This is a genomic window from Escherichia sp. WS1152, from assembly GCF_046487665.1.
GTDB lineage: Bacteria > Pseudomonadota > Gammaproteobacteria > Enterobacterales > Enterobacteriaceae > Escherichia > Escherichia coli.
On sequence record NZ_JBJQJA010000007.1, the window covers coordinates 1 to 230,686 of the forward strand.

General features: G+C 51.4%; 220 protein-coding genes, 3 tRNA genes, 1 other RNA gene, 1 pseudogene and 1 riboswitch (1 of these 226 cut by a window edge). Of the genes and pseudogenes, 109 read left to right on the plus strand and 116 right to left on the minus strand.

Features of this window, described 5'->3' with window-relative positions:
• Window positions 1-252: 252 nt before the first annotated feature.
• The 7 genes from sslE to glcD form a co-directional block, all read right to left on the minus strand.
• On the minus strand, window positions 253-4,815 hold the full coding sequence (sslE, locus tag ACJHW7_RS12670; RefSeq protein WP_021557203.1) for a lipoprotein metalloprotease SslE: 4,563 nt from the start codon (window positions 4,813-4,815) through the stop codon (window positions 253-255).
• Window positions 4,816-5,300: 485 nt separating this feature from the next.
• Window positions 5,301-6,983 carry a glycolate permease GlcA gene (glcA, locus tag ACJHW7_RS12675; protein WP_000259302.1) on the minus strand — a complete coding sequence of 561 codons (1,683 nt, stop codon included), beginning with the start codon at window positions 6,981-6,983 and terminating at the stop codon, window positions 5,301-5,303.
• A 354-nt stretch (window positions 6,984-7,337) separates the two neighbouring features.
• The gene (gene glcB / locus ACJHW7_RS12680; protein WP_021557204.1) at window positions 7,338-9,509 is read right to left on the minus strand and encodes a malate synthase G; all 2,172 of its coding nucleotides are present in this window, start codon (window positions 9,507-9,509) and stop codon (window positions 7,338-7,340) included.
• Window positions 9,510-9,530: 21 nt separating this feature from the next.
• A complete protein-coding gene (locus ACJHW7_RS12685) occupies window positions 9,531-9,935 on the minus strand; it encodes a GlcG family protein (RefSeq protein ID WP_021557205.1) in 405 nt (134 codons plus the stop codon).
• Window positions 9,936-9,939: 4 nt separating this feature from the next.
• Window positions 9,940-11,163, minus strand: coding sequence for a glycolate oxidase subunit GlcF (gene glcF / locus ACJHW7_RS12690; RefSeq protein ID WP_001625966.1), 1,224 nt, complete (start codon window positions 11,161-11,163; stop codon window positions 9,940-9,942).
• A gap of 10 nt (window positions 11,164-11,173) precedes the next feature.
• Entirely contained in the window at window positions 11,174-12,226 is a 1,053-nt protein-coding gene (gene glcE, locus ACJHW7_RS12695) for a glycolate oxidase subunit GlcE (protein WP_021557206.1), read from the minus strand.
• Window positions 12,226-13,725 carry a glycolate oxidase subunit GlcD gene (glcD, locus tag ACJHW7_RS12700; RefSeq protein WP_021557207.1) on the minus strand — a complete coding sequence of 500 codons (1,500 nt, stop codon included), beginning with the start codon at window positions 13,723-13,725 and terminating at the stop codon, window positions 12,226-12,228. Before glcD ends, glcE begins: the two co-directional genes overlap by 1 nt.
• Window positions 13,726-13,975: 250 nt before the next feature.
• On the opposite strand from glcD, the gene glcC reads away from it, so the two are divergent.
• Entirely contained in the window at window positions 13,976-14,740 is a 765-nt protein-coding gene (gene glcC / locus ACJHW7_RS12705; protein WP_001297764.1) for a transcriptional regulator GlcC, read from the plus strand.
• Between the two features lie 6 nt (window positions 14,741-14,746).
• On the opposite strand, the gene yghO is transcribed toward glcC, so the two are convergent.
• Window positions 14,747-15,889, minus strand: a complete 1,143-nt coding sequence (gene yghO, locus ACJHW7_RS12710; RefSeq protein WP_021557208.1) for a protein YghO — start codon at window positions 15,887-15,889, stop codon at window positions 14,747-14,749.
• Window positions 15,890-16,285: 396 nt separating this feature from the next.
• Here yghO and ACJHW7_RS12715 point away from each other — a divergent pair, with 396 nt between their 5' ends.
• Genes ACJHW7_RS12715 through spt form a run of 4 tightly spaced genes read left to right on the plus strand, consistent with a single transcriptional unit; the run spans window position 16,286 to window position 20,337 of the window.
• On the plus strand, window positions 16,286-17,974 hold the full coding sequence (locus tag ACJHW7_RS12715; RefSeq protein ID WP_024227188.1) for a fatty acyl-AMP ligase: 1,689 nt from the start codon (window positions 16,286-16,288) through the stop codon (window positions 17,972-17,974).
• Entirely contained in the window at window positions 17,971-18,885 is a 915-nt protein-coding gene (locus ACJHW7_RS12720) for an NAD-dependent epimerase/dehydratase family protein (protein ID WP_021557210.1), read from the plus strand. The genes ACJHW7_RS12715 and ACJHW7_RS12720 overlap by 4 nt, the downstream gene beginning before the upstream one ends.
• A gap of 31 nt (window positions 18,886-18,916) precedes the next feature.
• Window positions 18,917-19,165 carry an acyl carrier protein gene (locus ACJHW7_RS12725; RefSeq protein WP_000248097.1) on the plus strand — a complete coding sequence of 83 codons (249 nt, stop codon included), beginning with the start codon at window positions 18,917-18,919 and terminating at the stop codon, window positions 19,163-19,165.
• Window positions 19,165-20,337 (plus strand): serine palmitoyltransferase, encoded by a 1,173-nt coding sequence (gene spt / locus ACJHW7_RS12730; RefSeq protein ID WP_000524940.1) that lies wholly within the window; start codon window positions 19,165-19,167, stop codon window positions 20,335-20,337. The genes ACJHW7_RS12725 and spt overlap by 1 nt, the downstream gene beginning before the upstream one ends.
• Window positions 20,338-20,371: 34 nt before the next feature.
• On the opposite strand, the gene lptG is transcribed toward spt, so the two are convergent.
• From lptG to ACJHW7_RS12765, 7 genes are read right to left on the minus strand one after another with little or no spacing between them, the layout of a single operon-like run.
• Window positions 20,372-21,451, minus strand: a complete 1,080-nt coding sequence (gene lptG, locus ACJHW7_RS12735) for an LPS export ABC transporter permease LptG (protein ID WP_021557211.1) — start codon at window positions 21,449-21,451, stop codon at window positions 20,372-20,374.
• Complete coding sequence (gene lptF, locus ACJHW7_RS12740) at window positions 21,448-22,518, minus strand: LPS export ABC transporter permease LptF (protein ID WP_001613832.1); 1,071 nt, start codon at window positions 22,516-22,518, stop codon at window positions 21,448-21,450. Before lptF ends, lptG begins: the two co-directional genes overlap by 4 nt.
• A 30-nt stretch (window positions 22,519-22,548) precedes the next feature.
• Window positions 22,549-23,109 (minus strand): YtfJ family protein, encoded by a 561-nt coding sequence (locus ACJHW7_RS12745; protein WP_001625975.1) that lies wholly within the window; start codon window positions 23,107-23,109, stop codon window positions 22,549-22,551.
• Between the two features lie 11 nt (window positions 23,110-23,120).
• Window positions 23,121-23,945, minus strand: a complete 825-nt coding sequence (locus ACJHW7_RS12750) for a hypothetical protein (protein WP_000984951.1) — start codon at window positions 23,943-23,945, stop codon at window positions 23,121-23,123.
• Entirely contained in the window at window positions 23,945-25,294 is a 1,350-nt protein-coding gene (locus ACJHW7_RS12755) for a lipopolysaccharide biosynthesis protein (RefSeq protein WP_040234944.1), read from the minus strand. The genes ACJHW7_RS12750 and ACJHW7_RS12755 overlap by 1 nt, the downstream gene beginning before the upstream one ends.
• Before the next feature lie 45 nt (window positions 25,295-25,339).
• The gene (locus tag ACJHW7_RS12760; RefSeq protein ID WP_000339509.1) at window positions 25,340-26,098 is read right to left on the minus strand and encodes a hypothetical protein; all 759 of its coding nucleotides are present in this window, start codon (window positions 26,096-26,098) and stop codon (window positions 25,340-25,342) included.
• Window positions 26,099-26,129: 31 nt separating this feature from the next.
• The gene (locus tag ACJHW7_RS12765; protein ID WP_001076262.1) at window positions 26,130-26,843 is read right to left on the minus strand and encodes a dTMP kinase; all 714 of its coding nucleotides are present in this window, start codon (window positions 26,841-26,843) and stop codon (window positions 26,130-26,132) included.
• A gap of 173 nt (window positions 26,844-27,016) precedes the next feature.
• Between ACJHW7_RS12765 and ACJHW7_RS12770 the strand changes: the two genes are divergently transcribed.
• Window positions 27,017-27,709: a dTMP kinase gene (locus ACJHW7_RS12770; RefSeq protein WP_021557213.1), complete on the plus strand. Its 693-nt coding sequence runs from the start codon at window positions 27,017-27,019 to the stop codon at window positions 27,707-27,709.
• A gap of 47 nt (window positions 27,710-27,756) precedes the next feature.
• Here the strand turns inward: ACJHW7_RS12770 and pitB are convergent, their stop codons facing one another.
• Both pitB and gss read right to left on the minus strand, forming a co-directional pair.
• Window positions 27,757-29,256 carry an inorganic phosphate transporter PitB gene (gene pitB / locus ACJHW7_RS12775; RefSeq protein ID WP_021557214.1) on the minus strand — a complete coding sequence of 500 codons (1,500 nt, stop codon included), beginning with the start codon at window positions 29,254-29,256 and terminating at the stop codon, window positions 27,757-27,759.
• A 291-nt stretch (window positions 29,257-29,547) separates the two neighbouring features.
• Window positions 29,548-31,407, minus strand: a complete 1,860-nt coding sequence (gene gss / locus ACJHW7_RS12780; RefSeq protein WP_001295514.1) for a bifunctional glutathionylspermidine amidase/synthase — start codon at window positions 31,405-31,407, stop codon at window positions 29,548-29,550.
• A 204-nt stretch (window positions 31,408-31,611) separates the two neighbouring features.
• On the opposite strand from gss, the gene yghU reads away from it, so the two are divergent.
• Complete coding sequence (yghU, locus tag ACJHW7_RS12785) at window positions 31,612-32,478, plus strand: glutathione-dependent disulfide-bond oxidoreductase (RefSeq protein WP_001295515.1); 867 nt, start codon at window positions 31,612-31,614, stop codon at window positions 32,476-32,478.
• 122 nt (window positions 32,479-32,600) lie between these two features.
• Here yghU and hybG read toward each other — a convergent pair whose 3' ends face one another.
• The 10 genes from hybG to yghX form a co-directional block, all read right to left on the minus strand.
• Window positions 32,601-32,849: a hydrogenase maturation factor HybG gene (hybG, locus tag ACJHW7_RS12790; RefSeq protein WP_000334896.1), complete on the minus strand. Its 249-nt coding sequence runs from the start codon at window positions 32,847-32,849 to the stop codon at window positions 32,601-32,603.
• A 12-nt stretch (window positions 32,850-32,861) separates the two neighbouring features.
• Complete coding sequence (gene hypA, locus ACJHW7_RS12795; protein WP_000544949.1) at window positions 32,862-33,203, minus strand: hydrogenase maturation nickel metallochaperone HypA; 342 nt, start codon at window positions 33,201-33,203, stop codon at window positions 32,862-32,864.
• On the minus strand, window positions 33,196-33,684 hold the full coding sequence (gene hybE / locus ACJHW7_RS12800; protein WP_000134015.1) for a hydrogenase-2 assembly chaperone: 489 nt from the start codon (window positions 33,682-33,684) through the stop codon (window positions 33,196-33,198). The genes hypA and hybE overlap by 8 nt, the downstream gene beginning before the upstream one ends.
• A complete protein-coding gene (locus tag ACJHW7_RS12805) occupies window positions 33,677-34,171 on the minus strand; it encodes a HyaD/HybD family hydrogenase maturation endopeptidase (RefSeq protein ID WP_001221954.1) in 495 nt (164 codons plus the stop codon). The genes hybE and ACJHW7_RS12805 overlap by 8 nt, the downstream gene beginning before the upstream one ends.
• The gene (gene hybC, locus ACJHW7_RS12810; protein WP_000083065.1) at window positions 34,171-35,874 is read right to left on the minus strand and encodes a hydrogenase 2 large subunit; all 1,704 of its coding nucleotides are present in this window, start codon (window positions 35,872-35,874) and stop codon (window positions 34,171-34,173) included. Before hybC ends, ACJHW7_RS12805 begins: the two co-directional genes overlap by 1 nt.
• Window positions 35,871-37,049 (minus strand): Ni/Fe-hydrogenase cytochrome b subunit, encoded by a 1,179-nt coding sequence (hybB, locus tag ACJHW7_RS12815; protein WP_000017694.1) that lies wholly within the window; start codon window positions 37,047-37,049, stop codon window positions 35,871-35,873. Before hybB ends, hybC begins: the two co-directional genes overlap by 4 nt.
• Window positions 37,039-38,025, minus strand: a complete 987-nt coding sequence (gene hybA / locus ACJHW7_RS12820) for a hydrogenase 2 operon protein HybA (RefSeq protein ID WP_001081870.1) — start codon at window positions 38,023-38,025, stop codon at window positions 37,039-37,041. The genes hybB and hybA overlap by 11 nt, the downstream gene beginning before the upstream one ends.
• Window positions 38,026-38,027: 2 nt before the next feature.
• A complete protein-coding gene (gene hybO, locus ACJHW7_RS12825) occupies window positions 38,028-39,146 on the minus strand; it encodes a hydrogenase 2 small subunit (protein ID WP_000145410.1) in 1,119 nt (372 codons plus the stop codon).
• A 188-nt stretch (window positions 39,147-39,334) separates the two neighbouring features.
• Window positions 39,335-39,622: a DUF2623 family protein YghW gene (gene yghW, locus ACJHW7_RS12830; RefSeq protein WP_001059136.1), complete on the minus strand. Its 288-nt coding sequence runs from the start codon at window positions 39,620-39,622 to the stop codon at window positions 39,335-39,337.
• 118 nt (window positions 39,623-39,740) lie between these two features.
• Window positions 39,741-40,628: a YghX family hydrolase gene (gene yghX / locus ACJHW7_RS12835; protein WP_001297303.1), complete on the minus strand. Its 888-nt coding sequence runs from the start codon at window positions 40,626-40,628 to the stop codon at window positions 39,741-39,743.
• 156 nt (window positions 40,629-40,784) lie between these two features.
• Here yghX and gpr point away from each other — a divergent pair, with 156 nt between their 5' ends.
• Window positions 40,785-41,825 (plus strand): L-glyceraldehyde 3-phosphate reductase, encoded by a 1,041-nt coding sequence (gene gpr, locus ACJHW7_RS12840; RefSeq protein WP_000262144.1) that lies wholly within the window; start codon window positions 40,785-40,787, stop codon window positions 41,823-41,825.
• A 39-nt stretch (window positions 41,826-41,864) separates the two neighbouring features.
• On the opposite strand, the gene ACJHW7_RS12845 is transcribed toward gpr, so the two are convergent.
• Complete coding sequence (locus ACJHW7_RS12845; RefSeq protein WP_000439331.1) at window positions 41,865-42,359, minus strand: TIGR00645 family protein; 495 nt, start codon at window positions 42,357-42,359, stop codon at window positions 41,865-41,867.
• A gap of 190 nt (window positions 42,360-42,549) precedes the next feature.
• Here ACJHW7_RS12845 and yghA point away from each other — a divergent pair, with 190 nt between their 5' ends.
• Window positions 42,550-43,434 carry an NADP(+)-dependent aldehyde reductase gene (gene yghA, locus ACJHW7_RS12850; RefSeq protein WP_000018758.1) on the plus strand — a complete coding sequence of 295 codons (885 nt, stop codon included), beginning with the start codon at window positions 42,550-42,552 and terminating at the stop codon, window positions 43,432-43,434.
• A gap of 271 nt (window positions 43,435-43,705) precedes the next feature.
• Here the strand turns inward: yghA and exbD are convergent, their stop codons facing one another.
• On the minus strand, window positions 43,706-44,131 hold the full coding sequence (gene exbD / locus ACJHW7_RS12855; protein WP_001240712.1) for a TonB system transport protein ExbD: 426 nt from the start codon (window positions 44,129-44,131) through the stop codon (window positions 43,706-43,708).
• A gap of 6 nt (window positions 44,132-44,137) precedes the next feature.
• Window positions 44,138-44,872 carry a tol-pal system-associated acyl-CoA thioesterase gene (exbB, locus tag ACJHW7_RS12860; protein WP_000527844.1) on the minus strand — a complete coding sequence of 245 codons (735 nt, stop codon included), beginning with the start codon at window positions 44,870-44,872 and terminating at the stop codon, window positions 44,138-44,140.
• A 251-nt stretch (window positions 44,873-45,123) separates the two neighbouring features.
• Between exbB and metC the strand changes: the two genes are divergently transcribed.
• Entirely contained in the window at window positions 45,124-46,311 is a 1,188-nt protein-coding gene (gene metC / locus ACJHW7_RS12865; protein WP_001369830.1) for a cystathionine beta-lyase, read from the plus strand.
• Window positions 46,312-46,450: 139 nt separating this feature from the next.
• On the plus strand, window positions 46,451-47,110 hold the full coding sequence (yghB, locus tag ACJHW7_RS12870; RefSeq protein WP_000268414.1) for a DedA family general envelope maintenance protein YghB: 660 nt from the start codon (window positions 46,451-46,453) through the stop codon (window positions 47,108-47,110).
• Between the two features lie 39 nt (window positions 47,111-47,149).
• Here the strand turns inward: yghB and yqhC are convergent, their stop codons facing one another.
• Entirely contained in the window at window positions 47,150-48,049 is a 900-nt protein-coding gene (gene yqhC, locus ACJHW7_RS12875) for a DNA-binding transcriptional regulator YqhC (RefSeq protein ID WP_001298382.1), read from the minus strand.
• 193 nt (window positions 48,050-48,242) lie between these two features.
• On the opposite strand from yqhC, the gene yqhD reads away from it, so the two are divergent.
• The 4 genes from yqhD to yqhH all read left to right on the plus strand — a co-directional run bounded on the left by yqhD (window position 48,243) and on the right by yqhH (window position 51,772).
• Entirely contained in the window at window positions 48,243-49,406 is a 1,164-nt protein-coding gene (gene yqhD / locus ACJHW7_RS12880) for an alcohol dehydrogenase (protein ID WP_001058802.1), read from the plus strand.
• Window positions 49,407-49,510: 104 nt separating this feature from the next.
• Window positions 49,511-50,338 (plus strand): 2,5-didehydrogluconate reductase DkgA, encoded by an 828-nt coding sequence (gene dkgA / locus ACJHW7_RS12885; protein WP_040234941.1) that lies wholly within the window; start codon window positions 49,511-49,513, stop codon window positions 50,336-50,338.
• A gap of 199 nt (window positions 50,339-50,537) precedes the next feature.
• Entirely contained in the window at window positions 50,538-51,464 is a 927-nt protein-coding gene (locus tag ACJHW7_RS12890) for a YbjP/YqhG family protein (RefSeq protein WP_024250049.1), read from the plus strand.
• Window positions 51,465-51,514: 50 nt separating this feature from the next.
• Window positions 51,515-51,772: a lipoprotein YqhH gene (yqhH, locus tag ACJHW7_RS12895; RefSeq protein WP_000848528.1), complete on the plus strand. Its 258-nt coding sequence runs from the start codon at window positions 51,515-51,517 to the stop codon at window positions 51,770-51,772.
• A 42-nt stretch (window positions 51,773-51,814) separates the two neighbouring features.
• On the opposite strand, the gene ACJHW7_RS12900 is transcribed toward yqhH, so the two are convergent.
• The 7 genes from ACJHW7_RS12900 to ygiW all read right to left on the minus strand — a co-directional run bounded on the left by ACJHW7_RS12900 (window position 51,815) and on the right by ygiW (window position 61,642).
• A complete protein-coding gene (locus tag ACJHW7_RS12900; RefSeq protein ID WP_040234938.1) occupies window positions 51,815-54,034 on the minus strand; it encodes a YgiQ family radical SAM protein in 2,220 nt (739 codons plus the stop codon).
• Between the two features lie 110 nt (window positions 54,035-54,144).
• Complete coding sequence (gene ftsP / locus ACJHW7_RS12905; protein ID WP_000059395.1) at window positions 54,145-55,557, minus strand: cell division protein FtsP; 1,413 nt, start codon at window positions 55,555-55,557, stop codon at window positions 54,145-54,147.
• A 74-nt stretch (window positions 55,558-55,631) separates the two neighbouring features.
• A complete protein-coding gene (gene plsC, locus ACJHW7_RS12910; protein WP_000965712.1) occupies window positions 55,632-56,369 on the minus strand; it encodes a 1-acylglycerol-3-phosphate O-acyltransferase in 738 nt (245 codons plus the stop codon).
• A 233-nt stretch (window positions 56,370-56,602) separates the two neighbouring features.
• A complete protein-coding gene (parC, locus tag ACJHW7_RS12915) occupies window positions 56,603-58,861 on the minus strand; it encodes a DNA topoisomerase IV subunit A (RefSeq protein ID WP_001281841.1) in 2,259 nt (752 codons plus the stop codon).
• 137 nt (window positions 58,862-58,998) lie between these two features.
• On the minus strand, window positions 58,999-60,606 hold the full coding sequence (locus tag ACJHW7_RS12920) for an ABC transporter substrate-binding protein (RefSeq protein WP_040234936.1): 1,608 nt from the start codon (window positions 60,604-60,606) through the stop codon (window positions 58,999-59,001).
• Window positions 60,607-60,714: 108 nt separating this feature from the next.
• Window positions 60,715-61,197, minus strand: a complete 483-nt coding sequence (locus ACJHW7_RS12925) for a GyrI-like domain-containing protein (protein ID WP_000183494.1) — start codon at window positions 61,195-61,197, stop codon at window positions 60,715-60,717.
• Window positions 61,198-61,249: 52 nt separating this feature from the next.
• Window positions 61,250-61,642 carry an OB fold stress tolerance protein YgiW gene (gene ygiW, locus ACJHW7_RS12930; protein ID WP_000712658.1) on the minus strand — a complete coding sequence of 131 codons (393 nt, stop codon included), beginning with the start codon at window positions 61,640-61,642 and terminating at the stop codon, window positions 61,250-61,252.
• A 151-nt stretch (window positions 61,643-61,793) separates the two neighbouring features.
• Between ygiW and qseB the strand changes: the two genes are divergently transcribed.
• Both qseB and qseC read left to right on the plus strand, forming a co-directional pair.
• On the plus strand, window positions 61,794-62,453 hold the full coding sequence (gene qseB, locus ACJHW7_RS12935; RefSeq protein ID WP_001221486.1) for a quorum sensing response regulator transcription factor QseB: 660 nt from the start codon (window positions 61,794-61,796) through the stop codon (window positions 62,451-62,453).
• Window positions 62,450-63,799 carry a quorum sensing histidine kinase QseC gene (gene qseC, locus ACJHW7_RS12940; protein ID WP_000673348.1) on the plus strand — a complete coding sequence of 450 codons (1,350 nt, stop codon included), beginning with the start codon at window positions 62,450-62,452 and terminating at the stop codon, window positions 63,797-63,799. The genes qseB and qseC overlap by 4 nt, the downstream gene beginning before the upstream one ends.
• Before the next feature lie 45 nt (window positions 63,800-63,844).
• On the opposite strand, the gene ACJHW7_RS12945 is transcribed toward qseC, so the two are convergent.
• A complete protein-coding gene (locus ACJHW7_RS12945) occupies window positions 63,845-64,177 on the minus strand; it encodes a DUF2645 family protein (RefSeq protein ID WP_000912091.1) in 333 nt (110 codons plus the stop codon).
• Window positions 64,178-64,534: 357 nt separating this feature from the next.
• On the opposite strand from ACJHW7_RS12945, the gene mdaB reads away from it, so the two are divergent.
• Together mdaB and ACJHW7_RS12955 are read left to right on the plus strand one after the other, a co-directional pair.
• Window positions 64,535-65,116 (plus strand): NADPH:quinone oxidoreductase MdaB, encoded by a 582-nt coding sequence (gene mdaB / locus ACJHW7_RS12950; protein WP_000065430.1) that lies wholly within the window; start codon window positions 64,535-64,537, stop codon window positions 65,114-65,116.
• Between the two features lie 30 nt (window positions 65,117-65,146).
• The gene (locus ACJHW7_RS12955) at window positions 65,147-65,461 is read left to right on the plus strand and encodes a putative quinol monooxygenase (RefSeq protein WP_000958598.1); all 315 of its coding nucleotides are present in this window, start codon (window positions 65,147-65,149) and stop codon (window positions 65,459-65,461) included.
• A 47-nt stretch (window positions 65,462-65,508) separates the two neighbouring features.
• On the opposite strand, the gene parE is transcribed toward ACJHW7_RS12955, so the two are convergent.
• From parE to nudF, 5 genes are read right to left on the minus strand one after another with little or no spacing between them, the layout of a single operon-like run.
• Complete coding sequence (gene parE / locus ACJHW7_RS12960) at window positions 65,509-67,401, minus strand: DNA topoisomerase IV subunit B (RefSeq protein ID WP_000195296.1); 1,893 nt, start codon at window positions 67,399-67,401, stop codon at window positions 65,509-65,511.
• A gap of 28 nt (window positions 67,402-67,429) precedes the next feature.
• Window positions 67,430-68,011, minus strand: coding sequence for an esterase YqiA (gene yqiA / locus ACJHW7_RS12965; RefSeq protein WP_000105733.1), 582 nt, complete (start codon window positions 68,009-68,011; stop codon window positions 67,430-67,432).
• Window positions 68,011-68,838: a 3',5'-cyclic-AMP phosphodiesterase gene (gene cpdA, locus ACJHW7_RS12970; RefSeq protein ID WP_000444747.1), complete on the minus strand. Its 828-nt coding sequence runs from the start codon at window positions 68,836-68,838 to the stop codon at window positions 68,011-68,013. Before cpdA ends, yqiA begins: the two co-directional genes overlap by 1 nt.
• 24 nt (window positions 68,839-68,862) lie before the next feature.
• On the minus strand, window positions 68,863-69,285 hold the full coding sequence (locus ACJHW7_RS12975) for a DUF1249 family protein (RefSeq protein ID WP_000833393.1): 423 nt from the start codon (window positions 69,283-69,285) through the stop codon (window positions 68,863-68,865).
• Window positions 69,286-69,915: an ADP-ribose diphosphatase gene (nudF, locus tag ACJHW7_RS12980; protein ID WP_000917117.1), complete on the minus strand. Its 630-nt coding sequence runs from the start codon at window positions 69,913-69,915 to the stop codon at window positions 69,286-69,288.
• 204 nt (window positions 69,916-70,119) lie between these two features.
• On the opposite strand from nudF, the gene tolC reads away from it, so the two are divergent.
• The 3 genes from tolC to ACJHW7_RS12995 all read left to right on the plus strand — a co-directional run bounded on the left by tolC (window position 70,120) and on the right by ACJHW7_RS12995 (window position 73,586).
• Window positions 70,120-71,601 (plus strand): outer membrane channel protein TolC, encoded by a 1,482-nt coding sequence (tolC, locus tag ACJHW7_RS12985; RefSeq protein WP_000735278.1) that lies wholly within the window; start codon window positions 70,120-70,122, stop codon window positions 71,599-71,601.
• Between the two features lie 147 nt (window positions 71,602-71,748).
• Window positions 71,749-72,420, plus strand: coding sequence for a DUF1190 family protein (locus tag ACJHW7_RS12990; RefSeq protein ID WP_000831543.1), 672 nt, complete (start codon window positions 71,749-71,751; stop codon window positions 72,418-72,420).
• A 5-nt stretch (window positions 72,421-72,425) separates the two neighbouring features.
• Window positions 72,426-73,586, plus strand: coding sequence for a glutathionylspermidine synthase family protein (locus tag ACJHW7_RS12995; RefSeq protein WP_000442860.1), 1,161 nt, complete (start codon window positions 72,426-72,428; stop codon window positions 73,584-73,586).
• Window positions 73,587-73,623: 37 nt separating this feature from the next.
• Here ACJHW7_RS12995 and ygiD read toward each other — a convergent pair whose 3' ends face one another.
• Window positions 73,624-74,412, minus strand: coding sequence for a 4,5-DOPA dioxygenase extradiol (gene ygiD, locus ACJHW7_RS13000; protein ID WP_001374603.1), 789 nt, complete (start codon window positions 74,410-74,412; stop codon window positions 73,624-73,626).
• A gap of 142 nt (window positions 74,413-74,554) precedes the next feature.
• Between ygiD and zupT the strand changes: the two genes are divergently transcribed.
• Complete coding sequence (gene zupT, locus ACJHW7_RS13005) at window positions 74,555-75,328, plus strand: zinc transporter ZupT (protein ID WP_001295627.1); 774 nt, start codon at window positions 74,555-74,557, stop codon at window positions 75,326-75,328.
• Between the two features lie 57 nt (window positions 75,329-75,385).
• On the opposite strand, the gene yqiD is transcribed toward zupT, so the two are convergent.
• Complete coding sequence (gene yqiD, locus ACJHW7_RS13010) at window positions 75,386-75,556, minus strand: protein YqiD (protein WP_000469270.1); 171 nt, start codon at window positions 75,554-75,556, stop codon at window positions 75,386-75,388.
• A 261-nt stretch (window positions 75,557-75,817) separates the two neighbouring features.
• Entirely contained in the window at window positions 75,818-76,471 is a 654-nt protein-coding gene (ribB, locus tag ACJHW7_RS13015) for a 3,4-dihydroxy-2-butanone-4-phosphate synthase (RefSeq protein ID WP_001076997.1), read from the minus strand.
• Between the two features lie 103 nt (window positions 76,472-76,574).
• A riboswitch (FMN riboswitch) is annotated at window positions 76,575-76,723 on the minus strand.
• A 121-nt stretch (window positions 76,724-76,844) separates the two neighbouring features.
• On the opposite strand from ribB, the gene ubiK reads away from it, so the two are divergent.
• On the plus strand, window positions 76,845-77,144 hold the full coding sequence (gene ubiK, locus ACJHW7_RS13020) for a ubiquinone biosynthesis accessory factor UbiK (RefSeq protein WP_001298379.1): 300 nt from the start codon (window positions 76,845-76,847) through the stop codon (window positions 77,142-77,144).
• Window positions 77,145-77,178: 34 nt separating this feature from the next.
• Here ubiK and glgS read toward each other — a convergent pair whose 3' ends face one another.
• Complete coding sequence (gene glgS, locus ACJHW7_RS13025) at window positions 77,179-77,379, minus strand: cell surface composition regulator GlgS (protein WP_001296424.1); 201 nt, start codon at window positions 77,377-77,379, stop codon at window positions 77,179-77,181.
• 268 nt (window positions 77,380-77,647) lie between these two features.
• On the opposite strand from glgS, the gene ACJHW7_RS13030 reads away from it, so the two are divergent.
• The 4 genes from ACJHW7_RS13030 (at window position 77,648) to ibsE (ending at window position 80,638) form a co-directional block, all read left to right on the plus strand.
• Window positions 77,648-78,277: an OB-fold-containig protein gene (locus tag ACJHW7_RS13030; protein WP_000599926.1), complete on the plus strand. Its 630-nt coding sequence runs from the start codon at window positions 77,648-77,650 to the stop codon at window positions 78,275-78,277.
• A 26-nt stretch (window positions 78,278-78,303) separates the two neighbouring features.
• Window positions 78,304-79,965 carry a flotillin family protein gene (locus tag ACJHW7_RS13035; protein ID WP_000341034.1) on the plus strand — a complete coding sequence of 554 codons (1,662 nt, stop codon included), beginning with the start codon at window positions 78,304-78,306 and terminating at the stop codon, window positions 79,963-79,965.
• Between the two features lie 238 nt (window positions 79,966-80,203).
• On the plus strand, window positions 80,204-80,263 hold the full coding sequence (locus tag ACJHW7_RS13040) for a type I toxin-antitoxin system Ibs family toxin (protein WP_001387081.1): 60 nt from the start codon (window positions 80,204-80,206) through the stop codon (window positions 80,261-80,263).
• A 315-nt stretch (window positions 80,264-80,578) separates the two neighbouring features.
• Window positions 80,579-80,638: a type I toxin-antitoxin system toxin IbsE gene (gene ibsE / locus ACJHW7_RS13045; RefSeq protein ID WP_010723221.1), complete on the plus strand. Its 60-nt coding sequence runs from the start codon at window positions 80,579-80,581 to the stop codon at window positions 80,636-80,638.
• Between the two features lie 119 nt (window positions 80,639-80,757).
• Here ibsE and hldE read toward each other — a convergent pair whose 3' ends face one another.
• The 3 genes from hldE to ygiF are packed head-to-tail and all read right to left on the minus strand — an operon-like array spanning window position 80,758 to window position 86,403.
• Complete coding sequence (gene hldE / locus ACJHW7_RS13050) at window positions 80,758-82,191, minus strand: bifunctional D-glycero-beta-D-manno-heptose-7-phosphate kinase/D-glycero-beta-D-manno-heptose 1-phosphate adenylyltransferase HldE (protein WP_000869178.1); 1,434 nt, start codon at window positions 82,189-82,191, stop codon at window positions 80,758-80,760.
• Between the two features lie 47 nt (window positions 82,192-82,238).
• On the minus strand, window positions 82,239-85,079 hold the full coding sequence (glnE, locus tag ACJHW7_RS13055) for a bifunctional [glutamate--ammonia ligase]-adenylyl-L-tyrosine phosphorylase/[glutamate--ammonia-ligase] adenylyltransferase (RefSeq protein WP_021557223.1): 2,841 nt from the start codon (window positions 85,077-85,079) through the stop codon (window positions 82,239-82,241).
• A 22-nt stretch (window positions 85,080-85,101) separates the two neighbouring features.
• Window positions 85,102-86,403 carry an inorganic triphosphatase gene (gene ygiF, locus ACJHW7_RS13060; protein ID WP_001626004.1) on the minus strand — a complete coding sequence of 434 codons (1,302 nt, stop codon included), beginning with the start codon at window positions 86,401-86,403 and terminating at the stop codon, window positions 85,102-85,104.
• A 241-nt stretch (window positions 86,404-86,644) separates the two neighbouring features.
• On the opposite strand from ygiF, the gene ACJHW7_RS13065 reads away from it, so the two are divergent.
• Window positions 86,645-87,265 carry a TIGR04211 family SH3 domain-containing protein gene (locus tag ACJHW7_RS13065; RefSeq protein ID WP_001125331.1) on the plus strand — a complete coding sequence of 207 codons (621 nt, stop codon included), beginning with the start codon at window positions 86,645-86,647 and terminating at the stop codon, window positions 87,263-87,265.
• 63 nt (window positions 87,266-87,328) lie between these two features.
• Window positions 87,329-88,567, plus strand: coding sequence for a fused tRNA nucleotidyltransferase/2',3'-cyclic phosphodiesterase/2' nucleotidase/phosphatase Cca (gene cca / locus ACJHW7_RS13070; RefSeq protein ID WP_040234924.1), 1,239 nt, complete (start codon window positions 87,329-87,331; stop codon window positions 88,565-88,567).
• 180 nt (window positions 88,568-88,747) lie between these two features.
• Here cca and bacA read toward each other — a convergent pair whose 3' ends face one another.
• Entirely contained in the window at window positions 88,748-89,569 is an 822-nt protein-coding gene (gene bacA, locus ACJHW7_RS13075) for an undecaprenyl-diphosphate phosphatase (RefSeq protein ID WP_001305111.1), read from the minus strand.
• A gap of 90 nt (window positions 89,570-89,659) precedes the next feature.
• Entirely contained in the window at window positions 89,660-90,028 is a 369-nt protein-coding gene (folB, locus tag ACJHW7_RS13080) for a bifunctional dihydroneopterin aldolase/7,8-dihydroneopterin epimerase (protein WP_001295541.1), read from the minus strand.
• 104 nt (window positions 90,029-90,132) lie between these two features.
• Here folB and plsY point away from each other — a divergent pair, with 104 nt between their 5' ends.
• Complete coding sequence (plsY, locus tag ACJHW7_RS13085) at window positions 90,133-90,750, plus strand: glycerol-3-phosphate 1-O-acyltransferase PlsY (RefSeq protein WP_001272796.1); 618 nt, start codon at window positions 90,133-90,135, stop codon at window positions 90,748-90,750.
• Between the two features lie 12 nt (window positions 90,751-90,762).
• Here the strand turns inward: plsY and ttdR are convergent, their stop codons facing one another.
• Window positions 90,763-91,695, minus strand: a complete 933-nt coding sequence (gene ttdR / locus ACJHW7_RS13090) for an L-tartrate utilization transcriptional activator TtdR (protein WP_040234922.1) — start codon at window positions 91,693-91,695, stop codon at window positions 90,763-90,765.
• 206 nt (window positions 91,696-91,901) lie between these two features.
• Here ttdR and ttdA point away from each other — a divergent pair, with 206 nt between their 5' ends.
• From ttdA to ttdT, 3 genes are read left to right on the plus strand one after another with little or no spacing between them, the layout of a single operon-like run.
• The gene (gene ttdA, locus ACJHW7_RS13095) at window positions 91,902-92,813 is read left to right on the plus strand and encodes a L(+)-tartrate dehydratase subunit alpha (protein WP_000986789.1); all 912 of its coding nucleotides are present in this window, start codon (window positions 91,902-91,904) and stop codon (window positions 92,811-92,813) included.
• Window positions 92,810-93,415, plus strand: a complete 606-nt coding sequence (gene ttdB / locus ACJHW7_RS13100; protein ID WP_000722957.1) for a L(+)-tartrate dehydratase subunit beta — start codon at window positions 92,810-92,812, stop codon at window positions 93,413-93,415. Before ttdA ends, ttdB begins: the two co-directional genes overlap by 4 nt.
• Before the next feature lie 48 nt (window positions 93,416-93,463).
• Window positions 93,464-94,927, plus strand: a complete 1,464-nt coding sequence (gene ttdT / locus ACJHW7_RS13105; RefSeq protein ID WP_000804928.1) for an L-tartrate/succinate antiporter — start codon at window positions 93,464-93,466, stop codon at window positions 94,925-94,927.
• A gap of 42 nt (window positions 94,928-94,969) precedes the next feature.
• Here the strand turns inward: ttdT and tsaD are convergent, their stop codons facing one another.
• Window positions 94,970-95,983, minus strand: a complete 1,014-nt coding sequence (gene tsaD, locus ACJHW7_RS13110; RefSeq protein ID WP_001264365.1) for a tRNA (adenosine(37)-N6)-threonylcarbamoyltransferase complex transferase subunit TsaD — start codon at window positions 95,981-95,983, stop codon at window positions 94,970-94,972.
• Between the two features lie 237 nt (window positions 95,984-96,220).
• On the opposite strand from tsaD, the gene rpsU reads away from it, so the two are divergent.
• The 3 genes from rpsU to rpoD all read left to right on the plus strand — a co-directional run bounded on the left by rpsU (window position 96,221) and on the right by rpoD (window position 100,328).
• Complete coding sequence (gene rpsU, locus ACJHW7_RS13115) at window positions 96,221-96,436, plus strand: 30S ribosomal protein S21 (RefSeq protein ID WP_001144069.1); 216 nt, start codon at window positions 96,221-96,223, stop codon at window positions 96,434-96,436.
• A 110-nt stretch (window positions 96,437-96,546) separates the two neighbouring features.
• The gene (gene dnaG / locus ACJHW7_RS13120) at window positions 96,547-98,292 is read left to right on the plus strand and encodes a DNA primase (protein ID WP_000918827.1); all 1,746 of its coding nucleotides are present in this window, start codon (window positions 96,547-96,549) and stop codon (window positions 98,290-98,292) included.
• A gap of 194 nt (window positions 98,293-98,486) precedes the next feature.
• Window positions 98,487-100,328: an RNA polymerase sigma factor RpoD gene (rpoD, locus tag ACJHW7_RS13125; protein WP_000437371.1), complete on the plus strand. Its 1,842-nt coding sequence runs from the start codon at window positions 98,487-98,489 to the stop codon at window positions 100,326-100,328.
• 78 nt (window positions 100,329-100,406) lie between these two features.
• Here rpoD and mug read toward each other — a convergent pair whose 3' ends face one another.
• Complete coding sequence (gene mug / locus ACJHW7_RS13130; RefSeq protein WP_040234919.1) at window positions 100,407-100,913, minus strand: G/U mismatch-specific DNA glycosylase; 507 nt, start codon at window positions 100,911-100,913, stop codon at window positions 100,407-100,409.
• 124 nt (window positions 100,914-101,037) lie between these two features.
• Between mug and ACJHW7_RS13135 the strand changes: the two genes are divergently transcribed.
• Window positions 101,038-101,113 (plus strand) — tRNA-Ile (locus ACJHW7_RS13135).
• A gap of 53 nt (window positions 101,114-101,166) precedes the next feature.
• Here the strand turns inward: ACJHW7_RS13135 and nfeF are convergent.
• On the minus strand, window positions 101,167-101,931 hold the full coding sequence (gene nfeF / locus ACJHW7_RS13140; protein ID WP_001066497.1) for an NADPH-dependent ferric chelate reductase NfeF: 765 nt from the start codon (window positions 101,929-101,931) through the stop codon (window positions 101,167-101,169).
• A 287-nt stretch (window positions 101,932-102,218) separates the two neighbouring features.
• Here nfeF and nfeR point away from each other — a divergent pair, with 287 nt between their 5' ends.
• Window positions 102,219-102,842, plus strand: coding sequence for a DNA-binding transcriptional regulator NfeR (gene nfeR, locus ACJHW7_RS13145; RefSeq protein WP_000018005.1), 624 nt, complete (start codon window positions 102,219-102,221; stop codon window positions 102,840-102,842).
• Between the two features lie 47 nt (window positions 102,843-102,889).
• On the opposite strand, the gene aer is transcribed toward nfeR, so the two are convergent.
• Window positions 102,890-104,410: an aerotaxis sensor receptor Aer gene (gene aer, locus ACJHW7_RS13150; protein ID WP_040234977.1), complete on the minus strand. Its 1,521-nt coding sequence runs from the start codon at window positions 104,408-104,410 to the stop codon at window positions 102,890-102,892.
• 417 nt (window positions 104,411-104,827) lie between these two features.
• Between aer and ygjG the strand changes: the two genes are divergently transcribed.
• Window positions 104,828-106,207, plus strand: coding sequence for a putrescine aminotransferase (gene ygjG, locus ACJHW7_RS13155; RefSeq protein ID WP_001297164.1), 1,380 nt, complete (start codon window positions 104,828-104,830; stop codon window positions 106,205-106,207).
• Window positions 106,208-106,248: 41 nt separating this feature from the next.
• Here ygjG and ACJHW7_RS13160 read toward each other — a convergent pair whose 3' ends face one another.
• Entirely contained in the window at window positions 106,249-106,581 is a 333-nt protein-coding gene (locus ACJHW7_RS13160) for a tRNA-binding protein (RefSeq protein WP_000450589.1), read from the minus strand.
• 218 nt (window positions 106,582-106,799) lie between these two features.
• On the opposite strand from ACJHW7_RS13160, the gene ebgR reads away from it, so the two are divergent.
• The 7 genes from ebgR (at window position 106,800) to fadH (ending at window position 118,917) form a co-directional block, all read left to right on the plus strand.
• The gene (gene ebgR / locus ACJHW7_RS13165) at window positions 106,800-107,783 is read left to right on the plus strand and encodes a transcriptional regulator EbgR (RefSeq protein WP_000212464.1); all 984 of its coding nucleotides are present in this window, start codon (window positions 106,800-106,802) and stop codon (window positions 107,781-107,783) included.
• A 183-nt stretch (window positions 107,784-107,966) separates the two neighbouring features.
• The gene (gene ebgA, locus ACJHW7_RS13170; RefSeq protein ID WP_040234979.1) at window positions 107,967-111,059 is read left to right on the plus strand and encodes a beta-galactosidase subunit alpha; all 3,093 of its coding nucleotides are present in this window, start codon (window positions 107,967-107,969) and stop codon (window positions 111,057-111,059) included.
• A complete protein-coding gene (locus tag ACJHW7_RS13175) occupies window positions 111,056-111,505 on the plus strand; it encodes a beta-galactosidase subunit beta (RefSeq protein WP_040234981.1) in 450 nt (149 codons plus the stop codon). Before ebgA ends, ACJHW7_RS13175 begins: the two co-directional genes overlap by 4 nt.
• Window positions 111,506-111,567: 62 nt before the next feature.
• Complete coding sequence (locus ACJHW7_RS13180) at window positions 111,568-113,001, plus strand: amino acid permease (protein WP_001285446.1); 1,434 nt, start codon at window positions 111,568-111,570, stop codon at window positions 112,999-113,001.
• A 133-nt stretch (window positions 113,002-113,134) separates the two neighbouring features.
• Window positions 113,135-114,205 carry a protein YgjJ gene (gene ygjJ, locus ACJHW7_RS13185; RefSeq protein WP_000767654.1) on the plus strand — a complete coding sequence of 357 codons (1,071 nt, stop codon included), beginning with the start codon at window positions 113,135-113,137 and terminating at the stop codon, window positions 114,203-114,205.
• Between the two features lie 16 nt (window positions 114,206-114,221).
• On the plus strand, window positions 114,222-116,573 hold the full coding sequence (gene ygjK, locus ACJHW7_RS13190; RefSeq protein WP_040234983.1) for an alpha-glucosidase: 2,352 nt from the start codon (window positions 114,222-114,224) through the stop codon (window positions 116,571-116,573).
• Window positions 116,574-116,898: 325 nt separating this feature from the next.
• Window positions 116,899-118,917, plus strand: coding sequence for an NADPH-dependent 2,4-dienoyl-CoA reductase (gene fadH, locus ACJHW7_RS13195; protein WP_040234984.1), 2,019 nt, complete (start codon window positions 116,899-116,901; stop codon window positions 118,915-118,917).
• Window positions 118,918-119,027: 110 nt separating this feature from the next.
• On the opposite strand, the gene rlmG is transcribed toward fadH, so the two are convergent.
• Window positions 119,028-120,164 (minus strand): 23S rRNA (guanine(1835)-N(2))-methyltransferase RlmG, encoded by a 1,137-nt coding sequence (rlmG, locus tag ACJHW7_RS13200; protein WP_040234985.1) that lies wholly within the window; start codon window positions 120,162-120,164, stop codon window positions 119,028-119,030.
• An 84-nt stretch (window positions 120,165-120,248) separates the two neighbouring features.
• Here rlmG and ACJHW7_RS13205 point away from each other — a divergent pair, with 84 nt between their 5' ends.
• From ACJHW7_RS13205 to sstT, 5 genes are all read left to right on the plus strand, one after another.
• Window positions 120,249-120,752: a M48 family metallopeptidase gene (locus ACJHW7_RS13205; protein WP_001295542.1), complete on the plus strand. Its 504-nt coding sequence runs from the start codon at window positions 120,249-120,251 to the stop codon at window positions 120,750-120,752.
• A gap of 76 nt (window positions 120,753-120,828) precedes the next feature.
• On the plus strand, window positions 120,829-121,521 hold the full coding sequence (locus ACJHW7_RS13210; RefSeq protein ID WP_040234987.1) for a vancomycin high temperature exclusion protein: 693 nt from the start codon (window positions 120,829-120,831) through the stop codon (window positions 121,519-121,521).
• Window positions 121,522-121,599: 78 nt separating this feature from the next.
• Complete coding sequence (locus ACJHW7_RS13215) at window positions 121,600-122,586, plus strand: Gfo/Idh/MocA family protein (protein ID WP_001718894.1); 987 nt, start codon at window positions 121,600-121,602, stop codon at window positions 122,584-122,586.
• Between the two features lie 282 nt (window positions 122,587-122,868).
• Window positions 122,869-123,834, plus strand: a complete 966-nt coding sequence (gene alx / locus ACJHW7_RS13220; protein ID WP_001098805.1) for a TerC family membrane protein Alx — start codon at window positions 122,869-122,871, stop codon at window positions 123,832-123,834.
• 615 nt (window positions 123,835-124,449) lie between these two features.
• Window positions 124,450-125,694, plus strand: coding sequence for a serine/threonine transporter SstT (gene sstT / locus ACJHW7_RS13225; RefSeq protein ID WP_000211655.1), 1,245 nt, complete (start codon window positions 124,450-124,452; stop codon window positions 125,692-125,694).
• 4 nt (window positions 125,695-125,698) lie between these two features.
• Here the strand turns inward: sstT and ACJHW7_RS13230 are convergent, their stop codons facing one another.
• The 3 genes from ACJHW7_RS13230 to uxaC all read right to left on the minus strand — a co-directional run bounded on the left by ACJHW7_RS13230 (window position 125,699) and on the right by uxaC (window position 129,247).
• Window positions 125,699-126,250 (minus strand): YgjV family protein, encoded by a 552-nt coding sequence (locus tag ACJHW7_RS13230; RefSeq protein WP_000128136.1) that lies wholly within the window; start codon window positions 126,248-126,250, stop codon window positions 125,699-125,701.
• Window positions 126,251-126,332: 82 nt separating this feature from the next.
• Window positions 126,333-127,820, minus strand: a complete 1,488-nt coding sequence (gene uxaA, locus ACJHW7_RS13235) for an altronate dehydratase (protein WP_040234988.1) — start codon at window positions 127,818-127,820, stop codon at window positions 126,333-126,335.
• Between the two features lie 14 nt (window positions 127,821-127,834).
• Window positions 127,835-129,247 carry a glucuronate isomerase gene (gene uxaC, locus ACJHW7_RS13240; protein ID WP_000187442.1) on the minus strand — a complete coding sequence of 471 codons (1,413 nt, stop codon included), beginning with the start codon at window positions 129,245-129,247 and terminating at the stop codon, window positions 127,835-127,837.
• A gap of 482 nt (window positions 129,248-129,729) precedes the next feature.
• Between uxaC and exuT the strand changes: the two genes are divergently transcribed.
• The 13 genes from exuT to ACJHW7_RS13305 all read left to right on the plus strand — a co-directional run bounded on the left by exuT (window position 129,730) and on the right by ACJHW7_RS13305 (window position 137,772).
• Window positions 129,730-131,028: a hexuronate transporter ExuT gene (gene exuT, locus ACJHW7_RS13245; RefSeq protein ID WP_001226463.1), complete on the plus strand. Its 1,299-nt coding sequence runs from the start codon at window positions 129,730-129,732 to the stop codon at window positions 131,026-131,028.
• A 129-nt stretch (window positions 131,029-131,157) separates the two neighbouring features.
• Window positions 131,158-131,934 carry a transcriptional regulator ExuR gene (gene exuR, locus ACJHW7_RS13250; protein WP_000406488.1) on the plus strand — a complete coding sequence of 259 codons (777 nt, stop codon included), beginning with the start codon at window positions 131,158-131,160 and terminating at the stop codon, window positions 131,932-131,934.
• 239 nt (window positions 131,935-132,173) lie between these two features.
• Window positions 132,174-132,257 (plus strand): protein YqiM, encoded by an 84-nt coding sequence (gene yqiM / locus ACJHW7_RS13255; RefSeq protein WP_211180508.1) that lies wholly within the window; start codon window positions 132,174-132,176, stop codon window positions 132,255-132,257.
• A gap of 21 nt (window positions 132,258-132,278) precedes the next feature.
• Window positions 132,279-132,941, plus strand: a complete 663-nt coding sequence (yqjA, locus tag ACJHW7_RS13260) for a DedA family general envelope maintenance protein YqjA (protein ID WP_040234989.1) — start codon at window positions 132,279-132,281, stop codon at window positions 132,939-132,941.
• A gap of 3 nt (window positions 132,942-132,944) precedes the next feature.
• Window positions 132,945-133,328: an EnvZ/OmpR regulon moderator MzrA gene (mzrA, locus tag ACJHW7_RS13265; protein ID WP_001166761.1), complete on the plus strand. Its 384-nt coding sequence runs from the start codon at window positions 132,945-132,947 to the stop codon at window positions 133,326-133,328.
• Between the two features lie 146 nt (window positions 133,329-133,474).
• Entirely contained in the window at window positions 133,475-133,843 is a 369-nt protein-coding gene (yqjC, locus tag ACJHW7_RS13270) for a DUF1090 family protein YqjC (RefSeq protein WP_001295543.1), read from the plus strand.
• 37 nt (window positions 133,844-133,880) lie between these two features.
• Window positions 133,881-134,186: a YqjD family protein gene (locus ACJHW7_RS13275; protein WP_000031415.1), complete on the plus strand. Its 306-nt coding sequence runs from the start codon at window positions 133,881-133,883 to the stop codon at window positions 134,184-134,186.
• A 2-nt stretch (window positions 134,187-134,188) separates the two neighbouring features.
• Window positions 134,189-134,593, plus strand: coding sequence for a phage holin family protein (locus ACJHW7_RS13280; protein ID WP_000785722.1), 405 nt, complete (start codon window positions 134,189-134,191; stop codon window positions 134,591-134,593).
• Window positions 134,583-134,882, plus strand: coding sequence for a YqjK-like family protein (locus ACJHW7_RS13285; protein ID WP_000096086.1), 300 nt, complete (start codon window positions 134,583-134,585; stop codon window positions 134,880-134,882). Before ACJHW7_RS13280 ends, ACJHW7_RS13285 begins: the two co-directional genes overlap by 11 nt.
• Window positions 134,883-135,067: 185 nt before the next feature.
• A complete protein-coding gene (locus ACJHW7_RS13290) occupies window positions 135,068-135,460 on the plus strand; it encodes a DoxX family protein (RefSeq protein WP_000732240.1) in 393 nt (130 codons plus the stop codon).
• Window positions 135,461-135,529: 69 nt separating this feature from the next.
• Window positions 135,530-136,516 (plus strand): glutathionyl-hydroquinone reductase YqjG, encoded by a 987-nt coding sequence (gene yqjG, locus ACJHW7_RS13295; RefSeq protein ID WP_021557236.1) that lies wholly within the window; start codon window positions 135,530-135,532, stop codon window positions 136,514-136,516.
• 292 nt (window positions 136,517-136,808) lie between these two features.
• Window positions 136,809-137,174, plus strand: a complete 366-nt coding sequence (locus tag ACJHW7_RS13300; protein ID WP_000384145.1) for a DUF805 domain-containing protein — start codon at window positions 136,809-136,811, stop codon at window positions 137,172-137,174.
• 241 nt (window positions 137,175-137,415) lie between these two features.
• Window positions 137,416-137,772, plus strand: coding sequence for a DUF805 domain-containing protein (locus tag ACJHW7_RS13305; RefSeq protein WP_021557237.1), 357 nt, complete (start codon window positions 137,416-137,418; stop codon window positions 137,770-137,772).
• A gap of 50 nt (window positions 137,773-137,822) precedes the next feature.
• On the opposite strand, the gene yhaJ is transcribed toward ACJHW7_RS13305, so the two are convergent.
• The gene (gene yhaJ / locus ACJHW7_RS13310) at window positions 137,823-138,719 is read right to left on the minus strand and encodes a DNA-binding transcriptional regulator YhaJ (protein ID WP_104213625.1); all 897 of its coding nucleotides are present in this window, start codon (window positions 138,717-138,719) and stop codon (window positions 137,823-137,825) included.
• A gap of 104 nt (window positions 138,720-138,823) precedes the next feature.
• Between yhaJ and ACJHW7_RS13315 the strand changes: the two genes are divergently transcribed.
• Complete coding sequence (locus ACJHW7_RS13315) at window positions 138,824-139,525, plus strand: pirin family protein (protein WP_021557238.1); 702 nt, start codon at window positions 138,824-138,826, stop codon at window positions 139,523-139,525.
• Window positions 139,526-139,547: 22 nt separating this feature from the next.
• Window positions 139,548-139,712 carry a protein YhaL gene (yhaL, locus tag ACJHW7_RS13320; RefSeq protein ID WP_021557239.1) on the plus strand — a complete coding sequence of 55 codons (165 nt, stop codon included), beginning with the start codon at window positions 139,548-139,550 and terminating at the stop codon, window positions 139,710-139,712.
• A 132-nt stretch (window positions 139,713-139,844) separates the two neighbouring features.
• Here yhaL and cyuA read toward each other — a convergent pair whose 3' ends face one another.
• The 9 genes from cyuA to tdcA form a co-directional block, all read right to left on the minus strand.
• Complete coding sequence (gene cyuA / locus ACJHW7_RS13325) at window positions 139,845-141,155, minus strand: cysteine desulfidase (protein ID WP_021557240.1); 1,311 nt, start codon at window positions 141,153-141,155, stop codon at window positions 139,845-139,847.
• Window positions 141,156-141,182: 27 nt separating this feature from the next.
• Entirely contained in the window at window positions 141,183-142,514 is a 1,332-nt protein-coding gene (locus ACJHW7_RS13330; RefSeq protein WP_000401598.1) for an amino acid permease, read from the minus strand.
• Window positions 142,515-142,788: 274 nt separating this feature from the next.
• Window positions 142,789-144,153 (minus strand): L-serine ammonia-lyase, encoded by a 1,365-nt coding sequence (tdcG, locus tag ACJHW7_RS13335; protein ID WP_000622105.1) that lies wholly within the window; start codon window positions 144,151-144,153, stop codon window positions 142,789-142,791.
• Between the two features lie 71 nt (window positions 144,154-144,224).
• Window positions 144,225-144,614, minus strand: a complete 390-nt coding sequence (locus tag ACJHW7_RS13340) for an enamine/imine deaminase (RefSeq protein WP_000719990.1) — start codon at window positions 144,612-144,614, stop codon at window positions 144,225-144,227.
• Between the two features lie 13 nt (window positions 144,615-144,627).
• A complete protein-coding gene (gene tdcE, locus ACJHW7_RS13345) occupies window positions 144,628-146,922 on the minus strand; it encodes a 2-ketobutyrate formate-lyase/pyruvate formate-lyase (RefSeq protein ID WP_000861750.1) in 2,295 nt (764 codons plus the stop codon).
• 33 nt (window positions 146,923-146,955) lie between these two features.
• Entirely contained in the window at window positions 146,956-148,164 is a 1,209-nt protein-coding gene (tdcD, locus tag ACJHW7_RS13350; RefSeq protein WP_001358708.1) for a propionate kinase, read from the minus strand.
• Window positions 148,165-148,189: 25 nt separating this feature from the next.
• Entirely contained in the window at window positions 148,190-149,521 is a 1,332-nt protein-coding gene (gene tdcC, locus ACJHW7_RS13355; RefSeq protein WP_000107721.1) for a threonine/serine transporter TdcC, read from the minus strand.
• A gap of 21 nt (window positions 149,522-149,542) precedes the next feature.
• Window positions 149,543-150,532 carry a bifunctional threonine ammonia-lyase/L-serine ammonia-lyase TdcB gene (gene tdcB / locus ACJHW7_RS13360; protein ID WP_000548347.1) on the minus strand — a complete coding sequence of 330 codons (990 nt, stop codon included), beginning with the start codon at window positions 150,530-150,532 and terminating at the stop codon, window positions 149,543-149,545.
• Window positions 150,533-150,630: 98 nt separating this feature from the next.
• The gene (gene tdcA, locus ACJHW7_RS13365; protein ID WP_000104211.1) at window positions 150,631-151,569 is read right to left on the minus strand and encodes a transcriptional regulator TdcA; all 939 of its coding nucleotides are present in this window, start codon (window positions 151,567-151,569) and stop codon (window positions 150,631-150,633) included.
• Window positions 151,570-151,883: 314 nt separating this feature from the next.
• Between tdcA and tdcR the strand changes: the two genes are divergently transcribed.
• The 3 genes and pseudogenes from tdcR (at window position 151,884) to ACJHW7_RS13380 (ending at window position 154,107) form a co-directional block, all read left to right on the plus strand.
• The gene (gene tdcR, locus ACJHW7_RS13370; protein WP_000033206.1) at window positions 151,884-152,102 is read left to right on the plus strand and encodes a transcriptional activator TdcR; all 219 of its coding nucleotides are present in this window, start codon (window positions 151,884-151,886) and stop codon (window positions 152,100-152,102) included.
• Between the two features lie 255 nt (window positions 152,103-152,357).
• Window positions 152,358-152,897 carry a protein YhaB gene (gene yhaB, locus ACJHW7_RS13375; protein WP_000675745.1) on the plus strand — a complete coding sequence of 180 codons (540 nt, stop codon included), beginning with the start codon at window positions 152,358-152,360 and terminating at the stop codon, window positions 152,895-152,897.
• Window positions 152,898-152,918: 21 nt separating this feature from the next.
• A pseudogene (locus tag ACJHW7_RS13380) lies at window positions 152,919-154,107 on the plus strand (YhaC family protein).
• A gap of 226 nt (window positions 154,108-154,333) precedes the next feature.
• Here the strand turns inward: ACJHW7_RS13380 and rnpB are convergent.
• The 5 genes from rnpB to garP form a co-directional block, all read right to left on the minus strand.
• Window positions 154,334-154,710: RNase P RNA component class A (gene rnpB, locus ACJHW7_RS13385), an RNA gene on the minus strand.
• Window positions 154,711-154,742: 32 nt separating this feature from the next.
• Entirely contained in the window at window positions 154,743-155,888 is a 1,146-nt protein-coding gene (gene garK, locus ACJHW7_RS13390; protein WP_001301934.1) for a glycerate 2-kinase, read from the minus strand.
• A 96-nt stretch (window positions 155,889-155,984) separates the two neighbouring features.
• The gene (garR, locus tag ACJHW7_RS13395) at window positions 155,985-156,875 is read right to left on the minus strand and encodes a 2-hydroxy-3-oxopropionate reductase (protein WP_001303675.1); all 891 of its coding nucleotides are present in this window, start codon (window positions 156,873-156,875) and stop codon (window positions 155,985-155,987) included.
• A gap of 29 nt (window positions 156,876-156,904) precedes the next feature.
• Window positions 156,905-157,675 carry a 2-dehydro-3-deoxyglucarate aldolase gene (gene garL, locus ACJHW7_RS13400; protein WP_001058227.1) on the minus strand — a complete coding sequence of 257 codons (771 nt, stop codon included), beginning with the start codon at window positions 157,673-157,675 and terminating at the stop codon, window positions 156,905-156,907.
• Window positions 157,676-157,690: 15 nt separating this feature from the next.
• On the minus strand, window positions 157,691-159,025 hold the full coding sequence (gene garP, locus ACJHW7_RS13405) for a galactarate/glucarate/glycerate transporter GarP (RefSeq protein WP_000599633.1): 1,335 nt from the start codon (window positions 159,023-159,025) through the stop codon (window positions 157,691-157,693).
• Window positions 159,026-159,399: 374 nt separating this feature from the next.
• Between garP and garD the strand changes: the two genes are divergently transcribed.
• From garD to yhaV, 3 genes are all read left to right on the plus strand, one after another.
• Window positions 159,400-160,971, plus strand: coding sequence for a galactarate dehydratase (gene garD / locus ACJHW7_RS13410; protein WP_001273763.1), 1,572 nt, complete (start codon window positions 159,400-159,402; stop codon window positions 160,969-160,971).
• Between the two features lie 148 nt (window positions 160,972-161,119).
• The gene (prlF, locus tag ACJHW7_RS13415; RefSeq protein ID WP_001307405.1) at window positions 161,120-161,455 is read left to right on the plus strand and encodes a type II toxin-antitoxin system antitoxin PrlF; all 336 of its coding nucleotides are present in this window, start codon (window positions 161,120-161,122) and stop codon (window positions 161,453-161,455) included.
• Complete coding sequence (gene yhaV / locus ACJHW7_RS13420) at window positions 161,455-161,919, plus strand: type II toxin-antitoxin system ribonuclease toxin YhaV (RefSeq protein ID WP_000347278.1); 465 nt, start codon at window positions 161,455-161,457, stop codon at window positions 161,917-161,919. Before prlF ends, yhaV begins: the two co-directional genes overlap by 1 nt.
• 54 nt (window positions 161,920-161,973) lie before the next feature.
• Here the strand turns inward: yhaV and agaR are convergent, their stop codons facing one another.
• Complete coding sequence (gene agaR, locus ACJHW7_RS13425) at window positions 161,974-162,783, minus strand: aga operon transcriptional regulator AgaR (RefSeq protein WP_000072174.1); 810 nt, start codon at window positions 162,781-162,783, stop codon at window positions 161,974-161,976.
• Between the two features lie 248 nt (window positions 162,784-163,031).
• On the opposite strand from agaR, the gene kbaZ reads away from it, so the two are divergent.
• From kbaZ to ACJHW7_RS13505, 16 genes are all read left to right on the plus strand, one after another.
• A complete protein-coding gene (gene kbaZ / locus ACJHW7_RS13430) occupies window positions 163,032-164,312 on the plus strand; it encodes a tagatose-bisphosphate aldolase subunit KbaZ (protein ID WP_021557243.1) in 1,281 nt (426 codons plus the stop codon).
• A 22-nt stretch (window positions 164,313-164,334) separates the two neighbouring features.
• The gene (gene agaV / locus ACJHW7_RS13435) at window positions 164,335-164,808 is read left to right on the plus strand and encodes a PTS N-acetylgalactosamine transporter subunit IIB (protein ID WP_001295547.1); all 474 of its coding nucleotides are present in this window, start codon (window positions 164,335-164,337) and stop codon (window positions 164,806-164,808) included.
• A 10-nt stretch (window positions 164,809-164,818) separates the two neighbouring features.
• The gene (gene agaW / locus ACJHW7_RS13440) at window positions 164,819-165,598 is read left to right on the plus strand and encodes a PTS N-acetylgalactosamine transporter subunit IIC (RefSeq protein WP_000406214.1); all 780 of its coding nucleotides are present in this window, start codon (window positions 164,819-164,821) and stop codon (window positions 165,596-165,598) included.
• Entirely contained in the window at window positions 165,588-166,466 is an 879-nt protein-coding gene (gene agaE, locus ACJHW7_RS13445) for a PTS N-acetylgalactosamine transporter subunit IID (RefSeq protein WP_021557244.1), read from the plus strand. Before agaW ends, agaE begins: the two co-directional genes overlap by 11 nt.
• Window positions 166,467-166,483: 17 nt before the next feature.
• Window positions 166,484-166,918, plus strand: coding sequence for a PTS galactosamine/N-acetylgalactosamine transporter subunit IIA (gene agaF / locus ACJHW7_RS13450; RefSeq protein WP_000948824.1), 435 nt, complete (start codon window positions 166,484-166,486; stop codon window positions 166,916-166,918).
• Window positions 166,915-168,048, plus strand: coding sequence for an N-acetylglucosamine-6-phosphate deacetylase (gene nagA, locus ACJHW7_RS13455; protein ID WP_021557245.1), 1,134 nt, complete (start codon window positions 166,915-166,917; stop codon window positions 168,046-168,048). Before agaF ends, nagA begins: the two co-directional genes overlap by 4 nt.
• A gap of 350 nt (window positions 168,049-168,398) precedes the next feature.
• A complete protein-coding gene (locus ACJHW7_RS13460) occupies window positions 168,399-169,553 on the plus strand; it encodes an AgaS family sugar isomerase (protein ID WP_001114852.1) in 1,155 nt (384 codons plus the stop codon).
• 12 nt (window positions 169,554-169,565) lie between these two features.
• Window positions 169,566-170,426, plus strand: coding sequence for a tagatose-bisphosphate aldolase subunit KbaY (gene kbaY, locus ACJHW7_RS13465; protein ID WP_000022766.1), 861 nt, complete (start codon window positions 169,566-169,568; stop codon window positions 170,424-170,426).
• Window positions 170,427-170,592: 166 nt separating this feature from the next.
• Window positions 170,593-171,069, plus strand: coding sequence for a PTS galactosamine transporter subunit IIB (agaB, locus tag ACJHW7_RS13470; RefSeq protein ID WP_000098025.1), 477 nt, complete (start codon window positions 170,593-170,595; stop codon window positions 171,067-171,069).
• 38 nt (window positions 171,070-171,107) lie between these two features.
• On the plus strand, window positions 171,108-171,911 hold the full coding sequence (agaC, locus tag ACJHW7_RS13475) for a PTS galactosamine transporter subunit IIC (protein WP_000544489.1): 804 nt from the start codon (window positions 171,108-171,110) through the stop codon (window positions 171,909-171,911).
• Window positions 171,901-172,692 carry a PTS galactosamine transporter subunit IID gene (gene agaD, locus ACJHW7_RS13480; protein ID WP_000534351.1) on the plus strand — a complete coding sequence of 264 codons (792 nt, stop codon included), beginning with the start codon at window positions 171,901-171,903 and terminating at the stop codon, window positions 172,690-172,692. The genes agaC and agaD overlap by 11 nt, the downstream gene beginning before the upstream one ends.
• Entirely contained in the window at window positions 172,693-173,448 is a 756-nt protein-coding gene (locus ACJHW7_RS13485) for a galactosamine-6-phosphate isomerase (RefSeq protein ID WP_072657430.1), read from the plus strand.
• Between the two features lie 400 nt (window positions 173,449-173,848).
• Window positions 173,849-174,433: a fimbrial protein gene (locus ACJHW7_RS13490; RefSeq protein WP_001045435.1), complete on the plus strand. Its 585-nt coding sequence runs from the start codon at window positions 173,849-173,851 to the stop codon at window positions 174,431-174,433.
• A gap of 79 nt (window positions 174,434-174,512) precedes the next feature.
• Complete coding sequence (locus tag ACJHW7_RS13495; RefSeq protein WP_040234997.1) at window positions 174,513-175,208, plus strand: molecular chaperone; 696 nt, start codon at window positions 174,513-174,515, stop codon at window positions 175,206-175,208.
• A gap of 28 nt (window positions 175,209-175,236) precedes the next feature.
• Window positions 175,237-177,753: a fimbria/pilus outer membrane usher protein gene (locus tag ACJHW7_RS13500; protein WP_001136468.1), complete on the plus strand. Its 2,517-nt coding sequence runs from the start codon at window positions 175,237-175,239 to the stop codon at window positions 177,751-177,753.
• A gap of 9 nt (window positions 177,754-177,762) precedes the next feature.
• Window positions 177,763-178,854 carry a fimbrial protein gene (locus tag ACJHW7_RS13505; protein WP_000816993.1) on the plus strand — a complete coding sequence of 364 codons (1,092 nt, stop codon included), beginning with the start codon at window positions 177,763-177,765 and terminating at the stop codon, window positions 178,852-178,854.
• Between the two features lie 42 nt (window positions 178,855-178,896).
• Here ACJHW7_RS13505 and rsmI read toward each other — a convergent pair whose 3' ends face one another.
• Window positions 178,897-179,757: a 16S rRNA (cytidine(1402)-2'-O)-methyltransferase gene (gene rsmI / locus ACJHW7_RS13510; protein ID WP_021557246.1), complete on the minus strand. Its 861-nt coding sequence runs from the start codon at window positions 179,755-179,757 to the stop codon at window positions 178,897-178,899.
• Window positions 179,758-179,821: 64 nt separating this feature from the next.
• On the opposite strand from rsmI, the gene lpoA reads away from it, so the two are divergent.
• Genes lpoA through dolP form a run of 4 tightly spaced genes read left to right on the plus strand, consistent with a single transcriptional unit; the run spans window position 179,822 to window position 183,406 of the window.
• Window positions 179,822-181,858, plus strand: coding sequence for a penicillin-binding protein activator LpoA (gene lpoA / locus ACJHW7_RS13515; RefSeq protein WP_021557247.1), 2,037 nt, complete (start codon window positions 179,822-179,824; stop codon window positions 181,856-181,858).
• Window positions 181,816-182,211, plus strand: coding sequence for a YraN family protein (locus ACJHW7_RS13520; RefSeq protein WP_000246855.1), 396 nt, complete (start codon window positions 181,816-181,818; stop codon window positions 182,209-182,211). The genes lpoA and ACJHW7_RS13520 overlap by 43 nt, the downstream gene beginning before the upstream one ends.
• Window positions 182,212-182,230: 19 nt before the next feature.
• Complete coding sequence (diaA, locus tag ACJHW7_RS13525; RefSeq protein ID WP_001158034.1) at window positions 182,231-182,821, plus strand: DnaA initiator-associating protein DiaA; 591 nt, start codon at window positions 182,231-182,233, stop codon at window positions 182,819-182,821.
• A 9-nt stretch (window positions 182,822-182,830) separates the two neighbouring features.
• Complete coding sequence (gene dolP / locus ACJHW7_RS13530; RefSeq protein WP_000646033.1) at window positions 182,831-183,406, plus strand: division/outer membrane stress-associated lipid-binding lipoprotein; 576 nt, start codon at window positions 182,831-182,833, stop codon at window positions 183,404-183,406.
• Window positions 183,407-183,519: 113 nt separating this feature from the next.
• Here dolP and ACJHW7_RS13535 read toward each other — a convergent pair whose 3' ends face one another.
• Entirely contained in the window at window positions 183,520-184,560 is a 1,041-nt protein-coding gene (locus tag ACJHW7_RS13535; RefSeq protein ID WP_021557248.1) for a permease, read from the minus strand.
• 72 nt (window positions 184,561-184,632) lie between these two features.
• Entirely contained in the window at window positions 184,633-185,268 is a 636-nt protein-coding gene (locus tag ACJHW7_RS13540) for an NAD(P)H-binding protein (RefSeq protein WP_000084526.1), read from the minus strand.
• A gap of 127 nt (window positions 185,269-185,395) precedes the next feature.
• Here ACJHW7_RS13540 and yhbO point away from each other — a divergent pair, with 127 nt between their 5' ends.
• Entirely contained in the window at window positions 185,396-185,914 is a 519-nt protein-coding gene (gene yhbO / locus ACJHW7_RS13545; protein WP_021557249.1) for a protein/nucleic acid deglycase, read from the plus strand.
• Here the strand turns inward: yhbO and ACJHW7_RS13550 are convergent.
• Window positions 185,894-186,337 carry a YhbP family protein gene (locus ACJHW7_RS13550; protein WP_000449030.1) on the minus strand — a complete coding sequence of 148 codons (444 nt, stop codon included), beginning with the start codon at window positions 186,335-186,337 and terminating at the stop codon, window positions 185,894-185,896. The two genes, yhbO and ACJHW7_RS13550, sit on opposite strands and share 21 nt — an antisense overlap.
• Window positions 186,338-186,387: 50 nt before the next feature.
• On the opposite strand from ACJHW7_RS13550, the gene yhbQ reads away from it, so the two are divergent.
• Window positions 186,388-186,690: a DNA damage response exodeoxyribonuclease YhbQ gene (gene yhbQ / locus ACJHW7_RS13555; protein WP_000189314.1), complete on the plus strand. Its 303-nt coding sequence runs from the start codon at window positions 186,388-186,390 to the stop codon at window positions 186,688-186,690.
• On the opposite strand, the gene ACJHW7_RS13560 is transcribed toward yhbQ, so the two are convergent.
• Window positions 186,677-187,180 carry a GNAT family N-acetyltransferase gene (locus ACJHW7_RS13560; protein WP_000908554.1) on the minus strand — a complete coding sequence of 168 codons (504 nt, stop codon included), beginning with the start codon at window positions 187,178-187,180 and terminating at the stop codon, window positions 186,677-186,679. The two genes, yhbQ and ACJHW7_RS13560, sit on opposite strands and share 14 nt — an antisense overlap.
• A complete protein-coding gene (locus ACJHW7_RS13565) occupies window positions 187,174-187,698 on the minus strand; it encodes an SCP2 domain-containing protein (RefSeq protein ID WP_001295552.1) in 525 nt (174 codons plus the stop codon). Before ACJHW7_RS13565 ends, ACJHW7_RS13560 begins: the two co-directional genes overlap by 7 nt.
• Window positions 187,699-187,906: 208 nt before the next feature.
• Between ACJHW7_RS13565 and ACJHW7_RS13570 the strand changes: the two genes are divergently transcribed.
• From ACJHW7_RS13570 to ACJHW7_RS13580, 3 genes are all read left to right on the plus strand, one after another.
• Window positions 187,907-188,902: a peptidase U32 family protein gene (locus ACJHW7_RS13570; RefSeq protein ID WP_001298771.1), complete on the plus strand. Its 996-nt coding sequence runs from the start codon at window positions 187,907-187,909 to the stop codon at window positions 188,900-188,902.
• A gap of 8 nt (window positions 188,903-188,910) precedes the next feature.
• Window positions 188,911-189,789, plus strand: a complete 879-nt coding sequence (locus ACJHW7_RS13575) for a U32 family peptidase (protein ID WP_001307410.1) — start codon at window positions 188,911-188,913, stop codon at window positions 189,787-189,789.
• A gap of 205 nt (window positions 189,790-189,994) precedes the next feature.
• Window positions 189,995-191,002 carry a luciferase-like monooxygenase gene (locus ACJHW7_RS13580; RefSeq protein WP_000130380.1) on the plus strand — a complete coding sequence of 336 codons (1,008 nt, stop codon included), beginning with the start codon at window positions 189,995-189,997 and terminating at the stop codon, window positions 191,000-191,002.
• A 117-nt stretch (window positions 191,003-191,119) separates the two neighbouring features.
• Here the strand turns inward: ACJHW7_RS13580 and mtr are convergent, their stop codons facing one another.
• The 12 genes from mtr to ACJHW7_RS13640 form a co-directional block, all read right to left on the minus strand.
• Window positions 191,120-192,364: a tryptophan permease gene (gene mtr / locus ACJHW7_RS13585; RefSeq protein WP_000224340.1), complete on the minus strand. Its 1,245-nt coding sequence runs from the start codon at window positions 192,362-192,364 to the stop codon at window positions 191,120-191,122.
• Between the two features lie 153 nt (window positions 192,365-192,517).
• Window positions 192,518-194,407: an ATP-dependent RNA helicase DeaD gene (gene deaD, locus ACJHW7_RS13590; protein WP_001297428.1), complete on the minus strand. Its 1,890-nt coding sequence runs from the start codon at window positions 194,405-194,407 to the stop codon at window positions 192,518-192,520.
• Entirely contained in the window at window positions 194,400-194,480 is an 81-nt protein-coding gene (gene yrbN, locus ACJHW7_RS13595) for a protein YrbN (protein ID WP_010723222.1), read from the minus strand. Before yrbN ends, deaD begins: the two co-directional genes overlap by 8 nt.
• Before the next feature lie 106 nt (window positions 194,481-194,586).
• Window positions 194,587-195,471, minus strand: a complete 885-nt coding sequence (nlpI, locus tag ACJHW7_RS13600) for a lipoprotein NlpI (RefSeq protein WP_000802080.1) — start codon at window positions 195,469-195,471, stop codon at window positions 194,587-194,589.
• Window positions 195,472-195,579: 108 nt separating this feature from the next.
• A complete protein-coding gene (pnp, locus tag ACJHW7_RS13605) occupies window positions 195,580-197,715 on the minus strand; it encodes a polyribonucleotide nucleotidyltransferase (RefSeq protein WP_001298740.1) in 2,136 nt (711 codons plus the stop codon).
• 246 nt (window positions 197,716-197,961) lie between these two features.
• Window positions 197,962-198,231, minus strand: coding sequence for a 30S ribosomal protein S15 (gene rpsO, locus ACJHW7_RS13610; protein WP_000059466.1), 270 nt, complete (start codon window positions 198,229-198,231; stop codon window positions 197,962-197,964).
• 148 nt (window positions 198,232-198,379) lie between these two features.
• Window positions 198,380-199,324, minus strand: a complete 945-nt coding sequence (gene truB, locus ACJHW7_RS13615; RefSeq protein WP_000089698.1) for a tRNA pseudouridine(55) synthase TruB — start codon at window positions 199,322-199,324, stop codon at window positions 198,380-198,382.
• Window positions 199,324-199,725, minus strand: coding sequence for a 30S ribosome-binding factor RbfA (rbfA, locus tag ACJHW7_RS13620; RefSeq protein WP_001040205.1), 402 nt, complete (start codon window positions 199,723-199,725; stop codon window positions 199,324-199,326). The genes truB and rbfA overlap by 1 nt, the downstream gene beginning before the upstream one ends.
• Window positions 199,726-199,889: 164 nt before the next feature.
• Window positions 199,890-202,562: a translation initiation factor IF-2 gene (gene infB, locus ACJHW7_RS13625; protein ID WP_021557252.1), complete on the minus strand. Its 2,673-nt coding sequence runs from the start codon at window positions 202,560-202,562 to the stop codon at window positions 199,890-199,892.
• A 24-nt stretch (window positions 202,563-202,586) separates the two neighbouring features.
• A complete protein-coding gene (nusA, locus tag ACJHW7_RS13630) occupies window positions 202,587-204,074 on the minus strand; it encodes a transcription termination factor NusA (protein ID WP_001031057.1) in 1,488 nt (495 codons plus the stop codon).
• A gap of 27 nt (window positions 204,075-204,101) precedes the next feature.
• Window positions 204,102-204,554, minus strand: a complete 453-nt coding sequence (rimP, locus tag ACJHW7_RS13635) for a ribosome maturation factor RimP (RefSeq protein ID WP_001300397.1) — start codon at window positions 204,552-204,554, stop codon at window positions 204,102-204,104.
• 206 nt (window positions 204,555-204,760) lie between these two features.
• Window positions 204,761-204,837 (minus strand) — tRNA-Met (locus tag ACJHW7_RS13640).
• A 347-nt stretch (window positions 204,838-205,184) separates the two neighbouring features.
• Here ACJHW7_RS13640 and argG point away from each other — a divergent pair.
• Window positions 205,185-206,528, plus strand: a complete 1,344-nt coding sequence (gene argG / locus ACJHW7_RS13645; protein ID WP_000207679.1) for an argininosuccinate synthase — start codon at window positions 205,185-205,187, stop codon at window positions 206,526-206,528.
• A 7-nt stretch (window positions 206,529-206,535) separates the two neighbouring features.
• Here the strand turns inward: argG and ACJHW7_RS13650 are convergent, their stop codons facing one another.
• From ACJHW7_RS13650 to rlmE, 7 genes are all read right to left on the minus strand, one after another.
• A complete protein-coding gene (locus ACJHW7_RS13650) occupies window positions 206,536-208,161 on the minus strand; it encodes a phosphoethanolamine transferase (RefSeq protein ID WP_072132115.1) in 1,626 nt (541 codons plus the stop codon).
• A gap of 458 nt (window positions 208,162-208,619) precedes the next feature.
• Window positions 208,620-208,706, minus strand: a tRNA-Leu gene (locus tag ACJHW7_RS13655).
• A gap of 14 nt (window positions 208,707-208,720) precedes the next feature.
• Entirely contained in the window at window positions 208,721-209,053 is a 333-nt protein-coding gene (gene secG / locus ACJHW7_RS13660) for a preprotein translocase subunit SecG (RefSeq protein ID WP_001295556.1), read from the minus strand.
• A 227-nt stretch (window positions 209,054-209,280) separates the two neighbouring features.
• A complete protein-coding gene (gene glmM / locus ACJHW7_RS13665) occupies window positions 209,281-210,618 on the minus strand; it encodes a phosphoglucosamine mutase (protein ID WP_000071134.1) in 1,338 nt (445 codons plus the stop codon).
• Complete coding sequence (gene folP, locus ACJHW7_RS13670; RefSeq protein WP_000764731.1) at window positions 210,611-211,459, minus strand: dihydropteroate synthase; 849 nt, start codon at window positions 211,457-211,459, stop codon at window positions 210,611-210,613. The genes glmM and folP overlap by 8 nt, the downstream gene beginning before the upstream one ends.
• An 89-nt stretch (window positions 211,460-211,548) precedes the next feature.
• Window positions 211,549-213,483: an ATP-dependent zinc metalloprotease FtsH gene (ftsH, locus tag ACJHW7_RS13675; protein WP_001107467.1), complete on the minus strand. Its 1,935-nt coding sequence runs from the start codon at window positions 213,481-213,483 to the stop codon at window positions 211,549-211,551.
• A gap of 99 nt (window positions 213,484-213,582) precedes the next feature.
• Complete coding sequence (gene rlmE, locus ACJHW7_RS13680) at window positions 213,583-214,212, minus strand: 23S rRNA (uridine(2552)-2'-O)-methyltransferase RlmE (protein ID WP_000145975.1); 630 nt, start codon at window positions 214,210-214,212, stop codon at window positions 213,583-213,585.
• A 125-nt stretch (window positions 214,213-214,337) separates the two neighbouring features.
• Here rlmE and yhbY point away from each other — a divergent pair, with 125 nt between their 5' ends.
• Window positions 214,338-214,631 carry a ribosome assembly RNA-binding protein YhbY gene (yhbY, locus tag ACJHW7_RS13685; RefSeq protein WP_001054420.1) on the plus strand — a complete coding sequence of 98 codons (294 nt, stop codon included), beginning with the start codon at window positions 214,338-214,340 and terminating at the stop codon, window positions 214,629-214,631.
• 155 nt (window positions 214,632-214,786) lie between these two features.
• Here the strand turns inward: yhbY and greA are convergent, their stop codons facing one another.
• Complete coding sequence (greA, locus tag ACJHW7_RS13690; protein ID WP_001148001.1) at window positions 214,787-215,263, minus strand: transcription elongation factor GreA; 477 nt, start codon at window positions 215,261-215,263, stop codon at window positions 214,787-214,789.
• Between the two features lie 247 nt (window positions 215,264-215,510).
• Between greA and dacB the strand changes: the two genes are divergently transcribed.
• Window positions 215,511-216,944: a serine-type D-Ala-D-Ala carboxypeptidase gene (gene dacB / locus ACJHW7_RS13695; protein WP_021557253.1), complete on the plus strand. Its 1,434-nt coding sequence runs from the start codon at window positions 215,511-215,513 to the stop codon at window positions 216,942-216,944.
• A gap of 39 nt (window positions 216,945-216,983) precedes the next feature.
• On the opposite strand, the gene cgtA is transcribed toward dacB, so the two are convergent.
• From cgtA to rplU, 4 genes are all read right to left on the minus strand, one after another.
• Window positions 216,984-218,156, minus strand: a complete 1,173-nt coding sequence (gene cgtA, locus ACJHW7_RS13700) for an Obg family GTPase CgtA (RefSeq protein ID WP_000673561.1) — start codon at window positions 218,154-218,156, stop codon at window positions 216,984-216,986.
• Window positions 218,157-218,171: 15 nt separating this feature from the next.
• Window positions 218,172-219,137 (minus strand): DMT family transporter, encoded by a 966-nt coding sequence (locus ACJHW7_RS13705; RefSeq protein WP_000813037.1) that lies wholly within the window; start codon window positions 219,135-219,137, stop codon window positions 218,172-218,174.
• A 126-nt stretch (window positions 219,138-219,263) separates the two neighbouring features.
• A complete protein-coding gene (rpmA, locus tag ACJHW7_RS13710; RefSeq protein WP_000940595.1) occupies window positions 219,264-219,521 on the minus strand; it encodes a 50S ribosomal protein L27 in 258 nt (85 codons plus the stop codon).
• Window positions 219,522-219,541: 20 nt separating this feature from the next.
• Window positions 219,542-219,853 carry a 50S ribosomal protein L21 gene (gene rplU / locus ACJHW7_RS13715; RefSeq protein WP_000271401.1) on the minus strand — a complete coding sequence of 104 codons (312 nt, stop codon included), beginning with the start codon at window positions 219,851-219,853 and terminating at the stop codon, window positions 219,542-219,544.
• Between the two features lie 258 nt (window positions 219,854-220,111).
• On the opposite strand from rplU, the gene ispB reads away from it, so the two are divergent.
• Together ispB and sfsB are read left to right on the plus strand one after the other, a co-directional pair.
• Window positions 220,112-221,083: an octaprenyl diphosphate synthase gene (gene ispB / locus ACJHW7_RS13720; RefSeq protein WP_001047344.1), complete on the plus strand. Its 972-nt coding sequence runs from the start codon at window positions 220,112-220,114 to the stop codon at window positions 221,081-221,083.
• A 227-nt stretch (window positions 221,084-221,310) separates the two neighbouring features.
• The gene (gene sfsB, locus ACJHW7_RS13725; RefSeq protein WP_000445413.1) at window positions 221,311-221,589 is read left to right on the plus strand and encodes a DNA-binding transcriptional regulator SfsB; all 279 of its coding nucleotides are present in this window, start codon (window positions 221,311-221,313) and stop codon (window positions 221,587-221,589) included.
• 47 nt (window positions 221,590-221,636) lie between these two features.
• On the opposite strand, the gene murA is transcribed toward sfsB, so the two are convergent.
• The 7 genes from murA to mlaF form a co-directional block, all read right to left on the minus strand.
• Window positions 221,637-222,896 (minus strand): UDP-N-acetylglucosamine 1-carboxyvinyltransferase, encoded by a 1,260-nt coding sequence (murA, locus tag ACJHW7_RS13730; protein ID WP_000357259.1) that lies wholly within the window; start codon window positions 222,894-222,896, stop codon window positions 221,637-221,639.
• A 54-nt stretch (window positions 222,897-222,950) separates the two neighbouring features.
• Window positions 222,951-223,205, minus strand: a complete 255-nt coding sequence (gene ibaG / locus ACJHW7_RS13735) for a BolA family iron metabolism protein IbaG (protein WP_000429656.1) — start codon at window positions 223,203-223,205, stop codon at window positions 222,951-222,953.
• 159 nt (window positions 223,206-223,364) lie between these two features.
• Window positions 223,365-223,658: a lipid asymmetry maintenance protein MlaB gene (gene mlaB / locus ACJHW7_RS13740; protein WP_001325167.1), complete on the minus strand. Its 294-nt coding sequence runs from the start codon at window positions 223,656-223,658 to the stop codon at window positions 223,365-223,367.
• Complete coding sequence (gene mlaC / locus ACJHW7_RS13745) at window positions 223,658-224,293, minus strand: phospholipid-binding protein MlaC (RefSeq protein ID WP_000476487.1); 636 nt, start codon at window positions 224,291-224,293, stop codon at window positions 223,658-223,660. The genes mlaB and mlaC overlap by 1 nt, the downstream gene beginning before the upstream one ends.
• A gap of 18 nt (window positions 224,294-224,311) precedes the next feature.
• On the minus strand, window positions 224,312-224,863 hold the full coding sequence (gene mlaD / locus ACJHW7_RS13750; protein ID WP_001296448.1) for an outer membrane lipid asymmetry maintenance protein MlaD: 552 nt from the start codon (window positions 224,861-224,863) through the stop codon (window positions 224,312-224,314).
• 4 nt (window positions 224,864-224,867) lie between these two features.
• On the minus strand, window positions 224,868-225,650 hold the full coding sequence (gene mlaE / locus ACJHW7_RS13755; RefSeq protein ID WP_000925795.1) for a lipid asymmetry maintenance ABC transporter permease subunit MlaE: 783 nt from the start codon (window positions 225,648-225,650) through the stop codon (window positions 224,868-224,870).
• Between the two features lie 7 nt (window positions 225,651-225,657).
• Window positions 225,658-226,467, minus strand: a complete 810-nt coding sequence (mlaF, locus tag ACJHW7_RS13760; RefSeq protein ID WP_000438244.1) for a phospholipid ABC transporter ATP-binding protein MlaF — start codon at window positions 226,465-226,467, stop codon at window positions 225,658-225,660.
• 209 nt (window positions 226,468-226,676) lie between these two features.
• Here mlaF and ACJHW7_RS13765 point away from each other — a divergent pair, with 209 nt between their 5' ends.
• The 6 genes in view from ACJHW7_RS13765 to lptB are tightly spaced (at most 20 nt apart) and all read left to right on the plus strand, a layout consistent with a single transcriptional unit that may run on beyond the window.
• On the plus strand, window positions 226,677-227,654 hold the full coding sequence (locus tag ACJHW7_RS13765) for a calcium/sodium antiporter (protein WP_000922901.1): 978 nt from the start codon (window positions 226,677-226,679) through the stop codon (window positions 227,652-227,654).
• Between the two features lie 13 nt (window positions 227,655-227,667).
• Entirely contained in the window at window positions 227,668-228,654 is a 987-nt protein-coding gene (gene kdsD, locus ACJHW7_RS13770) for an arabinose-5-phosphate isomerase KdsD (RefSeq protein ID WP_001295557.1), read from the plus strand.
• Between the two features lie 20 nt (window positions 228,655-228,674).
• The gene (gene kdsC / locus ACJHW7_RS13775; protein WP_000030016.1) at window positions 228,675-229,241 is read left to right on the plus strand and encodes a 3-deoxy-manno-octulosonate-8-phosphatase KdsC; all 567 of its coding nucleotides are present in this window, start codon (window positions 228,675-228,677) and stop codon (window positions 229,239-229,241) included.
• Entirely contained in the window at window positions 229,238-229,813 is a 576-nt protein-coding gene (gene lptC / locus ACJHW7_RS13780; RefSeq protein ID WP_000030537.1) for an LPS export ABC transporter periplasmic protein LptC, read from the plus strand. The genes kdsC and lptC overlap by 4 nt, the downstream gene beginning before the upstream one ends.
• Window positions 229,782-230,339, plus strand: a complete 558-nt coding sequence (gene lptA / locus ACJHW7_RS13785) for a lipopolysaccharide ABC transporter substrate-binding protein LptA (protein ID WP_000669785.1) — start codon at window positions 229,782-229,784, stop codon at window positions 230,337-230,339. The genes lptC and lptA overlap by 32 nt, the downstream gene beginning before the upstream one ends.
• A gap of 6 nt (window positions 230,340-230,345) precedes the next feature.
• A protein-coding gene (lptB, locus tag ACJHW7_RS13790; protein ID WP_000224099.1) for an LPS export ABC transporter ATP-binding protein crosses the window boundary here: on the plus strand, window positions 230,346-230,686 show its 5' portion. The gene runs 385 nt beyond the window's last position; only the first 341 of its 726 coding nucleotides appear in the window; the start codon lies at window positions 230,346-230,348; its stop codon lies beyond the right edge, outside the window.

A 230,686-nucleotide genomic window follows, 5' to 3' on the forward strand; every position in this document is an offset into this window, starting at 1 on the left:
ATAAACGCAGCTTTCCCTCTCTGTAGGCCCGATAAGCTTGCGCATCGGGCATATGTGTTGACCCGGTGCGCCTTATTTCATGCCGGATGCGGCGCGAGCGCCTTATCCGGCCTACAGGTGTCTGCCAACGCAAATAAACGCAGCTTTCCCTCTCTGTAGGCCCGATAAGCTTGCGCATCGGGCATATGTGTTGACCCGGTGCGCCTTATTTCATGCCGGATGCGGCGCGAGCGCCTTATCCGGCATACAGGCTTACTCGGCTGACATCTTATGCTCGGTAACCTGATTAATGGTTTCCGGCCCTTGCTGCGGTTTCGGCAGACCAAGCGCCGCCAGCGTGTTGTAAGCCGACTGGCTCACACCGCCCTCGAAGCTCATCTCTGTCGCTCCCGGCAACTGGTAAGCATTCGCGCCCGGATTCCATTTCTTAAAGAATGCGGAAAGGTCCGTCTGAGCGACCCAGGATGCACACAGCATCAGCGTGTCCGCAGCGTTACCGTTGGATTCAGCACAGTAATTTCTTTCGCCAAACTTGGTTTTGCCAACATCATCGCCGCGTGCTTTACGGTGCATCAACTGGAACAGGTTCCAGCCTTTCATCCCTTCACGCTCGCTGTAGAACTTAGGCAATTCACCTTCTGGATACCATTTCTTGATATCAAAGTTCTTCTCAGCCCACTCCTTCAGCTGCGCGTACATCAGCAGACGATCACCCGCACCGCCACGCGCCCATGCCTGACCGTTGCTCTCCTCCAGATATTCCGGCGCAACGGTAATATCGTCAGCGACACGGTTCATCTTGCCGAGATAACGATCCTGCATGTACAGCGCCAGCACGTTGTTCGCAACTTCAGTAGCACCCGGTACAGTCAACGGCGTTTCTGCGGCGTTATGACCGACTTCATGCCAGATCAGCCAGTCGTTCAGCGGCGTCGTCGGCAGCGTGGTGCTGTTCGGCGAGAAGCTGCTGTTCATCACCGGGTAACCAGAGTGCGCATCACCGATGGAGATCTGCACATCGTTAGCGAAACGATGTTTATGTCCCGTCAATGCTTTATAGGTAAACATCCGGTGCTTACCGTTTTCGCCATCACGGCCATAGAAGTCATTCATCGAGCTGGCAAAGGTATCCAGTTCCTCAGCGAATTGTTTCAGACCGCCCTTGTAATTGCTGGCCTCAAGGTTCTTCTTCGGCGTGGTGTAGACGAACGCGTCTGATTCCAGCTCGCCCAGCGGCGCAGGGGAGTTCGGAGCGTTTTTCCATGCGCCATCTTTATAGAACGGCGCTTTTACTACACCGGTAAAGGTGAATTCAGCTGATTGCTCCTCTTTACTGTCGCTCTTGATATAAATCAGGCCACCGTAAGGCACCTTGAACTTCACCGTACCGCTAGCGTCCAGAGAGTACGTTTTAGTCACTCTTGGCGGACGGTTCAGCGCAACTTCATGCTTCTCACGTCCGGTCAGGTCGTCAGCCAGCGCCACGGTGACGGTCACAGGAACGTTCGCATTGGACTTAATGGTGACCTCTTTCTGAGCCGGTGCCCACAGGCCGGTTGATTGCATGTTACCCGCAAACCATTTGGTCGGATTCGAGTACAGGCTGATGGTTTCAGTAACGTTCTGTCCCTCTTCCGATACTGCTCCCGGATACTTCTCCACATCAACCTTAATGTTCAGATCCCACCAGGAACGGCCCAGCATCAGGCGCGTCAGCGGTTTTTCCATATAGTTGAGTGGATAGCTTGGGTTCATCATGCCCGCTTTACCGCTACTTTCACCGTAGATCATGTTGTTATCGACCAGCGATTTTTTCAGATCTGCGGAGCACTGTGTGCCATCGGTATAGGCATCATTGGTATAGCAGTTCAGGAACTCGGTGAACGTTTTAAAGCCCAGCTCGTCATTTTTGCCTTCTTCATAACGATAGCTCGTATCGTTCCACAGCCAGACCGACATGTTTTGGTACAGACGTTCCAGATCGACGCTGCTCAGACGCTCACCTTTGCGACCATTGGTCCGGAAGTAGAGCTCATGCTGATACAGACGCTGAATGTTGGTGCCTAAATCTGCAGCCTGCACCATCGCTTTTGCAGTGTCGGCGTTAAGGCTTAGTTGCGTATACTGTGGAACATACATGCCACCAGTAACCGGAACTCCCGTGCCAGGACGATATTCCAGGCAGTTGACCTCGTAGTGGTAGTCAGAATCCTTACACTCTTCCAGCCCTGGGAACGCGTCCAGAATTCTCTTCTTCGCCGCAGCCAGTGACTCAGGCGTTTTGTGGTCGGCTTCATCGATAAAGGCGAATTGAGTTACCTGTTTACCCTCAACTTCTTCCTGCCAGCTGGCAACTTCCAGCTTCGGTTTGTCATCAGGTTTGTTTTCTTGCTGATATTTCCAGATAACTTCTTTCGTGGTGTCATCAATGGTATACGGTGGTTTACCATCGACAGCCGGATAACGCTCATAGACCCAAATTGGCGTTGAACGTCGTTGACGAACGCGGTCCGGGTAGCCTTGCGGATCGTTATTTACTACCGACTTGTTAAGCGCCATCGACAAACCTGCGGCATCAAGCAGACGTACAAAGCCAGATGCGCTCTCTTCCTTAAGATTGCTCATCACGTTTTCCATGATCAGCACCGATCCACCTTTGTTCATATAGGCGATCAAATCGGTCACATCCTGCTGAGTCAGCTTCGGTTTGCTGGTATCTGCACGCAGCGGGATTGCATAAGGATCATTACCAACCTGAGTCACATACTCAAAGCCGTTGAGGATCAGCAGCGGCATTTCCTGCGGGTCGAGATCGCCATAGCTACTTAAATGCTCAACAGAGATACCCGCAAAATCCGGATGAAAGCCGAACTCAGCGCTGTTTCCTGTAACCTGACCATGACGTTTGAAATAGACAGTATCCAGGTTGGTGCCTACGGTCATGCTGGCTTTCGCGTCCGGCGTCCATTTATCGTCGGACAGATAGCGCAGTACGTTCTGCATGAAGTGCTTCATGTCATCTGAATCACCGCTGAGCGTACACTGCCCGTCTTTATTAACGCCCCCGTTCCAGCTGTAACCGTTCGGGCAACGCAAAATGCTGTTGTAGTGCGGGTTACCGATAACCATCAGTTTGCCCTCACCGACTTGCCCCAGCGAAATAAACGGCAGGTTAAAGGTGGCGGTATCGCGCGTAACGTTTTCCGGCTCAACAAGAGAAGGCGCTTCCGTAATGTACGCCAGCTCGTTTTTATCCCAGGCGCGTTTTTCGCCAAACGCCAGCCAGTAGTTTTTATCATTACGCGCCATCAGAATTGGGAAGGCCGCGTTGGAGATATTCACCACCGCCTGACCGCGCGCATTACCAGTGCTGCCATAGAAGTTGGTAGAGTCATGAAAGACGTGGAATTTCGTCACCGATTTGTAATCTTCATCCACACCCCACAGCTTGTTAATAACGCCCTGAATCTGGCCGTCATTAACATTGCGCGTCGTCAGCGAGAACCAGCGAGCCTCGTTACAACCATCGGTTTTCGCACAAATCGCGGTATCGATCTCTTTGGCCTGACCCGTATTAAACTGCTCAATAAATTCGTTTGGCAGATTAACAACTTGCTCACCTTCCCCCAGCGTCGCACCGTTGGATAACGAGAGATTGATAATCTCGTTGATCACGTTGGGATATTCGGCAAAGACCTTGCGTACATCGTCCGGAACAACACGGGTATTATTTTGCCCGGTCGTCGAATAGCGATGAATAAGCTGATCAATATTCGCCCCGCGAACTTCATCACCCAGTTCAGTCAGCGCAATGGTCGACTTATTGCCGCGCACTGAACCCAGTTCAAAGGTATCGATACCAAAGGAGATGGTTTCGCCCCAGCTAAAGGAAAATTCACCATTTTCCCCTGTCACGCCACGGCCTGAATTGGTGTAGTAGTTGACGCCAGCAACACCATATCCCTGGCTATCGACCAGGCGACCTTCTGAGAGAATGATTTCCGAGGGTTGATACTGATAAAACTGTTCCGCGTTAGCCGACACGAAGGAAGCGTTCAGATCCGGTTTTGTTCCCGGCGTGGTGACGGGCACGACCGGTGAAGTATGAGTGGATGGCGCTTTATCGGTCGCAGCATTGTTTTCCACCTCTTCATTGACCAGCTTTTTGAACTCTTCCGGTGCCAGATCGATTTGCTTATACAGCGAGTCGAAACGTTTACTCTCTATCACCGAGGAGAACTTCAGGCAAACCTGTTCTGTATCCGCCGGACAGCTGTTACTGGACGTTACCAGCGAAACCGCATTGCTTTTCTTATTGTCGGAAGCCGCCAGTTCTTGCGCGTCCTCAAGACTAAACGACACTTTTTCAACCGCACGCAGGCTACGCGCAGCTTCTGACTGAGTGTTGAAGGTGGCAATTGTCGTGTTACCCGCCACGCAAGTAACGTCCTCGCCAGGTTTAAAGGTAAAGCCATCGCTGGATTCATCATTACAGGTGATATCACCAGTTACCCGCAGGCTTCCGCCCAGGGTCAGATAACCCGTTTTCGTAGGAACAGGTTCTGGCTCCGGTTCTGGTGTTGGCTCAGGATCAGGTGTCGGTTCCGGCGTAGGTTCTGGGTCCGGCGTTGGCTCAGGCGTCGGCTCCGGGTTTGGTGTTGGATCAGGTTTCACTTCCGGCAAAGACCCTGTTCCAGAATCTACAGGCGGCGTATCGGAGGAAGATCCGGAACCACCGCCATCACAACCGGCTAACAGGGTTGCGCTCAAAATAGCCGCTAAAAGCGATTTCTTATATTTAAATTTCTTATTCATTAATAACGCAAGTGACAAAACAATGTTAAAAAATTCGTAACTGGGAGAAATAGTTTTATGCTTTATCTTCTCTAATAACTTCCTCCATTCTTAAGAAAACGACATCATTGATAGAAAAACAGGTGAGATTTATAAGAATAACCCCTATTCGATGTCTGGCTGGTTATTTTCACGAAATTTCAATAAACAAAAAATTAACAATTCTTCACAACGTAACTATATAAATTCGTTGGTAGTTTTAACGATTAAGATTGCAAAAGCAACAGATAGAACGGTGTTTGCTCATCAAGCGAACATAATTAATACAGACTTGTTTTGCGTGATAAAAAAATAGATGTTCTCACGCTCTTAATTATTTAGCAGGTTATCTGAACGCAAAACATTATTGCTGCATGGATAATAAAGCGATAAATAATTTTCAATTAATAAGACAGAATAATGTAAATGAAGCCGGATGATATTAACGATCATCCGGCTTTATTGATTTACGAGACTAACATCCCGGTAAACACATACGCCTGCAACAGCGTGATAATGCCGATAACGCTGGCAAAAATCAGACTGTGCTTCACGGTGTAGCGGAACAGTTCAGATTCTCGGCCCACCATGCCCGTCGCGGCGCAGGCCACGGCGATAGATTGCGGGGAGATCATCTTGCCAGTTACGCCGCCGCTGGTATTTGCTGCCACCAGCAGAGTGTCAGAGACGTTGATTTGCTGCGCCGTGGTCGATTGCAGTGAACCAAACAGGGCGTTAGAGGAGGTGTCCGAGCCGGTAAGGAATACGCCCAGCCAGCCGAGGAACGGTGAGAAGAACGGGAACATCACGCCTGTACCTGCCAGTACCAGCGCCAGCGTGGTGGACATGCCAGAATAGTTGGTGACGAAGGCGAACGCCAGCACCATGCCAATCGACAGTATCGGCCACTTCAAGCTAATTAGCGTTTCGGCAAAGACGCCAATACCTTTCTTGATCCCCACACCGAGGATGAAGATAGAGATAATCGCCGCAATAAAAATAGCGGTGCCGCCAGCCGAGAGGGGGTCGAATTTAAACACCGCATCCATTGGCGTTGGTTGGGCGACAATGGGTGCCGCTTTCAACACTTGTTGATGCAAATGAGGGATCTGGAAATTAATCACCAGTGAATAAAACGCGCCGCCCGGAGCAAATAACGCTTTAAACGGCTTCATGGTCCAGATGGTGACCAGCACCGTTAAGATTAAAAACGGTGACCACGCTCGAATGATTTGCCCCAGACTATATTCTGAAGGCACGGGACCGCCAGAAGATGGCTTATTTACCACCATCGCACCTGCGGATTGTCCCATGCTGATTGCCGTTTCGGTATTTTTCGGCCGCCAGACTTTAAGGAATAAAGCGAGTGAGACGATACTCACCAGCGCCGAAGTAATATCCGGCAGTTCCGGACCAATATAGTTAGAGGTAAAGAACTGAGTGACAGCGAAGCTTCCCCCTGCAACCAGCGCCGCTGGCCACGTCTCTTTCACCCCTTTCCAGCCGTCCATCATTGCTACCAGCCAGAACGGCACAAGAACCGACAGGAACGGTAACTGACGTCCCGCCATTGCGCCAATGTGGAACGGATCGATTCCCGTTACCTGACCGGCGACCAGAATCGGCACGCCCAACGCACCAAACGCCACTGGCGCAGTATTGGCAATCAGACACAGCCCCGCCGCGTATAACGGTTTGAAGCCCAGGCCCACCAGCAGCGCACCGGTAATCGCCACCGGCGCACCAAAGCCAGCCGCTCCTTCCAGCAACGCACCAAAGGAGAAACCAATCAGTAACACCTGCAAACGCTGATCGTCGGTGATGGAGATAACCGAGCTGCGGATAATATCGAACTGCCCGCTGGCAACGGTTAATTTATACAGGAACACCGCCGCGACAATAATCCACGCTATTGGCCATAATCCATAAATAAAGCCATAGCCCGCAGCAGCAAATGCCATATCAATCGGCATTTTAAAGGCGAATATCGCAATCAGGATAGATAATATAAGGGTTATTGCTCCGGCAACATGTCCTTTCAGACGTAATACCGCGAGTGCAACGAAGAAGAATATTATCGGGATCAGGGCGACCAGAGCGGATAGCCCCAGTCCTCCCATCGGCATATACATTTGGGTCCAGGTAACCATATTGTTCAGTCTCTTATTATCTTTATATGCTTGATATACTTAAGGTTGTAATAAGCAAAAGAGGACTGAACTGTAAAATATAGGCGTTATACTTTACAGCAACAGTACGCCGCTAACGCAATTGCTACCTCTGGCATAACAAGTATATCGGGTAAGGGTTTCTGTTCCGCACACGCAGGCGCAGAGTATCGTTAAGATGTCCATATTGTTGTTTTAGGCCCGCTAGTAATGCGCTACGGGTATTTAATATTGTTAAACCCTGATAATCGCTCCGGTTATTTCCGGGATAAATGTACTACCGCAGTTACTATCATAGCCCCGACAATAAAACTTGCCGGGGCTTTTTTGACGCTATTAATGACTTTCTTTTTCGCGTAAACGCCAGGCGTGTAATAACGGTTCGGTATAACCGTTTGGCTGTTTCACGCCGAGGAAGATCAAATCGCTGGCAGCTTTAAAAGCACACGAGTTAGCGAAATTCCCCGCCATCGGACGATAAGCCGGATCGCCAGCGTTTTGCTGATCAACCACTTTCGCCATATTCTCCAGCGACGCCTGCACCTGTTCTTTGGTCAGAATACCGTGACGTAACCAGTTGGCGATATGCTGGCTGGAGATACGCAGCGTTGCGCGGTCTTCCATCAGCGCCACATTGTGAATATCCGGCACTTTTGAACAACCAATCCCCTGCTCCACCCAGCGCACCACGTACCCCAGAATCCCCTGCACGTTGTTATCCAGCTCTTGTTGGATCTCTTGCGCCGACCAGTTAGCGTTTTCAGCAACCGGAATAGTCAGCAGATCGTCCAGCAGCGGTTCAAATTCAGCATTGAACTCGCTCTGGGCAATGTTGGCTTGCACGCTCTGTACGTTGGTTTGGTGGTAGTGCAGCGCATGGAGCGTAGCAGCGGTTGGTGACGGAACCCAGGCTGTGTTTGCCCCGGCACGCAGTTGGTCGCCCTTCTGGCTGTACATGTCTGCCATCAGGTCCGGCATTGCCCACATGCCTTTACCAATTTGCGCTTTACCGCGCAGCCCACAGAACAGACCGGAAAGCACGTTATTACGTTCGTAGGCTTTGATCCACGGCGTCGATTTCATCTGGTTTTTACGCAGCATCGGGCCAGCTTCCATCACCGAATGCATTTCATCGCCGGTACGGTCGAGGAAACCGGTATTGATGAACGCCACGCGGTTGCGCGCCTGAGCGATACAGCTACGCAAGTTCAGCGAGGTCCGACGTTCTTCATCCATAATGCCCATTTTCAGGGTATTCGGTGCCATACCGAGCATTGTCTCAATGCGGGTAAACAGTTTGTTGGCGAACGCCACTTCCTGCGGACCGTGCATTTTCGGTTTCACAATATAGACGCTGCCAGTGCGCGAGTTTTTCTGCACTTTTAAATCATAGAGGGCAATCGCGCCAGTCATGACGCCATCAAGAATGCCTTCCGGTATTTCATTACCTTCGCTGTCCCAAATCACAGGAATGGTCATCAAATGACCCACGTTGCGGATAAACAGCAACGAGCGTCCGTGCAGAGAAATTTCAGAGCCATCGGCGGCGGTGTACTGACGATCGTCATTCAATTTACGCACGATTTGCCGACCGTTTTTCTCCATTTTCTCTTGCAGAGTCCCCTGCATCAGGCCCAGCAGATTGCGGTACAGCAGGATTTTATCTTCCGCATCAACCGCCGCGACCGAATCTTCGCAGTCGAGAATGGTACTGATGGCCGCTTCGACGATAACATCGTTGATGTGCGCCGGATCGTCTTTGCCAATACGCCCGTTGGCATCGATTTGTAGCTCAATATGCAGGCCGTTATTTTTCAGCAAAATGCAGGTCGGCGCATCGGCATTGCCACGGTAACCGACAAACTGCGCCAGGGTACGTAACGTGGTTTCTTTACCATTTTTCAACTGGATGCGTAATTGTTTATCGACCACCTTAAACGCCACCACATCCTGATAGCTGCCGTTTTCCAGCGGTAGAGATTCATCGAGGAAACGCCGAACCCAGGCGATAACTTGCTCACCGCGTTGCGGATCGTAGCCGCTGACCATCGCCCCTTCCTGCGGGATGATGTCGCTGCCGTATAACGCATCGTACAGTGAGCCCCAGCGAGCGTTCGCCGCGTTCAGCGCGTAGCGGGCGTTCATTGCCGGAACCACCAGCTGTGGCCCCGCCTGACTGGTGATTTCGCTGTCAATGCCCGTGGTTTCCACCGTCACGCGCTCCGGTTGCGGCACCAGGTAGCCCAGTTCACGCAGGAAAGATTTATAGGCCGCTTTATCTTTTACCGGCCCCGGATTGCTGCGATGCCACTCATCAAGCGCCGCCTGAATGCGATCGCGTTCTGCCAGCAACTGACGATTTTCTGGTGCCAGATCGTGAACGATCTCATCAAAATTGCGCCAGAACGCCGCAGCGTCCAGCCCTGTTCCCGGTAAAACTTCTTCATCCACAAAACGTTTAAAATTGGCGTCAATGCGTAAACGGCCCTGGGTTATGGTTTGACTCATTGTTTCTCTCCTCGTTTTCGCTTATTTCGCCAACACCGCTGCTGCCGCTTTCGCGACCTGCGCATCCTGTACTCCGGTTAAACCAGAAACGCCCACGGCACCAATAATTTGCCCATCAACAACAACCGGTACGCCGCCTTCCAGCGACGTTAATAACGGCGCAGTCACGAACGCGGTACGTCCGTTGTTCACCATCTCTTCATAGCCCTTAGTTTCACGACGCCCCAGCGCGGCGGTACGCGCTTTCTCCTGAGAGATGTAAGCCGCAATCGGCGCGCAATCGTCCATGCGACTTAACGCCAGCAGATGACCGCCGTCATCGGCAACAGCAATGGAAACAGACCAGTTATTTTTCTGCGCCTCTTCCTGACCTGCGGCAATAATTGCACTCGCCATTTGCTGGCTAAGAATGACTTTAGTTTTCATTTTTTTATTCCTTTTCAAGGGCTTGTTCTACAATTTCAATCCAGTGACGCACAGAGGTACGACCGGCGCTCGCCAGATGCGTCTGGCAACCAATGTTGGCGGTGACGATCATTTCCGGTTTGCCGCTTTCCAGCGCATTCATTTTGTTATCCCGCAGCTGGCGTGCCAGATCGGGATGCGTTAACGCATATGTTCCCGCTGAACCGCAGCACAGATGGCTGTCGGGAACGTCCGTTAAGGTAAATCCAAGACGAAGCAACACTTTTTCCACTTCGCCGTTCAGCTTTTGCGCATGTTGTAGGGTACACGGGCAGTGGAAGGCCAGTTTTTTATCGCCGCGAATTGCCAGTTTTTCCAGCGGTTCCTCGCGCAGAAGCTCGACTAAATCGACCGCCAGTTCACTGACCTGACGCGCTTTATCGGCATATAACGCATCGCTTTTCAGCATCTGCCCGTACTCTTTGACAAACGCACCGCAGCCGCTGGCGGTTTGCAAAATTGCCTCGGCACCTGCTTCAATCGCGGGCCACCAGGCATCAATATTATTGCGCGCCCGCGCCAGCCCTTTCTCCTGCGCATTAAGATGATAGTCCACCGCGCCACAACAGCCTGCTTCGTTAGCTGGCATGACGCTGATCCCCAGACGATCCAGCACTCGCGCAGTTGCCGCGTTGGTGTTGGGCGAAAGCGTAGGCTGGGCGCAGCCTTCCAGCATTAAAACCCGACGCTTATGGCGCAGCGGCGGACGCGGTTTAGCTTTCACCGTTTCAGCAGGCAGTTTTGCTCTGACCTGTTCCGGTAAAAACGGTCGCAGCACCAGCCCTACCTGCGTCAGCGCACGGAAGACCGCCGGACGCGGCACTACCTGGCGCAATCCTTCGCGCAGTATTCGCTCCGGCAGTGGGCGTTTCACTTTCTGCTCGACAATATCACGCCCGATATCCAGCAAATTGTGATAGCGCACACCAGAAGGACAGGTGGTTTCACAATTGCGGCAAGTGAGGCAGCGATCGAGATGCTCCTGTGTTTTAAGCGTGACTTCGTTGCCTTCCAGCACCTGTTTAATCAGATAGATGCGCCCGCGCGGCCCGTCCAGTTCATCGCCCAGAAGCTGATAGGTTGGGCAGGTTGCGGTACAAAATCCGCAGTGAACACAGGCGCGCAGGATGCTGTCGGCTTCCAGCGCGCGCGCGTTCTGCCGCATCTCTTCAGTTAATTGGGTTTGCATAGCCTGCTCCTCAAAGTTCCGCGTACATGCGACCGGGGTTAAACACGCCGCAAGGGTCGAGCTGCTGTTTAAGCTGCTGGTGATAGCGGAATAAAGGAGCCGATAGCGGGGCAAAGCCACCATCTCCGGCACTAAAGCGGGTCGCATGACCGCCAGCGTTGCGGGCGATGCGATGGATTTGATTGTCCTCGGCTGTCGATTTCAGCCAGCGTAACGCCCCGCCCCAGTCGATCAGTTGCTCGCCGGGTAAATCCATCATCGGCGCATCGCTGGGTAATGAAATGCGCCATAAGGTACCTGGTAACGAGAAGAACGGCAGTTGTTGTTCACGCAATTGCTGCCAGAACTGACCCGCAACCTCTTCGCCACCCAGCAGTTCACGCGCTGCTTTTACCGATCCTTCGCCGCCCTCAAGGCGGATCCACAACGCATTGTCGAAGTAACATAAGCCACTAATGGGTAATGGCTGGAGTTGCCACTCGGCGATTTCACTCATGGCTTCTTGCAGGTTGATTTCCCGACGCAGGCTCAGGGAGGCGCGCGGTCGCGGTAACACTTTCATTGAGATTTCAGTGAGCACGCCAAGACAACCGTAGCTTCCGGCCATTAACCGTGAGAGATCGTATCCGGCAACGTTTTTCATCACTTCGCCACCAAAACGCAGATGTTTTCCAGCGCCGGTAATGATGCGCGTGCCGAGGACAAAATCGCGGACCGAACCGCTCCACGGGCGACGCGGCCCCGCCAGCCCGCAGGCGACCATCCCGCCCCAGGTGGCTTCTTCACCATAATGCGGCGGCTCGCAGGGAAGCATTTGCCCGGCGCTCTCCAGCGCCGCTTCAATCGCCACCAGCGGCGTTCCGGCACGAGCGGTTATCACCAGCTCGGTCGGGTCGTAATTAACAATGCCGCGATGACAACGCACATCCAGCGTTTGCCCGGTGACAGGGCGACCTAAAAAGGCTTTGCTATTGCTGCCCTGAATCACCAGCGGCGTTTTATCGCTAATTGCCTGATTCACCTGCTCCAGCAGCGCCTGGCTGTAATCACACTCGCGTAGCATCAGAAACGCTCCAGTTCAGGGAAAGGTAAATGACCGTGATGCACATGCATGGCACCAAATTCAGCACAGCGGTGTAGCGTGGGAATGTTTTTCCCAGGGTTCAGCAAACCATCGGGGTCAAACGCCGCCTTGACCGCATGGAAGGTCGTGATTTCATCGCTGTTGAACTGGGCGCACATTTGATTGATTTTTTCTCGCCCGATGCCATGTTCCCCACTGATGCTGCCGCCAACTTCAACGCAGAGTTCGAGGATCTTCCCGCCCAGCTCTTCCGCGCGGGCAAATTCACCGGGTTCGTTGGCATCGAAAAGGATTAACGGGTGCATGTTGCCATCTCCGGCATGAAAGACGTTGGCAACACGTAAATCATATTGCTGCGATAAACGGGCAATGCCTTCCAGTACGCCAGGCAGGGCGCGACGCGGGATGGTGCCATCCATGCAGTAGTAATCCGGGGAGATACGTCCTACCGCCGGGAACGCATTTTTGCGACCGGCCCAGAAACGTACGCGCTCTGCTTCGTCCTGTGCCAGACGGACGTCAGTCGCGCCCGCTTTCAACAAGATGTCGTTGACCCGCTCGCAGTCTTCCTGTACGTCAGACTCCACGCCGTCCAGCTCGCATAACAAAATCGCTTCGGCGTCGACGGGATAACCGGCATGAATAAAATCTTCCGCCGCGCGGATCGACAGGTTATCCATCATCTCCAGCCCGCCGGGGATAATGCCATTGGCGATGATGTCACCAACTGCAAGTCCGGCTTTTTCTACCGAGTCAAAGCTGGCTAACAGAACCCGCGCCACGGGCGGCTTCGGCAACAGCTTCACCGTTACTTCGGTGGTCACGCCGAGCATACCTTCCGATCCGGTGAACAGCGCCAGCAGGTCAAAACCAGGCGAATCCAGCGCATCCGATCCCAGCGTCAGTGCCTCGCCATCCAGCGTTTGCACTTCAATTTTCAGCAGGTTATGTACGGTCAGACCATATTTCAGGCAGTGGACGCCGCCGGCATTTTCTGCCACGTTGCCGCCAATGGAACAGGCGATTTGTGAGGAAGGGTCCGGTGCGTAGTAGAGATTATGCGGTGCAACGGCCTGGGAGATCGCCAGGTTACGCACGCCTGGCTGCACGCGCGCGCGGCGACCAACGGGGTTAATGTCGAGGATCTCTTTAAAGCGCGCCATCACCAACAACACACCTTTTTCCAGCGGCAGCGCGCCACCAGAAAGCCCGGTGCCTGCACCACGGGTCACCACCGGTACACGCAGGCGGTGGCAGACAGCCAGAATCGATGTCACCTGTTCCATCTGCTTAGGCAGAACAACCAGTAATGGACGCGTGCGATACGCGCTCAACCCGTCACACTCGTAAGGAATGATCTCCTCATCGGTATGCAGGATCTCAAGTCCAGGGACATGCTCACGCAGTGCCATCAGTACCGATGTGCGGTCGACATCGGGTAAAGCGCCATCAAGACGCTCTTCGTACAAGATGCTCATGAGTAGGCTTCGCTTTGTTGTGTTGTGTGGCAGCTGATTTTTGCGCGCTGCTTCTGTGAACAGTTATTAAGCGGGCTTTTCGTTTTCGTCTATCTCTTTAGCTACCGGTCAGACCATTTTTTTTCCAGCTCTGTGACCTTGTCTTGGTTAACTCAATGTTAAATTGATGTAACATAATCACTTACGTGATGTGCGTGTTTTGCGAGTTAAGTACAGAAAAATTGGTCCTACCTGTGCACGAGGTCCGGGAATGAAAGATGAACGTCGCCCTATTTGCGAAGTGGTTGCAGAGAGTATCGAACGGTTAATTATCGACGGCGTACTGAAGGTCGGTCAGCCGCTTCCCTCGGAACGTCGACTGTGTGAAAAGCTCGGCTTCTCACGCTCCGCACTGCGTGAAGGGCTGACCGTGCTGCGCGGGCGCGGGATTATTGAAACGGCGCAGGGTCGCGATTCTCGTGTCGCACGGCTTAATCGGGTGCAGGACACCAGCCCGCTGATCCATCTGTTCAGTACGCAGCCGCGAACGCTGTACGATCTGCTCGACGTTCGCGCATTACTGGAGGGCGAATCGGCAAGGCTTGCGGCAACGCTGGGAACGCAGGCTGATTTTGTTGTGATAACCCGCTGTTATGAAAAAATGCTCGCCGCCAGTGAGAACAACAAAGAGATTTCGCTGATCGAACATGCGCAGTTGGATCACGCTTTCCATCTCGCCATTTGTCAGGCTTCTCACAATCAGGTGCTGGTGTTTACGCTGCAATCATTGACCGACCTGATGTTTAATTCAGTGTTTGCCAGCGTAAATAATCTCTACCATCGACCACAGCAAAAAAAGCAGATCGATCGCCAGCATGCGCGGATCTACAACGCGGTGTTGCAGCGGCTGCCGCACGTCGCCCAGCGCGCAGCACGCGATCATGTGCGGACCGTGAAAAAGAATCTCCACGATATCGAGCTGGAAGGCCACCATTTGATTCGCTCGGCGGTGCCGCTGGAGATGAACCTGAGTTAGCTGGTATTAAATCTGCTTTTCATACAATCGGTAACGCTTGTACGGCTCCGCCCCAATGCGTTCCAGCATGTTATTCATGCCTGTATTGGTTTCGAGGATCCATGACATCTCCAGCGCATCGATCTTCCGGCGGGCAAACGGATCGCGTAAGGCTTCAATCAATAACAGCGCAATCACCGGGCCGATGCGGCTGAACTGATACTCGTCGCGCACGCCCATCAGCGGTACTCGCGCAGTTCGCACACCGCTGACTTTCAAACGCCACAGCAATTTTGCCCAGCCGAAGGGAAAGAGCGATCCGTTCAGATCGGCAATCGCCTCGTTGATGTTCGGCAAGCCGACAATAAACGCGCAGGGTGCAGAATCAATCTCAGCGATGTAGATCATATCGTCCGGCACCAGATATTTAAGTTGGTCGCCCATGGTCGCGAATTCATGTTCGGTAAACGGCACAAATCCCCAGTTGTGCTGCCAGCCAGAGTTGAAAATCTCACGCAGGATCTGCATCTCTTCGGCAAACCGCTGGCGATTGATGCAGCGAATGGTCACCTTTTTGCGCACCTGATCCATCAGTTTTTTTAGCGCCGGAGAGAAAGTGAGATCGGTTCGCTGCATCCACCACGCCAGTAAATCAATGCCTTTGTGATAACCCAATTGTTCAATATGCGCGGCATACCACGGTTTACCGTGCGGCATCATCGCACAGGGTGGTGTATCGAAACCTTCAATCAGTAATCCGCTTTCCTGATTGATATTCAGGCTGAAAGGACCGCTGATCTTACTTGCACCTTGTGACTTCAACCACGCTTCCGCTGCGCCAAACAACGCGGCAAAAACCTGCGGATCATCAATGGCGTCAATCATGCCGAAATGACCGGTATCTTTGCCGTAACGCTCGCGGTGCAAGGTATCTATTTGCGCGGTAATACGCCCAACTATCTGCCCCGCTTTTTTTGCCACCCACGCCTGCCAGATGATATGGTCCGTCCCCGGATTTTTCGCAGACAAATGCTCGTTGCGTTCAATGAATAAAGGGGGTATCCAGTTTGGATCGTCGGGATAAAGTAATGACGGAAAAGCGATAAATGCCTTTAAGTCGTTTTTATTTATTACTTTTTCAATTTTAATCATCAGCAGATCGCGTTCCATAGCTTAGTGGATAACAAATAATTAATGCTGAAAATAAACAGCAACGGACGGTACCTTAACTATCCACGCAATGAATATAAGGAAAAATAAAATAATATTTATGAATAATTACGATACACCAGCGCCACCGTTAGCCGATCAACATGACTATTGTGGATTTAATGCGACCCACCAGGGCATTATCTTAATATATTCATAAATTAAATATTATTCACAATAAACAGAGTTAAGATTTAAAGCATTATTTTAATCAATGTTCAATATCACACCAATGAAAATACTATCTCATTTATCTTTTATACCTATATAATCCACCGCATTATTGTCATTTTATTTTTGATATCCAATTTTTTCGTGGTGTATATGTCTAATAAAATCTTTACGCATTCCCTACCTATGCGCTATGCCGATTTTCCAACGCTGGTTGATGCTTTGGACTACGCCGCTCTGAGTAGCGCTGGAATGAATTTTTATGACAGACGTTGCCAACTTGAAGATCAACTGGAATATCAGACGTTAAAAGCGCGTGCCGAAGCTGGTGCGAAGCGGTTGTTATCGCTGAACCTGAAAAAAGGCGATCGCGTGGCACTGATTGCCGAAACCAGTAGCGGGTTCGTAGAGGCTTTTTTTTCCTGCCAGTATGCCGGCTTAGTCGCCGTCCCGTTGGCGATTCCAATGGGCGTCGGTCAGCGGGATTCCTGGAGCGCCAAACTGCAGGGTTTACTGGCAAGTTGCCAGCCCGCTGCCATTATCACTGGTGATGAGTGGTTGCCGCTGGTCAATGCCGCCACGCATAACAACCCCGAATTGCATGTATTAAGCCACGCCTGGTATAAGGCATTACCGGAAGCCGATGTTGCGCTCCAGCGTCCAGTTCCGAACGATATCGCCTACCTCCAGTACACCTCCGGCAGCACCCGTTTTCCCCGTGGCGTCATTATCACCCATCGCGAAGTGATGGCTAATCTACGTGCTATAAGCCACGACGGCATTAAATTACGCCCTGGCGACCGCTGCGTCTCCTGGCTGCCTTTCTACCATGATATGGGACTGGTCGGCTTTCTCCTGACCCCGGTCGCCACGCAGCTTTCAGTAGATTATTTGCGCACTCAGGATTTTGCCATGCGTCCTCTGCAATGGCTTAAATTGATCAGTAAAAATCGCGGCACCGTTTCCGTTGCGCCGCCGTTTGGCTATGAATTGTGCCAGCGCCGCGTGAATGAAAAAGATCTCGCTGAACTGGATCTTTCCTGCTGGCGCGTCGCTGGTATTGGTGCAGAACCCATCTCCGCAGAACAACTCCATCAATTCGCTGAATGTTTCCGTCAGGTTAACTTTGACAATAAAACTTTCATGCCGTGCTACGGACTGGCAGAAAATGCGCTGGCTGTCAGCTTCTCTGATGAAGCCTCCGGGGTTGTGGTTAACGAAGTGGATCGCGACATCCTCGAATATCAGGGTAAAGCCGTCGCGCCGGGTGCAGAGACACGCGCCGTATCGACTTTCGTCAACTGCGGCAAAGCGTTGCCGGAACATGGTATTGAAATCCGCAATGAAGCAGGTATGCCGGTCGCGGAACGTGTGGTAGGCCATATTTGCATCTCCGGTCCCAGTCTGATGAGCGGTTACTTTGGCGACCAGGCTTCGCAAGACGAGATTGCCGCGACGGGCTGGTTAGACACTGGCGACCTCGGTTATCTGCTGGACGGTTATCTGTATGTCACCGGACGCATTAAAGATCTGATTATTATTCGTGGCCGTAATATCTGGCCGCAGGATATTGAATATATTGCGGAACAGGAACCGGAAATTCATTCTGGCGATGCGATTGCTTTTGTTACCGCCCAGGAAAAAATCATTTTGCAGATCCAGTGTCGGATCAGCGATGAAGAACGTCGCGGGCAGCTTATCCACGCGCTGGCGGCACGGATCCAAAGCGAATTTGGCGTGACCGCGGCTATCGATCTGTTGCCGCCCCACAGTATTCCCCGAACGTCCTCCGGCAAGCCTGCCCGTGCGGAAGCGAAAAAACGTTATCAGAAGGCTTATGCTGCCAGTCTTCATGTGCAGGAATCCCTGGCATGAATCAAACTGTCGCGGTGACGGGCGCTACCGGGTTTATCGGTAAATATATTATCGATAACCTGCTCGCCCGCGGCTTTCACGTTCGCGCATTGACGCGTACTGCCCGCGCTCACGTCAATGATAATCTTACTTGGGTGCGCGGTTCGCTGGAAGATACACATTCGCTTAGCGAACTGGTTGCCGGAGCCAGCGCGGTGGTCCATTGCGCCGGGCAAGTGCGCGGACACAAAGAAGAGATTTTTACCCACTGTAACGTTGACGGCAGCCTGCGCCTGATGCAAGCAGCAAAAGAGAGCGGCTTTTGCCAACGTTTTCTGTTTATCTCTTCGCTGGCGGCGCGCCATCCCGAACTCTCCTGGTACGCAAATTCCAAATACGTCGCCGAACAACGGCTGACTGCAATGGCTGACAAAATTACGCTGGGCGTTTTTCGCCCGACAGCCGTGTATGGTCCCGGCGATAAAGAGTTAAAACCGCTGTTTGACTGGATGCTGCGCGGCCTGCTGCCACGACTTGGTGCGCCAGATACACAACTCTCTTTCCTGCACGTCACCGATTTTGCGCAAGCAGTGGGTCAGTGGTTAAGCGCCGAAACTGTACAGACGCAAACCTATGAATTATGCGATGGCGTCCCCGGCGGCTATGACTGGCAGCGCGTACGACAGCTTGCCGCCGACGCCCGTTGTGGTTCCGTGCGAATGGTTGGTATTCCTCTGCCGGTACTCACCTGCCTTGCGGATATCAGTACCGCATTGAGTCGCCTGGCAGGTAAAGAACCCATGCTGACCCGCTCGAAATTGGGTGAATTAACCCATGTTGACTGGTCGGCAAGTAATAACCGTATTTCTGAAGATATTAATTGGTTTCCCGGGATTAGCCTGGAACACGCATTACGCAACGGGCTATTTTGATTGTCTTGTTTAAAGGTGTGTTAACGTTTCTATGGTAAATCGTGAAATAGTAATGGATTACATCCTTTCCTGTTTACAGGATTTGGTCGAAAACGGTGTGGAAATTAAGCCCGACAGCGATCTCGTCAACGATCTTGGCCTGGAGTCGATCAAAGTGATGGATCTCTTAATGATGCTGGAAGACAGATTCGATATTTCCATTCCTATTAATATTCTGCTGGATGTCAAAACCCCTGCGCAATTAATGGAAACTCTACTTCCATGGCTGGAGAATAAATAATGGGGCTATACGATAAATATGCGCGCCTTGCTGGCGAGCGACTGCAATTTAGTGACAACGGGTTAACACCGTTTGGCACCTGTATTGATGAAGTGTATTCCGCCACCGAAGGCCGGATCGGCAATAAAAAAGTGATTCTGGCCGGGACCAATAATTACCTCGGTTTAACCTTTAATCATGATGCCATCGCCGAAGGTCAGGCAGCGTTAGCGGCCCAAGGCACCGGCACCACCGGTTCTCGTATGGCAAACGGCAGTTATGCGCCGCACCTGGCGTTAGAGAAAGAGATTGCCGAGTTTTTCAATCGCCCTACCGCTATCGTTTTTTCAACCGGTTATACCGCTAATTTAGGCGTCATCAGCGCACTTGCCGACCATAACGCCGTGGTGTTACTGGATGCCGACAGCCACGCCAGTATTTATGACGCCTGTTCTCTCGGTGGCGCGGAAATTATTCGTTTCCGCCATAACGATGCTAAAGATCTGGAACGGCGCATGGTTCGCCTCGGTGAACGGGCGAAAGAGGCGATTATCATCGTTGAGGGTATCTACAGCATGCTCGGTGACGTTGCGCCGCTGGCGGAAATTGTTGATATCAAACGTCGTCTCGGTGGTTATTTGATTGTCGATGAAGCGCATTCGTTTGGCGTGTTAGGCGCAACGGGGCGCGGACTGGCTGAAGCCGTTGGCGTTGAAGATGATGTGGATATTATCGTTGGCACCTTCAGTAAAAGTCTGGCCTCGATTGGCGGTTTTGCTGTCGGTTCGGAAGCGATGGAAGTGCTGCGCTACGGCAGCCGCCCGTATATTTTTACCGCCTCTCCTTCTCCGTCCTGCATTGCGACCGTGCGCTCGTCGTTAAGAACTATTGCCACACAACCAGAGCTGCGGCAAAAGCTGATGGATAATGCCAACCATCTGTATGACGGTCTGCAAAAACTGGGTTATGAGTTAAGTTCACATATTAGCCCGGTAGTGCCGGTAATAATCGGTTCGAAAGAGGACGGTTTACGCATCTGGCGCGAGCTTATTTCGCTGGGCGTTTATGTGAATCTTATCCTGCCACCTGCCGCGCCTGCAGGCATCACGCTGCTGCGCTGTAGCGTAAACGCTGCCCACAGTCGTGAGCAAATCGATGCCATCATTCAAGCATTTGCTACTCTGAAGCAGTAATGTGAGCCCGCTGTGGTGTTGCGCCACGGCGGGTTTAATATTGTCTGTCATACCAATACACCAGGCTCAACGCCATCAACACAAACGCTACCGGTAAACCGAGCGCGAAAACAGGTGCGCTCAACGCAAATAGCAAACCCAGATTGACCATGATTTGATAGCTGATCCAGGTGAGTAAGCCAACGATGACGCCTACAGCGAGACGGCTACCCATCCCTGGCGAGCGCGGGGCGCTAAAGGTAAACGGCACAGCCAGCAAAATCATCGCCAGGGTCAGGATGGGTTGCCCCAGTTTTTCCCACAGTGCAAGGCGGTATTCGCTGCTGGGTTGCCCGGTTTCCTGCAAATAATGGATGTAATGATTAAGCTGACGGACAGAAAAAGTATTGCCCGGCATTGATAACTCTTCAAGATCCATACTGGTGAAGGCCGATTGCCAGGCAAGATTATCTAATGTTTCCAGCGTTTCTTTGCCATTCAGCCATTTTTTATGATTCACACCATGCAGGATCCACGTTTTGTCGTCTTCAATGGTGGCACTGCGTGCATAAATGTAGGATTCGAGCGAGAGATCGTCACGATAATGAAAAATCTCCACGCCCACCGGCTGGCCCTGTTCATTCAGCGATTTCACCGTCACAAATTCATTGCCGCGCCTGGCCCACAGCATATTGCCGGTAATGTCATCGTCCTCCCCTAACGCGGTGGCGGTCGATTTGATTTGCAGCGCCTGTTGCTGCAATGGCGACGCCACCCACTCATCTATCGCGCCTAACGAAACAGTCCACAATATCCCGGCAACCAGCGCCACCAGTGCAATACGGAAGATAGAAAACCCCGTGCTGCGAATGGCGGTAAGCTCACTGTTTTTCGATAACTGCCCCAGGCCAACAATCCCTCCCAATAAGGCGATAAACGGCGAAAGTTCGACCAGTGTACGCGGTAAGGTCATCAGCACCACCAGCACCGCCTGAGTCCAGCGATAACCGCCCGGGCTGACATCATCCAGTTCGTTAATCAGGTTGAAGGTAGTAAAAAGCGGCAGCAATAACCCTGCGGCGGCGGCAAAACCGAGAAAGAGATGACGGATTAAATAGCGACTGAAAACATTCATCGGGAAAATTTCTGCAGCAAAGTGAAGTCGCGTGCAACCAGCATCAGCAGGCCCATTAGCATGAGTCCGGGCACTAACCACAAACCAGGAATGAGAGGAATCGCGCCGTTAGCCACCAGCGTACGGCAGACGTCGCCGCCATAAAAAATGGCAATAAACAGCAACGTCAGTGGCAATAACGTTGAAAATCGCCCCTGCCGCGGTTTTACCCGACTTAATGAAATGGCCAGCAGCGCCATCAACAATGCGGTCAGGCCACGGCTTTGTCGCCATTGCAGTTCGGCATGATCGGCAGGAAAGGCGGAGCGCGCCAGCTCCGTGACCGATTTTGCTTTGCGTTTGACGTTAGGGCTTTGATCCAGCGGATTCAGATGTAATTGCAGATTACGGTAGATCTGTTCGTTGTCGTCACGACCCTGATGATCGAGAAGATAGGCAGTGCCGTTGTGCAACATAACGGTCGGTTTCTCGGGTGATGGGTCAACCACATCAACCGAACGGGCGCGGAAAATGCGGGTTCGATTGGCAGTAGAAGTATAAATCAGCGCGTCAGTCAGGCGATTATTATCCTGATCAACCGTCTGCGAAAGGATCATTCGTCCGTTATCGTTAGTGTTAAATTTCTTTGCCCGCAACTGGCGAACATCCAGCTCCGACTGCGACTGCTGCTCCAGTTGATAAATCTGCGCATAAGCCCACGGACGACCATACATCGACAGAAGGGTGACAAAAATACTTAGCGGTATCGCCAGATAAAGAACGGCTTTGTACAAGCGTCCCGGACTGCCCCCCGCCGCAGAGATAGCGGTAATTTCCGAGTCGGTATACATCTGCCCTAGCGTCACGCCAACTGACACATACAGTCCAACAGGTAACAACATCTCCAGTGCAATCAGCACTTTGTAGAAAACGATATCCAGCACAACATCAAGTGCTAATGTCCCATTTGCCGCTTCGGTCAGATAACGCTGTGCGGAGTAGCTGGCGAAAATAAAGATCAGAAAACCGACGATAATCAGCACCAGACGGCGCGTACCACGCATGATGTAGTGTTCAACCAGCTTCATCTCACTAACGCCCTCAATCCTTTGAGTTTTTTATTCATTGATCAGTTTCTGCGCCAGCGCAATGACCTGATCTACCTCTTCCGGCGTCAGGCTGCCGTCCTTTGCCCACTGAATTTGCCCAGCTTTATTCAGCACCAGAATGGTTGAACTCTGCTCCGGCAAGCGCCAGGCAACGCGTCCCTGTCCATTGCCGTCAATAACGAATTGCGCCCACGGATAGCGCCGTTTATTTTTTTCGATTTTGCCAACGACAAAATAGCCAGTACCAAAGATGGCATCATCAGTGTTCACAATGGTGGTGGGCTGAAAACGATCCTGCGGAAAGTTTGCCGCTTCAACCGCTTTAATTAACAGTGAGTTCTTTTTCTTCGCCGACTTACGCCCGGCGATATACTGGATAATTCGGACTTTTCCCGCCAATTGTGTGCTGTTCCACTTTTGGTAGTGAATTTCGTCGTCGCTATTCAGAAGCAGCTCGCCGCCTTCCTGAATATAAACAGGGGTAACCGTTTTGCCAGTGACGAAATTGTGTGCCTGCACACCCGGGGCTAAGAGCATGATAATCAGCGCAATAATCAAACGAGATGACATCATTGCTCCGGTTATAGCGGAAAACGCGAAATCAGCAGCTCTAAGCGCTGGCGAATATCGCTATCCAGCGCCACCGGTGCATCATACGACTGGCGGTTTTCCATATCATCCGCCACCATGTCGTCGTGTTTATCCCCCATCAGGCCATTAATGGCGGCGAGGAAACGGGAAATCTGTAACGCCTCTTTATTTTCAGGATCAAGCGATCTTAAGGTGTCGTAATAAGAAACCTGCTGGCTGATGATTTTTCGCACATCATGAAATTCCCTGCCGGTTAGTCGCGGTTTGGCAATTATCTCTTTCAGGGCATGCATTTGCTTTTGCCGATAGGCAATAAAACCGCTTACGCTTTCTAACTGGCTATGGCGTAATGAATAGTTCACCAACGACCAGACCGGAGAGCTTAAATAAATTCGTAACAGGTTGCCGTAATACGACACAATATTTTTCTTACCGTTACGAAATCCGTCCTGAAAACGTCCCAGAAAAACGGTCGTTTTGCCGAATAAAAATCCGGCCTGATGCTTCTTTAAATACAGCCGTTGCGCAAAACGCAGGTGCTTGTAGCGCGCTCGCATGTATTTAAACTGTTTACGCTCGTCTGTCGTCAGCTCATCGCCTTTGGCTTGTTTGCGAATTAAACGAAGTAATTCCTGACGATCAACGCCATTGAGCCAGAATTGCAGGCATAACGCGTAATTATCATGGATGATTTCGGTGGTACAACTTAGTGCGATAGTCGGCGGCAAACTGACCTGGGCATCAACAACATCATCTTCCTCAATCGCAACAAATAGATGCTCGCTCGCCTCAAGCGGGAAATATTTTCTCATCATCAGGATTTCTCTCCGGCTGCGTTATAAAGCAAGGAATGGCGCTGAAAAAATGCCTTTAAGGTTGGAATTAACGAGAGCGCCACGTCCAGACATTGCCCACCGAAGTAAGCAAACGCTGCTCCCAGCACGCCAAACAGATGACAGAACATGAACAGCAATACGATGTAGCCGATTGAGGCGATGGTTTGCGCCACGAGAAAAGCGCGCTGTTTTCCCGCCATCAATAGCAATGACTCCTGAGGGAAGCCCAGCATCGAGATCACAATTGCGCCCAGCATCACCTGAATCAGGTCATACGCTTCGAGATACTTAACGCCAAACACCAGCGAAATGAGCGGCTTGCCGACGATCAACACCGCGAGCGCCACCAGAATACCGATTCCGACCGCCAGTAAACCGGACTTCACGCCTAACAACCACGGTCTGGTGGTGCGCGGATCTAAACGCATCACCTCTGGGTAAAAACTTTTACCCAGCAAACCCGCTGGCGTTCCGGCGGCGTCGAAGAATGTCATGGCGATTTTAAATAACCCGGCGGCAGCGGGTCCTAACACGATCCCCACCAACACTGTGCTGCACGAGTTACGCGCCGACCAGATGGAGTGGGCAATGTTGGTTGACCAGACAAAACTCCACGCGCCTTTAATGTGTCGGGCAGACTCAAACAGATTCAATTTGAAGGCGTTATGGATATTTCTGCGGCGTAATTCGCGCGCGGCAAACCACCAGTACATGGTGCCGCCAACCAGATTCGACACGTACCAGGCAATAACAAAACCCTCAAAACCAAAGTCAAAATACCAGGCTGCGACGCTCCCCGCTGCGCGCAGAAAAGGTTTCGTCGCCTGCTGTACAGCAATCAAATCAAAGCGATCTACCGCACGCAGAATGCCGGTCGGCGTGGAGGAAGCCATTGAAGGAATGAGCGTGCAATACAGCGCCGCCAGCCAAAAGCTTTGGTCATCCAGACCTAATGAATGGGAAAGGAATGGCAGTAAGGCAATGCCGCCGACAATCGCCACCGCGCCGCTGACGATATCCAGCGAGAAGGAAAATGAGACGACATTGCGAAATTGCTGCAGATTATTGTTGGTCAAGGCTGGCGTTCCGTACTGAACCACCAGCTGCCATGTCTGAAACTTAATAAAATCGCTGATCGACTTGGCGTACGATTGCACAATCACCAGTACGCCAAACATGGCGGGCGTCATCCCTTTACCGGCACACGAGAGCGCCAACAGCCCCAGCAAAGCGCTCACGACATTACTGGAGCCTAACCAGGCGCTATTGCGAATAATGGTGCGAAACGCGCCATCTGCAAACCAATGTTTGATGTTAAAACCCGCCAATTCAGCCTGACCTTATCGTTGATAGTAAAAAGTATCCCGCCAGCCTTAAGTTAAACTTCGGCGGTCAGAAACGATGGCAACCAGAGAAACCGCCTTCTGTGCCTGTTCCAGCACTTCGCTGTAGGGCGCTCTGGAATCAATCTCAAGAATTTTTGTGCCGTTATAGCCAATCGTCGACATAACACTGATTTTGTCCTGCAGCTCGGCATAGTCATGGTCAGGCTTGCGGGAGATGGCAGTCTCAATATCAATGCCCAGGCGAATAATTAATTCCGGGCGATATTGCGCCATTTGTTGGTATAAACGCCGTTCGCGCTGCGCCAGAAACATGCTTATTTTCCCGGTCGCACGTTCGACGCCGATCCCCGGTCCGTCATAATAAAAGCCCGAAATTTCAGCCTGCGGGAAGCGATCGCTGACCACCAGAACGCCACTTTGCGCCAGTCGCTGAACCTTGCGTAGATTCGCCATTCTTCGCAGCGAGAAGCAGTACATAATCACCGCCGCCCATAGCGCCGGAGATTTGGTTTTCATGCTTTGGGTTTTCGAGGATTTGGCCGCCAGTCGCCGTTCCAGCCAGACGCCAACCAACGGCAATCGTTTGATTTTGTCGCCGTCTTCGCCGGAGAGCAGCCCCAAATAGCGGCGCTCGGTTTGCCAGTGTTGTTGCAGCGATTTCACCAGGTCGGTGGTCAGCGTGGATTTACCGGTGCCATCACACCCGACCACCGCAATCAGCCCCGGAATGTAGTTGGGCTGCGGCGCGGTTGTACTAATAACAGTTTGTGTTTGTAGTGCATCCATTCGTTAAATCATCCCCTATCCATTTTGGTGATCAGGAAAGCGCGGCGTGAATTGCGCGTAGTGACGCTTGCAGAATTTCATCGGCTGGTTGCCGACCATCCAGTTCAAGGATCTTTGCGCCATTGAATGTCAGTTGCGGCGTAACGGCGATTTTTTCCTGTAACGCTGCCAGTTGGTGGTCAGGTTTACGCGCAAACGCGGTTTGTTCATCAATGCCAAGACGAATCAACAATACGGGTAAATAAGACGCCATCCATTGGTACAGCTTCAACTCGCGCTGCCTTAACATTTTTATCCAACCGTTACCGCCCGTGGTTTTTGCCAATTGCGGGCCATCAAAGCGAAAACCCGGCACTTCAACCTGCGGGTAGCGGTCGGTGATGAGCAGATGGCCTTGCTGGCTTCTACACAACATTTTGCGAAACTTGTACGCCCGCCAGCAGGAAAGCAGATAGATAACCAGCGCAGTAATATTGCCAGGCGGTGTTGAGGGCTTTTCGTGCACATGTGCCGCTTTACTTCGCAGATAACGCCCAAAAGGTGCGCCAATAACAGGGAGCTGTGAAATCCATTCGCCAATTCGCCCGGACGATTGCCCGAGATAAATGCGTTCTGTTGGCATTCTTGCTGCCAGTTCATTTACCAGGCTTGCCGTGAGGGTCGATTTACCTGAACCATCACATCCTACAATGGCAATAACACGCACTGGCGTGGAATTAATTATTGACATATTACGTTGATTCACGAAAAACCCGGCAGTAAATAATGTATTGAATATTACGTGGTCCGTGCTCAGAATATCCGTTCAACCTTATTGTGACAATGGTTAATTGTGACATTGACCTGAATTACGCTTTCATAAAAACATATTAACCAAATAAATATTTTGGATGGATATTTAAATTTAAGGATATATTCATGCAGTCAATAACACCTCCATTAATTGCCGTTATTGGTAGCGATGGTTCAGGCAAGTCAACGGTGTGTGAACATCTCATTACCGTTGTCGAAAAATATGGTGCTGCCGAAAGAGTTCATTTAGGAAAACAAGCCGGAAATGTCGGTCGTGCAGTGACAAAATTACCGTTGATGGGAAAATCCTTACATAAAACAATTGAACGAAATCAGGTGAAAACAGCAAAAAAATTGCCTGGACCAGTTCCGGCGCTGGTAATTACAGCGTTTGTCGCCCGTCGCTTACTGCGCTTTCGTCATATGCTTGCCTGTCGTCGTCGCGGGTTAATTGTTCTAACCGACCGTTATCCTCAGGACCAAATTCCTGGCGCTTACGATGGTACGGTGTTCCCACCTAACGTTGAAGGTGGTCGTTTTGTCTCATGGCTGGCAAGCCAGGAACGTAAAGCGTTTCACTGGATGGCGAGCCATAAGCCTGATCTGGTCATCAAACTCAATGTTGACCTTGAAGTTGCCTGCATGCGTAAACCCGACCATAAACGGGAATCGCTGGCAAGAAAGATAGCCATAACGCCACAGTTAACCTTTGGTGGTGCACAACTGGTTGATATCGACGCCAATCAGCCACTGGAACAGGTGCTGATTGATGCAGAAAAAGCGATTACGGATTTTATGACCGCGCGTGGTTATCACTAGTCAAAAATGGAAATGCCCGATCGCCAGGACCGGGCATTTCAGGAAGGTTAAATCAACTGCAATGCTATCCAGTACAGCCCACCAGAAAGAAAAATTGCCGCCGGTAAAGTAAACACCCATGCCATCAGGATGCTGGTTACCGTTTTACGCTGTAACCCACCGCCGTCCACCACCATCGTCCCTGCTACGGCAGATGAGAGTACGTGTGTTGTAGAGACGGGCATCCCAATATAACTGGCAAGGCCGATAGACACTGCCGCCGTCATTTGTGCCGCCATGCCTTGCGCATACGTCATGCCGCGCTTACCAATCTTCTCACCGATGGTCATCGCTACACGACGCCAGCCAATCATGGTGCCAATGCCGAGCGCCAGTGCTACCGCCATGATGATCCACACCGGAGCGTACTCAATGGTGCTTAACATATCGCTGCGAAGTTTTTTCAGCAGGTTCTGGTCTTCTTTACTGACGCCTGGCAGTTTCGCCAGCTTCGCGGAGGTATCAGAGATGCACAGCATAATGCGGCGCAGCTGGCTGCGCTGACTCACGCTTAACGGCTCGTAACTTTCCATATTGCCTGGCAGCATCGTTTTAACGCGCGCAATCGCATCAAAGGTATTTGCCGGATGACAGTGAAACTCCGTCACTTGCGCGCCATCAGTAGATGCCGCAGGCAATGGAGGTTCCATCGTAATCAACTTCTGCGGCAGTTCAGGATGCTGTTGCAGGTAGTGTTCGAAGTTGGTGACGGCATCGCGGGTACGGGTAATTTCATAGCCGGACGCGTTCATATTGACGACGAAGCCAGCAGGGGCAATCCCCACCAGTACCAGCATCACCAGGCCGATCCCTTTCTGCCCGTCGTTAGCGCCGTGCGAAAACGCCACGCCCGCAGCGGAAACAATCAGCGCAATACGCGTCCAGAATGGCGGCTTACGTTTGCCTTTTTTCTTTTTGCGATCTTCCGGAATGCGGTGAATACGGTCACGCTTTTTCGTTCCGCTCCAGTAGCGTCGCAGCAGGAATATCAGGCCTCCCGCAATGACCAGGCCGACGATAGGGGAAACAATCAGCGAGGAGAAAATTTTGGTCACTTCACGCAGGTTTAACGCATCCATCACCGATGAGCCGGTTAACAGCGCGTTGGTTAAACCGATGCCGATAATCGCACCAATCAAGGTGTGCGAACTGGAGGCCGGTAAACCAAAGAACCACGTTCCCAGGTTCCAGATAATCGCCGCCAGCAGCATGGAAAAGACCATCGCCAGACCGTGAGTTGACCCCATATTCAGCAACAAATCGGTTGGCAACATATGGACAATGGCATAGGCAACGCTAAGTCCGCCCAATAACACGCCAAAAAAGTTAAAAAATGCCGCCATCACCACGGCAAGCCGTGGCTGCATGGCACGAGTATAAATAACGGTTGCCACCGCATTCGCCGTGTCATGAAAACCATTGATTGCTTCGTAGAACAACACAAATGCCAGAGCAAGTAATAACAAAAGCCCTGTGTATATATCAAGGCCAACAAATAAATTTAGCATATATTAGATTACGCCATTTTGAATTTACGAACGGACGCATTATCAGTGACTTTAACGGTGTGGGCAAAGTGAAATATCATTTTTTAACGATAAAAAGAGTGTTATTTCTTGTGTATCAGACAATAAGCATTCATTAAAAATCTTTAGAAATAATTAGAACACAGGCATTCTGCTGGTTAATGTATTCACATATGAAATGAATAAATATTTGAATATATAAATATTGAATATTTTGATTAATCCCCGTACTGACTATTCTTCATAATCAGTACGGGATTGCTACAACATGTATTACTCTTTCACCACAATTAACGGTTCAATATCACTCTCTTTTTTAATAACCAGTGATTCATCACCGCGCAAACACGTCCCACCGTAGTTGCCGCCAACGGTGAAGGTACATACCTGAATGTATTTCCCGTCCACTTTCGGCAAACACCACAGTTGCTGATAGATGTTTTTCTGCTCGGCAAATTTACCGCTGGTTTTGTCCAGCACCTCTTCATGATGGCTGACCAGGTCGATATTGCTACCACAGCGACCGGCAATCGGTTTCACTGCGTAACCTGTTTTCACCAATTCATCATTAACAGTGAAATCGGTATCCAGCAGGTAACGATGGTGCGGGAACAGCGACCAGAGGATCGGCAGAATCGCTTTGTTGCCGGGGATCACCGTCCACAGCGGCTCAAAGACCAGCACTTCCGGGCGCAGCAATACGTCGATAAGACGCACTTCGTTTTGCGGATGACCGGTACGGATTGGCACCGCAGCAAACTCACGGTCGCTAACTTCACGAATCTGATCAAACGCGGTTTCCCACGCCCAGGTTTTCCACACGCAGTTAACCAGTCGCCCTTCCCCATCAATCAGTTGCCCGGCTGCATCCCAGCCCAGTTCATCCAGCCCGCGCAAGATACGCGTTTCAAAGCCCGCCTGGTGCAGCGCCTGCTCCATAAACTGCGCGTGATAGTTTTCCTCGATATCTTTGTCCTGCATGATATGGACAAACGGACGTGCACGACTGTGTTTCCAGGCACCAGCCAGTTCGTTAATCAGCCCTTCCGCCGGATTGAAGCCGTTGCCTTTATAGCCCTGCTCCGCCCAACGTTCGAGGATCAAGCCCGCTTCGGTATGACATGAGGCGGAGTCGGCGTTGTACTCGTAAACCTTCAGACCACGCTCATCCATGCAGAAATCCATACGACCGGTGATCATATGGTGACGGCGACGCTGCCAGGAGAGACGCAAACGTGGCCAGAGGATTTTCGGAATGTCGAACAGCGCCAGCAGGTTGTCATCTTTCAGCACCTTGTCGGTTGCGTGAAGATACATCAGGTGCAGCTCGTTGGTGGCTTTAATCAGCTCCTGCTCGGCGCTCTCGGTAATGGTGTAGTAATGATACGGATCCTGATTGATCACCTGACCGTTGGCCTGCACATAGGCGTTTTGCAGCGGATCTTTTTCATCCAGCCACTTACCGTCAAACTGGCCTTTGTTTTCCAGACGCGCTCCGCTGATTTTCAGCAGCTCGCCTGCAATTTCCGGCTGCGGTAAGCTGTATTCAGTATCTTCCGTCTGGATCATCCAGCCCAGAATGGTGGTGTCATCAAAAGTGTCTTTAAGGGTATAGCAGCCGTTTTCGACCACCATCTCCAGTTCGCGCGTCCACTGTTGCCCTTGCGGCAACGGGGAATGAATCACGTTCTGTTCCGCAATACGGACTTTGTTGCCATGTAATTGGGTAATGATGGCGACATGGCCAGTGTCTTTAAATTCACCGCCTTTATCCCAGATAAGAAGCGCACCCGCGACCGGCGCACGCGGCGAGCCGTTAGGAAATGCCTGCAATGGCAGGATGTTGTCATTAACCACTTCACGCAGGAAGCGCAGCGAGAAAATCTCCCACGCCATACCCACGTCAGTAAAGACCACACCGTAGTTCAGAAAGAGAAAACGGCGAGCAAATTCAACGCATTGCCATTTGTGGCCCATATATTCGTCGTCGATATAGCTACGGAATACGGCGTCATCTTCGTATTCCTGCGGATCGAGAGAACTGTAATCTGAAGAGTAGATTGCTACCCCACCTGGGGCGTAGCCCAATAATGTCCCGAACGGGGCATCCTGGCTGGTCGTTCCTTTGCTCATCACTTTACCTTTAACAATACAACCTAAGCAGTTGGCGTAATTGTTGTGCTCTGATTACCTGCTCAGCGACATTAACCGGACAGAGGTCAGACTAATCATACACCTCATCGCAGCGGCTGGCGCAAAGGGTTAAAAAATTCACATTCTGTACAGCAAGTGACCTGCTACACTGCTTCAACACTACCACTCAGAAGGCAACTCACTATGACAGACAATACTTATCAGCCCGCGAAAGTCTGGACGTGGGATAAATCCGCTGGCGGCGCGTTCGCCAATATCAATCGCCCGGTTTCTGGTCCGACGCATGAAAAAACGCTGCCGGTGGGCAAACATCCATTACAACTTTATTCGCTGGGAACGCCGAACGGTCAGAAAGTAACGATTATGCTTGAGGAGCTGCTCGCGCTGGGCGTTACTGGCGCAGAGTACGATGCCTGGCTGATACGCATAGGCGATGGTGATCAATTCTCCAGCGGCTTTGTCGAAGTGAACCCAAATTCGAAGATCCCGGCGCTGCGCGATCATACCCATAATCCGCCGATCCGCGTGTTTGAGTCAGGATCGATTCTGCTTTATCTGGCGGAGAAATTTGGCTACTTCCTGCCGCAGGATCTGGCAAAACGGACTGAAACGATGAACTGGCTGTTCTGGTTACAGGGTGCTGCGCCGTTCCTCGGCGGTGGTTTTGGTCACTTTTACCATTACGCGCCGGTGAAAATTGAGTACGCCATCAATCGCTTTACCATGGAAGCCAAGCGCCTTCTCGACGTGCTGGATAAGCAACTGGCGCAGCATAAGTTTGTTGCGGGCGATGAGTACACCATTGCGGATATGGCGATTTGGCCGTGGTTTGGCAATGTGGTGTTAGGCGGCGTATATGATGCCGCAGAGTTTCTTGATGCGGGCAGTTATAAGCATGTGCAACGCTGGGCAAAAGAAGTGGGCGAACGTCCGGCGGTGAAACGTGGGCGTATTGTTAACCGCACCAACGGGCCGCTGAACGAGCAGTTGCATGAGCGCCATGACGCCAGTGATTTTGAGACGAATACGGAAGATAAGCGTCAGGGGTAAGGGTTAGCGTTCGTCACAGCAAGCCATCCAGGCCGGATAAGGCATTCACGCCGCATCCGGCAATCGAGCACAATGCCTGATGCGACGCTGCCGCGTCTTATCAGACCTACGAAAGCTAATCATCACGCGCTGGTAATGTCGTAATCCATTTGGCGTAGTGCGTCTAATGTGGCTTTGGCTTCATCTTCGTCGATGATGCTCATGGCAAATCCGACGTGTACCAGCACCCACTGGCCCAGTAGATCGGCAGGGTTACCTTCACAAATCAGGGCGATATTCACGTCGCGCTTGATACCACATACTTCAACCTGCGCAAGCTGGTGAATATCTTCACCGACAGCCAGCACCTGGCCTGGAACGCCAATACACATTGTTAACTCCGGTTATTCAACTTCAATACTTTTGACGATCAGCGAATCGCCGGTATCGACACGCAACCGCTCGCCATGACAGAGCGGACACTGCGCATCGTGCTGATGAATCTCCACCACCTGGCTGCAATCCCAGCACCAGGCCTGGGCGGGTTTATAGATGATATGTAAATCGCACCCTTGCGCCACCGTTCCGTGGCAGACAATTTCAAAACTAAAACGGACGGCGCTCTCCTCAACGCAGGAGAGCGCGCCAATTTCCAGCCACACGGCGGTGACGCGCTTAACATCGTGCTGCTCCGCCTGCCGTTGGATAATTTCAACGGCGCTCTGGCAAAGAGACAACTCATGCATTTTCGCTACTCCTGCGACCAAACAGCAGGGCGCGACGCCCTGCGTGTGGTACATCCGGATTCGTGACTGGCAGCGAAAGGATCATTCGTGCGCAGTCATCCGTCAGGCGTTGGCCCTCTTCAATCGACATGCTGTGCGAAAGCGGCGACATCAGCGAACAGGAGAGATATTGAGAAACACCGTCCAGTTCGCCAACGGTAAAGGTCATAGTGCCATACGGCAGTTGCAGACCGATTTTTTCACTCACTTTGCGCAGCGGCCAGAGTTGATCCGGGCCGGGGAAGATAACTGCACTCAGCATCCACGGGGTGATCACACACCCCGTCCACTGACCTTCGAACAGCGTAAAGTCAGAAACATACACCGGCATTGAAGGATGCAGAAAAGAGAGATCGTGCATCGAACGCCGGGCAATTTCTTCAAAAGCTGCCTGTACTTGCGCCTTCGGGGAGGTCTGGAAACCTGCTATCTCTTCAGTCATGAGTCGCCTCCCGTGGGATGGCTTCCACGCCAGATTCACGCAGCGCAGCCAGAACCTGCTCAAGCGCAGGTTCAATCATCGCTTCGACCGTCGGCGTCAAGCCGATGTGCGGCTCCAGTGATTCCGGAATTACGCCGACCAGGGTCAGCTTTTTCGGAAACTCGCCGGTGAAGCGCAGGGCCGACAACACGTCGGCCAGGCCAAGCTGATGCGGAGAGATTTTGTTGGTAAACAACGCCGGAACTTCTTCATCCCGCAGGATCATCATCGTTCCCGGCGCGCTCTTCTTCGACACAATGGCATCCGCAATAATCAGATGATCGCGATTTGCCATGTCGCCAAGCAGCTCCATTCCCGCCGTGCCGCCATCGAGGATCTCAACATAATCCGGCAGAATGTATCGTTGCTCTAACGCTTCAACAATCCGCACACCGATGGCTTCATCGGTCAGCAAAATATTGCCGACCCCTAAGACTAAAATACGCATTACAGAACCTTCACTGAAACCACTTCGTTGCCGTCAGCATCCACTACGTGTACCGCACAGGCCATGCACGGGTCGAAGGAGTGAATGGTACGCACCACTTCCAGCGGTTTATTCGGATCAGCAACCGGTGTACCCACCAGCGACTGCTCGTAAGGACCGACGTCATCATTGAAGTTACGCGGGCCAGAGTTCCAGGTTGATGGAACAACTGCCTGGTAGTTGCTGATGATACCGTCTTTGATCACCATCCAGTGAGAGAGCATACCGCGCGGCGCTTCGAGGAAGCCAACACCTTTGAACTCACCCGTTGCCGGAATGTTCGGTTTCACGAAGGTGGTGTGATCGCCTTTGCCGATATTGGTGATCAGTGCACTGTATTGATTTTGCAGGATATCCTGCAATTCGCAGCAGTGAACGGTACGACCAATAATACGGCCCAGCGTGGAGTGCAGCTGCGCCACTTCCAGCGTGTTGCCAGTCAGTTTCTGATAAATCGCAACGATTTCATTCAGTTTGTTCTGGGTAGATTCGCGACCTGCCGCCAGTTTCACCAGCATGTTAGCCAGCGGCCCCACTTCTACCGTTTTACCGTAGAAAGTCGGTGATTTCACCCAGGAGTATTTACCGTCGTCAGACCAACCGTCGTAAGCCGGAATGGTGGTACCTTCCCACGGTGCCTGCGGCGCTTCGTCTTTATACCAGGAGTGCTTCGCGCTTTCCTGAATGCCTTTGATCAGGTATTCATCGGAGTGGGAAGTGATCGGACGATACGAGGACAGATCCGCATTCTCAATGTAGCCGCCCGGGAACAGGAAGCTGCCGTTTTTGCTGTCGGTTGGAAACTCCGGCACGCTCAGGTAGTTCACCGCACCTTTACCGCGCGTCAGCCATTCCGGGTAGAACGCGGCGATAACCGCGGTATCAACCTTATAAACCTGCTCAACAAAGTCGCTCAGTTTGTCGATGAAAGACTTGATGTACATCAGGCGCTCAAGGTTCAGCACGCCCAACCCGTCGAGGTTGATTGGGTTCGCGACACCACCCACTGCCAGGTTCTGAATGTGCGGCGTTTTACCGCCCAGCAGCGCCACGACGCGGTTAGCGTCACGCTGGCACTCCAGCGCCTGCAGGTAGTGCGCTACCGCAATCAGGTTCACTTCCGGCGGCAGTTTCATCGCTGGGTGACCCCAGTAGCCATTAGCGAAAATACCCAACTGACCGCTGGCAACCAGATCTTTGATCTTGTTCTGAACTTTGGTGAACTCTTCCGGGCTGTTCAGATGCCAGGTCGAAACGCCTTTCAGCATTTCGGAGGCTTTGGTTGGGTCAGCTTGCAGTGCAGAAGTGATGTCCACCCAGTCCAGCGCCGAAAGCTGATAGAAATGAACGATATGGTCATGCGTGGTGTGCGCAGCCAGAATGATGTTACGGATGTATTGCGCGTTAACCGGAACGTCGATATTCAGCGCACTTTCTGCCGCACGAACGGAAGACAGCGCGTGAGTGGTAGTACATACGCCACAGATACGTTGCACAATCATCCATGCATCGCGCGGATCGCGGTTTTTCACGATCTCTTCCATGCCGCGCCACATGGTACCGGAAGCCCATGCTTTCGAAACGACGCCATTTTCGATTTCGCAATCGATGCGTAAATGCCCCTCAATACGGGTTACCGGATCAATAGTAATTCTCTGGCTCATGCTTTGCTCGCCTCATGACGATTATGATCGTTTTGTTTTAAAGGAGGAAGTATCGGCAGTAGACGAATGAGTACGATGTAAGCGCAAATCTCAATAGCCACAAAACCAATAGAAATCAACAGTTCTTCCCAGGTCGGGAAGTAGGCGTAACCGCCGCCCGGGTTGAATGCCACCAGCGAATAGGTCAGACGCCAGGTTGCACAACCTAACAGTGCGCTCAGTGCTGACAGGAACAGCATGCGGGAATCATTACGCAGCTTCGCCACACGCAGAACCACCAGCGGGAAGAGCATCAGCAGGACTTCAATCCAGAACATCACGGAGTAGAAGTCACCGGCAAACGCTAACGACAGCTTGTCGCGATAGATAAGCTCGCCAAAGCGCAGCACGATGAAAATCGCCAGCAACACACTGATGGTGTTGGTCAGCTTGACGAACAGACTCTTTTCATCCGGACCGTTGCCACGCAGACCCGCCTGCACCAGCGAACCTTCAAAGATGACAATCGAGAAGCCCATGATGAACGCCGTCAGCAGCGAGAACAGCGGCAACATTTCATAGCTCTGCCACAACGGATGCACCTTGTAGCCCGCCGAGATCATCAGTGACCCCATTGAAGACTGGTGCATGGTCGGCAACAGCGCGCCAAGTGCAATGATGAAGAACATCACCTTGTTCAGACGCTTGAGAGAAACCTTCCAGCCCAGACGTTCAAACAGTGCCGGAGCAAACTCCAGTGCCATCACGCCGATATAGATGGTCATACAGACCGCCGTCTCGAACAGTACCGAGTTCACGTTGAAGTGACCCGGAATGTAGAAGTACGGCAGGTTCCAGTAGCGACCCACGTCGATAGTGATCGACAAGCCCCCCAGTGAGTAACCAAACAGACTCGCCAACAGCGCCGGACGCACCAGCGGATGGTATTGCCCACGGTTAAAGACGTATACCGCCCACGCCAGCGCCCAGCCGCCACAGGCAAAGCCGGTACCAATCAGCAGGTCAAACGCGATCCACACGCCCCACGGGAAGCCGCCGTTCAGGTCAGAGACAGAGCCCAGACCGAACACCAGACGCTTCACAATCAGGAGCATACAGATGACGATTAACGGTCCAAAAATCATGACCGGTTTACTGATGATTTTGCCGCCCAGCGGTTGTGGATCATGACTCATGATCGTCTCCTCCGTCGTGATGGTCGTTTTTGGTGTTGCGACGAACCAGCACGGTTAAGCCCGCCAGCACAGCCAGTGGTAGCATCATGCCTTTATACAGGGTGTGTTGAATATTTTCGGAACGCGCACCGGTAGAAAGATCGTCCAGTTTCGGCAGGTCGAGATTTTCATAAGGCACACCCGTCAGTACCAGAACCTGAGTACCGCCGCCCTCTTTCTCGCCGTACAGATGCGGATAATATTTCGGCACCGTATGCAGGTAAGTGTCGCCAGATTTCAGCGTCTGACGCGGATAGTGGTATTCGCTGCCAGGCTTCAGCGCCAGACGTTTTTTCGCCTCCGCCATCAGCTCTTCACGCGTACCAAAAATTACCGCGCCCGCCGGGCACACTTCTACGCAGCCAGGCAAACCGCCTTTATCGAGACGTTCCACACCTTTCTGGTTGCACAACTCGCACTTATGCAGCGCACCAAACGGGTTGTTGTAGTCGTACTTCGGCACGTTGTATGGGCAGGCGACCATGCAGTAACGGCAACCGGTGCACACATCTTTGTCGTAATGGACAATGCCGGTTTTCGGATCTTTTTTCAGCGCAGAGACCGGGCACACAGAGACACAGTTCGGATCGACGCAGTGCATACACTGTTTCTTAATGTACGCGTAGCCGTTCTCCTCCTGGTCTTTGTTGACCCCTGTGCCGCTGGTCCACACCTGAATGATGTTATTGGTATACGGCGACAGTTTGTCGTTGTTCGACCAGGTCTGTTCCCCTTGCGGGTTACGTTCAGGGAAGTTGATATCCTGACACTTGGTGACGCAAGCCTGGCAGCCTACGCACAAGGTCGAGTCGTACAACATCCCCAGCGATCCCGGAATTGGCGGGCGGTTTTCAGCAGCCGCATGACTGACAGACGGCAGCGCGCCCGTCAGCAATGCCCCGCAGGAGGCTGCTTTAATAAAATTACGTCTGTTCACGGTTATTCTCCCCGTGAGTCAGCGTTATCTTTCTTTTGCTGACGACCCAGTTCACGCACCGCCATCACGCTGACACCGGCAACCAGCCCAACCACACCGCCGAGCAAACCAATAGCGCCTGCAGAGACGTTGCCGCCCTCTTTAGCGTTAACATCCGGTTTCTGTGAACGCGGAGTCTGATTTTCGACGTTGGCAAGCTGATGGATGCCTTTATGGAAGCCGATACCTTCTTCGTTACAGCCATAGCATGGGTGACCAATCGCTACCGGCCACACGCCGCCAACATCGCAGAATTGCAGCGTTGAGCAGTTGCCGTAAGTTTCTGGCCCTTTACAGCCGAGGTGGTACAGGCACCAGCCTTCACGGTGGCCTTCATCACCGAACTCTTTGGCAAAACGACCAGCATCGAAGTGCGGGCGACGTTCGCAGTGTTCGTGAATCAGACGGCCATAGGCGAAGGTCGGACGATTTTTGTCATCCAGTTTCGGCGGTTTGCCGTAAGTGATGATGTGCGCAACGGTCGCGAGGAAGTTGTGCGGGTTCGGCGGGCAGCCCGGAATATTGATAACGGTTTTGCCTGGCAGAACTTCTTGCAGGCTGACTGCGCCAGTTGGGTTAACTCCAGCTGCGGCAACACCGCCCCACGCAGAGCAGGAACCGATAGCGATAATCGCTGCTGCGCCTTCTGCCGCTTTGCGGATGTGATCCACAATCGGCTCACCAGCAACCATGCAATAAATACCGTTATCTTTTAATGGGATGGAACCATCCACAACCAACACATACTGCCCTTTGTACTTCTCAAGTGCGTTATGTTTGTTCTCTTCGACCTGATGACCGAAGGCGGCGGAAAGCACTTCGTGATACTCCAGAGAGATAGTCTCCAGCACGAGGTTTTCTACCGTTGGATGCGTTGCACGAAGCAGAGATTCCGTACAACCGGTGCACTCCTGCGCGCCAATCCAGATAACTGGCGGACGCTGCGGGTTAGTAACCGATTCGGCCATCTCTGCAGCGGCTTTGCTACTTAACCCCATGGTGGCGGCTAATGCTGCACAAAGCTTCATGAAATCACGACGGTTAATGCCGTGAGAATGGATGAGGGTGTTATCTCCAGTCATTTATAGTTATTCCGTTGCGAAGACCTGGCATATATTTTGCCTCAATCGCAAAATCAATAATGCGATCGATGCGCCATTTACCACACATTTATTATGGTTATCGATATCATGATACTGCGGCGGGGCGCTAAAACGAAGGGAAGAAGCATTAGTGTAATTAATTAAAGCAAGATAATACGTATGTTTGATCAATTTTCGAGGCGATAACCGGCCATAAAAAAGCGCAACGTAGAACAGGAATTATTCTCACGAAAGAAATCCATTACCATCTCTTTATCCAGTCCATAGCGGCGCGTCAGAATACCCGCTTCCCAGGCGCTAAGCTGGCGATCTCCGGTCTTTTCGTACATCCGGTGTGAGTAGCCTAATACAAAACCGCGTTTATAATCGGCACAGAATTTTGTCACATTAACCGCACTGTCGGCATGCGTTGCTTTTAATCCCGCCATTAAGCCTTTACCAAAATGGTTATTCATCGTTCACCTCATTCGTTATATATCGCCATATATAGCGATATTTTAGGCAAAGAACGACTTTTGCGCACGCTATTTTTTCATGCTTGTTTAAGACGTAATCCAGTAAGAGATAAACCTATCAGGAGAGATATTTATCGAACCATTTCAGTGTCCTTTGCCAGGCAAGATCGGCGGCAGATTTGTCATAACGGGGCGTGGAATCATTATGGAATCCGTGATTAACCCCCGGATAGATATACGCCTCATAAACCTTATTATTGGCTTTCAACGCCGCCTCGTAAGCAGGCCAGCCCTCGTTGATTCGGGTGTCCAGTTCCGCGAAGTGGAGTAGTAAAGGCGCTTCAATCTTCGCCACATCGGCAGTGGGTGCCTGACGACCATAAAACGGCACCGCGCAGGCCAGTTCCGGATACGCGACAGCCGCCGCGTTCGATACGCCACCGCCATAGCAAAATCCGGTAATACCCACTTTGCCTGCCGCTTGCGGATAGCGTTGCATAAACTCAATTGCGGCAAAGAAATCATTCATCAGTTTGGTTGGATCAACCTGCTGTTGCAGCTCACGACCTTTATCATCATTTCCCGGATAACCTCCAACGGAACTTAAGCCGTCAGGTGCCAGGGCGATATACCCCGCCTTCGCCACTCGCCGTGCCACATCTTCGATATACGGATTCAGTCCACGATTCTCATGCACCACTACCACGGCTGGCGTTTTGCCGCTCATTTTTGCGGGTTTCACCAGATAACCCCGTACCTCGCCGTGACCATTTGGCGAAGGATACGTGATGTACTCAGCAACAATCTCCGGGTCGGTAAACTCTACCTGAGTCGCCAGCGCATAATTTGGCTTGAGCAAATCAAACAACGCTAATGCCGTCATCCCGCCCACCGCATACTTCGCCGCAAGGTTGAGGAACTCACGTTTCGAGATTTTCCCGTGAGCGTAATAGTCGTAGTAATCCAGCAACTCTTGTGGGAAATCTTTGGCGGTTAAACGCGGCATCGTTGCACTCCTCAATTGGTGTTTTTTTAAGCAAAGCATAAGCGCGTGTTTTTGCCCAGTTTTTCGTCACTCTGTGAGCCAGACTACGGGATACGCGCTGGCGAATCGCTAAACTAGAAACATTGTTTCGAAATTGAACGGTGGAAAGGAGAGGTCATGGTCTGGTTAGCGAATCCCGAACGTTACGGGCAGATGCAATACCGCTATTGCGGAAAAAGCGGTTTACGCCTGCCCGCGTTATCGCTCGGTTTATGGCACAATTTCGGTCACGTTAACGCGCTGGAATCACAGCGTGCGATCCTGCGTAAAGCGTTTGATTTGGGCATTACGCACTTTGATTTAGCCAACAATTACGGGCCACCTCCAGGAAGCGCAGAAGAGAACTTTGGTCGCCTGCTGCGGGAGGATTTTGCCGCTTATCGCGATGAACTGATTATCTCTACCAAGGCTGGCTACGATATGTGGCCCGGCCCGTACGGCTCTGGCGGTTCACGTAAATACCTGCTCGCCAGCCTCGACCAAAGCCTGAAGCGTATGGGGCTTGAGTATGTCGATATCTTTTACTCTCATCGCGTCGATGAAAATACGCCGATGGAAGAAACCGCCTCTGCGCTGGCTCATGCGGTACAAAGCGGTAAGGCGCTGTATGTCGGGATCTCCTCTTACTCGCCAGAGCGGACGCAAAAAATGGTCGAGTTGCTGCACGAGTGGAAAATTCCGCTGTTAATTCATCAACCTTCGTACAATTTACTGAACCGCTGGGTGGATAAAAGCGGCCTGCTGGATACCCTGCAAAATAACGGCGTGGGCTGTATTGCCTTTACTCCTCTGGCTCAGGGATTGCTGACCGGAAAATATCTCAACGGCATTCCTGAAGATTCACGGATGCATCGTGAAGGGAATAAAGTTCGTGGCCTGACGCCGAAAATGCTCACCGAAGCCAACCTCAACAGCCTGCGCTTATTGAATGAAATGGCACAGCAGCGTGGACAATCAATGGCGCAAATGGCGTTAAGCTGGTTGCTGAAAGATGATCGCGTGACGTCGGTATTGATTGGTGCCAGCCGCGCGGAGCAACTTGAGGAGAACGTGCAGGCGCTGAATAATCTGACATTTAGCACCGAGGAGCTGGCGCAGATTGATCAGCATATCGCCGATGGCGAGCTGAATCTGTGGCAGGCGTCGTCCGATAAATGACCTGTTAATAACGGGCGCGCGAACCGCGCCCGAATCAGATCAGTGATTATGACGAGTCAGTCGGTCAAGATAGCCCATCACAAATGCAGAAAGCACAAACGTCAGATGGATAATGACGTACCACATCAGTTTGTTATCCGGGACATTTTTCGCATCCATAAAGACGCGCAGTAGGTGAATGGAAGAAATTGCCACAATCGACGCTGCTACTTTGTTTTTCAGCGACGTTGCGTCCATTTTCCCCAGCCAGTTCAGCTTCTCTTTGTTCTCGGAGATATCCAGCTGTGAGACGAAATTCTCATAACCGGAAAACATCACCATCACCAGCAAACCGCCAACCAGCGTCATATCCACCAGCGACAGCAACACGAGGATCAAATCTGATTCCGCCATCGAGAAGATATTCGGCAGTACGTGAATAATCTCCTGGAAGAACTTCAGCGCCAGGGCAACTAACGCCAGCGAAAGGCCAAAGTACACGGGGGCAAGCAGCCAGCGAGAAGCATACATTGCATTTTCAAGAAAACGTTCCATACATTCCTGTCGTGTAGTTAAAACGGGCAACAGTATATCGCAATTGAGTAAACAGCACGCAACAGCAAATCAACATATACGTTAAACCTTTGTCGCATAATTCTGAGGTTTAGGGATCTTCCTGGTTCCCTTATCAACGCATCGAGAGCGTCTACCCTTAAAGGACGTTGAACCTGAAGGGAGAAAAACGATGTCTCATTTAAAAGACCCGACCACGCAGTATTACACTGGTGAATATCCCAAACAGAAACAACCGACGCCAGGCATCCAGGCGAAGATGACACCGGTACCGGATTGCGGCGAGAAAACCTATGTTGGTAGCGGTCGCCTGAAAGATCGTAAAGCACTGGTGACAGGGGGCGATTCCGGAATAGGTCGCGCTGCCGCCATCGCTTACGCGCGTGAAGGGGCTGACGTGGCGATCAGTTATCTTCCCGTGGAAGAAGAAGACGCTCAGGATGTGAAAAAGATCATTGAAGAATGCGGACGCAAAGCCGTTCTGCTGCCAGGCGATTTAAGCGATGAGAAATTCGCCCGTTCGCTGGTTCACGAAGCGCACAAGGCGTTAGGCGGGCTGGATATTATGGCGCTGGTCGCCGGGAAACAGGTTGCCATTCCGGATATTGCAGACCTCACCAGCGAACAGTTTCAAAAGACCTTTGCCATTAACGTTTTCGCGCTGTTCTGGCTAACCCAGGAAGCGATCCCCCTGCTACCGAAAGGTGCAAGTATCATCACCACTTCGTCAATCCAGGCATACCAGCCAAGTCCGCATTTACTGGACTATGCGGCTACGAAGGCGGCGATTCTGAACTACAGCCGTGGCCTGGCAAAACAGGTCGCGGAGAAAGGTATTCGGGTGAATATTGTCGCGCCAGGCCCTATCTGGACGGCACTGCAAATTTCCGGCGGACAAACGCAGGATAAGATCCCGCAGTTTGGTCAGAAAACGCCGATGAAGCGTGCGGGGCAACCGGCGGAACTGGCCCCTGTATATGTTTATCTGGCAAGTCAGGAGTCGAGCTACGTCACCGCAGAAGTGCACGGTGTGTGCGGCGGCGAGCATTTAGGTTAAAAAAATGCCCGGTTGTGAAAAGCAACCGGGCATCATTGTGAATTCACTCTTACCTGATGTGGCGAAAACGCCTTATCCGCCTACAAACGCATGAAGATTCAACATGTTGCAATAGATTTTATAGGCCTGATAAGCGTAGCGCATCAGGCATTGAGCACCTAATGCCGGATGCGGCGTGAACGCCTTATCCGGCCTACAAACGCACGAAGATTCAACATGTTGCAATAGATATTGTAGGCCTGATGAGCGTAGCGCATCAGGCAATTCTACTTTACTTCGCTTTGGCGGTTTCTTCGCCGACCAGACCTATCTTCAGGTAACCCGCCTGATGCAGCGTATCCATTACCTTCATCAACGTCTCGTAATCGACGGTTTTATCCGCTCGGAAGAAGATGGTGGTGTCTTTCTTGCCTTCGGTTAACGCATTCAACGCCGTAATCATTGTTTCATCGGTGACCGGATCGTTACCGATAAACATCGAGTTGTCTGCCTTCACCGACAGATAAACCGGTTTTTCCGGGCGCGGCTGCGGCGTGCTGGTAGAAGCAGGCAAGTTCACCTTCACATCTACCGTCGCTAACGGTGCCGCCACCATAAAGATAATCAGCAGAACCAACATCACGTCGATAAACGGCGTCACGTTGATATCATGCATTTCGCCGTTATCGTCGAGGTTTTCGTTAAGATGCATTGCCATCGGATATTATCCTGCGCGTAATTTTTGTGCGACACGAACCGGATGCGCAGCGGCGCTGGCTTCCAGATCCAGGTCACGGCTTTGCAGCAACAATACCTGCGCTGCAACATCACCCAGCATCGCTTTAAAGCCGCCAATCTGGCGTGCAAATACGTTATAGATAACGACCGCAGGAATCGCTGCCACGAGGCCGATTGCCGTTGCTAACAGAGCTTCTGCGATACCCGGCGCAACGACTGCCAGGTTAGTGGTCTGCGTTTGCGCGATACCAATAAAGCTGTTCATGATGCCCCAGACCGTACCAAACAGACCAACGAACGGAGAAATCGCGCCGATGGTTGCCAGATAGCCGTTACCGCGGCCCATTTGACGACCCACTGCGGCGACCCGACGCTCCAGACGGAAGCTGGTACGTTCTTTAATACCTTCGTTATCGTCGCTGCCTTCTGACAGTTCCAGCTCATTCTGCGCTTCATTGAGCAAATGCAGGCTTAAGCTTTTGCTACCAAAATCAGCGGCGATATCGTTGGCCTGGTTTAAGGAACGCGCTTCAGCCAGCAGTTGCTGCTCGCGCTTAAGGCGACGCTTCTGATTAAAGAACTCTACGCTCTTACTGAAGAAGATTGCCCAGGTGACTACGGAGGCCAAAATAAGCCCAATCATCACGCACTTAACGACAATATCGGCGTGCTGATACATACCCCAGACGGAAAGGTCCGTCTGCATTAAATTATTACCCACTGTGTATCTCCAGGACGCAAGTCACAAAATCTGCGCATAATAATATCAAAACGACGTCGAATTGATAGTCGTTCTCATTACTATTTGCATACTGCCGTACCTTTGCTTTCTTTTCCTTGCGTTTACGCAGTAAAAAAGTCACCAGCACGCCATTTGCGAAAATTTTCTGCTTTATGCCAATTCTTCAGGATGCGCCCGCGAATATTCATGCTAGTTTAGACATCCAGACGTATAAAAACAGGAATCCCGAGATGGCGGACAAAAAGCTTGATACTCAACTGGTGAATGCAGGACGCAGCAAAAAATACACTCTCGGCGCGGTAAATAGCGTGATTCAGCGCGCTTCTTCGCTGGTCTTTGACAGTGTGGAAGCCAAAAAGCACGCGACGCGCAATCGCGCCAATGGCGAGTTGTTCTATGGACGGCGCGGAACGTTAACCCATTTCTCCTTACAACAAGCGATGTGTGAACTGGAAGGTGGCGCAGGCTGCGCGCTATTTCCCTGCGGGGCGGCAGCGGTTGCTAATTCCATTCTTGCTTTTGTCGAACAGGGCGTTCATGTGTTGATGACCAACACCGCCTATGAACCGAGTCAGGATTTCTGTAGCAAAATCCTCAGCAAACTGGGCGTAACGACATCGTGGTTTGATCCGCTGATTGGTGCCGATATCGTTAAGCATCTGCAGCCAAACACTAAAATCGTGTTTCTGGAATCGCCAGGCTCCATCACCATGGAAGTCCACGACGTTCCGGCGATTGTTGCCGCCGTACGCAGTGTGGTGCCGGATGCCATCATTATGATCGACAACACCTGGGCAGCCGGTGTGCTGTTTAAGGCGCTGGATTTTGGCATCGATGTTTCTATTCAAGCCGCCACCAAATATCTGGTTGGGCATTCAGATGCGATGATTGGCACTGCCGTGTGCAATGCCCGTTGCTGGGAGCAGCTACGGGAAAACGCCTATCTGATGGGCCAGATGGTCGATGCCGATACCGCCTATATAACCAGCCGTGGCCTGCGCACATTAGGTGTGCGTTTGCGTCAACATCATGAAAGCAGTCTGAAAGTGGCTGAATGGCTGGCAGAACATCCGCAAGTTGCGCGAGTTAACCACCCTGCTCTGCCTGGCAGTAAAGGCCACGAATTCTGGAAACGAGACTTTACAGGCAGCAGCGGGCTATTTTCCTTTGTGCTTAAGAAAAAACTCAATAATGAAGAGCTGGCGAACTATCTGGATAACTTCAGTTTATTCAGCATGGCCTACTCGTGGGGCGGGTATGAATCGTTGATCCTGGCGAATCAACCAGAACATATCGCCGCCATTCGCCCCCAAGGCGAGATCGATTTTAGCGGGACCTTGATTCGCCTGCATATTGGTCTGGAAGATGTCGACGATCTGATTGCCGATCTGGACGCCGGTTTTGCGCGAATTGTATAACATTGCCACTTTTGGACAATTTTGCAGACATTTAATTGTGAAAAGTCTTAAATTGTTGCGTCCGGGATCAAGGCGTCCCGGACGAATCAGGAGTACAATAGGCAGATAAAGGCTTAAACGCTGTTCCACAGGAAAGTCCATGGCTGTTATTCAAGATATCATCGCTGCGCTCTGGCAACACGACTTTGCCGCGCTGGCGGATCCTCATATTGTTAGCGTTGTTTACTTTGTCATGTTTGCCACGCTGTTTTTAGAAAACGGCCTGCTGCCCGCCTCATTTTTGCCAGGCGACAGCTTGTTGATACTGGCAGGCGCATTGATTGCCCAAGGGGTTATGGATTTTCTGCCTACGATTGCGATTCTGACCGCCGCAGCAAGTCTGGGCTGCTGGCTAAGTTATATTCAGGGGCGCTGGTTAGGGAATACCAAAACGGTGAAAGGCTGGCTGGCACAGCTTCCTGCTAAATATCACCAGCGCGCCACCTGCATGTTTGACCGCCACGGTCTGCTGGCGCTGCTGGCTGGACGTTTTCTTGCATTTGTCCGTACGCTGCTGCCAACCATGGCGGGAATTTCCGGTCTGCCAAACCGCCGCTTCCAGTTTTTCAACTGGTTAAGTGGATTGCTGTGGGTCAGCGTGGTAATCAGTTTTGGCTATGCCTTAAGTATGATTCCGTTCGTTAAACGCCATGAAGATCAGGTAATGACGTTCCTGATGATCCTGCCAATTGCCTTGTTAACCGCTGGCTTGTTAGGCACGCTGTTTGTGGTGATTAAAAAAAAATACTGTAACGCCTGACGATTTTCCCCGTTCCCGGCTGCTGTACCGGGAACGTATTTAATTCCCCTGCATCGCCCGCATTCTTGCCGCATCTTCCCCCGGCGTCACACCGAAGTAACGTTTAAACTCACGGCTAAATTGCGATGCGCTTTCATAGCCGACGCGCATCGCTGCTGCGCTGGCCTTCATGCCGTCATGGATGATCATCATCCGCGCCTTATGCAGACGGTAATTCTTCAAATACTGCAACGGCGAGGTGCTGGTGACAGACTTAAAATTATGGTGGAACGCCGATACGCTCATGTTGGCTTCTGCCGCCAGTTGCTCGACGCTCAGGTTTTCGGTGTATTTATTCTCAATCCGTTTCAGCACGCGGCTAATCAGACTGAAGTGAGTCTGGCGACTGACCAGCGCCAGTAACGCGCCGCCGCAAGGTCCGGTCAGCACGTAGTACAGAATTTCGCGGATGATCTGTTTGCCGAGAATACGCGCATCCAGTGGTCGCTCCATCACGTCGAGTAACCGCTCCGCCGCGCATAAAATCTCTTCTGATAACGTGGCGGAGTTAATCCCGCTGGCTGCCATCGACGGCTGGAAATGCTCATCTTCGCCAATGTCCATCAACAGTTCCTGTAACTGCAAAATATCGACATTGAGACGCAACCCTGCCAGCGGCACCTCTGACGTGGCATAGGTTTCGCACTCAAACGGCAACGGCACCGTCAGCAGCAGGTATTCATTGGCATCATAACGAAACACGCGTTCATTGATATAACCGATTTTATGCCCGGAAAAGAGAATTATGATGCCAGGCTCGTACATCACCGGTGTACGTGCGAAAGGCGTCTCGCCATACAACAAACGCACATCGGGCAACAGTTCTGACAAACTATTTTCTTTATTTTTCAGTTTATTAACTTTATCCGCCAGCAAGCGGCAAATCTCTTCACGTTTCATATCGCGTAATTTCTTAGGAATAATGCGGCAATTTGATTGTGCGCAATTTTGTAGCATTTCTCCAGCACTCTGGAGAAATAGGCAAGACATAGGCAGAAATGAGCATTGAGAGCCAGGGCGCTGGCGATCACAATGAAAAACATCAGGCAGATCGTTCTCTGCCCTCATATTGGCCCAGCAAAGGGAGCAAGTAATGAACAACTTTAATCTGCACACCCCAACCCGCATTCTGTTTGGTAAAGGCGCAATCGCTGGTTTACGCGAACAAATTCCTCACGATGCTCGCGTATTGATTACCTACGGTGGCGGCAGCGTGAAAAAAACCGGCGTTCTCGATCAAGTTCTGGATGCCCTGAAAGGCATGGACGTGCTGGAATTTGGCGGTATTGAGCCAAACCCGGCTTATGAAACGCTGATGAACGCCGTGAAACTGGTTCGCGAACAGAAAGTGACTTTCCTGCTGGCGGTTGGCGGCGGTTCTGTACTGGACGGCACCAAATTTATCGCCGCAGCGGCTAACTATCCGGAAAATATCGATCCGTGGCACATTCTGCAAACGGGCGGTAAAGAGATTAAAAGCGCCATCCCGATGGGCTGTGTGCTGACGCTGCCAGCAACCGGTTCAGAATCCAACGCCGGTGCGGTGATCTCCCGTAAAACCACAGGCGATAAGCAGGCGTTCCATTCTGCCCATGTTCAGCCCGTATTTGCCGTGCTCGATCCGGTTTATACCTACACCCTACCGCCGCGTCAGGTGGCTAACGGTGTAGTGGACGCCTTTGTACACACCGTGGAACAGTATGTTACCAAACCGGTTGATGCCAAAATTCAGGACCGTTTCGCAGAAGGCATTTTGCTGACGCTGATCGAAGATGGTCCGAAAGCCCTGAAAGAGCCAGAAAACTACGATGTGCGCGCCAACGTCATGTGGGCGGCGACTCAGGCGCTGAACGGTTTGATTGGCGCTGGCGTACCGCAGGACTGGGCAACGCATATGCTGGGCCACGAACTGACTGCGATGCACGGTCTGGATCACGCGCAAACACTGGCTATCGTCCTGCCTGCACTGTGGAATGAAAAACGCGATACCAAGCGCGCTAAGCTGCTGCAATATGCTGAACGCGTCTGGAACATCACTGAAGGTTCCGACGATGAGCGTATTGACGCCGCGATTGCCGCAACCCGCAATTTCTTTGAGCAATTAGGCGTGCCTACCCACCTCTCCGACTACGGTCTGGACGGCAGCTCCATCCCGGCTTTGCTGAAAAAACTGGAAGAGCACGGCATGACCCAACTGGGCGAAAATCATGACATTACGCTGGATGTCAGCCGCCGTATATACGAAGCCGCCCGCTAAGCTTTTTACGCCTCAAACTTTCGTTTTCGGGCATTTCGTCCAGACTTAAGTTCACAACACCTCACCGGAGCCTGCTCCGGTGAGTTCATATAAAGGAGGAACGTATGGCTAATCCAACCGTTATTAAGCTACAGGATGGCAATGTCATGCCCCAGTTGGGACTGGGCGTCTGGCAAGCAAGTAATGAGGAAGTAATCACCGCCATTCAAAAAGCGTTAGAAGTGGGTTATCGCTCGATTGATACCGCCACAGCCTATAAGAACGAAGAAGGTGTCGGCAAAGCCCTGAAAAATGCCTCAGTCAACAGAGAAGAACTGTTCATCACCACTAAGCTGTGGAACGACGACCACAAGCGCCCCCGCGAAGCCCTGCTCGACAGCCTGAAAAAACTCCAGCTTGATTATATCGACCTCTACTTAATGCACTGGCCCGTTCCCGCTATCGACCATTATGTCGAAGCATGGAAAGGCATGATCGAATTGCAAAAAGAGGGATTAATCAAAAGCATCGGCGTGTGCAACTTCCAGATCCATCACCTGCAACGCCTGATTGATGAAACTGGCGTGACGCCTGTGATAAACCAGATCGAACTTCATCCGCTGATGCAACAACGCCAGCTACACGCCTGGAACGCGACACACAAAATCCAGACCGAATCCTGGAGCCCATTAGCGCAAGGAGGGAAAGGCGTTTTCGATCAGAAAGTCATTCGCGATCTGGCAGATAAATACGGCAAAACCCCGGCGCAGATTGTTATCCGCTGGCATCTGGATAGCGGCCTGGTGGTGATCCCGAAATCGGTCACACCTTCACGTATTGCCGAAAACTTTGATGTCTGGGATTTCCGTCTCGACAAAGACGAACTCGGCGAAATTGCAAAACTCGATCAGGGCAAGCGTCTCGGTCCCGATCCTGACCAGTTCGGCGGCTAACGTGCAAATTCTCCCGGTGGCGGTAATGTTCCGCTACCGGACTTTTCAGAAATCATTTATTCCCCTCGCGTCCCGCCCGTTGTTACTCTTCCTTGTTCAGGAATGCCAAATATAAGGACATCATCATGCAGAGCCGGAAGCTCTTAAAAGAACAACTCATCTATATCCGGGATAAACGCAACGGAGAGGTGAAAAACAGATGAAAATAATACTTCTGTTTTTAGCAGCCCTGGCAAGTTTTACCGTGCACGCACAGCCCCCCTCACAGACCGTAGAACAAACAGTCCGGCATATTTATCAGAACTATAAATCAGATGCCACTGCCCCTTATTTTGGTGAAACCGGAGAGCGGGCGATAACTTCTGCGCGTATTCAACAGGCGCTTACCCTGAACGACAATCTTACGCTGCCGGGCAATATTGGCTGGCTGGATTATGATCCGGTTTGTGATTGTCAGGATTTTGGCGATCTGGTGCTAGAAAGCGTAGCGATAACCGAAACTGACGCCGATCATGCCGATGCCGTTGTGCGCTTTCGTATCTTTAAAGATGATAAAGAAAAGACCACGCAGACACTGAAAATGGTGGCGGAAAATGGTCGTTGGGTCATTGACGATATTGTCAGCAATCATGGCAGCGTCTTACAAGCAGTTAATAGCGAGAATGAAAAAACGCTGGCCGCTTTAGCTTCGCTGCAAAAAGAACAGCCGGAAGCCTTTGTTGCCGAACTCTTTGAACATATTGCCGATTATAGCTGGCCGTGGACGTGGGTGGTTTCCGACTCTTACCGCCAGGCGGTCAATGCCTTCTATAAAACCACCTTCAAGGCGGCCAACAATCCCGATGAAGATATGCAAATAGAACGGCAATTTATTTACGACAATCCGATCTGTTTTGGCGAAGAGTCGCTATTTTCACGCGTTGATGAAATTCGAGTCCTGGAGAAAACCGCCGATTCCGCCCGCATTCATATTCGTTTTACGCTGACTAATGGCAACAACGAAGAGCAAGAACTGGTTTTACAACGGCGCGAAGGTAAGTGGGAAATCGCTGATTTTATCCGCCCGAACAGCGGCAGCCTACTTAAGCAGATTGAGGCAAAAACCGCCGCCAGATTAAAACAATGAGCTGAATTAAATAACAATTAGCCGGAACAATAAATAAAAGGGAACACTATATGAAAACGATTTTCACCGTGGGAGCTGTTGTTCTGGCAACCTGCTTGCTCAGTGGCTGCGTCAATGAGCAAAAGGTCAATCAGCTGGCGAGCAATGTGCAAACATTAAATGCCAAAATCGCCCGGCTTGAGCAGGATATGAAAGCACTACGCCCACAAATCTATGCTGCCAAATCCGAAGCTAACAGAGCCAATACGCGTCTTGATGCACAGGACTATTTTGATTGCCTGCGCTGCTTGCGTATGTACGCAGAATGATAAAAAAATCCCCGGCAGCATGTCAGTTGCCGGGGATTTTTTTTAACGTCCAACCGCCGCTTTAGGGCGTTTCTTCGCACCAGCATTCACCGGACGAGATTGCGTAGACGACGCTTTTTTTGCCGTAGCAGGCGTCTGACGCTGGGTCGCCATCGGCGTATGTTTCGTCAACGCCGGACGGGTATTGCGGTTCTGGCGACGAGCCTCACGCATCTCTTCAATGGTTGGCGCAGGCACTAAGCAATCGCGACGGCTGCCAATCAGATGCTTTTTGCCCATCGCTTCCAGCGCCTGGCGGATTAACGGCCAGTTTGCCGGATCGTGGTAACGCAACAACGCTTTATGCAAACGACGCTGTTTGTCGCCCTTCGGTACGAAGACGTCTTCACTCTTATAACCAATCTTCGCCAGCGGGTTTTTCCCGGTGTAATACATGGTGGTCGAGTTAGCCAGTGGCGATGGGTAGAAGTTCTGTACCTGGTCGAGACGGAAACGATGCTTTTTCAGCCACAGCGCCAAATTCACCATATCTTCATCACGCGTACCGGGGTGCGCAGAGATGAAATACGGGATCAGATACTGCTCTTTACCCGCCTGTTTCGAGTAAGTATCGAACAGCTCTTTAAAGCGGTCATAGCTGCCCATGCCCGGCTTCATCATCTTCGATAACGGCCCTTCTTCGGTATGTTCCGGGGCAATCTTCAGATAACCGCCGACGTGATGGGTCGCCAGCTCTTTGATATAGCGCGGATCTTCCACGGCGATGTCATAACGTACGCCTGAGGCGATGAGGATTTTTTTAATGCCTTTCAGATCACGCGCACGGCGATAGAGGTTGATCGTCGGTTCGTGGTTCGTGTCCATGTGCGGACAAATATCCGGGTAAACGCAGGACAAACGGCGGCAGGTTTGCTCAGCGCGTGGCGATTTGCAGCGCAACATATACATGTTGGCAGTTGGCCCACCGAGATCGGAAATTACGCCCGTAAAACCAGGAACGGTGTCGCGGATCGCTTCGATCTCATTAATGATCGAATCTTCCGAACGGCTCTGAATAATGCGCCCTTCGTGCTCGGTGATAGAACAGAAAGAGCAGCCGCCAAAGCAGCCGCGCATAATGTTGACCGAGAAACGGATCATTTCGTAAGCCGGAATACGGGCATTGCCATAGGCCGGATGCGGCACGCGCTTGTACGGCAGCGCAAAAACGCTGTCCATCTCTTCGGTAGAAAGCGGGATAGCAGGCGGGTTGACCCACACATAGCGATCGCCGTGTTTTTGCATCAATGCGCGGGCACAGCCTGGGTTGGTTTCGTGGTGCAGAATACGCGAAGCATGGGCGTACAGCACTTTATCGCCCTTCACTTTCTCGAAAGAAGGCAGCAACACGTAGGTTTTTTCCCACGGTTTCGGGCGCGGTGGCTGCACGGTTACGACTTTCGCTTCCTGCTTTTTCGGAGCAACAGGTTTGTTATCCGCACACGGCAAATCTTCGCCATACGGATGCGGGATCGGGTCGATTTTCCCAGGAGTATCAAGACGAGTAGAATCCACACCGCTCCAGCCTGGCAACGCCTCTTTTACGATAATCGCAGTATTACGCACATCGCGGATTTCACTAATCGGCTCGCCCATCGCCAGACGGTGCGCCACCTCCACCAGCGGACGCTCACCGTTACCAAACATCAGCATGTCGGCTTTCGAATCCACCAGCACGGAACGGCGCACGGTATCGGACCAGTAATCATAATGCGCGGTACGGCGCAGACTAGCCTCAATACCACCGAGGATCACCGGTACATCTTTCCACGCCTCTTTACAACGCTGGGTATAAACCAGTGTGGCGCGATCCGGGCGCTTACCCGCGACGTTATCCGGCGTGTAGGCATCGTCATGACGTAAACGGCGATCGGCGGTATAACGGTTGATCATCGAATCCATGTTGCCAGCAGTAACACCGAAAAACAGATTCGGTTTACCCAGACGCATGAAATCGTCTTTGCTGCTCCAGTCTGGCTGAGCGATGATCCCAACGCGAAAGCCCTGCGCTTCCAGCATACGACCGCAAATCGCCATCCCGAAGCTTGGGTGATCGACATACGCGTCGCCAGTAACCAAAATGATGTCGCAGCTATCCCAGCCAAGTTGATCCATCTCTTCACGAGACATCGGCAAAAACGGTGCCGGTCCAAAACAGGCGGCCCAGTACTGCGGCCAGGAGAACAGGTCGCGATCCGGTTGGATCAGGGAGATAGAGCTCATTTTGCTTCCAGAAATGATAAAAAAATAATCAAAGGCCGGGGATTATAAGCCGGAACGAAAGAGAAATCGAAAAGTATTCCATACTCGCCCTCCTCGGGCGAGTATGAAGATTACGGTACCGGATTGACCAATAGTTGCCCAATCGAGCCACGGTCCGCCATTTCCAGCGTCTGACTGTTGAAGTAGAACGGGAAGTGCGCCCAGGAAGGCTGACCGAAATAAACAAGCAGCTCCACTTGTCCGTCAACCCAAACGGTATCTTTCCAGCCTCTGTCTTCCGGGAACGGCATCGCGCCATTCACGTTACGGATCTGGAACATCACGCCTTCAATATGGAACGCTTGCGGCTCGTCCGCGCGTACCGTCCAGCGTTCCCACGTTCCTTGCTGCGCGGTGACATCAATACGGTTGACGTCCCACAGCTGTCCATTAATACCCGGGTCATCACCCAGACTGATATCGCGACTGCGAATCGGCGAACCGGCCATGATTTCAGTTGGCAGCAAGCGCATAGGAAGACTGTCTGTGACCAGCGGCAGAAGGCCGGTTGGGCGCAGCGTTAGCACCAGGGTAGAAACCAAAATGCTGGATGGCTCAAAGAAGCCACGAATACGATCAACAATGCTCGCCGCTTCACCACAGGTGATCGACACTTCATCACCGTTGCTCATATCCACCAGAATCTCGCGGCGCTCGCCCGGTGCCAGCGAAAGTTGCTTCACCGATACAGGAGCAGGCAGGAATCCCTGATCGCCAGAAATCACATGTAACGGGCGACCATCGCTCATCTGTAGTTGATAGCGACGAGAGTTCGACGCGTTCAGCAGTCGCAAGCGCACCCAGCCACGCGAGACTTCAACGTACGGGCTTTGCACACCGTTAACCAGCAGCGTATCACCAACAAAGCCGCCGCTTCCCGGTTCGTTGTATTCTGGCGTACCAAAGTTATCCAGCCGTTTATCCTGGATAATGACCGGAAAATCATCCACACCATAATGGTTGGGGATAGGCAGCGACTTGCTGACTTCATCTTCCACCAGCCACATTCCGGCAAGGCCGTTATAGACCTGCTGAGCCGTGCGGTTGGGAGTATTGGCGTGATACCACAGAGTAGCTGCGTTCTGGCGAATAGGCAGTACGGGTGCCCAGTCAGCGTTTGGCGACATCATCCGTGCCGGACCGCCCATCAGCGGGCCTGGTACCTGTAGCCCGGCCACCGTCATTGAGACATTTTCTGTCAGGCGGTTGCTGTAAATAAGCTTAACATCGTCGCCCTTCCAGACGCGGATAGTCGGCCCCAGGTAACGACCATTGATTCCCCAGACCGACGCGCGTGTCCCTGGCGTAAATGACCAGTGCGCACGTTGTACAGTCATAAACAGCGGTTGCCCACGGCGAGATTCAAGCAGCGGCGGAACGGGTAGCGGTTGCTGTTGCCCGGCTGCGCTGGCCTTCAGGGGAACAGCGCCTGCACAAAGTGCAATCCCCGATGCCTGAATGAACTGACGCCGACTGAGTGACATATTTGCTCCATGTAAAACTGGCTAAAGTAATACCGTGCAGGAAAGTGTTCCCCGCAAAAATACAGATTGCCGACTTAAACTTTTCCGGCGGCTTCGCGCTCTGCGACTTCTTTATCGAGCTCGGCGATTTTTTGTTCCATTATCGAACGACAATGGGCAGCCAGCTCACGAACCTGATCTTTGCCATACTGACTGACGTCAATTGGCGGCAGCATTTCGACAATCACCAGACCGTTGTGCAGTCGATTAAGATTAATCTTATTCGAAGTTGTAGAGACGCACACGGGAATAATCGGGACGCCTGCTGCAATTGCCGCGTGAAATGCTCCAGTCTTGAACGGTAGCAGGCCGCGACCACGGCTGCGGGTTCCTTCCGGGAACATCCAAATGGAAATACGGCGTTTTTTGAAATGATTCACTACTTCCGCAATAGTGCCGTGAGCTTTAGTGCGATTGTTTCTGTCGATCAATAAGTTGCCGGTTAACCAGTACAACTGCCCGAAGAAGGGGATCCACAGCAAGCTCTTTTTACCTACCGTCACCGTCGGCGGTTGCACAATGTTCGATGCTGTCACCATGTCATAGTTGTTCTGGTGGTTAGCGATATAGATAGCATTGCCGTAGCTTTCAGCATCTGCAGGTTTGCGGCACTCAACTTTCAGGCCGAACAGCGGCGCAAGACGACCAAACATATGCCCAAAGGTGGCCACATGTTTCGGGTTACGCGGGCTGAAAAGGCAGTAAATGGAGCCGAATACACAGACTAAGATGCTGTAAATCACGGTAATAATAAGACGAAAGATATATAGCATAACACCCTCTGAAGGTCTGAGAGACTGGCATTGTACGTCACCTGAAATCAGGTTAGGGCATTGTTAAAAGCCGCTCTCTGGAAAAGCGTATTGTTAATCGCAACGCATGAATAAACAACGGTTTCAAGGGAATTTTTATCGTTTCCGGGGGTTGAATACGCTGCCGGATGACGACTTAACGTTTCATCCGGCGTTCCTTGCAAGCGGGAGGAAACAGCGCCCTCCCCGGCATATTACTCTTCGCTATCACCGCTGCTGGCACGGCGAGGAGAGTCGATCTCAACACGATCGATACGCTGCAAACCGCGCATCAACGTACCGCGGCGTCCACGTTCGCCAGTGACTTTCTGTAGCTCTTCCGGACGCAGTTTAATTTTGCGTTTCCCAACATGAATGGTCAGCGTGCTTTGCGGCGGCAGAACGTACAGTTGCGCCAGACCATCCTCGCCACGCGCGGCTTCTGCCGATGGAATGTTGATAATCTTGTTGCCTTTGCCCTTCGACAGCTGCGGCAGATCACTTACCGGGAACATCAACATACGGCCTGCCTGAGTGATTGCCAGCAGCATATCGGAAGCATCTTCAATCACCACCGGCGGCATAACATGGGCATTTTCCGGTAAGGTGATCAAAGCCTTACCTGCACGGTTACGCGCCACCAGATCGTTAAAGGTGCAGACGAAACCGTAACCCGCATCGGAAGCCATCAGCAGTTTCTGATCGTCGCTTTCCATCAGCATATGGTCAACGGTCGCCCCAGGCGGCAACGTTAATTTGCCGGTGAGCGGTTCGCCCTGACCACGCGCCGACGGCAGCGTAATCGGGTCAATGGCATAGCTACGACCGGTGGAATCAACAAACACTACCGGTTGGTTGCTCTTACCTTTCACCGCCGCTTTGAAGCTATCACCCGCTTTATAATTCAGGCCCGGCGCGTCGATATCATGGCCTTTAGCGCTGCGTACCCAGCCCATCTGCGACAGCACAATGGTGACAGGTTCAGACGGCAGCATGTCGTGCTCGCTCATCGCTTTCGCTTCTTCGCGTTCCTGCAACGGCGAACGACGATCGTCACCGTAGGCTTGCGCGTCTGCCTGCAGTTCTTTCTTCAGCAGGTTATTCATTTTACGCTCGGAAGCCAAAATGCCCTGCAACTGGTCGCGCTCTTTTTCCAGCTCACTCTGCTCACCGCGAATCTTCATCTCTTCCAGTTTGGCAAGATGACGCAGTTTCAGTTCGAGGATCGCTTCCGCCTGGGTTTCCGTAAGGCCAAACCGCGACATCAGCGCCGGTTTCGGTTCATCTTCATTACGAATGATCTCAATCACTTCGTCGATATTGAGAAACGCCACCAGCAAACCTTCGAGGATATGCAGGCGCTTGAGGACTTTCTCCAGACGATAGTTCAGTCGGCGGCGCACGGTATCGCGGCGGAACACCAGCCATTCGGAGAGAATTTCCAGCAGGTTTTTCACCGCCGGACGACCATCCAGACCGATCATATTGAGGTTAATGCGATAGCTCTTTTCCAGATCGGTGGTAGCGAAGAGGTGGTTCATCACCTGATCCATATCCACGCGGTTGGAACGCGGCACAATCACCAGACGGGTCGGGTTCTCGTGGTCAGATTCATCGCGCAGATCGTCAACCATCGGCAGCTTTTTGTTGCGCATTTGCGCAGCAATTTGCTCCAGTACGCGCGCACCTGAAACCTGATGCGGCAATGCGCTGATAACCACCGCGCCATCTTCTTTCTTCCACACCGCGCGCATACGCACTGAACCACGTCCGTTCTCGTAGATTTTACGGATCTCGGCGCGCGAAGTGATAATTTCCGCTTCAGTCGGATAATCCGGCCCCTGCACGATATCCAGCAGCTGATCGAGCGTGGTTTTCGGCTGGTCGATTAATGCGATTGCCGCCTGAGCCACTTCACGCAGGTTATGCGGTGGAATATCGGTCGCCATGCCGACGGCAATACCGGTGGTGCCGTTAAGCAAAATGTTTGGCAGACGGGCAGGTAGCATTTTCGGCTCCTGCAAAGTGCCGTCGAAGTTTGGCACCCAGTCAGCCGTCCCCTGCCCCAGCTCGCTCAATAGCAGCTCGGAATATTTCGACAACCGGGATTCGGTGTAACGCATTGCCGCGAACGATTTCGGATCGTCCGGCGCGCCCCAGTTCCCCTGACCATCAACCAGCGGATAACGGTAAGAGAACGGCTGCGCCATCAGGACCATCGCTTCATAACAGGCGATATCGCCGTGCGGATGGTATTTACCCAGTACGTCACCGACGGTACGGGCCGATTTTTTAAATTTGGCGCTGGCATTCAGGCCCAGTTCAGACATCGCATACACAATGCGGCGCTGAACAGGTTTCAGACCATCACCAATAAACGGCAACGCACGGTCCATGATCACGTACATGGAGTAGTTTAAGTAGGCGTTTTCCGTAAATTCATGTAGCGCAAGGCGCTCTGCCATATCGCTCATTAATTCTGATTCCTCAACTTATTCGCCAGCCTTCAAAGGGGCAATATTGCCGGAGATACTACATTATCTGCCGCGTCGAGTCACAGGAGATCAGCGTGAATAGCGCCGCCGGACGTGCTCCGACGGCGATAAAGGCATCAATGTGCCTTGATATACAACTCTTTGCTGTAGACATAATCCTGGGGATTATGCAGCGGAAAACCGCCAACGTAGGGTTTAAGCAGTTTGATTAACGGCTGATAGTAGATAGGAATCAGCGGTGCCTGTTGGTTGATGATCACTTCTGCCTGCTGATACAACGCATTACGCTTTGTCGCATCAGTGATCTGCGTGGCCTGGTTTAGTAAGGCGTCATACTGTGCATTTTTCCAGTGACCGACGTTTTCTTCACTATCGCTTTTGAGCGTGTTCAGGAAGCTGGAAGCATCATTGTACGTCGCATCCCACGACTGCCGAGACAGCATGAAATCACCGGCTCGTCGGGCATCAAGATAGGTTTTCCACTCCATTGTGCGCAGCGTCACCTGTGCACCCAGCCATTTTTTCCATTCGGAAGACAACGCTATCGCGGTCTTTTCATGCAGATCGTACTTGTTGTAGAACAGCTCAAAGCGTAGCGGATGAGAGGCGTCGTATCCCGCCTGTTTCAGCAAGGCTTTTGCCATCGCGACGCGCTCACTCATTGGCTTTTGCAGTTCATCGAACGTCGTCGCGCTAAAGCCTTTTACCTCTGGCGGCGTCAGCGTGGTTGCGGGCGTCCTCAACCCCAGTACCTTTTGCGCAATAAGCTGTCGATCAACCGTAAGATATAGCGCCCGACGCACTCGCACATCGTTAAATGGCGGTTTCTCAAGGTTGAAGTTGTAATATTCGCTGTTCAGACGCGGAATAATTCGTAGCTCGCCAGGCAGTGATTTTTCAATGGCGGGAATTTGCTGCGCCGGAACCCAGGTGAGATCGACCTCTCCCGCGCGATAGCGGTTATAGCCGGTGACCGAATTATCCAGCGCCAGATACTCAACCTGTTGCAATACTGTATGTTGCGCATCGCGGTACTTTGGATTTTTGCGTGCAGTAATCTTTTCGTTAACTACCCACTGATCAAGCACAAAGGCACCGTTGTAAACCATGTTCTCTGGCTTACTCCAGCTATCGCCATGTTTAGCGATGACATGATGAGGAACCGGGAACAGCGTCGGCCAGGCGAGCATCGTCGTGAACCAAGGAACCGGCTGCTCAAGCGTAACTTCAAGAGTACGATCATCCGTCGCTTTGACACCCAGCGATGTAACATCTGCTTTACCCGCAACAATAGCCGCGGCATTGTTAATGTGCGCCTGTGCCAGATAGCCAGCAAAAGGGCTTGCCGTTTTCGGGTCAACCGCGCGCTGCCAGCCGAGGACAAAATCCTCTGCCGTCAGAGGCTGACCGTCGGACCACTGCAAACCGCTACGCAGATGGAAAATATAGCGCCTGCCGCCGTCCATTATCTCCCAGCGTTCAGCCTGAGCGGGCTGCACCTGGCCTTCACCGTCCATCCATACCAGACCTTCAAACAGATCCAGCACAATCTGCGCAGCAGTATTCTCCTCCACCTTTTGCGGGTCGAGCGTACCTGGGTCGCTATGATTGTTGTAACGAAAGACTTGTTGCGGGGCGAGCTGTGTGTTGGCGGGAACGTCAGCAGCGTAGAGAGGAGCCGCACTTACCAGGCTGACCAGCCATAATAAATTTCGCGTATACATGGTATTCCTTACCGGAGAAATTATAAGCCCAACAACAATACGCCTGTGGCATTGTTCGCTCAAACTTATCGCGAGTGATTTGGCTCACACTCCGGTAAAGATTCCCCATCACGCTAACGGCACATAAACATCCGTTTCCAGTCGCTGCTCTGTCACCCCTTCGGCAAGATTGGTGTAGTGAAACAGAATCGGTGCTTTACGCATTTTCTCGCCGCTTGCAGGCAGCCAGTGGCGAATAATGCCCCATATCGTGTGTGAAATATCGTCCAGCTCGCCAACGTGGCGGGCCACGGCATAACGTCCACCGGTAAGTTCACCATTGCTCACACCATAACGATTATCGGGAATCGGTTCGCTAACGCTGCCGCAGATATCAAAGCGAAACGCTTCCGGTGCGGTGGTGGCAGGGTCGTCCCAGGCGACGCCAAAAGTCTGGCTTTGGTTAACAGGAGAAAGCCCCGTCTCTTTACGCCACATGATAAATTTCGCCACACTGTAGTTGAGCAACTCAGGGCTACAGCGGTGCGGCAACATCGCCACAGGGATTGATGGGAAATCGATAATGTTTACATCCAGTGTCAGGTTTGTCATTTTGCCTCCCTGCGAAATTATTCCCGGGAACGCGTCCCGGGAGCGGTAACAATTACGGATTTACTTTGCGGATCTGTTTGACGTCAATTTCAACAGAATTCCAGTCTTTATCGACTTCACCCTGAATCTCAACCGTATCTTTCGGCGTCACCGTCACGCCGTTCCAGCGTTTGTGATCGATATCAACATTGATAGTACCGCTGGCATCTTTGAACACGTAGAGATCGTCAGAGATGCGTTCAACGATATTGCCGCGCAGGGTTACCCAGGTGTCGTCACGCAGGGATTTTGCGCTTTCTACAGTCGTTACGCTGCCGTTCGGCCCCTGGAATCCTCCGGCCTGACTTTGCGTTGCCGATGGGCCAGAAAAACCGCCCTGCTCTGCTGCCATCACCGGTGCGCTGCACAGGGCCATTACTGCGATTACTGCTGCGAATTTTTTCATGTTTATTACTCCCTTTAATGTCTGTTTCCGAGCATTTAACAAGATAGTCCTTAACAACTTCTTAAGGGAAAAAAATAAAATTTAGTGCTGTACAGAGCGCGTTACAACACGGTTTACTGGCAGCAAATACGGTTATCGCAGGGATGAAAAAATGCGAATTTTACTGATAGAAGATGACATGCTGATTGGCGACGGCATCAAAACGGGCCTTAGTAAAATGGGTTTTAGCGTCGACTGGTTTACACAAGGTTGTCAGGGAAAAGAGGCGCTTTATAGCGCACCTTATGATGCGGTGATCCTGGATTTAACCTTACCAGGCATGGATGGTCGCGATATTTTGCGCGAATGGCGAGAAAAAGGTCAGCGTGAGCCGGTACTGATCCTGACCGCGCGCGATGCGCTGGAGGAACGTGTAGAAGGGCTGCGTCTGGGAGCTGACGATTATCTGTGTAAACCTTTTGCGTTGATAGAAGTCGCCGCCAGGCTGGAAGCTCTGATGCGCCGAACCAACGGCCAGGCCAGCAACGAGCTGCGCCACGGTAACGTCATGCTCGACCCCGGCAAACGTATCGCCACGCTGGCTGGCGAACCCTTAACACTGAAACCAAAAGAATTTGCCCTGCTGGAATTACTGATGCGTAACGCTGGTCGGGTACTGCCGCGCAAACTGATTGAAGAGAAACTGTATACCTGGGACGAAGAGGTCACCAGTAATGCCGTTGAAGTGCATGTGCATCATCTGCGACGCAAACTCGGTAGTGATTTTATTCGTACCGTGCATGGTATTGGCTACACATTAGGTGAGAAATGAAATTTACCCAACGTCTTAGTCTGCGTGTCAGGCTGACGCTAATCTTTTTAATTCTGGCCTCGGTGACCTGGCTGCTTTCCAGCTTTGTCGCCTGGAAACAAACAACGGATAACGTCGATGAATTGTTCGACACCCAACTGATGCTGTTTGCCAAGCGGTTAAGTACGCTCGATCTCAACGAAATCAACGCGGCGGATCGCATGGCACAGACGCCAAATAAATTAAAACACGGTCATGTTGATGACGATGCGCTGACCTTTGCCATCTTTACCCACGACGGCAGAATGGTCCTTAACGATGGCGATAACGGAGAAGATATTCCCTATAGCTATCAACGGGAAGGTTTTGCTGACGGGCAACTGGTGGGCGATAAAGATCAATGGCGTTTTGTCTGGATGACCTCACCTGATGGCAAATATCGCATCGTTGTTGGTCAGGAATGGGAATACCGTGAAGACATGGCGCTGGCGATTGTTGCCGGGCAATTGATCCCGTGGTTGGTCGCACTGCCGATTATGTTAATCATCATGATGGTACTACTGGGTCGTGAACTCGCGCCGCTGAACAAACTGGCGCTGGCACTACGTATGCGTGACCCTGACTCGGAAAAACCACTAAACGCGACTGGCGTACCCAGCGAAGTGCGTCCACTGGTTGAGTCGTTGAATCAACTGTTCGCCCGCACACATGCGATGATGGTTCGTGAACGACGCTTTACCTCTGACGCAGCTCACGAACTTCGTAGCCCGTTAACGGCGCTGAAAGTGCAAACCGAAGTTGCGCAGCTCTCTGACGATGATCCGCAGGCGCGGAAAAAAGCACTGCTCCAATTACATTCCGGGATCGATCGCGCTACTCGTCTGGTTGATCAACTGCTCACGCTATCGCGGCTGGACTCACTGGATAACCTTCAGGACGTCGCGGAGATCCCGCTTGAAGATCTCCTGCAATCGTCGGTGATGGATATTTACCACACGGCGCAGCAGGCGAAAATTGACGTGCGACTGACACTCAATGTCCAGGGCATCAAACGCACCGGACAACCGCTATTGCTAAGTTTGTTGGTGCGAAATTTGCTGGATAACGCCGTGCGTTACAGTCCACAGGGCAGCGTGGTGGACGTCACGCTGAATGCCGATAATTTCATCGTGAGGGATAACGGCCCCGGTGTGACACCAGAGGCACTGGCGCGAATTGGCGAACGCTTCTATCGCCCACCCGGACAAACCGCTACCGGCAGTGGACTTGGGCTATCGATTGTCCAGCGAATCGCCAAGCTGCATGGCATGAATGTTGAGTTTGGGAATGCGGAACAAGGTGGATTTGAGGCGAAGGTAAGCTGGTAACTTCTCTGTCTATGAGAGCCGTTAAAACGGCTCTCATAGATTTTACTAATAGCAAAATATAAACCGTCCCCAAAAAAGCCACCAACCACAAACCAGACAAATAACGAACGAGCATACATATAACCAAAACTCAAACATTTCCCGCACAAAGAGTTTTCTTAAGATAATAATAATAAGTGGCGTCAGAAGAAAAAATGCTGCAATCATTGCTTGCAATATACGATCTTCGCCTGAGACGGAAGGTATACTGCAAATATTGTCTCCCGAGTCAAGCATCCAGTCATACTTATTGAAAGCAAAAAAAGCATCTATTAACCAATAAGTAAGCATTATATATAACAGAGCTTCAAATATTGTTTGAATTTCATGCTTTAACATATGTTAGCACTCTCTAAAAAAGTCCAGTCGGAGATCTGGTTTTCGATACCCTCCAGTAAATCTATTTAAAATAATCTGCGTAACACGCTGATATTTTCATTTTTAGTTATTCAACACCACAATTATCAACTCGCAGAAAGTCCACACCAACGTTGTAAATTAACCCTGTGCTAGTTGGAATGATGAGAAATTGCTATCAGTATTGTCATTTTCAGAAAATATTTATCCTGCATCGGTGAGTCAGAGCAAGATCAGACTTTTGCTAAATTCGCAAAAGACTTTGCACATTTTGCTAATTTCACCGTACCGCTCTGTGACGTACTATAGTCGGCAAACGTCTCACCTTGAGGTTAAAAAATGAGCAACATCCTGATTATCAACGGCGCGAAAAAATTCGCCCACTCCAATGGTCAACTGAACGACACCCTGACCGAAGTCGCGGATGGCACACTGCGCGACCTCGGGCATGATGTTCGCATCGTTCGCGCCGACAGCGACTACGATGTCAAAGCGGAAGTACAAAACTTTCTCTGGGCTGATGTGGTGATCTGGCAGATGCCAGGCTGGTGGATGGGCGCGCCGTGGACAGTGAAAAAATACATTGATGATGTATTCACCGAAGGTCACGGGACTCTGTATGCCAGCGATGGTCGTACCCGCAAAGATCCGTCGAAAAAATACGGTTCCGGCGGCCTGGTACAGGGCAAAAAATATATGCTTTCTCTGACCTGGAACGCGCCAATGGAAGCCTTCACCGAAAAAGATCAGTTCTTCCACGGCGTTGGCGTTGACGGTGTGTATCTGCCGTTCCATAAAGCAAACCAATTCCTCGGTATGGAACCGCTGCCGACATTTATCGCTAATGACGTGATAAAAATGCCTGATGTTCCCCGCTATACTGAAGAATATCGCAAGCATCTTGTGGAAATTTTTGGTTAACTAGAGCTCAGGCTTTAGAAGGAGTTAACCATGCTTACCGTAATCGCAGAAATCCGTACTCGTCCTGGTCAACATCACCGTCAGGCGGTATTGGATCAGTTTGCTAAAATCGTTCCAACCGTACTGAAAGAAGAAGGTTGCCACGGCTATGCGCCAATGGTGGATTGCGCTGCTGGCGTGAGTTTCCAGTCTATGGCACCGGATTCTATCGTGATGATTGAGCAGTGGGAAAGCATCGCGCATCTTGAAGCGCATCTGCAAACCCCGCACATGAAGGCGTATAGCGAAGCCGTAAAAGGTGACGTGCTGGAGATGAATATTCGTATTCTGCAACCGGGGATTTAAACCTGCCTTGTTTGCCCGGCCATCCTGACCGGGCAATGTTCTTCCCTTTAAACCTCAATCTCCGCCATGTCGCCTTTCTCTTGCAACCAGTTGCGGCGATCTTCCGAGCGTTTCTTCGCCAGCAGCATATCCATCATCGCGTCAGTACGCTGATCGTCTTCATCATCGATAGTCAGCTGCACCAGACGGCGAGTGTTCGGATCAAGCGTGGTTTCGCGCAATTGCATCGGGTTCATTTCCCCCAGACCTTTAAAACGCTGGACGTTCGGCTTGCCTTTCTTGCGTTTTAATTGCTCAAGTACGCCCTCTTTCTCTTCTTCCGTCAGCGCGTAATAAACCTCTTTCCCGAGATCAATACGGTAGAGCGGTGGCAGTGCGACGTAAACGTGACCGTGTTTCACCAACGCGCGGAAGTGTTTTACGAACAAAGCGCAGAGCAGCGTGGCAATGTGCAGACCATCAGAGTCCGCATCCGCGAGGATACAGATTTTGCCATAACGAAGCTGGCTCAGGTCGTCGCTGTCAGGATCGATACCGATCGCTACCGAAATATCATGCACTTCCTGCGAGGCCAGCACTTCGTCGGAAGAAACTTCCCAGGTGTTAAGGATCTTACCTTTCAGCGGCATGATCGCCTGATATTCACGATCGCGCGCCTGCTTGGCAGATCCGCCTGCGGAGTCACCTTCCACAAGGAACAGTTCGGTACGGTTAAGATCCTGCGCGGTACAGTCAGCCAGTTTGCCAGGCAGCGCCGGGCCGCTGGTCAGCTTTTTACGCACCACTTTTTTAGCCGCACGCATACGACGCTGGGCGCTGGAAATCGCCATCTCTGCCAGCAACTCCGCCGCCTGAACGTTCTGGTTCAGCCACAGGATGAAGGCATCTTTCACCACGCCCGAAACGAATGCCGCACACTGACGCGAAGAGAGACGCTCTTTGGTCTGCCCGGCAAACTGCGGATCCTGCATTTTCACCGACAGAACATAGGCGCAGCGATCCCAGATATCTTCCGCCGACAACTTTACACCGCGCGGCAGAATGTTGCGGTATTCACAGAACTCACGCATCGCGTCCAACAGGCCCTGACGCAGACCGTTAACATGGGTACCGCCCTGCATCGTTGGGATAAGGTTGACGTAGCTTTCGGTCAGCAGTTCACCGCCTTCCGGCAGCCACAGTAGCGCCCAGTCCACAGCTTCAGTATCACCAGCGAAATTACCGATAAACGGTTTTTCCGGCAGCGTCGGCAGACCATTTACCGCTTCCGCCAGGTAATCATTCAGACCGTCCTGATAACACCAGCGTTGTTCGGTATTGTTGATCTCATCTTTAAAAGTGATCTCAACGCCAGGGCACAATACCGCTTTGGCTTTCAGCACATGTGTCAGGCGTGAAACAGAAAAACGCGGGCTGTCAAAGAAGGTTTCATCCGGCCAGAAGTGCACGCTGGTACCGGTATTGCGTTTACCGCAAGTGCCGACAACCTGTAAATCCTGCACCTTTTCGCCATTTTCAAAGGCGATGTTATAAACCTGACCATCGCGGCGCACGTTAACTTCTACACGCTTCGACAGGGCGTTAACCACCGAAATCCCCACGCCATGCAGGCCGCCAGAGAACTGGTAATTTTTGTTAGAGAATTTACCGCCTGCATGCAGACGGCAAAGAATCAGTTCAACCGCCGGTACACCCTCTTCCGGGTGAATATCCACCGGCATCCCGCGCCCATCGTCAATAACTTCTAACGACTGGTCAGCATGTAAAATAACGTCCACGCGTTTTGCGTGACCCGCCAGTGCTTCATCCACACTGTTATCAATGACTTCTTGCCCCAAATGGTTAGGGCGAGTGGTATCGGTATACATCCCCGGACGGCGGCGAACCGGCTCAAGCCCGGTGAGTACCTCAATGGCATCAGCGTTATAAGTTTGCGTCATGGTTTAAGTTAGCAATTCGAGTTGATCGTCAGAGATGGTGCAGACCAAGAAAATCGACGATCGGGTTGAAATAATCTTCGAAGCCCGTGAATGCGTGGTTGCCGCCTTCTATGACAGTCTGGCGGCAGGAAGCGTAGTACGCCACCGCCTGGCGGTAATCCAGCACTTCATCTCCCGTCTGTTGCAGCAGCCAGATCAAATCCGGCGCTTCCAGCGGGTCAATCTGCATGACTTTGAGATCGTAAATATGGCGTGACTCTAGCACATATTGCTGCCCGGTGTAGGGGTTCTCGTTCTGACCGAGATAGTCCGTCAGCAGTTCAAACGGGCGCACCGCCGGGTTTACCACCACTGCGGGCAGCATAAAACATTGTGACAACCAGGTGGCGTAATATCCCCCCAGTGACGAACCGACAATACCCAGCGAATCGCCGCCATGTTCCAGGACAATGGATTCCAGCAGCTCTGCCGCGTCGGAAGGATACGGCGGCAACTGCGGAATGATCATCTCAACGTCAGGGTGATGTTCCGCCAGCCAGTTTTTTAACAAGCTCGCTTTTGCAGAGCGCGGCGAGCTGTTGAAACCGTGTAAATAAAGAAGCGTAGACATCAGTAGCCTTCTGAAGCGGTATCAGGTTGGAAACGTGTGTCCGCCAGGCGATGCACCTCGGTGGTCAGCGTGCCATCAGCATGTAACTCGAGAGTACGCCAGCCGGGCGCGATAGTATCCAGCGTAAAGTTGGAACAGTGCGGCTTAAACTGCACACAGGTCGACGGCGTTGCCAGCAGGCGGCGACCGTTCCAGTCGAGATCCAGCTCCTGATGAATATGACCGCACAGCAAGTATTTGACGTGCGGAAACTTCGCCAGCACGGTATCCAGTTCGCCCGCGTTACGCAGGCTGTGTTGATCAAGCCAACTACAACCCGCAGGTAGCGGATGATGATGCAGCAGCAGCAACGTATGGCGCTCTGGCGCATCGGCCAGTTTACGTTCCAGCCACTCAAGCTGAAACTCGCTTAGCTCACCGTGCGGCACGCCAAACACCTGGCTATCCAGCAACAGGATTTGCCATTGCTCACCAATAAACACGCGCTTCGCCGGGGAGATACCCGCATCCTGTAACGCGCTGTACATCGCGGGCTGGAAATCGTGGTTGCCCGGCAGCCAGACGCAGGGCGCACGAAAACTTGCGATGCCTTCAGCGAAATGCTGATAGGCCGCAGAGGATTGATCCTGCGCTAAATCACCTGTCGCGACAATCAGGTCGAATTCGTGCTGGTGTGGACGAATCGCCTCCAGCACCGCCTGGTAGCTTTCCCAGGTGTTTACCCCTAAGAGGGCTTCGTGCTTTTGTGCAAACAGGTGAGTATCGGTAATTTGTAAAATCCTGACTCTGGCCTCACCAGCCAGAGGAAGGGTTAACAGGCTTTCCAAATGGTGTCCTTAGGTTTCACGACGCTAGTAAACCGGAATCGCCATCGCTCCATGTGCTAAACAGTATCGCAACCAGTCCGCTAAAAACTGGTTAATTTGATGCTTTTCGTCGCGTTGATGCAACTTTTTATTAGGATAATCATACCGCGCTTTGAAGCGAAAAATCTGCTGGCTTGAACACACTTCAGCCACCATCGCGTCATGATACAGACGCACCGTCATTGACGGAAGGCTCCAGTAACTGATCGCGGGCGCAGTCTGTTCTATTGTCACCAGGGTAGTGTATCGGGTCGATTCCACAATCGTCAGCCGATATTGTGCGTTTGCCACCTGATAGCTTACAGTTTCGCCGGGTGCGTCATTGCGCGGTAACAAACGGCGCAATTGTGAAAAGTTCATCTCGCACAGGCGCATCATTTCAGGAAAGTCAGGTGTGTAACGCTTCATTTATGCCCACTCATTTTTTAACGCTTGATGATGCAGCTGTAGCCATTGCAAAGCGATGACCGACGCTGCGTTGTCGATTTTCCCCTCTTCTACCCACTGGTATGCCTGTTCCCGGCTTACCACATGAACGCGAATATCTTCGTTTTCATCAGCCAGACCGTGAATACCGCTTGCGGTCGTGGCGTCCACTTCGCCCACCATAATTGACGAACGCTCACTGGTGCCCCCCGGGCTTGCCAGGAAACTTAACACCGGTTTGGTCCGTTTGACTATCAGCCCCGCCTCTTCAATCGCTTCGCGACGGGCAACATCTTCCACACTTTCACCCTCTTCAATCATCCCGGCAACCATCTCCAGTAGCCAGGGGGTTTCGCTAGTGTCGTACGCGGCAATTCGAATCTGCTCAATCAGCACAACTTCATCACGCACTGGGTCAAAGGGTAGCAAGACTGCGGCGTGACCGCGCTCAAAAATTTCCCGCCGTACCTCATGACTCATTTGCCCGTTGAATAGACGATGACGAAATCTATAAAGATCTAATGAAAAAAAGCCGCGATAAAGTGTTTCTCGTGCAATAATTTCTACATCGTTTTTGCCAAATGTAACGGGCAGGTTGTCTGGCTTAAGCATTGTTAATGTCCTGGCACTAATAGTGAATTAAATGTGAATTTCAGCGACGTTTGACTGCCGTTTGAGCAGTCATGTGTTAAATTGAGGCACATTAACGCCCTATGGCACGTAACGCCAACCTTTTGCGGTAGCGGCTTCTGCTAGAATCCGCAATAATTTTACAGTTTGATCGCGCTAAATACTGCTTCACCACAAGGAATGCAAATGAAGAAATTGCTCCCCATTCTTATCGGCCTGAGCCTTTCTGGGTTCAGTTCGTTGAGCCAGGCCGAGAACCTGATGCAAGTTTATCAGCAAGCACGCCTTAGTAACCCGGAATTGCGTAAGTCTGCCGCCGATCGTGATGCTGCCTTTGAAAAAATTAATGAAGCGCGCAGTCCATTACTGCCACAGCTAGGTTTAGGTGCAGATTACACCTATAGCAACGGCTACCGCGACGCGAACGGCATCAACTCTAACGCGACCAGTGCGTCCCTGCAGTTAACTCAATCCATTTTTGATATGTCGAAATGGCGTGCGTTAACGCTGCAGGAAAAAGCAGCAGGGATTCAGGACGTCACATATCAGACCGATCAGCAAACCTTGATCCTCAACACCGCGACCGCTTATTTCAACGTGTTGAATGCTATTGACGTTCTTTCCTATACACAGGCGCAAAAAGAAGCGATCTACCGTCAATTAGATCAAACCACCCAACGTTTTAACGTGGGCCTGGTAGCGATCACCGACGTGCAGAACGCCCGCGCGCAGTACGATACCGTGCTGGCGAACGAAGTGACCGCACGTAATAACCTTGATAACGCGGTAGAGCAGCTGCGCCAGATCACCGGTAACTACTATCCGGAACTGGCGGCGCTGAATGTCGAAAACTTTAAAACCGACAAACCACAGCCGGTTAACGCGCTGCTGAAAGAAGCCGAAAAACGCAACCTGTCGCTGTTACAGGCACGCTTGAGCCAGGACCTGGCGCGCGAGCAAATTCGCCAGGCGCAGGATGGTCACTTACCGACTCTGGATTTAACGGCTTCTACCGGGATTTCTGACACCTCTTATAGCGGTTCGAAAACCCGTGGTGCCGCTGGTACCCAGTATGACGATAGCAATATGGGCCAGAACAAAGTTGGCCTGAGCTTCTCGCTGCCGATTTATCAGGGCGGAATGGTTAACTCGCAGGTGAAACAGGCCCAGTACAACTTTGTTGGTGCCAGCGAGCAACTGGAAAGCGCGCATCGTAGCGTCGTGCAAACCGTACGTTCCTCCTTCAACAACATTAATGCTTCTATCAGTAGTATTAACGCCTACAAACAAGCCGTGGTTTCCGCCCAAAGCTCATTAGACGCGATGGAAGCGGGCTACTCGGTCGGTACGCGTACCATTGTTGATGTGTTGGATGCGACCACCACGCTGTACAACGCCAAGCAAGAGCTGGCGAATGCGCGTTATAACTACCTGATTAATCAGCTGAATATTAAGTCAGCCCTGGGTACATTGAACGAGCAGGATCTGCTGGCACTGAACAATGCGCTGAGCAAACCGGTTTCCACTAATCCGGAAAACGTTGCCCCGCAAACGCCGGAACAGAATGCTATTGCTGATGGTTATGCGCCTGATAGCCCTGCACCCGTCGTTCAGCAAACATCCGCACGCACTACCACCAGTAACGGTCATAACCCTTTCCGTAACTGATGACGACGACGGGGCTTCGGCCCCGTCTGAACGTAAGGCAACGTAAAGATACGGGTTATCTGCCGCATTCTTCCCCCTTCTCGCTTCAATTTCGACCAGCCATCCTCTATTCTGATGGGTATTTACCACTGGTCCCGGAAGACAAAAATGAAACGGACAAAATCCATACGCCACGCATCGTTCCGCAAAAACTGGAGCGCACGCCATCTGACACCAGTCGCTCTCGCAGTTGCCACTGTTTTTATGCTGGCTGGCTGTGAAAAGAGTGATGAAACAGTGTCTCTCTATCAAAATGCTGACGACTGTTCAGCTGCAAACCCAGGCAAAAGCGCCGAATGTACCACCGCGTACAACAATGCGCTGAAAGAAGCCGAACGTACTGCGCCGAAATACGCCACCCGTGAAGACTGTGTTGCTGAATTTGGTGAAGGTCAGTGCCAGCAGGCACCAGCCCAGGCTGGCATGGCACCAGAAAACCAGGCGCAGGCCCAGCAATCCAGCGGGAGTTTCTGGATGCCGCTGATGGCCGGTTACATGATGGGTCGTCTGATGGGCGGCGGTGCGGGATTTGCACAGCAGCCGCTGTTCTCCTCGAAAAACCCAGCCAGCCCGGCTTACGGTAAATATACCGACGCGACGGGTAAAAACTATGGCGCAGCCCAGCCAGGCCGCACCATGACCGTACCGAAGACAGCCATGGCACCAAAACCGGCGACCACCACTACCGTTACCCGTGGCGGTTTTGGTGAATCTGTTGCCAAACAAAGCACTATGCAGCGTAGCGCAACCGGTACCTCTTCTCGTTCAATGGGTGGCTGATACCGATGGAAAGAGTCAGTATTACCGAGCGCCCGGACTGGCGTGAGAAAGCCCACGAATACGGTTTCAATTTTCACACCATGTACGGCGAGCCGTACTGGTGTGAAGATGCTTACTACAAGTTGACCCTCGCCCAGGTTGAAAAGCTGGAAGAAGTCACCGCCGAACTGCACCAGATGTGCCTGAAAGTGGTGGAAAAAGTGATCGCCAGCGATGAGCTGATGACCAAATTCCGCATTCCAAAACACACCTGGAGTTTTGTGCGCCAGTCATGGCTGACGCACCAGCCATCGCTTTATTCGCGTCTTGATCTGGCGTGGGATGGCACTGGCGAACCTAAACTTCTGGAAAATAACGCCGATACGCCAACGTCACTATACGAGGCGGCGTTCTTTCAGTGGATCTGGCTGGAAGATCAGCTTAACGCCGGTAACTTGCCGGAGGGCAGCGACCAGTTTAACAGTCTGCAAGAAAAACTGATCGATCGCTTCGTTGAGCTGCGTGAACAGTATGGCTTCCAGTTGCTGCATCTCACCTGCTGTCGCGACACGGTGGAAGATCGCGGTACCATTCAGTATTTGCAGGACTGCGCGACGGAAGCTGAAATCGCTACCGAGTTCCTCTACATTGACGATATCGGGTTAGGTGAAAAAGGTCAGTTCACGGATTTACAGGATCAGGTAATTTCCAACCTGTTCAAGCTGTATCCGTGGGAATTTATGTTGCGTGAGATGTTTTCCACCAAGCTGGAGGATGCAGGCGTACGCTGGCTGGAACCGGCGTGGAAGAGCATTATCTCCAACAAGGCACTTCTACCGCTACTGTGGGAGATGTTCCCGAATCACCCGAACCTGCTGCCCGCTTATTTTGCGGAAGATGATCATCCGCAAATGGAAAAATATGTGGTTAAACCGATCTTCTCCCGTGAAGGCGCAAACGTGTCGATCATTGAGAACGGCAAAACCATTGAAGCAGCGGAAGGTCCGTATGGCGAAGAAGGGATGATTGTTCAGCAATTCCACCCGTTACCGAAATTCGGCGACAGCTATATGCTGATTGGTAGCTGGCTGGTGAACGATCAACCCGCCGGAATTGGCATTCGTGAAGACCGTGCATTGATCACCCAGGATATGTCTCGGTTTTATCCACATATTTTTGTTGAATAATCAATGATGCCGGATGGCATTCGCCATCCGGTAATTGTTAGCCTATCTGCACCGACAGCATACTTAAACTGCCCATTTCTATACCATCGACCGGAATGGTAATTGGCTCCTGCCCATCCCACGCACCTAACACATACAACAACGGCAGATAGTGCTCTGGCGTTGGGTTCGATAACGCGCCACCTTCATGGTCGAGATAATTCACCAGAGGATGCTGCTCTACTGGCCCTTGCCACGTCAGATTCGCTTTCACATACTCATTAAACGACGTCGCCCACGGATACGGTGAACTATCACCGTGCCACTTCACTGTACGCAGGTTATGCACCACGTTGCCGCTGGCGACCAACATTATTCCTTCATCACGCAGCGCCGCGAGTTTTCGCCCCATTTCGAAATGCCAGGCGGCAGGTTTGCTACTATCGATACTCAACTGCACCATCGGGATATCGGCGTCAGGATACATCTTAATCAGCACGCCCCAGGAACCGTGGTCAAAGCCCCAGGCTTCTTTATCCAGCGTCACCGGGACCGGCGCTAACAGCTCAACCAGATGCTGTGCCAGCGCAGGCGAACCCGGAGCAGGATAATGCGTATCGTACAGCGCCTGCGGGAAGCCACCAAAGTCATGAATCGTGGGCGGCGTCTCCATCGCGGTCACTCCTGTTCCACGGGTAAACCAGTGAGCCGAAACTACCACAATCGCTTGCGGGCGTGGCAATGTCATCCCCAACGTCTGCCAGCTGCGGGTATACAAATTATCTTCCAGCACGTTCATCGGACTACCGTGACCTAAAAACAATGCTGGCATACGTGTTGAAGACATGATGATATCCTTAACTAAAGGTGTCATTTTGATATCCTCACAATACGCTTGTTCGGCGGAGTAAGAACCCGGATAACAATGATGATGATCATCAGTTATTTTGACGATCTGCCTGAAGGTGAAGATTTATAAGGAGTTGTCGATGTCAGTACCTCTCATTCTGACCATACTGGCGGGGGCAGCCACGTTTATTGGCGCGTTTCTCGGCGTTCTCGGGCAAAAACCCTCGAACCGCTTACTGGCGTTTTCGCTAGGATTTGCGGCGGGGATCATGTTGCTCATCTCATTAATGGAAATGCTTCCTGCCGCACTGGCAGCTGAAGGAATGTCGCCTGTGTTGGGTTATGGAATGTTTATCTTCGGTCTGCTTGGCTATTTTGGCCTGGACCGCATGTTGCCACATGCGCATCCGCAGGATTTAATGCAAAAATCGGTGCAGCCGTTGCCAAAATCGATCAAGCGCACAGCCATTCTGCTCACTCTCGGCATCAGTCTGCATAACTTCCCGGAAGGGATTGCCACCTTTGTCACGGCAAGCAGCAACCTGGAGCTGGGATTTGGCATCGCACTGGCCGTCGCGTTGCACAATATTCCTGAAGGTCTGGCGGTTGCAGGCCCGGTTTATGCAGCAACGGGTTCTAAACGCACGGCAATTCTGTGGGCGGGGATTTCTGGATTGGCAGAAATTCTTGGTGGTGTGCTGGCGTGGTTAATCCTCGGTAGCATGATTTCCCCCGTGGTCATGGCGGCAATCATGGCGGCGGTTGCAGGAATTATGGTGGCGCTCTCGGTTGATGAATTAATGCCGCTCGCCAAAGAGATTGACCCTAATAATAACCCCAGCTATGGCGTACTATGTGGAATGTCAGTGATGGGATTCAGTTTAGTGCTGCTACAAACGGCGGGAATTGGTTAAAAGCAACATCAGAAGTTGTCCAGCGCATGGACAACTTCTGCTAGTTTCACTAAAGCCTTATTCTACCTTTTCGGCTGTCTCTTCTCTCGTACTGTTTAAGTATTTGTTCCGCGCTTCAAGCAGTGCGTCTCTGTCCTGGCGAAATGCCCGACAATAACGTTTCAAATGCAGGAAATAACCCACCACAACCAGAACAATCAATACAATCCAGTACCAGGCGATAAACATCCTTTTACCCTTAATATTTAACAATACTAAACATTTAGCGCATAAATTTCACATATCCTTTTTCGGATATATTCATATGGTCGCATAATAACGGAACAATTATATGATTTTGATCATAATGAAAAAGAATGCCTGATATTAATGAAATTTTCTCATAGAAAGAGAAGCGGAATTAACATCTTGCATAGCAGGGAAAAATAAAAACCGAAGCCTGCTACAACTTCGGTTTCTTGATTAAGGCAGTAAATTAAGCAGCGGTTTTCAGCTGGCTTTACGCTCATGTGCCTGACGGTATGCCACCAGGTCTTCAATAGTCACGAGCGCCATGTTGTGTTTATTGGCAAACTCAATGCACTCTGGTGCACGCGCCATCGTGCCATCGTCATTAGTCAGCTCACACAGCACACCAGCCGGTTTGAAGCCTGCCAGCGTCATTAGATCAATAGTTGCTTCAGTATGACCGCCACGCGTCAGTACACCACCAGCCTGAGCGCGGAGTGGGAAAACGTGGCCCGGGCGATTCAGATCAGAAGGTTTTGCGCCATCGGCAATCGCTGCGCGAACGGTCGTAATACGGTCAGCGGCAGAAACACCGGTAGTCACACCTTCAGCCGCTTCAATGGTCACGGTAAAACCGGTGCCATAGGCGCTGGTGTTATTTTCTACCATCATTGGCAGATCGAGTTGTTTACGGCGATCTTCAGTAATGCACAGGCAAACAATACCACTACCGTGGCGAATGGTCAGCGCCATCTGCTCAACAGTCATGGTTTCTGCCGGGAAGATCATATCACCTTCGTTTTCACGGTCTTCATCATCAAGCACCATTACACCGCGTCCTTCACGCAGCGCAGCCAGTGCATTTTCAACACGTTCGAAAGGCGTACCAAAAGAGGAAAGTAGCGTCTGATTCATGGTAAAAAAACCTCACTAAAATTATGGTTACCAGAATCAGGGCAGTCTTAGGAGTGGCGGCATATAGCCAAAATAACGTGAGCGGGTCCATGCCCGACAGAATCGTTACTCTCTCCCATCCGGACTCTAACCGTCGGCCCCGGAATTACACCGGATCTGCTGTCCTTTGAGTTCGCACCCAAAGCGCTCGCGGGCTTTCAACTGAGTTGATTTACCGCCGGTGGGGAATTTCGCCCCGCCCTGAGAATAAGCGGATTCACTATAACGCTAATGATTAGCGGCAGCAACGCATAGCTTCACATAATTCTGGTTTATGACTTACCCTTATCGCACTACAATGGCACTCAACACCTATCAGTACAGGGAAACTACAATGATTGACCCGAAAAAAATTGAGCAAATCGCTCGCCAGGTTCACGAATCAATGCCTAAAGGAATCAGGGAGTTCGGGGAAGATGTGGAGAAAAAAATCCGCCAAACCCTACAAGCGCAGCTGACGCGTCTCGATCTGGTAAGCCGCGAAGAATTCGACGTTCAGACGCAAGTCCTGTTGCGGACTCGTGAAAAACTGGCGTTACTGGAGCAGCGCATCAGTGAACTGGAAGCGCGCAATAATTCGGTAGCAGATCTTCAATCTCCTCCGGCTATCCCGCCTATTGATAAAGCAGAATAAAGCAACACAAAAACGGGCCAGACGGCCCGTAATATCAGTGTTCTAATTCAAGTTCTCTGGTTTGCATCATCTGTTGGCAATACCAGGCATAACGTGCGCAAAACCAGGTTCTATGTTCTTCATCCATGTTACCAGTAACGGCCAGAATATCGACCGGGCGACCTTCTGCGTGCATTCTGGCAAAACTACGCGCCAGGAAATCGAAATTATTTAAAGAATTAAGACTATGATCCATAAGCACATCCTCCGGTTATCGCATACCTTTTAAGGCCATATGCTTTTTCTGATTTCAGTATTCCCCAATCAGTGTAGTGCCTTTAAACATAACGTGCGTAAATATATTGTCCCCGATCACACTTTTTAGTGAAAAATAAAAAACCATATTAAAAGACTTTCTCTTCCAGAACTTCTCTAACATGTGTTATTATTAACAAAGACAAATGTAAGCAAGGAAACTATCCCAAAGTAAATATTGCGTCACTAAATGGACATTGGAGTGACATATGATTTTATTCGCCGACTATAACACCCCTTATCTTTTCGCTATTTCCTTTGTACTGTTGATCGGCCTTTTAGAAATTTTTGCGCTTATCTGCGGTCACATGCTCTCCGGTGCTCTTGATGCACATCTTGACCATTATGATTCCATAACCACAGGTCATATTAGCCAGGCACTTCATTATCTCAATATCGGAAGATTGCCAGCTCTCGTCGTTCTCTGCTTGCTGGCTGGTTTTTTTGGTCTTATTGGCATCCTGTTGCAGCATGCCTGCATCATGGTCTGGCAATCACCACTGTCGAACCTGTTCGTGGTACCTGTCAGTTTACTGTTTACGATTATTGCGGTGCATTATACCGGTAAAATAGTTGCCCCCTGGATTCCACGCGACCATAGTTCAGCTATTACAGAAGAAGAATATATTGGTAGCATGGCATTAATTACCGGTCATCAAGCCACTTCAGGTAATCCCTGCGAAGGAAAACTCACCGATCAATTTGGCCAAATACATTATTTACTACTGGAGCCTGAAGAAGGAAAAATTTTCACTAAAGGAGACAAAGTGTTAATTATTTGCCGACTTTCTGCAACGCGATATTTGGCGGAAAACAATCCCTGGCCCCAAATATTGTAATTTATTAATCAAAAGGAAATTTAATAATGGATGATATTGTTAATTCTGTGCCCTCCTGGATGTTTACCGCGATTATTGCCGTATGCATTCTGTTTATTATTGGAATTATTTTCGCCAGGCTCTATCGTCGCGCTTCGGCAGAGCAAGCTTTTGTTCGTACTGGTTTAGGTGGGCAAAAAGTGGTAATGAGCGGTGGCGCAATCGTGATGCCGATCTTTCATGAAATAATCCCCATCAATATGAATACTCTGAAGCTGGAAGTCAGCCGCTCAACCATTGATAGCCTGATTACGAAAGATCGTATGCGCGTCGATGTAGTAGTCGCTTTCTTTGTGCGGGTAAAACCTTCAGTAGAAGGGATTGCCACCGCTGCCCAGACGCTGGGGCAACGCACCCTGTCGCCTGAAGACTTACGTATGTTGGTTGAAGATAAATTTGTCGATGCCCTCCGTGCAACAGCTGCGCAAATGACCATGCATGAGTTACAGGATACCCGCGAGAACTTCGTGCAGGGAGTACAAAATACCGTAGCTGAAGATCTGTCGAAAAACGGCCTGGAACTGGAAAGCGTTTCACTTACCAACTTTAACCAGACCTCGAAAGAACATTTCAATCCGAACAATGCCTTTGACGCCGAAGGTTTAACCAAACTGACTCAGGAGACGGAGCGTCGTCGTCGCGAACGTAACGAAGTTGAACAGGATGTAGAAGTTGCGGTGCGTGAGAAAAACCGTGATGCACTTTCGCGCAAGTTGGAGATTGAACAACAAGAAGCGTTTATGACGCTTGAGCAGGAGCAGCAGGTTAAAACCCGTACCGCTGAGCAGAATGCGAAAATTGCGGCTTTTGAAGCTGAACGTCGTCGTGAAGCAGAGCAGACGCGAATTCTGGCTGAACGACAGATTCAGGAAACAGAAATCGACCGCGAACAGGCCGTCCGCTCAAGAAAAGTTGAAGCTGAACGTGAAGTTCGCATTAAAGAGATCGAACAGCAGCAGGTCACCGAAATCGCTAACCAGACGAAATCGATCGCTATTGCCGCCAAATCGGAACAACAGTCCCAGGCAGAAGCGCGTGCTAACCTTGCACTCGCAGAAGCAGTAAGCGCCCAACAAAACGTTGAAACCACTCGCCAGACTGCCGAAGCCGATCGTGCCAAGCAGGTGGCGCTGATTGCCGCAGCGCAGGATGCGGAAACCAAAGCGGTTGAGCTGACCGTGCGGGCGAAAGCAGAGAAAGAAGCGGCAGAGATGCAGGCGGCGGCGATCGTTGAGTTAGCTGAAGCTACGCGTAAAAAAGGTCTGGCGGAAGCAGAAGCGCAACGTGCGCTGAACGATGCTATCAACGTACTTTCTGATGAACAAACCAGCCTTAAATTCAAACTGGCATTATTGCAGGCGCTGCCTGCGGTAATTGAGAAATCCGTTGAGCCGATGAAGTCGATCGATGGTATTAAGATCATACAGGTCGATGGACTGAATCGTGGTGGTACTGCGGGGGATGCAAACACGGGTAATGTGGGGGGCGGAAACCTGGCGGAACAAGCATTATCAGCCGCACTCTCTTACCGCACACAGGCACCGCTGATTGACTCCTTGCTCAATGAAATTGGCGTTTCAGGCGGCTCGCTGGCGGCATTGACTTCACCCTTAACCTCAACAACTCCCGTCGCCGAAAACGTAGAATAAATTTTCAGCTATGAACATCCCTGGCACAAAACGCCGGGGATTTTTTATATCTGCGTTCCGCTAAAAATTGCAAATGATCAGGTTGTTGCAACGTTTTGCGCGACCGCTCGGGGAAGGCAAAACTGCCACAGGGAAAGCATTGCGCGGGATCCGGCACTCATCAACAATCGGGAAGTCAGCAAGGGGCTGAAACGGGAAAGCCCCTCCCGAAGAAGGGGCCTTGTATAAGGAAAGGGTTATGATGAAGCTCGTCATCATACTGATTGTGTTGTTACTCGTAAGTTTCGCAGCTTATTAACAGCCAATCAGAGGGGGAGAAATCCTCCCTCACCCTTGTTCCTTTACTTTAGGTTGAAAAAAAATCAGCGTCAAGAAGGTTTCATTAACACATATCCCTGGCCCAAAAAGCCGGGGATTTTTTATATCTGCGTTCCGCTAAAAGGTGCAAATGCTCAGGACGTTGCAGCGTTTTGCGTGACCGCTCGGGGAAGGCAAAACTGCTTCAGGGAAAGCGTTGCGCGGGGTCCGGCGCTCATCAACAATCGGGGAGTCAGCAAGGGGCTGAAACGGGAAAGCCCCTCCCGAGGAAGGGGCCTTATAGAAGGAAAGGGTTATGATGAAGCTCGTCATCATACTGGTTGTGTTGTTACTGTTAAGTTTCCCGACTTACTAACAACTCATCAGAGGGGGGAGAAATCCTCCCTTACCCTTGTTCCTTTACTCTAGGTTGAAAAAACAACAGCGTCAATAGGCCTGCCATGTACGAAGCGAGATCTGTGAACCGCTTTCCGGTTAGCCTTTTTTATCCTGTTGGATCTTCTTGATAATGTTAGTGGTCGAGCAACCGTCTTCAAAGTTGAGCACCAACACTTCGCCGCCGTTGGCCCAGACTTCTTTACTCCCGGCGATCTCTTCCGGTTTGTAGTCACCGCCTTTCACCAGCAGGTCTGGCAGGATCCCGGCGATCAGACGCTGCGGCGTGTCTTCTTCAAACGACACTACCCAGTCGACCGCTTCCAGTGCGCCCAGCACAATCATACGCTGTTCGAGTGGGTTTACCGGGCGGGAATCCCCTTTCAGCCGTTTGGTGGAGGCATCGCTGTTGACGGCAACAATCAAGCGGTCACCCAGCTTGCGGGCATTTGCCAGATAAGAGACGTGCCCGGCATGTAGGATATCGAAGACACCGTTGGTCATTACCACTTTTTCACCACGTTTACGCGCTGCCGCTACAGCCAGCTTCAGTTCCTCTTCGGTCATCACGCCAAAGCCGGTATCTGCGCGTCCACGTACAGCGTTTTCCAGCTCGATCGGCGAAACCGTGGACGTCCCCAGTTTGCCGACCACCACACCAGCCGCCGCATTGGCAAAGAAGCAGGCTTCTTCCAGCGAATTACCCGCTGCCAGCGTTGCCGCCAGGACGCCAATCACCGTGTCGCCCGCACCGGTAACGTCATACACTTCCTGCGCCTGAGTTGGCATATGCAGCGGCGCTTTACCCGGTTGCAGCAGCGACATACCCTGTTCGGAACGGGTCACTAACAGAGCCGAGAGTTCGTAATCGGCAATCAGTTTCATGCCGCGCTCAACAATCTCTTCTTCGGTCTTACATTTACCGACAACAGCTTCAAATTCCGAGAGATTCGGCGTTAACAGCGTAGCGCCGCGGTAGCGCTCAAAATCGGTACCTTTTGGATCAATCAGCACCGGAACACCCGCTTTACGCGCCAGTTGGATCATCTGCTGTACGCTTGCCAGCGCACCTTTGGCGTAGTCAGAAAGCACCAGCGCGCCAATCGAACTCAGCGCCTGATTAATCCGCTCGTGCAGCGGCTGCGGATCAACACCTTCGAAACCTTCTTCAAAATCCAGACGGATCAGCTGTTGGTTGCGGGAAAGTACCCGTAATTTGGTGATGGTCGGATGCGTCGGTACAGAAACGAAGTCGCATTTGACGTTGACGTCGGCCAGAGATTTACTCAGCGCGCGCGCTGCATCGTCAATGCCCGTCAACCCGACCAGACGTGCATTAGCACCGAGAGAAGCGATATTCATCGCCACGTTAGCCGCGCCGCCCGGGCGTTCTTCGATGGTATTCACTTTAACCACGGGCACCGGCGCTTCCGGCGAGATACGGCTGGTGGGACCGTACCAGTAACGATCCAGCATCACATCACCAACCACCATCACTCCTGCTCGTTCAAACTCTGGCAGCGTTACTTTCATTCCTGTCTCCTGAGAGATTCAAAATTTGCGCGCGATAATACCATACTTCATTCTTCCACCAGCCACTTCTGCCAGCTTGCCCGCACCAAATCACGCTCTGCGGTGAAGCAATCCTCCGACACATGGCCCGGCAATTCCTGTAATGCCAGATGATGAAGTTCATCGCGAAGCGTCGTGTAAGCACGGGTCAGCGCCATCGCTTCCTGCTCTTCCATAATGTCGTTTTGCGCCAGCAGTTCCAGAATGCGCACGTTGTCTGACCAGCGCGTTAACTTCGGTTTTTCATGAGCGTAGCGCAACACCAGATATTGGGTAATAAATTCGATATCGGTAATTCCGCCTTCATCGGCTTTGATATCAAAGCGATCGCGATGTTTATTGCCGAGATGAGCGCGCATTTTCTCGCGCATTTCCCGCACTTCTGTTTGCAGGGTTTTGCCTTCGCGCGGCAGCGCCATAATCTCACGACGCACCGCGTCAAAGTGCGCGGTGAGCTGCGGATCGCCGTACACTACACGCGCACGCACCAGCGCCTGATGTTCCCACGTCCAGGCCTCGTTTTTCTGATAATCGGCAAATGCTTCTGCGGATGTCACCAGCATTCCCGCCGCCCCGGACGGACGCAGTCGAGCATCCACTTCATACAAAATGCCGGAAGAGGTACGCGTACTGAACAGATGCATAATGCGTTGCGCCAGACGCAGATAAAACTGCCGCCCGTCGATTTCCCGCTCACCGTCAGTCATCGCATCCATTGGGCAATCATGGAGGAAGATAAGGTCAAGATCGGAACTGTAGCCTAACTCCCAGCCGCCCAGCTTGCCGTAGCCGACCACCGCAAAACCACGCCCTTCGCGATCGTTCAGGTGATTTGGCTTACCGTAGCGGGCAACCATTTGAACCCACGCCTGCTGAACAACGGCGTCAATCATGGCTTCCGCCAGCCAGGTTAAGTGATCGCTCACTTTCATCACCGGTAGCGTACCGGCGATATCCGCTGCGGCGATGCGTAACAGCTGCGCCTGTTTGAACTGACGCAGCGCCTCAAGCTGTTGCTCTTCGTCATCTTCCGGCACGCGCAGCAAATACTGGCGCAACTCATCGCGGTAGGCATCGGTCGCCGTCGGCTGGTAAAGGGTGTTTGGATCGAGCAATTCATCCAGCAATAATGGATAACGCGCCAGCTGGCTGGCAATCATCGGCGACGCGGCACACAGAGAAATCAAATGTTTAAGCGCCGCGGGGAATTCACTGAGCAATTCTAAATAGGTGGTGCGGGTAACAATCCCCACCAGCAAGGCGGTAATGCGCGACAGCGTGACGGCAGCGTCTTCACGCGCACAGACATCACTTAGCAGATGTGGCATCAGATGGTCGAGCACCTGACGTCCTCGCGGCCCGATGGTGCGCTTATCCAGCTCTTTGCGGAAATCAGCAATCAGCGTTAGCACCTGTTTGCGATCATTTTCGCTAAGATGCGCCAGCACTGGCGTGGTGTCATCTTCCTGCAACGCATCCTGCCACAGCTCACGCCACTGTTCCGACAGCGACTCTTCCTGAGTTTCACTTTCATCGTCGCCAATCAATTCATTAAACACCCGGCGCACATTGGTCATATGTGCGGTCAGCGCCACGGTCAGTTGCGGCCAGTCAGCAAAGTCCATCGCCCACGCCAGCCGCGCACGGTTAAGCTCATCAGAAGGAAGCGTCTGGGTTTGTTCGTCGTTAATGCTTTGCAGCAGGTTTTCCAGACGCCGCAGGAACAGATACGCCACTCGCAATTGTTCAGCATCGTTTTCAGAAAGCAGATGCAGCGCGGCAATGACGCTGAGCGTTGGCAGTAAAGAGCGCGACTGCAGCGACGGTTCGCGCCCACCGCGAATGAGCTGGAACACCTGAACGATAAATTCAATTTCGCGAATGCCGCCTGCGCCGAGTTTGATATTGTCGGTCAAACCACGTCGACGCACTTCACGGGCAATCATCCCTTTCATGTTGCGCAGCGACTGAATCACGCTGAAATCGATGTAACGACGGAAAACAAACGGGCGCAGCATCGCACGCAACTCGTTAGCATAGACGCCTTCGCTATCGCCCATAATCCGCGCCTTGACCATCGCGTAACGCTCCCAGTCGCGCCCCTGCTCCTGGTAATAATCTTCCAGCGCCGCAAAGCTCAGCACCAGCGGGCCACTTTCGCCAAACGGACGCAGCCGCATATCCACGCGATAGACGAAGCCATCCTGCGTTGGTTGATCCAGCACTTTAATCAGCCGCTGCCCCATGCGGGTAAAAAACTGGGCGTTATCCAGTTCCCGGCGTCCACCCTGCGTACAACCATGTTCCGGCCAGGCAAAAATCAGATCGATATCAGAGGAGAAATTCAGTTCCCCGCCGCCCAGCTTACCCATGCCTAAAATCAGCAGCGGTTGCGCTTCGCCCTGCGCATTGCACGGCGTTCCCCACTCGCGGCAGCAGGCGTCATATAGCCAGTCACGCGCCGCAACAATCAGCGTCTCCGCCAGATAGCTGAGCTGCTGCAATATGCTCTCTTCAGTAACCAGTGCCAGCGTTTGCGCCCAGGCGATACGTACCATGATGCGCCGACGGAACAGCCGCAGCTCGCGCATTAACCCGGCTTCGTCACTCACATTACTGAGCGCCTCCTGCAACCATGCAACGTAATGCTGCCATTCGTCGGCCTGCGGCGGTTGGCTTTCCAGTTCCGTCAGCCACTCTGGATGCGCAATCACGCTGTCCTGCACAAAATCACTGAAAGTAAGTACTGACTTCGCCTGTGCGCTAAGTGATTCCTCGGCTAAAGGCTCTGGCAGCCGCTCAACAACGGTCTGCCAGTACTGCTGTAACGGTGAAGAGAGCGGCTTCATAAGCGATTTTATCCTTGCCTGATTAACGTTTTCCGCTGTGCAACCAGAACGGTTCCTGATTGTTTGCCTCATTACGGAAATGTTCAATTTCGATGCGTTGCCCGGTCGCAATAGCGTGATGCAGCCCCTGCCAGTTCTCCAGCCAGGCTTGCGCGACGACAGGATCATAGTAACCCGCCAGCAACAGTATTGAGTCAATATCACGCGTCAGGCGTGGCAACTGGTCACGGTAGCGATCGCCTAACGGCTGGCAGAAAACGCTTTTCAGTTCAGCGGCATGGCGGGAAAGATGGATATCGGCAAAGCGTTTGAAGGAGTCGCTGATTTTGCCCTGCGCTTTGGCATCTAAAAATGGCTGCCACGCTTTGCTTACCAACCATTCGGTCAACGCCAGCTTCGCCATTGCCGTTTCGGTAGAGTAGACCGCCGTCACGGCAGAAACCGCAGAAGCAATGGTCGCTTCGCATTGGGTCAGCAAATCACGTAAGTGAGTGCTCGCTTTACGCGGCACAATACCACCGAACAGCATCAGCGTATGACGGACCAGGCTAATGGCTGCCAGCACCTGTTCTTTCGCCGCATCGTTGCCGCGTACCCACAGTTCTTCATGATACTGCCATTGCGCTAACGCCAGCTCGAGCGCCGCTTCCAGCCCCTGTTCCACATCGGCTTTTGCCGCAACATGCAAAATGGTGGTCGGTTTGATTTCACGCGCCGGATTGCCCTGCGCCAGATGATAGCCACGCGCCGCTTTGCTCAGGCTGCCCTGGCGTAATCCGATTTGCGATACCAGTTGGTTCGCCAGTTTCAGCACCGCGCGCGTGTCGCCGCTAAGCAGCTCCAGTTCCAGCTCACAGATAGGTTCAGCAAATTCCCCCGCTTTCACCTCACCCTGATCGAGAGCGATTTCAATTCGGCTGCCATCGACCGCCACCAGCCATTTTTCGCGATAAAAATCGGTGCTGAACAGCGGTTGTACGCGGGAAGCGAGATCGGCGGGCAATTCGCCGTTCGGCCAGACTTCCGTCGGTAACTGCGCCAGGTCGAGCGTCGGTTCGCTCAACGCCACGTTATATTCCGGGCGCTGGTGTAAGCCGCCTGTCACTCTTCCTGCAACTTTCATGGTCATCTCATAGCGACCGTTTTCGCCACGAATACGTAAGCCCATATCGTGCCCACGCAACCAGTTATCCGGCGTTTCGTAGTAAATATTCAGTAACTGCACGGGGTCATGGTGCTCGCCGCCCAGCGTATTGAGATGGTCACGCAACGCCTCAACGGCGCTGTGATTAACAATAAACTTTAATTCGATTTCCTGAGCCATGGCCTTTACTTATCGGTTATGTCACATAAGTGACGATGAACGGCGAACTTAATGCGATCTTTTTTGTCAGTAGATAGTATTTTGCGCCAAATTGCCATGCAACGGGCAATTTGACGGGCGTAAAAGTTTGAAGCAGTGGCAAGACCTGACACAGAGGATTCCGATTGATGTCGAATGCTTTGCGTAGCGACACTGATGCCACTACTATCGTTCCACTTTCCATGACAATAACGACAGCCTGATGCCAAAATTACGCCTGATCGGATTAACTTTACTCGCACTTAGCGCGACTGCCGTCTCACACGCTGAAGAAACGCGCTATGTTTCTGACGAACTGAATACCTGGGTCCGTAGCGGTCCGGGAGATCATTATCGCCTCGTGGGCACGGTTAACGCCGGCGAGGAAGTGACCTTATTACAAACTGACGCCAACACCAATTATGCCCAGGTGAAAGACAGCTCTGGCCGTACCGCCTGGATCCCGTTGAAACAACTTAGCACTGAGCCAAGCCTGCGCTCCCGTGTGCCAGATCTGGAAAATCAGGTCAAAACTCTGACCGATAAACTCACCAATATCGATAACACCTGGAATCAGCGCACCGCAGAAATGCAGCAAAAAGTGGCGCAGAGCGACAGCGTGATCAACGGGTTAAAAGAAGAAAATCAGAAACTGAAAAACGAGCTGATTGTCGCGCAGAAAAAGGTCGATGCCGCCAGCGTACAGCTGGATGACAAACAGCGCACCATCATCATGCAATGGTTTATGTATGGCGGCGGCGTGCTGGGGCTTGGCTTGCTGCTCGGTCTGGTACTGCCGCACCTGATCCCAAGCCGCAAACGCAAAGATCGCTGGATGAACTAAATCGCCTTCTTCGTTGCACTGTCTTATTATTAGGAATTGTGTATTTGACGAAGGGATGATGGCGTGAAGATTTATCTGGTCGGTGGTGCTGTTCGGGATGCATTGTTAGGGCTACCGGTCAAAGACAGAGATTGGGTAGTGGTCGGCAGTACGCCACAGGAGATGCTCGACGCGGGCTACCAGCAGGTAGGCCGCGATTTTCCTGTGTTTCTGCATCCGCAAACGCATGAAGAGTATGCGCTGGCACGTACCGAACGGAAATCCGGCTCCGGTTACACCGGTTTTACCTGCTATGCCGCACCGGATGTCACGCTGGAAGATGATCTTAAGCGTCGCGATCTGACCATTAATGCGCTGGCCCAGGACGATAACGGCGAGATTATCGACCCGTACAACGGTCTGGGCGATCTGCAAAATCGTCTGTTGCGCCATGTTTCCCCCGCTTTTGGCGAAGATCCGTTACGCGTATTGCGCGTGGCGCGTTTTGCTGCGCGTTATGCCCACCTCGGTTTTCGTATTGCCGATGAAACTCTGACGCTGATGCGCGAGATGACCCATGCGGGTGAACTGGAACACCTGACGCCTGAACGGGTGTGGAAAGAGACGGAAAGCGCCCTCACCACCCGCAATCCCCAGGTGTTCTTCCAGGTACTGCGCGATTGCGGTGCACTTCGCGTTTTATTCCCGGAAATTGACGCCCTGTTTGGCGTTCCGGCCCCTGCCAGGTGGCATCCGGAAATCGACACGGGTATTCATACCTTAATGACGCTCTCAATGGCGGCGATGCTGAGTCCGCAGGTCGATGTCCGTTTCGCAACTTTATGCCACGATCTCGGTAAAGGACTGACGCCGCCAGAACTCTGGCCGCGTCATCATGGTCATGGCCCGGCGGGTGTTAAGTTAGTGGAACAACTATGCCAGCGTCTGCGCGTGCCAAATGAAATTCGCGATTTAGCCAGACTGGTGGCTGAGTTTCACGATCTCATCCACACCTTCCCAATGCTGAACCCAAAAACCATCGTCAAATTATTTGATTCCATCGATGCCTGGCGTAAACCGCAGCGTGTCGAGCAACTGGCGCTGACCAGCGAGGCTGACGTGCGCGGCAGAACCGGTTTTGAATCAGCGGACTACCCGCAAGGCCGTTGGTTGCGCGAAGCCTGGGAAGTGGCGCAGTCAGTGCCGACAAAAGCCGTCGTTGAAGCGGGATTTAAAGGCGTGGAGATTCGCGAGGAGCTGACCCGACGGCGGATTGCGGCGGTAGCCAGCTGGAAGGAACAACGTTGCCCAAAGCCTGAATGAGTATTGGGCATTTTGCCGGATGCGGCGTAAACGCCTTATCCGGCTACACGTCAACGACAGTTGTAGGCCAGATAAGACGCGCAAGCGTCGCATCAGGCGTTGATTGCCGGATGCGGCGTGAACGCCTTATTCGGCCTACGCAATCGTGGACAATGCCAGGCATCCGACACTATTCCTCAATCAAAAGAACACAACATACACCGCAGCCGCCACAATAAAGCGATAAATGGCGAACGGGATAAACGAAATGCGCTTAATCAATTGCAGGAAGGTTTTAATCGCTATCAGCGCCACCACAAAAGCGGTGATAAACCCAACGGCAAACATCGGGATATCGCCGGTTGTCAGGAAGCCCCAGCTTTTGTAGAGATCGAGCGCCGTTGCGCCCATCATCATCGGCACCGCTAGCAGGAACGAGAACTCGGAAGCAGCGTAACGGCTCACCCCCATCAGCATCCCACCTGAAATGGTCGCCCCGGAGCGGGAGAAACCCGGCCACAGCGCCAGACACTGGAAACAGCCAATCATAAACGCCTGACGATAGGTCATATCATCAAGACCCGGCGCACGCGGCTCTTTCGGCTTCAGGCATTCGGCGGCAATCAGCAACAAACCGCCAACGACCAGCGCATACATCACATTTATCGGGTTAAACAATGACTTAATCGTGTCGTGGAACAACAGCCCCAGTACCACCGCCGGAATCATCCCCAGCAAAATGTGGATCAGCGTTAAACGACCTTTGCTTTCTCCTTCGTGCTGCAACGGGCGGCCAAAGTGGATGCCAATCAGGCCAAACAGACGCCGCCAGAACATCACTACTACCGCCAGAATTGATCCTAACTGGATCACAACTTCAAAGGTTTTCGCCGTGTCGCCCTCAAACCCCAACAAGTGACCGACAATAATCATATGGCCCGTGCTGGATACCGGCAGAAATTCTGTCAATCCTTCGACCACACCCAATATTGCCGCTATCAGCAGCGAGTGCATATCGCTCATCAATAAACCCCTAAATTATTAAAATGTACCGCTTGTCCGAACTACTGCAGTATGACCAGGTTATAACCGTTTGGTTTAACAGCTGTAAAATTAATTATTTTCTTTCAGATTATTGCCACGCTCAATGATTACGCCAACATTCGCCGCCCGCGCCACTGCGCCTGGCTTGCTGAGTTTGATACGCACCCACGGCGAGTTGAAGCGTGCTAACAGCAGCTCCGCCACCTCTTCCGCCACGCGCTCCACCAGCGCAAAACGTGCCCCCTCGACGTGGCTGACCACCGTTTCTGCAATGTCAGCGTAGCTGAGGCAATCCGCCACATCATCACTTTTCGCCGCTTTACGGTTATCCCACGCCATTTCGATATCGAACACTAACTTCTGTTCGATGGTCTGTTCCCAGTCGTAAACACCAATAGTGGTGATTACCGAAAGTTGCTCTATAAATACAATATCCATCACGTCCTGCCTGCTTTTTGGCTAACCGGATACCACTTCCGGCGAAATGTGCGTATTATCCACAGATTCATCGTTGAACACGAATTTTCAAAACGGAACAGCTTATGAGTGCAATCGCGCCTGGAATGATCCTCATCGCGTACCTCTGCGGCTCCATTTCCAGTGCCATTCTGGTTTGCCGCTTGTGTGGGCTGCCCGATCCGCGAACCAGCGGCTCCGGCAATCCAGGCGCAACCAATGTGTTACGTATCGGTGGCAAGGGAGCAGCCGTAGCAGTACTGATTTTCGACGTTCTGAAAGGAATGTTGCCTGTCTGGGGCGCGTATGAATTAGGTGTCAGCCCATTCTGGCTAGGCTTAATTGCCATCGCCGCCTGTCTTGGACACATCTGGCCCGTTTTCTTCGGTTTTAAAGGAGGAAAAGGCGTTGCTACCGCTTTTGGTGCCATCGCACCAATTGGCTGGGATCTCACCGGAGTAATGGCGGGAACCTGGTTACTGACCGTGCTATTGAGCGGATACTCGTCGCTGGGAGCGATTGTCAGTGCACTGATTGCTCCGTTTTATGTCTGGTGGTTTAAGCCACAATTCACCTTCCCGGTTTCGATGCTCTCTTGCCTGATCCTGCTGCGTCATCATGACAACATCCAGCGTCTGTGGCGTCGTCAGGAGACAAAAATCTGGACGAAATTCAAAAGAAAGCGCGAAAAGGATCCCGAGTGATTTCTGGTGGATCTACATGACCTGATAGCCTTCATCGGGCTTGCCCAGCCATTGCTGGCACCATGCCGCCAGAAATTCCACGCAGACACGTAATTTCATGCTGCGATAGAGCGGCTCCCGGTAAACAGCCCAGATATTGGCGCTTTGTGCATACTCCGGCAATACTTGCACCAGTTTGCCACTCTCCAGAAACGGCAACACATCCCACTCGGAACGCAGCATAATCCCTTTGCCCTCCAGCGCCCATTGCAGCACAATCTCGCCGCTATTGGAGGAAAGATGCCCGCTTACCTTCACCGATTTTTTCTCCTGACCGTTCCCCAACTCCCATATTCCGTGGGTCATATCGCGCTCTTTGGTCACCAGACAGTCATGACGACTTAATTCCTGTAGGGATTGTGGCTGCGGATATTTTTGCAGATACTCAGGTGCTGCGCATAATATTCTTTTATTTTTTGTCAAAAGATGCGCAATATAATAATCAGGAATTTCGTCATTAATACGAATATCCAGATCAATATTATCCTGCACTAAATCAATTTGTCGATCGAACAATTCAAAATGCACCTGTAACTCAGGATAATTGCGCATCAGTTCGGTAATGGCTGGCGCAATATGGCTGCGCCCAAAACCAAAACTGCAACCAATACGAATCATCCCCTCCGGGCGCGTTTTGATTTGCGTGACGTCATCGACCAATCGCTGATATTGGGTGAGGATTTCCAACGCATGTTCGTAACAACGTTGACCACTTTCAGTCAGCGCCACGCCGCGAGCGGAACGGTTCAGCAGCGTTGTTGCCAGCGTATTTTCAAGGATTTGGATCCGCTTGGTGACAAATGCAGGCGTCTGCCCAAGCGTCGCCGCTGCAGCGCTAAAACTCCCGCTGTGGACGATTTCTACCAGTACCTGCAAGTCTTTGGCTAAAGGCCAGCTATTCAGCATCGTTAATTATCCGCAGTTGTGATAAGCGCAGTGTATTTCGCAAAACATTGCCATTCCCTGCTCTGGCGCAATATTCATTCTTATTTTCGCGTTGATTCACGAACTGTTAATTACATATTCACGGTGGCAAAAAATATAAAACCACATTTTTAGTGGTAGTTTGTAGCGGTGAATTTTTCCAGACAAATACAGAAACTGGAGTTGCCATGATGAGCGAAAGTAATAAGCAACAGGCAGTGAATAAGTTGACGGAGATTGTCGCTAACTTTACCGCCATGATTTCTACCCGAATGCCTGATGACGTGGTGGATAAACTAAAACAGCTAAAGGATGCCGAAACGTCGTCAATGGGGAAAATTATCTACCATACGATGTTCGACAACATGCAAAAAGCGATTGACCTGAATCGTCCTGCCTGTCAGGACACCGGGGAGATTATGTTCTTCGTTAAAGTCGGTTCCCGCTTCCCACTGCTTGGCGAGCTGCAAAGCATACTCAAACAAGCCGTGGAAGAGGCGACCATCAAAGCGCCACTGCGTCACAATGCGGTAGAAATTTTTGACGAAGTAAACACCGGCAAAAATACCGGTAGCGGCGTACCGTGGGTCACCTGGGATATCGTCCCCGACGGTGACGATGCGGAAATCGAAGTTTACATGGCAGGCGGCGGCTGCACGCTACCTGGCCGCTCGAAAGTATTAATGCCGTCAGAAGGCTACGAAGGCGTAGTGAAATTCGTCTTCGAAAATATCTCCACCCTCGCCGTAAACGCCTGTCCACCGGTACTGGTGGGCGTGGGCATCGCCACCTCGGTGGAAACCGCCGCCGTGCTCTCGCGAAAAGCCATTTTGCGCCCGATTGGCAGCCGCCACCCCAATCCAAAAGCGGCAGAGCTGGAGCTACGCCTGGAAGAAGGACTCAACCGTCTGGGGATTGGTCCACAAGGGCTGACTGGCAACAGTTCAGTGATGGGCGTGCATATCGAATCTGCCGCTCGCCATCCGTCAACCATCGGCGTTGCTGTTTCTACAGGCTGCTGGGCGCATCGTCGCGGCACACTGCGAGTTCATGCCGATCTCACCTTTGAAAATCTGTCTCACACCCGGAGCGCGTTATGAAAAAGATCCTGACAACCCCGATCAAAGCTGAAGATCTGCAAGATATTCGCGTCGGCGATGTGATCTACCTGACCGGTACGCTGGTGACCTGCCGCGACGTTTGTCACCGCCGCTTGATCGAACTGAAACGTCCGATCCCTTACGATCTCAACGGCAAAGCGATTTTCCACGCTGGCCCCATCGTGCGCAAAAACGGCGACAAATGGGAGATGGTCTCCGTCGGTCCGACAACCAGTATGCGTATGGAAAGTTTTGAACGTGAATTTATCGAGCAGACCGGCGTGAAACTGGTGGTCGGCAAAGGCGGAATGGGGCCGCTGACCGAAGAAGGCTGCCAGAAATTCAAGGCGCTACATGTGATTTTCCCGGCAGGCTGCGCGGTGCTGGCGGCAACCCAGGTGGAAGAGATTGAAGAGGTGCACTGGACAGAACTCGGGATGCCGGAGTCACTGTGGGTCTGCCGGGTCAAAGAGTTCGGCCCGCTGATTGTCTCTATTGATACCCACGGCAACAACCTGATAGCCGAAAACAAAAAGCTGTTCGCCGAACGCCGCGATCCCATCGTGGAAGAGATCTGCGAGCACGTCCATTACATCAAATAACCCTCCCGGAGAGGCTCGCCCCCTCTCCTTTTTCGCAGGCATAACACGATGAAACCTTCCACTGAATGGTGGCGATACCTTGCGCCGCTGGCGGTCATCGCCATTATTGCTCTAATTCCGGTTCCCGCAGGGCTGGAGAGTCATACCTGGCTCTACTTTGCCGTTTTTACTGGCGTAATCGTTGGACTGATCCTCGAACCCGTGCCAGGTGCCGTGGTGGCGATGGTGGGTATATCCATCATCGCCATACTCTCTCCCTGGCTGCTGTTCAGCCCGGAGCAGCTCGCTCAGCCAGGCTTTAAATTCACTGCAAAATCCCTCTCGTGGGCCGTTTCCGGTTTTTCTAATTCGGTTATCTGGCTGATTTTCGCCGCCTTTATGTTTGGCACAGGCTATGAAAAAACCGGGCTGGGGCGACGTATCGCGCTGATTCTGGTGAAAAAGATGGGGCATCGCACGCTGTTTCTTGGCTATGCGGTGATGTTCTCCGAGCTGATCCTGGCACCTGTCACACCGTCCAACTCGGCGCGTGGTGCGGGGATTATCTATCCCATCATCCGTAACCTGCCGCCGCTCTATCAATCACAACCAAACGACAGCAGTTCACGCAGTATTGGCTCGTACATCATGTGGATGGGGATTGTTGCCGACTGCGTGACCAGCGCCATTTTCCTGACGGCGATGGCACCAAACTTGCTGTTAATTGGACTGATGAAAAGCGCATCTCACGCCACGCTGAGTTGGGGCGACTGGTTCCTCGGGATGTTGCCGCTCAGTATTTTACTGGTCCTGCTGGTTCCCTGGCTGGCTTACGTGCTGTATCCGCCGGTACTGAAGTCTGGTGATCAGGTACCGCGCTGGGCAGAGACGGAACTGCAGGCAATGGGCCCGCTCTGTTCGCGTGAAAAACGGATGCTGGGGCTGATGGTAGGCGCGCTGGTGCTGTGGATTTTCGGCGGTGATTATATCGATGCCGCGATGGTCGGTTACAGCGTGGTGGCGCTGATGCTGCTTCTGCGCATTATCAGTTGGGACGACATTGTCAGTAATAAAGCCGCGTGGAACGTTTTCTTCTGGCTGGCCTCGCTTATCACCCTCGCGACCGGACTCAACAACACCGGTTTTATTAGCTGGTTTGGCAAACTGTTAGCAGGCAGCTTAAGCGGTTATTCGCCGACGATGGTGATGGTGGCGTTGATTGTGGTGTTTTATCTACTGCGCTACTTTTTCGCCAGCGCCACGGCGTATACCTCCGCTCTCGCACCGATGATGATTGCCGCTGCGCTGGCGATGCCGGAAATCCCGCTGCCGGTGTTCTGCCTGATGGTTGGTGCGGCAATTGGTCTGGGGAGCATTCTTACACCATACGCCACCGGCCCCAGTCCGATTTACTACGGCAGTGGTTATCTGCCAACGGCGGATTACTGGCGACTGGGGGCGATTTTTGGGCTGATATTCCTCGTATTGCTGGTGATTACCGGCTTACTGTGGATGCCCGTGGTGTTGCTTTAAGTGAGGACGGTGCCGGAAATTGCTCTCCGGCACCCAATAGTTTTACGCAGCCGGTAACTCCGCCAGCGGCCAGCGCGGACGCACGCTAACGCCGAGATCCGCCGTCGCGCCTGCTTTAAACCGCACCATTCCGGCATAGGCGATCATCGCACCGTTATCAGTACAAAATTCCGGACGCGCGTAGAACACTTCGCCGCGGCGTTTTTTCATCATTTCCGCCAGTTTCGCCCGCAGCGTGCGGTTAGCACTCACGCCGCCGGCCATTACCAGTCGCTTAAAGCCCGTCTGATCCAGCGCACGCTTACACTTAATCATCAACGTATCGACCACCGCATCTTCAAAGGCGCGGGCGATATCAGCACGCGTCTGGTCGTCGGTGCCGTTGTCACGAATCGTGTTCGCCGCAAAGGTTTTCAGACCAGAAAAGCTGAAATCCAGCCCCGGACGGTCGGTCATCGGACGCGGGAAAACAAAGCGCCCGGCAGTACCCTGAGCCGCCATTTTCGACAGTAACGGTCCGCCAGGATAATCCAGCCCCAGCAGCTTCGCGGTTTTATCAAACGCTTCACCGGCGGCATCATCGATAGACTCACCGAGCAACTCGTACTGACCAATGCCAGTCACGCTGATTAACTGCGTATGCCCGCCGGAAACCAGCAGCGCGACAAACGGAAATTCCGGCGGGTTATCTTCCAGCATCGGCGCTAACAGATGCCCTTCCATATGATGTACAGGGATCGCCGGAACGTTCCAGGCAAACGCCAGAGAACGCCCCACGGTCGCGCCAACCAGCAGTGCGCCGACTAATCCAGGGCCTGCGGTATAGGCCACAGCATCAATGTCTTTTGCCGTTAAACCAGACTCCTTTAGCGCCGCCTGGATCAACGGTACGGTTTTACGCACATGATCGCGGGAGGCCAGTTCAGGCACGACGCCGCCGTAGTCAGCGTGCAATTTCACCTGACTATACAATTGGTTGGCTAGCAAACCTTTTTCATCGTCGTAAATGGCGATGCCGGTTTCATCGCAGGAAGTTTCAATACCCAGTACACGCATGACTTGTTTTACCTCGCTTTATTACCGCGCAGTGTAGGACCAATGCGGGTTGATGTAAAACTTTGTTCGCCCCTGGAGAAAGCCTCGTGTATACTCCTCACCCTTATAAAAGTCCCTTTCAAAAAAGGCCGCGGTGCTTTACAAAGCAGCAGCAATTGCAGTAAAATTCCGCACCATTTTGAAATAAGCTGGCGTTGATGCCAGCGGCAAACCGAATTAATCAAAGGTGAGAGGCACATGCCGGTAATTAAAGTACGTGAAAACGAGCCGTTCGACGTAGCTCTGCGTCGCTTCAAGCGTTCCTGCGAAAAAGCAGGTGTTCTGGCGGAAGTTCGTCGTCGTGAGTTCTATGAAAAACCGACTACCGAACGTAAGCGCGCTAAAGCTTCTGCAGTGAAACGTCACGCGAAGAAACTGGCTCGCGAAAACGCACGCCGCACTCGTCTGTACTAATTCCCCGAGAGCGTTGCTCTCCGATCAGACCGAGTTGTAGTTGTAAGGCCGTGCTTCCGAAAGGAATGCGCGGCTTATTTTCGTTTATGAATTGCTAAAAATCGGGGCCTATGGCTGGACGAATCCCACGCGTATTCATTAATGATCTGCTGGCACGCACCGACATCGTCGATCTGATCGATGCCCGTGTGAAGCTGAAAAAGCAGGGCAAGAATTTCCACGCGTGTTGTCCATTCCACAACGAGAAAACCCCGTCCTTCACCGTTAACGGTGAGAAACAGTTTTACCACTGCTTTGGATGTGGCGCGCACGGCAACGCGATCGACTTCCTGATGAACTACGACAAGCTCGAGTTCGTCGAAACGGTCGAAGAGCTGGCGGCAATGCACAATCTTGAAGTGCCATTTGAAGCAGGTAGCGGCCCCAGCCAGATCGAGCGCCATCAGCGGCAAACGCTTTATCAGTTGATGGACGGTCTGAATACGTTTTACCAACAATCTTTACAGCAACCTGTTGCCACGTCTGCGCGCCAGTATCTGGAAAAACGCGGATTAAGCCACGAGGTTATCGCTCGCTTTGCGATTGGTTTTGCGCCCCCCGGCTGGGACAACGTCCTGAAGCGGTTTGGCGGCAATCCAGAAAATCGCCAGTCATTGATTGATGCGGGGATGTTGGTCACTAACGATCAGGGACGCAGTTACGATCGTTTCCGCGAGCGGGTGATGTTCCCCATTCGCGATAAACGCGGTCGGGTGATTGGTTTTGGCGGGCGTGTGCTGGGCAACGATACCCCCAAATACCTGAACTCGCCGGAAACAGACATTTTCCATAAAGGCCGCCAGCTTTACGGTCTTTATGAAGCGCAGCAGGATAACGCTGAACCCAATCGTCTGCTTGTGGTCGAAGGCTATATGGACGTGGTGGCGCTGGCGCAATACGGCATTAATTACGCCGTTGCGTCGTTAGGTACGTCAACCACCGCCGATCACATACAACTGTTGTTCCGCGCGACCAACAATGTCATTTGCTGTTATGACGGCGACCGTGCAGGCCGTGATGCCGCATGGCGAGCGCTGGAAACGGCGCTGCCTTACATGACAGACGGCCGTCAGCTACGCTTTATGTTTTTGCCTGATGGCGAAGACCCTGACACGCTGGTACGAAAAGAAGGTAAAGAAGCGTTTGAGGCGCGGATGGAGCAGGCGATGCCGCTTTCCGCATTTCTGTTTAACAGCCTGATGCCGCAAGTTGATCTGAGTACCCCTGACGGGCGCGCACGTTTGAGTACGCTGGCACTGCCATTGATATCGCAAGTGCCGGGCGAAACGCTGCGAATATATCTTCGTCAGGAATTAGGCAACAAATTAGGCATACTTGATGACAGCCAGCTTGAACGATTAATGCCAAAAGCGGCAGAGAGCGGCGTTTCTCGCCCTGTTCCGCAGCTAAAACGCACGACCATGCGTATACTTATAGGGTTGCTGGTGCAAAATCCAGAATTAGCGACGTTGGTCCCGCCGCTTGAGAATCTGGATGAAAATAAGCTCCCTGGACTTGGCTTATTCAGAGAACTGGTCAACACTTGTCTCTCCCAGCCAGGTCTGACCACCGGGCAACTTTTAGAGCACTATCGTGGTACAAATAATGCTGCCACCCTTGAAAAACTGTCGATGTGGGACGATATAGCAGATAAGAATATTGCTGAGCAAACCTTCACCGACTCACTCAACCATATGTTTGATTCGCTGCTTGAACTGCGTCAGGAAGAGTTAATCGCTCGTGAGCGCACGCATGGTTTAAGCAACGAAGAACGCCTGGAGCTCTGGACATTAAACCAGGAGCTGGCGAAAAAGTGATTTAACGGCTTAAGTGCCGAAGAGCGATCGGGAAGCCCCCGACAGCCGCACTGAGAGGCAGCGGCAAATATATAAGTACGCCCTCGTAATTATCGTTGGCGGTAAACAACCGTTGGATTTCAGCGTTAACGGCTGAAGGACATCGGGTCAATCGCCCAACACCAACCTCATGAAATAAGTGTGGATACCGTCTTATGGAGCAAAACCCGCAGTCACAGCTGAAACTTCTTGTCACCCGTGGTAAGGAGCAAGGCTATCTGACCTATGCCGAGGTCAATGACCATCTGCCGGAAGATATCGTCGATTCAGATCAGATCGAAGACATCATCCAAATGATCAACGACATGGGCATTCAGGTGATGGAAGAAGCACCGGATGCCGATGATCTGATGCTGGCTGAAAACACCGCGGACGAAGATGCTGCCGAAGCCGCCGCGCAGGTGCTTTCCAGCGTGGAATCTGAAATCGGGCGCACGACTGACCCGGTACGCATGTACATGCGTGAAATGGGCACCGTTGAACTGTTGACCCGCGAAGGCGAAATTGACATCGCTAAGCGTATTGAAGACGGGATCAACCAGGTTCAATGCTCCGTTGCTGAATATCCGGAAGCGATCACCTATCTGCTGGAACAGTACGATCGTGTTGAAGCAGAAGAAGCGCGTCTGTCCGATCTGATCACCGGCTTTGTTGACCCGAACGCAGAAGAAGATCTGGCACCTACCGCCACTCACGTCGGTTCTGAGCTTTCCCAGGAAGATCTGGACGATGACGAAGATGAAGACGAAGAAGATGGCGATGACGACAGCGCCGATGATGACAACAGCATCGACCCGGAACTGGCTCGCGAAAAATTTGCGGAACTGCGCGCTCAGTACGTTGTAACGCGTGACACCATCAAAGCGAAAGGTCGCAGTCACGCTGCCGCTCAGGAAGAGATCCTGAAACTGTCTGAAGTATTCAAACAGTTCCGCCTGGTGCCGAAGCAGTTTGACTACCTGGTCAACAGTATGCGCGTCATGATGGACCGCGTTCGTACGCAAGAACGTCTGATCATGAAGCTCTGCGTTGAGCAGTGCAAAATGCCGAAGAAAAACTTCATTACCCTGTTTACCGGCAACGAAACCAGCGATACCTGGTTCAACGCGGCAATTGCGATGAACAAGCCGTGGTCGGAAAAACTGCACGATGTCTCTGAAGAAGTGCATCGCGCCCTGCAGAAACTGCAGCAGATTGAAGAAGAAACCGGCCTGACCATCGAGCAGGTTAAAGATATCAACCGTCGTATGTCCATCGGTGAAGCGAAAGCCCGCCGTGCGAAGAAAGAGATGGTTGAAGCGAACTTACGTCTGGTTATTTCTATCGCCAAGAAATACACCAACCGTGGCTTGCAGTTCCTTGACCTGATTCAGGAAGGCAACATCGGTCTGATGAAAGCGGTTGATAAATTCGAATACCGCCGTGGTTACAAGTTCTCCACCTACGCAACCTGGTGGATCCGTCAGGCGATCACCCGCTCTATCGCGGATCAGGCGCGCACCATCCGTATTCCGGTGCATATGATTGAGACTATCAACAAACTCAACCGTATTTCTCGCCAGATGCTGCAAGAGATGGGCCGTGAACCGACGCCGGAAGAACTGGCTGAACGTATGCTGATGCCGGAAGACAAGATCCGCAAAGTGCTGAAGATCGCCAAAGAGCCAATCTCCATGGAAACGCCGATCGGTGATGATGAAGATTCGCATCTGGGGGATTTCATCGAGGATACCACCCTCGAGCTGCCGCTGGATTCTGCGACCACCGAAAGCCTGCGTGCGGCAACGCACGACGTGCTGGCTGGCCTGACCGCGCGTGAAGCAAAAGTTCTGCGTATGCGTTTCGGTATCGATATGAACACCGACCACACGCTGGAAGAAGTGGGTAAACAGTTCGACGTTACCCGCGAACGTATCCGTCAGATCGAAGCGAAGGCGCTGCGCAAACTGCGTCACCCGAGCCGTTCTGAAGTGTTGCGTAGCTTCCTGGACGATTAATCGGTAGGCCGGATCAGGCGTTACGCCGCACCCGGCACCTGTCCCTTTGCACAAACGCCACCTTTTCGGTGGCGTTTTTTATCGCCCACGCACTACCAGCGCCTGGTCCAGCTCGCGATACGCTTCAACCAGTTTCTCCAGTGAAACGCGACTTAAACCGCTGGGATTTGGCAGCACCCAAATCTGCGTCGAACCAATGGTGAGCGTTTGTTTCCCCCACTGTGCACCGCGCTGGCTGAATCCCTGTTCATATGCTTGTTTGCCCAGAATTGCCAACGCTTGCGGCTGATAATCTTCAATTTTTTCAATCAGCTTACGCCCACCTGCGTGTAGCTCTTGCTTTGAAATTTCATTGGCTTGCACCGTTGGACGGTCTACCAGTTTGGTGACGCCACAACGATAATCCAGCAGATGCTGTGCCTCCTGCGGCTTCAACTGACGGTCGGTAAACCCGGCCTGATATATCACCTTCCAGAAGCGATTTGCCGGATGAGCAAAGGGAAAACCAGTCCCGGCGGATGAAAGCCCAGGGTTGATACCGCAAAACACGACCCGTAACCCCGGAGCCAAAATATCCTCAACCATATTTACTCCTTTCTAACATCACCAGGAAAAGTATAACGGATTGAAAATACATTGTTTATAAAAACAGCAGGCGCGCGGTAATGGCTGGATTGCGACACGGAGTTACTTTATAATCCGCTACCATGGCCCCTTAGCTCAGTGGTTAGAGCAGGCGACTCATAATCGCTTGGTCGCTGGTTCAAGTCCAGCAGGGGCCACCAGACATAGCAAAGGCTGACGAGAAATCGTCAGCCTTTTTCTTTTTATATATCAGTTACTTTGCGTGCCAGTAAGCCGCCGCGCGTACCCGCTGTGGGTCATACTGTTCCGCTTCAAAGCGACGGCTTAAATTCTTAACGACTTTGCCTTCGCCGGTTATCCAGATGAAGTAATCATCGGCAGGGATTTGCATCTGCGCCAGACGCGCATCTACCGCCTGCTCATCATGTGCCAGCCATTCGATATTAAAACCATCAAGGTGCGCGAGATAATCCTGACAGGCGTTATCCCGCACGCTAACCAGCGCGCTAACTTGCGGTTTAACGGCAAGTTTGCTCAACGTTTCCAGGCGGCGGCGCAGTGCGGGCATTCCGGATTCATCGCAGACATACAGCTGATACGCGTAATCTTCCGGCACCACCAGCGAACCGCGCGGACCTGCCACCGTGAGTTTATCGCCCGGTTGGGCCTGCATTGCCCAGCTACTGGCGACGCCGTCTTCGTGAATAAAGAAATCAATCGCTAGTTCATGGCGTAGTTCGTCATACAACGGCGTATAGTCACGCGACGGTGGGCGTGGTCCTTCCGGCCAGACGATGCCCTCTTCCGTTACCGTTGGCGGCACAAAGTGAGCGTCAGGTTGAGGAAAGAAGAGTTTGCTGTGATCGTCAAAGCCGCGCGATGTAAAACCGTCCAGCGCCTCGCCGCCAAGGACAATGCGCTGAAAACCGGCGCTGATACGCTCAACGCGTAGCACAGTCAGTTCACGGAAGCGCAGATCATTGCGAACGCGCTGCGGGTAGCGAGGGGTGTTATTCATTGTTATCGCCTTCGTGATGGTAATCAGATATATCTAAATAAAACTCGCAAATGATAATGATTGTTAATCATGATAAATGCAAGCGATTTGTAGAACTGATATGTCTATAGTCTGATAAGACGAACCGCCTCTTCTCAGGCATCATTACTCAACGCCGGATGCGGCGTGAACGCCTTATCCGGCCTACGTGTGAGATGAGTCCACGTTTAAAAATCATTTTTACACTTGCAAGAGCTCTCATATCAGATATAAATTAGATATATCTAATTAAGCAAAAGGAGGCTGATATGAGCCATCATCACGAAGGGTGTTGTAAACATGAAGGCCAGCCACGCCATGAGGGCTGCTGCAAAGGTGAGAAGTCAGAACACGAGCACTGCGGACACGGTCACCAGCATGAACACGGTCAATGCTGCGGTGGTCGCCACGGTCGCGGCGGCGGTCGTCGACAACGTTTCTTTGGTCACGGTGAATTGCGTCTGGTGATTCTGGATATTCTCTCGCGCGATGACAGCCACGGTTACGAATTGATTAAAGCGATTGAGAATCTAACCCAAGGGAATTACACCCCAAGCCCGGGCGTCATCTACCCGACGCTGGATTTTCTGCAGGAGCAGTCGCTGATTACCATCCGCGAAGAGGAAGGTGGTAAGAAGCAGATTGCGCTGACCGAACAAGGCGCGCAGTGGCTGGAAGAAAACCGCGAACAGGTGGAGATGATTGAAGAACGCATCAAAGCGCGTTGCGTTGGCGCTGCGCTGCGCCAGAACCCGCAAATGAAGCGGGCGCTGGATAATTTTAAAGCGGTGCTGGATTTACGCGTCAACCAGAGTGATATCACTGATGCACAAATAAAAAAGATCATTGCGGTGATCGACCGCGCCGCTTTTGATATTACGCAACTGGATTAATCGCCGCATCAGGCATTGTGCTCCAACCGCCGGATCCGGCATACCGATTAATGCAGCACCGTCACCGCGTCTTCCAGTCGGCTGGCGCGGTGTTTCACCATCGCCGACACCTGCGCACTCTCTTCCACCAGCTCGGCATTTTTCTGGGTGATGAGGTTAAGCTCATCCACTGCACGGGTCAGGCTGGAAAGACCATCGGCCTGTTCCAGCGTTGAATGGCTAATCTGGGCAATCAACTGGGTGACGTTTTTCACCTGTGCCACAATATCTTCCATCGTACGTCCGGCGGCGTGTACCTGCTGCGAACCGGATTGCACCTTATCAGCACTGGCATCAATCAGCTTGCGAATATCGTTGGCAGCATTGGCGCTGCGGCTGGCTAAATGACGCACTTCCCCCGCCACCACTGCAAAACCTTTGCCCTGTTCGCCGGCTCGCGCCGCTTCCACCGCCGCATTCAGGGCCAGAATATTGGTCTGAAACGCAATATCGTTAATCAGCGAAGTAATGGTGCCAATGCGCTGGGTACTGTCGGCGATATCGTCCATAGTCTTGATCACCGTGGTCATCGCCTCCCCGCCCTGCACTGCTGCATTACTGGCAGTGATTGACAGTTTATCGGCAGCCGACGCCGTGGCAGAGTTCTGTTTCACCGACGCCGCCATTTGGTTCATGGTCGCCACCGTTTGCTGAACGTTATCAACTGTCTGCTGGGTATGTTCGTTCAGTTCATCGGTGCCTTTTGCTAGCGTCTCACTGCCATTTCTGACACTGGACACCTGGCTTGAGACATCGTTAATTAGCCAACGGCACATCAGGCCAAGCTGCCCTACCGCGCGTAATGTCAGCCCCAGCTCATCGCTGCGATTCAGATGCTCAACACTATTACGTTCTCCGGTCGCCACCTTTAGTGCCTGATGGGCAACATTTTCTATCGGGCGCACAATCTGCCATTCAAAACAGGCGCTTGCCAACAATACCACTAACGCACAGAGGATATACGTCACCACCGGGGCAGCAACAAACCAAAGCATGGCCGCCAGCAAGATAAACATCAGGGTTATCACTCCACGCGCCCGCCAGCGAAGCGGTAATGAAGGCAGTTTACCCAGCCAGCCTTTACGCACCACCAGGCCTTTATGAATACGCTTACCGGTACGTCCGGCGTTCAGCGCTTTGTACAGCGGCTCCACCGCCGCGATCTCTTCATCCGTCGCCCGGGTACGAATCGACATATAGCCACTGATTTTTCCCTCGCGCACCATCGGTACCGCATTGGCCCGCACCCAATAATGGTCACCATTTTTGCGGCGATTTTTCACGATGCCGCTCCAGGGCTCCCCTTTTTTCAGGGTGAACCACATATCCGCAAACGCCGCTTTTGGCATATCCGGGTGACGCACCATGTTGTGCGGCTGCCCTTGTAACTCTTGCAAGGTATAGCCGCTCACCTGCACAAAAGTGTCATTAGCATGAGTGATATAGCTTTGCAGATCGGTAGTGGACATCAGAGTGGTATCGTCCGCCAACGGGGTATTTTGCTGGGTGACATACGGATGAGAAGACATGTTCGCGTCCTGTGCAGGTTATATGGTTGTTAACTTCTTGTCAGAGTTTATGTCGGCCCCGCTGCGGTTATCTTTAACCGATTAATTTGATTTAGATCGCAATTTGCGATTAAAGCACAAATCTAATTCGTTGATTTAAAATACTTTCACTCTGTTACTATACGAAAACGTTAATTATCTTGCCCAAAAATCAGGCAATTATTGCCCTGAAAACGTGCATTTGCGCAGCAATTATCAAATCCATACCCGACAAAAACCGTGCAAAATAACAACGAATGTTAACAAATAGCATTAAATATTGCGCAAATGATAACCACATTTGTGTTTATCCCGATTTTCGCGATCGCAGCCGGAGTGGCGCAATCCCTGCAATACTTAAATCGGTATCATGTGATACGCGAGCCTCCGGAGCATATTTTGAACAGGTTACCTTCGAGCGCATCGGCTTTAGCGTGCAGCGCCCACGCCCTGAATCTCATTGAAAAGCGAACGCTGGATCATGAGGAGATGAAAGCACTTAACCGAGAGGTGATTGAATACTTCAAAGAGCATGTCAATCCGGGGTTTTTAGAGTATCGCAAATCTGTTACCGCCGGCGGGGATTACGGAGCCGTAGAGTGGCAAGCGGGAGGTTTAAATACGCTTGTCGACACCCAGGGACAGGAGTTTATCGACTGCCTGGGAGGTTTTGGAATTTTCAACGTGGGGCACCGTAATCCAGTTGTGGTTTCCGCCGTACAGAATCAACTTGCGAAACAACCACTGCACAGCCAGGAGCTACTCGATCCGTTACGGGCTATGCTGGCGAAAACCCTTGCTGCGCTAACGCCAGGTAAACTGAAATACAGCTTCTTCTGTAATAGCGGCACCGAGTCCGTTGAAGCGGCGCTGAAGCTGGCGAAGGCTTATCAGTCACCGCGCGGCAAATTTACTTTTATTGCCACCAGCGGCGCGTTCCACGGTAAATCACTTGGCGCGCTGTCGGCCACGGCGAAATCGACCTTCCGCAAACCGTTTATGCCACTGCTGCCAGGGTTCCGTCATGTGCCGTTTGGCAATATCGAAGCCATGCGCACGGCTCTTAATGAGTGCAAAAAAACCGGTGATGATGTGGCTGCGGTGATCCTCGAACCGATTCAGGGCGAAGGTGGCGTAATTCTGCCGCCGCCGGGCTATCTCACCGCCGTGCGTAAGCTGTGCGATGAGTTCGGCGCACTGATGATCCTCGATGAAGTACAAACGGGCATGGGGCGCACGGGCAAGATGTTTGCCTGCGAACATGAGAACGTTCAGCCGGACATTCTGTGTCTGGCAAAAGCCCTCGGCGGCGGCGTGATGCCGATTGGCGCGACCATCGCCACTGAAGAGGTGTTCTCAGTTCTGTTCGACAACCCGTTCCTGCATACCACCACCTTTGGCGGCAACCCGCTGGCCTGTGCGGCGGCGCTGGCGACCATCAATGTGTTGCTGGAGCAGAACTTACCGGCTCAGGCTGAACAAAAAGGCGATATGTTGTTAGACGGTTTCCGTCAACTGGCGCGGGAATATCCCGATCTGGTGCAGGAAGCACGTGGTAAAGGGATGTTGATGGCGATTGAGTTTGTTGATAACGAAATCGGCTATAACTTTGCCAGCGAGATGTTCCGCCAGCGCGTACTGGTGGCCGGAACGCTCAATAACGCCAAAACGATCCGCATTGAACCGCCACTGACACTGACCATTGAACAGTGTGAACTGGTGATCAAAGCGGCGCGTAAGGCGCTGGCGGCCATGCGAGTAAGTGTCGAAGAAGCGTAGTATCAAATCGGATGGCGATACGACGTCGCCATCCGATCTTTTTATACGACGCGTACGCCCGCAGGCATCATCCGCTCCGGCGTTAACAGCACGCTTTCACTGCCGTCATCGGTTTCCGCACACAACAGCATGCATTCCGACGTTTCACCACGCATTTTCGCTTTTTGCAGATTGCATAAGACCACCACCGTTTTTCCCATCAGCTCTTCTTCGCTGTAGTACGGCACCAGGCTGGTCACGGTTTGCAGCGTTTTTTCCCCCACATCAACCTGTACGATGTACAGCTTGTCGGCGTTTTCATGGCGTTTCACTTCCACAATCTTTCCGACGCGCATTTCCAGACGTGCAAAATCAGCGTAAGCCACGGTTTCCATTGCTTCCTCCCTTCGAGTAAAATTTTACTAAACTATAGCAAAAGTTTTTCTCAATCCTGTAGGCTAAAAATGGAGAATGCAGGCGTGATCACATTCGTGAGCCGCTGTGTTACCGTTACAGCGTCAAAGAAACGCGCTTTATTTACTGAAAACAGGTGACCCGATAAGCACTTCCTCTACAATGGAAGCGTACATCAGGGAAAGTAAAAAAGGTAAACATGGCAACACTAAAAGACATCGCAATCGAAGCTGGCGTATCCCTGGCGACAGTATCCAGGGTCTTAAATGACGATCCGACATTGAATGTGAAAGAAGAGACGAAACATCGCATTCTCGAGATCGCCGAAAAGCTGGAGTACAAGACCAGTAGCGCCCGTAAACTACAGACAGGCGCAGTCAACCAACACCATATTCTGGCTATCTACAGCTACCAGCAGGAGCTGGAGATCAACGATCCTTACTATCTGGCGATCCGCCACGGCATTGAAACTCAGTGCGAAAAGCTGGCGATCGAACTGACCAACTGTTATGAACACAGCGGATTACCAGACATTAAAAACGTCACCGGTATTTTAATTGTCGGCAAACCCACGCCCGCCCTGCGCGCCGCTGCCAGCGCGTTGACCGACAATATCTGTTTTATCGACTTTCACGAACCCGGCAGCGGTTACGATGCGGTGGATATCGATCTGGCACGCATCAGTAAAGAAATCATCGACTTCTATATCAACCAGGGCGTTAATCGTATTGGTTTTATTGGCGGTGAAGATGAGCCTGGCAAGGCGGATATTCGTGAGGTCGCCTTTGCGGAATATGGCCGACTGAAACAAGTGGTACGCGAAGAGGATATCTGGCGCGGCGGTTTTTCCAGTTCGTCGGGTTATGAACTGGCAAAACAAATGCTGGCGCGGGAAGACTATCCGAAGGCACTGTTTGTTGCTTCCGATTCCATTGCTATCGGCGTACTGCGGGCGATTCATGAACGTGGTCTGAACATCCCACAGGATATTTCGCTTATCAGCGTTAATGATATCCCCACCGCGCGATTTACCTTTCCGCCGCTCTCCACCGTGCGCATCCATTCCGAAATGATGGGAAGTCAGGGCGTAAACCTGGTGTATGAAAAAGCCCGCGATGGTCGCGCGCTGCCGCTGTTAGTCTTCGTTCCCAGCAAATTAAAACTGCGCGGCACGACCCGTTAAATCCCCTTACACACTGTCCGGCAGTCGTTTTTGCCGGACAGTGCTGCCGTTTATTTTCGTGATCCAGTTAAAGTAAATGCATTTACCCGCTACTTTTTAGTAAAAATTTTACTAAACTCCCCAGCAATTACACAAACTACCATCACCATGAATGGTTCCGATTTCTCTCTACCGGGAGGCCCTATGAATCGCTGGGAAAACATTCAGCTCACCCACGAAAACCGACTTGCGCCGCGTGCGTACTTTTTTTCATATGATTCTGTTGCGCAAGCGCGTACCTTTGCCCGCGAAACCAGCAGCCTGTTTCTGCCCTTAAGCGGTCAGTGGAATTTCCACTTTTTTGACCATCCGCTGCAAGTACCAGAAGCCTTCACCTCTGAGTTAATGGCTGACTGGGGGCATATTACCGTCCCCGCCATGTGGCAAATGGAAGGTCACGGCAAACTGCAATATACCGACGAAGGTTTTCCGTTCCCCATCGATGTGCCGTTTGTCCCCAGCGATAACCCAACCGGTGCCTATCAACGTATTTTCACCCTCAGCGACGGCTGGCAGGGTAAACAGACGCTGATTAAATTTGACGGCGTCGAAACCTATTTTGAAGTCTATGTTAACGGTCAGTATGTGGGGTTCAGCAAGGGCAGTCGCCTGACCGCAGAGTTTGACATCAGCGCGATGGTTAAAACCGGCGACAACCTGCTGTGTGTACGCGTGATGCAGTGGGCGGACTCTACCTACGTGGAAGACCAGGATATGTGGTGGTCGGCGGGGATCTTCCGCGATGTTTATCTGGTCGGAAAACACCTAACGCATATTAACGATTTCACCGTGCGTACCGACTTTGACGAAGCCTATTGCGATGCCACGCTTTCCTGCGAAGTGGTGCTGGAAAATCTCGCCGCCTCCCCTGTCGTAACGACGCTGGAATATACCCTGTTTGATGGCGAACGCGTGGTGCACAGCAGCGCCATTGATCATTTGGCAATTGAAAAACTGACCAGCGCCAGCTTTGCTTTTACTGTCGAACAGCCCCAGCAATGGTCAGCAGAATCCCCTTATCTTTACCATCTGGTCATGACGCTGAAAGACGCCGACGGCAACGTTCTGGAAGTGGTGCCACAACGCGTTGGCTTCCGTGATATCAAAGTGCGCGACGGTCTGTTCTGGATCAATAACCGTTATGTGATGCTGCACGGCGTCAACCGTCACGACAACGATCATCGCAAAGGCCGCGCCGTTGGAATGGATCGCGTCGAGAAAGATCTCCAGTTGATGAAGCAGCACAACATCAACTCCGTGCGTACCGCTCACTACCCGAACGATCCGCGTTTTTACGAACTGTGTGATATCTACGGCCTGTTTGTGATGGCGGAAACCGACGTCGAATCGCACGGCTTTGCTAACGTCGGCGATATCAGCCGCATTACCGACGATCCGCAGTGGGAAAAAGTCTACGTCGAGCGCATTGTTCGCCATATTCACGCGCAGAAAAACCATCCGTCGATCATCATCTGGTCGCTGGGCAATGAATCCGGCTATGGCTGTAACATCCGCGCGATGTACCACGCAGCGAAGGCGCTGGATGACACGCGACTGGTGCATTACGAAGAAGATCGCGATGCTGAAGTGGTCGATATTATTTCCACCATGTACACCCGCGTGCCGCTGATGAATGAGTTTGGTGAATACCCGCATCCGAAGCCGCGCATCATCTGTGAATATGCTCATGCGATGGGGAACGGACCGGGCGGGCTGACGGAGTACCAGAACGTCTTCTATAAGCACGATTGCATTCAGGGACATTATGTCTGGGAATGGTGCGACCACGGGATCCAGGCGCAGGATGACAACGGCAATGTCTGGTATAAATTCGGCGGCGACTACGGCGACTATCCCAACAACTATAACTTCTGTCTTGATGGTTTGATCTATTCCGATCAGACGCCGGGACCGGGCCTGAAAGAGTACAAACAGGTTATCGCGCCGGTAAAAATCCACGCGTTGGATCTGACTCGCGGCGAGTTGAAAGTCGAAAATAAACTGTGGTTTACCACGCTGGATGACTACACCCTGCACGCAGAGGTGCGCGCCGAAGGTGAAACACTCGCGACGCAGCAGATTAAACTGCGCGACGTTGCGCCGAACAGCGAAGCCCCCTTGCAGATCACGCTGCCACAGCTGGACGCCCGCGAAACGTTCCTCAACATTACGGTGACCAAAGATTCCCGCACCCGCTACAGCGAAGCCGGGCATTCTATCGCCACTTATCAGTTCCCGCTGAAGGAAAACACCGCGCAGCCAGTGCCTTTCGCACCAAATAATGCGCGTCCGCTGACGCTGGAAGACGATCGTTTGAGCTGCACCGTTCGCGGCTACAACTTCGCGATCACCTTCTCAAAAATGAGTGGCAAACCGACATCCTGGCAGGTGAATGGCGAGTCGCTGCTGACCCGCGAGCCAAAGATCAACTTCTTCAAGCCGATGATCGACAACCACAAGCAGGAGTACGAAGGGCTGTGGCAACCGAATCATTTGCAGATCATGCAGGAACATCTGCGCGACTTTGCCGTAGAACAGAGCGATGGTGAAGTGTTGATCATCAGCCGCACGGTTATAGCACCGCCGGTGTTTGACTTCGGGATGCGCTGCACCTACATCTGGCGCATCGCTGCAGATGGCCAGGTTAACGTGGCGCTTTCCGGCGAGCGTTACGGCGACTATCCGCACATCATTCCGTGCATCGGTTTCACCATGGGGATTAACGGCGAATACGATCAGGTGGCGTATTACGGTCGTGGACCGGGCGAAAACTACGCCGACAGCCAGCAGGCTAACATCATCGATATCTGGCGCAGCACCGTCGATGCCATGTTCGAGAACTATCCCTTCCCGCAGAACAACGGCAACCGTCAGCATGTCCGCTGGACGGCACTGACTAACCGCCACGGCAACGGTCTGCTGGTGGTTCCGCAGCGCCCAATTAACTTCAGCGCCTGGCACTATACCCAGGAAAACATCCACGCTTCCCAGCACTGTAACGAGCTGCAGCGCAGTGATGACATCACCCTGAATCTCGACCACCAGCTGCTTGGCCTCGGCTCCAACTCCTGGGGCAGCGAGGTGCTGGACTCCTGGCGCGTCTGGTTCCGTGACTTCAGCTACGGCTTTACGTTGCTGCCGGTTTCTGGCGGAGAAGCTACCGCGCAAAGCCTGGCGTCGTATGAGTTCGGCGCAGGGTTCTTTTCCACAAATTTGCACAGCGAGAATAAGCAATGAGGATCATCGATAACTTAGAACAGTTCCGCCAGATTTACGCCTCTGGCAAGAAGTGGCAACGCTGCGTTGAAGCGATTGAAAATATCGACAACATTCAGCCTGGCGTCGCCCACTCCATCGGTGATTCATTGACTTACCGCGTGGAGACAGACTCCGCGACCGATGCGCTATTTACCGGGCATCGACGCTATTTTGAAGTGCATTACTACCTGCAAGGGCAGCAAAAAATTGAATATGCGCCGAAAGAGACATTACAGGTCGTGGAATATTATCGTGATGAAACTGACCGTGAATATTTAAAAGGCTGCGGAGAAACCGTAGGGGTCCACGAAGGGCAAATCGTTATTTGCGATATCCATGAAGCATATCGGTTTATCTGCAATAACGCGGTCAAAAAAGTGGTTCTCAAAGTCACCATCGAAGATGGTTATTTCCATAACAAATAACAACTACGGCGGCAAAAGGAATTTGCCGCCACCGCTACCCTACTCATTTTCGGAGATGTGTTATGTCTGATACCAAACGTAATACAATCGGCAAATTCGGCTTGCTCTCGCTGACTTTTGCCGCCGTTTACAGCTTTAACAACGTTATCAATAATAATATTGAGCTTGGACTGGCCTCGGCACCGATGTTTTTCCTCGCGACGATTTTTTATTTTATTCCCTTCTGTCTGATCATCGCAGAATTTGTTTCGTTAAATAAAAACTCAGAAGCCGGTGTCTACGCGTGGGTAAAAAGTTCGCTGGGCGGACGTTGGGCATTTATTACTGCCTATACCTACTGGTTCGTAAACCTGTTCTTTTTCACCTCGCTGTTGCCGCGCGTTATTGCTTATGCTTCGTATGCCTTCCTCGGCTACGAATATATTATGACGCCGGTTGCCACCACCATTATCAGTATGGTGCTGTTCGCCTTCTCCACCTGGGTTTCCACCAACGGGGCGAAAATGTTGGGGCCAATTACCTCCGTCACTTCAACGCTGATGCTGCTGTTAACGCTCTCCTACATTTTACTGGCAGGTACGGCGCTGGTTGGCGGCGTACAGCCTGCTGACCCCATCACCGTTGACGCGATGATCCCGAACTTCAACTGGGCGTTCCTCGGCGTTACCACCTGGATCTTTATGGCCGCAGGTGGCGCGGAGTCCGTCGCTGTGTACGTTAACGACGTCAAAGGCGGTTCGAAATCGTTCGTTAAAGTGATCATCCTCGCCGGGATTTTTATCGGCGTACTGTATTCCGTCTCCTCGGTGCTGATTAACGTCTTCGTCAGCAGCAAAGAGTTGAAATTTACCGGCGGATCGGTGCAGGTATTCCACGGCATGGCGGCGTATTTTGGTCTACCGGAAGCGTTGATGAATCGCTTTGTCGGTCTGGTGTCCTTTACCGCAATGTTCGGTTCCCTGCTGATGTGGACCGCAACGCCGGTGAAAATTTTCTTCTCCGAAATCCCGGAAGGCATCTTTGGTAAGAAAACCGTCGAACTTAACGAAAACGGCGTTCCGGCGCGCGCAGCGTGGATCCAGTTCCTGATCGTCATCCCGCTGATGATTATCCCGATGCTCGGTTCCAATACCGTGCAGGATCTGATGAATACCATTATTAATATGACCGCCGCAGCGTCCATGCTTCCGCCGTTATTCATCATGCTGGCTTACCTGAATTTACGCGCCAAATTAGATCACCTGCCACGTGATTTCCGTATGGGCTCCCGCCGCACCGGTATTATCGTTGTTTCAATGCTGATTGCGATATTTGCCGTAGGGTTTGTCGCTTCGACATTCCCGACTGGCGCGAATATTCTGACCATCATTTTTTATAACGTCGGCGGTATTGTTATCTTCCTCGGCTTTGCGTGGTGGAAATACAGTAAATATATAAAGGGATTAACGGCTGAAGAGCGCCATATTGAAGCGACGCCAGCCAGCAATGTTGATTAAGCAGAATAATAAAAAATGAGCAGGCATTTTCCCTCTTCCTGGATGGGGAGAGGGAAAATAGTTTCTGCCTTTATATTTTTATAATTACAACGATAAAAGGCTGTACTTTTTCTTTAGCTCATGGATTAACACAATGAAATTAATCACTGCACCATGCAGAGCATTACTTGCTCTGCCGTTTTGCTACGCCTTTTCTGCGGCAGGAGAAGAAGCACGTCCGGCAGAACATGACGACACAAAAACACCCGCAATTACCTCGACATCTTCTCCTTCATTTCGTTTTTACGGTGAATTAGGGGTTGGTGGATATATGGATTTAGAGGGTGAGAATAAACATAAATACAGCGACGGCACCTATATTGAAGGTGGCCTGGAGATGAAGTACGGCTCCTGGTTCGGCCTCATTTACGGCGAAGGCTGGACCGTGCAGGCCGACCACGACGGTAATGCCTGGGTGCCTGACCATAGCTGGGGTGGTTTCGAAGGTGGGATTAACCGTTTCTATGGCGGTTATCGAACCAATGATGGCACCGAAATCATGCTCAGTCTGCGTCAGGATTCCTCGCTGGATGACCTACAATGGTGGGGCGACTTCACACCCGATCTGGGCTACGTCATTCCCAATACCCGCGACATTATGACCGCGCTGAAGGTGCAGAACTTAAGCGGCAACTTTCGTTATAGCGTCACCGCCACACCTGCCGGACATCATGACGAAAGCAAAGCATGGCTACATTTTGGCAAGTACGATCGCTACGACGACAAATACACCTATCCGGCAATGATGAACGGTTACATCCAGTATGACCTTGCCGAAGGCATCACCTGGATGAATGGTCTGGAAATTACCGACGGCACAGGACAACTCTATCTCACGGGCCTGCTTACCCCTAACTTTGCCGCTCGCGCCTGGCACCATACCGGACGCGCCGACGGGCTGGACGTACCGGGAAGTGAAAGCGGGATGATGGTGAGCGCCATGTATGAAGCGTTAAAGGGCGTTTATCTCTCCACCGCTTACACCTACGCCAAACATCGCCCTGACCACGCTGACGATGAAACCACCTCTTTCATGCAGTTTGGTATCTGGTACGAATATGGCGGCGGACGTTTCGCAACGGCTTTTGATAGCCGCTTCTACATGAAAAATGCCTCTAACGATCCCAGCGACCAAATCTTCCTGATGCAATATTTCTACTGGTAATAAGGACTGTAATTTCATGAAAATCAAAACTATTTTAACGCCAGTAACCTGCGCTCTGCTGATAAGTTTTTCCGCCCATGCCGCTAACGCCGACAATTATAAAAACGTGATTAACCGTACTGGTGCGCCGCAGTACATGAAGGATTACGATTACGACGATCACCAGCGTTTTAATCCGTTTTTCGATCTCGGAGCCTGGCATGGTCATCTGTTGCCAGACGGCCCTAACACTATGGGCGGTTTTCCAGGCGTTGCGCTGCTGACGGAAGAGTACATCAACTTTATGGCCAGCAATTTCGACCGCCTGACCGTCTGGCAGGACGGCAAGAAAGTCGACTTCACGCTGGAGGCATACAGTATTCCCGGCGCGCTGGTGCAAAAACTGACAGCAAAAGATGTGCAGGTCGAAATGACTCTGCGCTTCGCCACGCCGCGCACGTCACTACTGGAAACTAAAATCATCAGCAATAAACCGCTGGATCTGGTGTGGGATGGCGAACTGCTGGAAAAACTGGAAGCGAAAGAAGGGAAACCGCTTTCCGATAAAACCATTGCTGGCGAATACCCTGACTACCAGCGCAAAATCAGCGCCACCCGTGATGGCCTGAAAGTCACCTTTGGCAAAGTGCGCGCCACCTGGGATCTGCTGACCTCCGGTGAGTCAGAATATCAGGTGCATAAATCCCTGCCAGTGCAGACTGAAATCAACGGTAATCGCTTTACCAGTAAGGCGCATATCAACGGGTCGACGACGCTCTATACCACCTACTCCCACCTGCTGACCGCTCAGGAAGTTAGCAAAGAGCAAATGCAGATCCGCGATATTCTGGCGCGTCCGGCGTTTTACCTCACCGCCTCGCAGCAACGCTGGGAAGAGTATCTGAAGAAAGGGTTAACCAATCCGGATGCGACGCCGGAACAGACGCGCGTCGCAGTAAAAGCAATCGAAACGCTCAACGGTAACTGGCGTTCGCCTGGCGGGGCGGTGAAATATAACACCGTTACACCGTCGGTGACCGGGCGCTGGTTCTCCGGCAATCAGACCTGGCCGTGGGATACCTGGAAGCAGGCGTTTGCGATGGCGCATTTCAATCCGGATATCGCCAAAGAGAATATCCGCGCGGTCTTCTCCTGGCAGATCCAGCCAGGCGACCGCGTGCGTCCGCAGGATGTAGGCTTTGTCCCCGACCTGATAGCGTGGAACCTTAGCCCCGAGCGTGGTGGCGATGGCGGCAACTGGAACGAACGTAATACCAAACCCAGCCTTGCCGCCTGGTCGGTGATGGAAGTGTATAACGTCACCCAGGATAAAACCTGGCTGGCAGAGATGTACCCGAAACTGGTGGCCTATCACGACTGGTGGTTACGTAACCGCGATCACAACGGCAACGGCGTGCCGGAATATGGCGCGACCCGCGACAAAGCCCACAACACTGAGAGCGGCGAGATGCTGTTTACGGTGAAGAAAGGCAACAAAGAAGAGACGCAGTCTGGGCTGAACAACTACGCCCGCGTGGTGGAGAAAGGCCAGTACGACAGTCTGGAAATTCCGGCACAGGTTGCTGCATCGTGGGAATCGGGGCGTGATGATGCCGCCGTCTTTGGGTTTATCGACAAAGAACAGCTGGATAAATATGTCGCAAGCGGCGGCAAACGTAGCGACTGGACGGTGAAATTCGCCGAAAACCGCAGTCAGGACGGAACGTTGCTGGGGTACTCGCTATTGCAGGAGTCGGTGGATCAGGCCAGCTATATGTACAGCGATAACCATTATCTGGCGGAGATGGCAACCATCCTCGGTAAGCCAGAAGAGGCCCAACGCTATCGCCAGTTGGCACAGCAGCTCGCGGACTACATCAACACCTGTATGTTCGACCCGACTACCCAGTTCTACTATGACGTGCGCATTGAAGATAAACCGCTGGCGAACGGCTGCGCGGGCAAACCGATTGTCGAGCGCGGTAAAGGGCCGGAAGGCTGGTCGCCGCTGTTTAACGGTGCGGCAACGCAGGCCAACGCCGACGCGGTGGTGAAGGTGATGCTCGATCCTAAAGAGTTCAACACCTTTGTCCCGCTGGGAACGGCAGCGTTAACCAACCCGGCCTTTGGCGCGGATATCTACTGGCGCGGGCGCGTATGGGTGGATCAGTTCTGGTTTGGTCTGAAAGGGATGGAGCGTTACGGTTATCGCGATGATGCCCTGAAGCTGGCGGATACGTTCTTCCGGCACGCCAAAGGGTTAACCGCCGATGGACCAATTCAGGAAAATTACAACCCGCTGACAGGCGCACAGCAAGGCGCACCGAATTTCTCCTGGAGCGCCGCACATTTGTATATGTTGTATAACGATTTTTTCCGTAAGCAATAATTTGCAACGGCTGGCGGATGCGGCGTAAACGCCTTATCCGCCCTACATGTTCGTTCCCGTAGGCCGGATAAGACGCGACAAGCGTCGCATCCGGCATCTGCACCGCGCCACTGGCGGATGCGGCGTGAACGCCTTATCCGCCCTACATGTGCAATCCCCCTGGTCGGATAGGACCCGGCAAGCGTCGCATCCGGCGTTACCACCGGGCGTATTCTTTTTGAATCCCATCACAAACCCCGCACTCCCCTTTTCCCTTTTCTCCGGCGACGGCTAAATTAGAACTCATCCGACCACATAACAATTATTTTACATACTGGACAATTTTATGAGCTACCCGTCGCTGTTCGCCCCGCTGGATTTAGGTTTTACCACGTTAAAAAACCGCGTGTTGATGGGTTCAATGCACACCGGGCTGGAGGAATATCCGGACGGTGCCGAGCGGCTGGCAGCGTTTTATGCCGAACGCGCCCGTCACGGCGTGGCGCTGATTGTTAGCGGCGGCATTGCACCAGATTTAACAGGCGTTGGCATGGAAGGTGGCGCAATGCTCAACGACGCCAGCCAGATCCCACACCATCGCACCATTACCGAAGCGGTACATCAGGAAGGCGGCAAAATAGCCCTGCAAATTTTGCATACCGGGCGCTACAGCTACCAACCGCATCTGGTCGCTCCCTCTGCATTGCGGGCCCCCATCAACCGTTTCGTTCCTCACGAACTCACCCATGAAGAGATCCTGCAACTGATCGACGATTTTGCCCGCTGTGCGCAACTGGCGCGGGAGGCTGGATACGATGGCGTAGAGGTGATGGGTTCCGAAGGGTATTTGATCAACGAATTTCTGACGCTGCGCACCAATCAGCGTAGTGACCAGTGGGGCGGCGATTACCGCAACCGGATGCGATTTGCCGTAGAAGTAGTGCTTGCGGTGCGCGAACGCGTCGGCAACGACTTCATTATTATCTACCGGCTGTCGATGCTCGACCTGGTCGAAGGCGGCGGGACTTTTACCGAAACGGTAGAACTGGCGCAGGCCATTGAAGCGGCGGGCGCAACCATTATCAACACCGGAATAGGCTGGCATGAAGCGCGAATTCCGACCATCGCCACGCCAGTGCCGCGCGGCGCATTTAGCTGGGTCACGCGCAAACTGAAAGGTCACGTCTCGTTGCCGCTGGTGACCACCAACCGGATTAACGATCCGCAGGTTGCCGACGACATTCTCTCGCGCGGCGATGCCGATATGGTATCGATGGCGCGACCGTTTCTCGCTGATGCGGAACTGCTGTCAAAAGCGCAATCAGGGCGAGCCGATGAGATCAACACCTGCATTGGCTGCAACCAGGCCTGCCTCGATCAGATCTTCGTTGGCAAAGTCACCTCGTGCCTGGTGAATCCTCGTGCCTGCCATGAAACCAAAATGCCGATCCTTCCCGCCATGCAGAAAAAAAATCTGGCGGTGGTCGGTGCGGGACCAGCTGGGCTGGCGTTTGCGATCAACGCGGCGGCGCGTGGTCATCAGGTAACGTTGTTTGACGCGCACAGTGAGATCGGCGGACAGTTTAATATCGCCAAACAGATCCCCGGCAAAGAGGAGTTTTACGAAACGCTGCGCTATTACCGCCGGATGATCGAAGTAACGGGCGTGACGCTGAAACTCAATCACACCGTAACAGCGGATCAGTTACAGGCGTTCGATGAAACGATCCTCGCCAGTGGGATCGTGCCACGCGTTCCGCCTATCGACGGGATCGATCATCCGAAGGTATTGAGTTATCTCGATGTACTGCGCGACAAAGCGCCGGTGGGCAACAAAGTTGCCATCATCGGTTGTGGCGGGATTGGTTTTGATACGGCGATGTATTTAAGTCAGCCGGGCGAATCCACCAGCCAGAATATCGCCGGGTTCTGTAATGAATGGGGGATCGACAGCAGCCTACAACAGGCTGGTGGCTTAAGCCCGCAGGGAATGCAGATCCCGCGTAGCCCACGGCAGATTGTGATGCTCCAACGCAAAGCCAGCAAACCAGGACAAGGGTTAGGCAAAACTACCGGCTGGATCCATCGCACCACCCTACTCTCGCGCGGCGTGAAAATGATCCCTGGCGTAAGTTACCAGAAGATCGACGATGACGGGCTGCATGTGGTGATCAACGGCGAAACGCAGATAATAGCCGTGGATCATGTGGTGATCTGCGCAGGGCAAGAGCCAAACCGCACGCTGGCGCAACCGCTGATTGATAGCGGGAAAACGGTGCATTTAATTGGCGGCTGCGATGTAGCTATGGAGCTGGACGCACGACGGGCAATTGCCCAGGGAACACGGCTGGCGCTGGAGATTTAAATCGTTATTTGAAGCTCCGGATGCAACGCATATTATTCGGCCTACGGGTAACGTGCTGAACGTAGGCCGGATAAGGCGTTTACGCCGCATCCGGCAGGTAACTCCCAATCTTATCGACGACGCCCCAGCTTCACCGCTTTCAGCACCACAAATTTATTATTCGTCGCAATAGTGGTGCAGTTGCCGAAAATTTTCTTCAGTTTATGGAAGTAATCCAGGTGACGGTTGGCAACGATATACAACTCGCCGTTGATTTTCAGGCAGCGGCGGGCGTGGTGGAACATCTCCCAGGCGACGTTATCGGTCAGCGCATGTTGTTGGTGAAACGGCGGGTTGCAGAGCACAGCATTAAAACGGAAAGGCTCCACGCCGGAGAGCGCGTTGTTAATCATAAACTCGCAGCGATCCAATGCCTCTGGCATGTTGGTTTCAACGTTCAAACGGCTGGAAGCAACCGCCATCGGTGATTCATCGACAAACACCACTTTCGCCTGCGGGTTTTTATCAAGCAGCGTCAGACCAATAACGCCGTTACCACAGCCGAGATCGACAATCTCACCTTCGAGATTCTCTGGCAGATGTTGCATAAAGAAGCGTGCGCCAATATCCAGCCCGGTGCGGGAGAAGACATTCGCATGGTTGTGGATAGTCCAGTCAGTACCTTCCAGCTTCCAGCTAACGGTCTGCGGCGCATCGGCCAGCGGCGGTTCATTGAAAGTGCAATTAATCAGGCGCGCTTTTTTCCATGCCAGCGTAGTGGTGGTCGGGCCGAGCACTTTCTCGAATAGTTCCAGCGTGGAAGTGTGAATGTCACGGGCTTTGGCACCGGCAATAATACGTGTATCCGACGTGACTACTTTGCGCAGCGCACGCAGTTGCTGTTCCAGCAATGCCAGTGTTTTCGGCACTTTGATCAGCACCACACCCGGCTGTTGCGGGTAGTCGGCGGTGCTGTCGAGAAACTTCACGCTCGACTCATCAACCCCGTTGAGGCGTAAATTCTCGCGCGTCGCCAGTTCACTGATGTATGAGTCGCCAATGCTGTACGGCTTATGTTCCGCCAGCGCGCAGCTTAACGCACCAAAGGCATCATTCAGGATCAACACCGGGCCGCGGATTTCTGTGTCGTCCAACTGTTGCAGCAAATATTCATCCGCCGCTTCCCACGCCTGTAGCGGGTTAACGTCATCCGTCGCCGGAAAACGTTGTAGTGTCAGTGAACGGAAACCGTTGTCTAAGTGGCTCATCGGCCCTCCTGAATGATAAAATTTCGACATTGCCCCTGAAAAGGGTGCGTGAGTATACCCTTTTTCTCTTTTTCGTGGGCGGTTATGAGCAATCTTACTTATCTTCAGGGTTATCCCGAGCAGCTACTTTCCCAGGTGCGAACACTGATTAACGAACAGCGTCTGGGCGATGTGCTGGCAAAACGTTATCCGGGAACACACGACTACGCCACCGATAAAGCCCTCTGGCAATATACTCAGGATCTGAAAAATCAGTTTCTGCGCAATGCCCCGCCGATCAATAAAGTGATGTATGACAATAAGATCCATGTGCTAAAAAACGCGCTCGGGTTACATACCGCTGTTTCTCGTGTGCAGGGCGGCAAGCTGAAAGCAAAAGCAGAGATCCGCGTCGCTACCGTGTTTCGCAACGCGCCGGAACCGTTTTTGCGCATGATCGTGGTGCACGAGCTGGCGCACCTGAAGGAGAAAGAGCATAACAAAGCGTTCTATCAATTGTGCTGCCATATGGAGCCGCAGTACCACCAGCTTGAGTTCGACACCCGGCTGTGGCTAACGCAGTTGTCGCTTGGGCAGGACAAAATCTGAAAATGATGTCAGGCGTTATCTTTTCTTTCTTTAGCGCCTAAAATCGACCTCCCCCCTTTCGTTAAGGATAACGACCATGCTGCGCGCATTTGCCCGCCTTCTTCTCCGTATTTGTTTTTCTCGCCGGACTCTAAAGATTGCCTGCTTACTGTTACTTGTGGCAGGAGCGACCATTTTTATCGCCGATCGCGTAATAGTCAACGCCAGCAAACAGCTGACCTGGAGCGACGTCAACGTCGTTCCGGCGCGTAACGTGGGCTTATTGCTGGGGGCCAGGCCGGGTAATCGCTACTTTACCCGACGTATTGATACCGCAGCAGAGTTGTACCACGCCGGAAAAGTGAAATGGCTGTTAGTCAGTGGCGATAACGGACGTAAAAATTACGATGAAGCATCAGGTATGCAGCAGGCTTTGATCGCTAAAGGCGTACCGGCGAAAGTGATCTTCTGCGACTATGCCGGATTCTCAACGCTGGATTCGGTAGTGCGTGCCAAAAAGGTGTTTGGGGAAAACCATATCACCATTATCTCGCAAGAATTTCATAACCAACGCGCCATCTGGCTGGCAAAACAGTACGGTATCGACGCTATCGGGTTTAACGCGCCAGACCTCAATATGAAGCACGGTTTTTATACTCAACTGCGGGAGAAACTCGCTCGCGTCAGCGCGGTGATTGACGCAAAAATCCTCCATCGCCAGCCGAAATATCTCGGGCCATCGGTCATGATTGGGCCGTTTAGTGAGCATGGCTGTCCGGCGAAAGAATAATGCGTATCTGCGCACGTTGAAGATGAAAAAGGCGTGCTACATTGACGACAGAATCCCTTTATGGAGTATCCACGCGTTATGATACGTTTCGCTGTGATTGGTACGAACTGGATCACTCGCCAGTTCGTCGAGGCCGCCCATGAGAGCGGTAAATACAAGTTAACCGCCGTTTATTCCCGCAGCCTTGAGCAGGCTCAGCACTTCGCCAATGATTTTTCTGTCGAGCATCTGTTTACCTCGCTGGAAGCGATGGCGGAAAGCGATGCCATTGACGCGGTGTATATTGCCAGCCCGAATTCCCTGCACTTTTCCCAGGCACAACTTTTCCTTAGTCACAAAATTCATGTGATTTGCGAGAAACCGCTGGCGTCGAATCTGGCGGAAGTGGATGCCGCCATTGCCTGTGCGCGGGAAAATCAGGTGGTGCTGTTTGAGGCATTTAAAACAGCCAGCCTGCCGAACTTTCATTTGCTGCGCCAGGCGCTGCCGAAAGTAGGCAAACTGCGGAAAGTCTTTTTCAACTATTGCCAGTATTCCTCGCGGTATCAACGTTACCTGGATGGTGAGAATCCCAACACCTTTAATCCGGCATTCTCTAACGGTTCAATTATGGATATCGGCTTTTACTGCCTGGCGTCGGCGGTAGCGTTATTTGGTGAGCCGAAAAGCGTGCAGGCAACCGCCAGTTTACTGGCAAGTGGTGTAGATGCCCACGGCGTGGTGGTGATGGATTACGGTGATTTCAGCGTCACCTTGCAGCACTCAAAGGTCAGTGATTCTGTCCTGGCAAGCGAGATTCAGGGCGAAGCGGGATCGCTGGTGATTGAAAAACTGTCTGAATGCCAGAAAGTATGCTTCGTGCCGCGTGGCAGCCAGATGCAGGATCTCACCCAGCCGCAGCATATTAATACCATGCTCTACGAAGCAGAGCTGTTCGCTACCCTGGTGGATGAGCATCTGGTGGATCATCCAGGGCTGGCGGTCAGTCGCATCACAGCCAAACTGCTGACCGAGATCCGCCGCCAGACTGGGGTGATTTTTCCGGCAGATAGCGTAAAACAATAATTGCCAAAGTAAAACAGTGTAAAAGGTATGTAACAGACCATTGACTGACTGAATGGTCTGTCATACTTTGTTACCTGCAAAGGGGAGTAACTTCATTGCCGGTCGATCGTCATTACGATGTGTGAAAAACCACATCCGGTCACCGGGCAACCCGAAAGGAATACGCAGACGTATTCCTTTTTTGTTGTAAGTGAGACCTTGCCGGAAGGCGAGGTCTATGCATAAAAAGCAGCGGCTGACGTCTTCCGACGTTGGCCGTTTTTTTATGTGTAAGGAACTTCTATGAATACTGTCGGCACGCCGTTGCTATGGGGCGGATTCGCTGTTGTTGTCGCCATTATGCTGGCTATCGACCTGTTGTTGCAGGGGCGTCGTGGGGCACATGCCATGACCATGAAACAGGCTGCGGCCTGGTCGCTGGTCTGGGTGACGCTGTCGTTACTGTTTAACGCCGCTTTCTGGTGGTATCTGGTGCAAACCGAAGGTCGCGCCGTTGCCGATCCACAGGCACTGGCCTTTCTCACGGGTTATCTGATTGAGAAATCGCTGGCGGTCGATAACGTCTTTGTCTGGCTGATGTTGTTCAGCTATTTCTCCGTTCCGGCGGCATTACAACGTCGCGTGCTGGTGTATGGCGTGCTCGGGGCGATTGTTCTGCGTACCATCATGATCTTCACAGGCAGCTGGCTGATTTCGCAGTTCGACTGGATCCTGTATATCTTCGGTGCCTTCCTGCTGTTTACCGGCGTGAAGATGGCGCTCGCCCATGAAGATGAATCAGGCATTGGCGACAAGCCGCTGGTGCGCTGGCTACGCGGTCATTTGCGTATGACCGACACCATCGACAATGAGCATTTCTTTGTGCGTAAGAATGGCTTGCTGTATGCCACGCCGCTGATGCTGGTATTGATTCTGGTGGAATTGAGCGACGTGATTTTCGCCGTGGATAGCATTCCGGCTATCTTCGCCGTGACCACTGACCCGTTTATTGTGCTGACCTCAAACCTGTTTGCGATCCTCGGCCTGCGTGCGATGTATTTCCTGCTGGCGGGCGTAGCAGAGCGTTTCTCGATGCTCAAATATGGCCTGGCGGTGATTCTGGTGTTTATCGGTATCAAGATGCTGATTGTCGACTTCTACCATATTCCGATCGCCGTCTCGCTGGGCGTGGTGTTTGGCATCCTGGTGATGACGTTTATTATCAACGCCTGGGTGAATTATCGGCATGATAAGCAGCGGGGAGAATGATTCGCTGTATATTAAGCCATTACTAGAGATAACTCATTCCAGACAAAGGTGAGCTATTAATTATGTAATCGGCTTATAGCTCTTTACAAAAAGACCGCACGGGTGTTGGTGGCGTCAAAATCGCCGAAGCGTTCCCTGGAGGCCGGGGCGACGCGCATGGATGCGCGGCGAGGGCGCATCTTACAGGGACGTTACCTTGCGCCCGACCCGGTAGCCGCAAGGGATAAGCTGAGGGAACCGCGCAGCGGCGATTTTGTTCGCCAGAGCCTGGGGGTGCAGGGGGCGGCGGCGATTGGCCGCCCCCTGCGCGCTCCCTGCGCCAGTGACTTTATATGGCATAGCACATTAAAGGAGCGCAACCGTTCTCATATTCCAAATAGTTTTGCCCATATGTTATCTAATCAGCCTTAGTAGCCAGTCCTTCCCTCTGTTTATGTCAAATAAATGTAACCATTAAGTTGCAAAACATGACCTCTCTTTAAAATCCAGCATTTTTCGCTTCCCGAAGCTGTAACTTTCCTTATACTCGACCTTGCAAACACTTTGTTACATCCTGAAAGATGCGTCGACAGAACGCACCAGGGATGTGCGACAACACAATGAAAGGATCGAAAAATGACTACGCAACGTTCACCGGGGCTATTCCGGCGTCTGGCTCATGGCAGCCTGGTAAAACAAATCCTGGTCGGCCTTGTTCTGGGGATTCTTCTGGCATGGATCTCAAAACCCGCGGCGGAAGCTGTTGGTCTGTTAGGTACTTTGTTCGTCGGCGCACTGAAAGCTGTTGCCCCCATCCTGGTGTTGATGCTGGTAATGGCATCTATTGCTAACCACCAGCACGGGCAGAAAACCAATATCCGTCCTATTTTGTTCCTCTATCTGCTGGGCACCTTCTCTGCAGCTCTGGCCGCAGTAGTCTTCAGCTTTGCCTTCCCTTCTACCCTGCACTTGTCCAGTAGCGCGGGTGATATTTCGCCGCCGTCAGGCATTGTCGAAGTGATGCGCGGACTGGTAATGAGCATGGTTTCCAACCCCATTGACGCGCTGCTGAAAGGTAACTACATCGGGATCCTGGTGTGGGCAATTGGCCTCGGTTTCGCACTGCGTCACGGTAACGAAACCACCAAAAACCTGGTCAACGATATGTCGAATGCCGTCACCTTTATGGTGAAACTGGTCATTCGCTTCGCACCGATCGGTATTTTTGGGCTGGTTTCTTCTACCCTGGCAACCACCGGCTTCTCCACACTGTGGGGCTACGCGCAACTGCTGGTCGTGCTGGTTGGCTGTATGTTACTGGTGGCGCTGGTGGTTAACCCATTGCTGGTGTGGTGGAAAATTCGTCGTAACCCGTTCCCGCTGGTGCTGCTGTGCCTGCGCGAAAGCGGCGTGTATGCCTTCTTCACCCGCAGCTCTGCAGCTAACATTCCGGTGAATATGGCGCTGTGTGAAAAGCTGAATCTGGATCGCGATACCTATTCCGTTTCTATTCCGCTGGGTGCCACCATCAATATGGCGGGCGCAGCAATCACCATTACCGTGTTGACGCTGGCTGCGGTTAATACGCTGGGTATTCCGGTCGATCTGCCCACAGCGCTGCTGTTGAGCGTAGTGGCTTCTCTGTGTGCCTGTGGCGCATCCGGCGTGGCGGGGGGGTCTCTGCTGCTGATCCCACTGGCCTGTAATATGTTCGGTATTTCGAACGATATCGCCATGCAGGTGGTTGCCGTCGGCTTTATCATCGGCGTATTGCAGGACTCTTGCGAAACCGCGCTGAACTCTTCAACTGACGTGCTATTCACTGCGGCAGCTTGCCAGGCAGAAGACGATCGTCTGGCAAATAGCGCCCTGCGTAATTAATTGTTTAACCCCTTTCGTCTATGGCGGGAGGGGTTTTCTCTACTTTAAACGGATCAATTCCCCTTTTCTGCATCCGCCAGAAACGAATGATATTCAGGCCATTCATAAGCAGAAAACTACCCTCAATCATCGTGCCGCCTATCGACCCCGCCCAGAAGTTGTGAATCACCCAGCAACACGTTGAAAACCACATTACGCAGCGCATGGTGAGCCCTTTACAGCGGAACAGCGCCCAGGTACTGACAATCGTGCCGATAACCGGCAATAGTTCGACAGGATGATGGAACTTCGCGAGGCCAATTCCGCCAGTCAGCACAATAAAAATCGCCATTACCCATAAGCTGCGCGTGCGTAAGGTAATCAATGTACGAATGGCATTAAGGATGGCACTGGCACCAGCGGGATAGGTGCCCAGAAGAAAAAAATGTACGCCAATAACGGCGCTATAGACCGAAAGCTGCTTTTTGAAGCGACGTTCGTCACGATTGAAAAATGTTGTGATACCAATCAGAAAGGCGATGACACCCACGCCCTGGGCCAGCCAATACGCGGTCATGATAAATCCTTAGCAGGTATGGAAAAGCAAACGGCGCTTCACATTATGAAACGCCGTTTTTTATTAACAACTCATTTCGACTTTATAGCGTTACGCCGCTTTTGAAGATCGCCAGTTCGCGGAAGTCGTTACGCTCGTTACAGGTTTGCTTACCGTTGGCAAACTCAACGATGGTGTCGATAAATTCTTCCAGCAACTGCGGCATCGCTTTACCGTGGATCAGCTGACCCGCGTCAAAGTCGATCCAGTGTTTTTTCTTCGCCGCCAGTTCACTGTTGGTGGCGATTTTCACCGTCGGCACAAATCCACCATACGGCGTGCCACGACCAGTACTGAACAGCACCATATGGCAGCCCGCACCCGCCAGGGCGCTGGTCGCTACGGCATCGTTACCCGGCGCACTTAACAAGTTCAGCCCTGGCGTTTTCAGACGCTCGCCGTAACGCAGCACGTCAACCACGACGCTGGAACCCGCTTTCTGGGTACAGCCAAGTGATTTGTCTTCCAGCGTGGTGATACCGCCCGCTTTGTTCCCCGGCGATGGGTTTTCATAGATCGGCTGGTCATGGGCAATAAAGTACTGTTTGAAGTCGTTGACCATAGTGACCAGTTTTTCAAACGTTGCTTCGTCGCGGCAATGGTCCATCAGCAACTGCTCTGCGCCAAACATCTCCGGCACTTCGGTCAGTACGGTAGTACCGCCGTTAGCAATCACGTAGTCAGAGAAACGCCCCAGCATCGGGTTAGCAGTAATACCAGAAAGACCGTCAGAACCACCGCACTCCAGACCAAACTTCAGTTCGCTGAGTTTGCCTGGCTCGCGTTTATCGTTGCGCATCACGTTATACAGCTGATGCAAATGCTCGATCCCGGCTTCGATCTCATCATCCTGCTGTTGGCAGATCATGAAATGAACGCGTTCAGGATCGATATCGCCCAGCGTTTCACGGAATGCGGCAACCTGGTTGTTTTCACAGCCCAGACCAATCACCAGCACTGCGCCTGCGTTCGGGTGGCGCACCATGTTTTGCAGCATGGTGCGGGTATTAATGTGATCGTCGCCCAGCTGTGAGCAGCCGTAGGTGTGGCTGAAGAGGAACACGCCGTCGGTACCTTCAGCGTTGTTGGTCTCTTTCAGAAAACGGTTCTGGATCTGCCGCGCGATGCCGTTGACACAGCCCACGGTTGGCAGGATCCACAGCTCGTTACGCACCCCGACATCGCCGTTAGCGCGACGATAGATCTGCACTTCACGATCTGCCGCTTGCGCAGGCAGATCCTGAAAATCAGGTTGATAGCGATACTGCTCCAGATCGCTCAGATTCGTGCGCGTATTGTGGGCGTGAACGTGTTCCCCCGCCGCAATATCCGCCAATGCATAACCAATCGGCAGGCCATATTTGATGACGTTGGCCCCTTTTGCGATATTCGTTAACGCAAATTTATGTCCACGAGCAACATCCTGGCGCAGCCTAACAGTTTGGTTATCGACACTGACTTCTGTGCCTTCCGCCAAATCTGCTAAAGCGACCGCGACGTTATCCAGCGCATGGATCTTGATGTATTGCATATCAACCCCAGACCTTAGTTCAGTTCAATGGCGAAGTAGTCACGCGCATTGTTAAAGCAAATATTTTTCACCATCTCGCCCAGCAGGTTGATGTCCGCCGGTGCTTCGCCCGCTTCCACCCAGCGACCAATCATCTGGCACAGAATGCGGCGGAAGTATTCGTGACGGGTGTATGACAGGAAGCTACGGCTGTCAGTCAGCATACCGACAAAGCGGCTCAGCAAACCGAGCTGCGCCAGTTGGGTCATCTGACGTTCCATACCGTCTTTCTGATCGTTAAACCACCAGCCGGAACCGAACTGCATTTTGCCCGGCATACCTTCGCCCTGGAAGTTACCGATCATGGTGCCCAGCACTTCGTTATCGCGCGGGTTCAGGCAGTAGAGAATGGTTTTCGGCAGCAGGTTTTCTTCATTCTGCTTGCTCAGCAGCTTAGACAGCTCTTCCGCCATCGGACGGTCATTGATGGAGTCAAAGCCTACATCCGGCCCCAGCAGTTTGAACTGACGCAGGTTGTTATTACGCAGCGCGCCAATGTGGTACTGCTGTACCCAGCCGCGACGTGCATATTCGGCACCAAGGAACACCAGCACCGCAGTTTTGAACTGTGCCACTTCGTGCTCGCTCAGGGTTTCGCCAGCCAGACGGCGCGCCAGAATGCTGTCCAGTTCCGCTTCGTTCGCTTCAGCAAACATCACCACGTCCAACGCATGGTCAGACACTTTACAGCCGTGAGCGGCGAAGTGATCCAGACGTTTGGTCAGGGCAGTTTGCAGGTCAGCAAAGCGGCGAATGTCGGTATCGGAAACTTCGCCCAGCTTCGCCATGTAGTCGTTAAAGGTCGCCTGTTCGATGTTAAAGGCTTTGTCCGGACGCCAGCTCGGCAGCACTTTGATGGTGAAAGAGCCGTCTTTGGCGATCTCTGCGTGATGCTCCAGAGAATCGATCGGGTCATCGGTGGTGCCGACCATTTTCACGTTCATCTGCTGCATGATGCCGCGCGCGGAGAAGTTATCCTGCGCCAGCAGTTCGTTACATTCGTTCCAGATTTCATCGGCAGTTGACGGAGAAAGCAATTTGCCAGTGATACCGAACGGACGACGCAGTTCGAGGTGCGTCCAGTGGTATAACGGGTTGCCGATAGTGTGCGGAACAGTCGCCGCCCAGGCGTCAAATTTTTCACGGTCAGACGCATCACCAGTACACAGACGCTCAGCCACACCGTTGGTACGCATAGCGCGCCATTTGTAGTGATCGCCCTTCAACCAGATGTCATACAGGTTTTTAAAACGATAGTCTTCCGCAATCTGCTGCGGCGGCAAATGGCAATGGTAATCGAAAATCGGCTGGTCTTTTGCGTAGTCGTGATACAGACGGCGGGCAAATTCGGTATCTAACAGGAAATCTTCAGTCATAAACGGAGTCATTTTCGTCTTCCTCTCAACGAGTGAGCTAGCTTGCTTATGGTGCGATGCTGACAAAGTTATCACACCAATTTCCAGAGTCCGAAGATATTTTCGTGAGTTAGATCAATAAACGTAGTTAAAAAAATTACTCTCAAAGTGGTAAATCTCGCTGCAGGCCGCGCCAGTACTGGCCTCGCTGTCGTCAGGTAATGTCCCTACAAATATTCGCACATTTGTGATGGCTCTCACCTTTTAAAGTTGTATGACAAGTTATCTTTCTGCCGTCGCAAATCATAAGTCGACGGAATGCAAATTGCCGATTCATTCATTTGTTAGATGAATCGGGTTAACCGGTACGGAAGCCGAATTAGCACGAAACTTTCATGGCAACGTTCGGGGCGTGCCGGTTTTTTTTCGGTTACCCGGTCGTAACTAACATCTTCAGCCTCTGGCGGGATGATGGCCGCGCTTCCTGCGGATATAACAAAACGATGAGGTTTTACATGCGTAAAATTAAAGGGTTACGTTGGTATATGATCGCACTGGTGACGCTCGGCACCGTGCTTGGTTACCTGACGCGTAACACTGTGGCGGCAGCTGCGCCAACTCTGATGGAAGAGTTAAACATCTCCACCCAACAGTATTCCTATATCATCGCAGCCTATTCTGCTGCTTATACGGTCATGCAACCTGTAGCAGGTTATGTACTGGATGTGCTGGGTACGAAAATCGGTTATGCAATGTTTGCTGTGCTGTGGGCCGTGTTCTGTGGTGCCACCGCGCTGGCAGGTAGCTGGGGTGGCCTGGCGATTGCTCGTGGTGCGGTCGGTGCCGCGGAAGCAGCGATGATCCCGGCGGGTCTGAAAGCCAGCTCCGAATGGTTCCCGGCGAAAGAGCGTTCCATCGCGGTAGGTTACTTTAACGTAGGTTCTTCGATTGGTGCGATGATTGCGCCGCCGCTGGTGGTATGGGCAATCGTAATGCACAGCTGGCAGATGGCATTTATCATCTCCGGTGCATTGAGCTTTATCTGGGCGATGGCATGGCTGATTTTCTATAAACATCCGCGCGACCAGAAGCATCTGACCGATGAAGAACGCGACTATATTATTAATGGTCAGGAAGCCCAGCACCAGGTGAGCACGGCGAAGAAAATGTCCGTTGGTCAGATCCTGCGTAACCGTCAGTTCTGGGGTATCGCGCTGCCGCGTTTCCTGGCAGAACCGGCCTGGGGTACTTTTAACGCGTGGATCCCGCTGTTCATGTTTAAAGTTTACGGCTTTAACCTGAAAGAGATCGCGATGTTCGCCTGGATGCCGATGCTGTTTGCTGACCTCGGTTGTATCCTCGGTGGTTACCTGCCGCCGCTGTTCCAGCGTTGGTTTGGTGTGAACCTGATCGTTTCCCGTAAGATGGTCGTAACGCTGGGTGCTGTGCTGATGATTGGCCCGGGTATGATCGGTCTGTTCACCAACCCGTATGTCGCAATTATGCTGCTGTGTATCGGTGGTTTTGCCCACCAGGCACTGTCTGGCGCGCTGATTACGCTCTCTTCTGACGTGTTTGGTCGTAACGAAGTGGCAACGGCAAACGGTTTAACCGGGATGTCCGCATGGCTGGCAAGTACGCTGTTTGCGCTGGTTGTCGGTGCACTGGCTGACACCATTGGCTTCAGCCCGCTGTTCGCAGTTCTGGCAGTATTTGACCTGCTGGGTGCGCTGGTTATCTGGACCGTATTGCAGAACAAACCGGCGATTGAGGTGGCGCAGGAAACACATAACGATCCCGCACCGCAACATTAACGCTTCGTGTAAGTTTTAGTTTCCCTTCAAAGCCGCCTTCTCAGGCGGCTTTTTCATCACTGCGAGTAGAGCTAAACTCGCAAAAGTGGTATAACAAATATAGTCTGCCGTATCATGCCTGGAGCGCATATGGAAATCACTGAACCACGCCGTTTGTATCAACAACTTGCCGCTGACCTGAAAGAGCGCATCGAACAGGGCGTCTATCTGGTGGGTGATAAACTGCCTGCCGAGCGCTTTATTGCCGATGAAAAGAACGTCAGCCGTACGGTAGTTCGTGAAGCCATCATCATGCTGGAAGTTGAAGGCTATGTCGAAGTGCGTAAAGGTTCAGGTATTCACGTGGTTTCCAACCAGCCGCGCCATCAGCAGGCTGCGGACAATAATATGGAATTCGCCAATTACGGTCCGTTTGAGTTACTCCAGGCTCGCCAGCTCATCGAAAGTAATATTGCCGAGTTCGCGGCAACTCAGGTAACGAAACAGGACATCATGAAATTGATGGCCATCCAGGAGCAGGCGCGCGGCGAACAATGCTTCCGTGATTCCGAGTGGGATTTGCAGTTCCATATTCAGGTAGCCCTGGCGACGCAGAACTCCGCCCTGGCGGCTATCGTTGAAAAAATGTGGACCCAGCGTAGCCATAACCCGTACTGGAAAAAACTGCACGAACACATTGATTCCCGTACCGTCGATAACTGGTGTGATGACCACGATCAAATCCTCAAGGCGCTGATTCGCAAAGATCCTCATGCTGCTAAGCTGGCAATGTGGCAGCACCTGGAAAACACCAAGATCATGTTATTTAACGAAACCAGCGACGACTTCGAGTTCAATGCCGACCGTTATCTGTTCGCCGAAAACCCGGTGGTGCATCTCGATACAGCCACCAGCGGCAGTAAATGAAATTCCTGTCCGACAGGCGCTGCAATGCGCCTGTTTGTCTCGTCGGTAAGCGAAAAGTATAAAGTGTCAGCCTGTGTAAATCCTCTCGCCACCCTCCCCTGCATTCAGCAAAATCAGACTCCACGGACATGTAATTTTGATAACGAACAACGTTGACCTTTGTTACAATTAGATTCAATTTGAATTTATGTTTTTGAATGCTTTCTTATCTCACGATTTAACAGGGAATAGTTCAGGCTGTGTTGATGTATCAAACCCGCAGAACATACCAAAACAGCAATAACATTGCGGTAGTGCATCTTTTAAAACCAGCGTGGCGTTAACCGATTCACCAGGAATAATGAATGGAACTTTTGACCCAATTGCTGCAAGCCCTGTGGGCGCAGGATTTTGAAACCCTGGCCAATCCATCGATGATTGGCATGTTGTATTTTGTCTTGTTTGTAATTTTGTTCCTTGAAAACGGCTTGCTTCCGGCGGCCTTTTTACCGGGCGACAGTTTACTGGTATTGGTCGGCGTGTTGATTGCGAAAGGCGCGATGGGCTATCCGCAAACGATTCTGCTGCTGACCGTTGCCGCCAGCCTCGGCTGCTGGGTCAGCTATATTCAGGGGCGATGGCTGGGCAATACCCGCACCGTACAAAACTGGCTATCTCATTTACCCGCGCATTATCATCAACGCGCACACCATCTTTTTCATAAACACGGTTTATCGGCGCTGTTAATTGGTCGCTTTATTGCGTTTGTCAGAACACTGCTGCCGACGATTGCCGGGTTATCAGGGCTGAATAACGCGCGCTTTCAGTTTTTCAACTGGATGAGCGGTCTGCTGTGGGTATTGATCCTGACAACTCTGGGTTACATGCTCGGCAAAACGCCGGTATTTTTAAAGTACGAGGACCAGCTGATGTCATGTCTGATGCTGCTCCCGGTGGTGCTGCTGGTGTTTGGCCTGGCAGGTTCTCTGGTCGTGTTATGGAAAAAGAAATATGGAAATCGGCGGTAAGGGATGCAAATACCTCGCATGTCGCTTCGCCAGCTAGCCTGGTCCGGCGCTGTTTTACTTCTGGTCGGCACGCTGTTGCTGGCCTGGTCCGCGGTTCGCCAGCAAGAGTCTACGCTGGCGATTCGTGCCGTTCATCAAGGCACAACGATGCCAGACGGTTTTTCAATCTGGCATCACCTTGACGCTCATGGCATTCCTTTCAAAAGTATCACCCCCAAAAACGACACTCTGTTAATTACCTTTGACTCCAGCGACCAGAGCGCCGCTGCAAAAGCGGTCCTCGACAGAACATTGCCCCAAGGCTACATCATTGCGCAGCAGGACAATAACAGTCAGGCTATGCAGTGGCTGACCCGGCTACGGGATAACTCTCATCGCTTCGGATAACTTCCTGTTATCCGAAACAGATCACTCACTTTGGTGATTTCACCGTAACTGTCTATGATTAATGAGGCGGTGGTTAACACTACCGCTTCGTTGTCTGGACAATCGTTCCTTTGTAATAGGTCCGAATCACAATGGAAGGTTCAAGAATGAAATACCGCATCGCTTTAGCTGTTTCTCTTTTTGCTCTTAGTGCCGGTAGTTATGCCACTACCCTGTGTCAGGAAAAGGAGCAAAATATCCTTAAGGAAATCAGCTATGCCGAAAAACACCAAAACCAGAATCGTATTGACGGTCTGAATAAAGCCCTGAGTGAAGTCCGGGCCAACTGTTCAGATAGCCAGCTGCGTGCCGATCATCAGAAGAAAATCGCAAAGCAGAAAGATGAGGTGGCGGAACGCCAGCAAGATTTAGCCGAGGCGAAGCAAAAAGGCGATGCCGATAAGATTGCCAAACGCGAACGGAAACTGGCAGAAGCGCAGGAAGAGCTGAAAAAGCTGGAAGCGCGCGACTACTAACTCACAATAGTCACTACTTACTCACTTGGAGAAAACTATGTCGAAAGAACACACTACGGAACATCTGCGTGCTGAGTTGAAATCCCTTTCCGATACGCTGGAAGAGGTGCTTAGCTCATCTGGCGAGAAGTCGAAAGAAGAGTTGAGTAAGATTCGTAGCAAAGCGGAGCAGGCACTGAAACAGAGCCGTTATCGCCTGGGTGAAACCGGTGATGCCATCGCCAAACAAACCCGTGTCGCGGCGGCGCGTGCCGATGAGTATGTGCGTGAAAATCCATGGACGGGCGTGGGCATTGGCGCTGCAATCGGTGTAGTGCTCGGCGTTCTGCTGTCGCGTCGTTAATTATGGCGGACACTCATCACGCGCAAGGGCCCGGTAAAAGCGTTCTGGGCATCGGGCAGCGAATTGTTTCCATCATGGTTGAAATGGTGGAAACACGTCTGCGGCTGGCGGTGGTTGAGCTGGAAGAGGAAAAAGCTAATCTCTTTCAACTTTTACTGATGCTGGGCCTGACGATGCTTTTCGCTGCATTTGGTCTTATGAGCCTGATGGTGCTAATTATTTGGGCGGTTGATCCGCAATATCGCCTGAATGCGATGATTGCCACCACCGTGGTGTTGCTGCTACTGGCACTGATTGGCGGTATCTGGACGTTACGTAAATCGCGTAAATCCACCTTGCTGCGCCATACACGCCATGAGCTGGCAAACGATCGGCAGCTGCTCGAGGAGGAGTCCCGTGAGCAGTAAAGTCGAACGTGAACGACGTAAGGCGCAACTGCTTAGCCAGATCCAGCAACAACGGCTGGATCTTTCTGCCAGTCGTCGTGAATGGCTGGAGGCAACAGGCGCTTACGATCGTCGCTGGAATATGCTGCTAAGTCTGCGCTCCTGGGCGCTGGTTGGCAGTAGCGTGATGGCGATCTGGACGATTCGCCATCCTAATATGCTGGTCCGCTGGGCCAGACGCGGTTTTGGCGTATGGAGCGCCTGGCGTCTGGTTAAAACGACCCTCAAGCAGCAACAGCTTCGCGGTTAACTTCCCTCTGGCCGGAGCCATTCCGGCCTTACCCATCAAATTTTTTGAAGATTTTTGACAGTTTTCCTTGCTAACAATCATCATTCACCACGTTTATGATTCTCTCCATCGACAGCAACGACGCTAATACCGCGCCCTTGCACAAAAAAACAATCAGCAGCCTGAGTGGCGCAGTGGAGAGTATGATGAAAAAATTAGAAGATGTTGGTGTACTGGTAGCGCGCATTTTAATGCCGATTCTGTTTATTACCGCAGGCTGGGGAAAAATTACTGGTTACGCGGGTACCCAACAATATATGGAAGCGATGGGCGTCCCGGGTTTTATGCTGCCGCTGGTGATTCTGCTTGAGTTTGGTGGTGGTCTGGCAATCCTGTTCGGTTTCCTGACTCGCACCACAGCCCTGTTTACTGCGGGCTTTACGCTGCTGACGGCATTTTTATTTCACAGCAACTTTGCTGAAGGCGTCAACTCGCTGATGTTCATGAAAAACCTGACAATTTCTGGCGGATTCCTGCTGCTGGCAATTACCGGTCCGGGCGCGTATAGCATCGACCGCCTGCTGAATAAAAAGTGGTAAGCACGCGCTATACTTAATGCTAAAAAACGAGGAGGAAGCTCCTCGTTTTTGCTATTGGAGGAGAGAAAAATGGGTCAACTGATTGACGGCGTCTGGCATGACACCTGGTACGATACCAAATCTACCGGCGGTAAATTTCAACGTTCAGCTTCCGCATTTCGTAACTGGCTCACTGCCGATGGCGCTCCAGGCCCCACTGGCACAGGCGGTTTTATCGCAGAGAAAGATCGTTATCATCTCTATGTTTCACTCGCCTGCCCGTGGGCGCACCGCACGCTGATCATGCGCAAACTCAAAGGACTGGAACCGTTTATTTCCGTTTCCGTAGTGAACCCGCTGATGCTGGAAAACGGCTGGACCTTTGACGACAGTTTTCCGGGAGCAACCGGAGACACGCTCTATCAACATGAATTTTTGTATCAGCTTTATCTCCACGCCGATCCACACTACAGCGGACGAGTTACTGTTCCCGTGCTGTGGGACAAAAAGAACCACACCATCGTCAGCAACGAATCAGCAGAAATCATCCGCATGTTTAATACCGCGTTTGATGCGCTGGGCGCGAAAGCGGGTGATTACTACCCACCAGCCCTGCAAACGAAAATTGACGAACTTAACGGCTGGATTTATGACACCGTTAACAACGGCGTGTATAAAGCTGGTTTTGCCACCAGCCAGCAAGCCTACGACGAAGCGGTGGAGAAAGTGTTTGAATCGCTGGCGCGACTGGAACAGATTTTAGGTCAGCATCGTTACCTGACCGGCAACCAGCTAACCGAAGCCGATATTCGCCTGTGGACCACGCTGGTCCGTTTTGATCCAGTGTATGTGACCCACTTCAAGTGTGATAAGCACCGCATCAGCGATTACTTTAATCTGTATGGCTTCCTGCGTGATATCTACCAGATGCCGGGAATTGCCGAAACAGTCAATTTCGATCACATCCGTAATCATTACTTCCGCAGCCATAAGACCATCAACCCTACGGGGATTATTTCAATTGGTCCGTGGCAGGATCTCGATGAACCGCATGGACGAGATGTTCGCTTCGGTTAAAAAAAGGCACCTTACGAGGTGCCTCTGATAATTAGCTAAGTGCATGTTGTTCATGTCGGATGCGGCGTGAACGCCTTATCAAACCTACAAAACATTTATATTCAATATGTTGCAATGACCGCGCAGGCCAGATAAGCGTAGCGCATCTGGCGATTTTGCGCTTGTCATCAGTCTTAGCGCGCCTTCACAGCACTTTATTAATTCCTTGAACGAATATTTACTGCCATTTCATTCACGTCTATTCTTAATTTGCTGCTTTAAAAACAAGTGATTGAGCAAAATTGAGGCAAAAATGGACTGGTATCTGAAAGTACTAAAAAATTATGTCGGTTTCCGGGGTCGTGCGCGGCGCAAAGAGTACTGGATGTTTATTCTGGTCAACATCATCTTTACGTTCGTGCTGGGGCTGCTGGATAAAATGTTAGGCTGGCAACGCGCTGGTGGCGAAGGCATCCTGACGACAATCTACGGTATTCTGGTGTTTTTACCGTGGTGGGCAGTTCAGTTCCGCCGCCTGCACGACACCGACCGCTCGGCGTGGTGGGCACTGCTATTCTTAATCCCGTTTATCGGCTGGCTTATTATCATCGTCTTTAACTGCCAGGCGGGTACGCCAGGCGAAAACCGCTTTGGACCTGATCCAAAACTGGAACCTTAAAACAAATCTGCTCGCCGGATGTCTGACTCATCCGGCTTTTATCATCATGTTGATGAATGAATAATTTACTAATGTTTATTTAAAATATTTCAATATCGTTATATAAATTACCTATAAAAAATAACCATGTATTTATCTTAAATATCAAAACCTTTATAACATCCGAAAAAGAAAGATACGAATAGCATTTACACAATACCCGGAATAGACTTTCGTCACTTTTAATTAAAGGGATGTTTTTATGCAGTGGTATTTATCCGTATTAAAAAATTATGTTGGTTTCTCTGGTCGCGCACGTCGTAAAGAGTATTGGATGTTTACTCTGATTAACGCCATCGTCGGCGCTATTATCAATGTCATTCAATTGATTTTAGGTCTGGAGCTTCCATATTTGTCTATGCTTTATTTGCTGGCAACCTTCCTTCCCGTCCTTGCGCTTGCTATCCGTCGCTTACACGATACCGACCGTTCAGGTGCCTGGGCCTTGCTCTTTTTTGTTCCGTTTATTGGCTGGCTCGTGCTTCTGGTTTTTTTCTGCATAGAAGGTACTTCTGGCAGCAATCGTTACGGAAACGATCCGAAGTTTGGTTCAAATTAATCTTAGAATTGGGGCGATATTTCGCCCCTTTTTATTAACAATAATAAATATTATTTTCCGTTAAAAAGTTTGGGAATTTCCCGCAGACACCAGGATTTCGCTTCCCCCATACTGTCACGACGCCAGGCCATAATAATATCGATCTCGCTGGTCGATTCCGGGCTGACGACACGCAACCGCCCTTCCGCAATATCTTTTTCGACCATCGGATACGGCATCGTCGCCACGCCAAGCCCCGCCAGTAATGCCTGACGTTTATCTTCAATCGTGCTCACCGTTAAGCGCGGCTGTTTGTCCAGCAGCTGTACAGTCAACACCGGGCGCTCACGAGCGGTATCCGCCACCGCAATTCCACGATATTTCAAACGCGTCACTTCAGATAACGGTTCCGGCTCCTGATGAATCGGGTGATCAGGCGCGGCAACGTAGACGTTCATTAACGTATAGAGCTTGCGCGAGTTGATCTCCGACGAGGAACGAAAATGCATATCCGGCGCGATAACAATATCCGCCCGCCCCTGCTCCAGCCGTTCCCACGCCCCCGCCAGCACTTCTGTGATGATTGCCAGTTGGGTATTGGCTTTTGCCGCCAGTTTGTCGATTAACGGGAAAAAGGCAGGTGTCGGTACCAGCGCTTCGGTCACAATGGTGAGATGCGTTTCCCAACCGCGCGCGAGAGCTTCCGCATCAGTAGTCAGTTTATCTGCGGCTTCCAGCAAAACGCGCCCTCGCTCCAACAACATCCTCCCGACATTGGTGAATTTGGTGCGATGGCCCGAGCGGTCAAACAGCACCACATCCAGCTCTTCTTCCAGTTTTTGCATGGTGTAGCTAAGTGCGGAAGGCACGCGTCCCAGCTCATCCGCTGCCGCCGCAAAACTGCCCCGGCGATCGATCGCATCCATAACCCGTAGTGCTTCCAGCGTTAATGCCCTTTCTTTGGCCATTTCGTTCTCATTCAGGAAATTTGAACATACCGGGCAGAATATCTGGCTAACAATGTAGCGTCCAGCCCCTTACCATAAAAGGAAGTAAAGAGAGGTCAAGAATTATGATTACTACCCGAACTGCCAGGCAGTGTGGACAAGCAGACTACGGATGGTTGCAGGCCCGGTATACTTTTTCCTTTGGACACTACTTCGACCCGAAATTGTTAGGCTATGCCTCCCTGCGTGTGCTTAACCAGGAAGTGCTGGCCCCAGGTGCCGCCTTTCAGCCGCGAACCTATCCCAAAGTCGATATTTTAAATGTGATTCTGGATGGAGAAGCAGAGTATCGCGACAGCGAAGGCAATCATGTTCAGGCCAGCGCCGGAGAGGCGTTGCTGCTCTCTACCCAGCCGGGTGTCAGCTATAGCGAACACAATCTCAGCAAAGACAAACCGTTAACACGAATGCAGCTTTGGCTGGACGCCTGCCCGCAGCGAGAGAATCCGCTGATTCAAAAGCTGGCGCTTAATATGGGCAAGCAGCAATTAATCGCCTCGCCAGAGGGTGCGATGGGAAGCCTGCAATTACGCCAGCAAGTATGGCTGCACCATATCGTGCTCGACAAAGGCGAAAGTGCGAATTTCCAGTTGCATGGACCACGCGCGTATTTGCAATCGATTCACGGGAAATTTCATGCGATTACGCATCATGAAGAGAAAGCGGCGCTGACCTGCGGTGATGGGGCGTTTATTCGTGACGAGGCTAACATTACGCTGGTTGCCGATTCCCCACTGCGCGCTTTGCTGATAGATTTGCCTGTCTAGTTGTTTTTACAGGGAGATGATGATGAGTAAAAAATCGGCCAAAAAGCGCCAGCCAGTGAAGCCCGTGGTGGTGAAAGAACCTGCTCGCACCGCCAATAATTTTGGCTATGAAGAGATGTTGAGCGAACTAGAAGCCATCGTCGCGGATGCTGAAACGCGTTTAGCCGAGGATGAAGCTACCGCGTAAAGACAGGTGCCGGATGCGACGTAAACGCCTTATCCGGCCTACAAAACACAACAACATCAACAAATTGCGCACCCCGTAGGCCGGACAAGATGCGCCAGCATCGCATCCGGCACGCTCCCCAAAACCTGGCGTTTATCTGGCCTTGCTCGCCATAATCTCGATAATCTGCCGATCCGTTTGCTGCATCGAATGGCTTGCTAATGCACACAGGTTGGCAATCGACTGCTCAACATCATGCGCCACGATCCCTTCATTGCCGGTCACGGCGGTATCATCCAGCGCCATTAACACCGCTTTCCACGCAGCCGAAGCACTGGTCGAAACCTTCATCGCGCAGCTGTTCGACGCACCATCGCAAATCATGCCGCTGACATCGCCGATCATACTGCTGATCGCCATCGAGATGGTTTCATAACGCCCATCCACCAGCCATGCCATCCCGGCGGCGGCCCCCATTGCTGCGGTCGTTGCGGCACACAGCGCAGACAAACGCGGTAACTGGTTATGGATGTAAATCGCGCTCAAATGCGAAAGCATCAGCGCACGCGCCAACCTTTCATCATCGGCCCCGAAGTGTTCTGCTACCACCACCACGGGCATTGTTGCGGTGATCCCCTGGTTACCCGAGCCGGAGTTACTCATTGCCGGAAGCGTGGCGCCGCCCATACGCGCATCGGATGCCGCGCTGGTACGAATCACAATGGATGAAGAGAGATCTTTCGCCAGCAAACCGCGCGCGCACTGTTTTTCCAGCGTCGCACCAATATGCAGCCCCCAGTTACCACTCAAACCTTCCTGCGATAACGCGCAATTTAGCTTCGCGGAATCGAGAATAAAGCGGATCGCCGCAAACGGGACTTCATTGACGAACTTCAGGATCTCAGCCAGCGTCGTTCTGGAAAGCACCGTCAGCGGAGACTCTTGCTCGCCCTCTACCACACACGCCTGCTGGGTAAACACCACACCATCGTGCGTCTCAATATGCACAATGTTGGTATGCCCGCCGACGATGGTGACACACGCCCACTTCTCACCGTTCCAGACTTTGGCGCGTGAGAAGAGGATTTCATTGCAAGGTTCCTGGATCTTAACGGAGACTTTCCCCGCCGCCAGCAGTGCTTTGGCATCGGCAATTGCCTGCGCAGTTGCGTCTTTCAGCACTTCCAGCCCGGCGTTGGCATTTCCACCTAACGCCCCCAGCGCCGCCGCAATCGGCAGCCCCACCATTCCCGTGCCGGGAACGGTGACGCCCAGACCGTTCTTCATCAGATTTGGCGAAACCCAGGCTTCTACACGTTCAACCGGACCTTCCAGTTCTGCCGCAGCAACCGCCGCCGCCAGCGCCAGTGAAATCGGTTCAGTACATCCCAGCGCCGGTTTTACTTCCTCCTGAACGGCGAGGATGTAACGCTGCCATAACGGATTTAAAGTCGAATCAAACATATTAAAAACCTTAAAATTTCAGGTAAATCAAGAAAATGCCAGGAACGGAGAAACACAAAGCAACAAACCAGTGACGATAATCAGGTACAGAGACATCCCTTTGTATTTGTGCAATGCCGGTACTTTGTAAACCAGCCACGCCGGGATCAGGCACCCTACCATGCCGAAAATCGGGCTACAGATAGAGGTGAAGCTCAACACCGGTGCGTTCAGTACGATGGCGCTCCAGGCCAGCAAAATGGCGAAAATCATGATGCCGCGCTGAACAAGATTTTCGTTAATCTTCTCGGCAGGCATCTTGCGACGCAGGATGTTCATTACGATCCCTTGCGTTGCTTCGCGAAAGCCTAAATAGACGCCAAAGAATGCAGTCATGACAGCAAAGATATTGAGAATGACGCTGACCACTTTCACCCACGCTGCGCCGTCACCGCTAATAAACTGTGCGGCAATCGCCAGCGCGGAAATATTCTGCTCGTAGGCTTTTACCGCTTCGTCATGTCCCATCGCCAGCGTGAACGACACGGCGTAGAAAAAGACGGTGACAAACAAAATGCCAAACGCGATATTCATTGCCCGCAATGCTTTATGCCGCGCCACTTCAATTGATTTTTCCCGCGAGCGATAAGAGATCACCATCGGGCTTAACGTCTGGATAAACAGAATCGACGTCAGGGTAAACGGCAGCGTAATAATGGCGTTTTTCACCAGCAGCCCCAGCGGCGGTAGCGAACCGACGTTATACAGATGCCACATTCCCACCATCGACACGCCCAGCGCCGCGACCACCAGCAGCTTGGTCAGCACCATGCCGGTCGAAATTTTGAATAACAATTTCTCGCCGCGTGAGGAGATCGCCACCAGAATGCAAATCAGTACCAGACCATAAAAGGGACTGTCTGACAGCAACCCTTCCGTCACGCCGAAGGTATGCAGGTAGGAAGCACTATCGTTGGTGATGGCGGTGGAATAGACGAACATCCAAATCACCAGCATTACGAAATAGAGCGCACCTAACAGGATGCCCCAGTTTTTACCTAAATAACCGCTAATGACACTCGGGTAATCTTTACATTCTGGTGATTCTGCCAGCGTATTAATAAACAACCGCTGAAACAGATACATTGCCGGGTAACCAATCACCGATGAGAGCAAAAATACCCACAATCCCATCAAACCGACCTGCACCGGGAGAAAAACAATCCCCGCGCCAATCGCCATCCCGATACTCATAATCACCCAGCCGGTGTCAGTACTGTCGAATTTGATCGCTTCTCGCCACTCGCTCTCACTCATTCCAGCACGACCCGCCGGGGTCGAAGCGTCTGCAATGACGCCTTTATTCGATGCAATTTCCATAATTTCTCGCTCAATATTTTGTAGGGCTTATTATTTTTTTCCGAGCCGCATCAAGGCGATATGCGGTCTACGTTTTTGCAGGCGAGTTATTAGAATAAAGAAATGATACGCGCGAGGTCAGAGAAAATCTTCACAATCAAGACTTTGAAATAACGGAGATGGATAAGAATTTTCTACTAAATTAATCGCAAGAGAATATTCATTCTCTATTTGCGGCAGATCACAAAAAAAAGGTGCACATTTGTGCACCCAAGGATGAAAGCTGACAGCAATGTCAGCCGCAGACCACTTTAATGGCCAGTCCTCCGCGTGATGTTTCGCGGTATTTATCGTTCATATCTTTGCCGGTTTCATACATCGTCTCGATCACTTTATCGAGTGAAACACGCGGTGCCGAGGTGCGGCGCATCGCCATCCGCGCGGCGTTTACTGCTTTCACGGCATTAATGGCATTACGTTCAATGCACGGGATTTGTACCTGTCCGGCAACCGGATCGCAGGTCAGTCCAAGGTTATGCTCCATCGCGATTTCCGCCGCATTGCATACCTGCGCCGGACTGCCGCCCAGTAGTTCAGTTAACCCTGCCGCCGCCATTGAACAGGCCACGCCAATCTCCCCCTGACAGCCGACCTCCGCGCCAGAGATGGAGGCGTTCATTTTATACAGCGCGCCAATAGCCCCGGCTGCAAGAAAATAGCGGGCAATTGACCGCTCGTTTACCGGACGACGGAACTTATCGTAATAAGCCAGCACTGCCGGAATAATGCCGCACGCACCGTTAGTCGGTGCCGTTACCACGCGCCCGCCAGCTGCGTTTTCTTCACTAACCGCCAGCGCGTACATGTTGATCCAGTCGATGACATTCATCGGATCGTTAGAGATGTTATCGCTGGAAACCAGTTGACGACGCAGCGCTACGGCACGGCGCGGCACATTGAGCGGACCAGGCAGCACGCCTTCAGTGTTCATCCCGCGTTCAATACCGTCATGCATCACTTGCCAGATACGGGCAAAACCGGCGTCAATTTCCGCTTTACTGCGCAGCGCTAGCTCGTTGTGCATCATCAGGCCAGAAATAGACAGGCCGTTGTAATCACACATTTTCAGCAGTTCACCTGCTGAGTGGAAATCGTAAGGTACGGACGTTTCGACATCGTGCGACAGGCCGAAGTGTTCTTCTTCGACAATAAACCCGCCGCCGACAGAGTAATAGGTTTTACTTAATAGCTCTTCCTGTGCCTTCCAGGCAGTGATCCGCATTCCGTTCTCATGGCGAGGCAACATTTCGGGATGGAAGATAATGTTCTTTGCTACAGGAAAATCAACAATATGCGCACCAGATGCCACTGGCAGCCGCCCGCTGCGCGTTACTAACTCTATAAATGCAGGGATCTCATCAATGACAACATCCTGCGGACTGTTTCCTGCCAGTCCCATGATGATGGCGACATCCGTGGCATGGCCTTTGCCCGTCAGTGACAACGACCCGTACAGATCGACCACAATATGGCTAGTCGCGGTTAATAAGCCGCTACTTTCCAGCCGATCAATAAAACTTTTTCCGGCATTCATTGGCCCCACGGTATGCGAACTGGAGGGACCAATCCCAATTTTGAAAATATCGAATGCACTAATCATATCCACACCCTCGGATTGCCGTTCAGTGAAGTGGAGCGGAACGACCTTACGACCGTCCCGCTCACGAGGCTTTACGCACTACGTACTGCGATAGCTTCAATTTCCAGCTTCACATCTTTCGGCAAACGCGCGACCTGTACACAGCTCCGGGTCGGGTAGGTCGCCTGATGCTCATCGAAGAACTGCTTATAGACTTCGTTGATGGTGGCAAAATCATTCAGATCGGTGATGAACACGGTCATCTTGATGATATCGCCCACGCTCAGCCCGGCAGCAACCACGATCGCTTTGACGTTTTCGAGGCTTAAACGCGCCTGATCTTGCACATCAGCCGGGATCTCACCGGTCTGTGGGCAAACCGGAATTTGACCGGAGGTGAAGACCATGCTGCCTAAATCAACGCCTTGAACATAAGGGCCGATTGCGCCTGGGGCACGTTGCGTTTCGATAATCTTTTTCATACATCCTCCGGCGTCAGAGCGCCTGGGTAAAGGTACGTGAAATAACATCCTGCTGCTGTTCACGGGTCAGTGCGTTGAAGCGCACGGCGTAGCCAGAGACACGGATTGTCAGGTTAGGATATTTTTCCGGGTGCTCGATGGCATCCAGCAGCATTTCCCGATTCATTACGTTGACGTTGAGGTGTTGACCGCCTTCGACATCCGCTTCGTGGTGGAAATACCCATCCAGCAGGCCGACAAGGTTGGTTTTACGTACTGGATCTTCTTTGCCCAGCGCCGCAGGGACGATTGAGAAGGTGTACGAGATCCCGTCTTTAGCGTAGGTGAACGGCAGTTTCGCCACCGACGTCAATGAGGCCACGGCACCTTTGCGGTCACGACCATGCATCGGGTTAGCGCCCGGCGCGAACGGTGTTCCGGCGCGACGACCGTCCGGCGTATTACCGGTTTTCTGGCCGTACACCACGTTAGAAGTGATAGTCAGAATCGACTGGGTAGGGACGGCGTTGCGATAGGTTGGCAGCGCTTTAATTTTCTTCATAAAACGTTCAACCAGGTCGCAGGCAATGCTGTCTACGCGCTCGTCGTTGTTGCCGTACTGCGGATATTCACCGTCGATTTCAAAGTCCACCGCCAGGCCGTTTTCGTCACGGATTGGTTTCACGCGGGCATATTTGATCGCAGACAGGGAGTCCGTTGCCACCGACAGGCCCGCGATGCCGCACGCCATGGTGCGATAGACATCACGATCGTGCAGCGCCATCAGCGAAGCTTCGTAGCTGTACTTGTCGTGCATGTAGTGAATGATATTCAGCGCGCTGATGTACTGCACCGCCAGCCAGTCCATGAAGTGATCGAGGCTGTCCATCACTTTGTCGTAATCCAGCACATCGTCCATCAACGGTGCTGTTTTCGGCCCGACCTGAATCTTCAGCTTCTCGTCCACCCCGCCGTTAATTGCGTAGAGCAGCGTTTTCGCCAGGTTAGCGCGTGCACCAAAGAACTGCATTTGCTTACCAATCACCATTGGGCTGACGCAGCAGGCAATCGCGTAATCGTCGCTGTTGAAGTCAGTACGCATCAGATCGTCGTTTTCATATTGCAAGGAAGAGGTGACGATCGACACCTGCGCGGCATATTTTTTGAAGGCAATCGGTAATTCTTCCGACCAAAGAATGGTCAGGTTAGGTTCCGGTGCAGGCCCCATAGTGTGCAGGGTGTGCAAATAGCGGAAGGAGTTTTTGGTCACCAGCGTACGACCGTCCAGCCCCATCCCGCCGATCACTTCCGTCGCCCAGATTGGGTCGCCGGAGAACAGCGAATCAAATTCCGGTGTACGCAGGAAGCGCACCATACGGATCTTCATGATGAAGTGATCGATCAGTTCCTGTGCCTGCTGCTCATTGAGTACGCCAGCTTTAAAGTCGCGCTCAATGTAGATATCCAGGAACGATGCCGTGCGACCCAGCGACATCGCGCCGCCGTTCTGTGATTTCACTGCCGCCAGATAAGCGAAGTAGAGCCACTGCACCGCTTCCTGCGCATTCTGCGCCGGGCGAGAGATATCAAAGCCATATTTCGCCGCCATTTCCTGAATCTGCAACAGCGCATGACGATGCTCTGCCAGCTCCTCACGCAGACGGATGGTGGCTTCCAGATCCTCGCCTTTTTCCAGACGAGACTGGAGATCGGCAAATTGCAGTTCGCGTTCACGCACCAGATAACGAATGCCATACAGCGCTACGCGGCGATAGTCACCGATAATGCGCCCACGTCCATAACCATCTGGTAAACCGGTCAGTACGCCAGATTTACGGCAGCGCAGCATATCCGGTGAGTAAACATCAAATACGCCCTGGTTATGGGTTTTACGCAGATCGGTAAACAGATATTCAAATTCACTGTCCATTTCACGGCCATAGGCGTGGAATGAACTTTTAATCATATTAATGCCACCGAACGGGTGTAGCGCACGTTTCAACGGCGCATCCGTTTGCAGGCCAACAATTTTTTCCAGCGGCTGGTTAATATATCCCGCATCATGAGCGGTAATTGTGGTGGCAATATTGGTATCGAAATCAACCGGCGCGTGGGTTGCGTTTTCGATACGGATGCCTTCCATCACCTTTTCCCACAATTCCGTGGTGGCAGGCGTCGCTTCGGCGAGAAAAGATTCATCACCTTCATACGGTGTATAGTTATGTTGAATAAAATCGCGGACATTAATTTCGCTTTTCCAGTCCGTACCTTTAAAGCCAAGCCATGCGTCGGCGTACAGCTTATCGCTGGTATCAATATCTACCTTCATGAAAAATAATCTCTCTACAATACTTCAACTAAATTATGCAAATTCTGCGGGCGCGTTAACTTTGCCTAAATGAATGGCATCCAAAGCAATCATTTTTTCTTCGTTAGTCGGAATAACGGCGCAAATGACACGCGCATTTTCACTGGAAACAATTCGCTCGCCAAAAGAGTTAGATCGATTATTCATTTCTGTATCAATCTCTACGCCTAATACAGCCAAATGTTCCATGACCAGACGACGAATTAAACTTGAATTCTCTCCTATTCCGCCGGTGAATATAATTCCATCCAGGCGACGTAATGAAGCTGCGTGTCCGGCAATATGACGGGCAATTCGGTGAACAAAGGTTTTAATTGCCAGCTGCGCGCGTTCGTGACCTTCATGCCAGGCTTTTTCCAGAACACGTAAATCCGAAGAAAGACCGGAAATACCTAATAATCCCGACTCTTTATTCACTACGCGTTCCAGGTCACCCAGGCTCTGGTTGGTTTGGCTGGCGACCCAGGACATCGCACCAAAGTCGACATCGCCACTGCGGGTACCCATCATCAAGCCTTCCAGCGGCGTCATTCCCATTGAGGTATCAACACTCTGACCGTTGCGAACCGCGCAGATTGACGCGCCATTGCCAAGATGCGCCACAACCAGGCCGGAGTCATCTTCCGCCAGATTCAGCAGCGAATGTGCGCGCTGGGAAACATAGCGGTGCGACGTGCCGTGGAAACCATAACGGCGTACACCTAACTCTTCATAATATTTCCACGGCAGGCCGTATAAATAAGCTTCCGGAGCCATCGTCTGGTGGAAACTGGTATCAAATACCGCCACCTGAGTTACGCCCGGAAATAATTGCTGCGCCGATTCAATACCACTTAAATTGGCGTAATTATGCAGGGGTGCCAGTGGAGAAACGCGACGGATATTATCAATGACTTCATCGGTAATAATGGCGGACTCGGTAAAAATACTGCCGCCGTGAGCGATGCGGTGGCCAATTAAGGCCACGCTGTCATTTAAATTCCGTTTTTCCAGTTCAAATGCAATTGCCTTCAATGCACCTTCGTAGCTGTGGTGAGCCAGCGGTGCTGGCTCTCCCCCATTTACGGATAAGAATGCATTTTCCGAGTTAATACCGTCGGCAATACCTGACATTAATACTTCACAGTCGCTGGCATCGAGTACGGAAAACTTAATCGAAGACGAACCACAGTTAATAACCAAAACAACCGGAAATTCATTCATCTCTTTTCTCATCCTGAGTTACGGATTAAAACAGTTTGTATACGATGTTCAGGATGGTCAGCAGACCAATCACGGTAACAAACACGTTATCCAGACGACCACGGTATTTCGCCAGAGACGGCGCTTTACGGATGGCATACATCGGCAACAGGCACAGCAGGGATGCGATAATCGGTGCGCCCATGGCTTCAATCAGGTCGAGGATGTTCGGGTTGGCGTAGGCAACAACCCAAGTGGAGCCCATGATGAAGATCATGCTGAGAGTATTCAGTTTACCCAGCGACACTTTGGTTTTGTCACCTTTATAACCGAACTTCAGAATCAGACCATTCAAGCCTTCCAGCGTCCCCAGATAGTGACCGAAGAAAGATTTGAAGATAGCCACGAGTGCGATGATGGAAGCCGCATATTCCAGTGTAATTGCGAACGTTGTTTTCGTACCGGTCATGGACGCAAAGTGGTTAGCCAGATAAGAAAGCACTGGAATATTCTGCGCTTTGGCTTCCGCCATGTTGGCCGGAGACAGCGTAAACAGGCAGCTAAAGGCAAAGAACATCACCACTGCAACCATCAGCATGCTGGCACGAGAAATGATTTGGGAACATTTACGTTCGGTGAAGTCGCGACCGAAGTCTTTCTCATACTCTTCACGTTTAGAAACCACGAAGGAAGAGACGATTGGCGAGAAGTTAAAGGAGAAAACCATGATGGAAATCCCCAGCCAGACAGTGATCAGGATACCGTCATGACCGGTTAACGACAGCGAACCGAGGTCAACCTGGTCGATAACTGCAGAGTTCCAGTAAGGGATCAGCGACAAAGAAATCAGCACCAGGCTGGCGATAAACGGCCATACCAGGTAGCTCATCACTTTAACCATCAGATCCTTACCAAACCAGATGACGAAAGCCATCAGCAGCAACAGGAACAGCGCCACAAAGCCGCGATTCAGCGGTGCAAAGCCGAGCTGGTTTTCCCAGAACGTCATAAAGGTATTGGTAATAGTAACGCCATAAATCCACAGCAGTGGGCAAATCGCGAAGAAGTACAGGAACGTGATAACCACGCCGCCAGTTTTACCAAAATGCTCTTCCACCGTTTCCGTAATGTTGCCGGAAGGATTAGAGCCAGAAAGACACAGACGCGCCAGCGCCCGGTGGCAATAAAACGCGATGGGGTATGCCAATACCAACATCAGAAGAATCGGGATCAGTCCGCCAAAACCTGCGCGGATAGGGAAGAACAGCACCCCGGCGCCGATTGCCGTACCAAACAAGCCTAACGTCCATGTGGTATCTGATTTACGCCAGGACGATTGTTTTGTCTGGCTGGATACAATGCTATCTGAAGTACTCATATCCTATCCTCAACGAATTAATTAAGCGTCAACGAAACCGGTGATTTGAGAGACGCGAGAAAGATCGATATTGCCGCCGGAAATAATACTGACGGTTTTTCTGTTTTGAATATATTGGTCTAATTTACCGCTTAATAATGCAGCACATGCCAGAGCGCCTGCGCCTTCGGTGACGACTTTATTGCGCTGAATTAAGGCAATCATACTGTTTCTGATTTCGTCTTCGCTGACCAGCACGATGTCATCGACTAATTCACGAACGATTTCGTAAGTTAAATTACCCGGGCGGGAGACATCACAACCATCCGCCAGGGTGCCGGTAGTTCGGTGCGTGGTTATTTCTCCGGAGTGGAAAGAAGCCGCCATGCCGTGAACGTTTTCAGACTGTACGCCAATAACACGAATGGTCGGGTTAATAGATTTAATTGCCACCGCAATACCAGCAATTAAACCGCCACCACCAATTGGCACAATCACGTTATCGACATCATAGAGATCTTCCATAATTTCCAGACCAATCGTTCCCTGGCCAGCAATCACTTTCGGATCATCGTAAGGTGGGATAAAAATACGGCCTTCCATTTCGACAATTTCGCTCACTTTAGCGATAGTGTCGTTGAAGTTATCACCATGCAGAACGACTTCTGCGGAGTAGTCGCACGTTGCCGCTACTTTGGATTTTGGCGCGCCTTTTGGCATCACCACTTTACCGTCGATACCCAGCATCGCGCAGGAGAGCGAAACCCCTTGCGCATGGTTGCCCGCAGAACAGGCCACCACGCCTTTGCGTTTTTCCGCATCAGTCAGTGAACTTAATTTATTAAATGCGCCACGAATTTTAAATGAACCCGTACGCTGCATATTTTCAAACTTCAGGAATATTTCACCTTTGCAACGTTCACTAAAATAGTTGGAGCGAGGCATGCCTGTTTTATAAATTCGCCCAGCCAGTCGTTGTTTCGCTTCAATAATGTCATCAATAGCAACCGGCAGATCGTATGTAATATGCATTATAAAACCTCTTCGCCTGAATTAAATATGTAGGTAACCGTAACCGACACCTGCAAGACAGACAGGTGGATTATTTATGTTTAAATAAAAACAAATAACTAACCAACTTCTATTAATTGCCTTCGTCTACACCCATTATAAGATGAATACTCTTTGGCTAATTCCACCAAAACCGATGCTGCTTTTTTAATACGATAATTTTTCGACCATACCGCGGCATATTGTGCCACAGGTAATGTTTCTTCAACCGGAATAGTAATAAATTGATTAGAACCAAAAGGTGACGTCATATCACAAGGAATTACAGTTAAGAAATCAGCATTGAGAACAAGATTATAAATTGTCACGACTGAGTCGGTTTTAACGATGTTTTCAATACTGATGCCATTTCTTTGTAACGTAGTAAGCAGTTCGCTGTAGTACCCCATATTAGTTTGTGGCAACACCCACTGTTCGTTCTTCAACGACTCCAGCGTGGTGGTGCCGGTGCATGTTCGGGACTTACTGGCTACCAGCACAAACTCGGACTCGAACAGCGGCTCAACATGTAAATCCTGAAGCTTCATTTCTGCGCTTAACGTACCAATCGCAAAATCCAGTCGACCGTCGCGGATTGCCGGTAAGAACGAAGACAGTTGCGCTTCATACATAGAAACCTGCGCTTTTGGGAACACCTCTTTGAACTTATTGATCATCCCTGACATAAAAGTAAAACCAATCAATGAAGGAAAACCAAATGAGACTTCCACCACCGCCTCAGAAGACATACCGCTTATCTCATTAACCATATTTTTCATTTCACGGGTAATGGATTCGGAACGAGAGAGTAACAATTGACCGGCAGGTGTTAATGTTACTCCGGTATTTTTCCGCACCACTAATTCCACACCAAAATAATCTTCAATATCGTTAATGATTTTACTGACGGCCGGTTGAGTTAACCCTAATTCTTTTGCAGCCGAGCCGATAGAACCACTTCTAATGACTTCCTGAAAGACTACCAGGTGCTGCGTTTTCGGAAGAAGAATAGTGCTCATAACGACCTACGTTAATTACCTCATTGACGGCATGAAGTGTATCAAAATGAAATGAACAGGATATGTGCGACCACTCACAAATTAACTTTCAATACTTTCCATGGTATCGTCATGTCAATTAAATGCCTTTAAATATCAATAAGTTAAAGTATAAAAATCAGCATAAACCCTGATTTTTGTCAAAAAAAATGACGGGGATAACCATATTTTATGGCGATAACATCATTCGTTATGTGGTTAATACAAAAAAGGGGCTGAGACCATATTTCAAGCAATTACCGGATAATTACCAGGCAAAATTTGAGTTAAATTTAATGAGCAAGTTCTCAAATTTTATTATAAATAAACCATTTTCAGCGATAAATAATGCGGCACGTCACATTTTTTCACGCTATTTGTTGGAGAACAAACATTTATTTTATCAATATTTTAAAATTTCGAATACAGGTATTGATCATCTCGAACAATTGATTAACGTCAACTTTTTCTCTTCTGACAGGACGTCATTTTGTGAATGCAATCGTTTTCCATAAATTCTTCTCCCTTCATAGGCGACGAATAGCATTTTGTGTTGAGGATCACAAAACGAATAATTGCTGATCGCCGCGATAAGGTCAGACAAAGACAACAAGGGAAATTTTCACAGAGCTTTTGATCGGCGTAGGCCACAGAATGTTGCTTCGTTTACTGTAACGCCGGGTAAATGAGCGTTTTTTGATAGTGCGAAAGAACCCTGCGAGGAAAATAAGCATCTATTATTGTTTGTCATGATGACAAGGCAGGCATCAATGAAAGGCTTCCCAATTGCACATATTTTTCACCCTTCAATCCCACCAATGCACGCAGTGGTTAACAATCACAATAGAAATATTGATTATTGGACGGTAAAAAGAAAGTTTGCAGAAATTGTCTCCACCAATGACGTTAATAAAATATACAGTATAAGTAATGAACTGCGGAGAGTATTATCTGCAATTACTGCATTGAATTTCTATCAAGGCGATGTTCCTTCTGTCATGATCCGAATCCAACCGGAAAATATGAGTCCATTCATCATAGATATTTCTACAGGAGAACATGATGATTATATCATACAAACATTAGATGTAGGCACTTTTGCACCTTTTGGCGAACAATGTACTTGCTCAGCCGTCAATAAAAAAGAGCTGGAATGTATTAAGGAGACGATTTCTAAGTATTGTGCAAAATTCACCCGAAAAGAAGCCATCTTAACACCTCTTGTGCACTTTAATAAAACCAGCATTACTTCAGATTGTTGGCAAATTCTCTTTTTTTCACCCGATCATTTTAATAATGATTTTTATTGATTATTTATAAAGGATAAAATAATGTTCCCTGTTTCATCAATTGGTAATGATATTAGTAGTGATTTAGTCCGTCGAAAAATGAATGACCTTCCTGAAAGCCCCATAGTTAATAACCTCGAAGCACTAGCACCAGGTATAGAAAAACTAAAACAGACCTCTATTGAAATGGTCACTTTACTTAACGCGTTACAACCAGGTGGGAAATGTGTTATCACTGGTGATTTTCAAAAAGAATTAGCGTACTTACAAAATGTAATTCTTTATAATGATTCGTCTCTTCGTATGGATTTTTTTGGTTATAACGCCCGAATTATTCAACGATCAGACAATACCTGCGAACTTACAATTAATGAACCGTTAAAAAACCAGGAAATATCCACAGGCAATATCAATGTTAATTGTCCATTGAAAGATATTTACAATGAAATCAGGAGGTTAAACGTAGTTTTTAGTTGTGGAACTGGAGGTGTAGTTGATCTATCCTCTCTGGACTTACGGAATGTCGATTTAGAACTTTATGATTTTACAGATAAACATATGGCCAATGCAATTTTAAATCCTTTTAAATTGGATGACACAGATTTTACTAATGCCAACATGTTTCAGGTAAATTTCGTTAGTTCAAAACAAAACACCACAATCTCCTGGGATTATTTACTAAAAATAACGCCTGTTCTAACAAGCATTAGCGATATGTATTCTGAAGAAAAAATTAAGCTTGTCGAAAGTTGTTTAAATGAGCTTGGAGATATTACCGAAGAACAATTAAAAATCATGAGATTTGCAATTATAAAACCTATACCAAGAGCAACTCTTACAGATAAATTAGAAAATGAATTAACAAAAGAAATATATAAAAGCTCATCGAAAATCAATAATTTCTTGAACAGAATTAAATTACCAGAGATGATAGATTTCTCATCAGAAAAAAATACATGATTATATCGACATAATCATTGAAGATTATGAAAATATCAAAGAAAATGCTTATCTGGTCATTCCCCAAATTAATTATACTATGGATTTAAACATAGAAGACTCTAGCTCAGAAGAGTTACTTTCAGATAACACCCTCGAGAAAGACGAAAATTCTCCGGACAATGGTTTTGAGGTCGGGGAATATAACACATATGAAGCATATAACTCAGAGAACCAATATTTTACCAGAGAGGACTATACGTATAATTACGACCTTTTAAATGCAATATAGACTTAATAACTTCTTACAAAGTCTATTATTAATACCGTAGATATTTATTCATCTTACCCTGTGCACCAAAAGCAAAAACCCGCCAGTTTACGCTGGCGGGTTTTCGTTAAATCAGGTAAAACTGACCGATAAGCCGCTTTCTTTTGGGTATAGTGTCGTGGACAGTCATTCATCTTTCTGCCCCTCCAAAAGCAAAAACCCGCCGAAGCGGGTTTTTACGTAAATCAGGTGAAACTGACCGATAAGCCGGGTTCTGTCGTGGACAGTCATTCATCTAGGCCAGCAATCGCTCACTGGCTCAAGCAGCCTACCCGGGTTCAGTACGGGCCGTACCTTATGAACCCCTATTTGGCCTTGCTCCGGGTGGAGTTTACCGTGCCACGGACTGTTACCAGCCGCGCGGTGCGCTCTTACCGCACCCTTTCACCCTTACCTGATCCCGCTTGCGCGGGCCATCGGCGGTTTGCTCTCTGTTGCACTGGTCGTGGGTTTCCCCCCCAGGCGTTACCTGGCACCCTGCCCTATGGAGCCCGGACTTTCCTCCCCTCCGCCCGTCTCCCCCGAAGAGGACGACGACGAAGCGGCGACTGTCTGGTCAGCTTCGGCGCGCAGTATAGAGGGTTTGCGCGCCCTTGTCACCCCGCGTTGCGCATTCCAATCGCCAGTGTCGCGGCGATATTACGTGAAGCACGGCAGATATTGTCATAAGCCCCGCGGAATGCTTCGTCCAACGTACCAATGCTGGTCAGTACGCTGAAGACCGCATCAATACCATGCTGATGTACAACGCCAACATCATCGGTCAGGCTACCCGCAATGCCAATCACCGGTTTATGGTACTTCTTCGCCACGTTTGCGACGCCAATCGGTACCTTGCCGTGAATACTCTGGCTGTCAATACGCCCTTCACCGGTGATCACCAGCGTACAATCGTGAATATGTTCCTCCAGATTCAGCGCCGTAGTGACGATTTCAATACCACTTTTCAGTTCCGCACCAAGAAACGCCATCAGCGCCGCTCCCATACCGCCAGCAGCTCCTGCGCCGGGGACATCTTTCACATCAACATGCAGCGCTTTTTTAATGACCTCGGCATAGTGAGAGAGGTTATTGTCCAGCTCAACAATCATCGCTTCACTGGCTCCCTTTTGTGGGCCAAAGATGCGCGATGCGCCGTTATCGCCCACCAGCGGATTGGTGACATCACAAGCGACGCGAATGACGCAATCTTTTAAGCGCGGATCGAGGCCGGAAATATCAATATCATTCAGAGTATTAAGACTACCGCCGCCAAAACCAATTTCATTGCCGTTGGCGTCGCATAATTTCGCCCCCAGCGCCTGTACCATGCCTGCGCCGCCATCATTTGTAGCGCTGCCGCCAATGCCGATAATAATGTTTGTCGCGCCGCTCTCCAGCGCCTGCAGGATTAACTCGCCTGTGCCGCGTGAAGTGGTCACGAGTGGATCGCGTTTTTCCGCAGGTACCAGCTCCAGCCCACTGGCCGCCGCCATTTCAATAAACGCGGTTTTGCCATCGCCGGAGATCCCCCAACTGGCATTCACTTTCTCGCCCAGCGGCCCTGTAACCCAGGCGTGACGTTCGGAACCCTGGGTGGCTGCAATCATCGCTTCCACCGTTCCTTCGCCACCGTCGGCAACAGGAACAGAAACGTACTGTGCATCAGGAAAAATTTCCCGAAATCCTTTTTCTATCGCCTGCGCAACCTCGCTGGCAGATAAACTTTCTTTATAAGAGTCTGGGGCGATTACGATTTTCATACCTATGCCTGTTACCACATGACGCCGGAGGGCGTTTCTCTTATTCGGCCTGGATTCCAGGCCCGGATTGCAATACGCCATCCGGGCACGACGTCATTAACGAGTAACTTCGACTTTCGCCAGTTTTTCGTAGTAGCACGCCAGGGCGCTATGATCCGCCGTTCCTAAACCATCTGCACGCAGTGCCTGCATCATCTCCATAACCGCAGCTGTGAGCGGCAGTTGTGCGCCGACGCCGTGAGAAGTATCCAGCGCATTCGCCAGATCCTTAATATGCAGATCAATACGGAAGCCCGGTTTGAAGTTGCGGTCCATCACCATCGGCGCTTTGGCATCCAGCACGGTACTGCCCGCCAGCCCACCACGAATTGCCTGATAAACCAGGTCCGGGTTAACGCCCGCTTTAGTTGCCAGCGTTAACGCTTCTGACATCGCAGCAATATTCAGCGCCACAATGACCTGATTTGCCAGTTTGGTGACGTTACCTGCACCGATTTCCCCGGTATGCACCACGGAACCCGCCATCGCTTTCATCAAATCATAGTATTTGTCGAAAATAGCCTTGTCGCCGCCCACCATCACTGACAGCGTACCGTCGATGGCTTTCGGTTCACCGCCGCTCACCGGAGCATCCAGCATATCAATGCCTTTCGCTTTCAGCGCTTCGCTGATTTCACGGCTTGCCAGCGGTGCGATAGAACTCATATCGATCAATACCGTACCTGGCTTCGCGCCTTCAATAATGCCATTCTCACCCAGCGCCACCTCTTTCACATGAGGGGAGTTTGGCAGCATGGTTATGATGACGTCGCACTGTTCAGCGATCGCTTTAGCCGTAGAAGCTGTTTCTGCACCTGCAGCAATCACGTCAGCAATAGCTTCTGGGTTACGGTCAGCAACCACCAGCGAGTAACCTGCTTTCAGAAGGTTTTTACTCATTGGTTTACCCATAATCCCCAGGCCAATAAAACCAACTTTCATAGTCATATCAATCATCTCTCTTGTTGCGGTGGTGGTTATTTTTTAAAGGTATCAGCCAGTTTCTGAGTGGCAGAGCGGAAGACGCCGAGATCGCTGCCGACAGCCACAAACGTCGCGCCCCATTCCAGATAACGACGCGCATCGGCTTCGACCGGCGCGAGGATACCGCTGGGTTTGCCGTGCGCGCTGGCACGGTTAAAAATGTGCTGAATTGCTTTTTGTACATCCGGGTGTGATGCATTGCCGAGATGGCCTAATGCCGCGGCCAGATCGCTGGGGCCGACGAAGATGCCGTCTACGCCTTCGGTAGCGGCAATAGCATCGACGTTATCTACGCCCTGCTGACTTTCTATCTGGACCAGAATAGTGATGTTCTTGTTCGACTGAGCGAAATAATCCGCCACGGTGCCAAACATATTGGCGCGGTGAGAAACGGAGACGCCGCGAATGCCTTCTGGCGGATAACGCGTCGATGCCACCGCCTGCTCTGCTTCCTCTTTTGTTTCTACAAAAGGAATCAGGAAGTTATAGAAACCGATATCCAGAAGACGCTTAATAATTACCGGCTCGTTGGTCGGCACTCGTACTACTGGCGCGCTGGCGCTGCCTTTCAGGGCCATTAACTGCGGAATAAACGTGGAGATATCGTTTGGCGCATGTTCGCCATCCAGCACCAGCCAGTCAAACCCAGCCAAACCAAGAACTTCAGTGCTAATCGGGTTAGAGAGTGCTGACCAGCAACCAATTTGTACCTGTTTCGCAGCCAGTGCGGCTTTGAATTTATTCGGGAAAACATCGTTATTCATCGCTTATACCTTTGCTTATTTCTGCAATTCCATACGTTTAATGTCGCCAACTACGAAGAGGTAGCAGACCATCGCCATCAGCGCTGAACATCCCACGAAAACCAGTGCTGCATTGAAGGAGTGCAGTTCACTTACCAGGTAGCCAATCACCAGTGGAGTGACAATGGAGGCAACATTGCCAAAGACGTTAAAGACGCCGCCGCAGAGGCCAACAATCTCTTTCGGCGCGGTGTCAGAAATCACCGGCCAGCCCAGCGCACCAAATCCTTTGCCAAAGAAAGCCAGCGCCATCAGCATGACCACCAGCGTGGTGTTGTTGGTGTAGTTACATAAGATGATGGTGGAAGCCAGCAACATTCCCAGCACAATCGGTAGCTTACGTGCCAGGGTCAGGGATAAACCGCGTTTGATCAGATAATCCGAGAAGACACCTCCCAGCACGCCGCCCGCAAAACCACACAGTGCTGGAATCGAGGCGACCAGACCCACTTTCAGAATCGACATACCTTTTTCCTGCACCAGATAAATCGGGAACCAGGTGAGGAAGAACCAGGTGATGGTGTTGATAAAATATTGTCCGAAAAATACGCCAAGCATCATGCGGTTAGAGAGCAATTGCTTGATGTAATGCAGTTTGGGTCCGCTTGCTGCCGCACTGCCCGGCTTTTTGTGGTCCATATCGACCACCGCGCCATTTTCAGAGATAAACTTCAGCTCTTCCGCAGACATACGTGGGTGATCTGTCGGGTTATGAATCAACTTTATCCACAGCGCCGTCAGCACAAAACCAATCCCCCCCATAACGGTAAAGACGTGCTCCCAGCCCCAGGCGAAAGTCAGCCAGCCAAGCAGCGGCGAAAAGAGCGCCAGCGAGAAATATTGCGCCGAGTTAAAGATGGCGGAGGCAGTACCACGTTCTTTCGTCGGGAACCAGGCGGCGACAATACGGGCGTTCGCCGGGAATGATGGCGCTTCCGAAAACCCCAGCATAAAGCGCATAAAGAACATGGAGATCCCTGCCCAGGCCAGCGGGAACATATCAACAAAGCCTTGCAGGAAGGTGAATAGCGACCAGAAAAAGAGGCTATAGGTGTAAACTTTTTTCGAGCCAAACTTATCAAGCAGCCAGCCGCCGGGGATTTGCATCAGCAAGTAGGCCCAGCCAAAAGCAGAAAAGATGTAACCCATCGAAACCGCACTTAACTGCAACTCTTTTGCCACTTCGGTACCAGCAATAGACAGCGTTGCACGATCGGCGTAGTTAACGGCGGTAACAATAAAAATAATCAGTAATATTAAATATCGGGTATGCACGCCTTTCTTTTTTTCGTCAACGGTGTCCAGAATCATTTTATTTACCTCGGGTACTTATGCTGATTTTTATTATTATGGGGAAGGTGTTATTTATGAGTTTCATTTATGCCGTAACGACAATGAACTCGGGAATTAGTATAAGCAGCGCGAGAATAATAATCATTGTGCAAATGCTAATTTAATTAATACTATTTAAATATTATTTTGAGCATATGCACATAAGGTTGCGCGCTAAAGCACAGATTTGCGCTTTACCTTGCCGGGCGGCATTGCAATCCCTGAAATGATTGACATTGATCACATTTCTGCATTTAAACTCCTGACATTCTTATTTCACCCAATGAAGTCATTTATTTTTAAATGAGACCAGGTCCTCATTTTAATAACCCCTGGCTGGAGAATATTGCACAATGGCCAACATCGAAATCAGACAAGAAACGCCAACTGCGTTTTATATAAAAGTTCACGACACAGATAATGTGGCAATTATTGTTAATGATAATGGCCTGAAAGCGGGAACGCGTTTTCCGGATGGGCTGGAATTAATTGAACATATTCCCCAGGGGCATAAAGTCGCATTGCTGGACATTCCGGCTAATGGTGAAATTATTCGTTATGGCGAAGTGATTGGTTACGCCGTGCGTGCAATCCCACGCGGAAGCTGGATCGACGAATCAATGGTTGTACTACCGGAAGCGCCGCCGTTACACACGCTGCCACTGGCAACCAAAGTCCCGGAACCCTTACCGCCGCTGGAAGGATACACCTTTGAGGGCTATCGCAATGCCGATGGCAGCGTGGGCACCAAAAACCTGCTCGGCATCACCACCAGCGTCCACTGTGTGGCAGGCGTGGTGGACTACGTAGTAAAAATCATTGAACGCGATCTGCTGCCGAAATACCCGAACGTCGATGGCGTGGTGGGGCTGAATCATCTGTACGGTTGTGGCGTGGCGATTAACGCTCCGGCGGCAGTTGTACCTATCCGTACCATTCACAATATTTCGCTGAATCCTAACTTTGGCGGCGAAGTAATGGTGATTGGCCTGGGTTGTGAAAAGTTGCAGCCTGAGCGCCTGCTGACTGGAACGGATGATGTGCAAGCTATTCCAGTAGAAAGCGCCAGCATTGTCAGTTTGCAGGATGAAAAGCATGTCGGTTTTCAGTCCATGGTCGAGGATATTTTGCAGGTCGCCGAACGCCATTTACAAAAACTGAATCAACGTCAGCGAGAAACCTGTCCGGCTTCAGAACTGGTTGTCGGCATGCAGTGCGGTGGCAGCGATGCCTTTTCTGGCGTAACGGCAAACCCGGCGGTTGGGTATGCGTCTGATCTACTGGTGCGCTGCGGCGCAACGGTGATGTTCTCAGAAGTCACGGAAGTGCGTGACGCGATCCATCTGCTGACACCACGCGCAGTGAACGAAGAGGTCGGCAAACGGCTGCTGGAGGAGATGGAGTGGTACGATAACTATCTCAATATGGGAAAAACCGACCGCAGCGCCAACCCTTCGCCGGGCAACAAGAAAGGCGGTCTGGCAAATGTAGTGGAGAAAGCGCTCGGCTCCATTGCTAAATCGGGTAAAAGTGCAATTGTTGAAGTGCTGTCGCCCGGTCAACGCCCGACTAAACGCGGATTAATTTACGCCGCGACGCCAGCCAGCGATTTTGTCTGTGGCACGCAACAGGTGGCTTCGGGTATCACCGTGCAAGTGTTTACGACCGGTCGTGGTACGCCGTACGGCCTGATGGCGGTACCCGTCATTAAAATGGCGACCCGCACCGAGCTGGCGAACCGCTGGTTTGATTTAATGGATATTAACGCGGGCACTATCGCCACCGGCGAAGAAACCATTGAAGAGGTGGGCTGGAAGTTGTTCCACTTTATTCTCGACGTCGCCAGCGGGAAGAAGAAAACCTTCTCGGATCAATGGGGACTGCATAACCAGCTGGCGGTGTTTAACCCAGCACCGGTGACCTGATTTCTTTTGGAACGTCCCTCGCAAAACATGGCCTTAGTGCCATGTTTTTATTGTTTAAAGCCCCCACGTCCATTAATAATGCATTTGCATTACCTTAGTTCAAGCTTATAATTTGAGCAGAAAACAGGCTGTAAAAGGACAGTGAATCATGCCCGCTAATGCTCGCTCTCACGCTGTACTGACCACTGAATCAAAGGTCACGATACGCGGACAAACAACTATCCCCGCGCCAGTGCGTGAGGCCTTAAAACTGAAGCCAGGCCAGGACAGCATTCATTACGAAATTCTGCCTGGTGGGCAAGTATTTATGTGCCGACTGGGAGATGAACAGGAGGATCATACTATGAATGCATTTTTGCGTTTTCTGGATGCAGATATCCAGAACAACCCGCAAAAAACTCGTCCATTCAACATTCAACAAGGAAAGAAACTTGTCGCTGGCATGGACGTCAACATTGATGATGAGATTGGCGACGACGAATAATGGATTTTCCACAAAGGGTTAATGGTTGGGCGCTATATACTCATCCCTGTTTTCAGGAAACCTACGACGCTTTAGTTGCCGAAGTCGAGACATTAAAGGGAAAAGATCCTGAAAATTATCAGAGAAAAGCCGCCACAAAGTTATTGGCGGTAGTCCATAAAGTGATTGAGGAGCATATCACGGTCAATCCATCATCACCGGCATTCCGTCATGGCAAGTCGTTAGGCTCTGGGAAAAATAAAGACTGGTCACGGGTAAAATTTGGTGCTGGTCGTTATCGTCTCTTCTTTCGTTATAGTGAAAAAGAGAAAGTCATCATTCTGGGATGGATGAACGATGAAAACACGCTGCGCACCTACGGTAAAAAAACAGATGCCTATACCGTATTCAGCAAAATGTTAAAAAGAGGACATCCTCCTGCCGACTGGGAAACCCTCACCCGAGAGACAGAAGAAACCCATTGATGGTGTTCACAATGCCCGCCGAACGCATTCGTGTTGACCAGCGGGCACCCTTTCTCACTCCCCGACCAGAATCACTTCAACCCCAGCCTTTCGCAGTCCTTCCAGACTATCCGCAGGAATGCCTTCATCAACAATGATCATGTCGATACGTTGAGTATCAATGATCTTATGTAAACTGGAGCGGTTGAACTTACTGGAATCGGTGACTACGATGATCCGTTCCGCAACTTCGCACATCCGGCGGTTTAAACGGGCTTCATCTTCATTATGCGTGCTGACGCCGCGCTCCAGATCAATCGCATCTACACCAAGAAACAGCATATCGAAGTGGTAATTTTGCAGCGATTGCTCAGCCTGATCGCCGTAAAAAGATTGCGACTGACGGCGCAAATGCCCGCCGGTCATCAGCAGCTCAACGCCTTCCGCTTCCAGCAAAGCATTAGCCACGTTCATACCGTTGGTCATCGCAATTACGTCAGTGTGCTTGCGCATCAGACGAGCAATCTCAAAAGTGGTGGTCCCGGAATCGAGGATCACCCGATGACCTGGCTGAATCAACTCAACGGCAGCTTTCGCAACGCTGCGTTTCATTGCGGTGTTCAGCGCGCTTTTATCTTCCACTGATGGCTCGACTGACGGCGTTGTGCTATCGCAGATCAACGCGCCACCATAGGCACGCACAGCGATCCCCTGCTTTTCCAGAAACGCCAGATCGTTGCGGATCGTCACAGTAGATACGCCATACAATGCCGACAGATCGTTAACCTGCACACTCCCTTGCAGTCGCAGACGCTGAATGATCTGTTCTCGTCGCTCGCTGGTGCCTGTCACTCGCTTCTCACCTGAAGCGTCGGTATTACTCATAGTAAGTCCTTTCGTAAAACTTTCGTTTCATTTCGTTTTGCCTATTAACGCCTTTCTATTAAGCAAATGCAAGCCCACCTTGCCCATTGACGCAAGCTACTCTCGTTTCAGTGACTTTCATTATGTTTCTTTTGTGAATCAGATCAGAAAACCATTATCTTTCGTTTTATTTTTATCTCACCATGACGCAGTATCAACTGAAACAAAACGAAAGATTAATATCGCAGTAATCTGAACTGGAGAGGAAAGTGAAACATCTGACAGAAATGGTGAGACAGCACAAAGCGGGCAAAACAAATGGAATTTATGCCGTTTGTTCCGCACATCCGCTGGTGCTGGAGGCTGCAATCCGCTACGCCAGTGCAAACCAAACGCCGTTACTGATTGAAGCAACCTCCAATCAGGTAGACCAGTTCGGCGGTTATACCGGAATGACGCCCGCCGATTTTCGCGGCTTTGTTTGTCAGCTCGCCGACTCGTTGAATTTCCCGCAGGATGCGTTGATTCTGGGTGGTGACCATCTGGGGCCAAACCGCTGGCAAAACCTGCCAGTCGCTCAGGCAATGGCCAATGCCGATGATTTGATTAAAAGCTACGTTGCGGCAGGATTCAAAAAAATCCACCTTGATTGCAGCATGTCCTGTCAGGACGATCCAATTCCCTTAACTGATGACATCGTGGCTGAACGCGCCGCCCGTCTGGCGAAAGTGGCGGAAGAAACCTGTCTTGAACACTTTGGCGAAGCCGATCTGGAGTATGTCATTGGTACCGAAGTGCCGGTACCTGGCGGCGCGCATGAAACCTTAAGCGAGCTGGCGGTCACCACGCCGGATGCCGCCCGCGCCACGCTGGAAGCCCATCGTCACGCCTTTGAAAAGCAAGGTTTGAATGCCATCTGGCCACGCATCATTGCCCTGGTGGTTCAACCCGGCGTCGAATTCGATCACACCAACGTTATTGATTATCAGCCCGCCAAAGCGACCGCCTTAAGCCAGATGGTCGAAAACTACGAAACGCTGATTTTCGAAGCGCACTCTACCGATTATCAAACGCCGCAATCGCTGCGCCAGCTGGTGATTGACCACTTTGCCATTCTGAAAGTTGGCCCAGCGCTGACCTTCGCCCTGCGTGAAGCTCTGTTCTCTCTGGCAGCGATTGAAGAAGAACTGGTGCCAGCAAAAGCCTGTTCTGGTCTGCGTCAGGTGCTGGAAAACGTGATGCTCGACCGCCCGGAATACTGGCAAAGCCACTACCACGGTGACGGCAACGCGCGTCGTCTGGCGCGTGGTTATAGCTACTCGGATCGCGTGCGCTATTACTGGCCGGACAGCCAGATTGATGACGCTTTCGCTCATCTGGTTCGTAATCTGGCGGATTCACCAATTCCGCTGCCGCTGATCAGCCAGTATCTGCCGCTGCAGTACGTGAAAGTTCGCTCCGGCGAGCTGCAGCCAACGCCACGGGAACTCATTATCAACCATATTCAGGACATCCTGGCGCAGTACCACACAGCCTGTGAAGGCCAATAAGCAAAACAAAGAGGAACACGCTATGCCAAATATTGTTTTAAGCCGGATTGATGAACGCTTGATTCACGGTCAGGTCGGCGTTCAGTGGGTCGGATTTGCGGGGGCAAATCTGGTGCTGGTCGCCAACGATGAGGTTGCCGAAGATCCGGTACAACAAAACCTGATGGAAATGGTACTGGCAGAAGGGATCGCCGTACGTTTCTGGACGCTGCAAAAAGTTATCGACAACATTCATCGCGCCGCCGATCGACAGAAAATCCTGCTGGTTTGTAAAACACCCGCCGATTTCCTGACGCTGGTGAAAGGTGGCGTTCCGGTGAATCGCATTAACGTTGGCAATATGCACTACGCCAATGGCAAGCAACAAATCGCCAAAACGGTTTCTGTGGATGCGGGCGATATCGCAGCATTTAACGACCTGAAAGCCGCTGGGGTGGAATGCTTCGTTCAGGGCGTCCCGACAGAGCCTGCTGTGGACCTCTTTAAATTACTTTGAGGGATTCATCATGGAAATCAGTCTGTTGCAGGCATTCGCGTTGGGCATTATCGCCTTTATCGCTGGCCTGGATATGTTTAACGGCTTAACCCATATGCACCGCCCGGTGGTCCTCGGCCCGTTAGTCGGGCTGGTACTTGGCGATCTGCATACCGGTATTTTAACCGGCGGTACGCTGGAACTGGTGTGGATGGGGCTGGCCCCGCTGGCGGGCGCACAGCCGCCTAACGTGATTATCGGTACTATCGTCGGCACGGCGTTTGCCATTACTACTGGCGTGAAACCCGATGTCGCAGTCGGTGTCGCCGTACCTTTCGCTGTCGCAGTACAGATGGGGATTACCTTCCTGTTCTCGGTGATGTCTGGCGTGATGTCTCGCTGCGACCGGATGGCGGAGAACGCCGATACTCGCGGCATTGAACGCGTAAACTATCTGGCACTGCTGGCACTCGGCACTTTCTATTTTCTCTGCGCTTTCCTGCCTATCTACTTCGGCGCGGAACATGCAAAAACCATCATTGATGTCCTGCCGCAACGATTAATCGACGGCCTCGGCGTCGCGGGCGGCATCATGCCAGCAATCGGTTTTGCCGTGCTGCTGAAAATCATGATGAAAAACGTCTACATCCCCTACTTCATCCTGGGCTTTGTTGCCGCAGCCTGGCTCAAGTTACCGGTGCTGGCTATTGCTGCCGCCGCGCTGGCGATGGCGCTGATCGATCTGCTGCGTAAATCTCCTGAACCGACTCAACCTGCGGCACAGAAAGAGGAATTTGAAGATGGCATCTAATCAAACCACCCTGCCGAACATCAGTGAAAACGAAGAAACATTGCTGACTGGCGTCAATGAAAACGTGTATGAAGATCAGAGCATTGGCGCGGAGCTGACGAAAAAAGATATCAATCGCGTCGCCTGGCGTTCCATGCTGTTACAAGCGTCTTTTAACTACGAACGTATGCAGGCTTCCGGCTGGTTGTACGGTCTGCTGCCTGCTCTGAAAAAGATCCACACTAATAAACGCGACCTGGCGCGCGCCATGAAGGGGCATATGGGTTTCTTCAATACCCATCCGTTTCTGGTGACATTTGTTATCGGCATTATCCTTGCGATGGAGCGTTCTAAGCAGGACGTTAACAGTATTCAGAGCACCAAAATTGCCGTCGGTGCGCCGCTCGGCGGGATTGGCGATGCAATGTTCTGGCTAACGCTACTGCCGATTTGTGGCGGGATTGGAGCCAGTCTGGCATTGCAAGGCTCCATTCTTGGCGCAGTCGTCTTTATTGTGCTGTTCAACGTGGTACACCTGGGGCTGCGTTTTGGTCTGGCGCATTATGCTTACCGAATGGGCGTGGCGGCGATTCCACTGATTAAAGCGAATACCAAAAAAGTCGGCCATGCTGCGTCAATCGTTGGGATGACGGTAATCGGCGCGCTGGTGGCAACCTATGTTCGTTTGAGCACCACGCTGGAAATCACGGCGGGCGACGCAGTGGTTAAGTTACAAGCTGATGTTATCGATAAATTGATGCCTGCCTTCTTACCGCTGGTCTACACCCTGACCATGTTTTGGTTGGTACGCCGCGGCTGGAATCCGCTGCGTCTGATTGCAGTTACCGTGGTTCTCGGCATCGTCGGTAAATTCTGCCATTTCCTTTAAATACAATGAGGTATTAGATGTTAAGTATTATTTTGACAGGGCATGGCGGGTTTGCCAGCGGCATGGAAAAAGCAATGAAGCAAATTCTCGGTGAGCAATCGCAGTTTATCGCCATCGATTTTCCGGAAACCTCAAGCACCGCGCTGCTTACATCGCAGCTTGAAGAGGCCATCGCCCAACTGGATTGTGAAGACGGCATTGTTTTTCTGACGGATTTGCTGGGCGGCACGCCGTTTCGCGTAGCTTCAACGCTGGCGATGCAAAAACCGGGCTGTGAAGTGATTACCGGCACCAATTTACAACTGCTACTGGAGATGGTGCTGGAGCGCGAAGGGTTAAGCGGTGAAGAATTCCGTGTGCAGGCGCTGGAGTGTGGACATCGTGGGCTGACCAGTCTGGTGGACGAGTTAGGCCGCTGCCATGAGGAATGTCCGGTCGAGGAAGGAATATGACACACGTTCTGCGCGCCAGAAGGCTGCTGACTGAAGAGGGATGGCTCGATGACCATCAGTTGCGTATTGCTGACGGTGTCATCGCAGCAATCGAACCGATTCCAGTGGGCGTGACTGAACGCGATGCGGAACTGCTCTGCCCTGCTTACATCGACACCCATGTACACGGTGGTGCGGGCGTTGATGTAATGGATGACGCGCCGGATGTACTCGACAAGCTGGCAATGCACAAGGCACGCGAAGGTGTCGGCAGTTGGTTACCGACCACCGTAACCGCGCCGCTTAATACCATTCATGCGGCGCTGAAACGTATTGCTCAACGTTGCCAACGCGGCGGACCTGGTGCGCAAGTGCTGGGGAGTTATCTCGAAGGACCGTACTTCACGCCGCAGAATAAAGGCGCGCATCCGCCGGAATTGTTTCGCGAGCTTGAAATTGCCGAGCTGGATCAATTGATTGCCGTTTCTCAGCACACCTTACGCGTGGTAGCGCTGGCACCGGAAAAAGAAGGGGCATTGCAGGCCATCCGCCATCTTAAACAGCAAAATGTAAGGGTGATGCTGGGGCATAGCGCGGCGACCTGGCAACAAACCCGCGCCGCGTTTGATGCTGGTGCCGACGGCATGGTGCATTGCTATAACGGGATGACAGGTTTACATCACCGCGAACCGGGAATGGTTGGCGCGGGATTAACGGACAAGTGCGCCTGGCTGGAACTGATAGCCGATGGTCATCATGTGCATCCGGCGGCGATGTCGCTGTGTTGTTGCTGTGCGAAAGAGAGAATCGTGCTGATCACCGACGCGATGCAGGCAGCCGGGATGCCGGATGGTCGCTATACGTTATGTGGTGAAGAAGTGCAGATGCACGGTGGCGTTGTCCGTACCGCGTCCGGTGGGCTGGCGGGCAGTACGCTGTCTGTTGATGCGGCAGTGCGCAACATGGTCGAGTTGACGGGCGTAACGCCTGCGGAAGCCATTCATATGGCATCGCTGCATCCGGCGCGAATGCTGGGTGTTGATGGTGTTCTGGGATCGCTTAAACCGGGCAAACGCGCCAGCATCGTTGCGCTGGATAGCGGGCTGCATGTGCAACAAATCTGGATTCAGAGTCAATTAGCTTCGTTTTGATAGTTTGCTCCTTTATTGGGCCTTCACTTCCCCCGTAAGGCCTTTCTTTTTCTTTCGTTTTGATCTGTGCAGCGGTGTCGGATGCGACGCTAACGCGTCTTATTCGACCTACGATACGCCGCATCCGGCAATCGGTGAACATAGCGACGTCATTACGCAATTCTTTAATCTTCCCTTGTCTTTTCTTTCAATGATCACAGATTTCGTTTTATTTCCTTTTTCTCCATTGAACTTTCGGTTTCTTTTCTATAGATTTTAATCAACGAAAGACATCACCAAGTGAAATGAAACGAAAGGCAAGTGAAAGCGACAACGCCCGACGTCAAGTTCATCAGACTAAGGATTGAGTTATGCCAGAAAATTACACCCCTGCTGCCGCCGCATCCGGTACATGGACTGAAGAAGAGATCCGCCATCAGCCTCGCGCATGGATCCGTTCACTCACCAACATCGACGCGCTACGTTCCGCGCTCAATAACTTCCTTGAACCGTTACTGCGCAAAGAGAATCTGCGGATCATCCTGACCGGAGCCGGAACCTCGGCATTTATCGGTGATATCATCGCGCCGTGGCTCGCCAGCCATACCGGTAAAAACTTCAGCGCCGTACCAACCACCGATCTGGTCACTAATCCGATGGACTACCTGAACCCAGCCCATCCGCTGCTGTTGATCTCCTTCGGTCGATCCGGCAACAGCCCGGAAAGCGTCGCAGCCGTGGAACTGGCAAATCAATTTGTACCGGAATGCTATCACCTGCCGATCACCTGCAACGAAGCGGGCGCTCTTTACCAAAACGCGATCAACAGCGATAACGCGTTTGCCGTGCTGATGCCCGCAGAAACGCACGATCGCGGCTTTGCGATGACCAGCAGCATTACCACCATGATGGCCAGCTGCCTCGCGGTTTTCGCACCTGAGACGATCAACAGCCAAACCTTCCGCGACGTGGCGGATCGTTGCCAGGCGATCCTGACCTCACTGGGCGATTTCAGCGAAGGTGTGTTTGGTTACGCACCGTGGAAACGGATCGTTTATCTCGGCAGCGGTGGCTTACAGGGCGCAGCACGCGAGTCGGCGCTGAAAGTGCTGGAACTGACGGCGGGTAAACTGGCGGCCTTTTATGATTCTCCAACCGGATTCCGTCATGGACCAAAATCGCTGGTCGATGACGAAACGCTGGTGGTGGTATTTGTCTCCAGCCACCCTTACACCCGTCAGTATGATCTTGATCTGCTGGCTGAACTTCGCCGTGACAACCAGGCAATGCGTGTAATCGCCATCGCCGCGGAAAGCAGCGACATCGTCGCTGCCGGTCCACATATCATCCTGCCACCGTCACGTCACTTTATCGACGTTGAGCAGGCATTTTGCTTCCTGATGTACGCCCAGACGTTTGCACTGATGCAGTCGCTGCACATGGGCAATACGCCGGATACCCCATCAGCCAGTGGCACCGTTAACCGCGTGGTGCAAGGCGTAATCATTCATCCGTGGCAGGCATAAGAGGATCGCATTATGAGCATTATCTCCACTAAATATCTGTTACAGGACGCCCAGGCCAATGGCTACGCGGTGCCTGCCTTTAACATTCATAACGCCGAGACGATCCAGGCGATCCTCGAAGTGTGCAGTGAAATGCGATCGCCGGTGATCCTCGCCGGAACGCCGGGGACCTTTAAACATATCGCGCTGGAAGAGATCTACGCCCTGTGCAGCGCCTATTCCACAACCTACAACATGCCACTGGCGCTGCATCTCGACCACCACGAATCGCTGGATGATATTCGCCGTAAAGTCCACGCAGGCGTGCGCAGTGCGATGATCGACGGCAGCCACTTCCCGTTTGCCGAGAACGTAAAGCTGGTGAAATCGGTTGTCGACTTCTGCCACTCCCAGGATTGCAGCGTGGAAGCAGAACTGGGCCGCCTGGGCGGTGTTGAAGATGACATGAGCGTTGACGCCGAAAGTGCATTCCTGACCGATCCACAAGAAGCTAAACGCTTTGTCGAACTGACTGGCGTCGACAGCCTGGCGGTAGCGATTGGTACGGCGCACGGCTTATACAGCAAAACGCCGAAGATTGATTTCCAGCGGCTGGCGGAAATTCGTGAAGTGGTGGATGTTCCTCTGGTGCTACATGGTGCCAGCGATGTTCCGGATGAATTTGTCCGTCGCACTATTGAACTTGGCGTCACAAAAGTGAACGTTGCCACAGAATTAAAAATAGCCTTCGCCGGCGCGGTTAAAGCCTGGTTTGCGGAAAATCCGCAGGGTAATGATCCTCGTTATTATATGCGCGTCGGAATGGATGCGATGAAAGAAGTTGTCAGAAATAAAATTAATGTCTGTGGTTCAGCGAATCGAATTTCAGCATAATCATTAGTTTTTTATGATTTATCCCAATGTACTTCCCGATTAATATCGGGGAGTGCCTTAATGGAAAAGGAGATGACTAAACCTTAATAAATACATCAGTACAATATCGCAACAATAATATATTTAAAAAAATTATATTATTCAACTTTATGGTGAGGATTACACAATGAGCAGTCCAAATATTCTCTTAACCCGTATTGATAACCGTCTGGTTCACGGTCAGGTTGGCGTGACCTGGACATCCACCATCGGTGCGAATCTGCTGGTAGTCGTGGATGATGTTGTCGCTAACGATGATATTCAACAGAAATTAATGGGTATTACCGCAGAAACCTACGGCTTTGGCATTCGTTTCTTTACTATCGAAAAAACCATTAACGTCATCGGCAAAGCTGCACCGCATCAGAAGATCTTCCTGATTTGCCGTACGCCACAAACGGTACGTAAATTGGTAGAAGGTGGCATTGACCTGAAAGATGTCAACGTCGGCAATATGCATTTCTCGGAAGGGAAAAAGCAAATCAGCAGTAAAGTTTATGTCGATGACCAGGATCTCACGGACTTACGTTTTATTAAACAACGTGGCGTGAATGTTTTCATTCAGGACGTCCCTGGCGATCAAAAAGAACAAATCCCTGACTAAATCTAAAATCGCCTTAATATTGGTTTGAGGTAATAAAAATGCATGAAATAACCCTACTTCAGGGATTATCCCTGGCGGCGTTAGTTTTCGTTCTGGGGATTGATTTTTGGCTGGAAGCCTTATTTTTATTCCGCCCGATAATCGTTTGTACCCTAACTGGCGCTATTCTCGGTGATATTCAGACTGGCTTAATTACCGGTGGTCTGACAGAGTTGGCTTTCGCCGGATTAACCCCTGCAGGTGGTGTTCAGCCGCCCAACCCTATTATGGCGGGTCTGATGACCACCGTCATTGCATGGTCTACGGGCGTTGATGCCAAAACGGCAATTGGTCTTGGCCTACCGTTTAGTTTGTTAATGCAGTACGTCATTCTGTTCTTCTATTCTGCTTTCTCATTATTTATGACCAAAGCCGATAAATGCGCGAAAGAAGCGGATACGGCAGCGTTTTCCCGACTTAACTGGACAACGATGCTCATCGTCGCTTCAGCGTATGCGGTGATTGCTTTCCTCTGTACTTACCTGGCACAAGGGGCGATGCAGGCGCTGGTGAAAGCGATGCCCGCCTGGCTGACCCACGGCTTTGAAGTGGCTGGCGGTATTCTGCCTGCCGTTGGTTTTGGCTTGCTGCTGCGCGTGATGTTCAAAGCACAATATATCCCTTACCTGATCGCCGGCTTCCTGTTTGTTTGCTACATCCAGGTCAGCAACCTGTTGCCGGTTGCCGTACTGGGCGCAGGCTTTGCGGTGTATGAGTTTTTCAATGCGAAATCCCGGCAGCAAGCGCAACCGCAGCCCGTTGCCAGTAAAAATGAAGAAGAGGACTACAGCAATGGGATCTGAAATCAGTAAAAAAGATATCACCCGTCTGGGCTTTCGTTCGTCGCTGCTGCAAGCGAGCTTTAACTACGAAAGGATGCAGGCGGGCGGTTTTACCTGGGCGATGTTGCCGATCCTGAAAAAGATTTATAAGGATGACAAACCGGGCCTAAGCGCAGCGATGAAAGATAACCTCGAATTTATTAATACCCACCCGAATCTGGTCGGATTCCTGATGGGGTTATTAATTTCGATGGAAGAAAAAGGAGAAAACCGCGACACCATTAAAGGCCTCAAAGTGGCACTGTTTGGCCCAATCGCCGGGATTGGCGATGCGATTTTCTGGTTTACTTTGTTGCCGATTATGGCGGGAATTTGCTCATCATTTGCCAGCCAGGGAAACCTGCTGGGGCCGATTCTATTTTTCGCCGTTTACCTGCTTATCTTTTTCCTGCGCGTCGGCTGGACCCACGTCGGTTATTCAGTCGGCGTGAAGGCGATCGATAAAGTGCGAGAGAACTCGCAGATGATTGCTCGCTCGGCAACCATCCTCGGGATCACGGTAATCGGCGGGCTGATCGCTTCGTATGTGCATATTAACGTGGTGACATCGTTTGCCATCGACAGTACCCACAGCGTCGCGCTGCAACAGGATTTCTTCGATAAAGTCTTCCCGAACATTTTACCGATGGCCTACACCCTGCTGATGTATTACTTCCTGCGGGTGAAAAAAGCGCATCCGGTGCTGTTAATCGGCGTGACTTTTGTGCTCTCTATTGTTTGTTCCGCATTCGGCATTTTGTAAATGGAACGAGGCACTGCGTCTGGCGGTGCCTCTTTACTTAAGGAATTTCATCCTGTGCAAACCCTTCAGCAAGTTGAAAACTATACGGCGTTAAGTGAACGTGCCAGCGAATATTTATTGGCCGTGATCCGTAGCAAACCGGATGCCGTGATTTGCCTGGCGACCGGAGCCACGCCATTACTGACGTATCATTATCTGGTAGAAAAAATCCACCAGCAGCACGTTGATGTCAGCCAGCTCACCGTCGTCAAACTCGATGAATGGGTGGATCTGCCATTAACGATGCCTGGTACCTGCGAAACTTTCCTGCAACAGCATATCGTGCAGCCGCTGGGGCTACGTGAAGACCAGCTCATCAGCTTTCGCTCCGAAGAGATAAATGAGACAGAGTGCGAACGGGTAACGAACCTGATTGCGCGCAAAGGCGGTCTGGATTTATGCGTTCTCGGATTGGGGAAAAACGGTCATCTTGGGCTGAACGAACCGGGGGAAAGCCTACAACCGGCCTGCCATATCAGTCAACTTGATGCCAGAACACAGCAACATGAGATGTTAAAAACCGCGGGTCGCCCCGTGACTCGTGGGATCACCTTAGGCCTGAAGGATATTCTCAATGCCCGCGAGGTTTTGTTACTGGTGACTGGCGAAGGAAAGCAGGATGCGACAGAACGTTTTCTCACGGCTAAAGTCTCTACCTCTATCCCGGCTTCGTTTTTGTGGCTGCACAGTAACTTTATTTGTTTAATTAATACCTAACCAGATGAAAAATTTGCTCAAAATGTTTAAATTAACTTATTCAACAGTCACGCATTATATTAAATAACATTTGACTGGGTTGAACATAACGCCAATAGCAAAAGGAGTTATGTTCAACAATTTAATTTTAGATATACATATAACTTGTTCTATTAATAAACCATCTCGTATTCTGACTCGCCCCCTGGCGCAGCAAAGTCATGCACTTATACTCTTTTGAATACATAGAAAATTGATATCAATATAATGAAAATATCAAATATTTGCATATAAATATAATCTTAAAGTTTAGTCTATTTAATGTTCAATGAAATATTTCTACCTGTATAATCTTTAAAGATGTTGAACATATATTCACATTAAATATGATTATGTACTTGTTACAAGGATAAGGTTATAAATGAATAAAGTTACAAAAACAGCTATTGCGGGCTTACTTGCGCTTTTCGCAGGTAATGCCGCTGCAACCGATGGTGAAATAGTTTTTGATGGCGAGATTTTAAAATCCGCTTGTGAAATCAATGACTCTGATAAGAAAATTGAAGTTGCTCTTGGTCACTATAATGCCGAACAGTTTCGTTCTGTAGGCGATCGTAGCCCAAAAATTCCATTCACTATTCCTTTAGTTAACTGCCCAGTGACTGGGTGGGAGCACGATAACGGCAACGTTGAAGCGTCTTTCCGTTTATGGCTGGAAACGCGGGATAATGGTACCGTCCCTAACTTCCCTAATCTGGCAAAAGTGGGCTCTTTTGCTGGCACAGCGGCAACAGGTGTGGGTATCCGTATTGACGATGCGGAAAGCGGAAACCTTATGCCACTAAATGCTATGGGCAATGATAACACGGTTTATCAGATCCCTGCGGACTCCGCTGGAGTTGTTAATGTTGACCTCATCGCTTACTACGTATCAACCGTTGAAGCATCAGAAATCACCCCAGGGGAAGCAGACGCTGTCGTTAACGTAACGCTGGATTACCGTTAATACGTTACGGCGTTATCTGACCTTTCAGATAACGCCCTTTTCCTTCCTCTTTCTCGTTGTATCAGGTTGAAAAATAACTATGTCAAAACGAACATTCGCGGTGATAATAACCTTGTTGTGTAGCTTCTGTATCGGCCAGGCGCTTGCAGGGGGTATCGTTTTACAGCGAACGCGAGTGATCTATGATGCCAGCCGCAAAGAGGCTGCGTTACCTGTCGCAAACAAAGGCGCAGAAACGCCTTATTTACTGCAATCATGGGTAGATAATATAGATGGTACAAGCCGTGCCCCATTTATTATAACCCCACCGCTATTTCGTCTTGAAGCTGGCGATGATTCATCACTGCGAATTATTAAAACAGCTGATAACCTGCCTGAAAATAAAGAGTCGCTGTTCTACATTAATGTTCGTGCCATTCCAGCAAAGAAAAAATCAGATGATGTTAATGCTAACGAGTTGACGCTGGTATTTAAAACACGGATCAAAATGTTTTATCGCCCCGCACACTTGAAGGGGTTGGTCAACGATGCGTGGAAATCACTGGAATTTAAACGTAGTGACCATTCACTCAATATATATAACTCAACTGAATATTACGTCGTATTTGCCGGACTGGCAGTCGATAAAGCCGATCTCACAAGCAAAATTGAATATATCGCGCCCGGAGAACATAAACAGTTACCACTTCCAGCATCTGGCGGAAAGAACGTGAAATGGGCTGCGATCAATGATTATGGCGGCAGTTCCGGGACAGAAACTCGTCCACTGCAATAACAAATATAAAAACACAGGTCATCAGGGAATGCCACAACGACACCACCAGGGACATAAACGCACACCGAAACAGTTGGCGCTCATTATCAAACGCTGTTTGCCGATGGTGCTCACTGGCAGCGGCATGCTTTGCACTACCGCTAACGCCGAAGAGTATTATTTCGACCCCATTATGCTGGAAACCACAAAAAGTGGTATGCAAACAACCGATCTGTCACGTTTTTCAAAAAAATACGCACAACTACCAGGAACTTATCAGGTTGATATCTGGCTGAATAAAAAGAAGGTTTCACAGAAAAAAATTACATTTACCGCCAATGCAGAGCAACTTCTGCAGCCACAGTTTACGGTAGAACAACTACGTGAGCTGGGTATTAAGGTGGATGAAATCCCGGCGCTGGCTGAAAAAGATGACGATAGCGTGATCAACTCGCTTGAACAAATCATTCCCGGTACAGCTGCTGAATTTGATTTCAATCATCAGCGACTTAATTTGAGCATTCCCCAAATTGCACTGTACCGTGATGCAAGAGGTTACGTCTCCCCTTCTCGTTGGGACGATGGTATACCAACGCTGTTTACCAACTACTCGTTTACAGGTTCTGATAACCGTTACCGCCAGGGCAATCGTAGCCAACGACAGTACCTGAATATGCAAAATGGTGCTAATTTTGGCCCCTGGCGATTACGTAACTATTCTACGTGGACACGCAACGATCAGGCGTCAAGCTGGAACACTATCAGTAGTTATTTACAACGTGATATCAAGGCGTTGAAGTCTCAGTTGCTTCTGGGAGAAAGCGCCACCAGCGGCAGTATTTTTTCCAGCTACACCTTTACTGGCGTGCAACTCGCTTCCGACGATAATATGTTGCCAAACAGCCAGCGCGGATTTGCCCCAACGGTACGCGGTATCGCAAACAGTAGTGCAATCGTGACTATCAGGCAAAATGGTTATGTGATCTATCAAAGCAACGTGCCAGCGGGTGCCTTTGAAATTAACGATCTCTACCCCTCTTCCAACAGCGGCGATTTAGAAGTCACGATTGAAGAAAGTGACGGTACACAACGTCGCTTTATCCAGCCTTATTCTTCATTACCCATGATGCAGCGACCTGGGCATCTAAAATATAGCGCGACCGCTGGACGCTATCGCGCTGATGCAAACAGTGATAGCAAGGAACCCGAATTTGCTGAAGCCACGGCAATATATGGTTTGAATAATACTTTTACGCTGTATGGCGGCCTGCTCGGTTCTGAAGATTATTATGCGCTGGGGATCGGTATCGGCGGCACACTTGGCGCACTGGGCGCGTTGTCGATGGATATCAACAGAGCTGACACCCAATTCGATAACCAGCACTCTTTTCATGGCTATCAATGGCGTACGCAGTACATCAAAGATATCCCGGAAACCAACACCAATATCGCTGTCAGCTACTATCGCTATACCAACGATGGCTATTTTAGTTTTGATGAAGCCAATACCCGCAATTGGGACTATAACAGTCGCCAAAAAAGTGAAATTCAATTCAACATCAGCCAGACAATATTTGATGGGGTAAGTCTGTATGCCTCCGGTTCACAGCAAGACTATTGGGGCAATAACGAGAAAAACAGGAATATCTCTGTTGGGGTTTCCGGCCAGCAATGGGGAATTGGTTACAGCCTGAATTATCAATACAGCCGCTACACTGATCAAAATAATGACCGCGCACTCTCTTTGAATCTCAGTATTCCGTTAGAACGCTGGTTACCGCGTAGCCGGGTTTCCTATCAGATGACCAGCCAGAAAGATCGCCCAACCCAACATGAAATGCGTCTTGATGGCTCACTGCTGGATGATGGTCGCCTGAGCTATAGCCTGGAACAAAGTCTGGATGACGATAACAACCATAACAGTAGCCTGAACGCCAGTTACCGTTCACCTTATGGAACCTTCAGTGCCGGATACAGTTACGGTAATGACAGCAGCCAATACAATTACGGCGTTACCGGCGGCGTGGTTATCCATCCTCATGGCGTGACGCTCTCGCAATATCTGGGCAACGCTTTTGCGCTTATCGATGCTAACGGGGCATCTGGCGTGAGGATACAAAACTATCCGGGGATTGCTACCGATCCCTTTGGCTATGCAGTGGTTCCTTATCTCACAACTTATCAGGAAAACCGTCTCTCGGTAGATACTACGCAGCTGCCCGATAACGTCGATCTTGAACAAACAACACAGTTTGTGGTGCCCAACAGAGGTGCAATGGTAGCGGCGCGTTTCAACGCCAATATCGGTTATCGCGTACTTGTTACAGTCAGCGATCGCAACGGTAAACCGTTGCCCTTTGGCGCTCTTGCCAGCAACGATGATACGGGGCAACAAAGTATCGTCGATGAGGGCGGCATACTATATCTCTCTGGGATATCGAGTAAATCACAAAGCTGGACTGTACGCTGGGGAAATCAGGCAGATCAACAATGTCAGTTTGCTTTTAGTACACCGGATTCAGAACCAACAACCTCTGTATTACAAGGTACAGCGCAGTGCCATTAAGGATAAAAAATGAAAAGAGCGCCTCTTATAACAGGACTTTTGTTGATATCCACATCCTGCGCTTATGCCTCCTCAGGAGGGTGTGGAGCCGACAGCACTAGCGGTGCGACAAATTACAGCAGTGTGGTTGATGATGTTACGGTGAACCAGACAGATAACGTGACAGGACGGGAGTTTACCTCTGCAACGCTAAGTAGCACTAACTGGCAATACGCCTGTTCCTGCTCTGCGGGTAAGGCAGTTAAACTTGTCTATATGGTCAGCCCCGTACTTACCACCACTGGACATCAGACAGGATATTACAAACTCAATGACAGCCTGGATATTAAAACCACATTACAGGCAAACGACATTCCAGGACTCACAACCGACCAGGTTGTCTCTGTTAACACCCGATTCACACAGATAAAAAGCAGCACCGTATATTCTGCTGCAACCCAAACGGGTGTTTGCCAGGGTGACACGTCTCGTTATGGACCCGTTAATATTGGTGCAAATACCACCTTTACCCTGTATGTCACCAAGCCATTTCTCGGCTCGATGACCATTCCGAAAACGGATATTGCCGTCATTAAAGGCGCGTGGGTCGATGGAATGGGAAGCCCGTCTACAGGTGACTTCCATGATTTAGTCAAGTTATCGATTCAGGGAAATCTCACCGCCCCACAGTCGTGCAAAATTAATCAGGGCGATGTTATTAAGGTTAATTTTGGATTCATCAATGGTCAGAAGTTTACCACCCGCAATGCCATGCCAGACGGTTTTACTCCAGTAGACTTTGATATCACTTATGACTGTGGTGATACTTCAAAGATTAAAAACTCGTTGCAAATGCGCATCGACGGTACAACTGGGGTAGTAGACCAGTACAACCTGGTCGCCAGACGAAGAAGTTCAGACAATGCGCCCGATGTCGGTATTCGTATTGAAAATCTCGGTGGCGGAGTTGCAAATATTCCTTTTCAGAACGGTATCCTTCCCGTTGATCCTTCCGGGCATGGCACCGTCAATATGCGCGCCTGGCCAGTTAATCTGGTCGGTGGTGAGCTGGAAACAGGAAAATTTCAGGGCACAGCCACCATTACCGTCATCGTGCGGTAAAAGAAGACGTTGCGTTTTGATTAACGCAACGCTTCGGCACTCTTACCCCTGCTGCTCCAGCGCATACTTATACAGCGCATTTTTCTTCACGCCGTGAATTTCTGCGGCCAGCGCCGCCGCTTTTTTCAGCGGCAGTTCTGCCTGCAACAGAGCCAGCGTGCGCAGGGCATCAGCAGGCAGGTCATCTTCCTGCGCTTTATGACCTTCGACAATCAGCACCATTTCGCCTTTGCGACGGTTTTCATCTTCCTTTACCCACGCCAGCAGCTCGCCAACGGGCGCGCCGTGAATGGTTTCCCAGGTTTTGGTCAGCTCACGCGCCAGAACCACGTAGCGGGATTCGCCTAATACCGCAACGATATCTTCCAGGCTATCTAACAGACGGTGGGTAGATTCATAAAAAATCAGCGTGCGCGGCTCCGCTTCAATGGCTTTTAGCGCATCACGGCGGCCTTTTGATTTGGCAGGTAAAAAGCCTTCGTAACAGAAACGGTCAGAGGGTAAACCCGCGGCGCTTAACGCAGTGATAGCAGCACACGGTCCGGGTAGCGGCACCACACGAATCCCCGCTTCACGGCAGGTACGCACCAGATGGTAGCCAGGATCGTTAATTAGCGGCGTTCCGGCATCGGAAACCAGCGCAATGTTTTGCCCCTCTTGCAGCTTCGCCAGCAGCGTTTCGGCTTTTTGTTGCTCGTTATGGTCGTGCAGCGCAAACAACCGGGCATTAATCCCAAAATGTTGCAGCAATAAACCGGTGTGACGAGTATCCTCGGCGGCAATCAGATCAACGGCCTGTAATACCTCTAACGCACGCTGGGTGATATCCGCCAGATTGCCGATTGGCGTCGGTACAATGTAAAGCTGGCCCTGAGAATTATCCGCCGATTGGTGTTGTTTCATTGTGTCGTCCGTATTGCCGATTTAATATTGAGCATTGCGTAAAAAAAATATCACTGGATACATTATGGTACCCTCAACATTTTCTCGTTTGAAAGCCGCGCGTTGTCTGCCTGTTGTTCTGGCAGCCCTGATTTTCGCCGGTTGTGGCACCCATACTCCCGATCAGTCCACTGCTTATATGCAGGGCACGGCGCAGGCTGATTCTGCCTTTTATCTTCAGCAGATGCAGCAAAGCTCTGATGATACCAGGATCAACTGGCAATTACTCGCCATTCGTGCACTGGTGAAAGAAGGTAAAACCGGGCAGGCGGTGGAGTTGTTTAATCAACTACCGCAAGAACTGAACGATTCTCAGCGTCGCGAGAAAACACTGCTGGCGGCAGAGATTAAACTGGCGCAGAAAGATTTTGCTGGCGCGCAAAACTTGCTGGCGAAAATCACACCTGCCGATTTAGAACAAAACCAGCAAGCGCGTTACTGGCAGGCAAAAATCGATGCCAGCCAGGGGCGTCCTTCCATTGATTTACTGCGCGCGTTAATTGCTCAGGAACCGCTGCTTGGCGCGAAAGAAAAACAGCAGAATATTGATGCCACCTGGCAGGCGCTCTCCTCCATGACTCAGGAACAGGCGAATACGCTGGTGATCAACGCCGACGAAAATATTCTGCAAGGCTGGCTGGATCTGCAGCGCGTCTGGTTTGATAACCGTAACGATCCCGACATGATGAAAGCCGGGATCGCCGACTGGCAGAAACGTTATCCGAACAACCCGGGCGCGAAAATGCTGCCAACGCAGTTGGTTAACGTAAAAGCGTTTAAACCAGCATCAACCAACAAAATCGCCCTGCTGTTGCCACTGAATGGCCAGGCAGCGGTATTTGGTCGCACTATTCAGCAAGGCTTTGAAGCGGCGAAAAATATCGGCACTCAGCCAGTGGCAGCTCAGGTAGCTGCCGCACCTGCCGCAGACGTAGCAGAACAACCTCAACCGCAAACCGTGGATGGCGTTGCCAGCCCGGCACAAGCCTCGGTTAGCGATCTGACCGGTGAACAGCCTGCAGCCCAGCCGGTGCCTGTAAGCGCCCCGGCGACAAGCACCGCAGCGGTAAGCGCACCCGCAAATCCATCCGCAGAGCTGAAAATCTACGATACCTCATCACAACCACTTAGCCAGATCTTAAGCCAGGTTCAGCAGGATGGCGCGAGTATTGTGGTCGGTCCGTTGCTGAAAAATAACGTTGAAGAGTTGCTGAAGAGCAACACCCCGCTGAACGTGCTGGCACTGAACCAGCCAGAGAATATCGAAAATCGCGTCAATATTTGTTACTTCGCGCTTTCACCGGAAGACGAAGCGCGCGATGCAGCGCGTCATATTCGTGACCAGGGTAAACAAGCGCCGCTGGTGCTGATCCCACGCAGTTCATTGGGCGATCGCGTAGCCAATGCGTTTGCGCAAGAGTGGCAGAAACTGGGCGGCGGCACCGTTCTGCAACAAAAATTTGGTTCCACCAGCGAATTACGCGCGGGTGTTAACGGCGGTTCTGGTATTGCTTTAACGGGTAGCCCGATTACTCTCAGAGCGACAACCGACTCCGGCATGACGACCAACAATCCAACGCTGCAAACCACGCCAACCGATGACCAGTTCACCAATAATGGCGGTCGTGTCGATGCGGTGTACATTGTGGCAACGCCGGGTGAAATCGCTTTTATCAAACCGATGATCGCCATGCGTAACGGTAGCCAGAGCGGTGCAACGCTGTACGCCAGCTCCCGCAGTGCGCAAGGGACCGCTGGCCCGGATTTCCGACTGGAGATGGAAGGCTTGCAGTACAGCGAAATCCCGATGCTGGCAGGCGGTAATCTGCCGTTAATGCAGCAGGCGCTCAGCGCGGTGAACAACGATTATTCGCTGGCTCGCATGTATGCGATGGGCGTTGATGCCTGGTCGTTGGCAAATCATTTCTCACAAATGCGCCAGGTTCAGGGTTTTGAAATCAACGGTAATACCGGAAGCCTGACGGCTAACCCGGATTGCGTGATTAACAGGAAGTTATCATGGCTACAGTACCAACAAGGTCAGGTAGTCCCCGCCAGTTAACCACCAAACAGACCGGCGATGCGTGGGAAGTACAAGCGCGTCGCTGGCTGGAAGGCAAAGGACTGCGATTTGTCGCCGCTAACGTGAACGAGCGTGGCGGCGAGATCGATCTGATAATGCGTGAAGGCCGGACCACCGTTTTTGTCGAGGTGCGTTACCGCCGCTCTGCGCTTTATGGCGGCGCGGCAGCCAGTGTGACCCGCAGCAAACAACACAAATTATTACAGACTGCCCGCTTGTGGCTCGCGCGTCATAATGGGAGTTTTGATACTGTGGATTGCCGGTTCGATGTGGTAGCCTTCACCGGGAATGAGGTTGAGTGGATTAAGGATGCCTTTAATGACCACTCATAATTAAGGTTTAAGGATTAGCGTGCAAGAAAGAATTAAAGCTTGCTTCACTGAAAGCATTCAAACTCAAATTGCGGCGGCAGAGGCGCTTCCGGATGCCATCTCCCGTGCGGCCATGACGCTGGTTCAGTCTCTGCTCAATGGCAACAAAATCCTCTGTTGTGGTAATGGAACTTCCGCTGCCAATGCACAGCATTTTGCTGCCAGCATGATCAACCGTTTCGAAACGGAGCGGCCCAGCTTACCTGCCATTGCACTAAATACTGATAATGTTGTCTTAACGGCGATTGCCAACGATCGCTTACATGATGAAGTGTATGCAAAACAGGTGCGGGCGCTGGGTCATGCGGGAGATGTATTGTTAGCCATTTCCACCCGTGGCAACAGCCGCGATATTGTAAAAGCGGTAGAAGCTGCCGTTACGCGTGATATGACCATTGTGGCATTAACCGGCTATGACGGCGGTGAACTTGCAGGTTTGTTAGGGCCACAGGATGTGGAAATCCGCATTCCTTCGCATCGTAGTGCTCGCATTCAGGAAATGCATATGCTGACGGTAAATTGCCTGTGCGATCTGATCGATAACACGCTTTTCCCTCACCAGGATGATTAAGGAGAATACATGAAGGCATTATCGCCAATCGCAGTCCTTATTTCCGCGCTGCTGTTGCAAGGTTGTGTTGCCGCTGCCGTAGTGGGTACTGCTGCTGTGGGTACCAAAGCCGCAACTGACCCACGCAGTGTCGGCACCCAGGTGGACGATGGTACCCTGGAAGTGCGCGTGAACAGCGCATTGTCGAAAGACGAACAGATTAAGAAAGAAGCGCGTATTAATGTAACGGCCTATCAGGGCAAAGTGCTGCTGGTTGGGCAGTCACCAAACGCTGAACTTTCGGCTCGCGCCAAACAGATTGCTATGGGCGTAGACGGTGCCAACGAAGTGTATAACGAGATTCGTCAGGGCCAGCCGATTGGTCTGGGCGAAGCGTCTAACGATACGTGGATCACCACCAAAGTGCGTTCGCAGCTCTTAACCAGCGACCTGGTGAAATCGTCCAACGTGAAAGTGACCACCGAAAACGGTGAAGTGTTCCTGATGGGGCTGGTGACTGAACGTGAAGCGAAAGCGGCGGCAGATATTGCCAGCCGGGTGAGCGGCGTGAAGCGGGTAACTACGGCGTTTACGTTTATTAAATAGCAGCCCCTTGTAATGCCTGATGCGACGCTTGCCGCGTCTTATCAGGCCTACAACGATGCAAACCGTAGGTCGGATAAGGCGTTTACGCCGCATCCGACATGTTTTCCCTCAAATCAGAATAACAGCGCCAGCCCGCCGACAATCACGCCTGACACTGCCACCATCGCCCCCGTCAGCCATAAGGCTTTCGCCGGGAACGCTTTGCGCAGCATAATCAGTGACGGCAAACTCACCGCCGGGAGCGTCATCAACAATGCCAGCGCCGGAGCAGTTCCCATACCTACCAGCATCATCGTTTGTACAATCGGAATTTCTGCTGCCGTGGGAATGACAAACAAGCATCCTGCTACCGCCATCGCCACCACCCACATCAGGCTGTTATCGACAGCACCATCGGCATGGGGGAATAACCAGACGCGAGCGGCACCCAACACCAGTACTGCAAGGATGTAAACCGGGATTGTACTCCAGAAAAGCGTCCATAGCGCCCTGCCCCAGCGGCTAAAAAATCCGCCCTGTGCTTCCGGTATGTCAATTTCGACCGGTGCTTGCGTTTGCGGTGTTTCACGCACCCATTTTTGCACCAGCGTCGCAATCAGCAACACCATCACCAGCCCCGCCACCAGACGAATCGCCGCAAAACCCCAGCCGAGGACGAACCCCATAAACACCAGCGTCGCCGGGTTTAACAACGGATTCCCCATCCAGAATGCCAGCGCACCGCCCATCGATACCTGTTGGCGACGCATTCCCGCCGCGACCGGAGCCGCACAGCAGGTACACATCATGCCCGGCAGTGAAAACAGCGTTCCCAGCAGCGTGCCGCGAAAGCGCGATTGCCCAAGCGTACGCAACAACCAGTCACGCGGGATCAGCACCTGAATCAACGAACCGAGGATCACCCCCAGCACCGCCGCTTTCCATACTGCGAGGAAATAGATCATCGCGTAATCCAACGCCGCTTGCCACGGATTAGCATCCGCCTGCACAAGGATAGATTTACCGATACTGTGGGTTTCGGCAGCAGTAAACGCTTTGCCGTAGTAAGGTTGCCATTTCACATACCAGAGACCGGCAATGACAACGAGAAAGAAAAGCGCGGGTTTCCACCACTGAATGGGCGTTGCCGCCTGAGATGAAGACTGACCAGTCATAGCATTCCCCAGGAATAAGTTATGATAATTGAGCGCGTGAATATTACGCTCACTATCAATCCTTGGGAATAATTATTCAGCTCTTTTGCGTAATTCTGAAGAGCTTAAAATCGTCACGCCTTCATGCTCAGGCCGCATCGCCTCTGCCAGCATGACCCGCGCCACGTCTCTCGCATCAATGGATTTCCAGTTACCGGGTAACAAACGGAACAGCGGCGCAAAAAGCGTTTCGTTCATCCGCTGTTTGCTACGATCGCCCAGTAACATCGACGGGCGAGCAATGGTCAATTTCGGCCAGTTCTGGGCGATTAATGCTTCTTCCATCTCCCCTTTGACGCGGTTATAGAAAAACGGCGAGTGGGCATTGGCACCCATAGCACTGACCACCAGCATATGCTGCGCGCCTAGTCGCCGCCCGGTTAATGCGGTATCCACTACCAGCGTGTAATCGGCATGAATAAACGCCTCTTTGCTCCCCGCTTCTCGCCGCGTGGTGCCGAGACAACAAAACACAATGTCGATGGGATCGGTGACCTGCGCCAGCGCGTCAGTCAGTTGCGGATCATGGGGATTAAACACCCCGGGCATATCGCCCAACGGACGTCGCGTCGGTGCAGCAATAGCGTTAACTTTCGGTTCGTTAATCAACATCCGCAGCAGGTGACCGCCCACCAGCCCCGTTGCGCCTGTAATCAGTACCTGACTCATCTTCGCTCCTTTACAGAATTGTCTGCCTTGCGCTCCCCGGCTCATGCACCAGGCTTAATAGACCATGAGGTAATTATCCCCGATTGTGGAAAATTCGCCTCATCCAATGCAACAACGCGGAGGAAGCATGAGTAAGAAAATTGCCGTTTTAATCACTGATGAATTTGAGGATTCAGAATTTACTTCACCCGCAGACGAGTTCCGTAAAGCCGGACACGAAGTGATTACCATTGAAAAACAAGCAGGTAAAACGGTGAAAGGCAAAAAAGGAGAAGCCAGCGTGACCATCGATAAATCCATCGATGAAGTGACGCCAGCGGAGTTTGATGCCCTGCTGCTACCGGGCGGCCATTCACCGGATTATCTGCGTGGGGACAACCGTTTTGTCACCTTCACCCGCGATTTTGTGAATAGCGGCAAACCGGTGTTTGCCATCTGTCACGGTCCGCAGTTGCTGATCAACGCCGATGTGATTCGGGGACGCAAACTGACCGCAGTAAAACCGATCATTATTGATGTTAAAAATGCGGGCGCGGAATTTTACGATCAGGAAGTCGTGGTCGATAAAGATCAGCTGGTTACCAGCCGGACACCGGACGATCTGCCAGCGTTTAACCGCGAGGCGTTACGCCTGCTCGGTGCCTGAGTCGCGTAGCCAAATCATTTTTTTACCAAAGCCCAGCGTGTTGTCGGTGAATTTGATTTCATCGAGCCGGATTTCCCACACCGGGGCCGACAGCATTCTGGCAACCGGAAAGCGACGATTGTACGCCTTGCGCGCGAGGTCGCTTTCCTCACCTTCCAGCCTGCGGATCTCACCTTTAAACTGCACACCGCGAATTAACGCTACCGTTTTCGGCTGACCGTTTACCGTTCCGGCAACTGCCGCCTGCGGCCCGCTCATCTGCGCGTGGCGCGTTTTTTCTTCCGTCAAAATGTAGAAGGCGACTTTCTGCGCATCAAAAAGATAAAAGGCATTAGCGCACCAGAGTTCCCCTTCCTGCTGCACACACCAGGTGACAACATGTTGTTTTGCCAGCCAACGGCTGATGGCGATGAGTGTTTCCATTGCTGTTCTCTTTTATACTGTGGGCCTGACCTTAACATGCGATGCAGACGATGACACCCTGGTTTCTTTACTTGATCCGTACCGCCGACAATAAGCTTTATACCGGGATCACCACGGATGTCGAACGCCGCTATCAGCAGCACCAAAGCGGCAAAGGGGCGAAAGCACTGCGCGGGAAAGGAGAACTGACGCTGGCGTTTTCTGCTCCAGTGGGCGATCGTTCGCTGGCGTTACGGGCGGAATATCGCGTTAAGCAACTGACCAAACGGCAAAAAGAGCGTCTGGTAGCGGAAGGCGCAGGGTTTGCAGAGCTGTTAAGCAGTCTGCAAACCCCGGAGATTAAAAGCGATTGAAATGCTCGTGATACTCAACCAGGCCGGTAACGCCATTCAGCGCGTCATCCGCTAAACGATGTACCTGGAAGGCGCTTTCAGTGCCCGGCCAGCGGCAACGCAGATCGTGATGCGCCGCCAGTTCAAAGCCGAAACGACTGTACAGCGCCGGATCGCCCAGCGTCACCACTGCGGCATAGCCGAACTCATTAAGCGAATCGAGTCCTTCATAGACCAGTTGGCGTGCCAGCCCCTGTCCACGGTATTTTTCATCAACCGCCAACGGTGCCATGCCGACCCATTGCAGGTCTTCGCCCTGCACATCAACCGGACTAAATGCCACATAGCCAATGACCTGACCTTCGTCATCTGTCGCCACCAGCCCCAGCGTCAGAAAGCCATCTTCACGCAGATCGTGAACCAGCTTCGCTTCCGCATCACTTTCGAATGAGCGACGTAGCAGGGCATCAATACCCGGCGCATCAATGGGAATTTCTACTCGAATTAGCATGGTTCACCTACCGATGTCTGTTTGGTTTCAGGCGCGGTTTTCATTCCCGCCTCAACAAAATCCGCCAGTTGCAGCAGCATCATGCGTAAGGCTTTCGGCATTTGCTCCAGTTCAATGGCGTCCATCAGGTTTTTCACATACAGCCCCAGCTCCGTATCGCCTTCAATCACCAGCCGACGCTGGAAGAAGAGCGTATCCGGATCTTGTTTACGCGCCGCAATCATCAGCAGATCGCTGGCGTCGGCACTAAAACTCACATCAGCTTGCGCGTTCTGGCTGACCACCAGTTTGCCATTCACCACCGAGGTAAACCATTGCAGGTCAATATCACGCACATGAATACTTAACCAGCGGCCTTCAAGAAACTCCAGCTCACCATCATCCAGCGCCTGACGGAATTGCCAGCTTAAGACCTGCTCAAGAACCTGGCGTTTTAGCGCAAATGGCGTCAGTTTTACCGGTACACTCAACAGAGATGGCCCCAAATGCACAATACGGGAACGCAGTTTATCCAACACGAGTTTTACTCCCTGTTTCAACAATCATCCTATTTTGCCATATCAGAAAAATAACATAGCGGTATAAATCAACAATTCCATATGAAATTGCTGCTACCACCAATACAACTTTAACTGCCTTAAATCAAAAATTGTCGCAGCAAGGTTAACTAAAATCCCAGTTCGTTAACATTTTTGCGTTTTGATAGCGCAACCTTCAGGAAAAATTATGGAGCTGCTCTGCCCTGCCGGAAATCTCCCGGCGCTTAAGGCGGCCATCGAAAACGGCGCAGATGCTGTTTATATCGGGCTAAAAGATGATACCAATGCCCGTCACTTCGCCGGCCTTAACTTTACCGAGAAAAAATTGCAGGAAGCGGTGAGTTTTGTCCATCAACATCGCCGCAAACTTCACATCGCGATTAACACTTTTGCGCATCCGGACGGTTACGCCCGTTGGCAGCGCGCCGTGGATATGGCGGCGCAGCTGGGTGCCGACGCGCTGATCCTCGCCGACCTCGCCATGCTGGAATACGCCGCCGAGCGTTATCCGCATATTGAGCGCCACGTATCGGTGCAGGCTTCGGCGACCAATGAAGAGGCGATTAACTTTTATCATCGCCATTTTGACGTTGCCCGCGTGGTGCTGCCGCGCGTGTTGTCGATTCATCAGGTGAAACAACTGGCACGGGTCACACCTGTACCACTGGAAGTCTTTGCTTTCGGCAGCCTGTGCATTATGTCGGAAGGTCGTTGCTATCTGTCGTCGTATCTGACGGGTGAGTCGCCCAACACCGTAGGCGCGTGTTCTCCGGCCCGTTTCGTGCGCTGGCAACAAACGCCGCAGGGGCTGGAATCCCGCCTGAACGAAGTGCTGATCGACCGTTATCAGGACGGCGAAAACGCAGGTTATCCGACGCTATGTAAAGGGCGTTATCTGGTGGACGGCGAGCGCTATCACGCGCTGGAAGAACCAACCAGTCTCAATACCCTGGAACTGCTGCCGGAGTTAATGGCGGCGAATATTGCTTCGGTGAAAATTGAAGGCCGCCAGCGTAGCCCGGCGTATGTCAGCCAGGTGGCGAAAGTCTGGCGTCAGGCTATCGACCGTTGTAAGGCCGATCCGCAAAACTTCATACCGCAAAGCGCGTGGATGGAGACGCTCGGGTCGATGTCCGAAGGCACGCAGACCACCCTTGGCGCGTATCACCGTAAATGGCAGTGAGAAGAGCAATGAAATATTCCTTAGGGCCAGTGCTGTGGTACTGGCCAAAAGAGACGCTGGAAGATTTTTATCAGCAGGCCGCCACCAGCAGCGCCGACGTGATTTATCTTGGTGAAGCGGTATGCAGCAAGCGCCGGGCAACCAAAGTTGGCGACTGGCTGGAGATGGCAAAATCGCTCGCCGGAAGTGGCAAGCAGATTGTGCTCTCCACGCTGGCGCTGGTGCAGGCATCCTCTGAACTGGGCGAACTGAAACGCTATGTTGAGAACGGTGAGTTTCTGATTGAAGCCAGCGATCTCGGCGTGGTGAATATGTGCGCTGAACGCAAACTGCCGTTCGTCGCCGGGCACGCGCTGAACTGCTACAACGCGGTGACGCTGAAAATATTGCTCAAACAGGGCATGATGCGCTGGTGTATGCCGGTGGAGCTTTCCCGCGACTGGCTGGTGAATCTGCTTAATCAGTGCGATGAGCTGGGCATTCGCAACCAGTTTGAAGTGGAAGTCCTGAGCTACGGTCATCTACCGCTGGCCTACTCCGCCCGCTGCTTTACCGCGCGTTCGGAAGACCGCCCGAAAGATGAGTGTGAAACCTGCTGCATTAAGTATCCGAACGGGCGCAACGTGCTGTCGCAGGAAAACCAACAAGTGTTTGTACTCAATGGCATTCAGACCATGAGCGGCTACGTTTACAACCTCGGTAACGAGCTGGCATCCATGCAGGGGCTGGTTGATGTGGTCCGCCTGTCACCGCAGGGTACTGACACTTTCGCGATGCTCGACGCCTTCCGCGCTAATGAAAATGGCGCTGCGCCACTATTGTTGACGGCAAACAGCGACTGTAACGGCTACTGGCGGCGGCTGGCAGGACTGGAGCTGCAAGCCTAAGTAAATATGCTCGTCATACTTCAAGTTGCATGTGCTGCATCTGCATTCGTTCACCCCAGTCACTTACTTATGTAAGCTCCTGGGGATTCACTCTCTTGTCGCCTTCCTGCAACTCGAATTATTTAGAGCACAGCTCACTTTGTTAACAACTTTAACTACTCTTTAATGCAGTATTAAAGATTAATCGGTAACAAAGTGAGCTGTTATGACTGATAAAACCATTGCGTTTTCGCTACTCGATCTGGCCCCCATTCCCGAAGGTTCTTCAGCGCGAGAAGCATTCTCCCACTCTCTCGATCTCGCCCGTCTGGCTGAAAAGCGCGGCTATCATCGCTACTGGCTGGCAGAACACCACAATATGACTGGCATTGCCAGTGCTGCCACGTCGGTATTGATTGGCTATCTGGCGGCGAATACCACCACGCTGCATCTGGGGTCTGGCGGCGTGATGTTGCCTAACCACTCACCGTTGGTCATTGCCGAACAGTTCGGCACGCTCAATACACTCTATCCGGGGCGAATCGATTTGGGGCTGGGTCGTGCGCCAGGTAGTGACCAACGGACAATGATGGCGCTGCGTCGCCATATGAGCGGCGATATTGATAATTTCCCCCGCGATGTCGCGGAGCTGGTGGACTGGTTTGACGCCCGCGATCCCAATCCGCATGTGCGCCCGGTACCAGGCTATGGCGAGAAAATCCCCGTGTGGTTGTTAGGCTCCAGCCTTTACAGCGCGCAACTGGCGGCGCAGCTTGGTCTGCCGTTCGCGTTTGCCTCACACTTCGCGCCGGATATGTTGTTCCAGGCGCTGCATCTTTATCGCAGCAACTTCAAACCGTCGGCACGACTGGAAAAACCATACGCGATGGTGTGCATCAATATTATCGCCGCCGATAGCAACCGCGACGCTGAGTTTCTGTTTACCTCAATGCAGCAAGCCTTTGTGAAGTTGCGCCGTGGCGAAACCGGGCAACTGCCGCCACCGATTCAAAATATGGATCAGTTCTGGTCGCCGTCCGAACAGTATGGTGTGCAGCAGGCGCTGAGTATGTCGTTGGTAGGTGATAAAGCGAAAGTGCGTCATGGCTTGCAGTCGATCCTGCGCGAAACCGACGCCGATGAGATTATGGTCAACGGGCAGATTTTCGACCACCAGGCGCGGCTGCATTCGTTTGAGCTGGCGATGGATGTTAAGGAAGAGTTGTTGGGATAGTGTGTCTTAACGCGGGAAGCCTTATCCGAGCTGGCAACGCTGTCCTACGTAGACCTGATAAGCGAAGCGCATCAGGCATTGTGTAGGCAGCAGAAATGTCGGATAAGGCACCGCTGATTACTGATACACCGGCAGTAAATTAAAGCTCGATAAAATATGGACCAGTGCGTTGCCAACGCCAAACACCAGAATCAGCGTAATCATCGGCTTGCCGCCCCAGACGCGGAATTTCGGGCTGCCAAAGCGTTTACGCGATGCGCGGGCTAACAGCGCCGGAACAATTGCCGCCCAGATGGTAGCTGCTAAACCAGCATAACCAATGGCGTACAGGAATCCGTTCGGGAACAGTAGACCACCCACAACAGGCGGGGCAAAGGTCAGCAATGCCGTTTTCAAGCGCCCCAGGGCTGAGTCATCGAAACCAAACAGATCTGCCAGATAGTCAAACAAACCCAGCGTTACGCCAAGGAACGAACTCGCTACCGCAAAGTTTGAGAACACGACCAGCAGAAGGTCCAGGCTACGGCTGTTCAGCACGCCGCTTAATGCCTGTACCAGCACATCAATATTACCGCCCTTCTCTGCAATACCGATAAACTCCGGACGCGGGATGTTACCCATCGTCGCCAGCAACCAGATGGTATACAGCGCCAGTGCCATCAGCGTACCGTACACCAGGCATTTCACGATGGTTTTCGGATCTTTGCCGTAATACTTCATCAGGCTTGGCACGTTACCGTGATAACCAAACGACGCCAGGCAGAACGGCAATGTCATCAGCAGATACGGCGCATAAGATGCATTGCTTTCTGCAACGTTGAACAATGTCGCAGGCTGCACATGCCCCAACAGGCTGCCAAAGGTGAGGAAGAAGGTAATGACTTTCGCCCCCAGCACAATCGCCGTCATGCGGCTGACGGCCTTAGTACTCAACCACACCACAAACGCTACCAGCAGTGCAAAACCAAAACCCGCCGCCCGTGCCGGGACGTTTAGCGACATCTCTGCGAAGGTGTGATGCAGAATTGAACCACTGGCAGAAATATAGGCATAGGTCAGGATATAGAGCACAAAGGCAATGGAAATGCCGTTGACCACGTTCCAGCCTTTGCCCAGCAAATCTTTGGTGATAGTGTCAAAACTCGAACCGATTCGGTAATTCAGGTTAGCTTCCAGAATCATCAAGCCGGAATGCAGCATACAGAACCAGGTGAAGATCAGCGCCGCCATTGACCAGAAGAACCACGCCCCGGACATGACCACTGGCAGAGAAAACATCCCTGCGCCAATAATGGTGCCGCCGATAATCACCACGCCGCCAAGCAGCGACGGTGACGTTTGGGTGGTGGTTAGTGTTGCCATGAGGGCTTCTCTCCAGTGAAAAATAGTGCGACTGCGTTGTTATGTATTGCACTGTACCAGTACACGAGTACAAAAGACAGAAAAAAAGCCCCGATGGTTCAAATCGGGGCTGTATATATTATTTTACAGACTGTGTTCGCTGTTCAGCGATGATTACGCATCGCCACCGAAACGACGACGACCGGTAGAGTCATCACGACGCGGTGCGCGGCCTTCACGACGTTCGCCGCTAAAACGACGACCATCACCACGACCACCTTCACGGCGTTCACCGCTGAAGTTACGACCGCCTTCACGACGCTCGCCACCGAAACCACGACCACCGCCACGACGCTCACCGCCAGTATGCGGCTGCGCATCGCCCAGCAACTGCATATTCATCGGCTTGTTCAGAATGCGAGTACGCGTAAAGTGTTGCAGTACTTCACCCGGCATACCTTTCGGCAGTTCGATAGTGGAGTGAGAAGCAAACAGCTTAATGTTACCGATGTAACGGCTGCTGATGTCGCCTTCGTTAGCAATCGCGCCAACGATATGACGAACTTCAACACCATCATCGCGGCCCACTTCAATGCGGTAAAGCTGCATGTCACCAACATCACGACGTTCACGACGCGGACGATCTTCACGGTCGCCACGTGGGCCACGGTCGTTACGATCGCGCGGACCACGGTCATCACGGTCACGGAATTCACGTTTCGGACGCATCGGCGCATCTGGCGGAACAATCAGAGTACGTTCACCCTGTGCCATTTTCAGCAGTGCCGCAGCCAGAGTTTCGAGATCCTGCTCTTCACCTTCTGCAGTCGGCTGAATTTTGCTCAGCAGTGCGCGGTATTGATCCAGATCGCTGCTTTCCAGCTGCTGCTGTACTTTAGCGGCGAATTTTTCCAGACGGCGTTTGCCCAGCAGTTCTGCGTTCGGCAGTTCTACTTCCGGAATAGTCAGCTTCATAGTACGTTCAATGTTGCGCAGCAGACGACGCTCGCGGTTCTCAACGAACAGCAGCGCGCGGCCAGCACGACCCGCACGACCGGTACGACCGATACGGTGAACGTAAGACTCAGAATCCATCGGGATATCGTAGTTAACCACCAGGCTGATACGCTCAACGTCCAGGCCACGGGCTGCAACGTCGGTCGCAATCAGGATGTCCAGACGACCATCTTTCAGGCGTTCCAGTGTCTGCTCACGCAGCGCCTGGTTCATGTCACCGTTCAGCGCGGCACTGTTGTAGCCGTTACGCTCAAGAGCTTCAGCCACTTCCAGAGTCGCATTTTTGGTACGAACGAAGATAATCGCCGCATCAAAATCTTCCGCTTCCAGGAAACGTACCAGTGCTTCGTTTTTACGCATACCCCAGACAGTCCAGTAGCTCTGGCTGATGTCAGGACGGGTAGTCACGCTGGACTGAATGCGCACTTCCTGCGGCTCTTTCATAAAGCGGCGGGTAATGCGACGAATCGCTTCCGGCATGGTTGCAGAGAACAGAGCGGTCTGATGACCTTCCGGGATCTGCGCCATAATGGTTTCAACGTCTTCGATGAAGCCCATGCGCAGCATTTCGTCAGCTTCATCCAGAACCAGACCGCTCAGTTTAGAGAGGTCCAGAGTGCCACGTTTCAGGTGGTCCAGCAGACGGCCCGGAGTACCGACAACGATCTGCGGCCCCTGACGCAGGGCGCGTAATTGCACGTCATAACGCTGGCCGCCGTACAGAGCAACCACATTTACGCCGCGCATGTGTTTAGAGAAATCCGTCATTGCTTCAGCAACCTGTACCGCCAGTTCGCGGGTCGGTGCCAGCACCAGAATCTGTGGTGCTTTCAGCTCAGGATCAAGATTCTGCAACAGAGGTAAAGAGAATGCTGCAGTTTTTCCGCTCCCCGTCTGGGCCATACCCAGAACGTCGCGGCCATTCAGCAGATGTGGAATACACTCTGCCTGAATTGGAGATGGTTTTTCGTAACCCAGATCGTTAAGGGCTTCAAGGATAGGAGCCTTCAGGCCCAGATCTGCAAAAGTGGTTTCGAATTCAGCCATGTAGTACGTGTGCCTCAAAATTAATGGCGGCCAGTCTACATAACTCATCATGAAATTGATCAGCAATTTTCATTGAAAAGTGTGAACCGGCTCAAAGTAGGTGTATTAACGAACAACAACGCCCTCACCCGTTAAGGTGATGGCAATCAAAAAAGATTACGGGCTGATGTGTACGTCAGCTATTGCTGGTCCGATTCTGCCAGGTCATCTTGGTCCTGGCCCAGGAGCGATAATTCCAACAATGCGTATCGGTGCTCAACAAAGTTATGAACGTTGTTGGCAACCGCCAGTTTGAACAGTGCCGTGGCGCTGTCCAAATCCCCCAGACTTAGGTAGTACTTACCTAAATAGAAGTTGGTTTCACTGAGATGCTCAGCGAGCGAGGTGTTATCCGTTGCGTCCGCCTTGAGCCTTTCCATTAACGTTTGTTCGCTAATGTTGCCCAGGTAGAACTCGACAATGTTCCATCCCCACTGTTCCTTATCCGATTTTTCGAAGTGCTGTTTCAACACTTCTTTAGCCTGCTTCTCATCGAGCTTCTGCTCGGCGAGATAAAGCCACAGACTACGGAAAGGATCATTGGGATCGTCTTGATAAAACGCCAGCAGATCATCTTGCGCTAACTTGTCACGACCGCCGTAATATAATGCGATCCCGCGATTCAAGTGCGCGTAGTTGTAAGTTGGATCAAGCTCAAGTACAGAATCAAACGCTTCATAGGCAGCATCAAAATTGCCTGCCTGCGTTAAATATATGCCTAAGTAATTGAATACTTCAGGCATATCCGGTCGGATTGCCAGCGCTTGCGAAAAATCGTTACGCGCTAATGCCCTCAGACCGAGACTATCATACAACACTCCGCGCTCATATAAAAGCTGTGCGCGTTCGTCATCGGTTAAAGCCCGACTGGCAAGGATTTGTTCCATACGTGCCAGAATCACTTCCTGCTGTAAAGTCGGTTGCAATGGTACCGCGAGGACTTCACTTTTACGCCAGGAAGTATTACTGCATCCTGCAAGCGTAAGTGCTGTCGCAACGAAACACCAGCGCAAAAAAGGCTTCATTTCCCACTCCCGAAGACCACGGTTGAATGAACGTCCTGTTCCCGGTTGCTAACAAGGCGTCCTGCCCGGTTAAAAGCCCCCCGCCGCAGCGGAGGGCAAATGGCAACCTTACTCGCCCTGTTCAGCAGCCGGAGCTTCCGGTGCTGCAGCAGGTTGAGACTGCTCAGTCGCTTCTTTAATGCTCAGACGGATACGGCCCTGGCGATCAACTTCCAGAACTTTCACCGGTACTTCCTGACCCATCTGCAGGTAATCGGTCACTTTCTCAACGCGTTTGTCAGCGATTTGAGAGATGTGTACCAGACCTTCTTTACCGCCGCCGATGGCAACAAATGCGCCAAAGTCAACGATACGGGTCACTTTACCAGTGTAGACGCGGCCCACTTCGATTTCTGCAGTGATCTCTTCGATACGACGAATAGCGTGTTTCGCTTTCTCGCCGTCGGTCGCTGCGATCTTCACAGTACCGTCATCTTCGATTTCGATGGTGGTGCCAGTTTCTTCGGTCAGGGCACGGATAACAGAACCGCCTTTACCGATAACGTCTTTGATCTTGTCCGGGTTGATCTTGATGGTATGGATACGCGGTGCGAACTCAGAGATATCGCCACGCGGCGCGTTGATCGCCTGTTCCATTACGCCCAGGATATGCAGACGCGCACCTTTAGCCTGGTTCAGCGCAACCTGCATGATCTCTTTGGTGATACCTTCAATTTTGATATCCATCTGCAATGCAGAGATACCGTCGCGGGAACCCGCAACTTTGAAGTCCATATCGCCCAGGTGATCTTCGTCGCCCAAAATGTCAGACAGTACAACGTAGTTGTCGCCTTCTTTCACCAGACCCATTGCGATACCCGCAACGGCAGCTTTGATCGGCACACCTGCGTCCATCAGCGCCAGAGACGCGCCGCACACGGAAGCCATAGAAGAGGAACCGTTGGATTCAGTGATTTCAGACACAACACGTACGGTGTACGGGAATTTGTCCATATCCGGCATGACTGCCAGCACGCCGCGCTTCGCCAGACGACCGTGACCAATTTCACGACGCTTCGGAGAACCGACCATGCCGGTTTCGCCTACGGAGTACGGAGGGAAGTTGTAGTGGAACAGGAAGGTGTCGGTACGTTCGCCCATCAGTTCATCAAGAACCTGCGCGTCACGAGCAGTACCCAGCGTTGCGGTAACCAGCGCCTGCGTTTCACCACGGGTGAACAGCGCAGAACCGTGAGTACGCGGCAGCACGCCAGTACGCACATCCAGACCACGAATCATATCTTTTTCACGACCGTCGATACGCGGTTCGCCTGCCAGTACGCGGCTACGAACAACGTTTTTCTCGATAGCGTGCAGAATTTCACCCAGTTCGTTTTCGTCCAGGGTTTCGTCTTCAGCAAGCAGCGTCGCGATGGTTTCAGATTTGATGACATCAACCTGCGCATAACGCTCTTGTTTGTCGGTGATGCGGTAAGCATCACTCAGACGAGCTTCAGCCAGTGCAGCAACGCGCGCGTTCAGCGCTTCGTTTACCGGCTCCGGCTGCCAGTCCCAACGTGGTTTACCGGCTTCTTTCACCAGTTCATTGATGTTCTGAATAACAACCTGCTGTTGTTCATGACCGAACACTACTGCGCCCAGCATCTGGTCTTCGCTCAGCAATTCAGCTTCAGATTCAACCATCAGTACAGCGGCTTCAGTACCAGCAACAACCAGATCCAGTTTGCTCTCTTTCAGCTCGTCCTGAGTCGGGTTCAGTACGTACTGGTCATTGATGTAACCTACGCGGGCAGCACCAATCGGACCATTGAACGGAATACCAGACAGAGACAGTGCTGCGGAAGCACCAATCATCGCGACGATATCCGGGTTAACCTGCGGGTTAACAGAAACCACGGTGGCGATAACCTGAACTTCGTTGACGAAGCCTTCCGGGAACAGCGGGCGAATCGGGCGATCAATCAGACGCGCGATCAGGGTTTCGCCTTCGCTTGGACGACCTTCACGACGGAAGAAGCTACCCGGGATACGACCAGCAGCGTAGGTACGCTCCTGATAGTTAACGGTCAGTGGGAAGAAGTCCTGACCTGGTTTGGCTTTTTTCTGGCCAACAACGGTAACAAATACCGCGGTGTCATCCATGCTAACCATAACAGCGGCAGTAGCCTGACGAGCCATCATGCCGGTTTCCAGAGTCACGGTGTGTTGGCCGTACTGGAATTTACGAACGATCGGATTAAGCAATGTAATATCCTTTCTCTTTCTTAGACAGTACCTTACGGCACTGGTGTTAATACCCGATCTTCTGCGCATCCTCGCGACTAATGACAACCCTAACCCAGCTCTATGTGGGTAAAGCCTCTCATTAGCCGCGCGAACCTCTGCAACGGAAGATCATTCATAGCAACAATACATTAGTTTCCAGTGAATTGCTGCCGTCAGCTTGAAAAAAGGGGCCACTCAGGCCCCCTTTTCTGAAACTCGCAAGAATTAGCGACGCAGACCCAGGCGCTCGATGAGCTGGGTGTAACGTGCTACGTCTTTACGTTTCAGGTAGTCGAGCAGTTTACGACGCTGAGAAACCATGCGCAGCAGACCACGACGGCTGTGGTGATCTTTTTTGTGCTCTGCAAAGTGGCCCTGCAGGTGGTTGATCTGTGCAGTCAGCAGTGCTACCTGAACTTCGGTAGAACCGGTGTCGTTTGCGTCACGACCAAACTCAGAAACGATTTTAGCTGTTGCTTCAGTACTTAGAGACATTTTAAAACTCCAAAGTATATAGAATGAAAGGACGCCGATCTCTAATTCAGCGATCCCAGTGTACGTTACGCAAAGTGTTAAACAATTTACGCGACGTTAAGCGGCAGTATTCTACTCGTAGCGACCTGTTATCGCAAGACGGTTAACATTACGCCGGGTATTCAACCACCAGACGACGAGGCGCAACGCGGCCTTCATCGTCAATTTCGCCCATACCGATAAATTTGCCGTTCTCACCTTCCGTGACGCGAACCAGTCCTTCCAGCGGCGCGCCAGATGTACGAACCGGGTTACCATTTTTGAAGTAAACAGAAGACGTTAACGGAAGATTCACCACCGGATAGTCCGAAGCTGGACTGTCCATTGGCATCAGTAATGGATCAAGTAACTCCGCAGCTGGAATATCCTGCTGTTCGGCTTGTTCGACCAGTTCACGCAGATGTTCCAGGGTCACCATCCGTTCAACCGGATATTTACTTACCGCCAGACGGCGCAGGTAAATAACATGCGCGCCACAACCGAGTTTCTCACCCAGGTCGTCAATGATAGTGCGGATATAAGTGCCTTTTGAGCAGTGAATTTCCAGCTCCAGCTCATTGCCTTCATGGCGAATAAACAGCAATTCATAAACGGTAATCGGACGCGCTTCACGCGGAACTTCAATGCCCTGACGCGCATATTCGTACAGTTTTTTGCCCTGGTATTTCAGTGCTGAATACATCGATGGGATCTGTTCGATATCGCCACGGAAAGTATCCAGTGCCGCCGCCAGTTGTTCTGCACTAAAGGTTACCGGACGCTCTTCAACGATTTGTCCGTCGGCGTCAGAAGTATCAGTACGCTGTCCAAGACGCGCAATGACCCGATAGCGTTTGTCGGAGTCCAGCAGATACTGGGAAAACTTCGTCGCTTCCCCGAGGCAAATCGGCAACATGCCGGTCGCCAGCGGGTCCAGCGCACCGGTATGACCGGCACGGTTGGCGTTATAAATCCGTTTCACTTTTTGCAGCGCATCGTTGCTGGACATACCCTGAGGTTTATCCAGCAACAAAACGCCGTTAATGTCGCGACCGCGACGACGAGGACGACTCATTAGTCCTCCTTGCTGTCGTCCGGGTTAACACGACGTTCTTCGTCATGTTTGACCACGCTGGTCACCAGGTTTGACATGCGCATCCCTTCAACCAGAGAGTTGTCGTAGAAGAAGGTCAGTTCCGGCACGATACGCAGGCGCATCGCTTTCCCCAGCAGGCTGCGGATGAAACCAGAAGCTTCCTGCAACGCTTTGATGCCCGCTTTAACTGCGTCTTCATCTTTGTCGTTGAGGAAAGTGACATACACTTTGGCATACGCCAGGTCGCGAGACATTTCGACACCGGAAACGGTGGTCATCATGCCCAGACGAGGATCTTTAATTTCACGCTGCAGGATGAGAGCGATCTCTTTTTGCATTTCCTGCGCTACGCGCTGCGGGCGACCAAATTCTTTCGCCATAATAAATTCTCCTGACAAAAAAGGGGCTGTTAGCCCCTTTTTAAAAATTAATTTCAGGTGGAAGGGCTGTTCACGTTGGCCTGATAAGACGCGCTAGCGTCGCAACAGGCAATCCATGCCGGATGCGGCGTAAACGCCTTATCCCGCATAGAACCCTAAAAACCTTAAGCGATGGTACGTTGGATCTCGATGATTTCGAATACTTCGATCACATCGCCAGTGCGGACGTCGTTGTAGTTCTTAACGCCGATACCACATTCCATACCGTTACGGACTTCGTTAACGTCATCTTTGAAGCGGCGCAGGGACTCCAGCTCGCCTTCATAGATAACCACGTTGTCACGCAGAACGCGGATCGGGTTGTGACGTTTAACCACACCTTCGGTAACCATACAGCCTGCGATGGCACCAAATTTCGGCGATTTGAACACGTCACGAACTTCCGCCAGACCGATAATCTGCTGTTTCAGTTCCGGAGACAGCATACCGCTCATCGCCGCTTTCACTTCGTCGATCAGGTTATAGATGACGGAGTAGTAACGTAGATCCAGGCTTTCGGATTCAATCACTTTACGTGCAGAGGCATCAGCACGTACGTTGAAGCCAACCAGGATGGCGTTGGATGCCGCAGCCAGGGTGGCGTCGGTTTCGGTGATACCACCTACGCCAGAACCGATGATCTTCACTTTAACTTCGTCAGTAGACAGTTTCAGCAAGGAGTCGGAGATCGCTTCCACAGAACCCTGTACGTCTGCCTTCAGGACGATATTCACTTCGTGAACTTCGCCTTCGGTCATGTTGGCGAACATGTTCTCGAGTTTAGATTTCTGCTGACGCGCCAGTTTAACTTCGCGGAATTTACCCTGACGATAGAGTGCAACTTCACGCGCTTTCTTCTCGTCACGTACAACGGTAACTTCATCACCCGCAGCCGGAACACCGGACAAGCCGAGGATTTCCACCGGAATGGACGGACCCGCTTCCAGCACTTCCTGACCCAGTTCGTTACGCATCGCACGAACACGACCGTATTCGAAGCCACACAGAACGATATCGCCCTTGTGCAGAGTACCTTCACGTACCAGAACGGTAGCAACCGGACCACGACCTTTATCGAGGAAGGATTCGATAACCGCACCGCTCGCCATACCTTTACGTACCGCTTTCAGCTCCAGAACTTCCGCCTGCAGCAGGATAGCGTCCAGCAGTTCATCGATACCGGTACCCGCTTTCGCAGATACGTGTACGAACTGGCTTTCACCGCCCCACTCTTCCGGCAGGATGCCGTACTGGGAGAGTTCGTTCTTAACGCGATCCGGATCGGCTTCTGGTTTATCGATCTTGTTCACTGCAACCACCACCGGTACCTGCGCCGCTTTCGCGTGCTGGATTGCTTCGATGGTCTGCGGCATTACGCCGTCGTCGGCAGCAACAACCAGGACTACGATGTCAGTTGCCTGCGCACCACGTGCACGCATTGAAGTAAACGCGGCGTGCCCCGGGGTGTCCAGGAAGGTGATCATGCCGTTTTCAGTTTCAACGTGGTATGCACCAATGTGCTGGGTAATGCCGCCCGCTTCGCCAGAGGCCACTTTCGTTGAACGAATGTAGTCCAGCAGAGAGGTTTTACCGTGGTCAACGTGACCCATGATGGTCACAACCGGAGCGCGCGGTTCAGCCGCAGCACCCGTGTCACGGTCGCTCATTACCGCCTCTTCCAGCTCGTTTTCACGACGCAGGATAACTTTGTGGCCCATCTCTTCAGCAACCAGCTGTGCGGTTTCCTGATCGATAACCTGGTTGATGGTTGCCATTGCGCCCAGTTTCATCATCGCTTTGATGACCTGAGAGCCTTTAACCGCCATCTTGTTCGCCAGTTCGCCAACGGTGATAGTTTCGCCGATCACAACGTCACGGTTAACGGCCTGAGCAGGCTTCTGGAAGCCTTGCTGCAGCGAAGAACCTTTACGTTTTCCGCCCTTACCGCCACGTACTGCTGCGCGTGCTTCTTCACGATCAGCTTTTGATTCAGCGTGTTTGTTGCCTTTCTTCGGACGCGCTGCTTTCGCGTTACGACCACGGCCACGGCCGCCTTCGACTTCACGATCGCTTTCGTCTTCTGCCTGGCGAGCATGTTGAGAAGTAGTGACGTGATAATCGCTGGAATCCTCAGTCGGTTCCGCGTTATCAGTCCATTTGTTTTCTTCCGCCATACGACGTGCTTCTTCAGCAACGCGACGTGCTTCTTCTTCGAGTTTACGACGCGCTTCTTCTTCGGCTTTACGCTTGAGCTCTGCAGCTTCCTGCTCACGGCGGGCTTTTTCAGCCTGGGCGTTTTTAGTCATATCGTCTTGTTGATTGCTCACTTTGTCTTTTTCCGCAGCTTCACGTTTCGCTTGTTCAGCAGCTTCACGCTTAGCTTGTTCTGCGGCCTCACGTTCAGCTTTTTGTTGCGCCTCGCGTTTAGCCGATTCTTCTGCCTCACGACGGGCTTGCTCTTCCGCTTCACGCTGCGCTTGCTCTTCCGCTGCAAGGCGTTCAGCCTCTTGCGGATCGCGTTTCACAAAGGTGCGTTTCTTGCGGACTTCGATTTGTACCGATTTGCTTTTTCCACCGGTACCAGGAATGTTAAGGGTGCTGCGTGTTTTACGTTGCAGCGTCAATTTGTCCGGGCCTGAATTTTTCTGATTCAGGTGGTCAATCAAAGTCTGTTTCTCTTGTGCAGACACAGAGTCGTCAGCAGACTTCCGGATACCTGCATCAGCAAATTGCTGTACCAGGCGTTCCACGGAGGTCTGTCGCTCTGCGGCCAGCGTTTTAATCGTTACATCTGTCATGCTGTTCCTTCCTGCTACAGTTTATTACGCTTCGTCACCGAACCAGCAAATATTACGGGCAGCCATAATCAGTGCTCCGGCTTTTTCGTCGGTCAACCCTTCGATATCAGCCAGATCATCAATGCCCTGTTCGGCGAGATCTTCCAGCGTACAAACGCCACGGGCGGCCAGTTTGAATGCCAAATCACGATCTACCCCTTCAAGGTTCAGCAGATCGTCAGCCGGTTTGTTATCACCGAGGCTTTCTTCCTGGGCCTGTGCAATGGTGGCCAGTGCATTTTTAGCACGCTCGCGCAGTGCTTCAACGGTCGGCTCATCAAGGCCTTCGATTTCCAACAGCTCTTTCATCGGCACATAGGCCAGTTCTTCCAGCGTCGAGAAGCCTTCCTCTACCAGAACAGTCGCGAAGTCTTCGTCGATGTCGAGATATTTGGTGAAGGTGTCGATCGCTGCGTGCGCTTCCGCCTGATGCTTAGCCTGCAGGTCGTCAACGGTCATCACGTTGAGTTCCCAACCGCTCAGCTGCGAAGCCAGACGCACGTTCTGACCGTTACGGCCAATCGCCTGCGCCAGGTTACCGGCTTCAACGGCGATATCCATGGTGTGTTTATCTTCATCCACCACGATAGAAGCAACGTCTGCTGGTGCCATTGCGTTAATCACAAACTGCGCCGGGTTATCATCCCACAGGACGATATCGATACGCTCGCCGCCCAGTTCAGTAGAAACCGCCTGAACACGCGCGCCACGCATACCTACGCAAGCACCTACCGGATCGATACGTTTATCGTTGGTTTTCACCGCGATTTTCGCACGAGAACCCGGGTCGCGAGCCGCTGCTTTAATTTCAATCACTTCTTCGCCGATTTCTGGCACTTCAATACGGAACAGTTCGATCAGCATTTCCGGCTTGGAACGAGTGACGAACAGTTGCGCGCCACGCGCTTCCGGGCGAACGGAATAAAGCACGCCACGAACGCGGTCGCCAGGGCGGAAGTTTTCACGCGGCAGCATATCTTCGCGCAGGATCACGGCTTCAGCGTTGTTGCCCAGATCCAGAGAGATGTTGTCGCGGTTTACTTTTTTCACCACGCCGGTGATGATTTCACCTTCGTGTTCACGGAACTGATCAACCACCATCGCACGTTCGGCTTCACGCACTTTCTGCACGATAACCTGTTTTGCCGTCTGGGTAGTGATACGGTCAAAGGTAACAGACTCAATCTGATCTTCAACGTAATCGCCCAGGTTCAGGCTTTCATCTTCATAACGTGCGGCTTCAAGGGTGATTTCCTTGGTCGGCTGGGTGACTTCATCAACAACTAACCAGCGACGGAAGGTGTCAAAATCACCGCTTTTGCGATCGATCTGTACGCGGACGTCGATCTCTTGTTCATATTTTTTCTTTGTTGCTGTCGCCAGCGCGCTTTCCAATGCTTCGAAAATCTTCTCGCGAGGTAGCGCCTTTTCATTGGATACGGCTTCAACTACAGCCAAAATTTCTTTGTTCATCGCGGGCTTTTCACCTCATCCAGACTATTAAAAGTGGGGAACCAGGTTCGCCTTCTGGATATTACTCAGCGCGAACACTTCATCTTTACCTTCGACGGTAACTGTGATCATTTCACCGTCTACCGCTTTGATAACGCCCTGCCATTTACGACGGTTTTGTACCGCCATACGGAGAACCAGAGTCACCTCTTCTCCGACAAAACGGGCGTAGTGTTCAGCCGTGAACAGTGGGCGATCGAGACCCGGTGAGGAGACTTCCAGGTTATAAGCAACGGTGATGGGATCTTCAACATCCAGCACAGCACTTACCTGGTGGCTCACATCAGCACAATCATCAACATTGATGCCATCTTCACTATCAATATAGATGCGCAGTGTGGATGTGCGACCGCGAATAAATTCGATGCCAACCAGTTCAAAACCCAGGGCCTCAACTGGCGCAGTAATCATCTCTGTTAATTTTTGCTCTAATGTGGACAAGCCCACCCCCAAGACATAAAAAAAGGGCCTAAAGCCCAGTTATTCTGTAGTCAGATAACAAAAAACCCCGATAAATCGGGGCTTTATATAACTGAACCCTATAACCGCAACTGCGGTCTGGAGCACTTTCCAGAAGGATTTTTTCAAATCCCACTACGAAGGCCGAAGTCTTCACAGTATATTTGAAAAAGGACTCTAAGGGAAAGTGGTTGCGGGGGCCGGATTTGAACCGACGACCTTCGGGTTATGAGCCCGACGAGCTACCAGGCTGCTCCACCCCGCGCCTGAAACGTGGCAAATTCTACTCGTTTTGGGTAAAAAATGCAAATACTGCTGGGATTTGGTGTACCGAGACGGGACGTAAAATCTGCAGGCATTATAGTGATCCACGCCACATTTTGTCAACGTTTATTGCTAATCACGTGAATGAATATCCAGTTCACTTTCATTTGTTGAATACTTTTGCCTTCTCCTGATCCCCCTTAAGCGCATTATTTTACAAAAAACACACTAAACTCTTCCTGTCTCTGATAAAAGATGATTAAATGAAAACTCATTTATTTTGCATAAAAATTCAATGAGAGCGGAAATCCAGGCTCATCATCAGTTAATTAAGCAGGGTGTTATTTTATGACGACGATTCTCAAGCATCTCCCGGTAGGTCAACGTATTGGTATCGCTTTTTCCGGCGGTCTGGACACCAGTGCCGCACTGCTGTGGATGCGACAAAAGGGAGCGGTTCCTTATGCATATACTGCAAACCTGGGCCAGCCAGACGAAGAGGATTATGATGCGATCCCTCGTCGTGCCATGGAATACGGCGCGGAGAACGCACGTCTGATCGACTGCCGCAAACAACTGGTGGCCGAAGGTATTGCCGCTATTCAGTGTGGCGCATTTCATAACACCACCGGTGGCCTGACCTATTTCAACACGACGCCGCTGGGCCGCGCCGTGACTGGCACCATGCTGGTTGCTGCTATGAAAGAAGATGGCGTGAATATCTGGGGTGACGGCAGCACCTATAAAGGAAACGATATCGAACGTTTCTATCGTTACGGTCTGCTGACCAATGCTGAACTGCAGATTTACAAACCGTGGCTTGATACTGACTTTATTGATGAACTGGGCGGTCGTCATGAAATGTCTGAATTTATGATTGCCTGCGGTTTCGACTACAAAATGTCTGTCGAAAAAGCTTACTCCACGGACTCCAACATGCTTGGTGCAACGCATGAAGCGAAGGATCTGGAATACCTCAACTCCAGCGTCAAAATCGTCAACCCGATTATGGGCGTGAAGTTCTGGGATGAGAGCGTGAAGATCCCGGCAGAAGAAGTCACAGTACGCTTTGAGCAAGGTCATCCGGTGGCGCTGAACGGTAAAACCTTTAGCGACGACGTAGAAATGATGCTGGAAGCTAACCGCATCGGCGGTCGTCACGGTCTGGGCATGAGCGACCAGATTGAAAACCGTATCATCGAAGCGAAAAGCCGTGGTATTTACGAGGCTCCGGGGATGGCGCTGCTGCACATTGCGTATGAACGTCTGCTTACCGGTATTCACAACGAAGACACCATTGAACAGTATCATGCACATGGTCGTCAGTTGGGCCGTCTGCTGTACCAGGGACGTTGGTTTGATTCCCAGGCGCTGATGCTGCGTGACTCTCTGCAACGCTGGGTTGCCAGCCAGATCACTGGTGAAGTTACCCTGGAGCTGCGCCGTGGGAACGATTATTCAATCCTGAATACCGTCTCAGAGAACCTGACCTACAAGCCAGAGCGTCTGACGATGGAAAAAGGCGACTCGGTGTTCTCGCCAGATGATCGTATTGGTCAATTGACCATGCGTAACCTGGATATCACCGATACCCGCGAGAAACTTTTCGGTTATGCCAAAACCGGCCTGCTTTCCTCCTCTGCCGCTTCAGGCGTGCCGCAGGTGGATAATCTGGAAAACAAAGGCCAGTAATTCGACATCAACCCTGCCCTTCAGGGGTGGGGTTACCTTGCTTATCCTCTGTAAACTCCTTTCTGAGCATCACATAATCGAAAACATCATGGTTTGCATCCACAACCCGTGAGTCTCCTTTATAGTGTGCAATCACTTCCTCAAGCGTTTGCGGCTGTTCCGGCTTTGTTACCCCCATCCACGCATTAATAAGGTAATTATTGTAAGCTGTCGAAAAGATGTTGTTTTCCGTTGTGCGATCCACACCATCCCCAAGAACGGGGCTATACCAGATAAACATCGGAACATGATATGCCTGCTGGCTGGCCTCCCTGCCTCCATGAAAATAGACGTTCTTCTTCGTAGGGTCACGTTCCAGGCCGTGGTCGGCAAAATACATGACCGAGGCGCGGCGATCTTTTAATAATTCAAAAACCTGACCTAGCAAACTATCTGTGTAATGAATGGAGTTGTCATAGCAGGCATCCTGATCGTCCTGCGGTTGAAACACGGCGCTGGATTGCGGATAGGCGCTACAAGCCGGTTCATGGCTTCCATTTAAATGAAGAACAATCAGTTTCTTTTGCTGCGTATTTTGCTGTAATGCTTGCGATAAATGCGGCAACAACAATTCATCAAATCCTCTGACATAAACTGTTTCCATGGCACGCATGGCGATACTGGTAACTGCTGTACCATTCTGCCGAAAAGCGGATTGCGAGCTTAGCCAGAAAGTCTGAAATCCTGCTTGATTAGCCATATTAATAATGTTGTCGGGGTAATTATGAATGTCATGGCTCAAAACAGAATCAGCAGTTAAAGAAAGGGGAACCGACAGCGCAGTGTAAGGTGCACCGCTTATTGCTTGATTAAACAGTTTGATCTGTTTTCTTTGTGCTTCGACTTGCGGTGTCGTAGAGCGTGTATATCCATACAAAGACATATTGTCGACACGTACAGACTCCCCCACAATCAACACGTAGGTATCAATACCTGTATCCCTGACTGATAATTGAAAATACGGCACTGTGTTTGCAATTGAGAGTAATCTTTGATGCTCTTTCGCTGCTAAAGCAAAATAATTGAGATTGAAAAACGGCGTATAGGTAGCAAATCGCGACGCTAGTATATATGGACTGAACGCATTTTTATTTTTGGCATCTTTATAAGCAAATTGACAAGCGGAAAATAAACTTCCCGAAATGACAATCAGCAATAATATTCCTGTCACTTTTTTTGTCGGCAAGGAAACATCATATTTTATTATTACAGCCAAAAAAAGAAGGGATAAAAAGGCAAAAGCACATAGATAAGGGCTATACATTCCCAGCATTTTGGCAACTTCATCCGGATCACTCTGCAGCACACTAATCGCAAATCCATCATTGAAAGTTGTACCAAAGGTACACCATGAATAGAGGCTAATACTCATGTCTGCCGCAGTCAGTAACACAAATGGTGCGGCAACAAGCAGGCGAAGCGGAAGGGATGATATACGTTTAACAACCAGGATGGTCAGAACGAAGAACAGCAATCGCTGAACCATATGCGCTCCGGAAGAGGCGACTAAGTTCGTAATACCAAAAACAATAACACTAAGATACAACAACCAATGAGATTTAAAACTTCTAGCAAATTTGTTGAATACTGTCATCCAGAAATCCAAGTTCACAACCAATATAAACAATTATCAACAATGTGCAATTTTATATCAGACATGTTTTTCAACTCTGATCCATATCAGAACGAAACACTGTTAGTTTTTTCTTTTTAAATGATGCGGCCATTGCGTTCTCAGTAATTAAATAACATTATCAATGCGTCTCTAAACATTACGCAGAACGTAGCCATCAGTAGTTATACTGACAGGAGCAGGATGGTTTATCGAGAAGTAAACATATCCGTATTCGTACCGGAACTGGAGTTAACACAATAAAGTGCCAATTATGTCAGCAGTAGGGAAAAGTTTATAACGAAGGCGTACCGGCACCATCGTTTCAAGGTGCCAGCTACGAGTAAAGCAACTGGACGAGATACAGATACCTGACAACCATTCCTCAGACCAGGACCAAAACGAAAAAAGACGCTTTTCAGCGTCTCTTTTCTGGAATTTGGTACCGAGGACGGGACTTGAACCCGTAAGCCCTATTGGGCACTACCACCTCAAGGTAGCGTGTCTACCAATTCCACCACCTCGGCACGGAAACTACTTTTTAGTTCGGGATATCGCTGGTCGGCTTAGCCGGAGCAGCTGGCTGAGTTTGTTCGGTTTTCGCCGGCGCACTCAGGTTTTCCCATTCGCTACCTTTATTGGTTTTGTTGCTATTGATGTTACCCAGCACCAGACTGATGATGAAGAATAACGTTGCCAGCAACGCCGTCATGCGGGTCATGAAGTTACCAGAACCACTTGAACCAAACAGCGTAGCGGAAGCGCCTGCTCCGAAGGAGGCTCCCATATCAGCGCCTTTACCTTGCTGCAGCATGATCAGACCAACAAGGCCAATTGCCACAATAAGGAAAACTACCAAAAGAGCTTCGTACATAATCAACCTGTTCCTTGCGGAGTTGCCGCGTACCAATGCTTCAACCAATAAAGCGGGAGTTTTTAATCTTTCCCACTGAAGCGGGTGTGAATACTAACCAAAGCGAATGACCTTCGCAAGGGCAATTTTATCGCATTGTATCAACTGCGGAAAAAAACAGCAAAACCGATGTGTTCGCCGAGAAAAAAGGCGACAATCGCCGCCTTTTTAGCCAGTTATCTAACGCTTTAAACGGCTTTTACTGCATCGGCGATGCGGTGTGCAAATTCAGTCACCTGCGCTTCGTCTTCGCCTTCCACCATCACGCGAATTAACGGTTCGGTGCCGGATTTACGCAGCAACACGCGTCCACGGTTGCCCAGCGCCGCTTCAACCTCTGCGGTCACAGCTTTGACTGATTCATGCTCCAGCGGATCGCCGCTACCTGCGGTGTAACGCACGTTTACCAGGATTTGCGGGAACATTTTCATGCCGCTGCAAAGGTCGTGCAGGCTCATATGGTTACGCGCCATCGCCGCCAGCACCTGCAAACCAGCAACGATGCCGTCACCGGTAGTGGTTTTATCCAGCAGGATCACATGACCGGAATTCTCTGCACCGATACGCCAGCCTTTCTCCTGCATTTTTTCCAGTACGTAGCGGTCACCCACTTTCGCGCGCGCAAATGGAATTCCTAACTGTTTCAACGCCAGTTCAAGCCCCATGTTGCTCATCAATGTACCCACAGCGCCACCACGCAGCTGGCCCTGACGAAGACCTTCACGCGCGATGATATACATGATCTGATCGCCATCGACTTTATTGCCTTCATGGTCAACCATAATCACGCGATCGCCGTCGCCGTCGAAGGCAATACCGAGATCCGCTTTTTCAGCCAGCACACGAGCCTGGAGCGCGCGAACGTCGGTAGCCCCCACTTCGGCATTGATGTTTACACCGTTCGGCTCACAACCGATAGCGATAACGTTCGCCCCCAGTTCGCGCAGCACGTTCGGCGCGATGTGATAAGTCGCACCGTTTGCACAATCCACCACAATCTTCAGTTCACTAAGGCTAAGTTCGTTCGGGAACGTGGCTTTGCAAAACTCGATATAGCGACCCGCAGCATCAACGATACGGCTGGCTTTACCCAGTTCTGCCGAATCAACGCAGCTGATCTCCTTTTCCATTTCCGCTTCGATGGCCTCTTCTACCGCATCCGGCAGTTTGGTGCCGTCGATAGAGAAGAATTTAATGCCATTATCGTAGAACGGGTTATGCGATGCAGATATCACAATTCCGGCCTCTGCGCGGAAGGTACGCGTCAGATAAGCCACGGCCGGTGTTGGCATCGGGCCAGTGAAGAGTGCGGAAAGGCCCGCTGCCGCCAGACCCGCTTCCAGTGCTGACTCCAGCATATAGCCAGAAATACGCGTGTCTTTACCAATAATAATCTTACGGGAGCCGTGGCGCGCCAGCACTTTACCCGCGGCCCAACCCAGCTTAAGCACAAAATCAGGGGTGATCGGCGCATCCCCTACACGACCACGAATCCCATCGGTACCGAAATATTTACGATTACTCATAGCGTTTGTTTTCCTTTGCAGACAGAGTGGCTTCCACCACCCGCATCGCTTCTACGGTTTCTTTGACGTCATGAACACGAATGATGTGCGCGCCTTGCATTGCGGCAATGACCGCACAGGCCAGACTACCGCTCAGGCGCTCGGACGGCCCCACGTTCAGCAGCTGCCCAATCATCGATTTTCGTGACATACCCACCAACAGCGGCAGGTTGAAATGGTGAAATTCAGCCAGGCGCGCCAGTAATGAATAGTTATGGGAGAGATTTTTACCGAAACCGAATCCGGGGTCGAGCAACAATTTCTCTTTTGCGATACCCGCCTGCTCGCAACGTGCTATTTGCTCAATAAAGTAGCGATTCACTTCTGCAAAGACATCGTCATACTTCGGAGCTTCCTGCATGGTTTTGGGATTTCCCTGCATATGCATCAGACAAACCGGTAAACCGGTTTCTGCAGCCGCCTCCAGAGCGCCAGGTTCGGAAAGGGAGCGGATATCATTAATAATGTGAGCGCCAACTTTTGCTGACTCACGGATGACTTCTGGTTTGGATGTATCGACCGAGATCCAGACTTCGAAGCGTTGAGCAATTGCCTCAACCACAGGAATAACACGTTGCAACTCTTCTTCAACGCTAACTTCCGCCGCCCCTGGGCGCGTGGACTCGCCACCAACGTCAATGATCGTCGCGCCAGCGTTGATCATCAGATTCGCATGTTTCACCGCATCTATCAGCGAGTTATGCGTGCCACCATCCGAAAAGGAATCAGGCGTGACGTTGAGGATCCCCATTACGTGAGGATGGCTAAGGTCCAGTGAAGTACCCTGGGCAAAGAGTTTCATGATGTTATCCCTGGTATGAATTGATAAGAAAAAACCCCGGAGCACGCCCCGGGGTTTTCGGTACAAATACAGTCATCTGATGCGGGAACTTACTTGTCGCCTAACTGCTCTGACATGGTGTTACCCGGGTTCGGCGTACGCGGTTCATCAACCGGACGAGGAGCCTTTGGACTACCATTGTCGCCAGAATTGTTAGAAGCGCCTGGTTCTTCCCAGCCCGCTGGCGGACGTACATCGCGACGTGCCATCAGGTCATCAATCTGCGGTGCGTCGATAGTCTCATATTTCATGAGAGCATCTTTCATCGCATGCAGAATATCCATATTGTCGGTCAGAAGCTGACGCGCACGATTATAGTTACGTTCAATCAGTGCTTTCACTTCCTGGTCGATGATACGTGCAGTTTCATCGGACATATGTTTCGCTTTCGCTACGCTACGGCCGAGGAACACTTCACCTTCTTCTTCCGCGTACAGCAGTGGACCCAATTTCTCAGAGAAGCCCCACTGAGTCACCATGTTACGTGCCAGGTTGGTCGCAACTTTAATATCGTTGGACGCACCGGTAGAAACATGTTCCGGCCCGTAGATGATCTCTTCTGCCAGACGGCCGCCGTACAGCGTAGAAATCTGGCTTTCCAGTTTCTGACGGCTGGCGCTGATTGCGTCGCCCTCAGGCAGGAAGAAAGTCACACCCAACGCACGACCGCGTGGGATAATCGTCACTTTGTGCACCGGATCGTGCTCCGGCACCAGGCGACCGATAATCGCATGACCCGCTTCGTGGTAAGCCGTCGATTCTTTCTGCGCTTCCGTCATCACCATGGAGCGACGTTCCGCACCCATCATGATTTTGTCTTTCGCTTTCTCGAACTCAACCATCGACACAACGCGTTTGTTGCCACGAGCAGCGAACAGTGCCGCTTCGTTCACCAGGTTCGCCAGGTCAGCACCGGAGAAACCAGGAGTACCACGGGCAATGATTGCCGCGTCGATATCGGGTGCCAATGGTACGCGACGCATGTGAACCTTCAGGATCTGCTCACGACCGCGAACATCTGGCAAGCCAACCACAACCTGACGGTCGAAACGGCCAGGACGCAGCAGCGCTGGGTCGAGAACGTCCGGACGGTTAGTCGCGGCGATAACGATGATACCTTCGTTACCTTCGAAGCCATCCATCTCAACCAGCATCTGGTTCAGAGTCTGTTCACGTTCATCGTGACCACCGCCCAGACCAGCGCCACGCTGGCGGCCTACGGCGTCGATTTCATCGATAAAGATGATGCACGGTGCCGCTTTCTTCGCCTGTTCGAACATGTCACGAACACGGGATGCACCCACACCGACGAACATTTCTACGAAGTCAGAACCGGAGATAGTAAAGAACGGAACTTTCGCTTCGCCTGCAATCGCTTTCGCCAGCAGCGTTTTACCGGTACCCGGAGGACCGACCATCAGGACGCCTTTCGGGATCTTACCGCCGAGTTTCTGGAAGCGGCTCGGCTCGCGCAGATACTCAACCAGTTCAGCAACTTCTTCTTTTGCTTCGTCGCAGCCCGCAACGTCAGCAAAGGTCGTTTTGATCTGATCTTCCGTCAGCATGCGCGCTTTGCTCTTACCAAACGACATGGCACCTTTGCCACCGCCGCCCTGCATTTGACGCATGAAGAAGATCCAGACACCAATCAGCAACAGCATCGGGAACCAGGAGATGAAGATAGAAGCCAGCAGGCTTGGTTCTTCAGGCGGTTCACCGACAACCTTGACGTTCTTGGTCAACAGGTTATCCAGTAGTTTCGGATCCTGAACCGGAATGTAAGTGGTATAACGGTTACTATCTTTCTTGGTAACGTTGATTTCACGTCCGTTGATACGCGCTTCACGAACCTGGTCGTTATTGACCTCTTGTAGGAAGGTAGAGTAATCCACCTTACGGCCATTAGACTCGCTGGGCCCAAAGCTCTGGAATACTGACATCAGCACAACGGCAATGACCAGCCAGAGTATTAGGTTTTTCGCCATGTCACTCAAGGGATTAACCTCTTATTACAACTGTGTTAAAAACAGCGTCAGGATACTCTATATCCAGCATCTTTCAAACTTTCGTCTGAAATCTCCCGGTTAGGGTTTACGCCCGGTCGCTACAATATACACTTCCCGCGAACGTGCACGAGAAGAGTCCGGCTTACGAACTTTGACCTTCGTAAACAGGGAGCGAATTTCCCTTAGATACTCATCGAAACCTTCGCCCTGGAACACCTTCACTACAAAACTGCCACCTGGCGCTAATACATCACGACACATTTCTAGCGCCAGTTCCACCAGATACATGGCACGGGGGATATCCACCGCCGGTGTTCCGCTCATGTTTGGTGCCATATCGGACATGACAACCTGGACTTTGCTGTCGCCAACGCGCTCCAGCAGTGCTTTCATCACCAGTTCATCACGAAAATCGCCCTGAAGAAAGTCCACACCAACGATAGGATCCATAGGTAAAAGATCGCAAGCGATGATGCGGCCTTTGCCGCCAATTTGGGTGACCACATATTGTGACCAACCACCCGGAGCAGCACCAAGGTCGACAACCGTCATTCCCGGTTTAAAGAGTTTGTCACTTTGCTGTATTTCATCAAGTTTAAACCAGGCACGGGAACGTAACCCCTTTTTCTGTGCCTGTTGAACATATTTATCGCTAAAGTGTTCCTGAAGCCAGCGGCTGGAGCTGGCAGAACGCTTCTTACCTGTCATTTAACTTTCCCATGGGGATAACTCATCGTAACCAATTGCGTAAATTTTTACGCGCCTATTTGGTGATATATGGGAGATGGCGGTAGAATGACCCGTTTTCAATCCCAACGTAAGCAAAAAATACGATGAATCTGAGTACTAAACAAAAACAGCACCTGAAAGGTCTGGCACATCCGCTCAAGCCAGTTGTTCTGCTTGGCAGTAATGGTTTGACCGAAGGGGTGCTGGCCGAGATTGAACAAGCGTTAGAGCACCATGAACTCATCAAGGTGAAAATCGCCACCGAAGATCGCGAAACTAAAACCTTGATCGTGGAAGCTATCGTACGCGAAACCGGCGCCTGTAATGTACAGGTCATCGGTAAAACGCTGGTGCTTTATCGCCCAACTAAAGAACGTAAAATCTCGCTGCCACGCTAAGATTATCCTAAAGTTACACACATTTGCTGTGTAAAACGAGGGGTTTTCCGCAGGCAGGAGAGCAAAATGCCACGCTCTGTTCGTTGATAAAAGGCCGCATAGCGGCCTTTTTCCTTTCTTTACAATACATCAACATCTTGAGTATTGGGTAATTCTTACAGGTATTCCACCTTAATTACTTCAAATTCTACTTCGCCGCCCGGCGTTTTGATGACCACAACATCATCTTCTTCTTTGCCGATCAGGCCACGAGCAATAGGTGAGTTTACAGAAATCAGGTTTTGTTTAAAGTCAGCTTCGTCATCGCCAACGATGCGATAAGTCTGTTCTTCGTCAGAATCGAGATTCAGCACCGTTACGGTAGCACCAAAAATAACGCGCCCATTGTTGGGCATTTTGGTGACATCAATCACCTGCGCGTTCGACAGCTTGGCTTCGATGTCTTTAATACGGCCTTCGCAGAAACCCTGCTGTTCACGAGCTGCGTGGTATTCGGCGTTTTCTTTCAGGTCGCCATGCTCACGCGCTTCCGCGATAGCAGCAATGATTTCAGGACGGCGCACAGATTTCAGAAAATCCAGCTCTTCGCGTAATTTTTCAGCGCCGCGTAAGGTCATCGGAATAGCTTGCATTTGTTATACCTCTTGAATATTCCTGATGGGGCAAGTCTTCACCCACCCCGGCTGTTCGGCCTGCCCGGCATAACTCCTCACCGGGACCAGAAGCAAAAAAATACCGACCCGGGTACAAGTCCCAGGTCAGCTACAATTCACATTTTGATAGTCATTTTACCCTGAAGTTCCCGAAGGGTCATCGTTTACTTTATAGGGCGTTGCGCCGTAGTATGACGGCTCGATTCCAGGTTGTTAGCGCGAGATTATGCGATTTTCCAGATTTATCATCGGATTGACCAGCTGTATAGCGTTCAGTGTTCAGGCCGCAAATGTTGATGAGTACATTACTCAACTCCCCGCTGGTGCCAACCTTGCCCTGATGGTGCAAAAAGTCGGCGCGTCGGCCCCCGCTATTGATTACCACAGTCAGCAGATGGCGCTGCCCGCCAGTACCCAGAAAGTGATTACTGCGCTGGCGGCGTTGATTCAACTCGGCCCCGATTTTCGTTTTACCACGACGCTTGAAACCAAAGGCAATGTGGAAAACGGCGTACTTAAGGGTGACTTAGTGGCGCGATTTGGTGCCGATCCGACGTTAAAACGTCAGGATATTCGCAATATGGTCGCGACTTTGAAAAAATCTGGCGTCAACCAAATCGATGGCAATGTGTTGATAGATACCTCCATTTTCGCCAGCCACGATAAAGCCCCCGGCTGGCCATGGAATGACATGACACAATGCTTTAGCGCTCCGCCTGCCGCCGCCATAGTTGACCGCAACTGTTTCTCCGTCTCGCTCTACAGTGCCCCAAAACCTGGTGATATGGCTTTTATACGCGTGGCATCTTATTACCCCGTTACGATGTTCAGCCAGGTACGCACCCTCCCCCGTGGTTCTGCCGAAGCGCAATACTGCGAACTGGATGTCGTACCAGGCGACCTGAACCGCTTTACGCTGACGGGATGCCTGCCACAACGTTCTGAGCCGCTCCCGTTGGCTTTTGCCGTGCAGGATGGAGCCAGCTATGCCGGTGCAATTCTGAAAGATGAGTTAAAACAGGCGGGTATCACCTGGAGCGGAACACTGCTGCGCCAGACTCAGGTTAACGAACCTGGAACGGTAGTTGCCAGTAAACAGTCGGCCCCGCTGCACGATCTGCTTAAGATTATGCTGAAAAAGTCGGACAACATGATCGCCGATACGGTTTTCCGCATGATAGGCCATACGCGCTTCAATGTGCCTGGAACATGGCGGGCCGGGTCGGACGCTGTGCGTCAGATCCTGCGCCAGCAAGCCGGTGTCGATATTGGAAACACCATTATTGCCGATGGTTCAGGGCTTTCGCGGCATAACCTGATTGCCCCCGCCACCATGATGCAGGTGCTGCAATACATTGCCCAACACGACAATGAACTTAACTTTATCTCCATGCTGCCGCTGGCGGGCTATGACGGCTCTTTGCAGTACCGTGCAGGTCTGCATCAGGCGGGCGTGGATGGAAAAGTCTCAGCGAAAACCGGTTCGTTGCAGGGGGTATATAACCTGGCGGGATTCATTACCACAGCGAGCGGGCAACGAATGGCGTTTGTACAATATCTTTCTGGCTATGCAGTAGAACCGGCGGATCAGCGTAATCGCCGTATTCCGTTAGTGCGTTTTGAAAGCCGTTTGTATAAAGATATTTATCAGAACAATTAGTCAAAAAGAAACCCCGGCACATGGCCGGGGTTTTGCTGATTAACGCTTGTAAATGAACTCAACGCCTTCTTCGTCGTCTTCGTCCCAGTCGTCATCCCAGTCCTCATCATCCTCTTCAGCAATCTCTTCAAGCTGCTGGCGATGATAATCATCCCACATGAATTCGACTTTCTCTGGCTGTTTCGCTTCTTCAGCCTGCACGACCGGGTTTTCAATGATAAAGGTCATCACATCCCAGCAGAGATCTTTCACGCCCAGTCCACTCGCCGCAGAGATCAGATAATATTTATCTTCCCAGCCCAGCGCTTCAGCGATCGCTTTCGCTTTCTCTTCGGCTTCTGCCTTATCCAGCAGATCGATCTTATTGAAGACTAACCAACGCGGTTTCGCCGCCAGATCCTGGCTGTATTTTTCCAGCTCGCTGATAATAATACGCGCGTTTTCAACCGGATCGGTGCCGTCAATCGGATCGATATCGATGAGGTGCAACAGGACGCGGCAACGTTCCAGGTGCTTCAAGAAGCGAATGCCCAGACCTGCGCCTTCCGCAGCGCCTTCAATCAGTCCTGGAATATCGGCAACAACGAAGCTCTTTTCGTTGTCCATTCGTACCACACCCAGACTTGGCACCAGAGTGGTAAACGGATAATCCGCCACTTTCGGTTTAGCCGCCGATACCGCACGAATAAAGGTCGATTTACCCGCGTTTGGCATCCCCAACATACCGACGTCAGCCAGCAGCATCAGCTCCAGCAGCAGCTCACGCTTATCGCCCGGCGTACCGTTAGTTTTCTGCCGTGGTGTACGGTTAACTGACGATTTGAAACGGGTATTGCCCAGACCGTGCCAGCCGCCCTTAGCAACCAGCAGACGCTGACCGTGTTTGGTCATATCGCCCATGGTTTCACCAGTACCCTGGTCGATTACACGCGTACCTACCGGCACTTTAATTGTGACGTCTTTACCGCGCTTACCGGTACAGTCGCGGCTTGCGCCATTCTGACCGCGCTCTGCACGGAAAGATTTTTCAAAACGATAATCGATAAGCGTGTTCAGGTTCTCGTCGGCTTCCATCCATACGTCACCACCATCACCGCCGTCGCCGCCATCCGGGCCGCCTTTCGGAATATACTTTTCGCGGCGGAAGCTCACGCAACCATTACCGCCATCACCTGCAACGACCAGAATCGATGCTTCATCAACAAACTTCATTTTATTCTCCGTAAATCATTCGCCTGCGCGGGGTTGCGATACCACCGTTGTATGCTTACGTAATCCGCCCCAAATACGATGACCAATGGCGGAATACATCGCGCCCGCAACCACGACAAACGCACCGAGATAACCTAAAAGGTTTAACATCGGTCTGGCGAAGAAATCGGGCCAGGCCAGTGATAAAAGATCTGAAAAAAACAGCGTAAACAGTGGGGTGAGCGTGATGATCGCGCTCACCTGCGCTGCCTGCCAGCGAGCCATCGCTTCCGCCAGGGCGCCATATCCTACCAAGGTATTCAGTCCGCAAAAAATTAAACATGCGAGCTGCCAGTGGCTAAGCTGCGCTATCACTCCAGGCTTTGCCAGAGGGAAGAGCGCAATTGTACATAAAGTGTACAGTAAAAACAGGATCTGCGGTGAGGCCAGCCGACGCAATAAAACCTTTTGCGCCACGCCATAACTCACCCAAACCGTCGCCGCACCGACCCCAAAGATAACTCCCCAGGTGTAATCGGTTAGCTTGGTAAATATCTCGACCAGACTGGTGTTAAAAAACATCACCAGGCCGCTCAGGAGCATCAATGCCCCTACAACCTGAGTGCTGCGCATTTTCTCTTTCAGGATAAATACGCTGGCAACCATCATGCCAACTGGCGAGAGTTGCCCAATCACCTGCGAAGCGGTCGGACTCAGGTATTGCAAGGATGAGCTGAACAGGATGAAGTTCCCAAACAGCCCGGCGGTCGCCACTGCCAACAAAATCAACCAGCGTGGCTTACGAAACACGCGTAATGGCGGCAACCTCTTCTTCACCGCAAGAATGGCACCCAGGCCAATACTCGCCATCAAGAAACGGTAAAACACGATTGTCGGAGGTTCCATCACCTCCAGCACCTGCTTCATTGCGATTGGCAACGCCCCCCAGCAAATTGCTGTGGTGAGCGCCAAAAGAATGCCAATGCCTGCCTGCTGCTTCATACCGTATTCCCTGCAAAGCGCATTTGCGGATTAACGTCGCACCATGCGCATTTTTACCGGTTATCGAATGTAAAAAGCCCCGCAACGTGTTGCGGGGCTTTCATCCGTTACCGGGACGCGAAAAACTTATTCAGCTTCGATGCTGATAAATTTACGGTTTTTCGGGCCTTTAACTTCGAATTTCACTTTACCGTCTGCTTTAGCAAACAGAGTGTGGTCACGACCGCAACCTACGTTAGCGCCAGCGTGGAATTTGGTACCACGTTGACGAACGATGATGCTACCCGCCAGAACGGATTCGCCACCGAAACGCTTAACGCCCAGGCGTTTAGCTTCTGAATCGCGACCGTTACGTGTGGAGCCGCCAGCCTTTTTATGTGCCATTTGAAATCTCTCCTCAGGTCTTAGGCGCTGATGCCAGTAATTTTCACATCAGTGAACCACTGACGATGGCCCTGCTGCTTACGATAGTGTTTACGACGACGAAACTTAACGATTTTAACTTTCTCGCCACGACCGTGAGCAACAACTTCAGCTTTGATTACGCCGCCATCAACGAAAGGAACGCCGATTTTGACTTCTTCACCGTTTGCGATCATCAGCACTTCAGCGAACTCAACAGTTTCGCCAGTTGCGATGTCCAGCTTTTCCAGGCGAACGGTCTGACCTTCGCTTACTCGGTGTTGTTTACCACCACTTTGGAAAACCGCGTACATATAAAACTCCGCTTCCGCGCACACCTTTTCAATGATTCAGAGTGCGCTATAAATATTCACAATAGGGCGCGAATATTACGCAAAACGCACGCCTTTGACAAGTGCTACAGTCAATACACGAAGAAAAAAAACACAACTTGTACGGTAACGTTTATCTGTGCCATTTTTTCAGTACAATCACCCTATATTCCTAACCATAAACCCTAAGTTGCCTTTGTTCACAGTAAGGTAATCGGGGCGAAAAGCCCGGCTTTTGCGATGAATTTAGAAAAAATCAATGAGTTAACCGCGCAAGATATGGCGGGTGTTAATGCGGCAATCCTTGAGCAGCTTAATTCCGACGTCCAACTGATCAATCAGTTAGGCTATTACATCGTCAGCGGCGGCGGTAAACGTATTCGTCCGATGATTGCTGTACTGGCTGCACGAGCTGTTGGCTATGAGGGAAATGCGCATGTCACCATTGCTGCCCTGATCGAGTTTATCCACACGGCGACTCTGCTACACGACGACGTTGTGGATGAATCAGATATGCGCAGGGGTAAAGCTACCGCCAACGCCGCATTTGGCAATGCCGCCAGCGTGCTGGTAGGCGATTTTATTTATACCCGCGCGTTCCAGATGATGACCAGCCTCGGTTCGCTCAAAGTGCTGGAAGTCATGTCAGAAGCCGTAAACGTCATCGCAGAGGGTGAAGTTCTGCAACTGATGAACGTTAACGATCCGGACATCACTGAAGAAAACTACATGCGCGTTATCTATAGCAAAACCGCGCGTCTGTTTGAGGCTGCCGCGCAGTGTTCCGGAATTCTGGCGGGCTGTACGCCGAAGGAAGAGAAAGGCCTGCAGGATTATGGGCGCTATCTCGGCACTGCTTTCCAGTTGATCGACGATTTACTCGATTACAATGCCGATGGCGAACAGTTAGGTAAAAACGTCGGCGACGATCTGAACGAAGGTAAACCGACGCTGCCGCTGCTGCATGCGATGCATCATGGCACACCAGAACAGGCACAGATGATCCGTACCGCCATCGAACAGGGTAACGGTCGCCATCTTCTGGAACCGGTTCTGGAAGCAATGAACGCTTGTGGATCTCTTGAATGGACGCGTCAGCGCGCCGAGGAAGAAGCAGACAAAGCCATCGCAGCGTTACAGGTGCTCCCGGACACCCCTTGGCGAGAAGCACTCATCGGCCTCGCGCACATCGCTGTTCAACGCGATCGTTAATCCCCTCCCCTCATCCCGCGCAGTGCGCGGGATGATTCCAGTAAACTCCATAAGAATACTTATTCAGCGTAATAATGCCTGAAAAACCAGTGTATACATCTTTATATATTCTGAATATTCACACTCTTTACAGGAACTTTTTAGAGCAATCGGCCATCAGGAGTATAGTGATGCTCGACAGAAGAAGTGTTCTGAATGAAAGCGACTAACTTAAGGAGTGAGGAAAGATGGAAAGTAATTTCATTGACTGGCATCCCGCTGACATCATTGCGGGTTTGCGCAAGAAGGGAACGTCAATGGCGGCGGAATCTCGCAGAAATGGTTTGAGTTCCTCAACGCTGGCGAACGCATTATCGCGCCCATGGCCGAAAGGAGAGATGATTATTGCGAAAGCCCTGGGAACTGACCCCTGGGTTATATGGCCATCACGCTACCATGATCCGCAGACCCATGAGTTTATCGACAGAACGCAGTTGATGCGTAGCTACACTAAACCGAAAAAATGAGTGGTCTGGCGGTAGCCCCGCGAACGGGGCTGCCAGCTCTCAGACGATTACTCGCCTTTCACACGCTCAATATTTGCACCTAAAGCGCGCAGTTTGTCTTCAATGCGTTCGTAGCCACGATCGATGTGATAAATACGATCAACCACCGTCGTCCCTTCCGCAATACAGCCAGCCAGCACCAGGCTTGCTGATGCACGCAGATCGGTTGCCATAACCTGTGCGCCAGAAAGTTTTTCAACACCGTGACAAATAACGGTATTGCTTTCGATTTCGGCGTGCGCGCCCATACGGCTCAGCTCTGGCACATGCATAAAGCGGTTTTCAAAAACCGTTTCGGTGATGAATCCGGTCCCTTCTGCCACCAGGTTCAACAGCGTGAACTGGGCCTGCATATCGGTCGGGAATGCCGGATGCGGCGCAGTACGTACGTTAACAGCCTTCGGACGTTTGCCATGCATATCCAGGCTAATCCAGTCTTCGCCGACTTCGATGTCCGCTCCAGCATCACGCAGTTTCGCCAGCACGGCGTCGAGAGTATCTGGCTGCGCGTTACGGCAGATAATTTTGCCGCGAGAGATCGCCGCCGCCACCAGGAAAGTACCGGTTTCGATACGATCCGGCAGCACGCGATAGACACCGCCGCCTAAACGTTCCACACCTTCGATGACGATACGATCGGTGCCCTGACCGCTAATTTTCGCACCCAGCGTAATCAGGAAGTTCGCGGTATCGACGATTTCCGGTTCACGCGCTGCATTTTCAATAATCGTGGTGCCTTCCGCCAGGGTTGCAGCACACATGATGGTCACCGTTGCGCCAACGCTGACTTTATCCATCACGATATGTGCGCCTTTCAGACGACCATCGACGGAAGCTTTAACGTAACCTTCTTCCAGTTTGATGGTCGCGCCTAATTGTTCGAGGCCAGAAATGTGTAGATCAACCGGACGCGCACCGATCGTACAACCGCCAGGTAGTGAAACTTGCCCCTGACCAAAGCGCGCTACCAGCGGCCCCAGTGCCCAGATAGAAGCACGCATGGTTTTAACCAGATCGTAAGGTGCGCAGAATACATTAACGTCGCGGGCATCAATATGCACAGAACCATTACGTTCTACTTTCGCACCCAGCTGGCTTAGCAGCTTCATTGATGTATCGACGTCTTTCAGTTTCGGGACGTTCTGGATCTCTACCGGTTCTTCCGCCAGTAGAGCGGCAAAAAGGATAGGCAGAGCAGCATTTTTAGCGCCGGAAATTGTGACTTCGCCCTGGAGCTTCGTTGGCCCCTGAACACGAAATTTATCCATTTAGTTTGTTCTCAGTTAACAATTCATATCCGCTACCGGCGAATCGCCCATAGCTCAAAAGCCGTTCAGTTTGCGATCGCGCGCCCACTCCGCAGGGGTATACGCTTTGATCGACACAGCATGAATGCGGTTATCCGCAATATATTCCATCAGCGGACCATAGACCGTCTGCTGTTTTTTAACCCGACTCATGCCGTCAAACAACTCACCCACGGCAATAACCTGAAAGTGGCTGCCATCGCCGGAAACGTGGACTTCCTGGAGGGAGAGAGCGTTCATCAACACGCTCTGAATTTCATTATTTTCCATGGGATCTTCAATCATCAGTTAATAAACCAGCGAAACATCTTAGAGCAAAGTTGCGCTGGCATAAATAAGCAAAAAGCCTCGCTGATAAATCAGACAAGGCTCGACTTGCAGGCAGGTTTGCCGGACAGGCGGTTAACGCCATATCCGGCCTGAAAAAATTTAACGGGGCAGAACATCAGCAGGCAAATTATACAATTTCGCCAGGGTATACACTTTGTCGTTTACCCCCTGAAGCGTCACATTGTTGCCCTGCTTTTTCGCCAGATCGATAAGATGGAGCAGCAGTGCCAGTCCACCCGTATCCACGCGGGACACACGGCTAAGATCGATGCAGGTAACCCCCTTCACCGCTTCCTCACGCATTTCCCAAAGCGGTAGCAGAACGTCCTGATCCAGCTCTCCGGATAACGCCAGCGTGTCACCCGTCTGCATCCAGCTCAGTGACTCGCTCATTATTTTTTCTCTTCCAGAGTGATTTTCTGTTGAGAAATCGATTTCAGTTGCGCAGTCAGGCCGTCGATACCTTTGGTACGCAGCAGCGTTCCCCACTCGTTTTGTTTGGTGGTGATCATACTGACGCCTTCAGCAATCATGTCGTAAGCCTGCCAGTTGCCCGTCTGGGAGTTTTTACGCCACTGGAAGTCCAGACGCACCGGCGGGCGGCCATTCGGGTCAATAATGGTAACGCGAATAGGCACAATGGTTTTATCACCCAGCGGCTGTTCTGGCGCAATCTGATAGGTTTGACCGTGATACATCGCCAGCGCCTGACCGTAAGCCTGCTTCAGGTACTCACGGAAAGCGGCAAAGTAGGCTTCACGTTGAGCTGGGGTCGCACTCTTGTAATACTGGCCCAGCACCAGCGCACCGGCGTATTTCACCTGTACGTATGGCAGCAGTTCCTGATCAACAATGGTACGCAGATAATCCGGGTTGGCCCGAATTTGCGGTTGCTCATTCTTCAGGCGATCGAACGTTTTCTGCGCCGCCTCGTCCATCAGCTTATACGGATTGGTCTGGTCTGCCGCGGTTGCCGCACTCAGCGGTGCAATCACCAGCAAAGCGACCATCATTAAACGTTTAAACATGCGTCGGTTCTCCTGAAATTATTTCGTTGTACCCACAGGTTCAGTGGTTTCATTATTACCTGGCGCAGCAGCTGGCGCATCGCCACTATTCTTATTGTCATCGCCTTTACTACCGTAAAGGAACTGACCAATGAGATCTTCCAGCACCATCGCAGACTTGGTGTCCTGAATTGTATCGCCATCCTTCAGGATAGCAGTCCCCAGTTCCGGGTCTTCAAAACCGACGTTTAATGCCAGATATTGTTCCCCCAGCAGGCCGGAAGTACGAATGCTCAGCGAACTGGTATCAGGAATATGGTTATAACGTTGTTCAATTTCCAGCGTTACGCGCGGCAGATAGGTTTTCGGGTCCAGCGTAATATCCGCCACCCGGCCCACAACAACGCCACCAATACTGACCGGAGAGCGCGCTTTCAGGCCGCCAATGTTATCGAACGTCGCATAAAGCGTATAGGTCGGTTCAGTACGTATTGACGTCACGTTCGCCGCCTTCAGGCAAACAAACAGCGCCGCCAGCAGTGCTGCTAATAAAAAGATACCCACCCAAATTTCATTTTTTTTCGTTTGCATGAACTCAATTCCCAAACATCAATGCGGTCAGCACAAAATCCAGCCCCAGAACAGCCAGAGACGAGTGGACAACGGTGCGAGTGGTTGCCCGGCTAATCCCGGCAGACGTCGGGATGGCGTCGTAGCCGTTAAACAACGAAATCCACGTCACCGTGATGGCGAACACCACGCTCTTAATCAGACAGTTGACCAGATCCATACGCCAGTCGACGGCATTTTGCATTGCCGACCAGAAGAACCCGCTATCAATGCCTTTCCAACTGACGCCGACCAGCGATCCGCCCCAGATCCCCACGGCGACGAAGATAACCGTCAACAGTGGTAATGAAATAACCCCAGCCCAGAAACGGGGAGAAATAACCCGACGCAGCGGATCCACCGCCATCATCTCCATACTGGAGAGTTGCTCTGTAGCGCGCATCAGGCCGATTTCTGCGGTTAACGCCGAACCAGCACGCCCGGCAAACAACAGCGCGGCAACCACCGGCCCCAGTTCACGCAGTAGCGATAACGCCACCAGCATACCCAGACTGGTTTCCGCACTATAAGTGGTCAGAACCAGATAACCTTGCAGCCCCAACACCATTCCGATGAACACGCCAGAAACTACAATAATCAGCATCGACAGGACGCCGACATTATAGAGCTGGCGCACCAGCAGCGGCGCATGTTTGCGAAATTCCGGTTTGCCGACCAGCGCATTGAATAACATTAACCCGGCCCGCCCGAACGTTCTCAGGGTTTTAATCCCTTTATGTCCGAGCGACGCCAGCGCATTTAACAGCATGAGTGGCTTAACTCCCTGGTAAAAGATCAGCGTGATAATCGCCGGCAGGATAGCGGAACGGAACAGGCCCGTCAGCTATCCCGTCCAGAAACTGACGTACGCGCGGATCAGGATTCGCCTGCAACGCCTTGGCACTGCCATGAGCGACAATTTTTTTGTCCGCCAGGATCCAGGCGTGATCCGCAATACTTAACACTTCCGGCACATCGTGAGAAACCACCACACAAGTCACGCCCAGCGCGCTGTTCAGCTCAGAAATCAGCTTCACCAGTACGCCCATGGTAATGGGATCTTGCCCAACAAAGGGCTCATCAAACATGATGAGATCCGGCTCCAGCGCAATCGCACGCGCCAGCGCTGCACGCCGCGCCATCCCACCGGAAAGTTCAGAAGGCATTAGTTTAGCCGCTCCACGCAGCCCCACGGCCTCCAGCTTCATCATCACCGTACTATGCAACAATGGCGCGGGAAGTTGGGTATGTTCGCGCAGTGGATAGGCGACGTTGTCAAATACGTTCATATCAGTGAACAACGCCCCGGACTGAAATAACATGCTCATCCGTTTGCGCACTGTATACAGGCGCGAACGAGACATCGCCGGAATATTCTCACCATCGAAAAGGATCTCACCATGATCTGGTGCGATTTGCCCGCCAATCAGACGGAGTAGCGTCGTTTTACCGATGCCCGATGGCCCCATGATCGCCGTGATCTTCCCTCGCGGCACGGTCAGGGAAATATTATCGAAGATGCAGCGATTGCCACGCGTAAAACTGACATCGCGCATATCGACTAAATTCGCCACAGACTGCTCCATAATTCACCCTTCGTCTTGCGTTGATTTTCTAAGCATGGCGCTCAATTTAACCTTGAACCCAACATATTTACAGAATATTACCCGCCGTGGTTAGCGAAAGCTGGCATTTGTTTTACTTTTTAGCCGCATAAAGTCAAAATTAAGAATCCGTTACGGCTTTCTGAAAATCTTCAGCGGACCGGCGAGTATACCTGAAGAAAGGACGTTAGATGCTTTTAGCTACGGCACTGTTAATTGTTGGTTTACTTTTGGTCGTTTACAGTGCCGACCGCCTGGTTTTTGCCGCGTCTATTCTTTGCCGAACCTTTGGCATCCCGCCGCTGATCATCGGCATGACGGTGGTCAGTATTGGTACATCGTTACCAGAAGTCATCGTCTCGCTTGCCGCGTCTCTGCACGAACAACGCGATTTAGCCGTTGGTACAGCCCTCGGCTCAAACATTATCAATATATTGCTGATCCTCGGTCTGGCTGCGCTGGTTCGTCCTTTTACCGTCCATTCTGATGTTCTACGCCGTGAATTACCCTTAATGTTGTTGGTCAGCGTGGTGGCCGGTTCCGTACTCTATGACGGACAACTTAGTCGCAGCGATGGTATCTTTCTCCTCTTTCTGGCTGTGCTATGGCTGCTGTTCATTGTTAAACTTGCACGTCAGGCTGAACGTCAGGGGACTGACAGCCTGACCAGAGAGCAGCTTGCAGAGCTGCCGCGTGACGGCGGATTGCCCGTCGCGTTTTTATGGCTCGGCATTGCGCTTATCATCATGCCAGTGGCCACGCGGATGGTGGTTGATAACGCCACGGTGCTGGCGAATTACTTTGCCATCAGCGAGTTGACGATGGGTCTGACGGCAATTGCTATCGGAACCAGCCTGCCGGAACTGGCAACCGCAATAGCGGGGGTTCGCAAAGGTGAAAACGACATTGCTGTCGGAAATATCATTGGCGCAAACATTTTTAATATTGTCATCGTGTTGGGTTTACCCGCGCTGATAACGCCAGGAGAGATTGATCCACTGGCGTACAGTCGTGACTACAGCGTGATGTTGCTGGTGAGCATTATTTTTGCGTTGCTGTGCTGGCGGCGCTCCCCACAACCGGGCCGTGGTGTAGGGGTATTATTAACTGGCGGATTTATCGTATGGCTGGCGATGTTGTACTGGTTATCGCCAATACTCGTTGAATAACTGGAAACGCATTATGTCGCACGTAGAGTTACAACCGGGTTTTGACTTTCAGCAAGCAGGTAAAGAAGTCCTGGCGATTGAACGTGAATGCCTGGCGGAGCTTGATCAATACATCAATCAGAATTTCACGCTTGCCTGTGAAAAGATGTTCTGGTGTAAAGGGAAAGTTGTCGTCATGGGGATGGGGAAATCGGGGCACATCGGGCGCAAAATGGCCGCAACGTTTGCCAGCACCGGTACACCTTCATTTTTCGTCCATCCTGGTGAAGCCGCGCATGGTGATTTAGGCATGGTCACCCCACAGGATGTGGTGATTGCTATCTCTAACTCAGGTGAATCCAGCGAAATCACGGCCTTAATTCCAGTGCTTAAGCGTCTTCACGTACCGTTAATCTGCATCACCGGTCGCCCGGAGAGCAGCATGGCGCGCGCCGCAGATGTGCATCTGTGTGTTAAAGTAGCGAAAGAAGCCTGTCCGTTAGGGCTGGCACCGACCAGCAGCACCACCGCCACGCTGGTTATGGGCGATGCCCTCGCTGTCGCGCTGTTAAAAGCACGCGGCTTTACTGCTGAAGATTTTGCGCTCTCACACCCAGGCGGCGCACTGGGTCGTAAACTTCTGCTGCGCGTAAACGATATTATGCATACGGGCGATGAGATCCCGCATGTTAAGAAAACGGCCAGTCTGCGTGACGCATTGCTGGAAGTTACCCGCAAAAATCTTGGTATGACTGTCATTTGCGATGACAATATGATGATTGAAGGCATCTTTACCGACGGTGATTTACGCCGTGTCTTCGATATGGGCGTGGATGTTCGTCAGTTAAGTATTGCCGATGTGATGACGCCGGGGGGAATACGCGTGCGCCCTGGCATTCTGGCCGTTGAGGCACTGAACTTAATGCAGTCCCGCCATATCACCTCCGTGATGGTTGCCGATGGCGACCATTTACTCGGTGTGTTACATATGCATGATTTACTGCGTGCAGGCGTAGTGTAAAGATTCAAGGATAAACAACAATGAGCAAAGCAGGTGCGTCGCTTGCGACCTGTTACGGCCCTGTCAGCGCCGACGTTATGGCAAAAGCAGAGAACATTCGTCTGCTGATCCTCGACGTTGATGGCGTACTGTCAGATGGCCTGATTTATATGGGCAATAACGGCGAAGAGCTGAAAGCGTTCAATGTTCGTGACGGTTATGGCATTCGTTGTGCGCTCACCTCTGATATTGAAGTCGCTATCATTACCGGGCGAAAGGCTAAACTGGTAGAAGATCGTTGTGCCACATTGGGGATCACTCACTTGTATCAGGGGCAGTCAAATAAACTGATCGCCTTTAGCGATCTGCTGGAAAAATTGGCGATTGCCCCGGAAAATGTGGCTTATGTCGGCGATGATCTCATCGACTGGCCGGTAATGGAAAAAGTGGGTTTAAGCGTCGCCGTGGCCGATGCGCATCCACTGTTGATCCCGCGCGCCGATTACGTGACGCGCATTGCTGGCGGTCGTGGCGCAGTGCGCGAAGTTTGCGACTTATTACTCCTGGCGCAGGGCAAACTGGATGAAGCCAAAGGGCAATCGATATGAGTAAAGCCAGACGTTGGGTTATCATTGTGCTATCACTGGCGGTTCTGGTGATGATCGGCATTAATATGGCCGAAAAAGACGATACCGCCCAGGTGGTCGTCAACAACAATGATCCCACCTATAAAAGCGAGCATACGGACACGCTCGTCTATAACCCAGAAGGGGCACTAAGCTATCGATTGATTGCTCAACACGTTGAATATTATTCCGATCAGGCCGTTTCGTGGTTTACGCAGCCGGTACTTACCACGTTTGATAAGGATAAAATCCCGACATGGTCCGTAAAAGCAGATAAAGCCAAGCTGACCAATGACCGGATGCTCTATTTATATGGACACGTTGAAGTCAACGCACTTGTGCCGGACTCTCAACTTCGCAGAATCACGACGGATAACGCGCAGATCAATCTGGTGACGCAGGATGTTACCTCTGAAGACCTCGTCACGTTATACGGAACAACATTTAACTCCAGCGGTCTGAAAATGCGCGGCAACTTACGCAGCAAGAACGCCGAGCTGATTGAAAAGGTTAGAACATCCTATGAAATTCAAAACAAACAAACTCAGCCTTAATCTTGTGCTTGCCAGCTCACTTCTGGCCGCCAGCATTCCGGCATTTGCCGTAACCGGAGACACTGATCAGCCGATCCACATTGAATCGGACCAGCAATCTCTTGATATGCAAGGCAACGTGGTTACCTTTACCGGTAATGTCATCGTCACCCAGGGCACCATCAAAATTAATGCCGACAAAGTGGTCGTTACCCGTCCGGGCGGCGAACAAGGTAAAGAAGTGATTGACGGCTACGGTAAACCGGCAACGTTCTACCAGATGCAGGATAACGGTAAACCGGTTGAAGGTCACGCTTCCCAGATGCACTACGAACTGGCAAAAGATTTTGTCGTTCTGACGGGTAATGCTTATCTGCAGCAGGTTGATAGCAACATTAAGGGCGATAAGATCACTTACCTGGTAAAAGAGCAGAAAATGCAGGCTTTCAGCGACAAAGGCAAGCGCGTAACCACCGTTCTGGTGCCGTCGCAGCTGCAGGACAAAAACAACAAAGGCCAGACCCCGGCACAGAAGAAGGGTAATTAATTCGTTATGGCAACATTAACTGCAAAGAACCTTGCAAAAGCCTATAAAGGCCGTCGCGTGGTAGAAGACGTCAGCCTGACCGTCAACTCCGGGGAAATTGTCGGTCTGCTGGGGCCAAACGGTGCCGGTAAGACCACCACTTTCTACATGGTTGTAGGCATTGTGCCGCGCGATGCGGGCAACATCATTATTGATGATGACGATATCAGTCTGCTGCCTCTGCATGCACGCGCGCGCCGCGGTATCGGCTATCTGCCACAGGAAGCCTCCATTTTCCGTCGCCTCAGCGTTTACGATAACCTGATGGCGGTACTGCAAATTCGTGACGACTTGTCTGCTGAACAACG

What these genes read in the sequence shown, in the direction of transcription:
- sslE (WP_021557203.1), bottom strand. Translation starts at nt 4,815, where the DNA reads ATGAATAAGAAATTTAAATATAAGAAATCGCTTTTAGCGGCTATTTTG.
- glcA (WP_000259302.1), bottom strand. Translation starts at nt 6,983, where the DNA reads ATGGTTACCTGGACCCAAATGTATATGCCGATGGGAGGACTGGGGCTA.
- glcB (WP_021557204.1), bottom strand. Translation starts at nt 9,509, where the DNA reads ATGAGTCAAACCATAACCCAGGGCCGTTTACGCATTGACGCCAATTTT.
- ACJHW7_RS12685 (WP_021557205.1), bottom strand. Translation starts at nt 9,935, where the DNA reads ATGAAAACTAAAGTCATTCTTAGCCAGCAAATGGCGAGTGCAATTATT.
- glcF (WP_001625966.1), bottom strand. Translation starts at nt 11,163, where the DNA reads ATGCAAACCCAATTAACTGAAGAGATGCGGCAGAACGCGCGCGCGCTG.
- glcE (WP_021557206.1), bottom strand. Translation starts at nt 12,226, where the DNA reads ATGCTACGCGAGTGTGATTACAGCCAGGCGCTGCTGGAGCAGGTGAAT.
- glcD (WP_021557207.1), bottom strand. Translation starts at nt 13,725, where the DNA reads ATGAGCATCTTGTACGAAGAGCGTCTTGATGGCGCTTTACCCGATGTC.
- glcC (WP_001297764.1), top strand. Translation starts at nt 13,976, where the DNA reads ATGAAAGATGAACGTCGCCCTATTTGCGAAGTGGTTGCAGAGAGTATC.
- yghO (WP_021557208.1), bottom strand. Translation starts at nt 15,889, where the DNA reads ATGGAACGCGATCTGCTGATGATTAAAATTGAAAAAGTAATAAATAAA.
- ACJHW7_RS12715 (WP_024227188.1), top strand. Translation starts at nt 16,286, where the DNA reads ATGCGCTATGCCGATTTTCCAACGCTGGTTGATGCTTTGGACTACGCC.
- ACJHW7_RS12720 (WP_021557210.1), top strand. Translation starts at nt 17,971, where the DNA reads ATGAATCAAACTGTCGCGGTGACGGGCGCTACCGGGTTTATCGGTAAA.
- ACJHW7_RS12725 (WP_000248097.1), top strand. Translation starts at nt 18,917, where the DNA reads ATGGTAAATCGTGAAATAGTAATGGATTACATCCTTTCCTGTTTACAG.
- spt (WP_000524940.1), top strand. Translation starts at nt 19,165, where the DNA reads ATGGGGCTATACGATAAATATGCGCGCCTTGCTGGCGAGCGACTGCAA.
- lptG (WP_021557211.1), bottom strand. Translation starts at nt 21,451, where the DNA reads ATGAATGTTTTCAGTCGCTATTTAATCCGTCATCTCTTTCTCGGTTTT.
- lptF (WP_001613832.1), bottom strand. Translation starts at nt 22,518, where the DNA reads ATGAAGCTGGTTGAACACTACATCATGCGTGGTACGCGCCGTCTGGTG.
- ACJHW7_RS12745 (WP_001625975.1), bottom strand. Translation starts at nt 23,109, where the DNA reads ATGTCATCTCGTTTGATTATTGCGCTGATTATCATGCTCTTAGCCCCG.
- ACJHW7_RS12750 (WP_000984951.1), bottom strand. Translation starts at nt 23,945, where the DNA reads ATGATGAGAAAATATTTCCCGCTTGAGGCGAGCGAGCATCTATTTGTT.
- ACJHW7_RS12760 (WP_000339509.1), bottom strand. Translation starts at nt 26,098, where the DNA reads ATGGATGCACTACAAACACAAACTGTTATTAGTACAACCGCGCCGCAG.
- ACJHW7_RS12770 (WP_021557213.1), top strand. Translation starts at nt 27,017, where the DNA reads ATGCAGTCAATAACACCTCCATTAATTGCCGTTATTGGTAGCGATGGT.
- pitB (WP_021557214.1), bottom strand. Translation starts at nt 29,256, where the DNA reads ATGCTAAATTTATTTGTTGGCCTTGATATATACACAGGGCTTTTGTTA.
- gss (WP_001295514.1), bottom strand. Translation starts at nt 31,407, where the DNA reads ATGAGCAAAGGAACGACCAGCCAGGATGCCCCGTTCGGGACATTATTG.
- yghU (WP_001295515.1), top strand. Translation starts at nt 31,612, where the DNA reads ATGACAGACAATACTTATCAGCCCGCGAAAGTCTGGACGTGGGATAAA.
- hybG (WP_000334896.1), bottom strand. Translation starts at nt 32,849, where the DNA reads ATGTGTATTGGCGTTCCAGGCCAGGTGCTGGCTGTCGGTGAAGATATT.
- hypA (WP_000544949.1), bottom strand. Translation starts at nt 33,203, where the DNA reads ATGCATGAGTTGTCTCTTTGCCAGAGCGCCGTTGAAATTATCCAACGG.
- hybE (WP_000134015.1), bottom strand. Translation starts at nt 33,684, where the DNA reads ATGACTGAAGAGATAGCAGGTTTCCAGACCTCCCCGAAGGCGCAAGTA.
- ACJHW7_RS12805 (WP_001221954.1), bottom strand. Translation starts at nt 34,171, where the DNA reads ATGCGTATTTTAGTCTTAGGGGTCGGCAATATTTTGCTGACCGATGAA.
- hybC (WP_000083065.1), bottom strand. Translation starts at nt 35,874, where the DNA reads ATGAGCCAGAGAATTACTATTGATCCGGTAACCCGTATTGAGGGGCAT.
- hybB (WP_000017694.1), bottom strand. Translation starts at nt 37,049, where the DNA reads ATGAGTCATGATCCACAACCGCTGGGCGGCAAAATCATCAGTAAACCG.
- hybO (WP_000145410.1), bottom strand. Translation starts at nt 39,146, where the DNA reads ATGACTGGAGATAACACCCTCATCCATTCTCACGGCATTAACCGTCGT.
- yghW (WP_001059136.1), bottom strand. Translation starts at nt 39,622, where the DNA reads ATGAATAACCATTTTGGTAAAGGCTTAATGGCGGGATTAAAAGCAACG.
- yghX (WP_001297303.1), bottom strand. Translation starts at nt 40,628, where the DNA reads ATGCCGCGTTTAACCGCCAAAGATTTCCCACAAGAGTTGCTGGATTAC.
- gpr (WP_000262144.1), top strand. Translation starts at nt 40,785, where the DNA reads ATGGTCTGGTTAGCGAATCCCGAACGTTACGGGCAGATGCAATACCGC.
- ACJHW7_RS12845 (WP_000439331.1), bottom strand. Translation starts at nt 42,359, where the DNA reads ATGGAACGTTTTCTTGAAAATGCAATGTATGCTTCTCGCTGGCTGCTT.
- yghA (WP_000018758.1), top strand. Translation starts at nt 42,550, where the DNA reads ATGTCTCATTTAAAAGACCCGACCACGCAGTATTACACTGGTGAATAT.
- exbD (WP_001240712.1), bottom strand. Translation starts at nt 44,131, where the DNA reads ATGGCAATGCATCTTAACGAAAACCTCGACGATAACGGCGAAATGCAT.
- metC (WP_001369830.1), top strand. Translation starts at nt 45,124, where the DNA reads ATGGCGGACAAAAAGCTTGATACTCAACTGGTGAATGCAGGACGCAGC.
- yghB (WP_000268414.1), top strand. Translation starts at nt 46,451, where the DNA reads ATGGCTGTTATTCAAGATATCATCGCTGCGCTCTGGCAACACGACTTT.
- yqhC (WP_001298382.1), bottom strand. Translation starts at nt 48,049, where the DNA reads ATGAAACGTGAAGAGATTTGCCGCTTGCTGGCGGATAAAGTTAATAAA.
- yqhD (WP_001058802.1), top strand. Translation starts at nt 48,243, where the DNA reads ATGAACAACTTTAATCTGCACACCCCAACCCGCATTCTGTTTGGTAAA.
- dkgA (WP_040234941.1), top strand. Translation starts at nt 49,511, where the DNA reads ATGGCTAATCCAACCGTTATTAAGCTACAGGATGGCAATGTCATGCCC.
- ACJHW7_RS12890 (WP_024250049.1), top strand. Translation starts at nt 50,538, where the DNA reads ATGAAAATAATACTTCTGTTTTTAGCAGCCCTGGCAAGTTTTACCGTG.
- yqhH (WP_000848528.1), top strand. Translation starts at nt 51,515, where the DNA reads ATGAAAACGATTTTCACCGTGGGAGCTGTTGTTCTGGCAACCTGCTTG.
- ACJHW7_RS12900 (WP_040234938.1), bottom strand. Translation starts at nt 54,034, where the DNA reads ATGAGCTCTATCTCCCTGATCCAACCGGATCGCGACCTGTTCTCCTGG.
- ftsP (WP_000059395.1), bottom strand. Translation starts at nt 55,557, where the DNA reads ATGTCACTCAGTCGGCGTCAGTTCATTCAGGCATCGGGGATTGCACTT.
- plsC (WP_000965712.1), bottom strand. Translation starts at nt 56,369, where the DNA reads ATGCTATATATCTTTCGTCTTATTATTACCGTGATTTACAGCATCTTA.
- parC (WP_001281841.1), bottom strand. Translation starts at nt 58,861, where the DNA reads ATGAGCGATATGGCAGAGCGCCTTGCGCTACATGAATTTACGGAAAAC.
- ACJHW7_RS12920 (WP_040234936.1), bottom strand. Translation starts at nt 60,606, where the DNA reads ATGTATACGCGAAATTTATTATGGCTGGTCAGCCTGGTAAGTGCGGCT.
- ACJHW7_RS12925 (WP_000183494.1), bottom strand. Translation starts at nt 61,197, where the DNA reads ATGACAAACCTGACACTGGATGTAAACATTATCGATTTCCCATCAATC.
- ygiW (WP_000712658.1), bottom strand. Translation starts at nt 61,642, where the DNA reads ATGAAAAAATTCGCAGCAGTAATCGCAGTAATGGCCCTGTGCAGCGCA.
- qseB (WP_001221486.1), top strand. Translation starts at nt 61,794, where the DNA reads ATGCGAATTTTACTGATAGAAGATGACATGCTGATTGGCGACGGCATC.
- qseC (WP_000673348.1), top strand. Translation starts at nt 62,450, where the DNA reads ATGAAATTTACCCAACGTCTTAGTCTGCGTGTCAGGCTGACGCTAATC.
- ACJHW7_RS12945 (WP_000912091.1), bottom strand. Translation starts at nt 64,177, where the DNA reads ATGTTAAAGCATGAAATTCAAACAATATTTGAAGCTCTGTTATATATA.
- mdaB (WP_000065430.1), top strand. Translation starts at nt 64,535, where the DNA reads ATGAGCAACATCCTGATTATCAACGGCGCGAAAAAATTCGCCCACTCC.
- ACJHW7_RS12955 (WP_000958598.1), top strand. Translation starts at nt 65,147, where the DNA reads ATGCTTACCGTAATCGCAGAAATCCGTACTCGTCCTGGTCAACATCAC.
- parE (WP_000195296.1), bottom strand. Translation starts at nt 67,401, where the DNA reads ATGACGCAAACTTATAACGCTGATGCCATTGAGGTACTCACCGGGCTT.
- yqiA (WP_000105733.1), bottom strand. Translation starts at nt 68,011, where the DNA reads ATGTCTACGCTTCTTTATTTACACGGTTTCAACAGCTCGCCGCGCTCT.
- ACJHW7_RS12975 (WP_000833393.1), bottom strand. Translation starts at nt 69,285, where the DNA reads ATGAAGCGTTACACACCTGACTTTCCTGAAATGATGCGCCTGTGCGAG.
- nudF (WP_000917117.1), bottom strand. Translation starts at nt 69,915, where the DNA reads ATGCTTAAGCCAGACAACCTGCCCGTTACATTTGGCAAAAACGATGTA.
- tolC (WP_000735278.1), top strand. Translation starts at nt 70,120, where the DNA reads ATGAAGAAATTGCTCCCCATTCTTATCGGCCTGAGCCTTTCTGGGTTC.
- ACJHW7_RS12990 (WP_000831543.1), top strand. Translation starts at nt 71,749, where the DNA reads ATGAAACGGACAAAATCCATACGCCACGCATCGTTCCGCAAAAACTGG.
- ACJHW7_RS12995 (WP_000442860.1), top strand. Translation starts at nt 72,426, where the DNA reads ATGGAAAGAGTCAGTATTACCGAGCGCCCGGACTGGCGTGAGAAAGCC.
- ygiD (WP_001374603.1), bottom strand. Translation starts at nt 74,412, where the DNA reads ATGTCTTCAACACGTATGCCAGCATTGTTTTTAGGTCACGGTAGTCCG.
- zupT (WP_001295627.1), top strand. Translation starts at nt 74,555, where the DNA reads ATGTCAGTACCTCTCATTCTGACCATACTGGCGGGGGCAGCCACGTTT.
- yqiD (WP_000469270.1), bottom strand. Translation starts at nt 75,556, where the DNA reads ATGTTTATCGCCTGGTACTGGATTGTATTGATTGTTCTGGTTGTGGTG.
- ribB (WP_001076997.1), bottom strand. Translation starts at nt 76,471, where the DNA reads ATGAATCAGACGCTACTTTCCTCTTTTGGTACGCCTTTCGAACGTGTT.
- ubiK (WP_001298379.1), top strand. Translation starts at nt 76,845, where the DNA reads ATGATTGACCCGAAAAAAATTGAGCAAATCGCTCGCCAGGTTCACGAA.
- glgS (WP_001296424.1), bottom strand. Translation starts at nt 77,379, where the DNA reads ATGGATCATAGTCTTAATTCTTTAAATAATTTCGATTTCCTGGCGCGT.
- ACJHW7_RS13030 (WP_000599926.1), top strand. Translation starts at nt 77,648, where the DNA reads ATGATTTTATTCGCCGACTATAACACCCCTTATCTTTTCGCTATTTCC.
- ACJHW7_RS13035 (WP_000341034.1), top strand. Translation starts at nt 78,304, where the DNA reads ATGGATGATATTGTTAATTCTGTGCCCTCCTGGATGTTTACCGCGATT.
- hldE (WP_000869178.1), bottom strand. Translation starts at nt 82,191, where the DNA reads ATGAAAGTAACGCTGCCAGAGTTTGAACGAGCAGGAGTGATGGTGGTT.
- glnE (WP_021557223.1), bottom strand. Translation starts at nt 85,079, where the DNA reads ATGAAGCCGCTCTCTTCACCGTTACAGCAGTACTGGCAGACCGTTGTT.
- ygiF (WP_001626004.1), bottom strand. Translation starts at nt 86,403, where the DNA reads ATGGCTCAGGAAATCGAATTAAAGTTTATTGTTAATCACAGCGCCGTT.
- ACJHW7_RS13065 (WP_001125331.1), top strand. Translation starts at nt 86,645, where the DNA reads ATGCCAAAATTACGCCTGATCGGATTAACTTTACTCGCACTTAGCGCG.
- bacA (WP_001305111.1), bottom strand. Translation starts at nt 89,569, where the DNA reads ATGAGCGATATGCACTCGCTGCTGATAGCGGCAATATTGGGTGTGGTC.
- folB (WP_001295541.1), bottom strand. Translation starts at nt 90,028, where the DNA reads ATGGATATTGTATTTATAGAGCAACTTTCGGTAATCACCACTATTGGT.
- plsY (WP_001272796.1), top strand. Translation starts at nt 90,133, where the DNA reads ATGAGTGCAATCGCGCCTGGAATGATCCTCATCGCGTACCTCTGCGGC.
- ttdR (WP_040234922.1), bottom strand. Translation starts at nt 91,695, where the DNA reads ATGCTGAATAGCTGGCCTTTAGCCAAAGACTTGCAGGTACTGGTAGAA.
- ttdA (WP_000986789.1), top strand. Translation starts at nt 91,902, where the DNA reads ATGATGAGCGAAAGTAATAAGCAACAGGCAGTGAATAAGTTGACGGAG.
- ttdB (WP_000722957.1), top strand. Translation starts at nt 92,810, where the DNA reads ATGAAAAAGATCCTGACAACCCCGATCAAAGCTGAAGATCTGCAAGAT.
- ttdT (WP_000804928.1), top strand. Translation starts at nt 93,464, where the DNA reads ATGAAACCTTCCACTGAATGGTGGCGATACCTTGCGCCGCTGGCGGTC.
- tsaD (WP_001264365.1), bottom strand. Translation starts at nt 95,983, where the DNA reads ATGCGTGTACTGGGTATTGAAACTTCCTGCGATGAAACCGGCATCGCC.
- rpsU (WP_001144069.1), top strand. Translation starts at nt 96,221, where the DNA reads ATGCCGGTAATTAAAGTACGTGAAAACGAGCCGTTCGACGTAGCTCTG.
- dnaG (WP_000918827.1), top strand. Translation starts at nt 96,547, where the DNA reads ATGGCTGGACGAATCCCACGCGTATTCATTAATGATCTGCTGGCACGC.
- rpoD (WP_000437371.1), top strand. Translation starts at nt 98,487, where the DNA reads ATGGAGCAAAACCCGCAGTCACAGCTGAAACTTCTTGTCACCCGTGGT.
- mug (WP_040234919.1), bottom strand. Translation starts at nt 100,913, where the DNA reads ATGGTTGAGGATATTTTGGCTCCGGGGTTACGGGTCGTGTTTTGCGGT.
- nfeF (WP_001066497.1), bottom strand. Translation starts at nt 101,931, where the DNA reads ATGAATAACACCCCTCGCTACCCGCAGCGCGTTCGCAATGATCTGCGC.
- nfeR (WP_000018005.1), top strand. Translation starts at nt 102,219, where the DNA reads ATGAGCCATCATCACGAAGGGTGTTGTAAACATGAAGGCCAGCCACGC.
- aer (WP_040234977.1), bottom strand. Translation starts at nt 104,410, where the DNA reads ATGTCTTCTCATCCGTATGTCACCCAGCAAAATACCCCGTTGGCGGAC.
- ACJHW7_RS13160 (WP_000450589.1), bottom strand. Translation starts at nt 106,581, where the DNA reads ATGGAAACCGTGGCTTACGCTGATTTTGCACGTCTGGAAATGCGCGTC.
- ebgR (WP_000212464.1), top strand. Translation starts at nt 106,800, where the DNA reads ATGGCAACACTAAAAGACATCGCAATCGAAGCTGGCGTATCCCTGGCG.
- ebgA (WP_040234979.1), top strand. Translation starts at nt 107,967, where the DNA reads ATGAATCGCTGGGAAAACATTCAGCTCACCCACGAAAACCGACTTGCG.
- ACJHW7_RS13175 (WP_040234981.1), top strand. Translation starts at nt 111,056, where the DNA reads ATGAGGATCATCGATAACTTAGAACAGTTCCGCCAGATTTACGCCTCT.
- ACJHW7_RS13180 (WP_001285446.1), top strand. Translation starts at nt 111,568, where the DNA reads ATGTCTGATACCAAACGTAATACAATCGGCAAATTCGGCTTGCTCTCG.
- ygjJ (WP_000767654.1), top strand. Translation starts at nt 113,135, where the DNA reads ATGAAATTAATCACTGCACCATGCAGAGCATTACTTGCTCTGCCGTTT.
- ygjK (WP_040234983.1), top strand. Translation starts at nt 114,222, where the DNA reads ATGAAAATCAAAACTATTTTAACGCCAGTAACCTGCGCTCTGCTGATA.
- fadH (WP_040234984.1), top strand. Translation starts at nt 116,899, where the DNA reads ATGAGCTACCCGTCGCTGTTCGCCCCGCTGGATTTAGGTTTTACCACG.
- rlmG (WP_040234985.1), bottom strand. Translation starts at nt 120,164, where the DNA reads ATGAGCCACTTAGACAACGGTTTCCGTTCACTGACACTACAACGTTTT.
- ACJHW7_RS13205 (WP_001295542.1), top strand. Translation starts at nt 120,249, where the DNA reads ATGAGCAATCTTACTTATCTTCAGGGTTATCCCGAGCAGCTACTTTCC.
- ACJHW7_RS13210 (WP_040234987.1), top strand. Translation starts at nt 120,829, where the DNA reads ATGCTGCGCGCATTTGCCCGCCTTCTTCTCCGTATTTGTTTTTCTCGC.
- ACJHW7_RS13215 (WP_001718894.1), top strand. Translation starts at nt 121,600, where the DNA reads ATGATACGTTTCGCTGTGATTGGTACGAACTGGATCACTCGCCAGTTC.
- alx (WP_001098805.1), top strand. Translation starts at nt 122,869, where the DNA reads ATGAATACTGTCGGCACGCCGTTGCTATGGGGCGGATTCGCTGTTGTT.
- sstT (WP_000211655.1), top strand. Translation starts at nt 124,450, where the DNA reads ATGACTACGCAACGTTCACCGGGGCTATTCCGGCGTCTGGCTCATGGC.
- ACJHW7_RS13230 (WP_000128136.1), bottom strand. Translation starts at nt 126,250, where the DNA reads ATGACCGCGTATTGGCTGGCCCAGGGCGTGGGTGTCATCGCCTTTCTG.
- uxaA (WP_040234988.1), bottom strand. Translation starts at nt 127,820, where the DNA reads ATGCAATACATCAAGATCCATGCGCTGGATAACGTCGCGGTCGCTTTA.
- uxaC (WP_000187442.1), bottom strand. Translation starts at nt 129,247, where the DNA reads ATGACTCCGTTTATGACTGAAGATTTCCTGTTAGATACCGAATTTGCC.
- exuT (WP_001226463.1), top strand. Translation starts at nt 129,730, where the DNA reads ATGCGTAAAATTAAAGGGTTACGTTGGTATATGATCGCACTGGTGACG.
- exuR (WP_000406488.1), top strand. Translation starts at nt 131,158, where the DNA reads ATGGAAATCACTGAACCACGCCGTTTGTATCAACAACTTGCCGCTGAC.
- yqjA (WP_040234989.1), top strand. Translation starts at nt 132,279, where the DNA reads ATGGAACTTTTGACCCAATTGCTGCAAGCCCTGTGGGCGCAGGATTTT.
- mzrA (WP_001166761.1), top strand. Translation starts at nt 132,945, where the DNA reads ATGCAAATACCTCGCATGTCGCTTCGCCAGCTAGCCTGGTCCGGCGCT.
- yqjC (WP_001295543.1), top strand. Translation starts at nt 133,475, where the DNA reads ATGAAATACCGCATCGCTTTAGCTGTTTCTCTTTTTGCTCTTAGTGCC.
- ACJHW7_RS13275 (WP_000031415.1), top strand. Translation starts at nt 133,881, where the DNA reads ATGTCGAAAGAACACACTACGGAACATCTGCGTGCTGAGTTGAAATCC.
- ACJHW7_RS13280 (WP_000785722.1), top strand. Translation starts at nt 134,189, where the DNA reads ATGGCGGACACTCATCACGCGCAAGGGCCCGGTAAAAGCGTTCTGGGC.
- ACJHW7_RS13290 (WP_000732240.1), top strand. Translation starts at nt 135,068, where the DNA reads ATGAAAAAATTAGAAGATGTTGGTGTACTGGTAGCGCGCATTTTAATG.
- yqjG (WP_021557236.1), top strand. Translation starts at nt 135,530, where the DNA reads ATGGGTCAACTGATTGACGGCGTCTGGCATGACACCTGGTACGATACC.
- ACJHW7_RS13300 (WP_000384145.1), top strand. Translation starts at nt 136,809, where the DNA reads ATGGACTGGTATCTGAAAGTACTAAAAAATTATGTCGGTTTCCGGGGT.
- ACJHW7_RS13305 (WP_021557237.1), top strand. Translation starts at nt 137,416, where the DNA reads ATGCAGTGGTATTTATCCGTATTAAAAAATTATGTTGGTTTCTCTGGT.
- yhaJ (WP_104213625.1), bottom strand. Translation starts at nt 138,719, where the DNA reads ATGGCCAAAGAAAGGGCATTAACGCTGGAAGCACTACGGGTTATGGAT.
- ACJHW7_RS13315 (WP_021557238.1), top strand. Translation starts at nt 138,824, where the DNA reads ATGATTACTACCCGAACTGCCAGGCAGTGTGGACAAGCAGACTACGGA.
- yhaL (WP_021557239.1), top strand. Translation starts at nt 139,548, where the DNA reads ATGAGTAAAAAATCGGCCAAAAAGCGCCAGCCAGTGAAGCCCGTGGTG.
- cyuA (WP_021557240.1), bottom strand. Translation starts at nt 141,155, where the DNA reads ATGTTTGATTCGACTTTAAATCCGTTATGGCAGCGTTACATCCTCGCC.
- ACJHW7_RS13330 (WP_000401598.1), bottom strand. Translation starts at nt 142,514, where the DNA reads ATGGAAATTGCATCGAATAAAGGCGTCATTGCAGACGCTTCGACCCCG.
- tdcG (WP_000622105.1), bottom strand. Translation starts at nt 144,153, where the DNA reads ATGATTAGTGCATTCGATATTTTCAAAATTGGGATTGGTCCCTCCAGT.
- ACJHW7_RS13340 (WP_000719990.1), bottom strand. Translation starts at nt 144,614, where the DNA reads ATGAAAAAGATTATCGAAACGCAACGTGCCCCAGGCGCAATCGGCCCT.
- tdcE (WP_000861750.1), bottom strand. Translation starts at nt 146,922, where the DNA reads ATGAAGGTAGATATTGATACCAGCGATAAGCTGTACGCCGACGCATGG.
- tdcD (WP_001358708.1), bottom strand. Translation starts at nt 148,164, where the DNA reads ATGAATGAATTTCCGGTTGTTTTGGTTATTAACTGTGGTTCGTCTTCG.
- tdcC (WP_000107721.1), bottom strand. Translation starts at nt 149,521, where the DNA reads ATGAGTACTTCAGATAGCATTGTATCCAGCCAGACAAAACAATCGTCC.
- tdcB (WP_000548347.1), bottom strand. Translation starts at nt 150,532, where the DNA reads ATGCATATTACATACGATCTGCCGGTTGCTATTGATGACATTATTGAA.
- tdcA (WP_000104211.1), bottom strand. Translation starts at nt 151,569, where the DNA reads ATGAGCACTATTCTTCTTCCGAAAACGCAGCACCTGGTAGTCTTTCAG.
- tdcR (WP_000033206.1), top strand. Translation starts at nt 151,884, where the DNA reads ATGAGCAAGTTCTCAAATTTTATTATAAATAAACCATTTTCAGCGATA.
- yhaB (WP_000675745.1), top strand. Translation starts at nt 152,358, where the DNA reads ATGAAAGGCTTCCCAATTGCACATATTTTTCACCCTTCAATCCCACCA.
- garK (WP_001301934.1), bottom strand. Translation starts at nt 155,888, where the DNA reads ATGAAAATCGTAATCGCCCCAGACTCTTATAAAGAAAGTTTATCTGCC.
- garR (WP_001303675.1), bottom strand. Translation starts at nt 156,875, where the DNA reads ATGACTATGAAAGTTGGTTTTATTGGCCTGGGGATTATGGGTAAACCA.
- garL (WP_001058227.1), bottom strand. Translation starts at nt 157,675, where the DNA reads ATGAATAACGATGTTTTCCCGAATAAATTCAAAGCCGCACTGGCTGCG.
- garP (WP_000599633.1), bottom strand. Translation starts at nt 159,025, where the DNA reads ATGATTCTGGACACCGTTGACGAAAAAAAGAAAGGCGTGCATACCCGA.
- garD (WP_001273763.1), top strand. Translation starts at nt 159,400, where the DNA reads ATGGCCAACATCGAAATCAGACAAGAAACGCCAACTGCGTTTTATATA.
- prlF (WP_001307405.1), top strand. Translation starts at nt 161,120, where the DNA reads ATGCCCGCTAATGCTCGCTCTCACGCTGTACTGACCACTGAATCAAAG.
- yhaV (WP_000347278.1), top strand. Translation starts at nt 161,455, where the DNA reads ATGGATTTTCCACAAAGGGTTAATGGTTGGGCGCTATATACTCATCCC.
- agaR (WP_000072174.1), bottom strand. Translation starts at nt 162,783, where the DNA reads ATGAGTAATACCGACGCTTCAGGTGAGAAGCGAGTGACAGGCACCAGC.
- agaV (WP_001295547.1), top strand. Translation starts at nt 164,335, where the DNA reads ATGCCAAATATTGTTTTAAGCCGGATTGATGAACGCTTGATTCACGGT.
- agaW (WP_000406214.1), top strand. Translation starts at nt 164,819, where the DNA reads ATGGAAATCAGTCTGTTGCAGGCATTCGCGTTGGGCATTATCGCCTTT.
- agaE (WP_021557244.1), top strand. Translation starts at nt 165,588, where the DNA reads ATGGCATCTAATCAAACCACCCTGCCGAACATCAGTGAAAACGAAGAA.
- agaF (WP_000948824.1), top strand. Translation starts at nt 166,484, where the DNA reads ATGTTAAGTATTATTTTGACAGGGCATGGCGGGTTTGCCAGCGGCATG.
- nagA (WP_021557245.1), top strand. Translation starts at nt 166,915, where the DNA reads ATGACACACGTTCTGCGCGCCAGAAGGCTGCTGACTGAAGAGGGATGG.
- ACJHW7_RS13460 (WP_001114852.1), top strand. Translation starts at nt 168,399, where the DNA reads ATGCCAGAAAATTACACCCCTGCTGCCGCCGCATCCGGTACATGGACT.
- kbaY (WP_000022766.1), top strand. Translation starts at nt 169,566, where the DNA reads ATGAGCATTATCTCCACTAAATATCTGTTACAGGACGCCCAGGCCAAT.
- agaB (WP_000098025.1), top strand. Translation starts at nt 170,593, where the DNA reads ATGAGCAGTCCAAATATTCTCTTAACCCGTATTGATAACCGTCTGGTT.
- agaC (WP_000544489.1), top strand. Translation starts at nt 171,108, where the DNA reads ATGCATGAAATAACCCTACTTCAGGGATTATCCCTGGCGGCGTTAGTT.
- agaD (WP_000534351.1), top strand. Translation starts at nt 171,901, where the DNA reads ATGGGATCTGAAATCAGTAAAAAAGATATCACCCGTCTGGGCTTTCGT.
- ACJHW7_RS13485 (WP_072657430.1), top strand. Translation starts at nt 172,693, where the DNA reads ATGGAACGAGGCACTGCGTCTGGCGGTGCCTCTTTACTTAAGGAATTT.
- ACJHW7_RS13490 (WP_001045435.1), top strand. Translation starts at nt 173,849, where the DNA reads ATGAATAAAGTTACAAAAACAGCTATTGCGGGCTTACTTGCGCTTTTC.
- ACJHW7_RS13495 (WP_040234997.1), top strand. Translation starts at nt 174,513, where the DNA reads ATGTCAAAACGAACATTCGCGGTGATAATAACCTTGTTGTGTAGCTTC.
- ACJHW7_RS13500 (WP_001136468.1), top strand. Translation starts at nt 175,237, where the DNA reads ATGCCACAACGACACCACCAGGGACATAAACGCACACCGAAACAGTTG.
- ACJHW7_RS13505 (WP_000816993.1), top strand. Translation starts at nt 177,763, where the DNA reads ATGAAAAGAGCGCCTCTTATAACAGGACTTTTGTTGATATCCACATCC.
- rsmI (WP_021557246.1), bottom strand. Translation starts at nt 179,757, where the DNA reads ATGAAACAACACCAATCGGCGGATAATTCTCAGGGCCAGCTTTACATT.
- lpoA (WP_021557247.1), top strand. Translation starts at nt 179,822, where the DNA reads ATGGTACCCTCAACATTTTCTCGTTTGAAAGCCGCGCGTTGTCTGCCT.
- ACJHW7_RS13520 (WP_000246855.1), top strand. Translation starts at nt 181,816, where the DNA reads ATGGCTACAGTACCAACAAGGTCAGGTAGTCCCCGCCAGTTAACCACC.
- dolP (WP_000646033.1), top strand. Translation starts at nt 182,831, where the DNA reads ATGAAGGCATTATCGCCAATCGCAGTCCTTATTTCCGCGCTGCTGTTG.
- ACJHW7_RS13535 (WP_021557248.1), bottom strand. Translation starts at nt 184,560, where the DNA reads ATGACTGGTCAGTCTTCATCTCAGGCGGCAACGCCCATTCAGTGGTGG.
- ACJHW7_RS13540 (WP_000084526.1), bottom strand. Translation starts at nt 185,268, where the DNA reads ATGAGTCAGGTACTGATTACAGGCGCAACGGGGCTGGTGGGCGGTCAC.
- yhbO (WP_021557249.1), top strand. Translation starts at nt 185,396, where the DNA reads ATGAGTAAGAAAATTGCCGTTTTAATCACTGATGAATTTGAGGATTCA.
- ACJHW7_RS13550 (WP_000449030.1), bottom strand. Translation starts at nt 186,337, where the DNA reads ATGGAAACACTCATCGCCATCAGCCGTTGGCTGGCAAAACAACATGTT.
- yhbQ (WP_000189314.1), top strand. Translation starts at nt 186,388, where the DNA reads ATGACACCCTGGTTTCTTTACTTGATCCGTACCGCCGACAATAAGCTT.
- ACJHW7_RS13560 (WP_000908554.1), bottom strand. Translation starts at nt 187,180, where the DNA reads ATGCTAATTCGAGTAGAAATTCCCATTGATGCGCCGGGTATTGATGCC.
- ACJHW7_RS13570 (WP_001298771.1), top strand. Translation starts at nt 187,907, where the DNA reads ATGGAGCTGCTCTGCCCTGCCGGAAATCTCCCGGCGCTTAAGGCGGCC.
- ACJHW7_RS13575 (WP_001307410.1), top strand. Translation starts at nt 188,911, where the DNA reads ATGAAATATTCCTTAGGGCCAGTGCTGTGGTACTGGCCAAAAGAGACG.
- ACJHW7_RS13580 (WP_000130380.1), top strand. Translation starts at nt 189,995, where the DNA reads ATGACTGATAAAACCATTGCGTTTTCGCTACTCGATCTGGCCCCCATT.
- mtr (WP_000224340.1), bottom strand. Translation starts at nt 192,364, where the DNA reads ATGGCAACACTAACCACCACCCAAACGTCACCGTCGCTGCTTGGCGGC.
- deaD (WP_001297428.1), bottom strand. Translation starts at nt 194,407, where the DNA reads ATGGCTGAATTCGAAACCACTTTTGCAGATCTGGGCCTGAAGGCTCCT.
- yrbN (WP_010723222.1), bottom strand. Translation starts at nt 194,480, where the DNA reads ATGAAAATTGCTGATCAATTTCATGATGAGTTATGTAGACTGGCCGCC.
- nlpI (WP_000802080.1), bottom strand. Translation starts at nt 195,471, where the DNA reads ATGAAGCCTTTTTTGCGCTGGTGTTTCGTTGCGACAGCACTTACGCTT.
- rpsO (WP_000059466.1), bottom strand. Translation starts at nt 198,231, where the DNA reads ATGTCTCTAAGTACTGAAGCAACAGCTAAAATCGTTTCTGAGTTTGGT.
- truB (WP_000089698.1), bottom strand. Translation starts at nt 199,324, where the DNA reads ATGAGTCGTCCTCGTCGTCGCGGTCGCGACATTAACGGCGTTTTGTTG.
- rbfA (WP_001040205.1), bottom strand. Translation starts at nt 199,725, where the DNA reads ATGGCGAAAGAATTTGGTCGCCCGCAGCGCGTAGCGCAGGAAATGCAA.
- infB (WP_021557252.1), bottom strand. Translation starts at nt 202,562, where the DNA reads ATGACAGATGTAACGATTAAAACGCTGGCCGCAGAGCGACAGACCTCC.
- nusA (WP_001031057.1), bottom strand. Translation starts at nt 204,074, where the DNA reads ATGAACAAAGAAATTTTGGCTGTAGTTGAAGCCGTATCCAATGAAAAG.
- argG (WP_000207679.1), top strand. Translation starts at nt 205,185, where the DNA reads ATGACGACGATTCTCAAGCATCTCCCGGTAGGTCAACGTATTGGTATC.
- ACJHW7_RS13650 (WP_072132115.1), bottom strand. Translation starts at nt 208,161, where the DNA reads ATGACAGTATTCAACAAATTTGCTAGAAGTTTTAAATCTCATTGGTTG.
- secG (WP_001295556.1), bottom strand. Translation starts at nt 209,053, where the DNA reads ATGTACGAAGCTCTTTTGGTAGTTTTCCTTATTGTGGCAATTGGCCTT.
- glmM (WP_000071134.1), bottom strand. Translation starts at nt 210,618, where the DNA reads ATGAGTAATCGTAAATATTTCGGTACCGATGGGATTCGTGGTCGTGTA.
- folP (WP_000764731.1), bottom strand. Translation starts at nt 211,459, where the DNA reads ATGAAACTCTTTGCCCAGGGTACTTCACTGGACCTTAGCCATCCTCAC.
- ftsH (WP_001107467.1), bottom strand. Translation starts at nt 213,483, where the DNA reads ATGGCGAAAAACCTAATACTCTGGCTGGTCATTGCCGTTGTGCTGATG.
- rlmE (WP_000145975.1), bottom strand. Translation starts at nt 214,212, where the DNA reads ATGACAGGTAAGAAGCGTTCTGCCAGCTCCAGCCGCTGGCTTCAGGAA.
- yhbY (WP_001054420.1), top strand. Translation starts at nt 214,338, where the DNA reads ATGAATCTGAGTACTAAACAAAAACAGCACCTGAAAGGTCTGGCACAT.
- greA (WP_001148001.1), bottom strand. Translation starts at nt 215,263, where the DNA reads ATGCAAGCTATTCCGATGACCTTACGCGGCGCTGAAAAATTACGCGAA.
- dacB (WP_021557253.1), top strand. Translation starts at nt 215,511, where the DNA reads ATGCGATTTTCCAGATTTATCATCGGATTGACCAGCTGTATAGCGTTC.
- cgtA (WP_000673561.1), bottom strand. Translation starts at nt 218,156, where the DNA reads ATGAAGTTTGTTGATGAAGCATCGATTCTGGTCGTTGCAGGTGATGGC.
- ACJHW7_RS13705 (WP_000813037.1), bottom strand. Translation starts at nt 219,137, where the DNA reads ATGAAGCAGCAGGCAGGCATTGGCATTCTTTTGGCGCTCACCACAGCA.
- rpmA (WP_000940595.1), bottom strand. Translation starts at nt 219,521, where the DNA reads ATGGCACATAAAAAGGCTGGCGGCTCCACACGTAACGGTCGCGATTCA.
- rplU (WP_000271401.1), bottom strand. Translation starts at nt 219,853, where the DNA reads ATGTACGCGGTTTTCCAAAGTGGTGGTAAACAACACCGAGTAAGCGAA.
- ispB (WP_001047344.1), top strand. Translation starts at nt 220,112, where the DNA reads ATGAATTTAGAAAAAATCAATGAGTTAACCGCGCAAGATATGGCGGGT.
- sfsB (WP_000445413.1), top strand. Translation starts at nt 221,311, where the DNA reads ATGGAAAGTAATTTCATTGACTGGCATCCCGCTGACATCATTGCGGGT.
- murA (WP_000357259.1), bottom strand. Translation starts at nt 222,896, where the DNA reads ATGGATAAATTTCGTGTTCAGGGGCCAACGAAGCTCCAGGGCGAAGTC.
- ibaG (WP_000429656.1), bottom strand. Translation starts at nt 223,205, where the DNA reads ATGGAAAATAATGAAATTCAGAGCGTGTTGATGAACGCTCTCTCCCTC.
- mlaB (WP_001325167.1), bottom strand. Translation starts at nt 223,658, where the DNA reads ATGAGCGAGTCACTGAGCTGGATGCAGACGGGTGACACGCTGGCGTTA.
- mlaC (WP_000476487.1), bottom strand. Translation starts at nt 224,293, where the DNA reads ATGTTTAAACGTTTAATGATGGTCGCTTTGCTGGTGATTGCACCGCTG.
- mlaD (WP_001296448.1), bottom strand. Translation starts at nt 224,863, where the DNA reads ATGCAAACGAAAAAAAATGAAATTTGGGTGGGTATCTTTTTATTAGCA.
- mlaE (WP_000925795.1), bottom strand. Translation starts at nt 225,650, where the DNA reads ATGCTGTTAAATGCGCTGGCGTCGCTCGGACATAAAGGGATTAAAACC.
- mlaF (WP_000438244.1), bottom strand. Translation starts at nt 226,467, where the DNA reads ATGGAGCAGTCTGTGGCGAATTTAGTCGATATGCGCGATGTCAGTTTT.
- ACJHW7_RS13765 (WP_000922901.1), top strand. Translation starts at nt 226,677, where the DNA reads ATGCTTTTAGCTACGGCACTGTTAATTGTTGGTTTACTTTTGGTCGTT.
- kdsD (WP_001295557.1), top strand. Translation starts at nt 227,668, where the DNA reads ATGTCGCACGTAGAGTTACAACCGGGTTTTGACTTTCAGCAAGCAGGT.
- kdsC (WP_000030016.1), top strand. Translation starts at nt 228,675, where the DNA reads ATGAGCAAAGCAGGTGCGTCGCTTGCGACCTGTTACGGCCCTGTCAGC.
- lptC (WP_000030537.1), top strand. Translation starts at nt 229,238, where the DNA reads ATGAGTAAAGCCAGACGTTGGGTTATCATTGTGCTATCACTGGCGGTT.
- lptA (WP_000669785.1), top strand. Translation starts at nt 229,782, where the DNA reads ATGAAATTCAAAACAAACAAACTCAGCCTTAATCTTGTGCTTGCCAGC.